Below are 230,686 nucleotides of genomic sequence, written 5' to 3'. Positions count from 1 at the left end.
ACAGGAATTAAATAGCCTTTTAATCACAAAAGATGAACTCGAGCTACAGAATAGAGCAGATTTATCTGGTACATCTGTAGCTAGTTATAATAAATGGCTTCAATCAACAGAACTAGCAGAACAATTGTATAAAGATAGTGATGGACGATTCAAGAAAGACTGGGGTCTTTTTTTAGGCGAACTTGCTCAGGAAAAAGAAATGGATCCATATATTGTGTATGAGCTACTTAAAGTGGAAACAGGGGGAAGTTTTGATCCGAACTCGGTAGGCCCCAGAACGCGTTTTGGTGTAGCTTATGGTATGGCTCAATTTATGACAAACACGGCGCCCTGGATTGCCGACAGAGCTAATTTAGAATATAAAAAAGAATTACTGTTTGAACCTCTGTATTCAATCCAGCTATCTGTGGAATATTTAGATTACTTATATGATGAATATAATGACTGGGACTATGCGTTAACAGCTTATAATCGTGGAATGACAGGATTAGAGAAATATATTGAACAGAATGGACATGCCCGAAGCGAATATGCAGTGCGCATTCAACAGGGTGTCATGCATCACGATTCGATTGCATTTAATAAATAGAGAAATCCCTTCAAGGCAGAGTTGCTTTGGAGGGATTTTCTTTGTTTAATCATTTACATTGGACAGATTAAAAAAAAGCTTTATAATAGGGAAGGATTAACTAAATCGTAATCATTCTTACTTTTACGTGAGTACACAAAGGAGAGGGCGTCAATGACGAATCAAACGATGTTGGCTGAGCTGAAGAACATCCATTTTTATTATGGTTCTCGTCATGTATTAGAAGATGTATCCCTTCAGTTAACGAAAGGATCATTTATAGGGCTTGTGGGACCAAACGGATCAGGCAAGTCTACATTAATACGTATCCTATTAGGGCTCATGCAGCCTACACAAGGTCAAGTTGAACTATTTGATAAAAAAATAAATCATTTTTCTAAATGGGACAAAATTGGATTTGTATCACAAAAGGCTAATAGTTTTAATACAGGGTTTCCAGCGACCGTGTACGAAGTGGTTTCTATGGGGCTATATGGAAAGGTTGGACTGTTTCGATTCTTAAACAAGAAGGACAAACAAAAAGTTTATGATGCCATAGAACAAGTAGGTATGCAGGAATATGTACATCAGAACATTGGTGAGTTATCTGGTGGTCAACAGCAGCGAGTTTTTATAGCTCGGGCTTTAGTGAGTGACCCAGAACTGCTTATATTAGATGAACCAACTGTTGGCGTGGATGTATCTAGTGTAAAAGCATTTTATGAGTTACTCAAGACACTAAATCAACAAGAGGGTCTCACGCTCTTATTAATTACTCATGATACTGGAGTTATGACACAATATGTGTCAAAGGTGGCTTGTTTAAATAAAACGATTCATTTTCATGAGCCAGAAGATTTTGAGCGAAATCAGGATATGTTGCATGTTTATCGTCATGATAGAGGCACATCCTCTAATCCAAATAATAATGAGGAAGTGCACGCATGATTGACACGTTTTTACGATTTGATTTTTTGCAATATGCTTTATACACAGGAATGATGATTGGTTTACTTGCACCGATACTTGGCGTTTTCTTAGTCGTTAGGCGTATGTCTCTTATAGCGGATGCGCTCTCACACATTACGCTATCAGGGATTGCACTTAGCTTATTGCTAGGGAAGCATATTGGATTCTTTGCTGGCTTAAATCCCCTATACATGGGAATGGTATTCTCCGTTGGTGGCTCCTTAATGATTGAGCAGTTACGGCGGGTATACACACATTATAAAGAAATCGCGATCCCGATTATTTTATCTGCGGGAATAGGGGTAGGCGTTATTTTTATTTCATTGGCTAATGGGTTTAATAACGACTTATTTAACTATTTGTTTGGGAGCGTTATAGCCGTTACGTATTCAGATTTTATTACCATTGCTTGGATTACCGTACTCGTAATAGTTGTATTAATATTTTTCTATAAAGAGTTATTCTTTCTCTCTTTTGATGAAGAGCAGGCTGTTATCTCAGGCATTAATCGAAAGCTTGTAAATATGGTATTTGTTGTTCTGGTTGCTTTGGTCATTGCAGCAGCGATGCGGGTCGTTGGAATCCTATTGGTATCAGCATTAATGACTCTTCCTGTTGCAGGTGCTATGCGCTTCGCAAAAGGATTTAAACAGTTATTTCTCTATTCGGTGATTCTTGGTGAAATAGCAGTGATTGGTGGGTTAATTGCCGCGTTTCAATTTGATTTGGCTCCCGGAGGTACCATTGTTGTTATTTCCATTCTAATGCTGCTTTTATCCATTGCATTTGGAAAAAATAAACATAAACGCTGGTTCAGAAAGCCTCAGCCTCAAGCTTAGTTCGACAGGAGCTAGGTGACGAGCAAAGGCGATTAGCGTATAATAATAAACAGAAGAAATGAAAGTTCGAACGGGAGGGTGTAAGCTGATGAAGGTATCTGATGCCTTAGAACGCTTAAAAGACCATGGCTACAAATATACGGGCAAACGCGAAAAAATGATTCAATTGTTTGCAGAAGAAGAACGATATATTCCAGCAAAGGAAGTATTAGAGCACATGCAGGAAGATTATCCTGGCTTGAGCTTTGATACCATTTACCGTAATCTTTCGTTATTTCAAGAGCTCAACATCTTAGAGGAAACTGAGCTTGATGGGGAGAAGAGGTTTCGCATTACGTGTAAAACAAACTCTCATCATCATCATTTAATTTGTTTATCGTGTGGACGCACAGAGCACTTTCACACATGCCCAGTAAGCGAGACGACGATAGCAGATCAGTTTCCATCTTTTCAGGTGCAAGGACACAAATTTGAGGTATACGGCACGTGTGGCCCATGTAGTGCAAATAACTAAGATATAGCAGGTTAAGCAAGGAAAAAAGTGTTTTAATTACAAGAGCACCCGAACGGTTATGTTTTAACATACGTTCGGGTGTTCTTCGTTAAGTAGGACGGTAGGCTACGCTTTGAACAGTACACTCTGCTAAGTTTATACTGCCATTATGCTTTTTTCATAGCTCTTCGTTCGGCATATTCAAGGCATTTCTCACAAACCTTTACCTTTTTCCCTTGGTCAGAGTAATAAGTTCTCATATAACCTGTTTTTGATTGGCAAAACACACACTTCTTAGATTGAAAAAATGATTTAAGTGAAACCATTAGTAAGAACCCTTATGTTTCTCAAGCCATGTGTTTACCCATTTTTCTGCTTCAAGCCAGTTTTTTACTCGAATGACGCCCTCAGGGACAGGTTCTTGGTTATACGGTGTGTCAAATAGGATAACAGGAATCGAACATTGTTCTGCTATTGCTACAGCATTATCATGCTTATCCTCAAAAAAAATATCTAAATGATATTGGTGGACTGCATCAACCTTATCATGTTGTCCTAGCAGTTCAATGTGATGGTAAGGGAGCTGTTTTTGCTCCAACCATACCTTTGTAATATCCTCTAAATAATTGCCTCTGGCTGTTACATAATATAATTCAAATCTAGTTGCCCATTTCTGGATAACAATTTCAGCGTGTTCCGCCATTGCCGCTTTTTCATATATAGTAGCTTCATTTTTCTTCATCCACTGACTGAATTCATCGTAGCTAATATCTAATAATCCGGTCAAGTCATAGGAGGTAATATCCTCAATGGTTAGCTGTTTATTAAAAGCCTGATTTAATGCTGGAACAAAGGCTGCTGGGTCTGTGACGGTTCCATCTATATCTAATCCAAATCGAATATTTTTCATTATAAATCCCCTCCAAACTGTATTGTATCATTTTGTTTTCAGAATGGAAAAGTTAGCCGTGCCATCTTCCCATATAAAGGAGGGGTTTACGAAAGTGATAAAGGACAGACTAATAAGAATCCCTGCATCAGAAAGTGAGGGATTATGACTGTGAAGGAAAATCAAGACCAAGAACCAGTAAGGTTAGTTGATCCTGAGGATAAATCTTTAACATTTTTAAACACAGATGTGCATAAGCCTGAATATGGAAAACGAGAATATAATTCGGGAGCAAGCGCTGATTCGTTTAATGAAGAAACAGCGAATGAATTTCCTGCTCCCCAAAGAATGGATTATCAGGAAACAGATGATCAGGAGGAAGCTTCAATTGATGGGTTAATGAAAGGCAAAGCAATGGGGATATTTGCCCTAATTTTATCCATCCTTTCCTTGTTCATTCTCCCAATCTTGTTGGGCGCAGCAGGCATTGTTATAGGGATTGTATCTAGAAAAGGGGATGCCAAAACACTCGGAAGCTGGGCGATTGGAATTGGTGCTGTTTCCATTATAGCCTCTTTATTCTTCAGAAGCTTCATTTAGTCCACTACGATGTTAAATGATGCAGGGAGAGAAAAACCCCGCTGCCAAGTACTACTTGGTAGCGGGGTTTTGTGTTATACCGTTTCAGCTTCAGCAGCTTGTTTCTTATAGTGCTCCTCAGCAATAATATCAATTTCTTTCTTTAATTCTTCAACCATAATTTCTTCTGGTACTTTTCGAACGATCTCGCCATGTCTAAATAATAGACCCTCTCCACGTGCACCGGCAATCCCGATATCTGCTTCACGTGCTTCACCAGGTCCGTTTACCGCACATCCGAGTACAGCGACTTTAATTGGAGCCTTAATAGAAGCGATGTATTCCTCGACTTCATTAGCAATACTAATTAGATCAATCTCAATACGTCCACACGTAGGACACGAGATTAAGGTAGCAGCATTTGCAGCTAGTCCAAAGGATTTGAGTAATTCACGAGCTACTTTGACCTCTTCAACCGGATCGGCGCTTAAAGAGATACGTAACGTGTTTCCAATACCCATATTAAGGATTGCACCTAAGCCGGCAGCACTTTTTACTGTACCAGCAAATAATGTACCAGACTCTGTAATGCCTAAGTGAAGCGGATAATCAAAGGCTTTAGAAGCTTTCTCATAGGCTTCAATGGCAAGATGCACATCTGATGCCTTCATAGAGACGATGATGTCATGGAAATCAAGGTCTTCAAGGATCTTAATATGGTGCAGTGCACTTTCAACCATACCATCTGCGGTTGGGTAGCCATATTTTTCAACAATCTTACGCTCAAGTGATCCTGCATTTACCCCAATACGAATCGGAATTCCTTTTTCTTTGGCTGCTTTCACAACAGCTTCTACTTTTTCACGACGTCCAATATTTCCCGGGTTAATACGGATTTTGTCAGCTCCGCCTTCAATAGCTTTTAATGCCAGCTTGTAATCAAAATGAATATCAACAACTAAAGGGATAGAAATTTGTGCTTTTATATCTTTAATTGCTTCAGCAGCCTTCATATCAGGGCAAGCCACACGAACGATCTGGCATCCAGCCTCAGCCAATCGATTGATCTCAGCTACAGTAGCTTCAACATCATGTGTTTTTGTTGTTGTCATACTTTGAATGACGACTTCATCATTGCCACCTATTGTCAAGTTTCCGACCTTGACTGGGCGGGTTTTTGTACGATGGGTTATTTCGGTCATTGACCAATCGCTCCTTTATTCAACCTGTACCATTCAACAAGTTGTCTAGTCTCATAAATCGAGATACGACTATATTTTATCAATGACCTGATTGGTTTGGCAAGGAAATTCACTCTTTATCATAAATCGGAAACAAATAGGTTTGTCCAATTTGGATAGCATCTGGCTCGAGAGAGTGATTTAATGCCTTAAAATCATCAACAATCTGTTGAATACTTACTGGGATGGGGCCTTGGTGTAGATGCTCAACAATGGATAACACCGTGTGGCCAGGTTCAACGATAACCTCTTGAGATTGTAAGTCGAGCGTTGGCTCCTGTATCGTTTCAGACGATTGTTTTTGCTGCCCTGACTTAATGTTTGCTTGCACTTTAGTCTGGTCCTTATCAGGAAGGGAGCCCGTTCGCAAATCGGAAATTACACCAGTCATTAATATGAGTAAGCCAATACAAATAAACAAGCGCTTCAATGCTTGTCCCCCTTTATGAATAAATACAGATATCTTCATTCTATGCACACGTGGTGTGTAATATGACTAAAAAAATCAAATAGTAATAGGGAGGGGGTTGGTTATGGTCAAATTATGGGTTCAAACAATCGGAATCGGTAGCTTTACAATCATAATGGTTGTGGGAAATGGTTTATTTATTCCTTTGATTCCAGAGATTCAAAAGAATTTACAATTAAATGCGTCACAAGCTAGCCTAGTGCTGGGCAGCTTCTCTTATGCGGGGGCGATCATGATTCCTTTAAGCAGCTGGTTAAGTCGTAGCTATGGTAGAAAAAAAGTACTAACGATTTCTTTACTTCTGTTACTCATTGGCTGTGTATTATCTTCTACTGCCGGGTTTACGGAAAATCTGGAGTTAGCCTATTATGAAATTCTTGGTGGAAGGATCTTGCAAGGTGTTGGCGCAGGGGCAGCCGCTCCAATGGGTTTAATTCTTGCTTCAGAGCTATATCACGGCTCAGATCAGATAAAGATGATTAGCAATTTGGAAATAATGAATGGGGTAGCCAAAGCTATAAGTCCGGTTTGTGGTGGGCTTATCATGTTATATGCATGGCAAACAGGTTTCATTTGGTACATGGCCCTAGCTTCTGTTTCATTGGCAGTCGTCCTATTTTTGTTACGACCAGGGAACGTCGGGACAGAGGTGGTGGCTTCCAATAAGGAGCCAATAAATAATTGGAAATGGGTTAGCCCCTTGTTTGCATTAGGATTTATGGTTATGTTTTTATTATACGGTTTACTTTTTATTGTAGCAGCTCTGATTAGCCAGTCCGGACAAAGAGGCATCTTTGTCTCCTTACCTCTAGCCATGTTAGTTATCATTTCTTATTTTTACGGAAGATCTAATCAACATTCTTTTCGACAAATCCAGCGGTTGATTTATTTTGGCATTGCTATGTTGTTAATGTCCGGATGTATCGCCTGTTTTCACTATCTCTCAATAAACTTTACAATTATCGCCTCTATGGTGGTTGGTGCAGCAGCAGGCATACTTTTGCCAGCCTCATCAAACCTTTTACTGATGGTAACACCTGAATATTGCAAAAAAAAGGCGATCACTTGGCTCACGATGTTTCGTTTTTTGGGTGTTGCGACCGGTCCGGTTGTTTTTGGAATGTGGAGCAATCAGTGGATGGAACATGTCTTTTATTTGATTGGTTTAGTAGGGGTCTTAGGACTTGTTTTTGTTGTATGTTGGCAACGATCAGGTCACAGTCATGTCACTATGATGGACACAAAATAGGTCAAAAGTCACTTTTCTTTTTCTCCAAAAAAAGGTTTCCTAGTGTGAAGGGTATCAAAAGATAAATAGATACTCCAAACAGATTCGTATCGTGTCTGTTAACAAAAAGGGGTCGATCAACGATGAAAAAGATCTTACAAAAAAGTACGATTTTTGCCATGATGCTTTTGTTGTTAGTTCCGGGAGTCGCTCAAGCAGATGCTGTACCTGGAGATGTCATAGTGACTTTGGGAGCAGATTTAACACCAGCGCAGAGAGAAGATTTACTGGAGGAAATGGGAGCTCCAGATGGTGTAGAAATACTTGAAGTAACAAATGAAGAAGAACATATCTACTTAGGTAATTACATTAGTAGCAGGAATATAGGAACTCGCGCACTATCCTCATCCATGATTACGATGACGGAAGCAGGACAAGGGATTAATGTGGAAAGCAACCATATCACATGGGTGTCAGACAAGATGTATGCAAATGCGTTAGTGACAGCTGGCGTAGAAGATGCCGATATATATGTGACTGCACCATTTGATGTTTCTGGTACGGCGGGATTAACAGGATTAATCAAGGCATACGAGGTAGCCGCTGATATTGATATTCCTGAAGAACAGAAGCAAGTAGCGAACGAGGAAATGGTTAAAACAGCAGAGCTTGCCGAATCAGTTGGTGTGGAGGAAGCAACCGAGCTAATTAATCGAATAAAAGAAGAAATCGGCGATCAAAACATCGAAACTGAGGATGACTTAAGAGCTTTGATTGAACGTATCGCAGATGAATTAGGGATTACCTTAACTGATGAAGAATTGAATGGGCTCGTATCTTTATTTATGCGAATGAAGGACTTGGATATTAACTGGGATCAGGTTCAAGAACAAATTTCTAAAGTACGTGATAACTTAGGGGAGTTTCTTGATAGAGAAGAAACTCAATCATTTATAAGCAGCTTTTTAGATTTTATTAACCAGATTATCGATTCCATAAAGAATTTCTTCAGATCATAGGAAAGTAAAAGGAGAAGGGGATTCTACCCTTCTTTTTTGCTATTTGAATGAGAGCGGTTAATTAAATAAATTTTAATTGAAACGTAATCGCGTTATAATCGTACATATAAGAAAAGGGAAAGAGGGGAGATGACCAAATGGAATGGCTAGATACAGCAAGTATTGGATTTATCGTGATCTTTTTAGGAACTTTGTTTCTATTTGGTGAATTATTAGTTAAAGCGCGAGGATTGTTTGCTTTATTAGGTATTGGAATGACAGCAATGTATTTCCTTCACCACCTTACTGGAGACTCTGGATTCTGGGTTATTATACTTTACTTAATTGGTATTGTATTAATTATCTTAGATGGAAAGCTGTTCTCGGATGGAACGGTTGGAATTATTGGTGTGATTCTTATGATTGTTGGTCTTGCCATCCCGGCTCCAACATTAGTGTATGGAATCCTCGTAGCAATGGCCTTTGTATTAGGGGCATTTGGATCATTATTTTTCTTAAAAGTATTTACCCGCAGGCAAATGTGGTCGAAATTAACCTTTAAGGATCGTTTAACAAGTGAGCGAGGGTATAACTCAATTAACGTAAGCTACAAAGAGTTAGTAGGAAAAGAAGGTAAGACCATGAATGCTTTAAGACCAACAGGAACGATTACAATAGATGGTCAACCATACAGTGCGACGAGTGGTGGTCAATGGATTGAAGCAGAGGCCGAAATTACAGTCACTTCTGTCGATGGCACAAGAATTCTTGTTGCGAAGGTAGAAAATAAAGAAGAGTAGAAAAACGTTAATTCGTTTTTCTACTCTTTTTTTTGCGTGATAGTAAAAAAAGCATGTATCCATAAAAACCAATATAAGGAAGGAAAAACCATGTTATCGAAAGCTCATTTAACCACGTAACCATCCAAGCATATAGTATCAAAGGAAGAGGTAGAGTATGTACACTTATTTTCCATAAATGAATAAATTGTATGTTTTTTTTCTTTCGATAAAAAGGAAGAGCAACTATAGTCAGCAGAGAGCTCCCTATAAAAGCAGAGGCAATAACAATGACGATAATAATTAAAGTCATAATCGAGAGAAGAATGGGAAGAAAGCTTTGAACCCCCTCGATTTGACTTATAATGTCTTCTTTAGTTAGCGGCTCTTGACCAAGCACGCTATAAGGCAGCTCCTGCTTAAAATTAGGGAGGATTAGCCTAGCTGTCTCTTGGTGCAAGAGTAGCACCTCATCTTGACTCTCTGACAAGCTATATTCCTCATTTGGATCCACTATTACCTGCAAGCTCCCTGTATCAACCGAGAGGGGTAACGAGTTTAATGGATGGACAAGTTGATCATCATGAATAGAAAAACTGACTTCTGGATGCTCTAAAGAGTTATGTAGAAGGCTAAAACCAGACCAAATAGATGAACTAAGTACGATACAAAATGGCAGCAATGCTAAGATAACCGTAAAACACACATGCCCAAGAACATGAATCGTAGGACGAAATCTTGAAGCAAGAACAGTTTGACGATGATAAAAACATTTGCGAAACCAAGAAAAGAAATTCATAACAATTCTCCTGAAAAAAAAGACATAATAATTTAATCATAGCGGAAGCGGATTCATTGAGCAATAGTAGGCTATACTGTGAACGAAAATTGGTTTGTGAAGTAGATAACATATATATATTTATAAATAGAGGTTTACAAATAATTAATAAATGTTTAATAATAGATGCGTATGTGCTTGATAATTGTCGAATAATCGTATTTTGCAAATGAAGGGATGAGATTGTGTGGATGTTCAATCGCTCGTATTTACGTTTCTTGGAGGTATAGGAATCTTTCTATTTGCTGTAAAGTTTATGGGAGACGGCCTTCAAAAAGCGGCAGGCGACCGTTTGCGTGATTTGTTAGACAAATTCACAACGAACCCATTTATGGGTGTATTGACGGGGATCCTGGTTACGGCATTAATTCAAAGTAGTACGGGAACAACGGTTTTAACGATTGGCTTAGTAAACGCCGGATTTATGACACTAAGGCAAGCAATTGGTGTCGTAATGGGGGCCAATATTGGAACAACCACAACAGCTTTTATTATAAGTATTAACGTATCTGAGTATGCTTTACCAATTATTGCTTTAGGTGCCTTTATGCTGTTTTTCTTTAAAGCGCCAAAAGTACAAAACATTGGGCAGGTTGTCTTTGGAATAGGAGCTCTCTTTTATGGTTTAAAATTGATGGGCCAAGGGCTAGCTCCTTTAAGAGATTTACCTGCATTTGCAGAGTGGACAGTGACGCTTAGTGAGAATCCACTTCTAGGAGTCTTAGTAGGAACTGTCATGACTGTAGTTATCCAAAGTTCGACGGCGGCTATAGGTATTATTCAGCAGCTTTATGCTCAAGATGCCATTACGTTGACAGCTGCACTTCCAGTATTATTTGGAGATAATATCGGAACAACTATTACTGCTGTTATCGCCGCAATTGGTGCGACAGTTGCAGCAAGAAGAACAGCACTCACGCATGTTATTTTTAACTTAATTGGTACGGCAGTTGTCCTTTTAATATTGCCTATATTCCAGAGATTTATTGAATATCTTGCTGTGACCTTTAACTTAAATCCAATGATGCAGATTGCTACAGCCCATGGGGTGTTTAACGTAGCAAATGTAATTATTTTATTCCCGTTTATTGGTGTATTAGCATGGATTGTTACAAAACTTATTCCTGGACAAGATGCCATTGTTGAGTTTAAATCAAAGCATTTAGATGCTCGTTTTATTGAAAGCTCACCATCTATTGCGTTAGGACAAGCTCAGCAAGAGGTTCTTCGTATGGCGGAATATTCATATGATGGTCTTGTTAATGCAGCTGAATATCTTGAAACAGGAGAGAAGAAGCTAGCCGAACGTACGGTCCAATATGAACAAGCAATCAATAATCTTGATCGAGAAATCACGGATTACTTAGTGCAAGTTTCATCTCACTCATTATCAGATCAGGATTCAAAGAAGCATTCGACTTTACTCGATTCTCTTCGTGATATTGAACGTATTGGCGATCACATGGAGAACATTGTTGAGCTGAAAGACTACCAAAAATCAAATAAAGTCACGATGTCTGATACAGCTATGAATGATTTAAAGGAAATGTTTGAACTCACGAAGGAGACGCTTAAAGCAGCAATTTCTTCCCTTGAGCACCACGATGTTGAAATGGCAAAGGGTGTACTTGAGAAAGAAGAACTAATTGACAAAATGGAGCGCCGTCTGAGAAAACAACACATCTCTCGCATGAACGAAGGTGTATGTTCTGGAGGATCTGGTATAGTATTTGTTGATATCGTAAGTAACCTTGAACGTATTGGTGATCACAGTGTAAACATCGCTGAAGCGGTTATAGGGGAATAAAGCTTGTAGCTGGGATAAGGGGATTTATCCCAGCTTTATTTGAGACTTGTCTAATAAAGCTGACTTATGGTAAAGTATTCATGACGCTGTGAAAAAAAGAAATAAAAAAAGCTTGCGTCGGTTTCAGGGACATGATATTATAGTTCTTGTCCTAATGAAAACAAACATTATTCCACAGTAGCTCAGTGGTAGAGCAATCGGCTGTTAACCGATCGGTCGTAGGTTCGAGTCCTACCTGTGGAGCCATTATGGCGGTGTAGCTCAGCTGGCTAGAGCGTACGGTTCATACCCGTGAGGTCGGGGGTTCGATCCCCTCCGCCGCTACCAACAAATACATAGTATGATTAACGTATGGCATGGCGGTTGTGGCGAAGTGGTTAACGCACCGGATTGTGATTCCGGCATTCGTGGGTTCAATTCCCATCAGCCGCCCCATCATGGACCCTTAGCTCAGTTGGTTAGAGCACTCGGCTCATAACCGATTGGTCGTAGGTTCGAGTCCTACAGGGTCCACTCTCATACATACTTTATCCCACGGAGGAATACCCAAGTCTGGCTGAAGGGATCGGTCTTGAAAACCGACAGGCGGGTCAAACCGCGCGGGGGTTCGAATCCCTCTTCCTCCTTATCCAAGAAAAAAGCTGAACGCTGATGCGTTTAGCTTTTTTTGTTGTGAGGAGGAATATGGGTGATGGATGTGGAAGTTGAGAAAAAGAAGGAGGAGATAAAACTGATGCTAAAAGAGCGTTCCAAACCTGTACGATTAGCTCAGCTCAAAGCATTAGAAAGGAGGTTACCAACTGAACATAGAATAATACCAAAACTTAAAGAAGATATCATATTAAGAGAAGCCGGTTATCGCGGAGAACAAAGTTTAGATTATTATCTTAACTTTTTAGAATCACAAGATTTTATTTTTCTTCATGATCTCAGTCTAAAGGGAGAGAATGGTTTTTTCTTTCAAATGGATACAGTAGCCATTTGCCCTCAGTTTATAGCAATCATCGAAGTGAAAAACCTCGCTGGAAAGATATGTTTTTATGAAAACACAAACCAATGGATTCGGAAATACAACCAAAAAGAAGAACCCATACCTAGCCCTATCGAACAATTAAAAAGACAAAGAATGCAACTTGCAGATTGGTTCATCAATTATGCGATACCTTTAAAGCCAATACTTGAGTTAGCGGTCTTTACTAATCCTTCTACCTACATCGAATCAACTTCTTCAACTAACCAAACCCTTTCAAGAGTCATACTCGCAGAGCATTTACCTACAAAGTTAGACGCATTAAAGAAGCATTATCATACAGAAAAAATAAAAAAATCCGAGCAATTAAAAATAGCAACCTTATTAGCTAAGCCAATCAATCGATAAAACCTCCTTCTCTGTCAACGTATCACCTTAACCAAACAGACATTCAAATTGGAGTCCAATGTCCAAACTGTTTCACAATTATGAATCGAACGAGACAAAGCTGGCAATGTATGAAATGCAATACACGTTCGGAAAGCGCTCATGTGAAAGCCTTAGAGGATTATTTTTTATTAATCAAACCCACGATTACAAATGAAGAATGTAGAAATTACCTTCAAATCTCCTCCCCAACAATTGCTCATCGACTCCTCAATCAATTAAAAATCTCTACTGTAAGAAAAAACAGATATACGTACTATGCACTAACTTATCCCTTGAAAAAAAACTGAAGGAGAATAGTGAGGATATTTAAACGGAAAGTATGTGTCTTGGAGCGCCGCATGTGGATGGGAGCCCGCCTGCGACTGAGAGCACGCCGCATGTGGATAGGAGCCGCCTCCTGCGTCTGAGAGCACGCCGCATGTCGATGGAAGCTACCGCCTGCGTCTGAGAGCACGCCGCATGTGGATAGAAGCCGCCGCCTGCGTCTGAGAGTCGCCGCATGTCGATGGAAGCCGCCGCCTGCGTCTGAGAGCACGCCGCATGTCGATGGAAGCTACCGCCTGCGTCTGAGAGCACGCCGCATGTGGATAGGAGCTACCGCCTGCGTCTGAGAGTCCGCCGCATGTGGATAGAAGCCGCCGCCTGCGACTGAGAGTCTGCCGCATGTGGATGGGAGCCGCCGCCTGCGACTAAGAGCACGCCGCATGTGGATAGGAGCTACCGCCTGCGTCTGAGAGCACGCCGCATGTCGATAGAAGCCTCCACATGCGTCTGAGAGCACGCCGCAGTCGATAGAAGCTACTACATGCCCCCGCAGCCCACTGCTAATAATCACTCCAACTTTCCTTAAAAAGTAGAGGTTTAAGAAAATTTCATGTGTGGAACAGATATAGTAGGACTTGCGATGAATAAAGTCTTTTCATTTGCATATCTCGGATTATTTTGGTAACTTGAACAGGCAGACTTATGAAACGTTTTTGTTTCAAAAGTTAGCCACAAAAAAATGGAACTCATTCAAGGAGGAGATTTAACATGGCATACGAACTACCACCATTACCTTATGCAGCGAACGCACTTGAACCTCACATCGATGAGCAAACAATGAACATTCACCATGACAAGCATCACAATACTTATGTAACAAAGCTTAATGCAGCGCTTGAGGGTCATTCTGATCTTGCAAGCAAGTCTGTAGAGGAGCTAATTAGCGATCTTGATGCTCTACCTGAATCTGTTCGTACACCTGTACGCAACAATGGCGGTGGACATGCTAACCACACGTTCTTCTGGGAGCTATTAACTCCAGGCGGAAGCTCTGAACCAACCGGTGAGCTTGCTGATGCGATTACTAGTGAATTTGGAAGCTTTGAAGCATTCAAAGAAGAATTCGCAGCAGCGGGAGCTAACCGTTTTGGATCTGGTTGGGCTTGGCTAATTATTGATGGCGGTAAATTAGTTATCACAAGCACACCAAACCAAGATACGCCAGTGATGGAAGGCAAATCACCAATCATTGGTTTAGATGTATGGGAGCATGCTTATTATCTTAAGTATCAAAACCGTCGTCCCGATTATATCGAGGCATTCTGGAGTGTTGTGAATTGGGATGTAGCTGCTAAGAACTATGAAGCAGCAAAATAAGATAGGATGAATTAAAACCCGCAAAAGATGGTATTTCCATCTTTTGCGGGTTTTGTCTTTTCTAATGCTTTGCATACTCCCGCTTTGAGAGTGACACACTACTTTCTGAGGGTGGTGAGTCTATGCAGAGTAAAACCCTGTCACGTATACTTGGGCAAACGGAGCTTACGAAGGATCTTGTGATGCTACTTGTTATTGGTGGATTATATGCACTTAGTATTGCTTTATCAAATACATTTGTTAATGTCTATTTATGGAAGCAGTCGGGCAAGTTTATGGATCTCGCTTTGTATAATTTGGCTGCCGTGACCTGTCAACCATTAGCATTTCTTGTTGCGGGAAGGTTATCAAAGAAAATCGACAGGGTTTATGTGCTACGAATTGGTGTGGCGATCCTTTCGTTATTTTATTTCTCTGTCCTTTTTGTAGGTGGAGGTTCTTTACCAAAAATTTTATTACTAGGAGCATTAATTGGAATGGGCCTTGGTTTTTATTGGCTTGCCTTTAATGTGTTGACCTTTGAAGTCACGGAACCGGAAACCAGAGATTTCTTCAACGGGTTTCTAGGATTATTAACCTCTTTTGCTGGCATGATTGGACCAATAGCTGCTGGAGCAATTATCACAGGCTTACAAAAATCGATTGGATATACAGTCATCTTTTCCGTTTCACTTACAATCTTCTTAGCAGCCGTTTTTTTAAGCATGATGTTAAAAAAACGTCATGCTAAAGGTCGATTTCAAATCAAACCAATTATTAAAGAGAAACAAAATAATCCTGCGTGGAACCGAATATTACACGCTCATTTTTTTCAAGGCTTGCGTGAAGGTACATTTGTTTTTGTGATTGTGGTTTGGGTTTATACGGTAACCCAAAGTGAACTTGCTTTAGGTACTTATGGGCTAATTACGTCGGCCACTCAGTTGATCGTTTATTATGCCGCAGGAAGATTGATCAAAACAAAGCTAAGAAAAAAAGCCATCTTACTTGGTGGTCTCATCCTGTACGTAGCAATTTTTTTAATCGTCACTCATTTAACCTACCCTAAGTTAATTCTTTATGGCATTCTCATTTCGATTGCTTATCCAATGCTGTTAGTTCCTTACATTTCATTGACCTATGATGTCATCGGGAAAGCTTGGAAGGCAGCAGAGATGAGGGTTGAGTATATGGTGGTTCGAGAGTTATTTTTAAATGCTGGCAGAGTCATTTCGGTGCTTTTATTTATCTTCTCGATAAGCTTTTTTCAGGAATCTACAGCCATTCCAGTGCTCTTACTGTTGCTTGGTGCAGGTCATGCTGTGATCTATTGGTGTGTTAGACCCATCCACTTTAATGTAAACACAGAAGTCTCAAAAGCAAGTGTCGATTCTCAGACAAATGAGAAGGGGGAAACGGGAGGCTCAAACGCATAGGCAAGCTTTTGAGCTTTCTAAGGTTCAATCATTATGTTATACTTTACCTATTACCTGCCATGTACGCGAGCTTCTTTTCTGTTTTGAACCTTGATCAAGAAAAGGGAGCCTCACATAGGCAATAGGACAGTATGCCGCATAAGCGGACACTGGAGCATTGATCTGCGGGCACCCACCTACTCGAAGTAGGTTCTTGAACGATGGGAGCAGCGGCATACGCGGGGATAGTATGAAAAAGACTTTTGACAAAATAGTGAATATAGACACCCCTTACTGAGGTGTCTATTGGTGTGTTTACATAGATCATAGGAATAACATTGATAGGAGAGGTCAAATGGGAAAAAAAAATAAAAAAAGACGTCACGTTCCTGTTCGTTTAAATGTATTATTTCTTATTGTTTTTCTATTATTTTCAGCTTTAATATTACGCTTAGGTGTAGTTCAAATCGTCCAAGGGGAAGAATACGAAAGAGAGCTAACGCAAACAACGAATCAGACAGCGAGAATAGATGCACCACGTGGAATTATGTATGACAGATTTGGTCATACGATCGTTGATAATGAGATGGAACTTTCTGTCACCTATACAAATCCGTCCGAGCAATCAAACAGCGAAAAAACAAAAGAGATGCTTCGAATCGCTAACGAATTATCAACAATGATTGACGTTGATACAGAAAAAATCACACAAAGAGATCTCCAGGATTATTGGTATGAAAATGCGTCCAAAGAAGAAAGAGATGCACTAGTGGATGGTATAGATACCTCTGAAATGAGTAATTCTGAAGAATATCAAACGATGATTAACCAAATTGGTGATGAACAATTAGATCAATACTCAGAGGAAGAGCTTAAAGTCATTGCTATATATCGCGAAATGACAAGGGGTTACGCTGGGTCGCCGCAACGTATTAAACGAGCGGTAACACAAGAAGAAGCGCATAAGGTGTCGGAGCATTTAAATGATCTTCCTGGTGTTGACATTCTACGTGATTCAATACGTAGCTACACGTATGGGGATACGTTTCGAACGATATTAGGGAATACACGCACGATTCCAGCTGAGCAAATTGATAGCTATTTAGCAAAAGGCTATGACCGTTCGGATTTAGTGGGGGTAAGCTATTTAGAAGCTCAATATGAGGATGTATTGCGTGGACAAAAGGCCGAGATTAATCGGAGTTCAACAAGAAATGGAACAACTACGGAAAATACAATAGATGAAAAGCCGGGAAGTCGTGGGAATGATTTGGTTCTGACTTTAGATATGGAAATGCAGCAGAATCTAGAAGACATCATAGAAAGCACGGTAAGAGCTAATGCAGGTTCCTACTTAGATAAAAGAGAAGCATATGCTATTATGATGAATCCTAAAACGGGTGAAATTATAGCCATGTCTGGTTTTAATGATGATCCTTCTAATCCAGATGGGGTAAAAGTTAACGATACAGGTGTGATTAATAACGGCTTTGAAATGGGTTCATCTGTTAAAGCAGCATCAGTACTTACTGGTTTTGAAACGGGTGTTATGAACCCGAATACTGTCATAAATGATCGCCCTTTAAATGTTAGGGGAACACCTACAAAAAAATCTGTATCAAGAATGGGTAATGTGAATTATTTAACTGCTTTAGAAAGATCTTCGAATGTTTATATGTTCTATATCGCCATGAGATTAGCTAATCATGAGTATCAACCTAACGCTCCTTTTAGAGATCTTACTGCTATTCGGGATGGCTATCAAACAGCACGGTACAATTTTAATCAGTTTGGTTTAGGGTCTGATCCTGGTATTGATTTACCAAGTGTATCTACAGGTTACCAGGGTGAAAGTTCGAATGGTGGTAATTTGATGGACTTTTTCATTGGTCAGTTTGATACCTATACTCCATTACAAGCAGTTCAGTATATTTCAACTGTTGCAAACGATGGTCAACGAATGAGACCTCACCTTGTATCCGAAATTCGTGAGCCAGCAACAAATGGAGAAGAGGGGGCGATTGTTACACAATTTAAACCTGAAGTTCTAAATCAAGTTGATGCAAGTAAAGAAGAGATTCAAATGGTCAAGAATGGTTTAAGTAGGGTTGTATATGGCTCAAATGGTACTGCTCAAGCTATGCGAACTGGTGGAGGCGGAATTGATAAAGTCAACTTCACAGACCAATTCCCTGATATGGCTGCAAAAACTGGCACGGCTGAAGTGACAGTAAATGGTAGAGATGCGAATAACCAAACATTAGTTGGTTATGCACCGGCTGATGATCCAGAAATTGCTTTTGCAATTGTTGTACCTGGAGTATATACCACAACTAAACCAAGTATTGCACAAAAGATCGGCTCCAAAATGCTCAACTCATACTTCGAAATCAACGAAGATCGCCAGGGCCCTGAACAGGTAGAAACAGTCCTTGAAGACGTTGATACTGATTCTGAGGTAGAATAGTAGTTAGATAGACTATAAGATAAGTGAAGGAATCTAACATCCGCAACAGATACGTTTATACGTGTCTGTTGCTTTTTTGTTTTAAAAATTTCCATACAGCCACTCATTTCCGATCATATCCTCCCATCTCTCAGGTTTAATCATTTTTATGGTTTTTATGAGCGTAAATTGAATGCACTTCTGAAATCGGTTACAGTGGATAAAAGTATTTTAAGTTAAGCGTTTTCAAAGTTTGAGAGCTAGTAGGTCAGGGGGATATGAGATGTTAACAGTGATTGGATTATTAATCATAGTATTAATTGTTGGTTTATTAATGTGGGGAAAGATAAGCCCCATAGTTGGAATGGTGCTCATTCCTGTGTTAGGTGCCTTTGCGGCTGGATTTGGGCCAACTGAAATTACAGAATTTGTGGATTCCGGAATTGGTACGGTGATGAATGTTGTCATTATGTTTATATTTGCCATACTATTCTTTGGAATTATGCAAGATACAGGTTTATTTAATCCATTGATTTCTGGATTGATTAAGGTGTCAAAAGGAAATGTTGTAACGGTTGCGACCTGTACGGCGATTGTCGGTGCCATTGCTCATTTGGACGGAGCTGGGGCAACTACTTTTCTATTCACAATTCCAGCTTTATTACCTCTTTATAAACAATTACACATGAGTCGTTATTTACTGTTATTAATTATTGCTACCAGTGCGTCAGTAATGAATATGGTACCATGGGCAGGGCCAACAGGACGAGTTGCTTCTATCTTAGGTGAAAGTCCAGCCGATGTTTGGCGCCCATTAATTCCAGTCCAAATCATTGGACTAGTGATGGTTGTCATTTTAGCCTTTTTATTAGGTATTCGAGAAAAGCGTCGAATTGCGCGTAGATTTGCCAATGGAGAAATTCAAGAATCTGAATCGAGTAATTCAGGAAATCTAGCTATTCAAGAACAAGCAGCAACAATGAGTGAGGAAGCCAAAAGCTTATTACGTCCAAAATTAATGATTGTAAACATTGTTATTATGCTTTTAACTGTTGTCGCTCTATTAGAAGCTACGTGGGAGCCAGGACTTATTTTTATGGTTGCGTTAAGTGTCGCTTTAGTTGTGAACTATCCAAATGTAAAGACACAAATGGAACGTATTAAAGTCCATGCACCAAGTGCTTTATCTATGGCAGCCGTCATTCTTGCGGCTGGGGTCTTTTTAGGAATCATTCGTGAAACAGGTATGCTAGAAGCTATTGCCTTATCTCTTGTGGAAGTGCTCCCTGGAGCCGTTGTACCAAATTTGCATATCATTATGGGGATACTTGGTGTACCACTTGATTTATTAACAAGTACAGATGCTTATTACTTTGCTTTATTACCAATAGTAGATGGTATTACAAGTCAATTTGGAGTTCCGACTGAATCAACAGCTTACGCCATGTTAATTGGAAATGTAATTGGTACATTTGTAAGTCCATTTGCACCTGCTTTATGGTTGGGAATTGGTCTTGCAGGAGCTGAGATGGGTAAACATATCCGTTATTCTTTCTTATGGATGTGGGGATTCAGTATTATCCTTCTATTTATCGCAATGGCGATCGGAGTAGTATAATTCAAAAAAACCAGCGATCATTCAACTCGCTGGTTTTTTTGTAACTTATAGAAGGAATATGAAGTAATTTGTAGAATAATACATATTGAGATAGATATCTGCTTATGTAATAACTTCAAAAATTTGAGCCGTACTCATGCCGCTCGTAATCTCGTAAGCTCCAGGCTTTAAAAATCCTGCTAAATTTTGTTCCTCTGCTGCAAGAACAAATGCCTGTTTGTTATCAATGATGTTACCACGGATTAATTCATCAGCTACATCAAAGCTTGTCATTCCATTACGAATAATAAGCAAGAATACTTCTTCGTTATTGTCTTCTTCTGGCTCTTCAGCTTCTTCTTGTTCTTCCTGCTCAGTTTCTTCTTCAGCTTCTTCTTCTAATTCAGCTTCTACCTCTTGGCGGGTAGCGTTAATGACTGTGTTTAGTTCTGTTTCCCATTCCTCTGTATTGCGAACAAGAAAACCATCTGCTTCAAGCTGTTCAATCATCTCTTCAGAGCTTAGTAGCACTTCGGCCTGGACTTCTTCTGTAGCGTTGTTCTCACTGTTGAGAAAGTATACTGTTCCGCATGAAATGGTAGCCGCCATTAGCCCCAAAGAAAAGCTTCGTAACGTATTAGCCATGATAAACCACCTTTTGACCTTCATCAGGTCGATCTAGAAATGGTGTTAATACATGATCTACTTCCATGGCTGTTAATCCTGTTTCAGCCGCGATGCCTTCCGAGGAATATCCTCTTTTGTGCAAATCAAGAACATCTCTCATAATTTGTACCTGAGTTTCTGAACGAGTTGCCAGTGGAGTATGCTGTGCCACAATTTCTGCATCTAATTCTAATGTCCGAATTTGTTTTTTTAACTGATAAATCTCCTGCATAAACGATATTGACATGTTTTCAATCTGCTGTTCATATCTAGAGTTTTTCTCCTTACGAAAAAAGGATAATATGGTGAGTATTATCGCTAATCCAAGGAGAATGCCCAGTGTCCATTCCATCATAATTACGCCTCCTTACCAATGTGGAATCGTCCTTATTATACATTGGTTTTCGAGACATTTCGATTGAATCGGTGATTTTTTTTAAGAAAACAGTGATATTTAGCTGAAATGTCACATATGAAAGCTTTAAGAAGAGGATTAATCATAGACTTTAATCTTTATTTCGAGAGACAGTCTGCATTACCTGCTCTAGGACAAATTAAGACAATTTACCCTTCTTGTATCGTGTGAGCTCAAACGATATGATTTAATAACTACCTAATGAATGGGGTTCATTAATGAAAAGGGGGGCATTTATGGTTACAACCTTTAAACAATTCCTTACATCCTTTACTTTAAAGAATCAAAGTGTAATGCAGCCTTTAATAAAAGTGAATGCCCTTAGTGAGAAACAGATAGTACCTAAACGATTGGTCACTTGGACTCCTGAAAAGAAATGGGTCAACGATGATCAAGCGTTCCTTTTAGTCCAAGGTCCAAGAAGTTTAATCATGCATTGGGAGATTCAAAAGGCATCTATGGATATAGTGGGACTTCACTTGGGGGTTTCCTGGAATCAAGTATACAAACAACTACGATTACATGATGTAACAGATATGATGTACAACGGGACATATTCACACCGGCATGTAGATGTCCTTCTTCCTGAGATGACTAATAATTGGATTTTTAATCATCTGGATAGTGAGCGCTCCTATTTAGCTGAATATGGAGTAGGAGCTAAAGAGAATCATTTCATTCCTTTACTCCGCACGAATGCAGTCATCACTCCAGCTTCTACTAATTGGACAGATCCAACCACTCATTCACTGGCATGGAAGCAAATCAGTTCAACTGATTATGAATGGAAAAATCATTTCAGCAGTTATACCTACTACGAGTAGTTTCGAAAGGAGTGTTGTGATGAAAGAAGGATTTTATTCAATTGTTCTGCACGCCCACCTACCCTATGTGCGTCACTTAGAAGAACATCGTCTAGAGGAGAATTGGTTATTTGAGGCGATAACAGAATCATATATTCCTTTAATAAACGCTATAGAACAAGCGAATAAGGCGCACGCAGTAACCTTATCTATTTCTCCTCCACTTATTGAGATGCTAGCTGATCCACTATTAAAAAAGAGGTATCACCTTTATTTGAAAAATACTGAAAAGCTTTTAAAAAAAGAATATCGTTTTCAGAAGGAGAATGGTGTTTCACCAGGATTATTGAATTTTTATAAAGAAAAGTATGCGAGAATACGGTCTTTTCAAAAAAGGTGGCAAGGTCGTGTACTGGATGCTATTATCCAATTGGACAAAAGAGGATTAATGACTTGTATTACGTCATCAGCTACGCATACCTTTCTACCATACCTTTTAACGGAACAAGGAATTAGGCTTCAAGTACAGGAAGGGCTAAGATGCTTTGAGAACCATTTTAACTATCGACCCACCGGTTTTTGGACTCCGGAGTGTGCTTTTAATGAATTAGTGGACAAGGTGCTCTCAGAGGAGGGGATATGCTATACCTTTGTAGATGAACATACAGTATCCTTAGCTAAACCAAGTCCAAAGAATGGAACGAGCTCTCCTGTACTTAGTCCAAATGGAGTGGCATTATTTGCACGTCATACTGAGTTATCAGCAAAGGTTTGGAGTTCTACTGATGGTTACCCGGGAGATGAATGGTATCGAGAATTCTATCGGGACATAGCATACGAGCGTAATTGGGCTTACATAAAGCCTTACATGCACCCGGAAGGTATTCGTATAGATTCTGGGCTGAAATTTAACCGAATCACTGGAGATGTAGAGAAAAAAGCGGCGTATGAACCGGAGCGTGCAAAAAAACGTGTAATTGAGCATGCAGATCATTTTAGACAGTCTATTAATGAGCAAGTGGATCAGCATGGTCGTTCTAGCTCGCCACCATACCTCATGATGACTCCGTTTGATGCAGAGTTATTTGGTCATTGGTGGTTTGAGGGTCCCTTATGGATTAATCAGTTATTAAACGATTCGACCGACTCAGTACATTGGATTACTCCGGAGATCTATCTTAGTCAATATGGTCATTCGTTGGAAACGGTCTCAGTACCTTTTTCTACTTGGGGACGTGATGGAGATGGAAGTGTATGGTTAAATGAACGAAATTCTTGGGTTTACCCAATCTTTCATCAAATGGAAGAGGCGTTACTAACGTTAGCAAATCGTTTTAACAATCAAGCAACTGAATTTGAGACAAATGTATTTAATCAATTGGCCCGAGAATGGATGCTTGCCACGAGTAGTGATTGGGCATTTATTATGGATGGGGATACGTCAACTCAATATGCTGTCTCAAGAATTAAAGAACACGAAACACGTTTTCATGCTCTATTAAATGCTTTTATCTCTGGGGAAGCAACAACGTCCAGATTAAATGAACAATATGCCGAATATCCTTTTTTACCAAAGGTTCAAGGGACAGCTTTCCTTAACGTCAGTCGTCATCACAATCAAGATGTAACTAAGCTCACTACTAGGAAAACGATACTTATGCTTAGTTGGGAGTATCCGCCAGTAATAGCTGGGGGTCTTTCTGTCCATGTATTTGAACTTGCAAAAGCACTGGCTAAGCAGCATTACGATATTCATGTTGTAACCTGTCACGTTGAGGGATGTCTTCCTTATATGAAGGAAAATGGAATTCATGTACATCGGGTTCAAAGCCTTCAGCCGGATGCGAGGAGTTTTAATGATTGGATAGGTGGCTTAAATTTTGCCATGGTCAGGGTAGGAGTCGAGCTAGCTAAAAGCTACAGAATAGATCTTATTCATGCGCACGACTGGTTGGTAGCAGTTGCTGCAGTTGGATTGAAACAAAAACTTGAAATCCCCATTTTGGTTACCATCCATGCAACGGAATGTGGGCGAACAAAGGGACATCTTAATACAAGACAAAAACTGATTCATTCAAAAGAACAGCGACTGATGCAGGAGGCCAAACATCTAATAGTATGCAGTCAAGCAATGAAAAAGGAGCTTAGCCACTATTATAAAATCTCCGAACAGAAAATTTCGATTATTCCGAATGCTGTGAGTGAAGCTAGAAGTTACAATTACACTCTTCCTACGATAGATACTTTGCAGATATTTAGCTTTGGTCGTTTAGTTCCTGAGAAAGGGTTTCAGACATTATTAACTGCCTTATATGAGCTTGGCGATTCCATAGTCATGAATGTGAAAATTGCAGGAGAAGGCCCCTATAAGACTGTACTGGAGGAGCTTATTACAGATTATAAGCTTGGAAATCGAGTTCATCTAACAGGATTTTTAGATGATAAACAATGCTCTCAAGCTTTAGCTCTTTCTCAAATTATTGTGGTACCGAGTGATTACGAACCGTTTGGATTAGTCGCTCTAGAGGCTATGTATGCTGGTAAAGCAGTAGTTGCCTCAAAGGTTGGGGGCTTAAAGGAATTAATAACAAATGGTGAGACAGGGATGCTGTTTGAGCCAGGAGATGTTAAAGGCTTGTGTGAAATATTGATACATTTACAAGAGAATCCTTCATTGATAGGCAGATTAGGTCGGGCAGCCGCTGATTACGTAACTCGTCATTTTAGCTGGGAGCAATCCGCCATACAAACTGGTATTGAATATGACCGTGTGTTTCAAACAAACAAACTAAGTGCACATTAAAGGAGTGTTTATCATGAATCCGATTCGTACAGAACATTTTATCTGGAGTGAAGAACGACAGTTATCTCGAGTGCATCCACTATCGGCAAATAAGAGATCATCATCTATGAACATTGATGGTCAACTGAAATTCGAATCAAACCGTCAAGCCATGCTGTCACATGAAAAAGATTTAGTTGTGCCAAAAACGAGGCTGGGTATTTGGACGGACAAGGGCACATCTTGGTTCTCCACAAGTGAGTGGGATCTCTTCCCTGGTTATTACCAAAAAGACTCATTACTTGTTAGTCATGCTTACCACAGAAAAATGCATTTGTTAGTGACGGCCTTTGATCGACCTGATCAATCAAATCTAGGATTTATCCGTATGCTAACATTAAAAAATCAATCTGACAGGGAACTTAGCTTTAAACTGTTGCTTCACCAGCAATCCCTTCTTCCGCAGGCCGATGAGCATGTTACATTTTTTGTACCGGAGGAGAGAGCACTTATCCATCATCAACAGTATATAAGTACATTGGTAGCGGCAAGATTTTCCGAAGATGTAGCAGTTCGGTATGAAGCAGGGTCATTCGAAAGAAACTGGGATGATACGCTAGGTACAATACAATTTTCACCACTGGCTTCTGGTTCATCTGAGAGTATGATTGTGATCGATGTGAAAATGGAGTCGGGGCAAGAGCTGAAAGGGGCCATGTGGGTTGTCAGTCATGATAGTCTTACGGGTTTAGAGAAGGCGCATTTAGCCATTCAGCAAGAATTAATTATGTGAATGTAGACTGTAAAGAAAAAACACTTGATTAGTTCAAGACGATTTGCTATCATAATCAAGTATGACAGTAAGGAATGTTTGGAGGGATAAATTTATGCGTGTACAAGTTACTCTTGCTTGCACGGAAACTGGTGATCGTACGTACATCACTTCTAAAAACAAGCGAACAAACCCTGAACGTATTGAGCTTAAAAAGTATAGCCCGCGCCTTAAGCGCCACACACTTCACCGCGAGACAAAATAAGCAGGCGATTACGCCGCTTATTTTTTTTGATTAAAAGCAGGGAGGTGTGGCCATGAAGGAAGCCAAACGTTTGATTCGAGCGAATGTTTTAGACAAATTAATAAATATATCTAAAGAAGAACACCATCGCCTCTCTATGCAAATTGCTGCTGTATTATTTGAGCAGCCTTATTGGAAAGATGCACAAACCATTGCTCTCACCGTTTCCAGGTTTCCCGAAGTTGACACGACTTTATTGATTAATAAAGCATGGGAAGAGGGAAAAACCGTTGTACTTCCACGAATTACAAAGGAAACAAGAGCTATGCATTTTTATGAAGTACATGATTCATCTCAGCTTGAAGAATCGGTTTTTAGTTTAATGGAGCCAATTCCATCCACTACTATCCAGAGAGCTGCAGAAGAAATACATACAATGATTGTTCCTGGCATGGCATTTACTAGAGAAGGCTCTCGTTTGGGGCTTGGAGGGGGATACTATGATCGCTACTTGCCACATTTTTCTGGCGAAACCGTAGCCCTGCTTTTTTCTTGTCAGCTAGTAGCTGAGATTCCAATGGAGGATCATGATCGAGCTGTTGATCATATAGTCTCCCCAGGAGGAATTATCCGATGAATATACTATTATATCTCGGCGTGATAGGCATCGCGTTAACTGCCTACCGTCTTAAAAAGTTAACAAAGCTAGGAGCGTGCGCCTCGATTGTTGTAGGTATAGCGATTTGTTACGGTTTTGGGTTAAGTGGGTTATTGTTACTGGCAGCTTTTTTTATTAGCTCATCTGCTCTTAGCTCTATCTTCTCGTCTAAAGATATGGATCAAATGACGCTAAAGGGAAACCAACGTGATGAGGTTCAGGTTCTAGCCAATGGAGGAGTTGCAGCTGCAATTGCTGTGCTATATGCCATTGATCCATCTGATATATACCAGGTAATGTTTATAGCAAGCTTAGCTGCTGCCAATTCAGATACTTGGGCGTCTGAGATTGGAAAATTAAGCAAAAGTCTGCCCTTTCATGTGTTATCTTTCAAGCGTGTCTCCACTGGAACATCCGGGGCTGTCACTTTACTCGGAACGCTCGCAGCTTTCGCAGGCAGCACCCTCATTGCTAGTGGAACCGTTTTATTTAGTTGGAGTTCAATTGAATGGCAATTCCCGTTAATATGTGCAATTATAGTGGCAGGTTTTGTTGGGAATCTGACAGATACGGTCTTAGGTGCGACCATACAGGTTTCTTACAAATGTGACATATGTGATCAGACAACAGAAAAGCTTATTCATTGTGGTCAGAATACGGTTCACAAAGATGGCTTAACATGGGTGACGAATGACACAGTTAATGCGCTTTGTACGGTAATGGGAGCCATTACCGGCGCTGGATTTGCCTATATGATATTGTGAGGCAGGGGATTTACATGAATAGAGAGATGGAACGATATTCAAGACAAGTGCTATTCTCAGGAATAAAAGAATCTGGGCAGGAAAAGCTGTCACAGTCTAAAGTATTAATTGTAGGCATGGGTGCTCTTGGAACAGCTATTGCTAATCATCTTGTGCGTGCAGGAGTTGGTCTGGTCCGTTTGGTTGATCGGGATTATGTCGAGCTAAGTAATCTACAAAGGCAAATGCTTTATGATGAGCAAGATGTGGCGGATCATTTACCTAAAGCAGAAGCTGCCAAAGTGAAGTTAAGAAAAATGAACTCTTCTGTAGAAGTTGAAGCCAGCGTTGCAGATGTAAATGCCAATAATATTATGGGGTTTATTCGCGATATAGATGTGGTTGTTGATGGAACAGATAATTTTAAGACACGATTTCTGTTAAATGATGCATGCTTTAAGCTGGGCATACCTTTTGCTTACGGTGGGGTAGTTGGGTCAACAGGACTTACAGGAATGTTTGTTCCAGGCAGAACAGCTTGCCTCTCCTGCTTAATAGGGGCAGGTGGTTCAACGGGTGATACATGTGACACGGTGGGCGTCATCAGTCCGATTGTAGACATTGTCGCTTCATTACAATGTACAGAAACACTTAAATGGTTAACTGGTAATAAAGAGCGGTTAAATGAAAGCTTAACCTCTCTAGATATCTGGAATAACCGCCAGCATCAGATTTCAATTCTGAAACCAAAGCCTACATGTCCGACGTGCCAACAACAGGAATATCCACATCTTAACCGAAGCGAAGATGAAACGTCGATGCTATGCGGCCGAGAGACAGTGCAAATTAATCATGCGACACCTATGAATCTGGAGGAGTGGCATACCCGATTAAAACCGGTTGTACGTGAAGTTAAAAAAACCCCGTTTCTGATCCGTGCGCAGTTGCATGAGGGTGAGAAATTAGTGTTGTTCCCGGATGGACGAGTTCTTGTGCAGGGAACAGAAGAAATTAATCGGGCAAAAAGCCTCTTCAGTCGTTATATTGGCGATTAATCGTCACAGATCCCCTTTAAAATAATTAAAGGGGAGATGGATAAAAAACACTCCTTCGTCACAACGTATAATAAAAAGGAGGAGATTCTTATTCGTAATCTACTAACGGCTATCGCTCTTTTTACCGCTGTGTATATTCTTGTCACAAACAGATATCGAGTGATTAATCGTATCTTTAAATACCAGCTTCTTCGCAGAACGATCATTCATCTTGCTTTAAAGCTGCCTTTTGTTCGTGATAAATTATACAGCATCGTTTTCCACAATGACCAAGTTCCACGAATGGATTAAAAAAGATCCGACTCGTTAGCACATCCTGCTAATTGAGGCGGATTTTTTAGATACAGTGGTTCTAACTGTCATCGTAAGGTCTTCTCTTGTTATACTAAAAAAAATAATAGCTAAAGTATGTTTGCTTGAGGAGTGCGGCTATGGATGTATTAAGATCTGATTTTTATTATTGGAGATTTATCTATACACTGGTTGTTCAACAGCATTATCAGGTCTTGTCCCTGCAAGATCATGAAGTGTGGTTAACAGATGAACAAAGAAAATCAAAAAAGGTGATTCGGCTTGTTCGTACAGATATAGATTGGGCGAACCACATGAAGCAGCAAATAGATCATACCTTTGAGAGGCTTGATTCTTTGCGGAAACAGTTAAATTGGTCGCATATTCATGTAGATAATGTTTTTGTGACTGCTTTTCCTCCCGTCGATGATTGGGAACACCTGTTTAAGCAAAGGAGTAGTCAGAACGAGAAAATTGTAATGAATTCGTACTTGCTTGAAAATGATCAGAGGAAACAGCTTGAGCTAATCAGGGGTGACCTCTCCAGTTATAAGCTACCGGAAGATGAGAATTTAAATTCTTCCCAAGAGGATTATGAGCGTAGTATTCTTGAGTATCAACATGCTGTAAGAGGCTCAGTTAAACATAAACGCGATGAAGAGGAGCAAACCTTCAGTCGCGGAAAACCAATAGTTACGTTCACAATGCTTTCTCTTATTACTTTGATGTTTATTTGGCTAGAGTATTCAGGGGGAAGCACATCGACATTAACGCTAATTCAGTGGGGTGCGAAGTATAATCCACTCATCTCTGATGGCGAGTGGTGGCGTTTGATTAGCTCTATGTTTTTGCATATTGGATTTTTTCATTTATTTATGAATTCCTTAGCCCTATTCTTTTTGGGGACCTTGGTTGAAAGGATTTTTGGTTCCATACGTTTTTTTGTTGTATATATGGTAGCTGGTGTTACAGGTTCATTGGCTAGCTTTGCTTTTATGGACGCCGTGTCAGCTGGAGCTTCTGGGGCTATTTTCGGATGCTTTGGTGCCTTGCTTTATTTTGGATCTATTCATCGTGAATTATTTAGAAGAACAATGGGCGCAAATGTTATTTTCATTCTTTTGTTGAATCTTGTTTTAGGGTTCATGGTGCAAGGAATTGATATGGGTGCTCACTTAGGTGGACTTTTTGGTGGCTATTTAACGGCAGCTGTGGTTGGATTGCCAGGCCAAAAGCGGAAGTGGTATCAGTCTGTTGCGTTAGTAAGTGTTGTGGTAGGTTCGATTGTTCTTTGGTTTGTTGGAACTCATGATACGGCGTATCAGCCAGAAACGGATCTACAAATCGCTGCTGAATTAATACAAGAGAATCGTGACGCAGAAGCCGAGCCATATTTAGTACGTGCTCAAGATCGGAATCATTCACTACCCGAAATTCCATTCTATTTAGCCTATATTTATTTGAATGATGGAAGAAATGAAGAAGCGATCCCCTTATTAGAGGAAGCGATAGATATGCGTGCTTCCTTTCATGAGGCACTCTATAATCTAGCGTTGGCTCATTCATTAGAAGGCAATGAAGAAGAAGCACTTACTCTTGTAGAGGAAGCGATAGATATTCAACCCGAAGAACAGCTGTATCTTGACTTGCGTGATCAGCTACAGGCAGAAGGATAAGGCAGATCTAAACTTCTGAACCATATACATGTTTACTCTTAAACAGGTGAATAATGTATATGGACAGGAGTGGTCATATGGATGAGAAGACTCACAAAATCACAGCCTCTTATAAGGAAAATTTGCACTATCTAAAGACTGAGCTTGCCGTTGATGAAAGCTTTGACCTCATTTGTTTAGAGCTTTTTCATGGTGAAAAAAACATGGCGTTGTTTTTAGTAGATGGATTTGGGAAAGACGCGGCGATTACTGAAATACAAAAACAATTACGTTACCTAGATAAAGAAAAACTACGTGATCATCATGTGGAAGATTATCTAAGTCAACAGGTGATTCCGTATATAGAGCTCTCATCAACGGATGACCTTAATCAAGTGGTGGATGAAGTGTTATCTGGTCCATGCGCTTTATTAGTAGAAGGTATGTCTAATGTCATTCTAATGGATACTCGGGAATACCCGGTGCGTTCGCCTGAAGAACCTGATACAGAACAGGTAATAAGAGGTTCTAAGGATGGATTTGTTGAAACAATTATTATGAATGCAGCACTCATCAGGAGAAGAATTAGGGACCGAACTCTGAGAGTTAAATATGTGAAGGTCGGTAGGCGTTCTAAATCAGATTTAGCCATCGTTTACATTGAAGATATCGCAGCTTCTGATTATGTGGATCATATATACTCAGCTCTGCAGCACATAAGAACCGATGGATTACCAATGGCGGATAAAACGATTGAAGAATTTGTCTTTGGTCAGCATCTGAATCCTTACCCGCTTGTTCGATACACTGAGCGGCCGGATGTTAGTGCTACCCACTTATATGAGGGTCATTTAATTATATTAGTAGATGGTTCACCTAGTGCAGTTATTACACCAACTAGCTTTTGGCACCATCTGCAGCATGCAGAGGAATATCGTCAGAAGCCAATTATCGGAGCAGCATTAAGGCTAGTGCGCTTTGCGGCGGTTTGGTCCTCACTCTTTTTGTTACCCCTTTGGTATTTGTTAGCGACCCACTCTTCGAACCTACCTGAGGCCATTTCATTTATCGGCTCAGAAAAACCAGGTGAAATACCACTGTTTATTCAATTTTTAGTCGCGGAGACGGGTATTGAGATGCTTCGAATGGCTTCAATACATACACCTTCTGCCCTAGCTACAGCACTTGGGCTGGTGGCTGCTTTATTAATTGGGGAAGTAGCAATTGAAGTTGGTTTATTCTCACCGGAAGTAGTTTTATATCTATCAATGGCAGCGATTGGTTCATTTGCTACACCTAGTTATGAGCTAAGCTTGGCGAATCGATTGTTCCGCGTCTTCTTTTTGCTGTGCTCGGCGTTGTTTGGAATTAGTGGCTACATCATTAGTGTTACGCTGTGGCTCCTGCTTTTAACAAGAACCACTGTGTTAAACGTCCCATATCTATGGCCGTTCATCCCTTTTAATTATCGTTCCATGCGTGATGTATTATTACGAGCACCCATGCCACTTAAAAATCGAAGACCCCCTGCGCTACACCCAAAAGATCCTGATCGTTAATCCTTGTTAAATTCTTTCATATCTTTTTCGTGCAAGCTATCTTCTACAAAGATTGATGCAGGAGATGGGGAAGCAGGAGAATTGGCGCTAGCAAGAACAAGTCCAGTAGGTATACCTTCCGTTGGAGTTACAATGGTAAAAGGAACGGAGTGAGTGGAAGCAAGCTTCGTGTATTTAGAATAGAACTGATAAGAAAGATGTCCATTTATATAAAGATGGAGGTCTTTTTTTGATTGCATAATAGATGAAATTTGCTGATAGGTATTACTTGAAAGAACTTGTTTAATTGTTAATGCAAGATAAACGCGCTCCATTATAGTTGAAAGAAACAGCTTTCTTTCCTGTGGGCGAATCTCTGGCTTGCCATAAATAGCTTCTTCAAGAATGTCGTTCACTTTTTTCATGATGATGGTGCCTCCTGAAATCATATTGATTGTCCTGATTTTACTTCTGACCTCATAAACATAACATATATATCTGTACTTTGTGAAAGGAGGCACATGATTATGTGGGTTTTTCTTACAATTTTTCTCTTTGTGTTTTCTATAGGTATTGCCATTGGCGGTCTACTCGCAGGGCCAAGGGTCCTGCCTCCGTTTATTCAAATTGGTATTCTAACGGGCCTTTTCTTCATTTTTTCGTATGCAGGAATGTTTATTGGAGTTGTGTTTACACCTTTTTTTGGATTTGGCTTTATTGATTTCTTTTTAGCCATTTGTTGTTTGTTAGTGTTAATTGCCATTCTGACAAGATTTCATCCTATCTATGGGTTTTTTCCACCTCATGAAAAAACGATTGTCTGTTTACTAGCTGTCTTGTTCTTTCTTATTGGATTTCAGTGGGGCGTGATTGGTTACCGTACATTTTTTACACTGTTTATGAGTATGGTGTTTTTTCTGGCGATTGCAATAGGATTACTCATCCAAATTCACATCCGTCAAAAATTATGGCGATTTGCATATATTTCTTTTCTCCCGCTCATTTGGCTACTTTTCGTGACACTCTTTAAGCTGTTATAATAAAATAGAGGTGACCTATGTACACGTATTATGATTTGTTACAGCAAATCAGAAAGTATGGTTCATTTATCTATACTGGAAACAAAGAATTAGACTTAGCTCTGATACAAGAAGAGGTCAAGGCGTTAAAAACAAATGGTTTACTTTCCTCTAAAGAGTACAGACAGGCAATGGCAATTATCCTAAAGGAAAAAAACGCAGAGATGTAGGGGGCAGCTATGGGAGAAGAAAAATGGTTGGTAGGAATTGATATTGGTGGAACAACAATTAAGCTGGCATTTATTACGGAGTCAGGTGAGATAATATCTAAGTGGGAGATTGACACAAGCAAAGATGGAAGCGGCTCAAGTGTAGTTAACGATATTGGACGTGCCGTCCGTGGGAACTTAAGTGAGCTTGGAAAACAACCTGAAATTATCACCGCTGTTGGCGCAGGCGCACCAGGCTTTTTAGAAATGGAAACAGGTTTTGTCTATGAGGCCATTAACTTAGGCTGGAAGGATTTTGCGCTAAAGGATGAGCTTGAACAGGAGCTAGGTGTTCCGGTCGCTATAGATAATGATGCGAACATTGCAGCATTAGGGGAGATGTGGCGTGGAGCCGGTGATGGGGCAAAGGACGTATTGTTTATCACTTTAGGCACTGGAGTTGGTGGCGGAGTGATTGCCAATGGGGAGATCTTACACGGTTCCAATGGAATGGCAGGAGAGCTAGGTCACATTACAGCAGTTCCAGAAAACGGCTGGTTATGTAATTGCGGAAAAGCTGGTTGTTTAGAAACAGTTTCTTCGGCGACGGGCATTGTGAAGCTAGCAGCCGAAATCATTCCCTCACACCCTGAAAGTACTCTAAAGCCATTATTAGAAAAGGAGCAACTAACGGCTAAGGATGTTTTTGTTGCAGCTGAAAAAGAAGACCGTGCAGCTCTGGCAGTGGTAGAGAAAAGCATGTATTATTTAGGGTTTGCTTTGGCTAATTTAGCAAATACATTAAATCCAAGTAAAATTGTAATTGGCGGGGGTGTATCAAAAGGGGGTCAAACCCTATTGAAGCCTTTAATTGATGTTTACGCCAAATTTGCCTTGAAACGGGTGTATGAAGCAGCCGATATAAAAATTGCGCAGCTTGGAAATGATGCAGGAATTGTAGGAGCTGCATGGATTGCATTAGAGGCTAAGAGGAAAGCGTAACGTACGTTAATGAATAGGATAATGTAATAGCTAGAGAAGTCTAAAGGAGAACTGTTTGTACATGGAGTATCGAATTGAACGAGACTTATTAGGTGAAAAAGAAGTCCCAAAGGATGCCTATTATGGCATACAGACGATGAGAGCAAGAGAAAACTTTCCCATCACAGGGTACCCGCCACATCCTGAATTGATTAGAGCATTTGGTTATGTAAAAAAAGCTGCAGCGATGGCTAACCGAGATGTCGGTGTATTACAAACGAATATTGCTGATGCGATCATTCAGGCGGCAGACGAGATTATTAATGGTCAGTGGGTAGATCAATTTGTAGTGGATGCCATCCAAGGTGGAGCGGGCACATCCTTTAATATGAATGCAAATGAAGTGATTGCCAACCGCGCAATTGAACTACTTGGTGGGGAAAAGGGAGAATACATCCGTGTGAGCCCGAATTCACATGTGAACATGGCTCAATCAACAAATGATGCTTTCCCTACAGCTATTCATATTGCCTGTTTACAGCTTGCTGGTCAATTAGAGGAATCGTTATCTCAATTGATACAGGCAATGGAGGTCAAAGAAAAGCAGTTTGATTCCGTTCTAAAGATGGGAAGGACACATTTACAGGATGCTGTACCAATTAGACTTGGACAGGAGTTCGGAGCCTATAAACGCGCTTTGATGCGTGATTTGGGTCGTGTGAAAAGATCTGTCGGACATTTGTATGAAGTGAATATGGGGGCGACAGCCGTAGGTACAGGGTTAAATGCCTTGCCGGAGTATATCGATAAAGTGTCAGACTATTTGGCTGATATTACAGGACATCCTTTTCAAAAGGCAGAGAATCTAGTTGATGCTACACAAAATACAGATGCTTACACTGAAGTCTCTAGTGCATTAAAGATATTAGCAATTAATCTTTCTAAAATGGCCAATGACATTCGTTTAATGAGCTCTGGTCCACGCACAGGCTTTAATGAGATTAATCTTCCTCCCCGCCAGCCCGGTTCATCAATTATGCCTGGCAAAGTTAATCCTGTAATGTGTGAGGTAATTAATCAATTATCATTTCAAGTCATTGGAAATGACCATACGATCAGCTTGGCATCTGAGGCTGGTCAATTAGAGTTAAATGTAATGGAGCCTGTTTTAGTTTTTAATTTGTTACAGTCGTTTTCTATTCTCCATAATGGAATGACCGTATTTAGAGAATATGCTATTGAAGGTATTACTGCTAATGTAGAACGATGCCTAGGGCTTGTAGAAGGCAGTGTCGGAATTGTTACAGCAATTAACCCACATGTAGGCTATGAGGTTGCTACGCGGATCGCTAAAGAAGCCATCCAAACGGGTCGACCAGTGAGGGAAATTTGTTTAGAGAGAGGAATTCTTTCTGAAGAAGAGTTGAATGAAATTCTGAATCCTAAAGAGATGACAAATCCAGGCATAGCTGGTTCGCGCTTTATTTCAATGTGAATGATAAGCTGAAGGAAGAAGTAGTCTTCCCTCGGCTTATATTCGTTGTGATTTTAAAAGATATAGATAAATTTTAATAATTGACAGCGTCCAAGTTTATGTGGAATCTAGGAGTTTTATGGATAGTAGGAGGCTCATGATTTGTTTCTTCGTCTACCGCTCCCAAAATAGGGGGAACATTTGCCGTTGCAGCGGGTAGGCATCGGTATGACTATTTACACAATAATAAAGACTTGATCTAATAATGAGAGTCAGAATAGAAGTAGAGAGATAAAGGGTGGCCGATTAATGAGGAAATACAGTATCGGTTTTATGATGTTAATGGTGCTAGCTGGCTGTCATTCTAATGAGAATTCTGATGTGTCAGATGGAACAAAAACGGAGCAGGCAGAAGAAGTGATGGTTCATCCTATTACACAACATAACGATCAGCTCCCTGAAGTGATCGGATGGTATGATAAGCAGTCACTTTTTTATCTTTTATCAGAAGAAGACTCTTTTAACGTTTATATACATAATCTTTATACCGGTGAAGAGAGGCTATTCTATTCTGCTGAGCAGAGTTTTTACCGTATTGATGCAAGTCAGAATGCTGATTATTTTGCGTTGCAGTTTTTTAATGAAGAGAATCAAATAGAGATGCATATGTTGGATGCAAATGGTGAAACAGCTTTTGAGCCAAAGTTAATAGGGGATGAGTTTTCTGTTTATTGGAGTCCTTATCAAGAAAGTGAGTTCATGGTAGTTGCTTATCTACCGGACTGGAATCAGGAGGTTTATCACGGTTCGATTACTGATTATGAAATAGAACCTATAGCTGTTGAGAGCAGTTATTTTCATTGGAATACACCTGACTCCATAGCTTACTTAGAGTGGGGGCAGGTACCCTCAATTGAAGCGCCTCTAAAGCAATTTAATATCAGGACCAGCACGCTAGATGATTGGTATGGTTCGGGTTTATTTTACGCCAACTTATATCGGGAGCGTTCATTAATTGTGAACCAACATGATGAGAATACGGATGAATTAGCTTATAGATTTATTGATAGTGAAGCGGCTATATCATCAATCTCTGTTCCTGTACTTAATACATTTTCTGAGCAATGGTGGATTACATCGTTTGCATTCGATGGAGAAAACGATCTGTTTTACTACTTAAAACCCCATCACTCTGGAGATTATGTTTCTTATAAAGAAGGATTTGAGCTCCTCGCATACGATGTGTATCATGATACACATCGGAAACTGGGTGAAATGAAGAGTCAGGAAACTTTAACATTATCAGCAGATGGAAACTGGTTACTTACAGGTGAACAGAATCAGCAGCTTATTCATACTCTTGATGGTCAGGTGTATTCGGTGTTCTAGCGTATGGCTTTGCAAGTAGCGTTTTTTCTGTCATACTAGATGTATAAATAAATATGATGACTAGGGGTGCCGCAGAGGCTGAGAATTAGGAGAAATCCTTTTACCCTTGTACCTGATCTGGATGATACCAGCGTAGGAAAGTCGACTAATAAAGCGAATGTACTTTCTAGCCGTACTCCAAACGTTGGGGTGCGGCTTTTTATAATATATTTAGGGGGCCAACATGAAAGATTTTCGTTTATATGCTATTACAGGTGAAGAATTCCATCCTGGAAGAGAGCTTGTAGAGGTTATGGAGCAAGCTATTTTGGGTGGAGTGGATATCATCCAATTACGAGATAAAAAAAGCAGCAAGAAGAACGTATTAAAAAAAGCACAACAATTAAGGGAGCTTACTTCTAAACACAACGTAACGTTTATAGTAAACGACCATCTTGATGTAGCCATGGCTGTAGGGGCAGATGGAATTCACGTCGGTCAGGATGATCTGCCACTTGCGGAAACGCGTAAAGTCGTAGGGCCCGATATGATTATTGGTATTTCGACACACCATATTGATGAAGCAAAAGCAGCTGAAGCAGGTGGGGCAGACTATATTGGAGTAGGCCCGATCTTCCCTACAAAAAGTAAGGAGGATGTAGTCGATCCCGTTACAACATCTTATATTGCTCAAATTGAAGAAGACATTTCCATTCCTTATGTAGCAATTGGTGGAATTAAGCGGCACAATTTGAAGCAGGTGATGGAAGCTGGTGCTAAACGAGTTTGTATGATTACAGAAATTGTTGCAGCTGAAGATGTCAAAGCACGTTGCGAGGAGATTATAGGTTTAATGCAAGAGTATGAGGAGGCGAGAGGATGAAGCTTCTAGTTAATGGGGAGCAATCTTCTGTTGATGTTAAGACACTTTATGAGCTTGTTGAACAATATAAAATCAATCAGCAGCTTGTAGTTACAGAAGTGGACGGCCTCATTATCGGCCAGGAAGAGCGTACCCAGTTTGAATTAAAAGAAGGTATGAAGATAGAATTAGTTCATTTTGTAGGAGGAGGTTAATAATGAGCAAGGACTTACTGACAATAGCTGGACGGACATTTTCATCTCGTTTTTTACTTGGGACAGGCAGATACCCCAATCCATTTGTTCAGAATGAAGCGATTAAAGCTGCTGAAGCAGAAATTTTAACGTTTGCCATTCGCAGAGTAAACTTATCTAATCCTGATGAGGACGCCATCCTGCAGCACTTGGAATCAGACGTCTTCACGTACTTGCCGAATACATCGGGGGCAAGCAATGCTGAAGAGGCCGTTCGTATTGCTAGATTGGCTAAGGCATCGGGTATAAGTGATTGGATCAAAATAGAAATTAGTGCAAATGAAAAAACACTTTTACCTGATCCGATCGAAACGTTAAAAGCTACCGAAATATTGGTCCAGGAAGGCTTTACGGTTCTTCCGTACACTTCAGATGATCCTATCCTAGCTAAGCGCTTGGAAGAAGCGGGAGCAGCAGCTGTCATGCCTGGTGGTTCTCCAATTGGAACAGGTCTTGGAATATTAAACCCTTACAATATCGGCTTAATTGTTGAGGAAGCTAATGTGCCAATTATCGTTGATGCTGGTTTAGGTTCAGCTGCTGATATCACTCAAGCTATGGAGCTTGGGGTAGATGGTGTTTTAATGAACACACCGGTTGCCAAGGCTAAGGATCCAGTACGGATGGCAGAAGCAATGAAGCTAGCTATTCAAGCAGGACGCATGTCATTTAAGGCAGGACGAATTCCAAAGAAGCCTTACGCAACAGCTAGCAGCCAATATGAGTCATTAATTGTTAAATAGAGAAATGAGTGAGAAGCAATGGCCGAACGAATTATTATTCTTGGGGGCGGAGTCATTGGTTTGTCCACAGCATTTGAGCTGAGACGTAGAGGATTTGAAGTAGCTATTCTTGAAATTCACTCCTTTGGTGGACAGGCTTCGGGAGCAGCAGCTGGCATGCTTGCTCCTTATTCAGAGATTGGAGAAGACCCGGATGATTTCTTTCGACTTTGTTTAAAGAGTCTAAGGTCTTTTAAGAAATGGCAGCAGGATATTAAGGAAGTCTCTCAACTCCCATTTGAATACACTGAATCGGGAAGTTTGCATTGTATCTATCATGAGGCAGATTTACTTTCAATGGAAACAAGGCAAAGCTGGCAGAAAGAGTTTGGAGTGGAGGCTCGAATTCTTGAACAGTCAGCATTAAAACAATTAGAGCCTGAATTATCGAATGAAATTATAGGTGCGATCCACTATCCCGAGGAAAGTCATGTCTATGCTCCAGATTATGTAAAATCGTTAGAGGTAGCTTGCGAAAAAAGCGGAGTAGAGCTTTACGATCATCTGCAGGAAATTAAACTTCACGAATGGGAGAATTCTATTCGCCTTACGAGTAAGGATGGCAGAGTATTTGAAGGGGATCAGCTAGTGATTTCATCAGGGGCATGGGCCAAAGAGTATGAAGATGTCTTCTCATTGCAATTTCCCATTTATCCAATAAGGGGCCAAATCTGTGCGTATCAGCTTGAGCCTGCCCGTATTAACCATATCCTTTATTCCAGCCAAGGTTATCTTGTAGCAAAAGAGAATGGAACGCTAGTTAATGGTGCTTCTGAAGATATAGCAGGTTTTGAAACCTCTGTTACGGAGAAAGGGATTCGACGATTAACAAATTGGAACTACCACATTCTCCCGTTTCTCAAACAGCTACGTCCATTCCACCAATGGGCAGGCTTACGTCCAGCTACCCAGGATGGTTACCCGTTAATTGGGCGTTTACAGCAGGCCAATCGTGTGATTTTCTCAGCAGGGCATTATCGAAACGGTATTCTACTCAGTCCTGTGACCGCAGAGGTTGTAGCCGATATGGTCTCTAAGCAATCGACTTCTATACAGATGGAGCGCTTTGCACCTGAACGATTTTCATAACAAAAGGGGTAGGGTCTAATGAGTCTAAAAAAAGTACTAACGATTGCCGGATCAGACAGCAGTGGGGGAGCTGGTATCCAAGCCGATTTAAAGACATTTCAAGAGCTCGATACGTATGGAATGAGTGCTATTACGGCCATTACGGCTCAAAACACACTTGGCGTACAATCGGTCTTGCCGATTCCCCCTGCTATGCTACATCAACAGCTAGAGTCTGTATTAAGTGATATTGGCGCAGATGCAATCAAAACGGGAATGCTAGTTTCAAGTGAACATATCATGGTTATCGCGGATATGCTAGCGACCTATCAAATAGATCGTGTGGTCATCGATCCCGTACTCGGTTCAACCTCTGGTTCTGAGCTTACGCGTCAAGACGCTATTATAACTTTGAAGAAGATGCTATGGCCTATGGCTAAAGTGGTTACTCCAAACTTGCTAGAAGCAGCCATACTGCTTGAATGTCCACCTATTGAATCTGTTAAGGAGATGGAGGAAGCGGTCATAAAGCTGTATGACTTTGGAGCGCCTTATGTGCTGTTAAAAGGAGGGCATCTTCCTTCAGACCAGTCTATAGATTTATTGTTTGATGGAGAAACCGTTCATCACTTTTCTTCTCCACGTATTAAACAGCGTCACACACATGGCACTGGTTGCACATTAGCATCTGCAATCGCAGCGGAGCTTGCTAAAGGGGTTGACGTAATTACAGCTGTCCAAACGGCAAAGTCTTTTATGAATAATGCTATTAAAGAAGGGATAGCGATTGGTAGTGGAAGTGGTCCTATAAACCAAGCCGCCAACCGACATCGTTCTAACGAGTGAACGGATTACTTTGAATCTTTCTCTTTCCTACAATTCATGATAACGTAGTCAGTAGTATATATTTTGGGGGAAATTATATGAAGTTTTTCGGAAATCATTTTATTGTGTTTTTACTTCCTGCCATCTTAATGCTGACAATGGCCATTGGTGGATATTTTTATTTAATAGATGAAGAATCAAATGAATCGACAAATGCGACTTTACAAGAGAACATAGACTGGGATGCAAATGAAAGAGGAACTTTGATAGAGGTAGCCTGGGAATGGCCTTCAATGCCAACGGACGGGATGTTTGGAGATGATTACATAGGTGTGAAGGGTCCGATTGAGAATGTGTATCTTGAACTGCATGCTTCTGATGGTGTGCTTTATGAAGCAGACGGAGAACAGGTTGATAACGGCTGGATCGTTTCGTTCCCTAATCGTCTTGAGGAAAATAGAAGCTTAGGGAATAGAGGGAGTGTGTATATCGAGCTTACGTCCAGTGAATACTCAGCAGAGGATCTCGATTTATTTCTATTACATACATGGTCAGAACACTCTCCGCTTGAGTTAGAGGATGCTTCATTTGAGGATCCATCATTTGGGGAGGCTTTAAGCGTGCCTCATTGGGTAGAAGAAATTGAGGTTGCGTCGTATGTTCGTTAGAGGGATGTCGTTTCAAAGAGGCATCTTCTATATGACAGGTCGTTACATTGCATGTGCAAGTCATAGAAAAGGAGAGCTTCATTCTTGGATTGCGCCTCATTCTATGAAGACATATGGCTGGGCGCTGAAAGAGCTATGGACGGGTATTCCGACTCGATTTTGGTTGCTGCCTACTTCAGTTATAGCAGGGATGATTATTCCTCCACTTTTGTGGAACATGGAAGGACTTCCAATCTATCTAATCTTATACGCTCTTTTAGGTATGCATTTACTCTTTCCTAAGCCCTTAAAGCAGTATCATTGTGCCGAACATAAGGTGTTTAGTACAAAGGGGATTATTTCTACTGCGAGAATGGGAAGGATAAAAAAAGCATCTATTGTGAATCGTGGCTGTTCAACGAATGTCATTGTTGTTTATTTTACAAGTGTGATATGTGTGTTTCTTATTTCCTTACTCATGAGTATGGATCCAGCTCTTTCACTAAGCATAGCTTCATATAGTGCATTAATACCTACTATTTTTACTGAGAAATTAATTACATTCTGGCCAAAGAAATTCATCCTGCCAGTGTCTTCTTTTTTACAAAGGTATGTGACAACTAGAGAACCTGATAAGAAACATCTAGTAGCCGCAATCACCTCCTATCGATTATTAGCTGAAAAAGAATTTCCTCATCGAATCAAAAGAATAAGAAAAGAAAGGAAGAGACAAATGGCGATTGTAGATGTAACGATCATCCCTATTGGAACAGAAGGACCAAGTGTAAGTTCATATGTAGCTAGTATTCAAGAAGTATTGCAATCCTATGAAGGAAAAATCTCGTACCAGCTAACTCCTATGAGCACATTAATTGAGGGAGAATTGCCTATCTTATTTGAGGTCATTCAAGCGATCCATGAGGTTCCTTTTAAGCAGGGAATTAAAAGAGTGGCAACAAACATTCGTATCGATGACCGCAGAGATAAAAATCAGACAATGGAAAGTAAGCTAGCATCGGTTCAGGATAAATTACTTCAATAACAAAGAAACGGTTCAGTAGGCAGGTGCCTCTGAACCGTTTCTTTTAGTTTGTAGCTAACATTTTTTCCATCGTAACATGGGGGATGCCAGCATCCATAAATTCATCTGAGCAAGTAGTATATCCAAGATGGTGATAAAACTCACTCGCATGTAACTGGGCGTTTAAGCGCACACGTTGCAAGCCTTGAGCAAATGCCTCTTGTTCTATCGCTTGCATTAACGCAGCTCCCGCGCCAGAGCCTCTAAGGCTTTTTATAATGCACACGCGTTCAATCTTAGCATCTGAACCTATTATTCGGAATCTACCTGCTCCACTTGGTGTTTTTTGATCATACAAGACAAAATGAGTAGCATTCGCATCCTCTTTGTCACGCTCTAGCTCAGCAGCGACCCCTTGTTCTTTTACAAAGACATGTTGGCGAACCGCATAGGCGTGCTCTAACTCTTGCTGTGATGAGACGATCTGAATCGTCCACGTTCGTACATTCATTTCATCAATCCCCTTTTAATTCAAACGACTGAACAATGGACCATTTCCCATCTTCCTGTTGCTTAAGCAATTCAAATGAGGAAATGGTCTCCTTATGAGCAAAACCACTTAGTTTTAACTGTCCTATAAGATCATCACTTTCGGCTTTAGGAAGGTCCTGAGCGATCGTGATGTGAGGAACAAATGCATGAGTCATGACTGATGAAAAAGGTGGTTCATGAAGACGTTGGTGTAATGAAAATAACGTCTGATGTTCACGGATTTTAAGAAAAATTTTATTGTTTAAAGGAATAAAGGTATCAGCTTTGTATACCTCAATGACTACCTTGGCCTGAGTTTGAGCTAGCTCAGTAAGAGATGTAATAAATGCATCCACTTCCTCATCTTCTAGTTCAAAAGGATCCGTTAATTTAATATGAGGAGGAATGTTTGCATATTGAGAGTCAAATCTCTTTCTATAGGAATTAGCTTCCTCCCGAAGGCTTTTAGATGGAAATAAAGCAATACCATAAGTCATATATACTCCTCCTAGTCTAAATAGAATGTCATTTTTAAAATGGTAGAAGTGTTTTTAATCCAATGGATAAATCTTTTTGCCAATAAGTCCACGTGTGATTTCCTTCAAATATTCGAAAGCTATAGCTAAACGATGTAGCTTCTAACAATTCAGCTAAATCTTTATTAGGACTTAGGAAGTCTGCTATATCTCCGTTAGTCAGTTTGACCGTCGTTTCCTCTGAGCCAATGACATGATAAATCGAAAGAGCATGAGGTTGCTGATATGTTCTAACTGCATCCAATACGTGATCATCCACATATGGAGAATGCATCATCACCTGCCCAAAGTGTGCGGGGTACTCTAGGGCTGCTAACAAAGAAATAGTACCCGCTAATGAGTCTCCGGCCAATGTGCGAGAAGAAGCCAGCTGATGAGTTGGATAGTGCTCATCAAGGTAAGGGAGAAGCTCAAACGCCAAAAAGCGTCGATACGCTTCAGAACGTTCACCTTCTGGATGGTAACGCTCTCTTCTTTCTGCCACACTTGGATATGGGACACCGATAATAATTGCTTCCCGAACCTCATAATCATCCATTAATGCTTCCATCTGTCGAGGAATTCTACCCAGCTGAAAATAATCCTTGCCATCCTGGCAAATGACTAAATCATAAGATGACAGTGGAGTATAATTAGGGGGAAGATAAACTAATAAAGGAATCTCATCATTTAACTCATTACTTTGAATGACGGTATCCTGTAATGTTCCTTGTAAAGTTGTGCCCATGATGAATTCACCTTTCTTTTTCACCGATAGTATACCTAGCTTATATGTGTGCGTGTTCTTTAGCCTAGTTTATCATATATTATTCAAAAAGCGATGATTAAGCCTGTGTGGTAGAATAGAATTCAAGGGAGGCGGTTACAATGTTAAAAAGAGTTCCTTGTGAGACAGTTGAAATGGCTGCTAGAAAGAAACTGGCTGATCGCGGGGTTACCGTAGAAGCTATTGCTCAAATTGTGTATGATTTACAAAAGCCATATGCAGAGAATTTGGATATGGCCTCTTGTCTTGAAAGTGCAGACGCCGTTTTGAACAAACGAGAGATTCAACATGCAATTCTAGTCGGAGTAGAATTAGATGAATTAGCTGAAAAAGGACTGTTAAGCGAACCATTATTAAGTATGGTGAGACAGGATGAGGGCTTATTTGGTGTAGATGAGACCATAGCACTTGGGTCGGTATTTGGATTTGGTAGTATTGCGGTTACGACTTTTGGTTATCTTGATAAACAAAAGGTAGGAATCATTGAAGAGCTTGATCGTGAAAAGAATCGAGTTCATACTTTTTTAGATGATTTGGTTGCTAGCATTGCTGCGAGTGCTTCTGCAAGGCTTGCTCACCGAATTCGAGATCTTGAAGAGAATAGACGTTTAGTTGATATTCGTAAGAGAGAAGAAGAAGACTTGATTGGATAAAACGAATTTCTTTGAGTATGTTCCAAAAGTTTGATTAAATAGAGGGTAGTAAAGGATTACAGAAAGGTATGGGAAGATGAATTCAAAGCTGCCTCGTTGGATCTATTACAAACAAATCTTTTCTTCTAAGTTTCAGGCAGGATGTTTAAAAGCGAAAATAGAAGATAATTGGCATAATGGTTATGAGGTTGGCCCTCTGGTTGAAATCAAAAAGCTAAAATCAAATCGTTATGTTGTAAGGTATACGTATGATGAAAAGATCTAGTGTGATGAGTACTTAACCCTGCCTATATTTACGAAAAACCATTAAACTTTCTTTAAGGTATTCCATTTCATCCATACTTACCGTAAGGGTTTGATTGTTAGTTGTTCCTACAATAGCAGGTGAATGAGAATTAGATTGATCGGAACGACCTAATAGGTAGTCAACAGATACATCAAAGGTATCCGCTAATAAATACAATATATCCATGTCAGGCTTCCTTGTACCATTTTCATAGCCAGAGATGGTAGAGGGTGCAAGGTTCATACTCTCACCTAATTGTTTCATTGTTAAGCCGTTTTGTAATCTTTGTTCACGCAAGCGAGAGGCAAACATGAATAAATCTCCTCATTTCATTATCATGATATAGATCTATTATACTTTGCGTAGTGCAAAGTGCCAAATAATATATATTTGTTACTCATAATGAATTGACGATTACGCAAAATGCATTATAATACATTGAAGGCAAAGTACAATGATATTTAGGAGCAGGATGTGAGCATGTGATGAGCTTGGTAAAAAAAGCGAGGCAGGAGCTTGGTTATAGTTTGGAATTAGCCGCTACAAAAATTGGGATCTCTGCTGGTTATCTTTCTCAAATTGAAACAGGAAAGAGACAAATTAGTTCTGAGCGAGCGCTTCTTATCGCTAATGTTTATAATGTTCAACTTGAGGATATATTTACTGCAACTAGATATGGAAGAAAAGAAACAAGTAATGTATTAGACACACAAAAAACAGGCGGAGATTAACTCATGCCTGTTTTTTGATATTCATTATTTAGGGTGAATCATTTCTTCAGGACGAACAGCTGCATCAAACTCTTTTTCTGTTAAAAGTCCCGTGCTGATAGCAGCTTCTTTTAATGTAGTTCGTTCAGTATGAGCCTTTTTAGCTATTTTAGCTGCATTCTCATATCCAATATGAGGGTTAAGGGCTGTAACGAGCATTAAGGACTCATTTAGATATTGAGTCATTTTCTCTTCATCTGGCTCCAACCCGATTAAGCATTTATCATTAAAGCTATGCAACCCATCTGCGAGCAATCTCATGGATTGAAGTACATTGTAGATGATAACCGGTTTGAATACATTTAATTGAAAGTGACCTTGGCTCGCAGCAAATCCAACTGCAGCATCATTTCCGAAGATTTGAGTAGCAACCATGGTTAATGCTTCACTTTGAGTTGGGTTTACTTTACCTGGCATAATTGAGCTTCCTGGTTCATTAGCAGGAATAATGACTTCACCAATTCCACAGCGAGGTCCACTTGCAAGAAGGCGAATATCGTTCGCAATTTTAAACGCATCCGCGGCAAGTGCTTTAAGCGCACTATGCAGATGAACCAATTCATCGTGACTTGTTAATGAGTGAAAATGGTTTTGAGAGGCCTTAAAGGTAGCACCTGTTTGTTTTGAAAGCTGGGCTGACACCTGCTCTGCAAACTCCGGGGGAGCATTTAAGCCAGTTCCTACCGCCGTTCCGCCAATGGCAAGCTCTCTGACATGTTCTGTACTTTGTTCGATCATCGTCTCGCATTTCTCAAGCATTCTTCTCCAGCCACTAATTTCTTGACCAAATGTAAGCGGTGTTGCATCTTGAAGATGCGTACGACCAATCTTAATTACGTGTTCAAACGCTTTTTCTTTTTCTAATAGAGTTTGCTTAAATGTATGCACAGCAGGTAATAGATGATTTTCTACATAAACAACGGTTGCCACGTGCATGGCAGTTGGAAACGTATCATTTGAACTTTGAGAACGATTAACATCATCGTTTGGATGAACCTTTACATCGTCGTGGCCATTTTCTTTAAGCCATTGATTTGCTATGTAGGCAATCACTTCATTCACGTTCATATTTGATTGTGTGCCACTACCCGTTTGCCACACAACTAGTGGAAAATGATCATCATGCTGACCTTCAAGTATTTGATCGGCAGCAACCGTAATGGCCTCAACTTTCTCTTTTTCAAGTCCTTTTAATGAACCATTTACGATAGCAGCTGCTTTTTTTAAGTGAACAAATGCATAAACAACTTCTAATGGTATCTTTTCCTGACCTATTTTAAAATTCTCTAAGCTACGCTGTGTTTGCGCTCCCCAAAATCGATCAGCAGGTACTTGGATTTCTCCAATTGTGTCTTTTTCTGTTCTTGTTTGCACAATACGTCACCCTTTTTCACTTATTTTCAACATATTAATCATACCAGAAATAAGAGCTTTCTTAAATGAAAACGTTATTTTAAAGGAAGAGTTTTGGGTGCACAACGGAAAGATACTCCGGTTTCCGTGGGGGGATACTGGATTCGAGAGAAAGTCTAGCTGAGCTTTTAACCACACTTTAAAAAAGTAAAAAAGTGGGTAAGGTCATCAATGACCTTACCCACTAATCTTGTTCTGCTTTAAAAATTCCACAAGCTTTTTCGATTCTTTTCTTCTTTATTCGTCAAACAACTTTTTATATAAGCCATAGCCTTGCTCATCAAGCTCTTGTTTTGGTACAAAGCGAAGGGCAGCTGAATTGATGCAGTATCTTAGTCCGTTAGGTCCAGGTCCATCATTAAAGACATGTCCTAAATGGGAGTCAGCTTCTTTGCTGCGAACCTCTGTACGCACCATAAAATGACTACGGTCTTCTTTTTCTAAAACCTCTTCTTCAACAATTGGTTTAGTGAAGCTCGGCCAACCACACCCAGCATCATATTTGTCTGTTGAGCTAAAAAGTGGTTTGCCGGAAACAACATCTACATAAATTCCATCTTCCTCAAGGTCATAATATTCATTTCGAAAAGGAGGCTCTGTTCCGTTGTTTTGAGTAACTTCATATTGAATGGGACTTAATGTCTTCTTTAGATCTTCTTTTGATGTTTTACTCATTCTGAATTCCCCCAATGTGATTGAATATATGCTTCTCGGCCGGAACCCTTACGATACATTTTATATCGAAGCGGATTCTTACGATAATAGTCCTGATGATAATCTTCAGCCGGATAAAAAGGTTTGGCTGGAAGAATATCTGTTACAATTGTTTGTTTGAATCGGTCGCTATTTTCAAGAGTTTGTCGAGAAGCCAATGCGGCTTCTTTTTGCTCCTCTGAATGGTAGAAAATAGCGGTTTTGTAAGAATGACCACGATCAAAAAATTGACCACCTGAATCAGTTGGATCAATTTGCTGCCAAAAGACTTCAAGTAATTTCTCATAACTAAATACTTCAGGATTAAATGTTATTTGAACAGCCTCATAGTGACCTGTTGTTTCACTACAAACTTCTTCATAGGTTGGATTTTCTGTCTCTCCGCCGGTATAACCTGAAATCACAGATTCAATTCCTTCATAAGAGTCAAACGGCTTAACCATACACCAAAAACACCCTCCAGCAAAGGTTGCCTTTTGATAAATTGAGTGATCTGCCAAACTACACCATTCCTTTCACTGAAAACTAAGAGATACGTTTGAGTCTCTACTATATCATAGTGTGCCTCAATTTATAGAAGGATACGCTTGAGAGGCTTACGTGCCCGGGGCGGCGGCGAAGAACAGATATTCAGTTACCCAAAATTCTCCTCGTATGTACATAAAAACACCCCGCAAATTAGATTTTACTCTAACTTACGAGGTGCACATCATCCAACATAGTTCAGCTTTTCTCGTAGTAATAATACCTCAGTCCGAGCCTTGTTTTCGATTAAATAATCTCATATCTCCCAGGCTCGAGAGAATTAAGCATTGGGCGACTGTTGAAGTTTAGCAGGCAGTGTTTCGACAGCCTCAGTCACTCGATCCAGCTTCCGTTCTAAACGATTTAGAAGATAGAGAGTAACCATTATCGGGAAACCATATTCACTTAACAACGGGACCCAGAGCTCCATACTATTCATTTACTTACTGCCCAACTGGGATATCTGTCACTTGATGATCAACAAGGCGAGCACCTCTTATGGCTGTCAGCGTACCACCTGATGAAACAAATACATTTTCGCTAATAATGGTCTCCATAACTGCCTGAACGAGTTCCACATCAACTGGCTCAGCAGGGTTATCAATTGAGATCGTTACTTGACGATCTTCTTGGTTCGTAAATAAAAGATCAATTTTTTTACTCATTCTGAAATCCTCCTTTTAAAATGTTTAGTGTTTTGTTAGTCTAGTACATACGTGTTTTGACGTGAAATGCTGTAGATTTGGAATTCTTGCAATGAAATAAGCGCTTCTGCGACAGCTGTAAGAGCTGAATCCGATGCTTCGCCAAGGATGTTTTGATAGGATTTCGTTGAGAAAAGCTCTTTTCCTTCATCATCTTGGCCAACATGGAATTGCAAGACTAAACGTGTGCGTTGATCATTCATTTGATCACCTCCTTGCTTAATAAGTCGTAGGCTAAAATAAAAAAGGGGAGAACTTATCATCTTGCGTTTTAATTTTCTATTTCTTAGGGTAAGAATAGATAAGATATAAAGCACAAATAGAAGGGGTTGGTTTGTACATATGTCCACTGAAAATCAGGGGAGCAATCACTCAAAGAGTGTGCTCTATATATCCACAACTGTAATGGGATTATTAATATTCTGGGGGGCTTTTTTCCCTGGCGTGTTAGCAAGTGCTTCTGGAGTCGCATTAGATTGGGTCATTGAAACATTTGGCTGGTTCTATATGCTATTGTTATCCGCTTTTGTCTTAATTGGTTTAGGTTTGGCTGTTTCACCATTTGGAAAAATCAAGTTAGGTAAAAACGAGGACGAGCCTGAGCACTCATGGTTATCATGGGTCGGGATGCTATTCGCGTCAGGTTTAGGTGTAGGTTTTGTATTTTTTGGTGTGGCAGAACCGCTATTATATTATTTAGATACACCGGTAGGTCTACAGCCTGAAACGGTTCAGTCTGCTGAGGCTGGTTTAAGATATGGAGTATTTCATTGGGGATTACATGCTTGGGGTGCTTTCTCAATTGTTGGTTTAACACTGGCTTACGTGCAGTACCGTAAAAACAGGCCAGCATTAATTAGTTCCGCATTCTATCCTTTATTAGGTAATAGGGTGAACGGTTGGATCGGCCGTATGATTGATATATTAGCAGTCATTGCAACATGTGCAGGAGTAGCTACAACATTTGGTTTAAGCGCCCTACAAATTTCCGGAGGTCTTTCATACGTTACAGCATTGCCTAACAATATTTACGTTCAACTCGTTGTTATTGCGGTGGTTACAATATTATTTATTTTTTCAGCGGTAAAAGGAATTAATAAAGGTATTAAACGATTAAGTAATATTAATTTAGTTATAGCTGGATTTTTGCTTCTTTTTGTTCTTTTTACAGGTCCAACGTTATTTATATTAGAGAACTTTGTGTCCACTTTAGGGGGATATGTATCAAGCATTGTATCGATGTCTCTGACGATGACACCCTTTAGTGAAAGTGAATGGCTCGGTACAAATACCATTTTCTTCTGGGCGTGGCATATGTCATGGTCCCCGTTTATCGGTTTATTTATTGCACGTATATCTAAGGGTAGAACAGTAAGAGAATTTATGGCAGGTGTGCTTCTTGTCCCAACGATTCTGGCTGTCATTTGGTTCACAACATTTGGTGGATCAGGTTTATATTTTGAGATGTATGGTAATGCAGGCCTGGCGAGTATTGTCGCTGATGAGGTGGAAGTGGCTATGTTTGTGTTGTTAGAACAGCTTCCTTTAACAGCCTTAATTAGCGGAATAGCAATTATTCTTGTTCTCATCTTTTTTGTAACTTCTGCGGATTCAGCGGCATTTGTACTTGGATCAATGACTTCGGGTGGTAATTTAAATCCCGGCTTTAAGCTAAAGGTACTATGGGGAGCCTTAATAGCTGGTACAGCAGCTGTTCTATTAATTAGTGGGGAAGGAGGACTTGATGCTCTCCAAACAGCGGCCCTCACCGCGGCATTACCTTTTGCATTCATTCTGATCTTTATGATTATAGCTGTGTTTATCATGATGGGAAGAGATCATGCTTATGAGAAGCGCAAAAGAAGGACGCAGCAGCTCGAATATATTAAGTCAGAGGTAAAGGATGATTTAAGAGATGACTTATATGAAGAGCTTAAGGAAGAAGTTTATGAAGAAGTAAAACAGGAGATTCAGGAAGAACAGAAATCAAATGAGTCAAACGAAGATAAACCATAAACTCTAGTGTAACGAGACGGAGAAATGACTAAACTGTGTCCAAACTCTCCTAAACATAAAAGAGCCGAGCCTTTATGTTAGTTTAACGACATAGAGGCTCGGCTCTTTTTGTAGCTAGAACACTAATTTCAGGATCGTTCTTTTTGTTTTATGAAGAAATAGCATGAATATAAAATTATCAAGCCAGAAAGTAGTAAAGGTAAACTAAAGCTTAGTGTGTGATCATTGTGATAAGAATAAGCTGAGTAAAACAATAAGCAGAACATTAAATAGAAACACGTGATATTCAGTGCTTTAGTAAATGCCGCATGACTTCGCTTAGGATTTTTTTCTTTTTTAAAGAATATGCCCATAGCTATGTAGAAGATTGCTTAAGAGCGTGTTTTTTTAATTGAGAGATTATTTCTTTTTGACTCGCTTCATCGGTCAATAACTCTAAACCGTAGCCAAACCCTTTGGAGGTGGTCTTTTTCCAAAGGATGTTCCCCAAAAAGGTGAGGGTCGCCTCATCAATTGTACATGATATTTGCAATGTAATGGTATAGTTCACGGGATCGGGAAAATCGTACTGTGTTTCAATACCAATTCCTTTAGGACTTAAATTAATAATAGATAGCTTTCCATTTGATGCTTGTACCTCTTTTTGATTCACAGTGTGAATTAAAAAAGAACCTTCAAGCACCGGGCGGAACTCGTAACGAAAGCTCTCATCTCGATTATAACGCACACGGATTCCTCCTCTCTAAATAATTTGCTCTTGATTCTTAGTATCGTCAGAAACTATGAGGAAATCAAGTTGAAAAATTGATATCCAAAATGAATAGAGAAATAACCGAGCATACTCGCTGCGGCAATATTAATCCACCGCAACACGTTTTGCTTCATCAAAAAGGAAGAGAAGTGGGCTAGAAAGGACAAGTTCATATTCCAAAGTAAAATCCCAAGAAATATGAGCAAACTGTATCCAAGCAGAATGGTTCCATTTGCTCGGTCAATTAGTTCACTTAATACGGAACCATAAATTCCAAACCAAAACATTATATTTATCGGATTAATTAATGCAATTGTTAATCCTGTATAAAAGCATTTCATAAAGATACTTTTTCGTGGGCGAATCAGGTGTCGATCCATCCATAATGACTGGGGAGCTTTGTTAAAGGTACGAATGCTTAGATACCCTAGGAATACACAACCACATAAGTTAAGAATGAGCTGGGTTGTTTCATGTGTCAAAGCAGTTCCTAATCCAAAATAGATTGAAATCATAAATATTGCATCTGCTGTCATGCCGCCTATTCCTACGGCAAGTCCACCAAAAAAACCACTACGTAGCGTTCGGTTAATGATCTCTAGGCATATTGGACCAACAGGGGCAGCTAAAGAGATACCTAGAATGATCGCTGATAAAGCTGTCATAAGATTGCTCCTCTCTAAAAAACATTCAGTCTGTATTAATAGATGTACTTGTCCATGGATTTAGACTTGTTATTTTCAGTCAATTATGAATGAATCTAAAGAGATCTCTAAATGTGGTGTGAAAACGATTAAAGTCAATCGAGGCGGGTATCAAATAAGTAAGAACGATAAACAAACAATCTGAAGGAGGAATTCAAAATGAGTAAAAAGTTACTTTATTCAATGATGGCAGGAATCTTTTCAGTAGGTATGCTAGCAGCATGTGGTGGAGAAGGTGGCGACGAAATGGAGCCAGGAACTGATCCAGCACAAGATCCAGCAGGTGATGAGATGGGTGAAGAAGAACCAGCTGGTGGTGAAATGGGAGAAGAAGATTCTGATATGTAATCAACTAGTCGTTGGCAATTATAATGACTACTAGAAATGGGCTAACAATGACAAAATTGTTAGCCCATTTTGTATGTCAAAAAGTCAAAACTGATCTTTTACTCATTGTCGTGGTAAAATAGGTGCTACCACAAGGAGATGAAATTGGATGAGGCTAAGAATTGGGTATCGAACAATAAAAACCGCTATTGGTGTACTGTTGGCAACATCAATAGCCCATGCATTAGGATTAGATTCTTTTGGATCGGCGGCAGTCATTACAATTCTTTGCATATCCGTCACTAGACGAAATTCTTTACGAGTATCGTGGCACCGCTTTGCTGCATGTATGCTTGGTATGGTCATTAGCATGACCATGTTTGAACTCATTGGTTATCATCCACTCGTACTAGGTTTATTTATGTTGTTGTTTATCCCGGTCCTCGTCTCATTAAAGCTAAGTCTTGGTATTGTGACAAGCTCCGTCATTGTTCTGCACGTGTATACTCGAGCTGACGCCAGTATGGATTTATTCATAAATGAAACATTACTTGTTGTAATTGGTATCGGTACCGCATTATTAATGAATTTGTATATGCCTAGTAGTGAACGGCAATTAAGAGAATATAAACGAAAGATCGAAAAAAATTTCAGCCGCATTTTGCATGAATTTTCAACCTATATTCGCCAAGGAGACAGTGATTGGACTGGAGCTGAAATTTCAGAAACGGTACAGTTATTGAATCAAAGTAAAAGCGTAGCCATCCGAGAAATGGATAATCAAATACTTAAAGATGATGATCAGTACTATCATTATTTTCATATGCGTGAAAAGCAATTTGAAATTCTCGAACGGTTAATGCCTTTTATCACCACTATTCATGGTTCAGTATCTCAGAGTAATGATATTGCAGACTTTCTTGAGGATTTAAGTAAGGCAGTGAGTCCAACGAATCATGTCCCCTATTTTCTCGGAAGATTAGAAGAAATGCGTGACCAATTTAAAGAAATGGAGCTACCTACCACAAGAGATGAATTTGAAGTCCGTTCAGCACTTGTTTACATGATGCATGAGCTGCAGCAATATCTGCTTATAAAAAATACACTCTGGAATGAAAAACAGAATAATGCAGGGAACAAAAGTCCACTCTAATCTATATAAACAAGTGGAGGAGTTTCTATGCTCAAAACTGTGATGCTCATAATCATTCTCGCTCATTCAATCATTTGGCCAATCGGTGATAATCCTTTACCGGGAGATCCATTCATTATTGTTAAGCTCTCGTCCAATCAGCTAGCATATATAGAGGATGAAAAAATAGTCGAGGTATTACCTGCTGCAACGGGGAAACGTGGCAGTGAAACTCCATTAGGGTTGTTTACAATTACGGTTAAAGCGGAACAACCCTATTACCGAAAAGCAAATATAGCTGGAGGAGCGCCAAATAACCCATTAGGTAGTAGATGGATCGGCTTTGATGCATTAGATACTGAGGGTAGAACCTATGGTGTACATGGAACGAATCGACCTAGTTCAATTGGATATCCGGTTACCTCTGGATGCATTCGCTTAAGTAATGAAAAGGTAGAGCGGCTGTATAATCAAATACCACTAGGAACAAAAATATTGATAACAGATGAACACCAATCATTTGAAGAGTTAGCTATACAATATGGTGCGATTGCCTCAAACAAATCGAAGTAAACATTTTATATGCAAACAAAAAATCCGAACCTACGTGTGAGTAACACGGTCAGTTCGGATTTCTGTTACATTATATACGAGCGCATCCTTGTACAAGGGTATGAGAGCAGAACATGTAATTAAAAACCACCAAGTCCAGCTACTCCCATAAAGACTCCACTAAGAATAATAGCTACAAGCATGATATAGATAACCACTTTTTGTACGCCTTTTCTATGCATATCACTTAACCTCCCACATTACTTCTTATGCACTATTTTACTTGCCTTTTTGTTTTTGGACAAGGGTAGGAATAAGAAAAAGGAGCATGAATTATGACGATTGATTGGCAGAAATCTGGAACCCACATCGGCATTGCTGTTCACAGTATTCATAACGCGAAGAATTTTTATATGAAGAAACTCGGTCTTACGTGGATCAAGGAAGAGGTTGTATTAAATCAAGGGGTGAAGATTGCCTTTTTGAAGGCAGGACCCATCGTTATAGAATTAATTGAACCATTAAGAAAAGACCATACCGTTTCGAAATTTTTACATACAAATGGTGAAGGTATTCACCATCTAGCGCTTGGTGTCAGTAATCTTAAAGAGACGATGAATAACCTGGTTAGAGAAGGCGTATCTTTTGTGTCCAATCAAGTTGACGTTGGGGCAGATCAGGCGCAAATTGCCTTTATCACACCAAGACAGTCTCACGGTGTTCTTCTTGAGCTATGCCAGAAGCCAAGCCTTGAAGAGTGAAACCATTAAAAAAGTAGGGTAGGATAGGAATGGAAATGGAGGCGTTATGGGTACATGATTAATGAAAACAGATTACATAATGAATTTATTAATTTGGTGAAAATTGATTCAGAGACTGGTTTTGAGGCAGATATAGCTAAGGAACTAAAAAAGAAATTTAAGGATTTAGGATTAGATGTGTACGAGGATCAAGCAGCAAGTCAAACAGGGCATGGAGCAGGTAATATTATTGCTACGTTGCCTGCTCATCCAGATAAAGCAGAGACAGCGGCTATTTATTTTACTTCACATATGGATACGGTTGTACCTGGAAAAGGTGTTAAGCCCTACATAGAGGACCAATATATTGTGACAGATGGAACGACGATTTTAGGAGCGGATGATAAAGCCGGTATAGCAGCTATGTTAGAAGCAATCAGAGTGATACAAGAACAGGAGCTCCCTCATGGTGTTATTCAATTTATTATTACAGTAGGTGAGGAGTCAGGGCTTGTGGGCGCAAGGGTGCTTGAGCGAGAACGCATTATGGCGGAGTACGGATATGCGCTTGATAGCGACGGGCCTGTTGGCGATATCATTGTTGCGGCACCAACTCAAGCAAAGATCCAGGCAAAGATTTATGGACGAACAGCACATGCAGGAGTGGAACCAGAAAAAGGGATTTCCGCCATTACGGTTGCAGCTAAAGCTGTCTCCAGAATGCCACTTGGAAGGATTGATCATGAAACGACCGCTAATATTGGACGCTTTGAAGGTGGGAGTCAAACAAATATTGTCTGTGATTATGTTGAAGTTCTAGCAGAGGCGAGGTCGCTTGAAGAACCAAAACTGCACAAACAAGTGGAGAAAATGAAAAAGGGTTTTGAAGAAGCAGCAGAATTAATGGGAACAACGGCCGAGGTACAGGTGGAAATCACCTACCCTGGGTACAAGCGATCGGATAAAGATCTTGTTGTAAAAACGGCAATAACTGCTCTGCGCTCAATTGGTAGGGAGCCACGACTTCTTGAAAGTGGTGGAGGTAGTGATGCTAACATTATCTCAGACCTTGGAATTCCTACAGTAAATCTTGCGGTTGGCTATGAAAACATTCATACAAAACAAGAAAGAATGCCCTTGGCTGAATTAAATAAAACAGCAGAAGCGATAGTGGCAATAACTCAGAATATATAACAGACTAAAAAAGACATGCCTTACTATAAGGCTTGTCCTTTTTTAAGTGAATTAATGTATGGTCAATGAATGTAGTTCGTAGAATTCTCCGTACTCCAAGCTCTCTAATATTAACTCTTCTGAATTTCCTAGATAGTTAGCGATTTCGGGAATGGTGGGGGAGTCCCCATTTAACTGTTTGTGTAGGTGGAGATAGGAAATTACTTTTTGCAGAATATCGTCATACCGGTTATCCGTTGCATGAATAAGGTAGGTCATGTTTTTCCGCACCTCCGTAGGGCCTTGCAGATAGATTATTTAGCTGTATAATTCCACTTTATCGCAACGTCTAGTAGGATGCAAGGTTCTATGTTTAAAAAACGAACATTCTTTCGTATAATAGAGAATAATTAGGGGGTGATTGTGTGCGCATCATCTTTCATGTGGACATGAATAGCTTCTTCGCTTCTGTTGAATTATCATTTAGACCGGAGCTACGGGGCAAACCTGTGGCCGTAGCAGGAAGTGTAAAAGATAGAAGAGGAATTATTGTGACAAGCACATATGAGGCGAGAGCAAAAGGTGTCAAAACAGCTATGCCAGTTTGGCAAGCAAAGAAACTATGTCCCGATCTTATTTTGCTATCATCCAATTTTGAACGATATCGAACAGCCTCGAGGAACTTATTTGACCTTTTGAGAGGATATACATCATTAGTTGAACCCGTATCCATTGATGAAGGTTTTTTGGATGTGACTCAATACACTGAAAATATTCATCCATATAAACTAGCAGAACGTATTCAGCAGGACCTACAAAGAGACATGGACTTACCCTGTAGCATTGGAATAGCACCAAATAAATTTTTGGCTAAAATGGCTAGTGATATGAAGAAACCTAACGGAATTACCATCTTAAGGAAAAGGGAGATTCCACAGTTGTTATGGCCACTGGCTATTAGTGAAATGCAAGGAATCGGAAAGAAAACGGTAGAGAAATGGGAGAAAGCAGGCATTTTGACTATTGGTGATTTGGCGAAAGCCGATACAGCAATGATTGGAGAAAAATTTGGTTCGAGTGGGCTGAAGCTACAAAAAAGAGCTAATGGTCATGATGAAAGGCCTGTAAACCCAGACTCCATTCACGAATTTAAAAGCATTGGGCACTCAACCACCTTGCCTTCAGATACAAGAAATCAACAAAAGGTTGAAGCGACACTTCAGCAGCTTGCTGATTCAGTGAGTTTTCGGTTAGCTCGTAAAGAGGTTGCAGCATATGGAATTCAACTCACCATCAAATATCACGACTGGAAGATAACTAATAAAAGCCAAAAATTAAGCAATCCTTGCCATACTTCATCTGAGATCTATGAACGAGCTTTATCATTATGGAGGAAGGCATGGAATCAAGAAGCGATCAGGTTGTTAGGCATCAGCACGTATGATCTTGTGGAGAAGAGTCATGCCTATAAACAGCTGGATTTGTTTACTCAGGAGAAAGATGTGAAAGACTACCAAGTTGAACAGGCATTAGAGACTCTGCAGCAACGCTTTGGTCAGCAGGCTATTGTAAAGGGTGCGGCTAGCTTTGATTCTCGAAAGAAATGGATTGAACAACGCTCAATGAGGGGAACGAGTCTTGATAAACCTGAGGAAGAATAAAAAGAGCAAGCGTGACTTAACTTAACATCTCAAAAAATAGACCGATATAGAAAGATAGAGAAATGTGAGCGGGAGAGTGTGCTATGCAGGTAAATCAAATCCTACCAGGGAAAGCGTTGTCTAGTGACCGACAGCTAAAGCAAGGTGACATTCTTCGGGATGTGACGCTAAATCCAGTTTCAGAAACTGAGGCTAAGGTTGTGTATCGTGGTAAAGAGATGAATGTAACTTTTGAAGGTCGTATGCCAACATCTGGTACGGTCTCTCTTCAGGTTACACAAGTAGGGGATGAGTCCATTCAAGTAAGAGAATGGGTTCAGGAACAGCCCGCTACCTCTTACAAATCAGCAAACGGAGGATCTGAGCTTGAAGCTGCAAAAAAGGCCGGAATTGATCGACCTACACCACTGTTATTACAAGCAATAAAAACGGCTCAGGGTCATGGAATTCCGTTAACTTCAGAGGATATTCAGGCATTGGCTCGTTATGTAGGGAACTCAACGGATTCAAGCAAGCTACAGACCGTAGAAGCACTTGCCTCGAAGCGGTTACCTATTACTGATCAACATATTAACGCTGTACATGAAGCCCTTCATGGTAGACCGTTAACCCGAACTCTCACTGAGCTTGAACGTATTCAGCAGTCACCAAGTGTAACCAAAGAAGATATAGCAAGACTTTTACAACAATTAACCAACGGTCGCAATCTATCAACATCAGAAAAACAGTTTGTTGATCAAATTCAAACATTGTTGAATCAAAAAGGGGCAGAAACTCATTATCCACAGATCCTGCAGCTCATAAATCAAAAGCTTGTTCAAACGAATATGACTGAAACGGTTGCGAATGAACAGCCAGCTCAAGGTATAGCTAATTCTAGAGACTCATTAGAACATAGCCCTTCAGTAGCAGCGCAGCTGAAGTTGATCAATCAGCTACAAAGGTTAATAGAGTCAGAGGAGTCCCCCGATCAAGCCTTTAAGGCGGTTCAGAATGCACTTGTTGGCCAAACGCAGTTCACAGCTGATCAAACAAATCGTATCAGCTCAGAAATCAATAAAGCAAGTGAACGATTAAACAACGGGAGAGAGCTTGCGGCCAGACAGATTGTATTGGATAGTCTTCAACAAGAGCTGAATCAATTACAGGCACTAAATGTAGGGGAAGAACAGGCTCAACAGACTCAATCAATAAGTGCTAACCCCATAGCTGTGACTACGGTTACAGAAAAAATGGCAGCCCTCACAACAGATTTTCGTGATCTTCAAAGAGAGGTCTCACGCACATTAAGTCAGGTTGCGATTGAACTTGCTCCGGCCAAACCAAAGGATCTTCATCAATCAAAAAACCAACTGGAGACCGTTATTCGTAAATTAGATCATGCCATTCTTCGAGGGGAATATATGCAATTTGCTGATATGAAGACTGAAAAAAGTCTGATGCTTGCCAGTAGCCGACTTGGTGAGGCACGAAAGCTACTGACCTCAGGAAATCAGCAGGAAGCAGCCCGCATTGTTTCAGAGGTTCAAAAGCAAGTTGATAACGTCACGTTTAAACCTTCTGAAACAAAGATCATGCACTCTTCAACTATGCAGCAACAACTCGCAAAGAGCGCTTCTTCGCCCGTGCAGTTATTAGAAGATGCTGCGATTAAGGGAAGAGAGGGCACTGCCCGTGCAGTGTTTGAATCCATGAGACAATTAGGATTAACTCATGAAATGGAAGTAGCTCAGAAGCTTTCCTCTAGAGAGAGTCCAGGAGAAATGAGGAACCTCAAACAATCATTGATGCACATGATCCAACAAGAGGAAGGAAATCGCACGACCCAGCTTGCAAATCAAGCATTAAATCAGCTTACGGGTCAGCAGCTTTTAAGTAAACAGGATGCCCAGCCAATTCAGAGTCTCTTTTTCCAATTGCCACTTATCTTGGAACAGAAGGTTGAACAGCTACAATGCTACATTCAGTCAAAAAAAGAAGGGGAACAGGTTGATTGGCAGAACTGTAGTTTATATTTTCTTATGGAGACATCTAAACTGGGTGAGATCGGAATCTCAGTTCGAGTAGTTAATCGACAGTTATCTGTTACTTTACAGAACAATCAAGAAGAATTTAAACAGAGAATGGAGCCTCTAGTTGCTAGGGCAATAGAGAAGATTGAAGACATTGGATATTCAATTTCAGGAATTGTTTTCACTCCATTTTCACAGGATCAAACAAAAGATGATGTAAAGCCTGTATCTCAACCAGTATATACCTCTGAGAAAGGGTTTGATTTTAAAGTATGACCGCCTATCAATATTATAATGAAAAAAGAAGACAGCAAATAAACGGCGTATCTGCAGCAGTCATTCGTTATGAAGACGAAGGAGCAGCTCCGAAAGTGGTTGCTCAAGGACGAGGTCAAGTTGCTCAGCAAATTATGGATATGGCCAAAAAGCATGATGTACATCTACAGGAGGATGCTAGCTTGCTTTCAAGCCTGCTAGACATGGACTTGGGAGACAACATTCCGCCACAGCTTTATTCCGTTATCGCTGAAATTTTATTATTAATTGAAGAGATGGAACGAAACTATTAAGGTGTGGCTTTCCACAGCCGATATTAGGAGTGATACATGTGCCATTAATCTCAGAGGAGACGCTTCACAAAAAGACATCTCAGGAGTTAACACTTCTTCTTTATGAAGCTGCCTTAAATAATCTTGAGTCTGCTATAGACGAGATTAATCGTAAGAAGTATGAGAACGCTAATTTCCATCTACAGAAAACCAACGATATTCTTCACCGACTAGGCGTAGGAATTAATTATGATGCCGGTGTTCTATCAGATCAGCTGGAGCAGCTCTATAACTATTTAGCTGACCAGTTAATAGTTGCAAACGTACAAAAAGACGTAGACAAAGTTAAACACGTACATACTATTTTAAATACATTATTTATAGCATGGATAGAAGCAGTTAAAAAAAGAAAAGATTCAACAGAACGAACAAATATCAAGCAAACAAATGCATATGAAAAAAATGCTTTGTATGAAGAGTAGGGAGAGAATGTCATGAAAATTAATAATAATATTCAAGCTCTTAATGCTTATCGTAACTTAAGCCAAAATCAGGTTCATACCTCTAAGAACCTTGAAAAGCTATCTTCAGGACTACGAATTAATCGTGCGGCTGATGATGCAGCTGGACTAGCCATCTCAGAAAAAATGCGTTCACAAATTCGTGGACTTGAAATGGCCGAGCGAAATGCACTGGATGGAGTATCATTGATGCAAACAGCTGAAGGAGCAATGCAAGAGGTTCATTCCATGCTACAACGGATGCGTGAACTTGCCGTTCAAGCAGCAAATGACACTAATGATGGATTTGATCGTGCGCAGATTCAAGCGGAGATTGATGAGCTGAGTAATGAGATTGATTCAATCTCTGAAAAGACCGAATTTAACTCAAAGAAATTATTAGGTCCGAACCAAGATCCTATTCAATTTCAGATTGGGCCAAATCAGGGGCATGCAGTTAGCTTTTCATTGCCGCATATGAATGTAGAACAACTTGGAATACAAGGCATCTCGGTAGCGGATAAAGCATCTGCAGATACAACAATTGGACGATTAGATACTGCGATAGAACGTGTGTCTTCAAATCGATCCACACTAGGTGCCATCCAAAACCGCCTAGAGCATACAATTAACAATATCCAGGTTACTAAAGAGAACTTAACTTCGTCCGAATCAAGAATTCGTGATGCGGATATGGCCTTAGAGATGACTAAGTTCACTCGAAATAATATCCTAAACCAATCTGCTACAGCGATGCTTGCCCAGGCGAATCAATTGCCTCAGGGTGTACTTCAACTCCTTCAATAGGGGTTGAAGCTCTTTTCGTATGGCGTTAAGAGATATGATAGAATGTAAGAAAGCCATGAAAGGAGTGTGTACTCATGGATGTTGAGCGCATTATGCGAACCGGAGTTCATAAGGTTGACCGCAAGAAAACAGAGATTCAGCCTTCCACGACGTTTTCTGAGGTTATGAATAAACAACGAGTCGATAAAGCAATGGAACAACTGACCAAACTGATGCAGCAAGTAGAGGATCAAGGGAAGGTATTGTCCGAAACCCGAACCGTCGATGAGCTGCGTAAATATAAAAAGCTAGTCAAAGATTTTATGGAGGATGCCGTTGCACACGGGCTAAGTCTTGAAGAACGACGCGGGTTTAACAGACGTGGTAGAACAAAGATTTATAAGCTGGTGCAAGAGGTGGATAAACAGTTAATTGATTTAACAAATGATGTTCTGAATAAAGAAAAATCAAGCTTGGATATCCTAAATAAGGTCGGCGAGATTAAAGGTTTGTTGGTCAATCTATACGCTTAATACAGTCTGATACACGACAAATGTATTGGGCTTTTTTCATAATATTCTATGACATGCTATACTAAAGCTATGTTTGTTTGACTGGGGGTTAAGGCATGGACACACTTATTTTCACGTATAAGACAGCCATTGATGCACCTATGAAACAGGTATGGGACTTTTTTCAGGATCCAAAAAATCTTAGCCGGATCCAACGATTTCCTAAAGTTAATCTTACTCAACTAGGAGATGAAGAAGGGACTCAGTTAAAAATGAAAGTTGGCTATATGGGGTTAGGTGTGCAGTGGCATTCAACAATAGAAACAATCAAAAAGCCGCATTATTTTATTGATGTGGCGACTAAACCTGTTTACCCGTTCACTTATTGGCGCCATACTCATCGCTTTGTTAGAGAAGAAGGAAGAAGCATGGTTATTGATGAAGTAGAATTTACTGCAAAGGTACCTAGTATGGTGACAAAAAAACTATTAACATACATGTTTCATTTACGGGAGAAGCAATTAGTGAAACATTTCCAAAAGAATCAAACAACGCAAAGTGAGGAACAATAAAACTCTAACATATGTAAATTAAGGGCTTTGGGGTCATTCCCCAGAGCCCTTTGTTGTATAGAAGATCATAAAAGAAATTTTGTCGACTACAGAAATGTCCTGACGTCATTTTTACATATGGAGATATTTACTGACTAGTGCCAAAATGGAACGTCTGGTTAAAATGCTAACAAATACACCATTCTTATCAACAACACACATAAATGGATGATTAATTGACAGGGTTAAAGCTTTTGCAAATGTAGCATCTTGAGGGATGGTTGGGACATCTTTTTCCATGACATCAGCTACAATCTTATTCTGTAGTTTATCGACTTCAATAAACTCAAGTCCAAGTAATGAGTCTAAAATAATTGATTTACTAATTAATCCATGTAGTTTGTCCTTAGTGTCTAAGACCGGTATCGCCGTATAACCTGATCGAACTAAAACAAGTAATGCATGTTCAAGGGGATTGTTAAGCTGAACATGGGCCACTTTTTCAGCGGGGATGAGAAGTTCTTCGATTTCGCTATCCATCAACTGTTGATTTTTAAGTATATCAAACAAAGAAATCACTTCTTTTTAAGGTATTTTTTTGAAAATAAGTACATTGGGAAAGAATCGTGTGGAGATTGTAAGCATGAGCGTTTGTTACTCTTATCCTACTAAGAATCTAAAGACTTTGTCAAGGTAACTACAACGCTTACAACCTACGTATTTAAAGAATAACGTCTAGTTAAAAGGGCATACTGTAACAAAAAAAAGAGGTTTTTGGATGCACTCAAAACAAACGGTTAAATACATAAGCAAAAGCTATCCTTCAGGAAATACGTATTACTATAAACAGGAACTTATTACACATGATCGTTGGGATAATCTTGATTCTATTGCTTGGTCGGCTCCCAAACCAATCACAAAACGGACATTTGAGAGACGCTGTAAAGAGGGATTTCGCTATGAGAAGAGACATATAAATAAAAAACCAGCCAAAATTATTGAGTTAACCGCCTTTAAAAAATAGGCGGTTTCTTCTTGTTCATCTCATTGACAGCCGCAATTATACCCTATAGAATACAATTAAACTAATAAAGCATATGAAAATACAAGGAATTAATTTAGACAGGAGGCTCTGCTTTGAACAAAACGGACGCTCAAGTATTGAGGAAATTGTCAGACCTTTTAGAAAATCTGCAATATGGATCAGTCACGATTGTTGTACAGGATGGAAAGGTTGTACAAATGGAGAAAAATGAGAAGGTTCGTCTTAACCAAAGCAAGCAGAAAGGATGAGTACTGATTGAGTGTACTACTCTATGAAAATAGTGATTTAGAGGCGTTTCGTGAGATTAATAGCTCATTGGCTGGTTTAGATAGTCTTGATATTTTAAGATGGGCGTTTCAAACGTACGGTGATGAGCTGGTTTATGCCTGTAGCTTCGGTGCTGAGAGTATGGTATTAATCGACCTAATATCTAAAGTTAAACCAGACGCACAAATCTTATTTCTGGACACCGATTTTCATTTTATTGAAACCTATCAGCTTATTGAGGAAGTTAAAAAGAAATACCCTCAACTCAGAATTGATCTAGAAAAACCTGGGCTTACTCCCAAACAACAAGCAGAACTTCACGGTGACAAGCTTTGGAAAACCAATCCCGACCTTTGCTGTAAGATACGAAAGCTAGATCCGTTAGAAGGTCAATTAAATCAAAAAAAAGCGTGGATTTCTGGGTTGCGAAGAGAGCAATCACCCACACGCGCTAACACTCAGTTTGTAAATCAAGATCATCGGTTTGAGTCGGTAAAGATTTGCCCACTGATTCATTGGAAAGAAGACGAAATCTGGATGTATATTAAGCTTCACAAGCTTCCGTACAACAAGCTACATGATCAAAACTATCCAAGTATTGGCTGTACTCATTGCACTAAGCAAGTGGCTGATGGGCAGGATAGTCGAAGCGGACGCTGGGCTAACACGGATAAAACAGAATGCGGTTTGCATCAATAAAGGAGAGAATGGACATGACGATTATTGCACCACATGGAGGAAAACTCATACAACAATTTAATCCAGATTATAATACATCAAATATAGAGCTTGAAATAGAGCTTGATGCCTTTGCACTGTCTGATCTAGAACTGATTGCAATCGGGGGATTTAGTCCGTTAACGGGGTTTATGAGTGAGCGAGATTACCATTCAGTAGTACATTCATTACGTCTTGAAAATGGGACGGTATGGAGTATTCCAATCACTTTACCGGTAAAAGAAGGTGTAACAGACAGCTTTTCGAAAGGGAAGGAGGCAAAGCTAGTCTATAATGGGGAGGTTTACGGAGTTATCACTATTACTGAGTGGTATTCTCCTGATAAATCACTGGAAGCAGCAAGTGTATATAAAACCACCGATGTAGCTCATCCTGGTGTGAAAAAGCTGTTTGAGCGTCCGGACACCTACGTAGCAGGTCCTATTGTGCTCACTAAGCGTTTAGATCGCGGTCGTTTCCAAACGTATCATCTTGATCCAGTTCAAACTCGCGAACAGTTCAAGTCAAATGGATGGAAAACGGTTGTAGGCTTTCAAACAAGAAACCCTGTACACAGAGCTCACGAGTATATTCAAAAATCAGCGTTAGAAATTGTCGATGGACTTTTATTAAATCCTTTAGTTGGGGAAACCAAATCTGATGATATTCCTGCTGATGTCAGAATGGAGAGCTATGAAGTCTTGTTAGAGAAGTACTACCCTGAAGATCGAGTCTCTCTGGCAGTCTTTCCAGCTGCGATGCGTTATGCAGGGCCACGTGAAGCCATTTTTCATGCGTTGGTGCGGAAGAACTATGGATGCACCCATTTTATCGTCGGACGTGATCATGCAGGTGTTGGTGATTATTATGGAACATACGAGGCACAAACAATTTTTGAACAATTTTCAGAGGAAGACCTCGACATACGTCCTTTGTTCTTTGAACACAGCTTTTTCTGTAAAGAGTGCGGGAATATGGCCTCTACAAAAACATGCCCACATAACTCGGAAAGTCGAGTAATTCTATCTGGAACAAAGGTTCGTGAAATGTTGAAAAATGGTGAGGTTCCTCCAAAGGAATTTAGCCGTCCTGAAGTAGTAGAGGTTCTTATACGTGGTATGCAGCAGGTGAGTGTATGACTACAAACCATACGACAAACCTGTATTATCATCAGAGTGAAGTGACAAAGCAGCTTCGTCAGCAACAAAAGGGCCATAAGAGTGCCGTCATCTGGTTCACTGGCCTTTCAGGTGCTGGAAAGTCCACATTAGCAAACGCTTTGGAGCAGAGGTTGACGACAGAACAAAAACATACCTATCTTCTTGATGGAGATAATGTACGGTTAGGGCTGAATAAAGGACTGGGCTTTTCTGAAGAGGACCGTAAAGAGAATATTCGCAGGATTGGTGAAGTGGCCAAGTTATTTGTAGATGCTGGGATTCTTGTTGCGACTGCCTTTATTTCTCCGTTTAAAGAGGATCGTGATTCCGTTCGTGGCATTCTAGAAGATGGTGAGTTCATTGAAGTATATGTACGCTGCTCCTTAGAGAAGTGTGAGCAGAGAGATCCTAAAGGACTGTATAAAAAAGCAAGATCGGGCGAAATTTCAGATTTCACAGGAATTTCTTCCCCTTATGAAGAGCCAGTTCATCCTGAGCTTATCCTTGATTCAGACAAGGAGTCGGTAGAAGACCTCGTGGACCGGGTAGTGAATTACTTAAAGAAAAAGAATATGATATGAGAAAAAATGCAGAGGTTGCAAAACCCCCTCTGCATTTTTTCAATATCTATTTGCGTTTATGGCATAGCTAATTCAAGAGCTCTTTGAGCATTGATCTCACCATAGCCATAATAATCATCTTTGCCTGGCGCTCCAAGATCAGTAGCTGTGTCACGAATGATTCCGTAGACATCATCATTTGAAAGCTCGGGGTTGACGGAGCGTATTAAAGCGGCAAGTCCCGCTACATGGGGGCTGGCCATAGACGTCCCAGACATCACTACATATTGGTTATCTAGGAATAAGCTAGGTATGCTTGTCCCAGGAGCAGACACATCGACATGATCACCATAGTTAGAGTAAAAGGCTCGGTCTTTTGATTTATCTAAGGCTGCTACAGTCAGGACCTCCGGATAGGCAGCTGGATACATAGGATCTCCAACGTTCTCATTGCCTGAAGCTGTTACGATGACTACATCCTTCTCATAAGCATAGCGAATAGCATCGTAGAGAATCTTTGAGTCATGATAATCACCTAAGCTCATATTAATGACATCTGCACCATTATCAACAGCCCAATAAATTCCTTTTGAAACGGCGTAGGAAGACCCTTCTCCATTGTCATCTAGTGCTTTAACAGGAAGAATTCGACTGTTCCATGATACGCCGGCAATGCCGTCAACATTATCTGTAATAGCGGCTGCAATGCCAGATACATGAGTTCCATGTCCGTGAGCATCTGAAACATCATCAGAATCGTCAATCGCATTAAAGCCTTGATCCGACTTTCCGTTTAATTCAAGATGATTTGTATCTATACCGGTATCGATGATTGCGATGGTCACATCTGCACCGTCGGCTTGAGTCCAGGCCTTTTCAAGATCAAGTTGTTTAAGGTTCCACTGATACGGTTCAAAAAATTCGTCATTTGGAATCGCATCCTGCTTAGACAAACGATAATCCGGTTCAACATAGCTAAGGTATCGACTATGTTGTAAATCATCTAAGAGTTGTTCCGTTTCAATATTTTCCTTCTCAACTAAATAGAAGGGACAGTTATCTTCTATTATGGTGAGATCCGGATTTTCTCTAAAAAAAGCATCAGCTATATCCTTTTCTTTCAGTTTAACGACAGCTCGGCTTTTGTGAAAATGATCTGATAAGCTGGTTAGTTTTTGTTCTTCCGAATGAACAACAATTTTCCACCCTAATTCAGAAACCGTTTCTATATGATGATCCTGTGGCACATCATCTATCGTTTTCCATTGAACTTTAGGGTTGCTTCCGGAAGCGAAAAAATTCCCGCCAGCATCTGCGACTGAGGCAATATCTTTAACAAATGTTTGCACAAACGTGAGATCGATCTCCCCAATAACTGTTGTACCATCTGCTAGCTTTTTACCTAGTAGCATATATTGTTTTTGACCAATTTCATATGGCGAAGAGTAGAGGTGGTCCCCTTGTGACTTCGTCAGCCTAGAATAGTCGGGTGTATGAACAAAACCTCTACGAATCAGTGTTTGATCCCCATCTATATGAGCAAACCCTGTAATATGAGAATGCTCCTTTAATTCTTGCTCGAGGTTCTCTTGGGTAATGTGGCCACTATCTGCCCATAATTCAAGCTGTTGATTCATCTGTTGAATGAAAAGTGAGGACGTTTGCTTTAGATCACTTGCCAAAAGCTTATCCATCGTATGGGTATCATAATGATTGGTTACAGAAAACTCTTTTATATCCCCTGTGTTATTAAGTGGAAAAGCATAGCTAGCTGAAATGATAAGTAGAGCGCAGCCCACAATAATCAATCCTGGTTTGATAAAACGTTTTAAATTCATCTCGTAACCCCTTTTAATACGTTAAATAATCAGATATCCTTAATTGGACATAGTATGACTCACAGATAGCATTTCAATCATGGTAATTACTAGTCAAAATAAGAAGCTACGTACGTTTGTTAAACCAAATACAAAAAAGCCTGTCGACAATCTCACTTAATGAGACTTGGTCGACAAGCTCTAGTTGGCAGTATAGGCTACCTGCTTTGAAAGGTTCATTCTTTTATTTTCGAATATTAAAGGCAGCATTGATTTGGCCTCGAAGCATACGTTCTCTGACTTCTTGTTTCTTAATGGCTTTTTGTTCCATTTTTCGTATCTCAAATGTTTGCATGCCATCTTCCATTTTATTGGCGATGTCAATCAATCGTTCAACATCTAAAAACGAGTATTTTCTTGTACCGCCTTTAGATCGTTCAGGAAATAATAATTTTCGTTCTTCATAATAACGAATTTTTCGTTCGGATAGCCCGGTTAACTCACTTACAATCCCAATGGTGATGACCTTTTTATCTTTATAAGACAACTGCTCCACCTCACTAAAAATCACTTAAACGAATAACCTTTGTAACAATATATCACATTCAATTTTTTCTGTCTGAAGTTTAGGGAGATTATCTTACATATTGGTGGGAATGCATTCCTAACTATTGCACATTAAAGGAGTGAATAATATGAATAATAATGGCTTTGTTTCCTTTATAGGTGCAGGTCCTGGAGATATAGGTTTAATTCCAGCTAAAGCTATATCTCGACTTGAGAATGCTGATATTATCTTATACGATCGTCTAGTTAATCCATTATTGCTTGAATATTGCCATGAACACGCCGAGTTAATTTATTGCGGCAAATTACCGGACCGACATTTATTACGACAAGAAGTAATTAATGATCTGATATTAGAGCATGCGATAAATGGAAAAACTGTTGTACGTCTAAAAGGGGGAGACCCTGGAGTTTTTGGTCGAGTAGGTGAAGAAATAGTTGCACTAGAACAAAATCAAATAATGTACGAAATCATTCCTGGTATCACGTCAGGAATTGCTGCCCCATTGTACGCAGGCATACCCGTCACGCATAGAGATATAAGTACTTCATTCGCCATCGTGACAGCTCATAATAGACACGGTTCCTCGACGATTAATTGGCAGGCTTTAGCAGAGGGTGTTGATACGATTGCCTTTTATATGGGGATAAAGAATTTAAATGAGATTACACACAATCTGATGAAATTCGGTAGAGAACCGGATGAGCCTGTGAAGATTATTCAATGGGGGACGTTAAATAAACAACGCACCTTAACCACCACATTAGCAAATGCTGTGGAGCAGGTGAAAGAAGAAGGAATCTCTAATCCAGCTATTACACTCGTGGGACAGGTTGCGGGGTTAGATCAAGGGATAAAAAGCTGGTTTGAGCGTAGTCCTTTATTTGGAAAACATATTCTACTTGCTCGAAGTACAGCACAGCCTGGTAAAATTGGTTCACAGCTTCGAGATCTAGGAGCTGAGGTTTTTCAATATCCTCGTTGGTCTACAAAGGAAGAGCCATTTCCTGAAAATCTTCATCCTAATAATTATAGCCAAATATCGTTTGAAACAAAGGATTCGGTACAATGGTTTTTCAATTGGATACATCGTCTGAATGTAGATGTTCGGCACATTAAAGCCAGTATAGTTAGCTTAACAAAAAGCGCTGAGCAGGCATTAATAGAAAAAGGGCTACAAGAGGACCCATCTAATCAAGATACTAATGTATCTACTTTATTGCTCGGTACACATCCGCCTGAATTGGAGAGGGCATCTCTAACTTTCCAGTCAACACATACACTTAAACCGTTTAGACAATCTAATCAGACTCTTAAAAGAATGCTGGAGGAGAATCGTGTGGATTATATTGTGTTTCCAAACGCACGGGCTGTTTCAACGGTTGTAGAAGGCCTGAAGGAAATAGACATAACACCTCTGGAGCTTAGTCATGAGGTTTCAGTAGTCTGCTTTGGCAAAATGTCATTACAAGCCGCAACTAAATGTGGCTTCACAGTTACTCACACACTAGAGCATCCTGAGACAGATCTATTTATCCAGTGGTTAACTTCTCAGAATAAGGAGGTACATAAATGAAAGCTATTCTTTATGTAGGTCACGGTAGCAGGGTAGAGCAGGGAAACGAAGAGCTGCATACATTTATTCAAAAAGCCAAAAGGTCATTTGTGGATATACCGATTCAAGAAGTTGGATTTATTGAGCTTGCACGTCCTTCGATTCAGGAAGCCATTCAAACATGTATAGAAAAAGGAGCAGATAAAATCGCCGTTGTTCCCGTGCTCCTTTTAACCGCACAGCATGCAAAAGAAGATATACCTGAGGAAATAGAGAAAGCCAAAACGCTTTATCCTCATGTGCACTTCGCTTATGGTCGACCATTTGGCGTCGAACAAACGATTGTAAGTTTAGTGAAGCAGCGAGCAGAACAAGCTGGATTAAAGAAAGTAGAAGGGCGCCCTCACTATGATGAGCGTGAGCCTGCAACGCTTGTTTTAGTAGGGAGAGGAAGTAGTGATGCGGAGCAGACGAGTGATTTATTCAAGATTGCAAGACTTGTGTGGGAATATACGCCTGTCCATGATATTGAGGTTTGCTATATTGCCGCTACAAGACCAAATGTCGAAGAAGGCTTAGAAAAGGCGTTACGCCTAAAAGCAGACAATATCTATGTGATTCCATACCTGTTATTTACAGGAGTACTCATGCAAGGTTTGCAAAAGCAATTGCAGGAGTTAAATGAACAAACGGATAAAACATTTATATTAGGTGATTATCTTGGATTTGATGACCAGCTACTTAAGGTGCTAGTAACACGGACGGAGGAAGTTTTGACAGAATTAGAAGGAATTGAACATGTCTGAGAAACTTCCTTTATTCGTTCAAGTGCAAAATCGAACGGTTCACTGTATAGGAGGAGGTACTGTTGCGGCTCGTCGGCTGAAACTTTTGCTCGAATACGGGGCGGAAGTGACGGTTGTTTCTCCTGACCTTCATGAAGATTTGCTTAAGCAGAGGGCGCATTTCACGTGGGAGAAGCGTGCGTTAACGCAAGGAGAATCATTTAGTAGTCAGTTGTTGTTCATTTGCACAAATAACCAAACACTAAATGATGAGTTACTTGCTAATAGCTGGCAGGGGCAATGGGTTTATGCTGCTCATGACGCGGCAAGAAGTGATATTCACTTCCCCACAGTAATAGATGAAGGACCAGTTACGCTCGGTGTGAGCACGAATGGTGTATATCCGGCTTATACAAAAAAATTAAAAGAATTACTAAAAGATGCCCTGACGGATGCGAATGTTTTTAAGGAGCTAGAGATACTTGCTCCCATAAGACAACAGATTGTACAGTCAGATTTAACAGGCAAACAAAAGCAAATCCTGTTACATAGATGCATGGGAGATGAATTTTTGCTTGCTCCAGATCGAGACCTGCTTTTGAAACAGTGGATGGATGAATTGAATTGAAAGGAATTGAGGGTATATGAGTATCGGTTCTTCGGCTGGCGCTCCCGAAAATGGGGGCATGCTTACCGCGGGCACGGTTCAGCCAATTAAGTGGAAAGACGCAACTAAATTTCGTTCTGTCACATGCTATCGAGGCCACTGGAAAAGTCATGTAAGAATGAGCGGAATGGCACCGCTACAGGAGAACCCTCGCACCCGCAAGAACGGCCTCAGCCCTCGAAGTGGAAAACCACCCCTTTGATGTCTTCAGACGCGTTCTGTTCCGCAGGAGTCTACGGGTTCTCCTTCCGCTAACGTTCTGACTTAAACAATTGAAGAACATTCGCAGTCTTATCTAAATAGTTTTCAGTGACCGTAGGAGTCGGACGATTCTACTTTCGCTTGATTGAACCTACTTTAGCAACAGAAGGATGTTTTTTGAGGGAATTTATATGACTCTTCCAAAGTAATTCCTCATACTAAGTGTATAATACTTGATGCCTGCTACTTACCAAGCGGACGAAAATGGAGGGCCGTCACCTGCGGGATGAAAAGGTTCAATGAGATAAATCGACGCAGTCGGGTTGGCTCATTACCTTCCCGCGGTAAGCGTACCCCCATTTTCGGGAGCGGTGGCGAAGAACCGATACTCAGATACCCACCAATTCTTCCATGTACTTATGCTTACGAACTGTACTAAAATCACCCTCAGTCATAATTTAGAATAAACTGATTCTGTCAGAATTTTTTCAAATGAATAATTTCGTTGTTCAAGAAAAGGCATGATTACAGAACAAAGAGTGTATCATTTAAGGGGTGTTGATAATGGGGTACACCATTCGCAAAATGGAAAAGAAGGATATAAACGAAGTTCAGAAGGTGGCTAAAACAAGTTGGAATACTACATATGAGGATATAATCCCTCTTGAAATACAAGAAAGCTTTTTAAACTCAGCTTATAATGATGAAATGATGCTCCAACGTTTAGATGTTTCTTTTCTTTACGTTGCTGAAAAGGACGAAAAAATTGTCGGATTCGCTAATTTCTCTCCTGTAAAAGAAGATGGCATAGTTGAACTAGGAGCAATTTATTTATATTCAGACTATCAAGGTAAAGGAATCGGGACTGCCTTGCTTAAAGAAGGTATCAAGAACATTAACGGTGCAAAGTCAGTCTATATAAGTGTTGAGAAAGAAAATAAGATAGGAACAAACTTTTATCGTGCAAAAGGGTTCCAAGTTGTTTCAGAATTTGATGACAATCTTGAAGGTTTTATAACTAAGATGTATAAAATGACATTAAAACTGTAAGGCTCACTATTCAAAAAAAGGAACTCCCCAAAATGGAAGTTCCCTTAATTTCACTTAAAATCAACTAGAGAATACTCTACTGCTGATCCTTATTGTAATGAAGTCTAGCTACGGCATCGTGCTGGTGGATAGACTCTTCGTTCCGACAATCAATTGTAAATTCGCGAACCTCTTCATGCTCATATAGGTCAGCGGCAACGAGTCTGGCTAAATCCTCTACAAAGCGAGGGTTTTCATAGGCGCGCTCAGTGACAGCTTTCTCATCAGGACGTTTTAATACAGGATAGAGAATAGAGCTTGCATTGGATTCAGCCGCTTCAACTAACGCTGTTTTCCAATCTATTGTCGAGTCTTCCGTTGTACGAATAGTCATAGTTACAAAGCCTCGTTGATTATGCGCGCTATACTCACTAATTTCTTTTGAGCAAGGACAAAGCGTTGTAACTGCTGCTTCAAGGCTAATTTCCGTTTTGTAGCCAGTCGCTTCATCAAATTCAACCCGATAAGTAATTTGTGCGTGAGCCAGTCCTTCTTTTTCGGAGGAAGGAGCTTTCTTTAGGAAGAACCAAGGGAAGCTTACTTCAACCTGTGCCGCGGTCTGATTCATTTCACGAGCCAGTATAGCAGCAAGCTCTCGTAATGTTTCTGGAGATAATAGATGAACTTGATAAAAAGAATGAAGCTGTTCAGTTAAACGACTCATATTAATACCCTTATAATCAGCTCCAAGATTAGTTGTTAAACGAAATTCAGCGGTAGCCGTTTGGGTTTCTGGCGCCCAATCAGATTCAACCATAACTGGGTATTTTACTTTAGATATACCCACTTGCTGAATAGGGAAAAAATAATCGGATGGTTTATTCTGAAGGTCCGTCATTTCCTCTTTTGTTTTAGGTTTCTTTCCTTCTATAGGTTCAACTGAGCCAAATAAGCGATGGCGTTCAGCTTTAGATGGTAATACACGTGTCATTCTGTTCACTCCGGTCTCTCAAATATTCCAAGTGTGCTTGGTCTCAATTAGTGCTCTGTCTAGTTTACAACAAATCCAGAGGGACAAACAAGAAAAGGTGATTCGATTACTTGGTCATTCTAATATTTTTCTAAATAATGAAAGGAATTCGCTTCATTTTATCTTTTCATATTGTATGATTATATCCATAAAATACATTTAAGTGAACATGCGGAGGCGAAAATGAACAGAACATTCATGTTTATGTGCATTGCTCTAATGGGACTACTCTGGTTAACTGGATGCTCCTCTTCAAATGGAGAATTAACTCTATCAGAAGTGGAATTAACGGAAAATGAAAAATTATTGTTTTCTACTGTTTCAAAGGATACATTTATTTTTGAGTTAGATGGTCAACTTCCAAAAGGTGAAGAGATAAAGATAGGTGTAGACTATTATCACTTTGGTGAGCCACAAGAAGAAATTGAGATTACATCAATTCTAACGGACCCTGACCCTGATGACGGGTTCAGTGAGTCCTATGAACGTATGTCCATTATGCTTCTTGAGGAAGAATCCGAGACACGAGGAGATTTTCAGATGACAATGGAGGGTGGGGGAGGATTTAGCAGCGAGTTTGTATTAGGTGAATTAAATACAGACCAAAAATCCTTTTCATCCGGTAGCCTTCTCGAAAATGAGGACATGGTCATTAATGATGAATCTAATGAAAAGCATTATATTGCCCAATATATTATCGCTCCTTCCTCTAGGTTCCGTACTTTTGATCTAGAGCATGCAACCCAACCTAATGATGACTATGAGACCATGTATCTTTTTTATATTCAGGTGTTAGAGCCTGAGGGGGCAGAATGAGATGAACATACTTCCGTTATTTGTAATATCATAATGAAGGCATGCGATAAGCTATAATGTAGTCATACATATGGCTTATGAAGGAAAGAACTAGCTCACATAGCGTGACCTACTCTAATCGAATCTAAGCGCCTTATATCAGTGCTACCGAGCTCTAGCTTGCTTTGCGCATAAGGCTCGATGATGCTACAATTGGAATGTTCAAACAAAGAAAAGTAGAGAAAAGTTAGGAGCTGGAGAGTCAAAGATGAAGGTAGCAAAATTTGGGGGATCGTCTGTAGCAAGTGCGGAGCAAATTCGCAAGGTTGCAGCCATAATATCAGAAGACCACGATAGAAAAATTGTAGTAGTTTCAGCTCCTGGGAAACGCGATAAGAATGACTCGAAAGTAACAGACTTGCTCATTGAGCTTGGAGAGTTAAGCCTAGCAACAGGTGAAGCTGAATCAGAATTACAGGCTGTATTGGAGAGATATCGCTCTATTGCAGAGGAACTGAAAATTGACGGAGACATCATTACATTAATTGAAACGGATCTTAGAGAACGTCTGGCTACAAATCGCCATAATCCAGGAGTGTTTATGGATTCTATTAAAGCCAGTGGTGAGGATAATAATGCGAAGCTAATAGCTGCCTATTTGAAAAGCACCGGGTTGAATGCTACATATTTAAATCCTAAAGATGCTGGGCTTTTAGTTAGTGACGAGCCGGGAAATGCTCAAGTCCTTCCTGAAGCATATGATCAACTAATTAAACTTAGAGACCATGAGGGAGTCATTGTTTTTCCAGGTTTTTTTGGTTACTCACCAGAAGGAACACTGGTCACATTTCCTCGCGGAGGGTCAGACATTACAGGGGCAATTCTGGCAGCGGGTATTCAAGCTGAGTTATATGAAAACTTCACCGATGTTGATTCCGTTTACGCTGCAAATCCAAATGTCGTAAACGAACCAGTTGAAATTAAGCGGATGACTTATCGAGAGATGCGTGAATTATCTTATGCTGGCTTTTCAGTTTTTCACGATGAGGCCCTTATACCAGCTTTCCGTAAAGGAATTCCTGTGTGTGTAAAGAATACAAATAATCCATCTACTTCTGGGACAATGATTATTGCAGAGCGAGAGTACTTCTTTAATCCGGTCATTGGGATTGCGGCTGATGATGGATTTTCCACCATTTATGTGCGTAAGTACTTAATGAACCGCGAAGTTGGGTTTGGTCGTCGCTTATTACAAATCCTAGAGGATGAAGGTCTATCCTACGAGCATATCCCATCAGGAATTGATGATACCTCTGTGATCCTCCGTGAACATCAGCTAACAGATGAGATGCAGGAGAGAATCATTGACCGAATTAAAAATGAGCTACATGCGGATGATGTCTACATTGAGAAAGATTTCTCCATGGTGATGATTGTGGGAGAAGGTATGCATAACACTGTTGGCGTATCTGCACGCGCCACAGCAGCCTTGGCTCGAGCTCATGTAAACATTGAAATGATCAACCAAGGCTCCTCAGAAGTCAGTTTGGTTCTTGGTGTTCATCAAGAGGATGCCGATCGTGCCGTTCAAGCACTTTACGAAGAATTCTTTGGTGCATCCGATGGAACAATTCAATAAGATGTTCTAAGAGGCTGGGACTCGGTCCTAGTAAGAGGAAACCAAGGTCAATAACGCTTGATAATGAACATCATCCAAACATATAAGAATAGAGGATAAGGTCATTGATGGATGACTTTATCCTCTATTTTCTTTTATTGATAGGAGTGAACATTTTTTTCAGATACAATTCACTCGAGTCTGAATAATAAACTACCAATGTAACTGAAAAGAAGGGGTATAAGTAAAAAACAGCGTAGGGAATATACGGAGACTCCTGTGGGAGGCTCACCAGCCGCCCACGGAAAGGCGGAGTATATTTCCGAAGCGTAGCCAAACTCTCCCTTTATTAAATAGACACCCAAACGATTTTATGCCATATTGGTTCGCGCCACCATTAGATTAAAAATTAATGTCCCAGCCACTTAGCACTCAATAAAAAAACGCTAGTTCACCTGTTCTGAAGTAATTCCTTAATTTCCTTCAATTCCTGACGCATCTCCTTAATGGTTTGTTCTTGTTCTTTCTCTTTTTTTAGTAGGTCAGGAGCGTTGTCGGCTTCGTTCGCTTTCTCGACATTGTTAACAATAACTCCAATGAATAGATTGAAAATCACAAAGGTTCCAATGAGTACGAAGGAGATAAAGTAGATCCAGGCCCACCAGAATTCTTCAAGGATGGGTCGCATGATTCCGCTTGACCATGAATCTAGCGTAACAATTTGAAATAATGTCATTAATGAAAGCTGAAGACTACCAAAGTATTCAGGAGCTACTCCTTGGAATAACATCGTTCCAATAACTGCAAATATGTAAAAGAAAATAGCCATTAAAATGAAGATATTACCCATAGAAGGAAGAGTAAGCAAAAGTGCATCTACAAGGCGACGTAAGGACGGAATCACAGAGATCGCTCGTAAGACTCTTAGTACACGCAATACTCGTAATACAGTAACAAAGTGAGCACCCACAAAGATATGACCAGCGCCTACAATAATAAGATCAAACCAGTTCCAGCCTCGTGAGAAAAATCTCTTTGGACTGACAGCCATAAATCGCATAATCAGTTCAACGGTAAAAATATAAAGAAGGATGCGATCTATTAAAAAGAATTGTTGCTTGTACTCTGTATAAATCGCTGGAAACGTTTCTAAGCCAACAATAATGGCGTTGATTAATATTAAAGTGATGACAATACCTGTAAACCAAGAACTCTCAACATATGTATATAGCTTTTTTTGATAGTTTTTTAATTCGGTCATTTAAAACTCCTTCAACGAAATCATCTCATTTTATTTTATACGAAAGAGAAATTGTTAGACAACATAATCGATTCAATTCTATAAAGAAATCATGATAAAAGAGTGAACACCTTAAAATGTTAATGTAGGAAGCTGAAGTATGACGAGCATTATTTTCAAAAAAGTCAAAACGCTTTAATATGTAAAAAGCTATATGAAGAACCAGAGATTGTTAGGGGAGCGTTAGATGCTGGTGTTGAAAAAGTCATCCCCTTGTATACTCCTCGATTATAAATCAAGAGATAAACCAGAGGAATGTTCATGAGCACTAGTTGATCTAAAAGGTTAACATACTAAAAAAGGACTCAGCTCAAGATCGTAGAGAGTCCTTTTTGTTATACGGTAAAGTCGATGACATAGCTTTGTTTACTTGTTAAATAAAAAGCATGAGAGTATTCAATTAATGATTCATTTAAATCATATGCAAATCGAGTTCGTTTAAGCAGGACCTCTTGGTTGATGTTAAGATGCGTTTTCACGGAATCAGGAGGCAAACTAATTGTAAACTCATCTCGGAACTGGTTAAAGGTTGCCCCAGATTTACGGAGTGCATCATACAAGGATTGAGCGTAATACTCTAGCTCAAGTGGCAATTCTACTGGCAGAGGAATGTAATGGATCATATAGATATACGGTTCTTCATCTAAGTAATATAACCTTTCAATAAGTGTACACGTTTTGACCGTTGTTTCAGTTACTATTTCAGTTGGAGTATTTATTTGTGAGACACTTATCACTTTCTTCGTTAGCTGTTTGCCTTCTTTTAGAAGAAAGCTTGAGAAATTTTGACCCGTAGACATGTTATTAAAAGCGGCATTATTTAATACAACCGTCCCATATCCAATCTTTTTATCAACGTACCCTTCTTGAGCTAATAGTTCAACAGCCTTTCTAATAGTAATTTTGCTTACATTAAATTCTTTTTCAAGCTGTGACTCTGGCGGAATTAATGAATGGATAGGATAATCCTGATTTAGAATGCGTTCTTTGAGAATATTTTTAACTTGTATATAAAGCGGTCCCGTTTTTCGATTTAGATTCATGGACACATACCTTTCTAAGAGTAAATGATAGTAACTATATAAGATAATATTATAATGTTATAGTACACGTATATGATCTACCTTGCAATTTTAATCATAGCTTTTTCTAACATAAAAAGCTGCGACAGACCTTCAGTTCTTTAGTCTGTTCACAGCTATTTTTACTTCTGAATGGTCGGCAAGGATTGCCCAAGCTCTTTAGAACGGGTTACCGCGTTACCTACTGCTTCCTGAACGGTTTCTTGAAAATGATGCTTAGCCAGTGTATGGATACCGGCTTCGGTTGTGCCGCCAGGGCTCATGACCTCTTGATAAAGCTCCTTAGGCGATTTGCTGGTGTTTTGCAGTCGTTTTCCGACACCAATGATGGTTTGCCTTACTAGTTCGTGCGTTTGTTCTTCTGAGAGTCCGGCCTCACATCCTGCTTTCTCCATGGCTTCAATCATATAATAGAAATAAGCTGGACCAGAACCGGCAATCCCAGTAACGGCATCCATCTGGGCTTCTTCAACAATCGATACGGTGCCTATAGCATTAAACAGCGTTTCCACGGTAAACAGATGGGCATCCGTTGCGTGTTTTCCTCGACAAATCGCTGAAGCTGATTCGCCTACCTTTGCCGAAGTATTAGGCATTGTGCGAATAACCGGGATGTCTTCACCTAGCGTCTCCTCAATCTGAGAGGTCGGAATGCCTGCTATAACTGAGACAATCAGCTGATCTTTTGAAATCACATGCTTAATATGTGAGATAGCATCATGGAAATTCTTTGGTTTCATAGCAAGGATAATAATATCAGCAGAGTCTGTCGCCTCTAAACGATTTGCCTGCGTTTTAATCTTGTATGTTTCTTTAATATAGTTTAAACGCTTTTGGTCCTGTAGGTTGGCTGCAGTAATAGAATGTGGGGCGACGATATCACGAGATATTAATCCTCCAATAATCGCCTCAGCCATCGAGCCGGCACCTAAAAATGTAATTTTTTTATTGATTTGCATGAGACTCATTCCTTACGATTTAATTTGACCTTCGCCATAAATTTTATATTTAGTCGATGTGAGGGCCTCGAGTCCCATTGGCCCACGAGCATGAAGCTTTTGCGTGCTAATCCCAATCTCTGCACCAAATCCAAATTCAAAACCATCTGTAAAACGAGTGGATGCATTATGATAAACAGCGGCAGCGTCGACACCATTTAAAAATGCCACAACATGTTCATCCGACTCACTGATGATGGCTTCAGAATGATGCGTGCCATATTTCCTGATATGAGCAAGTGCATCTTCTGTTGAATTAACCAACCTGATGGCAAGCTTTAAATCAAGATATTCCTCTGCCCAATCTTTATGCTCAGCGATTTCGCTTGAAGCATCCCACTCCCTTAGTTCTTCATCCCCTACAATAGAGACATGATGCTGGTGAAGTTGATCAAGTAGGTTCGGAAGATGCTGCTTTGCCCAATTTCGATGTATTAAAACGGTCTCACAAGCATTGCACACTGAGGGGCGCTGGGTTTTAGCATTAACAACTATATTAGTTGCCATTTCAGCCTTTGCCGATTCATCAATAAAAATATGGCAATTGCCAACGCCGGTTTCAAGGACTGGAATGGTTGACGAGGCAACAACTGTTTTTATTAATGAAGCACCCCCACGAGGGATTAGTACATCTACGTAGTCGTTTAACGTAAATAGTTCACTTGCTGCTTCACGACTTGTGTCTTCTATCAACTGTACGGCTTCCTTAACGTACCCAATCCCTTCTAAAGCTTTTTGCAAGGTTTGGACAATGGCTTTGTTTGAATGAATGGCAGTGCTGCTTCCTCTAAGCAACGAGGCATTTCCTGTTTTTAAACAAAGCCCGGCTGCATCAACGGTCACGTTAGGACGGGCCTCATAGATGATGCCAATCACTCCAAGTGGAACACGCTGTTTCTCAATCTTTAATCCATTTGGTCGGTCGAATTTTTCCATCACTTCGCCGATAGGGTCGTCGAGTTCAACTATCTGCCTCAAACCTAAAGCCATATCTTGAATTCGTTCGGATGTTAGCGTCAGTCTGTCTAAAAGAGAATCTGTTAAACCATTTTCACGGCCATGTAATAGGTCCTGTGCATTAGCTGCCAGAATTTGATCCGTATCTTGTTCAAGCTCCAAGGCCATCGCTTCTAACGCTTGATTTTTTTGCTCCGTTGACATAGATGCTAGCGAGTAGGTGATCGCCTTAGCTTGTATTGCTTTATCCTTTATTTCACTCATCGCTTGTTTGCTCCTCTCGATTGGCTACCCACTGATCTCTGTGTATGACTTCATCTCGTTTCTGGTTTGTGATATCCCGTGCACTCGAGCTATCTAAACCTTTTGCTAAGTCAATTTGATTTGAGGAAAGATTGGTTCGACCTTTCCCTAATAAATGTCCCTGCTGATTTTTCACTTGTATAACCTCAAAGGGTAGGAAGGTTCCATTAACAGCTACAATTCCAGCTGGTAATAAGCTTTTTCCTTTATAAAGTAACGCCTTCTCTGCACCTTCATCAATGACAATGGATCCGGACGTAGAAGAGTGAAGAGAAATCCATTGCTTTGAAGCAGGCATAACCGACTTAGGTGAAAAAGATCCTAGGTAAGTCCCATCGCCTTCACCTTTAAGAATGGAAATAAGTTTATCATGACCTAATCCATGACCTATAAACGTGTTAACACCTAATGAAAGGGCAGTTTGAGCTGCATTAATTTTAGACTTCATACCACCTGTTCCGAGTGCCGTACCTGATTCAGCAGGAAGCTGCAAAAGCTCTTTTGTAATTTCCGGAAGATGAGAGTAACGAATGGCGTTGGGATTTTTATGAGGGTTCTCTGAATAAATCCCATTCACATCTGTTAGGATGATCAGCATATTCGCATGGACAAATCCCGAAACTAACGCTGAGAGCATGTCATTATCACCAAAGGTTAGTTCATCGACACTAATCGAATCATTCTCATTAATGATAGGAATGCAGCCTCGTTTCAATAATTCAGTAATCGTACGATTGGCATTTCTGAACCGAGTATGGTGCGAAAAGTCTTCCTTAGTCAGTAATAATTGAGCTGGAGTGATGTGATATGGAGCAAACTGTTCCATATAGCCTTGCATCAATAATCCTTGCCCAACTGCTGCAGCTGCCTGTTTGCCCGATAAGGTGACGGGTCGACTTGGGTAGCCAAGAGAAGGGAAGCCAGCCGCAACAGCTCCCGAAGAAATTAAAATGACCTCATGTCCCTGATTTTTAAGCGCAGCAAGAGCTCCAACATGCTCGGTAAGCTTCTCTAAACTTAAAGAACCATTTGTTTTTGTTAATGAGCTACTGCCAATCTTTACAACAATACGCTGCCGACCCATCCTAACACCTCTTTCGTAAAAAAATAAAAAAACTCCTCCATCCTATATAAGGACGGAAGAGTTATCCGCGGTACCACCTTGATTGACATGAAGAATCATGTCCGCTTTAGCTCTTATAACGCAAGAGGGACGTCCAAGTAATTGGAAGCTCAAAGGCAGGTTCATCTGAATAAATTGGTGGCGGGTCTTTCAGCCGATGAACCCACTCTCTGTTCACATTTCTTCAGAGTACTAATCCTTCTCAATGCACTGTCATATAATGTGTCAAGTATAAGGGGAGTGAAATAAGAAGTCAAGACCATTTTATTTGAACATTCTGATTACTGGAGCGCGATGACGTGTATTAGTATAGGCATTTAATTGTTTATTATATGTTCCGCTGTTTCTCTATATAACCCATAAATTCAAAGGCACTATTGATAGTGGCAGTGAATAGCATAGGTTATGTGATTGGATGTTCGGGAAGCGCAAGGTAAACAAAGAACCCAAAAGGGGCTGGTTATGGATGTGCGGCATTACAGGGTGGATTGATTGGCGAAAGGATATGCGTAGTGAAAAAGCTGCTATTCATAAAATGGCTAACACATTAAATAAAAGGGGTCCAGACGATTTACGAACTTGGACTTCTACACACGCAGGTTTGGGTCATGCCAGATTAGCGGTGGTTGATCTAGAAGGCGGTATTCAACCTATGACAAGAGCCGTCAATCATAAAGAGTATACGCTTGTATACAATGGAGAGCTTTATAATACAGAAGATATACGAAAAGAATTGTTAAAACGTGGGCATACTTTTTCAAGCCATTCCGATACGGAAGTGCTATTAAAATCATATATTGAGTGGGGAAGCGGATGCCTTGAACACTTTAATGGCATCTTTGCCTTTGCTATATGGAATGAGCAGGACCAGAGTTTATTTATGGCAAGAGACCGACTCGGCGTAAAACCGCTTTTCTATGCTGTTTTAAATGGAGCTTTGGTATTTGGTTCCGAGCTGAAAGCCTTACTTGCTAATCCTAAAATTGAAGCGGTGGTTGATCGAGAGGGGATAGCAGACATTATGGGGCTTGCTCCATCACGAACACCTGGCCACGGCATATTCAAGCAAATCAGCGAGCTCCGACCAGGTCATATGCTTAGTTATGATCGGAATGGAGCACAAATAAGTCGATATTGGTCACTAAAAAGTAAAGAACATACGGAGGACGCTGAGGAAACAGCGGAGCATATCCGTGAGCTCTTATATGATATTGTTGATCGACAATTATTTGCGGATGTACCTGTGGGAATGTTTTTGTCTGGTGGCCTTGATTCAAGTGCATTAACAGCTATTGCTGCTGAGATCTATCGTGAAAAAGGGAAGCAGCCGATTCGAAGCTATTCTATTGATTATGATGAAAATGATAAATATTTTAAGTCGAGTGCTTTTCAACCAAACTCAGATGCCCCTTGGATCAAAAAAATATCAGAAGAACTCAATACCAATCACCGAAACGCCATCATTTCTATAGATACATTAGCTGAGCAATTAATTGAAGCCGTAAATGTTCGTGACCTTCCAGGTATGGCCGACGTAGACTCTTCGCTATTATGGTTCTGTAAGGAAATCAAAGAGGACGTAACCGTGGGACTTTCCGGAGAATGCGCTGACGAAATATTTGGAGGCTACCCATGGTTCCACAATCCTGAAATTATGAATATCGATGGGTTCCCGTGGATGCGGTCCATCAACGAACGTGAGGATCTGTTAACAGACTCTTGGAGAAGCAAGCTCAATCTAAAAGAGTATGTATACAGTCAATACAAAAAGACAATTAACGAAACCCCAAAATTTGAAGGTGATACAAAAGAAGAGGCAAGGAGACGTGAGATTTCATACCTAAACATCATTTGGTTTATGACGAATTTATTAGATCGTAAAGACCGAATGAGCATGGGAGCAAGTCTCGAAGTACGCGTGCCATTTTCCGATCATCGACTCGTTGAATATGTTTGGAACATCCCATGGGAGATGAAGAGTTATGGAGATAAGGAAAAAGGCATCTTAAGAAAAGCACTGGAAGGCGTACTGCCCAATGATGTGCTTTATCGCAAGAAAAGCCCGTATCCCAAAACGCACCACCCGAAATATGCCAAGACTGTTAGCCTCATGATGGATAAGGTTCTTGAACAAAAAGACGCCCCACTCTTTGAGTTTGTTGATAAGAAAAAGCTTAAAGAAATTAACGAGACTGGTGGATTTGACACGGGCAAACCATATTTTGGACAATTGATGGCGGGACCTCAGTTGTTGGCCCATTTTGTACAGATGGATCATTGGTTAAAGCATTATCAGATTAAAATTGAAGATAAATAGGTGAAGAAAAAAATATTGTTTGAATAAGAGACAGGTATCTCCTGTCTGTTTTTTTTGCATTAAAACATAAAGCTAAGAATATTGGAACGATTACTAAACGATTGGCAAAAAGCTGGATACATCGCGAGGAGGAAGGAATACATCGGGAAGAAGCTGGATACATCGCGAGGAGTAGAAAATACATCGGAAGGAAGCTAGATACATCGCGAGGAGGAAGGAATACATCGGAAAGAAGCTGGATACATCGCGAGGAGGAAGGAATACATCGGAAAGAAGCTGGATACATCGCGAGGAGAAAGGAATACATCGGAAAGAAGCTGGATACATCGCGAGGAGGAAGGAATACATCGGAAGGAAGCTGGACACATCGCAAGCAGCAGAAAATACATCTATAAGAAATCGAAGACATAGACATGCATCTCTCTGACTCCAAACAATCCTTCTGAAGACTGTTCACCTGAACTTCACAAATAGGTGCTATAACGATTTGGTATACTATTTGTAGAGTTTTTAGAAGCTGGAGGTTCAAGATGAAATACGCGAGGCTGTTTCCTTTTGTAATGCTAGGCTGGTTCCTGATGAGCGGTTGTCAGGATCAGTCGATTGAGGTACCTGAAACATCAGATGAGCTATTACTAGTCTCTCATGCAAAGGAGTCTTCCCTTTCTTTTATAAATCCTCAGACGGATGAGGACATAGCATCAACGTCTATTCCTTTTACCTTAACGGATATGGCATTCATCTCAGAAAATAAGGTAGTAGGAATCAATCCAAATGAAGAGCAGTTAATTGAAATTGATTTAGACGAGCAGGTCACTCGTCCTTTTATGGATCTTGGATTTGGAATGAGCAGCATTGTTTTTGACGAGGCATCTGAAAGGCTTTTTGTGGCCGATACACAAAATCATCGAGTTCACGTCATTGATGCGAACTCGAAGGATAAGCTAGCTTCTGTTGATATGGGAGCAGCGCCAAATGAGCTCTCAATTAGTCAAAACGGGGATCTATATATCGTCTTATCTGAAAAAAATGAAATGATACAATTTGATACTAATTCAAACCAAGTTGTTCAAACCTTCTCAATTAATGATACTCCCGCTGGTATCTATGTAGATGAGGATGTGGTCTGGGTCGGGGGACATGGCTCTAATACGGAGCTGAACCGGACTGTATATGCCTTTGATCCTCAATTGGGAGGAGTGCAAAAGGAAATAGAGGTTGGCCTCATGCCAATTGCGATTGAGATAGGAGATCATGAAAGAGATTTATTTGTTCTTTGCCACGGTGATCATACCGTTTATAAAATAGATGCTGATACCGGTGAAATTGATCATCAAACAGAGGTTGGGCAAAATCCAAATGATATTTATGCAACAGACGATAAGCTCTATGTAACAAACTTAGATAGCGATACGATTTCAATTCTTAATCAATCGGATCTCAGTTTAATTAAAACGATTCCTGTTGCGCCAGGTCCTTATTTAATACTGTCGGAGGTGAATTCATGAATTCAACAACAAACATCCTTGTTGTAGATGATGAAAAGGAATTGCTCCAACTAGTTGGTACATTTCTTGATAAAGAAGGATATCATGTTCTGACTGCCTCAGATGGATACGAGGCAACGGACTTATTGGCAAGTGAACCCATAGATCTAGTGATACTCGACATTATGATGGAGGGCATTGATGGGTTTGAATTATGTAAACGAATTCGTGAAACATCACAAATTCCTGTAGTCATGCTTACTGCTAAAAGCAGTGAAGAGGACCGCATTCGCGGCTTGAAATTGGGTGCAGATGATTATGTCGTTAAACCTTTTAGTCCAAGAGAGCTAATGGCTCGAGTAGAAGCAGTTCTTAGAAGAATGAAAGGTGGACAAGCTGATTTACACAGAGTTGAGGTTGAGGAATTAGCGATTGTTCTAGATGCCAGAAAAGTATTTGTGAAAGACGAACTCGTTAATTTAACACGTAAAGAATATGATTTACTTGTTTTTTTGTATGAATCTAAAGGTCAGGTTTTTACTAGAGATCATTTATTAGTGAGACTTTGGAACCCTGACCATAATAAAACACATCGTACTGTAGATACGCATATTAAAACCCTTCGATTAAAGCTTACATCCGCAGGTCGTTTTGTACAAACTGTCTGGGGAGTAGGCTATAAATTTGAGGATTCAGTATGAAGCATTGGTCGATAAAACATAAGGTATGGCTTACGATCATTAGTGTGCTCGTAACGGTTGTTATAACAGGAATTCTACTTATTTCTTTTTTATATGATCGATTATATATTGATAAACAAATTGAATCATTAATGCTTCAAGGGGAGCAGTTAGTTGAGGTATATGGGGAAGAGGAGAGTGATGAATTCTTCCAAGAACGCTTAAAGTGGGCTAACGAAAGCACGGATGCTGAAGTCGAATTTACAGATAATCCAATGCTTTTGGCAAGTGGTGAAGTACTCGATCCAACGTCCCAGTATAACTTAATCAATTTCGAAGAGCGGCAACAGCTACTAGCTGGAGAAACGGTTGTAATGAGACGTGCTCACCCGAGATTTGATCAAGAGATTTTAGGTGTAGCTATTCCGTTATTTGAAGGTGGAAATTTAGAAGGGGTTGTATTTTTATCAAAACCTTTAGCTGATATCTATGAGCCTTTTGCTGACATTCAGTGGTTACTATACATTGGCTTTATTCTGCTTATTAGCATCATCTTATTTCTTGGAAACAAAATGGTTCGTGATGTTGTTAATCCCCTTATTTCAATGAAAACTGTTGCCCAAAGAATTGAGCAGGGTGATTTTAGTCAACAAATCAAACAAACGAATACTACGGATGAACTGGGTCAACTAGCGCGTTCATTTAATTCCTTATCTACTTCTTTAAATGAAGTGGACCAAAATCGAAAGGAATTTCTAGCAAATATCGCCCACGAATTAAAAACGCCATTAAGTTATATGAAAGGCTATGCTGAAGGAATTGAAGAAGGTGTGGTCACAAAAGAAAAAGGGCTAGGCATTATTCAAAAGGAAGCTAATCGCTTAGATAGACTGGTACATGATTTGTTAGATTTGGCACAAATGGAGGCAGACACTTATCAGCTCCAACATGAACCGATTGCTTTTGCAGAGTTAATTGATGATGTTGTTGATCAATTTAGCCTATCCGCAAAACAAAAACAGGTTCAAATCTTACGAGACCTTGACGATGAGTGCATTATCATGGGAGACGCAGACCGAATTGAACAGGTGGTTCGGAATCTATTAGATAATGCGTTACGATATACGCCCGCAGATAAAAAGATCTTCATTACGTTATATAGAAAAGGCAAGCATGTTCATCTTGAAGTAAAGGATGAGGGCATTGGCATTCCTGAACAGGACCTTCCTGCTGTGAAGCAGCGGTTTTACAGGGTGAAAAAAGCTCGCGAACGCAAGGATGGCGGGACTGGACTAGGCTTATCTATTGTGTCGCAAATCATTCAAAAGCATGAAGGACATTTTGATCTCATTTCAGTTGAACATGAAGGAACGACAGCAGTTGTTACGTTAAATAGTTATTCTGAAGATGTGTTAAATTCGTGAAGCATGAAGAATTTCACTCTAATTTCACTTTTGTCTACTAAGATAAATTCGAGTTGAAATAATGGGAAGAAGAGGGAGTGTTAACATGCTAGCAAGACCTAAAATGATGATTCTTGCAATCATTGTATTATTAGTAGGTTTACCACAAACAGTTTTTGCGCATTCACATATTGAATCAACTGTGCCTACGGATGGAGATACAGTTGAAGAGGTGGTAGAAACAATTGAGCTATCATTTGATGGTGGCATTGAACAAGGTGCGACGATTCAAATTACAACGGAATCAGGTGAAGAAATCGAGCCTGCTGACGTACAAGTAAACAGCCCTAACATTGAGGTAGAACTTGCAGAACCATTAGCAAGCGGCGTGTATACGGTGGCCTACCAAATTATAAGTGCTGATACGCATCCAGTCGAAGGGGATTTTACCTTTACGGTTGAAGCAGAAGAAGTAACTGAACCTGAAGAAGATGTGACTGAAGAGCCTGAAGTTGTTGAGGAAGATGATGCAAACAATGATGAAACCACAGAGGAAGAGTCTGTTGGCTCCGAGGAAACGGAAACTTCAACATCTGATGAACAACAAACAACAGAAGAAGGCTCTGCCCTAATCTGGATTATTGGTGGAATCCTAATTGTTGTCCTTATTGTAGCAGGTGTGGTAATGGCAAGAAGAAAGAAATAAAGGACTACGTAGTAGCTTGTTACTCTAATGTTGAATTGGAGTAACAAGTTTTTTTGGATCAATGTCGAAAACTATCGAAAAGAATGTCTATAGGAGCCCATAGATATTTGATAAACTATTTATGAGAAGAAATGATAGGAAGTATGTAGTAGAAAACGGAAGAAATCAAGGAACAATTAATTATATTTAAAGGGGTATGGGTCATCGTGGATAGATTCATGGGGGTTCTGTCGTTGATACTCAGTGTGTGTTTAGTGGTTGGGGTTTCGTTTATGTGGTATATATTCTTGCATGGAGACCCTATAAAGATGGTACGATCAGAGGAAGAAGTTTATCACTATCTCATATCAGATAGACAATATCAGCCAACAGATATTCAATCTATTCAGACCACATATCATATTAATGATGAAACTAGAGTAAACTACACAACATTTGTTATATTTACAGATGAGCCTACCTTTGAATATGAGTACGTGTATGATGAGAAAAGTGGAGTTAGCGCTAGAGGAAGAATTGACGGGATGGGCAACCATTATTCAGAAGATTGGTATGATTAACGCAGGGCTTTAAAGCCCTTGCATGTCTTAAACCTATAGCAGTTCTTATGCTTATTATAATGATTTGTACAAAAATCTATCATACTTGTATGGTAGTATGGTAGTATAGGTTTGAGAGGGAGGATAAGCTATTGAGTCCAACGTATCAAAATAAGCCATCGGCGGTATCGTCTAGGGTACATGTTTATCATACTTTACGAGAAAGCATTACCTCACTTAATCTAAAACCTGGAGCTGCCATTTCGGAAAAAGAGATCGCAGACGAATTACACGTAAGCAGGACGCCGGTTCGAGAAGCATTTTTGCAGCTTGCTCAAGAGCAATTATTAGAAATTAAACCCCAGCGAGGCTCTTTTATTACATTAATTGATTTAGAGCAGGTTGAAAATGCACGATTCATTCGTGAACATTTGGAGCTAGGTATCGTTAAGCTTGCATGTGATCAAGCCACTAGTGAAGACTTGGATGAAATGGATACCAACTTGATACTTCAAGAACGCATGATGACAAAGCAGAATTATGATCGACTTTTTCAACTTGATGGAGAATTCCACCGTCTCATTGCAGCAAGCTGTGGGAAACAGCAAGTATCTGACATGATCTTTCACATGAATGTTCAATTGGAGAGATTACGAATGCTTAGCCTTTCATCGAATTTGAATTGGTACGAAATTTTATCACAGCATCAGCAAATACATAATGCGATTAAGAATCGTGATCACAACAAAGCAGAAGCTCTTATGAAAGAACATTTACGCATGATCACTGTCGATCAGGTTGAACTAAAAGAGCAGTTTCCCATGTATTTTAAATAAAATGTATTTAATGAAAGGAAGGGTTCAAAATGAAGATGACCTTTAGATGGTACGGGGAAAATAACGACTCTGTTACCCTAGAGCAGATCAAACAAATACCAGGAGTAGAAGGCTTGGTATGGGCACTACATGACTTACCAGCAGGTGAGGTTTGGCCTGTAGAAAAAATCATGGAAGTGAAACGTCAGGCAGACGAATACGGATTTCATTTGGATGTTGTTGAAAGCGTAAACGTACATGAAGACATTAAGCTTGGACTACCGTCACGTGATCAGTATATCGAAAATTATAAGCAAACCATTGCCAATTTAGCTGAAGTAAATGTAAAAGTTATTTGTTATAACTTTATGCCGGTTTTTGACTGGACACGGACAGACATGTATAAAGAAATGGGCGATGGTTCAACGGCTTTATTCTATGAAAAGAGTAAGGTTGATTCAATGGATCCACAGGAACTTATTCGTCAAACTACGAGTAACTCAGCATTCACCATGCCTGGTTGGGAGCCTGAGCGTTTAGCAGGAATTGAAAAGTCATTTGAACTTTATAAGGGCATGACAGAGGATAATCTTTGGGATAATCTACAATATTTCTTAGAACAGATTCTCCCGGTTTGTGAACAGCATGATATTAAAATGGCAATCCACCCGGATGATCCACCTTGGTCAGTATTTGGACTTCCGCGTATTATTACGAGTGAGAAAAATGTAGAGCGCTTACTTTCGCTTTCAGACAGCCCTGCTCATAACATTACGCTCTGCAGCGGATCACTTGGAGCAAATCCTGCTAATGATGTCCCTAAAATCATCCGTCGCTTCCATGATCGTATTCCATTTGCTCATATTCGCAACGTGAAGATTTATGAGAACGGTGATTTTATTGAAACCTCTCATCGCTCACAGGACGGATCTGTTGATATTGCAGATGTTGTGAAGGCTTATAATGAAAATGACTTCACAGGTTATGCTCGACCTGATCATGGGCGTCATATCTGGAATGAAGAATGTCGACCTGGCTACGGCTTATATGACCGTGCACTTGGCATTATGCATCTATGGGGACTGTGGGATGCGTATGAAAAGGTGAAAAGCGAGGGGAGAAAATAATGCTACCAATACACACAGCTTTAGAAGGTAAAGTGGCTGTCGTAACAGGCGGCAGTGGTGTTTTATGCAGTGAGATGGCCAAAGAGCTTGCCAGACAAGGAATGAAGGTTGCGATATTAAACCGAACAGCTGAAAAAGGAAAGCAGCTAGAAGCCGACATTCGTAATCAAGGCGGAACAGCTCTGGCTGTTTCCTGTGATGTGCTAGATGAGAAGAGCATCCTTGCAGCGAGTGATAAAATTTTGTCTGAGTTAGGTCCATGTCACTTACTGATTAATGGCGCTGGCGGAAATCACCCAGATGCCATTACTAGTAAGGAAAGCTTCTCTCAAGAAGACATTTCAGATCCAGAGGTAAAAAGCTTTTTTGACATGACCATCACCGGATTTGATCAAGTGTTTAAATTGAATTTACTTGGAACGGTGTTACCTACTCAAGTATTTGCCAAACAAATGATTGATCAAGAAGGGGCAACCATTATTAATGTATCCTCAATGAGTGCACCTTCTCCAATGACAAAGGTTCCTGCCTATAGTGCAGCAAAAGCGGGCATTGATAATTTCACGCAATGGTTGGCTGTACATTTTGCTGATGCGGGAATCCGCGTAAATGCAATCGCCCCAGGCTTTTTCTTAACGGAACAAAACCGTAGCTTATTAACAAATGAAGACGGTTCCTTAACTGAACGTGCAGAGAAAATCATTGCTCACACTCCAGCAGGACGTTTTGGAAAACCAGAGGATTTGCTCGGAACATTATTGTGGTTAGCAGATTCTGAAAGCTCACGTTTTGTAACAGGCATCGTTGTTCCAGTGGATGGCGGATTTATGTCTTACTCTGGAGTGTAGGGAGGAGAAGTGAACATGAGTGCAGATGTAGTAACATTTGGTGAAACGATGGTCTTATTAGAAGCAGCGAGCAGTGGACCGCTCCGTTATGTGGATTCATTTACAAAACGATACGGTGGCGCTGAATCTAATGTAGCCATTGGTATTTCAAAACTAGGTTATCAATCTTTGTGGATGAGTAAGGTCGGAGAAGACGAATTTGGACAATTTCTCATTCAGAAGATTAGAGGCGAAGGTGTAAATACAGATTATGTTCAAACATATCAAGGTGCGCCAACTGGACTATACATTAAGGAAATGCGACGTCCTGGAGATCAACGTGTAACCTATTACCGTGCTGGATCAGCAGCAAGTTTCTTTAACAAAGAGGATTTAAATGAACAACAAATTGCGTCCGCAAAGGTGCTTCATATCACTGGAATTACACCTTTATTAAGCGAATCCTGTAGTGAAGCCGTGTTTAAAGCAATTGATATGGCAAAGAAGCATAACGTCTTAGTTTCGTTTGATCCCAACCTCCGCTTTACCTTAATGGGAAGAATTGGAGAGGAGAAGGCAAAACAGCTTATGCGTGACATCGCAGCGAAATCAGACTTAGTGATGCCAGGACTCGATGAAGCAGAATGGCTTTACGGTACAAATGATGAAGCTGAAATCGCCCAAACTCTGTTTGCAGAAGGCGTAAGTAAAGTTGTCATAAAAAATGGTGGGGAATACTCGTTTTATGCTGAGGCAAAGGGTGAACAAGGACGTGTACCAAGCTTTGAAATCAAACAAATTGTTGATGCAATTGGCGCAGGAGATGGATTTGCGGCAGGCGTTTTAGCTGGTATACTTGAAGGCAAGTCATTGCAGAATGCCGTTCATTTTGCCGCTGCAGTGGGTGCCCTAGTAGTGAGCTCTCCTGGTGACATCGAAGGACTACCTACTCGTGCAGAAGTTGACGCATTTATTGAACAAAAAGAAGGACACTCGGGAGGAGTATTACGTTGAGTAGATTTGATACATTAATCAGTTCTGGAGTGGTTGCTGTCATTCGTAAGCAGCCTAGAGAACATATCGTTTCCATCTCTAAAGCGCTTGTGAATGGAGGCGTAACCGGACTTGAAGTCACGATGGATTCAGAGGACGCATTAGGAGCAATCACTGAGCTTCGAAGCCAATTTGGCGAGGAGGTTGTAGTGGGAGCAGGTACAGTTCTTGATGCTGAACAAGCCGTTCTTGCTATTCAAGCGGGTGCTGAATTTATCTTTGCTCCAATTCTAAATGAACCAACCATTCGTGCAGCAAAACGTCACGGAAAAATTATGATTCCAGGTATCTTCACACCTACTGAAGCACAACAAGCAGTAGAATGGGGAGCAGATATGGTGAAAGCCTTCCCAGCAGATGTACTAGGACCAGCATTTATTAAAGCAGTGAAGGGCCCATTATCACATATTCAAATCATGCCAACAGGTGGTGTCGATCTCGATACCATTGACGGATTCATAAAAGCAGGAGCCTCTGCCGTAGGAGCTGGAAGCCCACTCTTACGCAAGGATCTCATTGAAGCACAGGATTGGGCAGGGCTTGAACAACACTCCGCAGCCTTTGTAAACCAAGCACAGAAAAGTCTTGGTAATTAAAATGATAATAAGGAAAACCTTTCATCCAGCGGATGAAAGGTTTTTTCATAGGAACATGTTGAATTTGAAAGTGAGGGAAAGAAATTCTAAGCAAAATATCCTTCATCAGTGCATCTACAAACGTGAAACGGATTTTAATAGTATATTTTCTTTTTAAGCATTTCGAAGGCAGCCTGAATCTCTTCACTGTCTTGATGAGAAACTTGGCCAACCCTTTTATAAAATAGACGCTCAGTCTCTTCAAAAATATTTTTTATCAATTTTTCACCTTCGTCAGATAAAACAACTGAATGTTTGCGCCCATCCTGTTTATTCAAGACTTTTTCAATGAGATTTGATGAGTGTAGTTTTTTCAGTTCTCTACTTGTATTCGGCAGGGATATATACTTACATTCACTAATTTCTGTAGGACTAACCGGCTGTGAAACAAATACATATTCCAAAATTTCATATTGTAGGGGAGTTAAAGGTCCAAATCGTGCATGCTTTGTTAATTCATAAGTCACCTGGTGTACAGACATTGTAAATGACATAAATTGTTTAAATAATTCCGTACTCATTATTTCACCTCAGCAAAAATATACCTAATTATTTATCAAAAAACAATTATCAATTGACAACTAAAAAACCATCGTTTATATTTTTGTTATCAAATGAAAACTAAATATGGTGGTGTATAATGAATCTATTAGTTGTCTATACTCATCCAAATCATCAAAGCTTATGTTTTTCGTTTTTAGAAAAAGTTTTGCAAGGTGCCGAAATCAATGCACGAGTAGGTAAGATAAAAGTATTAGATTTATATAAGGAGAAATTTGATCCAGCGCTTGTATTTAATCAAAACAAGCGCCGAAGAGACTTATATAAGGAACCAGAGCTTGAAGTCTATCGTGAGCAAATTCTTTGGGCAGACAAAATCGTATTTATTTATCCAATCTGGTGGGGACGTCCACCTGCAATGCTTTTAGGGTACATAGACCAAATATTTGTATCAAACTTTGCATATAAAGAAATAGGGAGATATATTCCCGAGGGGTTACTTAAAGAAAAATCAATAGTATGTATCTCTACTATGAAAGGACCGAAACATTATCCATTATTATTCATTAATAATGCTCATAAAGCGTTAATGAAAAAAGCACTCTTTAGATATATTGGTATCAGGAAAGTGAAATTCTTTGAATTTGGAAGTATGGAAGATGTGAATAAAGGTCAAAAAAAGAAACTACAAAAAATCTATCAATACATGAGTGAAGTAGCAAACTAATAGCTGTCGTCTAAAAAAGAAAGTTGAGTTAGTAAGAAAGAATAAGAAAAACCTTTCACCCGCTGGATGAAAGGTTTTTCTTATTATAAGATATAAAATATTAGAATAAAAATGCCGATCGACCATAGCAGCGTTAGATCAAGCGCTTTACGTGTAAGATGTTGATTCGTTAAGAACAACTGGACCGATGCTAACACAGAAAGGAAAATTAGCAGCAAGAATGCACTTCCAACGACATACAAGATCCATCTGAATTCAAAAGATAGCTCTACTAAAAAAGTAAAAGTAGTCATAAAAAGTAGGGAAAAGAAAAAGAACGATAAGATCATAACAGCGATAAACGCTTTCCATGGAATTCTGTTAAATATAGAGTGTTCCTTTAGTAATTCCAGTCTCATAAACAAGTAATAAAAAATGATGATCATAGCTAGAAAAAGAATATTAACAAAACCCGGAATTCTATTCTCTGATAAAAAAATATGAACAATGAATTGAGATAGGTACTCAAGCGAGACAATAAATAAGCAGAGTAAAGCTACAACAACAACCTGTAAAGAAATAATACGAGAACCTTTCATCTACTCCATCCTTTATTTCATGTGAGTGTTATCAAATAACCTACACAAATGTTAACATAAAAAGGGAGTTGGTAGGATGATAAGTAGGACCTTTCTAATTATCAGCTACTCTTAAAAGGGGAGAGATAAAAATGGGAATGATTATTTCTTTAATTGTTGCACTTGGTTTTATCATTTTGACAATTTTATTGGCTCGTTCGGTAGATCGCAAATACATCGTAAAAAAACCGAATGGAGATGTTGATTTTGCTGAAACCTCCTTCTATTTACGGTGGAACACACTTGATACGATGAATGTATGTCTCAGTGTCTATGCGGTTTTTTGTATGGTGGTGTTGAACATCTTAATTATGGCTGAATTTACATATGAACAGGCTTTGGTTCAATTCTTTATGAGTCAATCTCAAGCTTTTGTGATCCTTGTTATTTTGAATCTTTGTTTCCGTATATCTAGAACTCTCAAATCAATCAATGCGCGTTGGGGAAATGCTAGTAATGAATGGTGAAAACCAATTTATGCAGGAAGATCATGATGGAGATGAACTTCATTCATACTCTGAAACACAAACTCACCAACATTCTCAACTACAACATGAACAGGAAAAAATCGAGCAGGCTGATCAGAGAAATACCAGGTGCGTTGGTCTTTCACAATGATAAACAAGCCTTCAGCATCTCCTAGAGGAGCAAATTCCTCACTTCCTAATCTCGCATTTTGTATTCCCATGAGGTTAATTTTCTGAGCTAATTGCTGAACTTGATGTGTGACGATACCAATCTCACTAATATTAATAATTCGTTTCGAATGAAACGGGGAGTAGCTTTCTTGGATAATATCTTCATGCCTGGCAATTAGCTCTAGTATATTACCAGCAGGATCCGTGAAATAAATTGCGTGAGCGTTCCAATTTTTAAAAAAGACCTCATCATAGCCATCTTGAGTGTTAAGTTTTGTTATGGAGGTCAGCCACTTTTTAGCTTCTTGTAGTTGATTCTTTGGAATGTTCATTGCAAAGTGATAAAAAGGGGTAGTAGAATCACTATTTCTTTTGAACACTAGTATGGATGCTCCGACTTGAACAGAAAAAGAATCCTTACCTGAATGTATCAATTCAAAATGTAAGTGATGATGATAAAATTTTTTCATTTCATCTAATTGATTGGTTAATAAAGTTAATTTTTGAATTCTCATAATAATGATCTCCTTATTTAGTCAAATGATTGCTATGATTATTATAAATAAGTTTTACTCGAGTGGGCTCAATCAATGGTATGATATGATCTACATCTTTTGAACGAGTGTAAGATGAGTCTGTTTTCACCTTCAATTTTTCTTTAGAATAGACTAATTAATTCAAGACCTTGATTGGAAAATGTAGTAATATGAATGGAAGTATACGCCTCTGTAGCTCTAGAAGGGAAGAGCGCCGGAAAACAAATGTGCAACCGGGTCGCAAGGCAAGGGTTTCAGAAGCACCGAAAAGCAAAATTAGCTGAGGCAGGTGAAATTCCTAGCCGGTGAAAGTCCGTAGGGAAGCGTGTTCCCCCTAGCCTATGCTTACGTGAGGAGTGCGGGTTCGAATCCCGCCAGAGGCATTAACAAAAGGGAATGAAGATCGTGTTCGTTCCTTTTTTGTTGTATTACGAAATCTTCAGAAGGAGGGGTTATGACTACATTCAAAGCATACATATATACCATTTTAGGCGCCTCATGCTGGGGGTTGATTGGATTATTTGTTGATCCGCTTTATCAGGAAGGATTTACACCCTGGGAAGTGGTGGCGGTACGAGGTATTTTTACCTTTGTCTTTTTAATGATTATTATGGCCATATGGTTTAGACCTCATCTGAAGACAAGAATACGAGATCATTGGATTTTTGCAGCTTCAGGGATTTGTAGCGTTGCTTTTTTTAATTACTTTTACTTCGAGGTATTTGCCCAATCCAATCTGTCCCTTGCAGTAACACTCTTATATACAGGGCCAATGTTTGTCGCTTTACTATCACGAATCTTCTTTAAAGAGCTACTGACAAAAAATAAAATTGCAGCACTTATTTTAGCACTAACTGGCTGTGCTTTTGTTGTGCAGCTATTGCCTTCTGGAACATCTAGTATCCCAGGTTCAGTTATCCTCATGGGAGTACTCTCGGGTTTCTTTTATGCGTTGTATAGCATTTTGACCAAACCCATTACCAAAAGATATTCACCACTAACGATTACGACCTATACATTTTTATATACGAGTCTATTTATGTTGCTTGCAAGTCCTATCATTCAAAAAGTAGCATTGTTTACGAGTCCAGCTGTTTTTATACCAGCTATCCTACTTGCCCTTGTATCAACGGTCGGAGGCTATGTATTCTACACAACGGGCCTAAAACATCTAGAAGCAAGTAAAGCATCGATCCTCGCAACCATTGAACCCGTTGTAGCTGTCATTTCAAGCGTACTGTTTCTTAATGACTACTTAAATCTATGGCAGCTTGCTGGAATTCTCGCAGTGCTATATTCGGCAGTATTAGTTAGTCGAAAAGGGAGGAGAAGAGTGGTAGGAGAGAAGGTTGCATAGGATTAGAAAAGGGGAGCTATATGAAAGGTTTGGAGATAAGACGTCCATTAACGTCAGATAAACAGGAACTGACAGACCTTTTTCAAGAAGTAATTAAGGAAACTTTTAAAAGAGAAAAGATTTCTCATCTAGTAGCTGATCAACAGCAAGAGCTAAATATGAAAATGCACTACTTAGAAAGTGATTTAGCTAAACAAAAGATTGCCCGGTACTTTTTGATAGCGATTGATTCAAGGGATGATAAAATAGTAGGTACCATTGAATACGGTAACGCAAATGAAATCATTCAAGATATACTAAAAGAAGAACTCAGTCAGTATCCGGAAATAGGTACAGTATTTGTCCTTCCTAAGTTTCAAGGTAAAGGAATAGGAACGATGCTGTTAGATACTATCATTAAAGAGATTAAATTATCAGGTTTTAAAGGCTATTGTTTAGACAGCGGTTACAAACAATCGCAACAGTTTTGGATTAGAAAAATAGGGCAACCAACCTTTATTCAAGAGAACTATTGGGATAAAGATAATCATCATATGGTTTGGAAGAGAGAGCTTGAATAGCGATACTGAACACTCTAAAAGGAGTTGATTTCATATGATAAAAACAGGCATGTGTTCCGTTACCTTTCGTGATCAATCCGTTGATACTATTATTAAATGGACAAGTGATGTCGGTCTTGATGGAATTGAGTGGGGAGCTGATGTTCACGCACCTCCAGGGGAGTTAGAGAGGGTGCAATCTATTGTGCGTCAAATGAAGCAAGCTGGATTAGAAGTGCTTTCATATGGTTCCTACTACAAAGCAGGTGTGACTAATCAACCTCATTCGTTTGAAACAATTCTACTGACAGCAAAGGAGCTAGGTGCTCCGTCCATCCGCATTTGGGCCGGAGAAAAAGGATCCGATGAAGCGACTCGGCAAGAGCGTCAAAAGGTTACGGCTGATATTCATCGTGTAGCTGATTTAGCTGAAAACGACGGTATTGCTGTACACATTGAGTATCATGGTGGAACACTTACCGATACGAGTGAAAGTGCAAAACAACTACTAGAAGCGATTGCTCATCAAAATGTTCGATTATATTGGCAGCCAGCTGTTGGTCTGGAAGTGCAAGATAGGGTAGAGGATATTAAAGTCGTTAAACCTTATCTGAAACATGTTCATGTGTTCTATTGGAATATAGAAGAAAGATTACCATTAGCTGAAGGATTACATGCTTGGAAACAGTACCTGCACCAGCTTCATTTAGAAGACTCGAGTGAAGATCAGCACTTTCTATTGGAGTTTGTGAAGGATAATCAACGAGATCAATTTCAGGATGATGCAAAGGCACTTTTACAGCTTATAGCTGATTATCGTGCATAAGACATGATGAATGTAAAAATAATGATTGATGCTAACTCGAATAACGGACGATACAGTCCATATTCGGGTTATTTTTATGTAGACTAAAAATAATTGAATTAGATTAAAACTATTTGTTTTTACTTTTCGCATATATAGTTAAGAGGCACTTAAGAGTGAGACAGCTGGAGGATAGGTTAAGGATGAATCGACTAGAAAACAAATTAATTAAACGAATAGTGCGGAAGAATGATAAGCAGGCAGCAAATGAATTGGTGCGTTTGTATTATCAGTCGGTATACACCTATGTTTATAAACAAACGATCGACAAAGAGCTGGCCCTGGATCTAACTCAAGAAATTTTTATTCAAATGTTAGGGTCCTTACATACCTTCAATGTCGAAAAAGCCTCTTTCACCACCTGGCTCCATCGAATAGCTACTAACCGTTCCATAGATTATTTTCGCTCTACATACCATAAATATGAGAAGCATCGAGTAGAAGTGCAGGAGCAGATGTTCACTAAATTTGAGGATACGGCTCTTTTAATTGAACGTAAGGAAGAGGCTGAAGCTTTAAATGCGCTTATTGCATCATTAGATACTACTTCAAGCCAGATTGTGAGATTAAAGTCATTTGCTGATGCGACTTTTTTAGAGGTAGCTGCATCTCTTGAAATGAAGGAGTCTACCGTTAAGTCAAAGTACTATGCGGCACTGCGTGTGATGAAGAAAAGATGGGAGGAGAACTCAAATTGAATGAAAAAAAACCAACGATCAATTATCCAAATGAAGTAGAAATGGACAAGCATATCAACAACATTGTGGATGCAGGTATGCCAGGAAAAAAATCGATTATAGATCATTTACTTGTGATGTACAGCGAAGTAGGTTTGGGGCATTTGTTTAAGGATAAAACAGAGATTCTTTTTTTAATTTTTATTGGTTTTTCGGTGATGAGTTTTCTATCGTTATCATTAACTAGCAATCAAGCTGCAGATCATGTCTACATTTTTCTGTTTACGATTTCTCCTTGTGTCTACTTTATTTTAGCTGTAAGGAGCTTTGTTCAAAAAATGTATCGAGATGCGCAGATCGAACATACAACCAAATACAGTATGACGCAGCTGTCTGCTTTTCGAATGTTTCTATTCAGTATCGTCTCATTAGGACTTAACACAATAGTCATCGCATTTATTTCAATTTTTATAACGGATATTAGTATTCTACGCGCTTTTTTAATTATGAGTTGTTCATTACTACTTTTTTCCGTGATGTTTCTGTTTGTTTTTAATCGTTCTTCGACTTCTTTTATACAATCCTGGGGACTAGCATCATTGTGGGTTGTCGTGAACGGACTTCTTTATCTGATTTTCCCTACTGGCTTTCAAGATCTTCTTACGCGGATTCCGTTGGTTGCCTACATTCTAGTCAGCTTGATTGGCATGATTTTATTATGTAAGTCAATTCAATCACTATTCTCATACAACATACACAAGGAAGTGGGTTAATCATGTTAACAGTTCAACATGTGTCAAAGTCGTATAAAAAGTCTGCGGTTTTAGAGAATGTATCATTAGAGCTTGAAAATGGAGTATATGGATTATTAGCACCTAATGGAGCAGGAAAAACAACCCTAATTAAAATGCTTGCGACACTCATCTTTCCAACAAAAGGAGAGATCCTTTATAACGGGCGAGACATTATCTCTATGGGAGAATCCTATCGCGAAATTCTTGGCTATCTACCGCAACAATTTGGCTATTATCGAAATGAATCAGCCTCACAATATTTACTGTATATTGCAGCGTTAAAAGGCATAGACAGAAAAGTTGCTAAGCAAAAGGTTGAAGAATTATTAAAGCTGGTAGCACTTGAGGATGTTGGTCGCAAAAAATTGAAGGCATTCTCTGGTGGCATGATTCAACGCGTAGGTATTGCTCAAGCGCTATTAAATGATCCGAAGCTGCTCATTTTAGATGAACCAACAGCTGGGCTTGATCCTAAAGAAAGAGCGAGATTCCGCAGTTTAATCTCCAAGCTTTCACGAGATCGTATTGTGATATTGTCTACACATATTGTTGCCGATGTTGAATCTATTGCAAACGAGATTATTATGATAAAGGACCATAAACTTTTATATAAAGAAACAGTTCCTGCTTTATGTGAAACACTTGAAGGAAAGGTCTTTGAGGTACAGCTAACTCAGGAGGAGTACTCACGCTTTGCTAATCATTATTTAGTTCTGAGTGAGAGGCAACAGGATGGAGGGGTATATGTACGGTTCTATAGTGAGGCTGAGACATGTGGTAAATGGTTACCTGTTAAACCGCAGCTTGAGGATGTATTTTTAACTGTCTATCAAGATGTGGAGCATGCAGAATGATTAAAATTGAACTCATAAAAATTCTGCGTTCACCAGTTGTGATTGGTTTATTTATATTAGCTATGTTGTTAAATGTTCTAATCATATCTTCTATTTGGTATATGCAGGATGATTTACGTGTTGTCAGTAAGCTGGCAGACGACACTGGATACCAAATCAATGATTTTTTTATGGAACAAGCAGATCAAAAAATGAATGAACAAATGGAAGCAATGAATCAAGTTGTTTCACCAGTTATAGGTAAGGAGATTGAGAGCTTATCTGAATTAGATCAAGATTTACTTAATCAACTTACAGAAGATCAATTTAACATAGTTTATGATACTTCTTTAGTTGAGTCTTATTTAGAGCTCATTCCTGAATTAGATCTTGCGTATCAAGAGATCTCACTCACAGATTTTTTAGAGGTTCAAATTCGCTATCACGGCCTGACTGAAAAACAAGCAGCAATACTTCAAAAGAATTTCACAAAATATGAACCGCGATTTAATGAGATTAAAGAATCAAAAGAGTATAAGTCTCTTTATTTCCAAGGTGAGTATCAAATGCATGAAACATTATATCGAACGTTATGGAAAGCGCTATTATTTGAGCTTTTATTAATGAGTGTGTTAATAACAGCCTTTTCAATGAACTACGAATTTGAGCAGCGGACTCACCTTCATACATATGCAACTAAAAGAGGCAGAAAGCTGATGATAGATAAAGCGTTTGCTTCGTTAGTTGCAGTAGCTATAGTATCAATTCTATTAATCAGTTCAACTGTGCTCATATATAGCATCTCTACACCTATGGGGGCTTTGTGGAATACACCAGTTACTTCTTTTTTTAACTGGAATTCAAGTATGAACTATCCGTATTTCTCATGGTGGAATCTATCAATGTGGCAATTTCTTTTGTTAGCTGTAACTGTGACTATTTGCTTGCAGCCTATTTTTTCAGCGATCACTGTGACTATCTCACTATTCATCAGACATACCTATATGACTGTTATGCTGAAACTTCTGTTTGTTGGATTACTGATTACCATTCCTTATATCTTATCCTTGGAGGGGTGGGGGTATTACTTGTTACTTTACCAACCGTATTGGTTGATGTTAAATCCACATTCGTGGTTTACAATTAATTTCGCTCCATTAAGTGGAGAAATGGCAGAGTTGATGATCATCCTTATTTGGGGTCTGATCGGATTAGTAGCTGTATTGATCGGATTTAATAGATTTAAAAGGCTTGATATTTAGGAGGTTGGTCATGTCTATATTCTTTCAAGAGCTAAAGCGAATTTTTCATTGGAAACTACTTATACTACTCGTTCCAGTTACGTTTATTATCTATTTTACATTTATAGAATTTGAAGTGAAGTACTTTCCTAACGGTCGTCCAGCAGGTGATATTGATTTACTTACACGTGAAATGGTTAGTAATTATGATCCGGCTAATGTAACAGCAGGGAATCTGCAGGATTTTAAAGAAAGGCATGAGAATGATATAAGTCGAGCAGATGAATTTGTGAAGAATGACCAACAGGCACAAGAGCTTGGACTTCAGAGTTATTCAGATTTATGGACTGGTCGTGATGATGAACAAATTGATAATTACTACTCAGGTATCATACATAATGACAATCATGAAGCACAGGATTTATTATGGCGAATTACTGCAGGAGAATATATTGTAGAAAGCGCACAAGACTTCACATATTTCCTTGAAGTGTCAAGAAATGATCCAATTATGAAAGAACGTGTTTTAGAAATTCAGGATAATAAAGAATATATGTCTATCCTCCCAGCTCATGTGCTATCACATTTTAACCAGTACATGACGCAAATCACTCGGCTAATTTTAGTCAGTTTGCTAATTGTACTTGCACCAGTTTTTATCCGAGATCGAAAGCAGAATCTTTTAGAACAACAATACTCAAGTAAGGTGGGGCGGAGGTTCTTTCTGATCAAGGCAGCCGCTGTATTAATAGCAGCATTTCTCATCATTACAGCATGGCTACTAATTTGGATGAGTATATACCTTCAGTTTGATACACTAGTGTTTGGTGAAGGACGAGTGAATTCATACTTAAATTCAAGTCTTTTTTGGTACAATCTATCATTTAATCATTATGTTTTAATTATGATTGTAGCCGTCTACCTTTTATGTCTATGCTTTAGTGCTTGGATTATATTGGTCTCACGATTATCATCAATGTATTTTACGTTGTTGGCTATCTTAATTCCGAGTGTGATTTTACTTATTGTACTGGGTCAACGTAGAATCATGACGAACTTTTTTAATCTTGAAAACTGGCAGCATTTCACCCCTACAGTGTATCTTACAATGATAGTTATTGCTGTTGGCATTCTAATTTGGATGGTGAAAAGGGAAAAAACGATAGCGATTTAATAAGAAGGACTGTCTTTAAAATAGCGTATACTTTCCCAAAAACCCTTCAGACCCACTACCACTGCATACGGTTTATAATTCTCTCTTTCACAGCTCTCGGGATAGGGGCCCACGGGTGCGTGCCCCTATCCCGAGAGCGAAGCCGAAGCCCAACTATTAGGTTCAAGCCTTCTCGAGTAAATAGTATTTCCCTACCATTTGTTTAAGCCATCTCCTGTTTCTCCCCCCGGGGCTTGCGATGAACGAGCTTTCTAAATAACTCATCCAGAGGTCCATTCAATTGTTTTCTCTCTAAAATAGAAGAATTCAATAGGGCTAACATCCATATGCCAAAAGCAATGGACCAACTCACGGTTAATCCCATCGTCTCTCCCAAGTTGAGGGTATAGCTAGAGAGAAACATAACTAATAATGCTTCATTTACTATAAAAAAAGTGAGAGACCGTTTTCCAAGTGCAGTGATTGGTTGTATAAGCGTTTGCTTCTGAATAAGTTTTGGACCAATTAACGCAAAGATTGCTGCATAACTCATGCCACCAATGATACCTGTAGCCAAGTGTAAGGTGAAAATTAAACCACTAAATAAGGGCGAAAATTCTAGTAGTTCATTACTGTAAAGGGCTTGTGGAATAGCGCCAAAAATTGAAATGGCTATCCCGATAATCGCCAATTTTTTTAGAAAGGGTTTGTGGTCGGGATCTTCATTCAGTAGCTTTTTTCGACCTGCCCATATGCCGAGTAGTATGGAGATCACTATAGGTAACGCAAGATTTCCCAAAAAAGGTCCGCCAGTAATAAATTGTAGGAACTGACTGCTCAGATTTTCTGCGTAGGATGAGTACGTAAGCTGAACGACGTTTTTATCTTGCTGCATAAAGGTAGCCATACTTCCCCACATGACAGGTAAAATAATGAGAAAGAGTGCGGACATGATTGTAATGGTCCTAACGAGTACTTTATCTTTTTTGAAAATAAGCCAGGTTATACATAGAAGTGCGGCGCCATAAATGGAGAGAATGTCTTGCCCTCCAATGATAACAGATAAGAAAAATCCAAAAATGATTAGATATAATGCACGTCTATACAAGGAGATTTTGGCATCGCGTTTGGTTCTATCTCTCTTTAGATAACTTGCAACAATTAAGGTTAAACCGTAACCGAAAAGAAAAGCAAACATAGGTCTTGCGCGGTTATCAACGATAAAAACCGAAACATAATTAAGGAATGTATCTAGAGAATGCATGCTTTCTGGACGAGTAAGTAATGTGCTACCTGCATATAAAGATGCATGAGCTAGCGCAACTAGAAGCAGCATCATACCTCGGGCTAAGTCTAATGAGATGAAACGTTTTGTGTCTAATGTGTTGTGAGTCATGTTGAGTGGACATTCCTTTCATTAAAGAAGCTAGTTTGTTAATATGGGTACCTAATAACTTTATATAAGCCAGGTGATATACATGGTAGCACTAGAACAAGCAGTTGGAATTCTGTTTTTCATTATGGTGATTGCTCTAATGTTTGCTATTGTAAGGTTTATTGTCACAAGATATCTTGCTGACTTTTATGAGGGTATTTATCAAAAATCAACGAATCTATATAGAAGATTTTTTAAGAATTCTAATGGATAGAGATCATATGATCATCCATAAATCAAACGAAGTGGACAGTTGGAACTGTTCACTTCGTTTTTATTGTATCTAGGAATCATATTGAACTTTCTCATCTACACTACCGTCTTCTTTATGAATAATAAGCTGGGTTCCTTTGTTATTAGCAATTTCTTTTCCGCGTTTAACAGCTTCTGCTTTTGTCTCAAACACATCGGACGGTTGATCAGCTCCTTCAGCTTGAACAGCCCAACCTCCATCTGAATGAGGTGTTACGAATTGAGGTTTTTCATTTAGTTCAGGGCGGGAAGAGCTAGTGCGATTAGAATCAGGTTTTACTTGTCCGCTTTTCAAAAACGAACTAATCTCATGATCATTCGCATTAGCATGCCATTCTTTTGCCTGTTTTGTAGCAATGGGAAGGGCGTCACCTTCTTTGTATCCATCATCGAGCATACTATTTGCAATTTCAATGGCTTTTTTACGAGTGGCCCGATTGAGATTTTTTAATGAACTCGGATAATCATTTAGTGTCCACGGCATAATGTTCTCTCCTCATTTCATCATTTTTAATCTTATTTCCGATTTACAAATGAATAAAACAATTATTTAATCCGGTATTAAAGAGTCTAGAAGACAAAGTTCATATGATTGTGTAAATAATATTTCCAATACCTATCTAAACAAGCGGACGAAAATGGAGGGCCGACACCTACGGGATGTATAGGAGGCCACTGAAAAAGAAGCTTTATATGATAGAGAATCCTCTTATCAACAAGCCCTCATTTCCTTAAATAGCAACGTTCGTCATTGGTGTGATCAGAACAGTAGCGTAGGTTTCTCCTGTAGCGGTAGCCGAAGAAATAAAACATCTTTCGTCCCATATCTCTATACATCGATTAATTTAAGCAAAAGCATGGACTCTATCGTTTAGAACAGGCTATTAATGAACACTAGTAAAGGACTAAAGGATTGCGATTATCGTAATTTTAAATAAAAACTGTGTCACGTAATTTAACATAAACCCCCAAGATTTATAAATGTGTCGATATGATGGATGAATATTGATTAGATTCTGAATATTTAAGGAGTTTACTCATGCCATCTAAAAAAAAGAGAGAACGATTAGTATGGATCGGAAATGGAATGGCTGGCATGCGCTCTGTAGAAGAGGTACTTGCGCTTTGTCCAGATTCATTCGACCTAACAATAATTGGGGAAGAGAGTGTGCGTAGCTACAATCGAATATTGCTTTCTTCAGTTTTGCAAGGAGAAGAATCATTAGATAGTATCCACACTCAGGCGGACGAGTGGTTTTCTGATCGTCATATTACATTGCGTTTAGGTGTAAAGGTTGAATTCATTGATACAAATGAAAAGTTAATTAGCACAACTAATGGTGAGAGTATTCCATATGACAAGCTGATAATTGCTACGGGGTCTAGCCCCTTTATCCTTCCTGTGCCTGGAATTGAGAAGGAAGGAGTAACCGCATTTCGAACGATGGAAGAGTGTAAGGATCTAATGAAAACAGCAGCTTCTTATAAGAGGGCAGTAGTTATTGGTGGCGGCTTGCTGGGACTTGAAGCAGCAAAAGGATTAATTCATCTCGGTATGCAAGTTAATGTGGTTCATCGTTCTCCCTATATCATGGAGCGACAGTTAGATGAGCCAGCTGCCAAACTCCTTCAAAATGAATTGCGAGCACAGGGAATGAAGTTTCATTTAGGTAAAGAAACAACAGAGCTTTCGGGTGACCAACGGGTAAAACAGGTACATTTCTCAGACGGAACATCTATAGAAGCAGAACTGGTTGTTATGTCAGCAGGAGTTCGGCCAAACAGTGAATTGGCTGCTAAGAGTGGAATCAAAACAAATCGTGGAATTATCGTTGATGATCGACTCCAAACGTCTGTAGAAGACGTCTATGCTGTTGGAGAATGTGTGGAGCATCGAGGCATTGTTTACGGGATGGTTAAACCACTGTATGAGCAATGCAAAGTCCTGGCACAGGAGCTTTGTGGAATAGATGGTTTGATGTTTAGAGGTAGTGTACTTGCTACTCAATTGAAGATATCAGGTGTGGACTTATTTTCAGTTGGTGAAATTACAACTAGTGAGAAGAGTAGGGCGATTTTCTTCATGAATGAGGTGAATGGACAGTATAGAAAGCTAATCTTTAATGGAGATCGTTTATCAGGGGCGATTTTATATGGGAATACACTTGACGGCACAAAGCTTACGGATCTAGTGGTAAAGGAAACTCATCTTACAGAGGAAGAGATGCAACAGTTGCTTATCTCGCAAGGAAGTAAGACTGGTCAACTAGCTGAGATACCTGGAACAAACTTAATCTGCCAATGTAATGCAGTATCTAAAGCAGAGATTATCAGAGCTGTTCAGAAAGAAGGCTTGGAAACAGTTGAAGAAGTAAAAACCTGTACAAAAGCATCTAGCTCATGTGGTGGCTGCAAACCACTAGTTGCTGATCTTCTTACCTATATTCAGAGTGATGAGTTTGAGGACGAACTGGAAATTATCCCTGCACTTTGCGGCTGTACTAGCCTTACAGAAGCAGAGGTGGTAGAGAGCCTCTATGAAAATGAACTTAGCTCACTTGAAGAGGTATTTAGTTTTTTACCCTGGAACACTGGTGAAGGGTGTGATTCCTGTTGCGAAACATTGTCTTATTATTTAGGGATGATGCAATCTGAGTTCCATTTCAAACATCATATTCAGAAAAATGCAATAGAGCAATCGGATGGATTGTATTCAGTTCTAGTTGAACTTGATACTATGTCGGGGGAGCGATTCAGCGATTTATCTCAACTGAAGCAGCACAAAGGTTTAACCATTCAGCCTTCAAGTCAAAGCTTACTTCAGATTTCAGGAATAAAAGAACAGGAGCTACAGGATGTATGGAAGCAACTACATCTTCCACCAACTACTTTTTCCGGTAGTCGTTTGTGGATTCGCTCGATCGCTGATTTAAGTCGATGTGTGTGTAACCAGGATGAGGCTTGGCAAATAGCTTCTAGCATAAAAGGTCTATTTCAACTGTTACAAATGCCTACGGAGACAGTCCTCGGAATTCAAGCCTGTTCACACGGAAAGATGGAAGTGGATTTACAGTTGATGAAAACAGTTGTTGGCTGGGAGGTATTTATAGGCGGAAAGGAAGATAAACAGCTGTTTTATGTGATGCTTAACCAAAAAGAGTTAATGGAGACTATACCAATCCTTTTGCAATATTATCGTCAAACAGCCATCTATCGTGAGTCCATTCTTAATTGGTTAAATCGTGTAGGAATGGTCCATGTGAGAGAGGTTGTTTTTGATGCAGGTTGTCGATCTGAATTGCAACATGAACTTGAGGAAACAAAGAAACGATATGAACAGGCTATCGTTTTAAATCAAAAAGAATTAGTTTAATTCAAGAGAGTGGGAGTGGTTCAAGTGGCCGATATGCTGTTAAGCTACTTTCGAGAAAAACAGAAGCATACACAGAAGGAGAAAGTGAGTAATACGCAGTGTCCATTCTGCAGTGTACAATGCAGAATGCAATTAGTGGAGCAAACAAGTGTTACTAGAAAAACGTATCGAACGGTTGGTCTTGATAATCCAACCTCTAAAGGAAGACTGTGTATCAAAGGGTTACATGCCCATCAGCATGCCTTTCATAAGGATCGACTTATGCATCCGCTTATAAAGCAAGACGGGGAATTTGTACAGGTGAGCTGGGAGGAGGCTCTTTCCCATATAGCTCTTAACATTAAACAAATTCAACATGAAGATGGGTATGATGCCATGTCAGTCTATGGCAGTGCTTCCATTACTAATGAAGAAGCATACCTCATGGGTAAGTTTGCGAGAGTTGCCTTACAAACGAAATATATTGATTATAACGGAAGACTTTGTATGTCTGCTGCGGCATCAGCTGGTGCGTTGACATTTGGCATGGATCGGGGACTGACAAATGCGCTTGAGGAGGTATCATATTCTGAGTGCATCATTCTAGCAGGCACTAATATTGCAGAATGCCAACCAACAATTATGCCTTATTTTGAGCAGGCTAAGGAAAATGGCGCTTTTATTATTGCCATTGATCCACGCGAGACAGCAACAACCAATATTGCTGACCTTCATTTGAAGCTAAAGCCTGGAACGGATGCAGCGCTAGCTAATGGCATTTTAAAGGTTATCGTGGAAGAGAATTTAATTGATCATGAGTTTATCCAAAATAGAGCGACAGGTTTTGAAAAGGTGAAGCAGCATCTTAATCGTTTGTCCCTTGAGGAGATTGAGAACAAAACAGGTGTACCTCAAAATGAGATTCGGAGAGCTGCAGTAGCTTTTGGTGAGAAAGCAACCGGAATGATTTTAACGGCAAGAGGTGTTGAACAGCAGACAGACGGATCAATCGCTGTCCGTAATTTCCTCAATATTCTGATAGCTACAGGGAAAATAGGTAAGCCTAGCTGTGGATATGGAGCGATTACCGGTCAAAGTAATGGTCAAGGAGCAAGGGAGCATGGACAAAAGGCCGATCAATTACCTGGCTATCGCTCCATTGAAAATGAAGAACACCGAGCACATGTAGCGAAGGTTTGGGGTGTTGATCCAGAAGAGCTGCCTAGAAAAGGGGTTTCGGCTTTTGAGATGATTCAGAAGATGGATCAAGGTGAGATCAAGGGTTTGTTTCTCCTCTGCTCTAATCCGATTGTTTCAAATCCAAATGCACGATTTGTTAAAAAGGCCTTAAGCAAGCTAAAGTTCCTTGTTGCTGTAGATTTATTTGTTTCGGAAACGGCAAAGCTTGCTGATGTCATTCTACCAACGACCTCTTATTTGGAGGACGAGGGAACCATGACCAACCTAGAAGGTAGAGTAACATTACGTGAAGCAAGTAGACCAGCACTTGGTGAAGCTAGACACGACTGGCAAATTATTTGTGATGTTGCAAGGGCACTAGGAAAGGAGCAATACTTCTCATTTCATTCTGCAGAGGAGATTTTTAACGAGTTAAGAGAGGCGAGTAAAGGTGGTACTGCTGATTATTATGGAATCACTTATGATCGGCTTCGAGGTAAGGAGGGTATTCTCTGGCCTTGCCCAACATTAGATCACCCTGGTACGAAACGCTTGTTTGAGCAGTCTTTTGCTCATCCTGATGGACGTGCTGTGATGACTGACGTACCAAACGACCCAGCCATTGCAAAAGAACAGCCCTGTGCTAGGTATCCGCTTTATCTAACTACCGGTCGAGTGATGTCGCATTATCTAACTGGTGTACAAACAAGAAAGAGCTCTTCATTAGCAGCAAGAAACTTTGAGTCCTTTATGGAAATCCATCCTGATACAGCTGTGAAATTTGGCGTTCAAGATGAGACCCTAGTCAAAATTAAATCGAGGAGAGGATCTATTATCGTTCGTAGTAAATGGTCAAAGGCCATCCGTATGGATACCGTATTTGTGCCGTTTCATTGGAACGAATTACAAAATGTGAACAGGCTTGTGGAGGATAAACTTGACCCAACCTGTAGAATGCCAGGTTTTAAGGTAAGTGCGGTTCAGATAGAAGCTCTACATACCATGCGCTAATTAATCTAAAGGAGTGAGAAAGATGAAACTATCAGATCTTCGCAAAAGTGGTCATGCTCCATCATTGTTCTCGGCTTTTTTATATTTTGATGTAAGCTTTATGATTTGGGTATTGCTAGGTGCCCTGGGTGTTTACATAACAATTGACTTCGATTTAACGGCATCACAGGTTGGTTTAATCGTTGCTATTCCTATTTTAGCTGGATCTATCTTTCGAATTATGATGGGTGTGCTTACGGATCGCTTTGGACCTAAAAAAACCAGTATTGGTGGAATGATTGTTACGATGGTTCCTCTTGCCTGGGGTTGGCTGTTTGGTACCACTGTCGCGGAGCTTTACCTTATTGGAATCCTACTAGGTGTAGCCGGAGCAAGCTTCTCAGCTTCACTTCCAATGGCCAGTCGCTGGTATCCACCTGAGCTACAGGGTCTAGCGATGGGTATAGCTGGTGCGGGAAACAGTGGGACTCTTTTTGCTACATTGTTTGGCCCAAGACTAGCCGAAATTTATGGTTGGAATGGAGTTATGGGTCTTGCACTCATTCCGTTATCTCTCGTCCTGATTTCATACATGATGATGGCGAAAGAGCCACCCAATCAGCCGAAACCAAAACCAATCAAAGATTACTTCTCTGTATTTAAAGAGCGAGATACATGGTACTTCTGTTTGCTCTACAGTGTTACTTTTGGTGGGTTTGTTGGTCTGTCCAGTTTTCTAAGCTATTTCTTTGTTTCACAATACTCATTATCCGCTGTACGCGCAGGAGAATTTGTCACGATTGTTGTAGCCGCTGGAAGCTTTTTGCGACCGGTGGGAGGATATATTTCAGACAAAATTGGTGGAGCTAAGCTACTCTATTTCTTATTCACTGGAATGACTGTGTGTATGCTAACAGTCAGTATGATGCCTCCTCTACTACTTGTCACAGCAGCATTGTTTATCGGTATGGGTTGCCTCGGAATGGGTAATGGCGCTGTCTTCCAACTAGTTCCTCAGAGGTTCCAAAAAGAAATTGGTATGGTTACAGGCATTGTCGGAGCAGCTGGTGGCATAGGTGGTTTTTTCCTACCCAATATTCTTGGCACCCTTCGTGACTGGACAGGGACATACGCCAGTGGGTTTATTGTTTTTGCATGCATTACCCTCTTATCAGTAGGTTTGCTAGCATTAGCACAAGCATCATGGAGAAAGGAATGGAAAGTAGCTAAAACAGCGCAGAAGGTTGTACAGTCTTAAGAGCAAAATAACTTGATAACAGTCGGCACCAAAGTGATAGATACTTTGGTGCTTTTTCAAGTTGCTTATGTAATAATGGATAAAACAACCAAATAGTGTGAGGTGTAAAAGGTGAAGGTTATTTTTTTATTCGGTCCACAGGCTGTAGGGAAAATGACAATAGGTGAGATCTTATCAGAGAAATTATCAATTCCCCTTATGTTTAACCATATGACGTTAGATGTCATTAGCCCTTTTATAGGCTGGACAGAAAGGACATTTGAGCTATCTACTAAGCTTCGAAAAGATATTTTTAGAGCTATGGTGGAGCAACCTGAAAATAAAGGGTTAATATTTACGTTCGTTTGGGCTCTAGATGTAGAGGAGGATTTTAAAGAAGTCCAACGAATCAAACGGATTTTCACAGATACAGGGTCAGAAGTACATTTTGTTGAGCTTGAAGCAGATTTAGAAACACGGTTATTTCGAAATAAAACAGAAAATCGGTTAGCCAAAAAGCCATCAAAAAGGGATATTGCAGCTAGTGAGAAAGAGCTTCTTACAAGTAATCAGAAACATCGATTGAACTCCAAACCTGGAGAGATAAAAGAGAGCAGCTATTATCGCTTAAATGTGACGAATCTTTCCCCTGAACAGGCAGCCAACAATATTATCACGTATTTGTATGAAGGATCTTAAGATGTTAGACATAGTCATGGCTACGAGCTTATATCTAGTTATATTTTTAATTTATCTTTTCATCGGATGGCTTATTATGATGATTGTTAATTTGATTGTAGTGAAGAAAATAACCTTATTTGTGCCACCATTTTTGATTGGGCTTCTGTGTTTTATCTTATTTAGGGTTGGAAATCAGAAGTATCAAGAACATATAGAAGAGCTAGCTAGTTATGGGTATACTCCAGGAAACTTTAGCATGGCAGATGAAACTTTTTTCTTTATTATTTTACTACCCCTAATAGTAACAACTTTAATATGGTCGATTGTTTATTTTATTAAAAGATATACTCGTGTAAAGGTTAATCTAAAAGACTAATTGAATGGGGTGGAGGAGATCACTTGCACATAATTAATGAAAATAAAGAATCTAAAAGTTTACTTGAGAAAATCGCCAGTCGTCCTCTATTTGCTCATTTGTCTACTGCAGATGATAAAGGTCCAAAAGACTCTCCACTCTGGTACATTTGGGAAAATCAAAGCCTGTGGATGCTCGGTCATGTGAGCGAAAATTCGTTTATAAAAAGAATTAAAGAAGATGCGAGATGTGCAATCGGTATTGTCGACTTTGATATAGAAACCGGGCGTGTCCATCATCTTGGTTTTCGTGGGAATGCAGAGCTTGTGCCACATGACGAGTCTCGAGCAAAGCGTTTGTTTACGCGTTATATGGGAGAAGAAGAACAATGGGATCCTCGTTTTTCGGCGGCATTAGGAGATGAGCAGTGGATCTTTGTATGTTTTGTTCCTGAAACAGTAGTAGTTCGTGACCAATCATATATGTTGAGGGGAACTAAATAGAGTCCAGAGGGAGTTGTTATAAATGGAACTAGGCACGTTTATTGCTAAGGGAAACACCGCTGATATCTATAGTTCAGGTCAACACGTCATTAAGTTATTTCATGAGGGGCTATCTGAAAGCTATACTTTTTATGAAGCGAATAAACAAAGGAGCGCTTATTTAGAGGGCTTGCCAGTTCCTGAAATAATCGATATAAAGGTGATAAATGGTAAACAAGCAATAATTATGGAGCATATTGATGGAACAACTTTAGGCGATTTATATATAAACAATTCACATGATGCCAAACGATATCTAGAGCTCTCTATTGATGTCCAACTTGCTATACATAAAGTAACTATTAATTCAATAGAGAAGATGTCTGAGAAACTAATAAGACAAATTGAACGCGCTTCAATTCTTCAAGATAAGCAAAAGGTATTTCTACTTGAAAGATTAAAACAGATGAAATATGAGTCTAGGCTTTGTCATGGAGATTTTCATCTTTACAATTTAATTCAAAATAATGAAGGTGTAGCCATTATTGATTGGGTAGATGCAAGTATGGGCGATATAAGAGCCGATGTCTATCGTACCTACTTATTATATATGCCCCATTCAATGGAATTTGCAGACATGTACTTAGATTTATATTGTTCAAAAAGCGGAGTGAAAAAAGAAGAAATTCTTCAATGGGCACCAATTATTGCAGGTGCAAGGCTATCAGAGAATGTTACGGGTGAGGACCATCAACGATTATTAGACATAGTAGATCAATATACGTGAGGGGAAAAAAATGATAAGAACCTATAATCAAAAGGATGCAGAGTTTGTGATCCAGTCTCATTATGAACTGTATTCGCAAGAGTATGGCTATGATTTGTCATTTAAGAAGTTTATTGAAGGGAATGTTCATGGACTTATAAATAGATCTAGAGCTGATGAGAATATTTGGATTGTTGATATTGTAGGAGAACCAAAAGGCTCAATAGGCTTGGGAAGTGTGGATGATGAAACTGCGCAATTAGGCTTGTTTTTAGTTGATCCTAGCTTAAGAGGACAAGGATACGGACATCAGTTGATAGAGACATGTATTAAATTTTGTCAGGACCATGCGAAAAAAAGGATTATTTTATACACGAATGAGGAATTAACAGCAGCAAGACATCTCTACAGAATGCATGGTTTTTCACTAAAAGAAACATGGACCTCCACTAAGTCCAATAAAGCATTAAAAGAAGAGCTCTGGGAAAAGCTGTTGTTCTGAGGTGAGAACGATTATGGAGAGAGAAAATGGGACAATACTGTCAACTAAACTACTTTCCTTTGTAAATGAAACAGAATTTGCAGAGCTTGGTCATGCGATCAAGAAGAAACAAAGGATTACATACACAAATCAATTATATTTTATTAAGATAGCTCTAAAAGAAAACAATCCATTTATTCATTCGTTATTAAATGAAATTGAAACAAATAATTATTTAACGAACCAACCAATTAATTGTCCAAAAATGCTGTGGAGTTACTCTGATACACGTGTCGTCATTCTTGTTTTCGAGAAGCTGATAGGACAAGTACTTGCATGCCAACGTGATGCTTTTAATATAGAAGTAACAGGAGTGCATACACAGATTCTCCAACACATTATTCAGCTACAACGAATCTCCATACCCGAAGCATGGACTGAACTCACTAATCGAGATGACACACTGAAAAATTACTATCACTATATAAAATCTTGCCTGCCGAAGCAAACAGCAAAAGGCATTAAGAATTTAATGGGTGATTTTCATGGTAGCCCAAACATGGTGTTTAGTCATGGAGACTTGTTGCCTATGAACATCATAAATAGCAATCATACATACCACTTTATTGATTGGGAATGGGCAGGAGTGAGATCGGCGTCCTTTGATCCTGTTCTTTTTATGTTATTTTCACGTAAACCAGAGATCCAAATTCATAAATTGAGTGCGCTCTCAGAATATTGGGAGCCATTGGACATATATAAAGATGCTTTAATGATCTCATTAAGAGAAATAAAGAATTGGATGAAAGTAGATCAAAGTGTTCAAAGTGAGAGAAATATTAGAAGATGGATTGCTGTGACGGATGAGTGCTTAAAACGATTGTAAATGGTTTTGAAGCAGGGTTCTTGAATATTTACATTCCATGTGAGCTTCTCTTCAGCAAAGTGAGCCTAATAAATAGCCAAAAAATCAAAAGGAAACATAAAATGGTTGTGCTTAAAAATAAAAAGGATAGGGGAAAAATTGAGTGTGATACGCATGCATCAGATAGTCGATGTGAGAAATGTCACTCGGTGCATTAAAAACATTTAAGGGGCGACTTCTTTCTCTTAAATCTGTTCCAACGTACCATGTCATGATGAAGAAAAATGACATCAGCATTAAACAAAGTCCAATTGGAATGGAGTATCTGTAAAACAGAAAGATTACCTCAGTATTTTTTTGAATCTATCTATACCATATGAATTAATGGAAGGGTTGTCAATAGTTGATAGCGAAGGAGTGATTTAATGAAGAATGTTCTCATATTTGGTGGCACGGGCATGCTGCTTCAAGCAACGAAATGGCTTGAAAAGGAGTATGATAATATAACGGTCTTTGGTAGGGATGCTGGTAAAAATCCTTGGTTATTAGACCAGGTTGAAAATAATAACTTTGAATTTCTTGAATTGGATTATAGAAACACGGAACATTTGAAGAAATTAATTCAGCAATCCTTTGAAAAATATGGCCAATTCGACTGCGTTCTAGCATGGATTCATGGCACAGCTCCAAATGCATTAGCAACAATTATAAAGGAATTAGAAATGAATCAAAGACAAAGCTATCGTTTATTTCATGTGAAGGGGAGTAGCAGTAGTTTGAGTCATATGAAAAACGAGGTGATTGTTCCGGACAATTGTCTCTATCGCGAGGTAATCTTAGGCTTCTGCCTTGAAGGCGACTCATCAAGGTGGCTCACACATAAAGAGATTTCGGATGGGGTGATCAATGCCATTAAAGATGATGACAAAAAAAGCATTGTCGGCACAGTGACACCTTGGGAGCGAAGACCGAGTTAGGGAGTGAGGGGAAAGAGAAGCGTATATCGGGAAAGAGAGACGAATATCGGGAAAGAGAAGCTGATATCGGGAAAGAGAAGCTGATATCGGGAAAGAGAAGCTGATATCGGGAAAGAGAAGCTGATATCAGGAAAGAGAAGCTGATATCGGGAAAGAGAAGCTGATATCGGGAAAGAGAAGCGTATATCGGGAAAGAGAGGCTGATATCAGGAAAGAGAAGCGTATATCGGGAAAGAGAAACTGATATCGGGAAAGAGAAGCTGATATCGGGAAAGAGAAGCTGATATCGGGAAAGAGAAGCGGATATCGGGAAAGAGAGACTGATATCGGGAAAGAGAAGCGGATATCGGGAAAGAACACCAGATATCGGATAACAGAATGAAACGAAAGCAGCTTACTATGAGGGAGGGCGCATTACCAAGAGTGAACCCTCCAGATCAAGAAACACCTGCGCACTAACAAGAGTTAATCCCATACTTCAATAAAAACACAATCCTCTAATAACATATATCTCCATCATATAAACAATCGAACCAAGGCCATAGCCACAACTCCTGTTAATACGGTTAATGAGAGGCTTTTTGTGCGTAACGCCACAATTAACGTAGGAACTGCAGCGATAATAGCATTCATATTTAACTGTATGGTCCCAACTTCTTCGGTGATAAGCAGTTCGTCAACAATTAACGCAGTGAGAATACAGACGGGAATAAAGGATAGCCATTTTAAAAAGGGTTCTGGTAGATTTACCTTTCTCACTACGATAAATGGCAATATTCTTGGTAGTAGGGTAACAAGGGCACAGCCTATAATCACTACATAAAAATAGTCGGTCATCATTTATCCGTCACCACCCCAATGGTTGCTGCGATAAGAGTTGAGACAAGTACGGCTACGTGGGATGGCATGACGTAATTTAAGCCAACCATTAATAGAATGACATACACAACCAATTTCAAATAATGCTTTAGCTTTTCAGGTACGACAAAATGAAGTTGTAGAATGAGTAGTGAGATAAACATTGCGGCAAGGGCATAGTCTAGGCCGAGTGCCTCCGGATTAGAAATCCACCTTCCTATACTCGCGCCAAGTATGGTCACAAGAATCCAACATAGATACGCTGTTACATTTAATCCGTTCATCCACCTGGCATGAAGGGTGTGCTGTGTAACGGCTTTTGTTGTTGCTACCCCAAACGTTTCATCTGTCACCAGTGCGCCAATTCCAATGTTTTTTGCCCAAGAATAACGTGTGAAGAAGGGGGCAAGGGTCAGGCAGAGTAGAAGGTGCCTAAGATTCACAATAAATGTTGTTAAGATAATCGCAGAAACAGGGGCTTGCGCTGCAAGAAGGGCGCAAATGATAAATTGAGCAGAGCCTGCATATACAAAAATGGATAGGCAAGCAATTTCAATAATACTTAACTGAGAAGCTGTTCCTACAATGCCGAATGCAAAGCCAACACTCATGTAGCCAAATAGAGTAGGGATACAATCCTTTATACCTTGTAAATATGTATCATGATCAGAAGATACGTATTCGTGTTTTCTTAATTCCATTAAATAGTACCCCGTTTCCCAAAGGTCATATAAATAAATTATGTAAACTCTATAATGAATAAATGATGTTTTTATGTTATCAGAATTTAATAAGAAAAAGAATATTAGATTAATTTTTATTGAAAACTGAATGAATTCTGAATCATTGGTTGACTTCATTTAGTAGAAATGATACCTTAAGTGAAGTTAATAATCATTATCAATTAAAAAGTTGGTGGTAAAAAGATGGCATTTTTGCACATACATAACCTATCAAAATCCTATGCATTAAAAGATAATCCATCTGTTGCTAATGTTTCGCTAGATATAAATAAAGGTGAGATTGTGAGTTTACTAGGGCCAAGTGGATGCGGTAAAACAACGACCTTACGAATGATAGCAGGGTTTGAACGTCCCTCGTCTGGTTCAATTCGTCTAAATGATAACGTTATCTTTGATAGTGATCATTCAACTCCTATTGAAAGTCGTGGAATTGGAATGGTTTTTCAGGATTATGCGTTATTCCCCCACTTAACAATTGAGCGGAATGTTGTATTTGGCTTAACAAAAATGAGTCGCTTACAACGAAAAGAACGAGCTAAAGAGATGCTTGATTTAATTGGACTTGCCGAATATGCAAAAATGTTTCCTCATGAGTTATCAGGGGGTCAACAGCAGCGAGTAGCTTTAGCTAGGGCACTAGCGCCAAATCCTCATTTAATTTTGTTGGATGAACCATTTAGTAATTTAGATGCGAGTCTGCGTGACCAAATGAGGCAAGAGATTGCAACGCTTTTAAAAAGACACGGCACGACAGCTATCTTTGTCACACACGATCAAAAAGATGCATTTGCCATTTCGGACAGAGTGGTTGTAATGGATCACGGTGTGATTCAACAAATTGCTAAACCAAGAGAGTTATATAAACAGCCTATTAATCAATTTGTCGCTCAATTCGTTGGGAAGACAAACATTATTAGCGCAACTCTTAAAACAGATTTAAAACATGCTGACACGAAGCTGGGTGTGATATGTCTTCCAGAGAAACAAAGTACATCTAACTGGCCGATACAATTATCTATTCGTCCGGAGGCTTGCACCATCAATGAAGCTGGTCAATATCACGGTGAGATTAAACATGTAAACTTCGCAGGTGAATATCAAGAGGTCACAGTGTCACTTAAATCAAGCGAACTTGAGCAAGATGTAAAGGAATTTATGCTTATACGTGTAGCTGCAACGGTTGATTTAGTTGTGGGACAGCCTTTGTCATTTGATATAGAAACAGACTTAGTATCCGTTATCCAATAATACACTCTCTTAATTGAAAGGAATGCTTAATTTGAAATCGATTTTAAGAAAACCCTATTCTGTGATGATTATGTCTGGCGTTTTAATGTCTGTATTAGTTGCTTGCGGAAGTGATGCAGAAACAAATGAAACGGAGGACGATGGTTCAACAGAGGTTACTGCAACTGAAGATCAAGAGCTAGTCGTCTACTCGAGCAGAAATGAAAAATTCGTTCAGAACCTACTAGATAAATTTGAAAGTGACACGGGGATTGAGGTTTTAGTAAGTCACTTGGATGAAAATGCTGTTAATTTATTGAAAGAAGAAGCAAATAACACACAAGCAGATATCTTTATCTCTAATGATATAGGTGGACTTGAGCATTTACGCGCTGAGGGTCTTTTGCAAGGTTATACTCCTGAGGGGATAGAGACAATTGATGAAAATTATCGTGCCGATGATAATTCTTGGATTGGTTTATCCGCAAGAACTCGTGTACTCATGTATAATAAAGATCTGGTTAGTGAAGACGAGGTGCCAACAAGCATTGAAGAGCTTGCAGATCCTCAATATGAGGGAGAGTTTGCGATAACCAGAGGTGGAAATGGTGGCTTCATCAGTCATGTATCTGCTCTGAGAAACGAGTGGGGAGACGACAAAACGCTTGAATGGCTTTCATCAGTGAAAGACAATGCTGGCATCATTGCACAAGGAAATGGAGATATTCGTCGCTCTGTTGGAGCAGGGGAAATCGCATTTGGCTTAGTTAACAATTATTATTATCATCAGCAGCTAGAAGAGCCTATGGATAACAATGTTGGCGTTGTGTATCCTGACCAAGGAGAAGATCAAATGGGGGCTGTTATTAATGCGGCTGGTGTTGGATTTATAAATGATGCTCCAAATGAAGAAAGTGCTCAAGTATTTTTAGACTGGATCCTGGAACCAGAAAATCAAAAAGTCTTTTCATTTGATTCAATGGAAGTCCCAATCAATACAGATATTGAGGCCTATGAACATGCAGCTCCGCTTGATTCATATAAGGTTCAAGACATGCCACTGAGCCAGCTTGGTGAGGTTTGGGAGGACACCAGACAACTTATTGAAGAGTCTGGATTAGATCTTGAAATTGGTTCATAAATCAATCAAAAAGCAAAGGTCAAATGGCCTTTGCTTGCTTTTTTTAGGATGAATTTATTGTATACCCGGTGGTGTCGCGAAAAATGCTAGTTAAAAAATGGTGGCTGCAATTATGGAGAGGGAATTCTCCTGGCCTTACACTTTTTTCAATATCCTTTATATCTGCATTGTTATTATCCATTCCTGTTTTTTATGTCATCATACGTTCTTTATCAGCGGGTGGAGATCGTTGGTTACGTTTGTTAGATGAGCGTATTCCCGATCTTCTTTTGCGTACACTTAGTCTAACGTTTATGGTGACTATTACTACAGTGATTATTGGTGTGCTTGCGGCTTGGTTAATTGAGCGAACGGATTTACCGTTAAAGGGCTACTGGCGCTGGTTATTAGCGATTCCTTTAGTCATCCCTCCTTACATAGGGGCACTTGCCTACATTATTGTATTTGGACCACGCGGATTTTTGTGGAGGCTCTGGCGGGATAATGAATGGCTCGCCGCTATCATGGATTATCCTTTTGATATCTATTCCTTTTGGGGAGTTTGGCTCATTCTTTCGCTATTTACGTTTCCATATGTATTTCTTATTGTTAGCTCATCATTAAGGAAGATAAGTCGTAGTTATGAAGAAGTGGCACGCTCTCAAGGTATATCTTCATTTGCGATTTTCTTTAAGGTATATCTTCCATTTTTACGACCTGCAATTGGAGCAGGGGCTTTGCTGGTTTCGCTTTATGTCATCACAGATTTTGGTGCAATTGCGATGCTTCGATATCTAACATTTACATCAGCCATTTATTATAATATAAGTAGCTATGATAATGTTTCGGCGACCGTGTTAAGTACAGTGCTATTTGCCATTACGCTGCTTTTACTTTGGTTTCATTCACGCTTTACTAAATCAAGAAAGTATCACCAAAGTTCAAAAGGTCTAGTTATGGCAGAGGATTTAACACTTGGCAAGTGGAAAGGTATTGCTACGGCGTTTGTTGTGTTCTTGTTTACACTTTCAGTAGTTCTTCCAATTATCGTCCTTATTTATTGGTCCTATATTGGGTTCTCTACAGGAGCTGTAGATCATTCGTTTATAGAATATACAGTGAACACATTTCAAGTGGCAGGAATGGCTGCATTGATTTCAATGATCATTGCCTTGCCAATCATGTATCTAAAATCAAGACATCCTTCTATGATGAGTACCGCCATTGACCGGTTAGCTTATTCGGGATACGCACTTCCAGGTGTCATTGTTGCGTTAGGGATCATCTTTTTCTTTAATCAATACATCCCGTCACTTTATAATACGGTTTTATTAGTTGCGTTAGCTTTTGTTATACGATTTCTGCCTCAGGTTCTTCAATCTGGTGAGGCTTCACTTAGCTTAGTATCTCCTAAGCTTGATGAAGCGGCTAGAAGTCTTGGGTTAAGACCATGGAAAGTTGTGTTACGAGTCATTTTGCCTTCGATCTTTCCTAGTCTTTTGGCAGGAGGAGCTCTTGTTTTTGTAAGTTCTATCAAAGAATTGCCAGCCACTTTATTATTAAGACCACCCGGATTCGAGACCATCGCCACTCGAATATGGGTAGAAACGAGAGAAGATGTGTATTATCTCGCTGCTCCGCTGGCATTACTTATTATTGTCATCTCCATTTTGCCACTTAAATATTTGTTGAAAAAATATTAGGTGGTTGTTAGAAAGTTCATATAATAACTAACTGTTTTAGCTTGTCGAGAGCCTTGTAAAAAAGCTCTCGACAAGCTTTTTTTGGTAAAGTTCTTATTTCTGTGTAAATACTGATTCCAATACCTATCTAAACAAGCGGACGAAAATGAAGCTCCGAAATCTGCGGGATAAAAGGTAGCCACTGAAAAAGAAGCTATAAATATTAGTAAGTCTTCTCTCAAACAAAAACGGCCCTCATTTCCTTAGGTAGAAATGTTGGTCATTTGTCTGATCGGGAACAAGAGCGAAGTTTTCTCCTGTAGCGGTGCATGAGCTCATTACCTTGCCTTAAGTAAGTAACCCCATTTTCGGAAACGCAGCCGAAGAAACAAAACTAATTTACACATAAGCATGGATTCTATTTTTAATTGATAAGAGACGGCGGACAGCTAGTTATATTTTTTTAATTAGCCATTAGTGTTGTTTTCGCTAGGGTCTTCGTAAGTAATCTAACAAGAATTTAAATTAAATCTAAAAGTCTTAGTTCATAAGGCCGATAAAAAGATTGTTGCAATATACATAGATATTACCCGGGCGTAAAACATAGAAATGAATGTTGCAAAAACAAACAACTAGAGTAGGGGATAAAATACATGAGGAACAGAGAAGAACAGATCAAAAAGAAATCCATGTCGTTACGGACTAAATTAATACTGGCATTTTCACTCGTTTTACTACTGCCGAGTTTAATTATTGGTCTAAGCTCTTATCAAAGTGCAAGTAACAACATTGATGAGCAGTTACATAATTCGACAGAAGAAAGCTTACTTATTATAGATAATACAATAAGCAACTTTATAAATTCCCAAAAAGAAAATGTGAATTATATAGCTGATGCAAGTGACGTGGAAGGATTTCTAGAAGAGGATTCTGCAGAACAACGTGCACTTCTTGACACATTTCAAAATACAAAAATAGATGTGGAGCAAAGCTATGTTGGAACAGAGCAAGGGAACTTTATGAATTCTCCGACCTCTTTTCAAAATCCACCTGATTACGATCCTCGTGAAAGACCATGGTATCAAACAGCGATGGGAAGTAATGGTGAGGTTATCATTACACCACCTTATATTTCACAGTCATCAAATGAACCTGTCACTACGTTGGCACGGACAACAGAGGACGGTCTAGGTGTTGCAGCATTAAATTTAAAGCTTAGTGTTATAACAGATATGTTAAATGAAATTTCGATTGGTGAAAAAGGATTTGTATTTTTACTGGATCAAAATAACACGGTTGTTTCTCACCCAAATGTAGAGTTAGGAACAGAATCAACAGATCCTCTTTTCGAAACTGAAGATACACGTGGTCAATTTGACTATGCATTTGATGGGCAAGAGCTGTCATTAAATTTCCTAACAAATGAAGAAACAGGTTGGAAGATATATGCCGCGATGGATAAAGAGGAAATTGCACAAGCTTCTTCTAGTATTTTGTTTACTACGATTATTGTAATGGTTTTATCATTAATAGTAGGTGCAGTGGTCATTTTCTTTATTTTACGTTCGATTGTAGGTCCTATTTCCAAGCTTACTTTAGCGGCGGAGAGAATGAGCCAAGGGGAGCTGAATAAAGAATTCTACGTTCACCCTAGCCGAAATGACGAGATTGGCCGATTAGGAAATGCGTTCGAGAAGATGCGATTTGCCTTATCGACTACACTCTCAAGCGTACAAGATAAAGCCCAGCATTTAGCTGCATCCTCTGAAGAATTATCCGCCAGTACGGAAGAGAATACTAGAGCAACCGAGCAAATCTCTTCTGAAATGCAAGAAATGGCATCAGGTGTAGATGCCCAAAGAGAGAGTATTAAGCAAGGGAATCTTGTCTCAGAAGAAATGGCATCCTCTGTGCATACCGTTTCAGTACGAACAGAGCAGGTTCAAAAAACGGCTTCGAATGCTACGAAATTTGTAGATGAAGGAAATGAAGCTATTCAAACAAGTATCGAGCAGATGACTCAAATTAAAGATACAGTATTAGAGCTTTCTAGCAGTGTAGAAGGACTCGGAAATAGCTCTGATGAAATCAGTAAAGTGGTTGATGCGATTAAGAGCATTGCCGAGCAAACGAATTTGTTGGCATTGAATGCAGCGATTGAAGCAGCGCGTGCTGGGGAGCAAGGAAAAGGCTTTGCGGTTGTTGCTGAGCAGGTACGTAATCTGGCTGAGCAATCAGCTGAATCAACACAGGTTATTAGCGGTATTATTCAATCTATACAACTTGAGACTGCAAAAACAGTGAAGAAAATGAGCGAAAGCACGAGCCAGGTTGAAAAAGGAATTGAAGTAGTTAATGTTGCTGGAAAATCATTCACAGAAATGAAGCAATTTGTTGAAGATGTGGCAAAAGAGGTTGGAGAAGTGGCATCACACGCACAATCAATGGCATCAGGTACTGATCAATTTGTGCATACATTTAAAGAAATCTCTGCTATTTCAGAGACGACAGCAGCAAGTACTGAAAACATCTCCGCATCAACGGAGGAGCAGCTGGCTTCTATGGAAGAGATCTCTACATCAGTTGGCACATTAACATTGCTAGCAGAAGAGCTTCAAAACTTAGTTTTACAGTTTGATGTTGCTGAGGCTGGAGAAGAGCTTGAGGCATTGAGTCAAAAAGAAGAGAAATAATTCTAAATAGAAAACCTGCAAATCCGTATCGCTATTTATAGTGGTACGGATTTTTGACGTGAGTTCTGGCTTGATATCGCCGGCGGGAGGAGAGGAAGAATCGGCACGAAGCACATGAAAGCGGCGGGAGAGAGAAGAATCTATTCTAATAAAGTTAATTCAGAAGCCTAAAACATTGCTGTAGCCATTGCATGCAATGTTCAGCTCGTGCTTGTGATTGTAAAAGAGTTCATACGGAGGTGTCTTCCAGAACACGGTCTTAGATCATTAATTTTATGCTAAAATACGGATTCAACATATATTGGTGATTTGCTTAGACAGTACATTTTTCATATTGATTAAAAATGTACCGTGTTTCTTAAAAAATTCAGGTTTTCGATTGGGTGAAAAGAAAGTACGATATAAATGTAAGGGCTTACATTAAAGGGGGATGTTTATGAATAGAAAGACGCTTATAAAACTATCTTTAGTAAGTGGTGTGGCTTTGTTAGCGGCTTGCAGCAATAGTGAGTCTGCCCAAAAAGAAAGTAAACTTGACCCGGTAGCATCTGCTGAAGAGCTGCCAGATTCGTTTGAAGAACCTGTGTCGATTAGCTTAATTAAGCATATTTCCGGAGATATTTTATTTAAAGAGGGAGAAAGCATTCAAGACAATGTTCATACACAATGGGTAAAGGATACATTTAATATCGATTTGAATTATTTATGGACGACGAGTGGTCCAGACGATACCTTTGATACTAAACTTCAGCTTAGTATGTCCGCTAATGAAGAATTGCCGTCCATTATAAGCTTAAGAAGCGATATAACCCAAGACCTTATTGATTCAGGACGTGTTATGGAGGTTGGGGATATTTTTGATAAATATGCATCTCCAGCTTGGAAAGAAGCGATAGAAGCAGATCCGCATGCTTGGGATCCTTATACGAGAGAGGATGGAATATACGCCATTCCTATCTTAGATTATGAAATGAATGGGGATACGGTTTTATTTATTCGTCAAGATTGGCTGGATAAACTAGGGCTAGATGGGCCAGAAACAATGGAAGATATTGAAACCATTATGGATGCATTTGTGAATGATGATCCAACAGGCACAGGAGAGAAAACCTATGGCCTAGCAACAGGCTTTGCTAATGCTTATAATACATGGATGTCTACGACGGACTGGGTGTTTGGTGCATACGGGTCAATGCCTGATCAGTGGAATTTAGCAGAGGATGGAACCTTAGAAAACGGCTCTATTCAACCAGAAGTGAAAGAGGGTTTAGAAACATTACGCGAGTGGATGGAGAAAGGCTACATTCATCCCGAGTCTGGATTATGGGATGAAGTAAAAGCATCCGAGTTATTCACCTCAGGTCGGGCAGGAATGATTGCAGGTCCTCATTGGATGCCTGATTGGCCACTAGGGGAGCTACTTAATAATGTGGAAGGGGCCGAATATAAAGCCTATGAAATTCCAACAGGACCAAATGGAGAAGCAGGGCGTTCGACAGGTATCACTTCTCAAAATGGAGCCGTTATGATTAATGAGAGTGCAACGGAAGAAGAAATTCAGGCATTTTTTGTGTATCAAAATTATTTATTTGAGAATTTTGCAAACCCAGAAGAAGGTAGCGAATTTGAATATGGATTTGCTGAAGGATACGACTATTATCTAGATGGGGAAGAAGTAAAATATCGTGATGACGAAATTCCAGGTGGAAGAATAGACCCGGTAAAATACACAATAACATTTGATGGAGCAAGAATTCCTTCTTTATATATTAATACTCTAGCTGAATTTGCTCGCGGACAAGAGCCGGAAACCCCGTTTGAACGAAAGGTATACTTGCAATACCCTGAAGCAGCATGGGAGGGGGCAAGAATAGTTGTAGATGGAGCTGATAAACAGGTTCACAGTATGTTTACTGGAGCGCCAACACCTACAATGCTTTCAAGACAGGATACACTGGACACCATGCTATCTGAAGCCTTCAGTAAAATGATTTATGGCGAACAATCCCTTGATGAATTTGATTCTGTCATCGATAAATGGAAAAGTTCCGGCGGTGATGACATTACAACTGAAGTCAATGAGTGGTACCAAACCGTTCAGAGCAGTCAATAAGTAACTTATTTCTCCTCCTCTTAGAGAGAATCAGCTAAACTAAAAATGAAGAGGGGGAGATATTTCATGAAAAGGCTGACATTGTTCCAACAAGCAGTCATTATATTGCTGTTGCTGCTTATTCCTACAGTACTTATATACAGTTACTCAAATTACGTAACAGAACAAGTGATCATAGACGATATTCACTCGCGCAATATGAATCGTTTGGATGTGTCAGTTAATCAATTAGAAGCAGATCTTGATCAGATCTCACAGTTTTTAATGGCATTAAGTATTGATTCAGACATTAGCAGCTTACGTAATATTGAATTGTATAGTCCATACGAGAAAGTTTCTTTAAAAGAAGACGTTTCTGAGAAATTACGTACTTACCAGCAGTTAAGCAATTTATTAGTGGATGTAACTATTTACATGCCAAATAATGAAAGCGCTATTACGACGATGCCGGTCTTTCCTGACTTGGAAACACCACTAGCTAATTCGTGGCATTATGTTGCTGATGAAAATAACAGGGACAATGATTATTTTATTCGTCATGTGCGATATCCATTAAATAATGTAGTTATTGGTAACGAGGTAATCATTGAAGCGAGGGTTTATACACAAAGTATAAGAAACCATTTGGATGATTTAGTGACAACAAATTTAAATAATGCATTTTTGTTTCATCAAGACTTTGGTGTAATTACAACGGCGGAAACTGATTTATCAATAACAGAAACCATAAATCATCACATGATAAACCAAAACGGTACGTTAAACATCCACCATGAAGGCACTCAATATTTGGTTAGTTATGTTCAATCAGAAGCACTTGATTGGATACTTATTGATGTCTTTCCATTAGACGAATTATTAACGCCAGTTTATAAAAGCCGAAACTTTCTTTATGCATCCGTTGTATTAATGATCTTATTTGGAGGTCTTTCGGGTTGGCTCCTATACAAGAAAATCCATATCCCAATAAGAGAGCTAAGTTTAGCTGTACAACGAATTAAACGCGCGGATTACGCAGTGAGAATACCGGTTGGCCATAATAATGAATTTCATAAACTAACACAAGGATTTAATGAGATGGCACAACAAATTCAAACCCTTATTGAGCAGGTCTATGAAGAAAAAATCCGTTCTCAGGAAGCCTCGTTAAAACTAATGCAAGCACAGATTAATCCGCATTTTCTTTACAATTGCCTGTTTTATATTAAAAACATGGCCAAGGTACAGCAAACAGATGCTGTAGAAGCTATGGCTCTTCACTTAGGACAATACTTTAGATATCGAACCAAGGTGGAAGATGAAAAAACAACTTTAAATGAAGAAATTGATTTAATTGATCATTTTCTATCCATCCATGCACTAAGAAAAAAATCGATAACGTATTCAATCTCAATTCCTAAAGAGATGTACTCCCTTCAAATTCCAAGCCTTCTTTTACAACCTATTGTAGAGAATTCCATTGTTCATGGAATTGAACCGCTTTTAGGAAAAGCATACATTCGAGTGACGGGAACTATAACGGAGCAATGTAATATGGTGACGATTGAGGACAATGGGAATGGCCTCTCAGCATCTAGTCGTGAGCAATTAACGGCCAGCTTAGAAGAGAAAGAAGTGTTACAGGAAGGCTATGGAATGCGAAATGTTCATCAGCGATTAATAAAAAAATACGGTGGTCTTTCAGGTTTATATATTAGCGAATCTGAACTAGGCGGCTTAAAAGTCGAAATAAAATGGCAAGAAATAAATGATGAAGAATGAAGGGAGGTTTATTAAATGTATACACTCCTTTTGGTAGATGATGAGGAAGCAACCTTACTTGGTTTAAGTGCGATTGCGTGGGACAAACTGAACATTTCAACCATTCTCCTTGCTTCATCTGTAACTGAAGCATTAACTCAGCTGGAGTCTAATAGCGTTCATGTAGTCATTACAGATATACGAATGCCAGGACAAACCGGAATCGATTTATTAATTGAAATGGAGAGACGAGGACATGTAGCAAAAGGACTGCTCTTATCAGGATATGCTGAGTTTGAATATGCAAAACAGGCCATTCATGCTCACGCAGTTGATTATCTATTAAAGCCCTGCTCAGATGAAGAGGTTTTGAATGCAGTAGAGCGAGCAATTGAAGCCGTGCAGGAAGATGAAAGAATTCGAGCAGAAAAGCTGAATATGGTCACCCATTTGGGTAAAAAGCCTCTAATGGTTGGGGAACTACTGCTACAAAAGTGGCTAACAAGCTATCATACGGTAGATATGATTCAGAAACAAATTGAAGAGTATCAATTACCATTTCGATCGGATGCACCTAGCATATGGATTGGTATTTATAGTGAAAAACTAAACGATAAAATGATGATTGAGTCAGAAGTCTTAACCATGTTTTCATCTATTAGTTTTCCAATGCTGATAAGTGATAAACCTGATTTCCTGTATATTCTTCTTGTCTCTAAGGAGAGTACGCCAGAAGATTGGATCCATACCGTTTTAACTAAGTTGATACCTCAGTTTAAACAACACATTACAGTTAAGCTTCATGCTGCTTTCTTTTTAGAGGTTTCGAATCCTTTTTTGTTCTGGCCCCATGTTAAACACGAGCTAGACGATCTTCATCAAACCATTCACGCTTCAAAACAATTCGGGAATAAGCCAGCTGCGGAAATATTAGTAGATCGTGCTAAGCAGTATGTAAATAATCATTTGGATATCTTTCCAACCTTACAAAGTGCGGCCGATTATTTACATGTTCATTCTGCTTACTTATCAAAAGTGTATAAAGAGGTGTCAGGCGAAAACTTCACTGAATATACTCATCGACTAAAAATGGAACATGCCGTACATCTGCTTGTTCATACAAATCAACGAATACTACAAATAGCAGAGCAATTAGGCTACAATGATTCATCCTATTTCATTAAAGTGTTTAAGAAATACTTTAATAAGACCCCACATGAATTCAGAAACAGATGATGAAAGGAGTGAGAAACAGCTATGAGTGAATTGAGTAATGCCCGACAAGACATGAAGGTGTCAGGGGAAAAGCATAAACAGAAGCAAAGCTGGAATCTCAAACGAAATTGGCCACTTCATGTACTAGTTATGCCTGCTATCATTCTAGCTTTCATATTTAACTATCTGCCCCTGGGTGGAATCATCATGGCATTCCAAGACTTTAAACCATGGCATGGCTTCACTGGTTCAGAATGGGTGGGTTTCGAGCAATTTAAACGAATCTTTGAGTTCAGTGAGGGAAGGCAGGTCATTTGGAACACACTGGTTATCTCTAGCTTTAAAATAGTATTTCAACTAATTATTCCGATTATTTTTGCTTTGCTATTAAACGAAGTAAGAGTAATGACCTTTAAACGTTCTGTACAGACTTTGGTCTATCTGCCCCACTTTCTTTCCTGGGTTATATTAGGAGGGATATTGCTGGATTTATTAAGTGTTGATGGGGGGTTAGTGAACCAGTTTCTTAACTTCTTTGGAATAAATTCAATCTTTTTTCTTGGAAATGGAGACTGGTTTCGCGTAACTGTCATAGCAAGTGATGTATGGAAGGATTTTGGGTTTTCGGCGATTATTTTTTTGGCAGCCTTATCTGGCATAAACCCTAATCTATATGAAGCGGCTGTTGTAGATGGAGCCAATCGTTTTCAACAAGTATTGTTTATCACATTGCCGGCATTACTCCCAATTACGATTGTGGTGGCGACTCTAGCCCTTGGAAATATATTAAACGCCGGATTTGACCAGATCTTTAACTTATACAATCCACTTGTTTACGACAAGGGAGACATTATTGACACCTATGTATATCGTCAAGGCTTACTTGGTGGAAATTTCAGTTACGCAACAGCGGTAGGGCTATTTAAGTCTGTAATAGCGTTTATTCTAATCGTGATTGGTTATCGCTTAGCCTATAAATACGCAAATTATCGTATTTTCTAAAGGAGGAATGATTATGAATCATATGAGTACATCTTATCGGATTTTTACCATCTTTAATATTGCGTTTCTATCATTACTAGGCATCATCTGTATCATTCCTCTTATTCACATCTTAGCAGTCTCATTTAGTGCTCCGGCTCCGGCTAATGCCAATCTCGTACGATTTCTCCCAATTGATTTTACCTTGTCTGCTTGGGGGCAAACACTTGGAAATGATAATTTCTTACGCGCGCTTTGGAACGGTATAACACGAACGGTTCTTGGAACAGTAGTAAGTCTATTTACAATTACACTCGCTGCTTATGCACTGTCAAAAGAGGATCATGAGTTTAAGGGAAGAAAATTTTATATCTACTTTTTAGTATTCATTATGCTATTTAATGGTGGACTAATTCCAACCTATATTCTTGTGCAAAACCTAGGGCTCATTAATACGATATGGGCGTTGGTGTTACCAGGGGCCGTTAATGTGTTTAATTTAATTCTGATGCTAAATTTTTTCCGTACGGGTGTACCAAAATCTTTAGAAGAAGCAGCCCTTATGGATGGAGCTGGACACTTCAGAATATTATTTAGTATTTATCTCCCGATATCATTACCAGCCATTGCTACAGTTGGATTGTTCACGTTAGTGGGACAATGGAATTCGTGGTTTGATGGACTTATCTATTTAACAGATGCTTCAAAGTTCCCGCTGTCTACATTCTTACAAACAATTATTGTGCAAAATGATTACTCACAAATGAATGTGAACGCGGATGAAATGAAGGCAATGTCAGAAAGAACTGTGCGTTCTGCGCAAATTTTTATTGGGGCCTTGCCGATTATTATGGTGTATCCATTTTTGCAGAGGTATTTTGTGAAAGGAATTGTACTCGGTTCGGTGAAGGAATAAGGTATATGAAGAACTAGCTGACAGCACCTCATGTGTTGAGTCAGCTAGACTCTTTTTTATTCTAAAAATAAATAAAAAACTATTGCTCAACATTTCACAATGTGATAAGATATACATATAAATAAGCAAGGGAGATTTTATTTTTACCTTCTCTTGTGAATTAGTGAGCATAATCATGTGAAATTAATCACAAAATAAAAATATGGAGGAATTTAAATGAAGACACTTGTTATTGGATGCACACATGCGGGGACAGCTGCTGTTACAAATATCTTAAAAATGAAGCCAGAAGATGAAGTGGTTGTGTATGAACGAAATGATAATGTTTCATTTTTATCCTGCGGAATTGCATTACATGTAGGTGGAGTGGTAAAAGAGGCGGAGGATTTATTTTATTCATCTCCTGAACAGCTAGCAGCTTTAGGAGCCACCATGCGCATGCAGCATGAGGTACTATCTATTGATACGGAAAAGAAAACGATCCAAGTTCGAAACCTGCAAACAAATGATATTTTTACGGACTGGTTTGATAAGCTTGTACTTGCTACTGGATCAGCTCCTGTTATTCCGCCGATTACTGGAGTAGGGCTAAAAAACATTCAACTTGCGAAAAACTATCATCAGGCGAAAGAAATCATTCAAAAAGCACAGGATGCTTCAAATATTGCTGTCATTGGAGCGGGTTATATCGGCGTAGAGCTTGTTGAAGCCTTTGAAGCGTATGGTAAAAACGTAACCTTTATTGAGGGAGCGGACAGAGTTTTAAATAAATATTTAGACCGCGAATTTACTGATATTGTAGAAGAAGAGCTTCATGAACATCATGTTAAATTGGCACTAAATGAAAAAGTACTACAATTTAATGGGAATGAAGAGGGTCTTGTTCAACAGGTTGTGACTTCTGAACAAACATATGAAGCAGATCTTGTTCTCTTATGTGTTGGCTTTAAACCACAGACGGATTTATTAAAGAATCAAGTAGATATGCTACCAAATGGAGCATTAATTCTTAACGACTTTATGCAAACAAGTCACCCGGATATTTACGGGGCAGGGGATAGCTGTGCAGTGTATTATAACCCGGCAAAAACACACGCGTATATTCCTCTAGCAACGAATGCCGTTCGTATGGGCACCATTGCAGCTCATAATATTATTGGAAACAAAGTGAAGTATCGCGGAACGCAAGGAACATCAGGATTAAAGCTGTATGATCTAAACATGGCATCAACAGGGGTTACTGAATCAAATGCTTTCTTTTTCGGATTGAATGTGAAATCTATCACAATTGATGAATCATACCGACCTGAATTTATGCCTACTGCTGAAAATGTAAAAATAAAAATTGTATACGAAGTAGGAACAAACCGAATCGTCGGCGGAGCAATTATGTCCAAAGTGGATCTCACCCAAGCCGTGAACACATTATCCGTGTGTATTCAAGAGAATAAAACCATTGAAGACTTGGCGTTTGTAGATTTCTTCTTTCAGCCGCATTACAATCAGCCTTGGAACTATCTAAATAAAGCGGCATTAAAAGCTTTGGAGCAAGAAACGGAACATGAAAATGTATTAATTTAATCTATTACCTGTGAGCAGATCAGAACATGATCTGCTTTTTTTCGTTTATGATATAAAGACTTTCTCCACATACTAGGAGAGAGTAGTTGGTTTACATAGAAAGAAGGTTAGTATTTAAATGGAAGTCATGTACATTGTCCTGATCTTGTTTTTTATTATTGGGTTATCAAATGTCATTCAGCGCTTTATCCCGTTTGTACCACTTCCTCTGGTGCAAATTGTAATTGGGGTTGTTATATCTATAAGTCCATCCGGGCTTCATATTCCATTGGAGCCTGAGTTGTTTTTTGTATTGTTTATCGCACCACTCTTATTTAACGATGGAAAAGTTACACCTCGTGATGAGCTTTGGAAGCTAAGAAGACCAATTTTATTATTAGCTTTAGGTTTGGTGTTTGCAACAGTGGTTGTTGGTGGCACATTTATTCATTTCCTTATACCATCCATTCCCTTACCAGCAGCTTTTGCTCTTGCAGCTATCCTTTCTCCTACAGATGTGGTTGCGGTCGGCTCGATTGCTAGCCGAATGAAGATGCCTAAAGGAATTATGCGTCTTCTTGAAGGGGAGGGCCTGATGAATGATGCTTCAGGGCTGGTTGCCTTTAAATTTGCTGTTGCTGCTACGGTTACAGGCTTCTTTTCGATCTATCAGGCAACAGGTAGCTTTTTGTTAATCGCCATTGGGGGTTTAGTATCCGGGGCTTTGCTCGCACTTTTTATCATTTGGATAAAGGTGTTATTACGTCGATTCGGTCTAGAAGATATTACGGTTCACATGCTTATTCAAATTATGACACCATTCATTATCTATATCTTAGCTGAAGAGTTTGGTTTTTCAGGCATATTAGCAGTTGTTGCAGCTGGTGTTGTACATGCTGTTGAGCGTGAACGGTCTGAATCACGTACGTTAGAGCTTCAGAAGGTATCTGATCATACATGGTCGGTCATCTTATATGTTTTGAATGGCCTTGTTTTTGTGCTTCTTGGTTTACAGGTGCCGGATGCCAGCCGAGTAGTCATCGCCGATCCAACCTTTAAAAATGGAGAAGTGCTTGCATACATTTTTGCCATTACGCTTGTCCTACTTGTCCTTCGTTTTATATGGTTGACTTTATTCTGGAGAAAGATCAAGCCTTTAATGACATATAAAGAATCTGATTTACCTAAGTACAGAGCGATTACCACGCTAACTGTTTCTAGTGTTCGTGGCGCAGTAACGCTAGCAGGGGCATTCTCTATTCCGTATGTCATCTCGGACGGATCTCCTTTTCCTGAAAGAGATTTAATTATCTTTTTGGCTGCGGGTACGATTTTACTTACTTTACTTATAGCAAGTGTCTTTCTTCCGATTCTCTCGAAGCAAACGGCAGGCGAGGGCACCGATCAAAAGCAGCTCAACTTCGAACAAGCTGCAAATCGAACGTGGGAGGAAGGTAGAGCTTACCTACAGGAATTAAGAACATCGGATAATCGACTCGCTATTCGTAGATTATCTAAAGAGTACTCACAAGCTTCTGTTGATATTGTATATGGAGGCGGTACGAGCTGGGATTTTGCTCATAAAAGAAAAGAGCATACCGTCCGTTTAAAAGCAATGCAAACAGAGCATAAGCTTTTAACAGAAGAACTTAGAACAAATAAAGAACTAAAGAAAGCAGTTGTTGACTATCTTCAATTACGTTTGCAAATGATTGATGAAGTGCTTAGTCATAAAACATGGTTTTCATTATTTGCAATCCGTCTAAAACGTTTGGCTCAAAGAGTTTTTCCTGGTACTAAGCACAATAAATTGAATGAGGAGGATGGGGGTCAAGTCCGTGAAATTCTTGCAAGAGTATATGCTCAAATTATTACTGATCTGCATAAGGGCTTAAAATCGGAAGAGAATCACTCGGCATGTATGAATCTAATCCCTCTATATGAAAGAGTGCTACATCGGATTAGTGAATCAGATCTCGATGTGGATCCTGTTCTTGAACATCAGGTATTGGACTTGCATTATCAAGTTATGGAAGAGATGCGCCGTGTTACACAGCAATTATTCCAAGAAAACAGTACATCAAGAGAAACAACTCAAAAATTAAGAAGATACCTAAATTATGTTGAATCTGCAGTAGCTGAGAATGCACAAACACCAGCCGATCACTAAAAAGCATCACTCATTATTAACCGATTTTTACAACGGGACAATCAATAGGCTATGCTTTATTCTACTCAAATCGGGAATAGTAAAATAGCATGCTAAACGTTTAAAGGAGTGAATTACAATGAAAGCAGTTGTCATTAATCAATATGGTAGCAAGGAAGAATTGGTAGAACAAGAGGTGTCTAAACCGACTCCTGAATCAAATCAAGTGGTTGTAAAGCTTGAGGCAACCTCCATCAATCCGATTGATTGGAAGCTACGAGAAGGTTATCTAAAAGGGATGTTTGATTGGTCATTCCCAATCATTCTTGGTTGGGATGCTGCAGGCACGATATCCGAAGTTGGTTCAAATAGTTCGAAGTGGAAGGTAGGAGACCGTGTATTTACTCGTCCAGACACCACTCGTTTTGGTACGTATGCAGAGTATACGGCTGTTGATGATCATTTACTGTCGAGAATACCAGATTCTATTTCATTTGAGGAAGCTGCAGCTGTCCCATTAGCAGGTCTAACAGCATGGCAGGCATTGTTTACCCATGGGGGTCTCAAAGCAGGTGAAAAAGTACTGATTCATGCAGGTGCTGGTGGTGTTGGCGTATTTGCTATTCAACTTGCGAAAAATGCCGGTGCACATGTCATCACAACGGCAAGTGAAAAGAATCATGAGCTGTTGTATTCTTTAGGAGCAGATCAGGTCATTGATTATAAGAAAGAAGACTTTAAAGAGCTTCTATCAGATATTGATCTCGTGTTTGATACGATGGGAGGTCAGGTTGCGGAAGACAGTTTTAACGTACTTAAGTCAGAAACAGGCAGGTTGATCTCGATTGTTGGAGAGCCTGATCAAGATTTAGCAAAGTCTAAGAGTGTGATTGCTAAAGGCATCTGGTTAGAACCTAGTGGTGAGCAGTTACAGGAGTTTGCTGACCTTTTAGAGGATAAAAAGGTGAAATCCATTGTAGGATCAACCTTCCCATTTAGTAGAAAAGGAATCTATGATGCACATGCTTTGAGTGAAACGCATCATGCTGTCGGAAAGATTGTCATTACTTTTTAATACAAAAAAGAGGGTGGAGCGATGTTTGTTAATCGCTCCACCCTTTATTTATTAATGTGCGTAGGTTTCTTCTGTTTGTTTGCTTTGTTTCTTATCATATTGATTCCAAATTCGTGAGATGGCTATTGTTAGCAATAATGCCGTGACCACTCTTATTAGGAGTAAAGGCCAAACAGGTATACCTAGAACTAAAAAGACCAGTGTGTCCTCCACTACAGCATGGCATGCAACCAAAAAGATAAACACAATATATAGGTCCTTCTTTTTCACTTTGTCTTCTTTGACTGCGTCAATCATGACACCTGCACCGTAAGCTAACCCAATGGTTAACCCGGACGCTAGCGTAATGGACGTATTTTTCTCTACGCCAATTAGATTTGTTAATGGCGAAAGACTGTTTGCGATGGCTTTTAACCAATTCTTCTCTCGCATGATTTGTACGACCATCATAAGAGGGATCACTATTAAAGCAAGCTGTAAAATCCCCGTTATTCCTGCTGCAATCCCCTCCCATACAATCGCCAACCAACTCATTGTTTCAGGCGTTGGAGCAGCGGCATGTGAGCTCGAACCAAAACCATATACTGCTTGTTCTCCTCCTCCTTGCCAAACTAAGTTAATGACAAAAGCAGAAACGAGAGCTAAGCCAATTCGCACCGCAAGTATGACTGACATTCTAAGTCCAACCTTTGCTGCGACGGCGGATTCAACAAATAAATTATGTGAGAATGAGAGCATAACCGCTAGTATAAAAACCTCTTTTACCGTCAGATCCAAGCTTAAGATTGCGCCAATGCCTGCGTACAAATTTAAAGCATTACCTATGACTAACGGGATCGCTGCTTCACCTGAAAGGCCAATGACCTTCATAAGTGGAGATAAAGCGGAGGCAAGCCAATGAAGAATGGGGGTATAACCAAGAATAGTGATAAATAATGTGATTGGAAAAATGACTTTACTCAGTGTCCATGTAGTGGAGAGACCTGAGAGTAACCCTCTTTTTAGCATAAAACCATCATGTCCTTCCGTGCGTTAATCTGCCAAATTAATTATACATGTTTGCTGCGTTTAATGAAAACCTTTATAGTAAAAAGTAGAGATGAGAAAGGGTGAATTCAATGTATGTAGTAATGAACGAATTACATGTACCAAGTGAACGAAAAGCGATGCTAACAGAACGCTTCGCTAAATCGGCTGATAATATGAGCAATGTACCAGGTTGCCTAGAGTTTCTCTTTTTAAATAATGAAAAGGACGATGGAAAACAAGTAGTATTCACAAAATGGGAAACGAAGCAGGACTATGAAAACTGGCTAGAAAGTGATGCTTTCCAAAAGGCCCATCAAAGCAAGAGCAAACCAAGCTCTGAGAGTGAACGTCCGGCTGCACAGTCTAATCAATTAGAGGCTTATACAGTGGAGCACCATAGTAAGTCAAACTAATGATTGCAAGTAAACATCCAGATGCGGTTTTGTATCTGGATTTTTTGTTGTATTCTTGCTATAATAAGTGGTTGATGTTACTTGTATAAAAATGAAGACTGAAAAAATCAGTTGATAATAGAATTAAATAGTTGAAATGAGGTTTTTATTATGAATAAGCCATCCATTTATGGTTTAACGATGGATCAATTAACGGCGTGGTTATTAGAGCACGGTCACAAGAAATTCCGCGCATCACAAGTGTGGGATTGGTTGTATCGTAAGCGTGTTACAAGCTTTAACCAAATGAATAACGTGAACAAAGAATGTATTGATGTGTTAGAGGAGAACTTCTCTATCCAAACGCTGACGGAGCATGTTCGTCAAGAATCAAAAGACGGTACAATGAAGTTCTTATTCCGTTTGCAGGATGGGAACTTAATTGAAACAGTTTTAATGAGACACAAATATGGTTTATCAGTATGTGTAACGACTCAGGTTGGTTGTAATATTGGTTGTAGCTTCTGTGCAAGTGGATTATTAACAAAAAACCGTGATCTTACAAGTGGTGAAATTGTTGAGCAGATTATGAATGTTCAGCTGCACCTTGATACAAAAGGACAAGAAGAGCGGGTTAGTCATATTGTTGTAATGGGAATTGGTGAACCGTTTGATAACTTCCAAAACACGGTCGATTTTCTTGAAATAATTAAAGACCATAAAGGACTTGCCATTGGTGCACGTCACATTACTGTTTCTACAAGTGGACTTGCAAACAAAATTTATGAGTTTGCTGATCTAAAGCTTCAGGTGAACCTAGCTGTTTCGCTTCATGCGCCTAACAATGAACTTCGTACTCGTATTATGAAAATTAACAAAGCTTTTCCAATTGAAAAGCTAATGGATTCGATTGAGTATTATCTAGAAAAAACAAATCGTCGTGTGACGTATGAATATATTCTTATTAATGATGTAAATGATCATAAGGCAGCAGCACTTCAGTTAGCAGAATTAATTGGGGATAAACGCCATCTTTCTTACGTGAACCTCATCCCTTATAACCCCGTTGATGAGCACGGAGATTACCAGCGTAGTACACCGGAAGCGATCTCGGAATTCTTTGATACATTGAAGAAAAAAGGCATTAATTGTGGTGTTCGACTTGAACAAGGTGCTGACATTGATGCAGCCTGCGGTCAATTAAGAAGTAAACAAGAAAAGAAAAAAGAAAAAGTTTGAGATAATTCAAAGAAAAAGCCGCAATCCATCAAGGGTTGCGGCTTTTTTATATTCCACATAATGATGCCAATTGATATGGCGGCTCCTTTAATAATGCCAAAAAAACCATATATAAATTTATTTTATCCACTATATAAAAATACGGTATAATGTAATGAAAACGCTTTCTTTTAAGGGGGATAGTTGTGGCACATAGGGTAAAGGCAAGACTTCTTAAATGGATTAATCATTTGAAGCTTCGTGATAAACTGATGCTTACATTTATTGTTGTGGTTCTAATTCCTATATCATTAGTAGGACTGATGCTAACTCAGGAGTTAAGATCTATTGCGTTAGATGATATGAACCAACAATCACAATCTAATATAGAAAGAGTCAAGGAACGGACCTATGATTTACTAAAAATACCTACATTTATTTCAAACAGTCTTGAATTTGACAACGAGTTAGATGAACTTGTAAATACTACTTACAATACAACCTTTGAGGTCGTTAGCAGCTATTATTATTATCAAAACTTTCAATCCTATCTCTATACTCAACGAGAAATAAATTCAATACGCTTCTATATTGATAACCCTACTCTAATTAATAATTGGGAGTTTATACCTGTGAATGATGAACTGAGAGAAGAAAGCTGGTTTCAACAGGTGGAAGATGAAGTGGGATATAATCAATGGCGTTTATTATCAGATGAAACAAATAATAATCAAAAGTATCTTAGTTTAATAAAACGAATAAATTTCTTGGAGAACCAAACGTATGGGATCGTTGTGATCACTATTGAACCAAGTCAATTAAATGCAATTCTTAATCAAGAATCTCTATTAACCTTTATTACAGATGAAGAAGGACATGTTATTTCATCAAACAAAAAAGAGTTCACAGGGGAAGTGCTGAGCAATTTCATTGAACAGGCGGTGTTGGATGAATCAGGCATTCACGACGCAGCTTTTCAAGGGGAGCAAGCACAGGTCACTGTGGAGCAGCTTAATCCAATGATGAGCCAAAGTGAGCTTAATATTGTATCTGTCAGCTTAAACAGTCAAATTGTCGAACGCGCAAATCGTCTTGGCTTTACTGGTATTATGATTACACTAGTTGGTGTAACGGTTGCAGTTGTGTTAATTGCTGTTTTTTCCAAGCTTCTTTCGCAACGTTTATCTAATTTAAGCCAAAAAATTGAACGGGTTGCAGCTGGAGACCTTACAACGAAAATTACAATTGATGGAACGGATGAAATTGGACAGCTTTCACATCAGTTTAATGACATGGTTGAGAATCTTAAAGGATTGGTAGAGCAAGTGCTTGAAACTAATCGTCAAAAGAACTTAATTGAAGTTACACAAAATGAAATGAAATTTAAAATGTTAGCTAGCCAAATTAACCCTCACTTCTTATTTAATACATTAGAGTCTATTCGAATGAAAGCTCACATTGAACAGGAAAAAGAAATTGCAAATGTTGTAAAGCAATTAGGTATGATTATTCGGAAAAGCCTTGATACCGATGGGAAACCAGTTCCTCTAAGAGATGAAATAGAGCTTGTTCAAACGTATCTGGAGATTCAAAGTTTTAGATATGGGGAACGACTTCGATATCAGTTGAATGTTGCGCCTGAAACGAAACATCTACTTATACAGCCGTTAACCATTCAACCGATTGTTGAGAATGCTGTTTTTCATGGACTTGAGACTAAGGATACCGGGGGAGAAGTGATCGTTTCAGCTTACTTCCAGGAAAGTGAAGTTATTATTTCGGTTAAGGACAACGGTGTGGGGATAAGTGAAAATCGATTGAATTCGATCCAAGAAATGCTCGATGAGAAAGAGACTAATGGTCATAATCGGATTGGATTGAGGAACGTACATCAAAGATTGCAGCTAATGTATGGTTCGCAGGCAGGTCTTAAAATTACTAGTGAAGAGGGTAAGGGAACCCATATTCAATTTAGCATACCATGGGAGGGGACATGATGTATCAGGTAGTCATTGTTGATGATGAACCAATGATTCGAGAGGGGCTGCGTTCATTAATACCTTGGGAACAGTATGGGTTTAGTGTGACAGAAATAGCTAGGAACGGAAAAGAAGCATTTGAAGTTTATCAGAATGTGAAGCCTGATTTAATGATTGTTGATATACGCATGCCGGAAATGGATGGTTTAGCTTTAATAGAGTTAATTAGAAAAAGTGATCGATTCACTCATTTCATCATTTTAACAGGTCACGCCGACTTCAGTTATGCACAGAAAGCTTTATCTTCAAGGGTAGATGGATATCTATTAAAACCTTTAGATGAGGAAGAACTTATAGGTCTACTTAATCAAATACATGCAGAGATTAAGAGTCGTTTGACTGTCAATGTATTAAAGGAAAAGGAGCAACTATGGAAAAGAGAATTCTTTATCAAAGAAGCTTTGTCTGGACCCATTGAGAAGGAAAATGTGGAAGCGTTCGATGTACAATGGAGGCACTATGGCTTACAAGCAGAAATGTATCGAATAATTCTCGTAACAGTACCTGAATCAATGGAAAAGGTTCATGCTCATCTTAGTTCAGTAACAGTCAACAAAAAGGGTGCACTACCCTTTTCATTTAGTACATTTAACGGAATGATTCTTTTTAATGATGCTATACAGTCTGAAAAAGAAACAGTGGCATACATTCAATCAACAAAAGGTTATGGTGCCATCGGGAAAAAAGTGACTGACCCACAAGACCTTTATCAATCTTATGAGGAAGCGCAATATTTATTAAATCAAACCTTTCTATTTAAAGAAGGTACATGTATAACTAATGAGATGTTAGCAGAAATTCAGGAGAGTAAGACAGATTCAAGGAGTGAATTCTCAATGGATCATTACGTAAAGAATCTTTCCATAACCATCACCCTTGGTCATGTGGATTCATGTCATTCTCTGCTTAAACAATTTACCAATGAGTTAATCAGAAATAAATATGATCCAAACCAAATTAAAAAAAACATTGTTCATTTATATTCAATGGTTGTAAATCAGCTTGTATTAAATGATTCTCGCAGATTAAAAGCAATTGAGTCCACACAATTTAGTTCTAGCCACATGTACGATCTGCATCATATCCACGCATTAACAGATGCAGTGATTGAGCGGTTCACTGAATTGATTCGACTTGTTTACACAGGAGGGAAAGAGAGTACAATTCAACGAATGGTAGACCTGATTAACAAACAGTACGATCAGAACTTACGTCTCGAGACACTAGCCGAGCTACTCAATTATAATCCAGCCTATCTAGGTAAGCTTTTTCGTGAACATACAGGAGAATATTATAATACCTACCTGGATAAGGTGAGAATTGAGAATGGAAAAGCTCTTTTATTGGACGGCTATAAGGTATATGAGGTTTCAGAGAAAATCGGTTACAAGGATGTAGATTATTTTCATCGGAAGTTTAAGAAATACGAGGGTATCTCACCGAGAGCGTTTCAGAAGAAGCAAATAACCATAAAGTAATTATTCATAGCGTGGTTGGGACAGAAGTATTATAACTAATAAAAAAGCTAATCAATGTTGGAGTCTCTCCATTCATTGTTCAGCTTTTTTATTGTACAAAAGAGGATGGATGTAGCTCCCATCTTTCCGTGGGCAGCTGGAATATCAGTACAGTTTACTTGTGTAAGTACATGGAGGAATTGGAGGTTATCTAAGAATAGTTTCTTCGCTGCCTCTCTCGAAAATGGGGGCACTCACCTGAGCTCAGTTATTGAACCAATCTGGGGAAGCCATCTCATTTCAATGAACCTGTTCATCGGGGTCACTGAAAAAGAAGCTTTATATGATAGTGAATCTTATGTGAAACAAAAAAGAGCCCTCATTTCCTTAGATAGGAATGTTGGTCATTTGGCTTATCGGGAACATGAGCGGAAGGAGAAAACGTAGACTCCTACGGAACAGAACGAGGCAGACCGACATTGAAGTGGCGCACTTCCACTTCAAGGGCTGAGACCGTTCCCGTGGAAAGCGAAGTTTTCTCCTGTAGCGGTGCAAATGAGCTCATTTCTAAATGACTTTTTCAGTGGCCTCCTGTTCATCCCGCAGGTGTCGGCCCTCCATTTTCGTTCGCTTGGTGAGGAGCGGAATCAATTATTATGAGAGATTACATACCAAGAGTCTACATAACTTTCCTACACAAGAAGTTGTTTTTTTCTAAATGGGGATTTAGCTATTGAAAGTAATATTGTTCAACATCTAAAGGACAGCACGAGGCAGACCGTCATTGAAGGGGTAGTTTTGCTCTTCAATGGTTGAGGTCGTGCTGGTGGAAAGAGACCATTCTACTGTAGCGGCATTATTTATCTTTTTTTCTGTGAGATATAGTTCTATCCAGTCTCATTTTTCAATTGATTTATCACTAATTTTTATCTGATTTCTTCTCAAATTTATCATGTATTTCCTCGTGACAATCTCGTATATGATGAGAAAAGGGAGGAGAGAAAAGATGGAAACACCAAAAATGAAAACGCATTCAAAAATAGGTCTTGTTCAGAAAAAAAGTTTTTGGACGATATTTAAGCAACAAAAATACCTTTATCTTATGTCTTTACCGTTTGTTGCATGGGTTTTTGTCTTTAATTATCTTCCATTAGGTGGCTGGGTCATGGCCTTTCAAAACTATCGACCAGCACTTGGTTTTTTTGAACAAGAATGGGTAGGCTTTCAGCAATTTATTGAATTATTTCAGGATGATCGATTCTATTTAGTTCTTAGAAATACTATTGTGATGAGCCTAATGGGTTTGACTGTTGGTTTTAGTGTGCCCATTCTTTTTGCAGTCTTATTAAATGAAATACGAGTCAAAACATTTAAGCGTACAGTTCAAACGGTATCTTATCTCCCTCACTTTGTCTCATGGGTCATCGTAGCAGGTATTGTAACAAAGATGCTTTCTGTAGATGGTGGGGTAGTAAATGATGTGTTAGTTGCGGTTGGAATGATAGATCAACCGGTACAATTTATGACTAAAGGCGAATATTTTTGGGTCATTGTAACGTTAGCTGATTTGTGGAAAGAAATGGGCTGGAACTCGATTATCTTTCTTGCTGCTATGGCAGGTATAGACCCACAGCTTTATGAAGCAGCAAAAGTGGATGGGGCAAGCCGTTTCAGACAAATCTGGCATATTACGTTAACAGGAATTAGACCAACTATTTTAGTGGTATTAATTCTATCAATTGGGAATCTAATCTCAATTGGTTTTGAAAAGCAATTTTTACTTGGTAATCCAACCGTTGTAAACTTCTCGGAAGTATTAGATCTGTATGCCTTAAATTACGGAATTGGATTAGGAAGATTTTCGTATGGTACAGCCATTGGAATCTTTAATTCTTTAGTAAGTATCATGCTACTATTTTTGGCTAACGGAATATTCAAACGATTTGCGAATCAAAGTGTAATGTAGAAAGGAGGGAAAACTAATGCGAAAATTACTTCCAGGTAATCGAACAACCTTAGGTGATCGAATGTTTGACACATTTAACTATACATTCTTATTCATTGTTTTTGTAGTAACATTATATCCATTTCTAAATGTATTAGCTGTCTCTTTAAACGATTCCACAGATACCGTTCGAGGCGGCATTCACATCTGGCCGAGAGAATTTACTTTAGAAAATTACAAAACTATTTTTGAATATGATAATCTCGTTACTGGTTTAATTAATTCAATTCTACGTACAGTGATTGGAACAATATTAGGTGTTTTATCATCTGCGATGGTAGCGTTTACACTAAGTAGGTCAGATTTTCAAGGAAGAAAGTTTGTATCTATATTTATTGTCTTAACGCTTTATTTCTCGGGAGGTTTAATCCCAGGTTACATGCTAATGCGAGAATTGAATCTAATCAATACCTTCTGGGTGTATATTCTTCCAGGTATGGTTAACGCCTTTAACATTATCATTATCAGATCATTTATGGATGGTCTTCCTTTTGCACTGCAAGAGTCTGCTAAGATCGACGGAGCTAGTGACTTTACGATTTTCTGGAGAATTATCATGCCTTTATGTATGCCAGTGCTTGCGACCATAGCTTTATTTGTGGCTGTTGCTCAATGGAACTCTTGGTTTGATACGTATCTCTACAACAGCTCTAACCCAGCACTAACTACACTGCAGTATGAACTGATGAAGATCCTCCAAAATACGAATATGGGGGCATCTGATGCTAACTCATTTAGAGGTGTTGCTGGAGAAGAAGCAGCCAAGCAAGTTTCTCCTGAATCTATAAAGATGGCTATTTCAATGGTGACAATTATACCGATATTACTAGTCTATCCATTTTTACAAAAGTACTTTGTACAAGGAATGACACTTGGTGCAGTAAAAAGTTAGACAATTATATGATAAGGGGAGAGGTAAATGAACAAGCATTGGAAAAGAGGTATGTTTTTAACTTCGGTTGTTTTGGTTGCGGGTATATTGGGGTGTAGTAAAGACACAGCTAATCTAGAAGATGAAGATCCGGAAGGTGAAATCACACTCAATTATTTTAGTGCTGACATGCATTCTCAATGGGATAACATGGATAGCCCTGTGAGTCAAAAGGTCAAAGAAGAAACAGGAGTTACGATAAACGGAGAGTTTGATGTCAATGGTGGCGATCAAAAGATTTCCCTCATGGCAGCAAGTGGTGATTACCCAGATTTAATCACGCCTAAGGGTAATGCAGGAACACTTGTTGATGCAGGGGCACTTATAGATTTAACAGATTTAATAGAAGAACACGCACCAAATTTAAAGAAAATCTATGGTGACTACTTTGATCGACTAAAATGGAGCAACGAGGATGAATCTATTTATATCCTGCCAACGTCAGAAGTCGATCATACCTACTGGGAGCCTGGAACTGGATTCTTACTGCAGCATGATGTTGTTAAAGAGCTAGGTTATCCTGAAATTAGAACTGTTGATGATTTTGAGAATGCCATAAGAGAGTACAAAGAAAATAACCCAACAATTGATGGTCAACCGACAGTTGGTTTATCACTACTCGCTGATGATTGGAGAATCATGATCTCAACAACCAATCCGGCGTTTTTTGCAACGGGTGCACCTGATGATGGAGAGTTTTATATTGACCCCGATACCTATGAAGCGAAATTCCATTATCGTCGAGCTGAAGAAAAAGAATACTTCCGCTGGTTAAATCATATGAACGATGAAGGTTTGTTAGATCCAGAAAGTTTTGTTCAAAAATACGACCAATATCTTGCTAAAATTTCATCTGGACGTGTTCTTGGATTAATTGATGCGGATTGGCAAATTGGTGAAGCGCAGAGATCTTTAAGAGAAGCTGGAAAGCCGGAACGTATGCATGGCATGTATCCCGTCACACTTACAGAAGAATTTAAACATCATAATTTCCAAGATACTGGATATTTAGGTGGATGGGGAATTGGAATTACAGTTGATTGTGAAAATCCAGTTCGAGCGATTAAGTTCCTAGACTATCTTGCTTCAGAAGAAGGGCAGATCCTGCAGAACTGGGGTATTGAAGGTGAGCATTATACATTAGAAGATGGTAAGCGTGTCATTAGTGATGAACAGATGGAAGAGCGTAATAATAATGCAAATCATTCAAAACAAACAGGAATAGGTGTGCTTAGAGGCTTGGCTCCTGTCTATGGTAACGGTGTTGAAGATTCAACGGGTCAAACTTTCACAATAGCAAGTCCAGAGCAAATTAAAGATTCTTATACAGATGTAGAGAAAGAAGTACTAGATGCATATGGAGCAGAGCTGTGGAAGGACATTTATCCTCAAGAAGATGAGTTTCCTGTGAAGCCATGGGGTGCAGCATATAATATGGCTGTTCCAGCTGGCTCTAATTTAGAGTTAGTCATGCAGAGATGCTTAGATATTATGAAAAGAAAAGTTCCAGAAGCAATTCTAGCAAGTCCAGAAGATTATGATAAGGTGTGGGATGAATTTCAGGATGAACTACTTGCTGCAGGAGCAGAGGAAGCAGAACAGGAATATACAGAACTTATCAAAAATAGAATAGAGTTATGGGGAGCGGAATAAGTATATAAAGCCATGGGATATAGTTCTCCCGTGGCTTTTTTCAATTCATATGACACCACAACACCAGATAATTTATATAATGCTATTTTGCGCTTCTCCCACCTGGAAGGAGGATTTCTTAATAAAACCATAACGAGTTATACTATTTATTTTAGATAGGTATTATAAAAAATGTCCATAAAAAATTAAGTAAAATCTATGTTTTATCTTGAGTTTTTTTACTATAATAAATACATATCTATGGATATTAAATCCATTCAATAGGTCAAATGAAATGGTTAGAAAGGATTTACTTATGAAGAAATATCAAACTAAACTATTAGATAAAATTGAAGATATTTTGAAAGAGTGGGAAAGCGAGCGAGTCATTACTTATAAAGATTTGTATCGTTTTCTCCATTCAATTGCCGGGACGGGATCGTCGATTGAGCTTCCTCAATATTCTGCTGAAGCAAGGGAGCGACTTGAAGGTCTTGATTCAACTAAGCATACGTGGACTTACGACGAAGTTATTGTTTATCTTGGTGATACAGTAATCTTGAAAGGAAATAAGCAGAACCAATCATTGCAGAATCAGGATGTTTCATTGATTCTTATTATTTCTGAGCATGCTGAGTATTTAGCTCAAGTCAAAGAAAAACTCGAACCCTTTGGATTTATGGTGACAGGGGCCATTTCACTTGAAAAAGGAAATCAGTTATTTACGGATCAAAAGCCAGAATGTGTGTTACTTGACTATCCATATGAATATGAGAACGCTCCAGCAGAATTGGATGCATTGGCGCAAAAGGCAGTATCTGAGATTGTACCCGTTATGATATTAAGTGAACTAATATCCAAAGATATTCAAAATCAAGCTTATAAAAGAGGGCTAACAGATTATTTTGTCAAACCAGTTGATTATGAAGAGCTCTCGATTCGAATTACTAATCGCGTTCAATTAAGGTCTATATTTGAGAACTCAATTATGTATGATGAGTTAACCGGTGTGTTTACACGAAGGTATTTAAGACTGGAGGGCACTAGACAACTAGAACTATTCCATAGGCATGAAACAATCTTTTCACTTGTCATGATGGATATTGATTTTTTTAAAAAAGTAAACGATACATATGGACATTACATGGGAGATGCGGTTTTAAAAGGATTTGCTGACTATTTAACAAGTGTCAAACGTGAGGGAGATCTGGTCATTCGATTAGGGGGAGAAGAATTTGTGTTGCTTATGCCAAATACAGATTCAAATGATGCAGTAGTGATGGTTGAAAGAATTCGTGAAGGATTTAAGAAGGTTATTTTTCCGTATAAGGATGATCAATTTACAGTAACGTTTTCGGCAGGGATCTCGGAAGTGACAAAAGAGATTAGTAAAGTGGAAGAATTGGCAGATCAAGCAGATAAGGCATTATATGCTGCAAAAAGGACCGGACGAAACAAAACGCTTTTATATAGCCCGCTCGAGAAATATGAAGCCGAACAAATAGTGAATATATATATTGTGGATGATGACGAAATTCTAAGACATTTAGTACAGGAGCAGTTAAAACAAGTACATGTCAGCGGGTATTCATTTAACATTCAAACCTTTGCTACAGGAGAGGCATTTATTGCATCTGATTGGTATCAGCCCCGGCAGAAATTCCTTGTCATCTTGGATCGCATGATGCCTGGATTAGATGGTTTAGAGGTCTTATCAACCATCCGGAATCACTACCCTGAATTAGATATAATGGTAGTCATGCTCACAGGGCGCTCAGATGAACAGGAAGTAGTTGAAGCATTAAATGCCGGTGCAGATGATTATATTACAAAGCCTTTTCAGCCTGATGAGCTGCGAGCTCGTATCCAACGTCTACTTCAAAGAACCTTACTTTAGGAGGTACATTAAATGAAAAAAATATTAGTTGCAGATGATGAGGAAGTACTAAGGATGTTAATTACAGACACACTAGAAGATCTGGATTGTGAAGTACTGGAAGCGTCTGATGGACAAGAAGCTATAGATCTAATTCGCAAACATCACTTTGATTTGCTGGTGCTTGATTACATGATGCCAGAAAAAACAGGACTAGAAGTTATTGAGGAAGTAAGAGCGATGGAAGATAAGAAGGATGTCTTAATTTTGATGCTGACAGCAAAAAGCCAACAGGCCGATCAAGAGGAAATTATTGAAAAAGGGGCAAATTATTTTTTGGCAAAGCCGTTTAGTCCGCTAGTGTTAATGGAGCGAGTAGAGGAGATTCTACAATGAAGCTTTTTTTCAGTAAGACCTTGAATCGACAATTGCTTTCATTTATGTCAGTCATTATTTTAATTACTATGACGTTGGGAGCTGCGCTGTTGATTTATGTAAGCTCCACACAAACAAATTATGTTTCTGAACGGGAAAGGCTTGTTCAAAAACAAGAGCTTGCATTACAAATTGAAACAAATGCAAGTCAGATGCTAATTCATGCCCGAGGATACTTAGCGTTTGAGACAGACACAGAGCTAGCCGCAGTCAATCAGAAAATAGAAGTTGTTAATGAATCACTTGATCAATTTGGGATCTTAGATATAAATCAGCAGGATCAAGAGTTCAAGGAAGAGGTTGAAACGCTAGTTAATCAGGTTGAGCAATTTTTACCTATAGCAACTGAGATGATTGAGAATGGTAGTCGAGATGAGCTTAGCGAGTTGAGAGTCTCAAGTGGAGCGACCCTAGTAAATGAGCTGACAAGTTTAACGTCATCATATTTAGAAAATAGTAACGCGATGTTGGCTCAATTAAGCACTAAGTATATTGAAGAAAATAACATTGTTTTATGGATGCTTTTTGGATTTATTATTATTTTTATTGCAGCCTTATTTCTAATTGTTAGAAGAATCTTTACAAAAATCGGTAAACCACTGAGCGATTTGACAACGGCTAGTGAACAGCTAGCAGCTGGAAAGGATGTAAATCTAGTTGAAAGCCGCCGAGATGACGAGGTAGGCATATTGTCGCGAACCTTCAATGGAATGGTTCACACATTACAAGAGAAAGAAGAAGAGCTTATTGCTCAAAATGAAGAGTTAATCAGTCAGCAGGAAGAGTTAGAGACTCAACAGTATAAATTACGTTCATCACTTGAAGAAACGGAACAGGTTCGACGAGTGCTGGAGAAATACAATAATTTAAATCATTCTATTTCTGTGACATTAAATGAACAGGATTTACTTGATACGATCGTGCGCCACTTAAGTGATATTTACCCAGCAGAGCGAATGGCGTTTGTTTTACTCAAAGGCTCAAGGAAAGTGGCGATGCGAGGAATCAGTGAGACGCTAATTAAAGAGTTTTCTACATCCTTCCATGATGGCATTGGAGCACTCATTCAAGAAACAAAAAACTATCATCAAGTTCAGCGAAAATCTAATCGCTTTGAGCAAGGAATAGCTGATGAACTAATTGATGTCTTTGATTTATACGTACCGGTTTATTCTTCTACAAATGATTTGAGCGCTGTTTTTTGTGCAACACGTTTAGGGTCATGTTTTTCTGCGAAGGAAAAAGAAGAATTACATGGCGTAATGGGCCATATATCTATTGCGATTGAGAAGGTCTTACTCTATGAACAAACGGAACAGGATCGGCAAGTGAACCAAGATATAATTGATAACGTGAATGAAGGAATTCAATTTGTAAATAAAGACGGTACACTCCTGCGTTCGAATGAGTTATTCCGAAACATGATTGATATGAAGGTCGGAGAAGAATGTGGATTACATTATCAAGCTTGGAAAGAGAAATTTCTTCAAAGTGTAAAAGATTCCGACAAATTGGAGCAGTTTTTTGAAGAAGTGACATTTTCGGAAGCAACTGAAATAAGATCGCTCAAATACCAATTACTCGATGAAACAAAAATTATAGAAGTGTATGCCGAACCAGTTTTTAAATCTGGTACGAGGACGGGTACGATCTTAGTCCATCGCGATATTACAAAGGAACATGAAGTGGATAAAATGAAGTCAGAGCTTGTGAGTACGGTAAGTCATGAGCTTAGAACACCGTTATCAAGTATTCTTGGCTTCACAGAGCTCATGCTGGAACGAGAGCTTAAACCCGCAAGACAAGAAAAATATTTACAAACCATTCATAAGGAAGCAAATAGATTAACAAATCTTATTAACGATTTTCTTGATTTGCAGAGGATGGAAGCCAATGTTCAAACCTATCACAAAACTTCACTAGACTTAAAAGAGTTAGTTATTCAGGTGGTTTTAAGGTTTGAACCAAATCATCCTCAGCATCAATTTATAATCAGAGATTTGGCAAACTTCACCCTTGTATGGGCAGATTCTGATCGCATGGAGCAAGTGTTAACCAATCTTATAAGTAACGCTGTTAAATTTTCACCAGAGGGTGGAAGGATAGAGCTGGTACTAACTAATAAAGAAGACACATTGCATGTACATGTAACCGATGAAGGTCTTGGTATTCCTGAAACGGAGCTTACTAAGTTATTTACTAAATTCCATCGAATTGATAACAGTGATCGTAGAAAAATTGGTGGGACAGGCTTGGGATTACCGATTGCAAAAGAAATTATGGAAGCTCATAGTGGAAGGATCTCAGTAACGTCAATGCTTGGTGAGGGAAGTACATTTGATATCTCTATACCTTACGAAAAACAAATGTCGCTTCTGCCTATTTCTACAATACAGCCGAACGAAGTTGATCGATTCAAAGTGGCTATTATTGAAGATGATCAAAGTCTTGCTTTGCTTTTGGCGGAAGAACTAAAGCAGAGTGGTTTTGAAGTTCAGCATTTCCTTAATCCACATAATGCATTAGAACATATTAAAGAACAGCAAATGGACGCAGTGGTAGTAGACTTAATGCTTGGTGATGATATGGATGGTTGGGACTTCATTCAAGCGTTAAAACAAAGCGAAACGACAAAGAATTTGCCTGTGTTTATCTCTTCTGCTCTTAATGAAGTGAGGGATAAAGCAGAGGAATATGGAGTGAGTAAATACCTTACAAAACCCTATCCTCCACAGGAATTATCATCTATTATTAAAAATACCTTATCAAGTGATAAAAAAAATGGTCAAATAGTGATGCCTGAAGAGTAAAAAAGGTTTATGATATAGGAGAAGAGGGAATTTTTTTAGACATGCTCTTGCATGTCTTTTTTTTAAAACGGATAGATCTTTTACTATCGTAGACAAGGTGGAACGTTATGACAAAGAAAATTGCAGTAATCGGGGCGGGACCAGGTGGATTGGCAAGTGCTATGCTTCTTGCTGGAAAAGGCTATCAGGTTGACGTATATGAGAAGCAATCCTATGTGGGTGGTCGTACCTCTGCTTTTAGAAAGAATGGCTATGTCTTTGATAGAGGGCCAACTTTCTTTAGTATGCCATACATATTAGAGGAAATCTTTGATGCAGTAGGTAGGAAGCTATACGATTACATTGAACTTATTAAAGTAGATCCACTATACGAGCTACGCTTTAAAAATATAATCTTTTCTCCTTCAACTGATATTGAATCGACGTATAAACAAATTAAAACTCTTTTTCCTGGAGATGAAGAAGGGTACAAAGAATTTCTTAGAGACACAAGGCGGAAAATGGCTGCTCTTTTACCTGTTTTGCAAAACCAACATGGGTCGTTGTTAGACTATGGAAGGTGGAGAACACTCAAAGCATTGCCCGAGCTTTCACTTAATAAGTCCTTGTATCAAGTGTTAAGTTCATATTTCTCGGATGAACGGTTAAAGCTATCATTTACTTTCCAATCAAAATACTTAGGGATGTCTCCCTGGGAGTGTCCTGGGGCATTTAGTATTCTCTCCTACATGGAGCATGAATATGGAGTTTGGCATCCAATAGGTGGATTAAATCAAATTTCAGAAGCAATGGCTTCTGTTATTAAAGAGTATGGCGGACGCATTCATTTAAATAGCCCAGTAAAGCAAATACAAACAGATAATAAGGTAGTAAAGAGTTTGCTTCTTGAAACAGGAGAAATTCATGATTACGATGAACTTATTATTAATGCAGATTTTGCTTATGCAATGACGAGTTTGCTTTCAGATACACCATTGAAGCAGTATTCAAAAAAGAGACTTGAAAAGAAAAAGTATTCGTGCTCTTCATTTATGATGTACGTTGCACTTGATAAGCAATACACTCTACCTCATCACACCGTCATTTTTTCAGAGGACTATAAAAAAAATGTTGAGGAGATTACTAAAAGTAAAGTTCTTTCTGATGATCCATCTATATACATACAAAATCCTTCTGTAACCGATTCTACTTTAGCTCCAGAAGGAAAATCCGGTCTGTATATACTAGCTCCAGTGCCAAATAACTTTAGTCTATTAGATTGGGAAACTTATAAGTATGATTTTCGGGACTTGATCTATGAAATAATTGAGGCTAGAACAGACTTTAAGTCTCTAAAAGAGCACATGGTGTTTGAAGAGCTGTGGACACCGCTTGATTGGGAAAAGCAGCATCATATCTACAAGGGAGCCACGTTTAACCTTGCTCATAACCTAGGACAGATGATGTATTTTAGACCACATAACAAATTTCAAGAGCTAAAAAATTGCTGGCTAGTAGGGGGAGGTACCCACCCTGGAAGCGGGCTTCCTACAATATTAGAGTCAGCTCGTATCACATCTAATGCGTTAATGGCTGCTGACAAAAAGGGGTTGTACCAATTATGAGTACCGTAATTGTGGGCGGAGGAATTGGCGGATTAGTTACTGCGCTTTACCTGTCAAACCAAGGAGAAGAAGTGACGATCGTTGAGAAAAATGAGTCTCTTGGCGGCAGGCTAGCTATTGTAGAAAGAGATGGTTATCGAATCGATAAGGGACCAACGATTGTGTTGCTTCCTGACATGATCCAATCTATTTTTAGTGAAGCGGGATTTAGTACACATGATTTAGAATTTATTCGAATTGACCCACTTTATTCTTTAACATATTCAGATGGTACGGTCTTCACAAAGTGGAGTGATAAAGACAAGCAAATCGCCGAAATCTCTCGTGTGTTTCCAGGAGAAGAGGACGCCTATATACGCTACCTGCAAACGATGAATCAACGCTTTACTCTTGGGAAGTCTGTGTTTTTGGATCGTCACTTTTTAAAGAAGCGTGACTTTTTCAGCCCGGGCTCTTTAGCAGCTTTAATTAAACTTAAAGCCTACCAAACGGTTGAGCAACAAACGCAATCCTTCTTTAAGGACTCGAAACTGCGTGAAGCGTTTTCTCTTCAAACCCTATATATTGGAGGTTCACCTGCAGCATCACCAGCACTATATTCACTGGTTTCGTATAGTGAACATCAACATGGGATCTGGTATCTAAAAGGGGGATACGGCAGCCTTATTCCTATTTTAGAAGAGGAATTAAAAAAACGTGGGGTTAAGATTGTGTTTGGTACAAATGTAACACAAGTACTTCATACCGGAAATCGAATCAAGGCGGTTCAAGCGGAAAAGCAATTATTTACAGCTGATCGATTTATTTTAAATAGTGAAATTCCAATCGCCCAAAAGATGCTGCCCGCAAAAAAGAAGCAGCGAACAAATTATACGGCTTCTTCAGGCTGCTTATTACTGTATATGGGCCTTGATAAGGTGTATACAGAGGCTGATGTGCATCAATTCTATATGTCTAAAGATTTCCAAAGGAATATGAGAGAGATTTTTGTAGATCGGACTCTACCTGTTGACCCATCAATCTATGTGTTTCATCCTTCTATTATTGATAAGTCATTAGCTCCTGAAGGTAAGGGTGTTTTGTATGTTCTTATCCCAGTACCATCAAACTCTGATGTCAAGTGGGAGAGTATTCAAGAGTTTGTCGATGAGTGTGTAGATGTCATTTCTAAATGGCGTTTTCCTGATTTACATGATCATATAGAGTGGATGGATATATGTACACCAGAGGATGCGGAAAAAGAAGGACTATATCAAGGAGGTAGCTTTGGGTTAGCTCCTACATTAATTCAATCAGGTGTATTTAGACCACAATTTAAACCATTTGGGTACGAGAATTTATATGCTGTTGGAGCATCGATTCATCCGGGTGGTGGGATTCCCATTGTTATGCAAGGAGCAAAACTGCTTTCGGACTATTTATTAGAGGAGGCAGAACAAGTGGAAAGGAAGGTGACATCTAATTGAAGACGTTAGAAGAAGCTTACCAAGATTGTCACACCATCATCAATCGTCATTCGAAAACCTTCTCAAAAGCTTTTAGTCTGCTGCCTTCTCCTAAACGAAAAGCGGTATGGGCCATATATTCTTTTTGTCGCAGTGTAGATGATATTGTTGATGAAGGAGATGACCCGGAAAATGAAATCATAGCGTTTGAAAAAGAGTTTCTACTTTTTTTAGAAAATCATCCTAATTTGGAGAAGTCCATATGGATAGCGCTTCATGATGTCTTTCAACGATTCTCTATGAATCAAGATGCATTTTTGGATATGATTAAAGGACAAAAAATGGATTTAGTTAAAAACAGATATCAGACGATGGCAGAGGTCGAAGAATATTCCTATTATGTTGCCGGAACGGTTGGATTAATGCTATTACCAGTGCTTGCCCCTGACAATCATCTAAGATTGACTGAGGGAGGGAAGGCGCTAGGGACCGCTATGCAAATCACTAACATTCTTCGAGACGTTGGAGAAGATATCGAGCGCAATCGGATATACCTACCAATGGATCTAATGGATAAGTATCAGGTGACTGAAGAGCAAATTAGAGAGGGTAAGGTTACTAAGTCGTTTATTCTTCTCTGGGAGGAAATGGCAAGCCGTGCGGAAGAGCTCTATCAGATTGCCTTTCAATCCATAGACCATTACCCATTGGATGCCCGCCTTCCCGTCAAAGGAGCTGCGTATATGTATAGAGCAATCCTTAATTCAGTGAGAGAAAATCAATATAATGTATTCACTCAACGTTCCTATGTAACAAAGGAAGAAAAACAAAAAATTCTTGCCCAATTGTAAATAAATCGTTTTCTTCATATCGCAATGTGATTGGGATTAAGTAGAGAAAAGCTGAACAATTTAATTGTTCAGCTTTTTTGTTGTAGAAAAATGGTGGTTATTCGAGTAAGAGTTCTTCGTCACCGCTCCCATAAATAGGGGCATGCTCACCGCGGGAAGGTATTTAGCTAAACGAACCTTTTTATCGAGGCCACTAAAAAAGGAATTTTTTATTAAAATGAAACTTATTCACAGTTATGTCCCAGCCTCTGTAGCAAAACACATAGATGTCCTGTTCGCTTATTTTAAGTGGTAAAAACCTCACGATGAGTAACAATCTGGTGAATATAATTCATGGTTTTTTTGGTGGCCACTTCTGGTGTATAGGATTGACGCTTATTTAGTAAATTTGTAAGCATTCCCTGCCAAACAAGTGTTGTTAACTCATTTATAGACTCGATCTGTGCCTCCTCAATAACCCCTTCACTCACAGCTTGTTCTAAGAGGCTTAGTCCCCGTTTAGTCATGCTTTGCTGAAATAAGACGGGTTTAAGATCCTCAGGGAAATCCAATATATCCGATGAATACACTTGATAATATTGCTCGAAAAGTGCATCGGGTTTACTACCAATGTCCATTAAAAAGATAGTGTGGAACAACTTGGGGTCAGTAAACGAATGTTTACAAAAGCATTCCCACGCTAACAAATATTTTTCAATAGAATTATTTCCTTTTTTCAAGGTTTCAGCGGCTTCCGTAGTATAGGGTTTCAAAAAACGCATAGACGCGAAGAAAAGCACATGGGAGAGATCGTCAAAATAATTATATAGTGTGCCGCTATTATATCCTGCTTTATCTGCAATTTTTCTGATAGTAACTTGATCTATTCCTTCGTCTTGAATGATGTCAGCGGCTGCTTCTATAAAATACTTCCACATCCGCTGCATTTTAATATTTCGCTTATCCATCTAGTTATTCTCCTTACGTGTTCTTACGTTTTATTATAATCGTATCATTTGCAGAAAGAAAATCATGCGAGGTTCATTTGTTTCTGTTTTATAACTATGATAACATAATCATGTTCAAAAAATAATCATGATTAATTTATAAACGCGATTAATAGAGAGGTGTTTAGATGAGAAAGGCAAAAGTAGATCCATTGATATTTTGGTGTTCAATTATAGTCATTGCCATTTCATCTGTTTTATTAGTGGTTTTTAGAGAGACATCCGAACCGTTTATGGATGCGCTTCTAACAGATATTACGCTAAAGATGGATTGGTTATTTCAATTTTTAACCTTTGGGCTTTTTATTCTATTAGCTTGGCTTTCATTTGGTAAATTTGGCTCCGTTAAGCTTGGGAATGATAAACCTGAATTTTCGACCTTTAGCTGGGGAGCTATGTTATTTTGCGCAGGAATGGGAACAAGTATTATGTTTTGGTCGGTTCTTGAACCAATCCATTATTACACAGGACCCCCTTTTGGAATCGAAGCTGGGAGCACAGAGGCAGCAGATTGGGCTGTCACGTACGGATTATTTCATTGGGGCTTATCCGCATGGGCTCTTTATGTTTTGCCAACCGTTGTCATTGCCTATTCGTTTTTTGTAAAGCAACAGAAATCACTAAAGATAAGCTCAGCTTGTCGTGGGGTCCTTGGCAAACACGCGGACGGTTTCATTGGTAAAGCGATTGATATTCTTGTGATCTGGAGCCTGGTCGGAGGATTAGGAACCTCGCTTGGACTAGGGGTGCCGATGGTATCGGCGGTTATAAGTGAGTTGTTTGGATTTGAGCAGAACTTATTGTTAAGTATTACGATTATATTAATATGGACAGTGATTTATTGTGCAAGTGCTTATTCTGGATTATACAAAGGGATTAGCAAATTAAGTAATATCAATGTATATCTAGCGCTAGCTTTGGCTCTATTTGTATTAGCGGTTGGTCCAACCTTATTTATTTTATCTAATTTTACAAATAGTTTTGGATTGATGCTTCAGAACTTTATGAGAATGAGCTTTTATACTGATCCAAACGAGGCTAGTGGTTTCCCACAAACGTGGACAGTATTTTATTGGGCTTGGTTTGCTGCAACAGCTCCTTTTATTGGACTTTTTGTTGCACGGATATCAAGAGGACGTACAATCAGACAGTTGATTCTGTCAATCCTATTATGGGGTTCTGTTGGAAGCTGGTTATATTTTGCCGTATTCGGTGGATATGCTATCCATTTAGAAACAAATGGTCTCGTATCTTTAACAGGTGTTTTAGACGCTCATGGTGAAACAGCTGTGATCGTTGAAGTATTGAGATCATTACCACTTAGTACATTTGTGTTATTTTTCTTTTTAATTTTAGCCTTCATCTTTCTTGCTACCTCGCTTGATTCAGCAACGTATGTGTTATCCTCCATTGCGACAAAGGAATTAAAGGATAAAGAGGAACCAGCAAGATGGCATCGTATGGTATGGGGAATCATTCTTGCGGTTCTCTCAATCTCATTATTAACGGTAGGCGGATTAAGAGTTGTACAAACCTCTGCAGTTGTTGTTGCAGTGCCAGTGGTATTTATCTATTTCCTGCTAACCGTATCACTTATAAAGTGGCTTAAAGCTGACTTTGATTCATAGATTACTAGTTTGCGGAGGGATGTAATATGGTTTTTAACGTACGAGATGAAAAGCTTAGAACGGTCACGAATTTTCCTTATCAAATAAAAGAAATCGAGCATATCTGGATTCCGATGAAGGATGGGACAAAGCTATCAGCGAAAATCTGGATGCCAGAGGATGCAGAGAATCATCCGGTTCCAGCAATTCTTGAATACCTACCCTATCGAAAAAATGATTTTACTGCTTTACGTGATTCTATTCGTCATCCTTATTTTGCAGGACATGGGTATGCAAGTATTCGGGTGGACATGAGAGGAAGTGGAGATTCAGACGGCATCCTCCATGACGAATACCTGCCACAGGAACAAGAGGATGCGCTGGAGGTTCTTGAATGGATTGAACAGCAGCCTTGGTCTACAGGTCACGTAGGCATGATTGGTAAGTCATGGGGGGGCTTTAATGGGTTACAGGTAGCCTATCATCAACCAAAGCAGCTCAAGGCCGTTATCACGCTTTGTTCAACCGATGACCGTTATGCTGATGATGTGCATTACATGGGAGGCAATATCTTAGCATCGGACATGCTTTGGTGGTCCTCTACCATGCTAGCTTATAATGCACGTCCTTTAGATCCGCAGCACGTGGGTGATTCGTGGCGCGAAAAGTGGTTAGAACGGCTTGAAGAAACACCTCCTTTTGTAGAGAAATGGCTATCGCACCAAAGACGTGATGACTATTGGAAGCAGGGGTCTATCTGTGAAGAGTATTCAAACGTTCAGATTCCCGTTTTTGCTGTTGGAGGATGGGCAGACGGATATACTAATGCAATTTTTCGATTATTAGAAGGGCTCAAAGGCCCGAAAAAAGGGTTAATTGGTCCATGGGCTCATGAATACCCTGAAGTAGCCGTTCCAGGACCAGCGATAGGATTTTTACAGGAATGTGTTCGCTGGTGGGATCAATGGTTAAAAGGGGAAGACACAGGAGTGATGGAGGAGCCAATACTGCGGGCGTGGATACAGGAAAGTGTTCCCCCTGAGGTCGATTACGAAGATCGCCCCGGCCGTTGGATTGAGGAAAAAACCTGGCCTAATCATCAAAATCCGTTGAAAAAGTTGTATTTAGGAAATCAAACATTAGAAGCAGAAGCATCTGAAGCGGGGGATTGGAAGGTAGAAAGCTTGCAACAGCACGGACTCTACAGCGGTGTTTGGTGTCCATTTGGCCAGCCTGGTGATTTGGCTTCTGATCAAAGACTCGAGGATGCACTATCACTTTCCTTTACCTCAGATCCACTTAAAACGGATATGGAGCTATTAGGCTTCCCTAAGCTTGAAGTGAGTTTCACCTCTGATGAGCCAGAAGCTTTAATGGCTGTTCGCCTGTCTGATGTGGCACCTAATGGTGAGGCAACGTTACTCAGTTGGGGGATGCTTAATCTAAATCATCTCGATGGTCATGAACAACCAAAGGCATTAATCCCTGGTAAGGAATACACAGCCGTTGTACAGTTGAATGCGATTGGACAACAAGTCCCGGCTGGCCATCAATTACGGTTATCTATTTCACCAACCTACTGGCCTCATGCATGGCCTTCCAAAAAACCAGTGACTTTAACGGTTCATTCTGGAACTAAGACAAAGCTATACTTGCCAGTTCGACCAATAAAGCATGAAGAGAACCATTGGCCGTTTGAAGCACCTGAGGCAGCACCTGTAGCCAAAAAAGAAGTCCTTAGGGAGGAGCATCGTAATCGTCACATTCACTATGATTTAATAAAAAAAGAATGGGTACTTGATGATTTCTCTGATGAAGGGCAAAGAAGACTAATTAGCAATGGAATTGAGTACGGCAGTACAAACCGAAACACGTATACGATTAAAGAAGGAGATCCTTTGTCTGCCAAAGCACAATGTGAATGGGATCTAACAGTTGGAAGTGAGGAGTGGCAAACACGAATCAAAACATATAGTATCATGACAGCGGATGAATCCTATTTCTATCTAACAAACGAAGTCACTGCCTTTGAAGCGGAGGAACAAATTTTTACAAAAACCTGGACTAAACAAATCCCTAGAGATTTTCAATAAACAGAACAAATACGCCTATGCCGTTACCGAAGCATAGGCGTGTTTCTTTGGTAAGCACCTTATTTCTTACTAATTAATCGGGCCACATTTAATCCACTTAATACAACCATAGGTGAGCCTCCGCCTGGGTGAGTAGAGCCACCAACAAAATAGAGGTTCTTCAAATCCTGCGCCTTATTTTGAGGTCGTAAAAAAGCATGACGTTTGGTATTAGCTGCTAGTCCATATAAAGCTCCACGGTAGGCAGAGTAGTCTTTTTGGATCGTTTTTGGTGTAATGACTTGATCTTTAATTAGGTGAGCATGTATGGGAATACCCTTCGATTCAAGCAATGAATAGATATGCTGCTTATACGATTCTAGCTTTTTTGGTTGAGTATGTGCCTCCGTCAGCGCAGGTGCATTAACTAAAATAAACAAATTATCTCCATCAGGTGATAATGCTGGCTCAGTGAAAGAAGAGTTACAGATATAGATGGTGGGGTCCATGCTATATTGTTGTTGTTTAAATAAATCGTCGAATTCCTGCTTATAATCTCTACTAAAGTAGACCTGATGATGACGCAGATCCTTTAATCGAGTATTTAGCGAGACGAGAATGACAAAGGCTGAAATCGAAGGCTGTAGCTGATCTCTTTTTTTATTTAAAAAGGATGGCCGGTGCTCTTCTGCAACTAAATCAGGATAGACTTGTAACAAGTCTCCATTTAAAATCACCTCGTCACATGGATAATATGATCCATCCTCACACTCTACTGCAACCGCTTTTTTCTGTTCGACTTGAATACGAGTGGCTTGCTTATTTGTATGAAGGGTCACACCAAGCTCGGTTGCTCTTTTGACAAAACCTTCAGCAATGGTTGGATTTCCTCCTCTAACATAATAAACACCCTGAACGAGCTCTAAGTAAGCTATCATCGCAAAGGTGGCAGGGGTTTGATAGGGGGAGGAGCCAATGTAGGTAGCATAGCGATTAAGCATCTGCACCACACGTTCATCCTTAAAATAACGGCGGTGAAACGTATCTAGATTCTGCAAAGGATGAACCGAAAGAAGTGCTTTCGTTAAAGTGGGCGACAAATAATCCGTCCAACCTGTAAATGTCCTTGGGAAAAAATGCTCCTTTGATAATTGATACAATCGAGTGATCTCTGCAAGGTAGTGCTCATAGGATGAGCTGGATATGGAGTGGGGCGCTAAGTTTTGTTTCATTTCATCTGCATCACTCGACATATCCAAGTAGGTCCCATCAGAAAAGTGATTTCGAGTATGAGTGACTATGCGTTCAAACGTGAAGTAATGATCCGGATTTGCCCCAGTCTGGCTAATCACTTTCTGAAAGATTTCAGGCATCGTAATGGTATTTGGACCAAAATCAAAGGATGCGTTTCCTATGTGATAGCGACGCATTTTTCCACCAAAATGATTATTTTTTTCTAAAACATGTACCTTATACCCTTTTCTAGCAAGTGAGATGGCGGAACTTAATCCTCCAAGACCACCGCCGATAATAACAATCGTTTTCATGAATAGGTGCGTCCTTTCCAAGAGTAGCCTGATTTTAAAACAGTTAGAGACATGGACCGCAGTAAAATAGCGATGATGACCAAAGCAGATAGTGGCATCAGAATGGCGATCCATGCTTTTTGTGCTGCTAAATAGTCAATCGCTCCTTTTGTTATCACACTTAAAGCAAACGGGATACTATAGAGCCAATGGCTGCTAAAGGCAAACCAAAGCAATCCAACTGGCAAAACAAAGATGAAACTATAAAAAAAGATGACAAAAGCGGCAAGAAGCCACGACTTGCCGATCCCTGGGAAGGCATTTTTAGAGAAACCGGCCCACACATCTTTATTAGACTGATACATGTTGCAGCTTACGTAATTGGTTACATTTGCAAGGCAGGTGGAGAAGCCTTTTTGTTTAACTAACCGTGCTAAGTGTACATCCTCTACAAGCGAGCTCTTTACCGCCTGGTGGCCACCAATGGCATGATAAATGGCAGAATTAAAAAACATAAAGCTCCCATGTGCGGCTGAGGCTTGTGGAAGTTTACTATTGTTTGCGAGCATAAGCGGCAGATGCAAATAAATAAAGACATGCTGCATAGGAACAGCGAGCATCGCTAAAAGGCCCTTAACAGGAAATTTTGGAAACCCGGATAATAAGCCTGCAGTACGGTGCTGGAGGGTATGGAGGCTAACATCAATGGCAGTAGAAGCAAGTCTCACATCTGCGTCCAAAAACAATAGATATGTCCCTTTAGCGTGTTGACTAAGCTGGTGGCAGGCGAAATTTTTACCAACCCAAGAGGGCGGAAGCGCGGAGCCGTCCAAAATTTTAGCATGGGGTAATTGCTTAATCTCCTGTTCTAGCAATGCTTTTGTATGATCCGTTGATTGGTCGTCTAAAAAAATAAACTCGAGATTTGAATAAGAAAGAGCCTTAAGGCTTTGAATCAGACCACTAACATTACGTTCTTCATTTCTAAGAGGGATTAGAACAGAAACAAGGTCTTTCTGCTTGATTGTATTAAAGCTCTGTAGTCCTGGCATGTAGTGCTGATTAATGAACACCCAAATCAATAAGCAAGCGTGTATACCAATATAGATGTAAAGTGTACTCATTTTCTTTTGCCTCCCGACCAAAGGCTGAACCAATCACTAACAGAACGGTACCCTAGTTCCATCAAGGTATAATCATCTGTTGATTCATTAGCAACATCATCACGTTGTTGATTAAGCTGTAAGGTCATTGATGATTCTAATAGAGTATTTAGTTCAAATCGCTTTAGTTGTTCATAATCATCAGGCTTCTTAAGATGATTAACATGTATGTAGAGACGTGGTTTTTGTTCATGCGACATGGAGTAATAGTACGTCACAATATATAACGGGACGGTAGGAGCTTGATTCATTAAAAAAGAAGCACCTGGTTGGAGTGTCAATGGTCTTTTTTCCAAAGGTAGTTCTGCTCCCTGTGGAAAGATCCATACTGCGCTCCCTGCATTTAGTAACTCTAAGCTATAACTAAGTGACCTTCTGACAGATTGAGCGCTGGATGTATCTACTGAAAAGGCACCAATCCTGTTAAAAAAGGGGAATTGATTTAATCCCTCGTCACTCATCATGGCATAGCTTTGCCAAGGCGAGATTTTTTGAGAAAGATAAAAGGTAATGATCCCGTCCCACCAGCTTGAATGATTAGATACAATAAGGCCAGAGGTATCGTCTTCCACGAAATTACCCTTAATATAAATACCTGAAAATGAACGCTTAATGAGCCAGTACGTTGTATATAGCTGGAAGGCTTTGGAGAAGTATTTGTTTTTATTGGCTCTTCTCATATCGCCTGCTCCTTCAATCGGAAATATCCTCCGATGACGATAGCGGTAAGTCCAATGGATGCAAGGGTAGCGAGCCATAAGCCGTTGGTTATTGCTAAGACCAAGAACATGCTAATCACCATTACATACAAATAGATCATTCTCGGCTGCCAGTAGCGACTAATAGAGCCATGCCATTTATTCACTAGATGTAAGGTGAAAAAAACCGCCGAATGCAGGATAAAGGCAAGAACAAACCAACCAGTGAAATTTGAAAGAGGTATGTCGTAATAGAAGCCTCCTGCAGTCCATACCCAATATTCTTTTACTTGAAAAGCAACTGGGTCAAGAATGACATCCATAATCACTGCAGCAAAGGAGCCGACTAGGGCGTAGGTAAACCACTCGAATAGTTTATTTTGAATGCGTCTTGAATACGCTCTAGCTATCACATGAGTGGTGGCGATAACCATAAGCCACGCAGCCCCAATCGTAAAAGGAACTTCAAATATGATCAAACCAAAGTCTGGATTATAATAATAGTCACCGAATAAGATGCCATAGTGTACACCTGCTCCTTCAATGACAAATGTGATGAACACAATTAAAAATGAAAGAAGGGACCCGATCTTAGTCCCATATTGTCGAATGAAAAATGTAGCACCAAGAACACCTGTTAAAATAAGAAAAACAGCGTTAGCCCACTCTAAGATGGGGGGAAGAATATCAAAGGTTAGTAATACAAGACCACAGCTAAACCAAAAAACAAAAAAGCGAAATAGAATTACATCAAAGTGCTTAAACATGACATCCTCCTGTAGGTCTACTAAAATATTATGTAGGGTCTTCATCATTGTACAATGAGTAAAGGGGGAATAGCTATGAATAACCGAGTTGTGCTCGTGACAGGCGCAGGAAATGGAATTGGGGCAGAAATAGCAAAAACCTATGCGACAAACAAAGATATTGTTATCGTCTCCGATGTTAGTGGAGAGGACGCCGAACGGACTACGGAGACAATCAAAGAAGCAGGTGGACGTGCTACAGCTTACACATGTGATGTCACAGACGTTTCACAGATTACTGAGATGATGGCCTGGATTGAATTGGAGTTTGGACGTTTAGATATTTGCATTAACAATGCCGGAATTTCTAAATGGGTCTCTCCTTTAGAGCTAGAAGTAGAAGAATGGGATAAGGTCATGAATACAAATGTTAGAGGAACATTTATTTGTAGCAGGGAAGCGGTGAAATTAATGATTACCCATAATCTTGAGGGATCAATTGTTAATATTGCTTCAACAAGAGCCGCGATGTCTGAACCAAACTCAGAAGCATATGCCGCCTCAAAAGGAGCCATCGTCTCACTAACTCATGCGTTGGCCGCATCATTTCGAACAAATGGAATTCAAGTGAATTGTATAAGTCCCGGTTGGATTCACACTGGTGATACAGATGAACTTCGTGAAGTTGACCATAACCAGCATTTCTCAAATCGAGTAGGAGAACCTGGTGATATTGCGCGCGCTTGTCTGTTTTTAAGTCATAAGGATAACCGGTTTATTACTGGAGAAAATATAACCATTGATGGTGGAATGACGAAGAAAATGATATATGAGCATTAAGCGTCTTGTTTTGTAATAGTGCCAGACGGGAAATATACAAAGGAGAGGTGATATTCATGATGAATCAAAAAGAGGAAAAACAACAAACAAAGGAACAGGTGATGGGACAGTTAGAGCAAGTGATTGATCCAGAGCTTGGGATTGACATTGTGAATTTGGGACTTGTTTACGAAATACAGTTAGATGAACAGAATAATGTGAATGTTGTTATGACATTAACTGCTATGGGCTGTCCTTTAGCAGGTGTCATTCATGATCAAGTAAAACAATCACTAGTAGAATTGCAGGAAGTTGGAGATATCGGAGAAGTATCTGTAGATATCGTTTTTAATCCACCCTGGTCAAAAAGCATGATGTCTCGATATGCAAAGATCGCTTTGAACGTGCATGAGTCCTAATTTATAGAGGCTGGGATAGAAGTATCTTGCAAATAAAAAGACGAAGAGTGCCGCTAAAAGTTAAATGAAATTACTTTCATTTGCGGTTAAGTCCTCATTAAGAATAGAAATAACTTCTTGTGTGGAAAGTTATATAGACTGCGAATGTAACCCATATATTTGTTGCCTGCTACTCAACAAGCGGACAAAAATAGAAGGGCGACACCTGCGGGATATAAAGGCACTGAAAAAGTCATGTAAGAATGAGCTGAATGGTGCCGCTACAGGAGAACCCTAGCACCCGCAAGAACGGCCTCAGCCCTCGAAGTGGAAAACCACCACTTCGAGGGCTTCAGACTCGTTCTGTTCCGCAGGAGTCTACGGGTTCTCTTGTAGCTAACGTTCTGACAAACAATTGATGAACGTTCCCAGTCTTAGAAAGATCTTTTGTCAGTAGTCTAGATGAAAAGGTTCATTGAGATAAGATGTCAGAGCCAGATTAGCGCGGGTACCTTCCCGCGGTAAGCGTGCCCCCATTTTCGGGAGCGGCAGCGAAGAACCGATATCCAAAAAGCGGAACAATGAATGGAGAGATTCCAACATTATTCCGCTTTTTTATTAGTTATAGTACTTATATTCCAGCTTCTTCATTTATTCTGGTTTAGGTACATGCTTAAAAATCTCGCCACTTTCAAAGAAGTCAACAAGCTGATCCAACCATTGATAATAGTTCATCCATTGCCTTGTTTCATCTAACCATACATTAATTTCATGTTCAGTTTCTGGCGTGAGATCCCCTTTTTCCAGTTCCTTTGATAGTTGAGTGGCAAGACGCTTACCAATCATTTTATTTTTTTGAATGACTTTCTGCCAATTAGAGGTAAAAAGAGAAACGAAGGTTTGATAATAATCAGTTTCAACGTTATATAAATCTTTCCGAACGCCTTTTTCATATACTTTACTAGCGATGTTTAAATCAATCATTTCCCTGACGACCTGACTCATTCTTGTTTTACTCATCCCAGTTTCTGCAGAAAGTTCCTCAAGTGTCATTGGTCGCCGATTGGTGTAAATGACACCAAGTACCCGCCCTACTGTAGCAGATACACCATATGTCCGCATATTATCGGCAATACCCTCAATGTATTGTTCTTCAATTTTTTGTAAGAATACAGAAGAAGCCTCTTCCATTTTACGCGCACCTCATTCAATTAATATCAGAGATAATGTAACACATTTTTTTCAAGAAAAGAAGTAAATCTAAAAAAAAAACTGAATCAATCACAAAATTTTTATAAACTTTTTGTAAACTTTTTATTGCACATAGTTTATAATGGTGAAGTAATATTATTCGGAGGTGCAGAAAATGCTTCGTATGGAAAACGTAACAAAGACTTATAAGGGTGGGAAAAAAGCAGTTGATGAGTTCTCACTACATATTAAAAAAGGAGAGTTTATTTGTATTATTGGACCAAGTGGATGCGGCAAAACAACCACAATGAAAATGATTAATCGATTAATTGAACCGTCTAGTGGTGAAATTTTTGTGAATGATGAGAACTTATTGAAACAAGATGCTGTAAAGCTAAGAAGAAAAATTGGCTATGTCATACAGCAAATTGGACTATTTCCTCACATGACGATTGGCGATAATATCTCGCTTGTGCCGAGGTTACTAAAGTGGGAATCAAATAAAAAAGCAAAAAGAGCAGAAGAATTGCTTGAGCTAGTGGATATGCCAAAAGAATTTCTCGATCGCTATCCACATGAGCTGAGCGGGGGGCAGCAACAACGTATTGGCGTTTTGCGTGCTCTAGCAGCCAATCCACCATTAATCTTAATGGACGAGCCTTTTGGTGCATTAGATCCAATTACCAGGGATGCCTTGCAAGAGGAGTTCAAACGTCTTCAACGATCATTAGATAAAACCATTGTCTTTGTGACACACGATATGGATGAAGCCATTAAATTAGCAGATCGCATTGTCATAATGAAGGATGGAAAAATAGTTCAGGTAGATTCGCCAGAAGAAATATTAAGAAATCCAGCCAATCAGTTTGTGGAAGACTTTATTGGGAAAGAAAGATTGCTGCAAGGCAGACCGAACGTCCAAACAATTGGACAAGTCATGAATAAGAAACCGATTTCTGTAAACAGAGATCAATCAGTGGCTGCGGCATTACGAATCATGAAAGAAAATCGAGTAGACTCACTGCTCGTTACAGATGATTCAAATCGATTGAAGGGATACATCGATTTAGAAGTCATTGACCATAATCGCGGATTAGATTCTATTGAGACGATTATAAAACCAGCTCTTAATAAGGTAGAAGAGACATCACTACTTAGAGATACCATCCAAAGGCTATTAAAGAGGGGCGTCAGCTATGCTCCTGTTGTGAATGATCAAGGAATATTAGTGGGTATTGTCACAAGAGCAAACTTAGTGGACATGGTGTATGACTCTATTTGGGGTGACGAAGAAGAGAGTTCACCGGAGCAGGTGGAGGTGTAAGGCATGAATGAAGTGATTGAATTTTTACAGGAAAACGGTTCAGAGCTATTACTAAAAAGCTGGGAGCACATTTATATTTCATACCTTGCTGTTCTATTGGGAATCATAGTAGCGATTCCGCTCGGCATCGTACTAAGTCGCGTACCGAAAGTGGCTCAATGGGTAATTGGAACTGTCAGTGTGTTACAAACCATTCCTAGCTTGGCGATTTTGGCTTTCTTCATACCTATTCTAGGGATTGGTACAGTACCAGCTATTGCTGCTTTGTTTATATATTCAGTGCTACCAATTTTGCGAAATACGTATACCAGTATTAAAGGTGTTGATCGTAGTCTGATTGAAGCGGGTAAGGGAATGGGCATGACCACATGGGAGAGGACTATCGGAATTGAACTTCCACTATCAGCTTCAGTCATCATGGCAGGTATTCGTGTGTCGTCTGTTTACTTAATTGGATGGGCAGCCTTAGCTTCATTTATTGGAGCAGGAGGACTAGGTGATTTTATTTTTAGTGGGTTAAATTTATATGAGCCTGCCTTTATTATTGCCGGTGCTATCCCCGTCACAATTTTAGCTTTACTGACAGACTTAATATTTAGCAGAATTGAAAAAATGGTGACCCCAAAAGGGTTGAAAAGCACTGAGAAGACAGCATAGCAGGAGGGGTAAAGATGAAAAAGAGGACGCAGGCAACCGCTCTGTCGTTAGGGATCATCCTTCTCTCTGGATGTTCACTTCCAGGCTTAAGTGGTCCTTCCGGAGAAACGGTGAAAATTGGAGCTTTAAATACAACAGAATCCATGATCATGGCTAATATAGTAAAAGAATTAATTGAAGATAAGACAGATCTTCAAGTTGAGATGATTAATAACCTCGGTTCATCTATTGTGATGCATCAAGCAATGATGAATGGGGACGTCAATATTGCAGCGACTCGCTACACAGGAACAGATATTGCAGGTGTGTTAGATTTGGAGCCTGTGATGGATCCAGAAGAGGCGTTAGAGACGGTTCAGAGTGAATTTACAGAACGATTTGACCAGACATGGTTTGACTCGTATGGTTTTGCTAACTCGTATGCTTTTACCGTGTCAAATGATTTAGCTGAAGCAGAAGGGTTAGAGACAATAAGTGATTTAGAAGAGTACGCCTCTGAGCTTAGAGTAGGAGTAGATAACTCGTGGATTAACCGTGGGGGAGATGGCTATCAAGGGTTTGTTGATATGTACTTTGATTTTGATAACATCACACCCATGCAGATTGGCCTCGTATATGATGCATTAGCAAGCAATCGAATGGATGCAGTTCTAGCTTACACAACAGATGGACGAATCGCAGCTTATGATTTAAAGGTTCTTGAGGATGATAAACAATTCTTCCCGCCTTATGATACATCTATGGTTGCTGAGAATGAGCTACTCGAGCAGCATCCAGAGCTAGAATCTATCCTCTCTGTATTAGTTGATCAAATTAGTACGGAAACGATGCAGGAATTAAACTACGAATCAGATGGGTTAATGAAGGAACCGGCGATCGTAGCTCGAGAATTCCTAGAAGAGCATGATTTTTTTAATGGGGAGGGAGAATAAGTGGACACGATTAGAGAATTAATCCTTTATTATTCTCAAAATGGAAACTATGTGTGGACAGAATTTTATCGTCATTTCCTCATGTCTGCATATGGCGTTCTATTTGCTTCACTTGTATCAATTCCTTTAGGTATTTTTATCGCAAGGTACTCAAGATTAAGCGGAATTGTATTAAGTTTGACAAACGTTATTCAGACCATTCCAGCATTAGCACTTCTTGCTGTCTTAATGCTTGTGATGGGACTCGGCGCAAATACAGTGGTACTCGCCTTGTTTTTGTATTCATTACTTCCGATTTTAAGAAACACTTATACAGGGATTAAGAATGTCGATCAAGCCTATATTGAGTCAGGAAGAGCAATGGGTATGACCAAATGGCAGTTGTTATATATGCTTGAGCTACCGCTTGCTTTATCCGTAATAATGGCGGGGTTACGCACTGCGCTCGTCTTCTCAATCGGTATTGCGACCATTGGTACATTTATTGGAGCGGGAGGACTAGGAGATATTGTTGTTCGAGGAACAAATGCTACAGATGGCACAGCTATCATTTTAGCTGGTGCCATACCTACCGCTATTATGGCCATTATGGCTGATGTGATCATGGGGTGGTTTGAACGAGTTCTATCCCCAGCGAGAAAACATAAAAAAACATCAGTTGCTACTTCATAATTAAACAAAACCCACTAATAATGTTGTTAGTGGGTTTCTCTATCTTAAAAATGGGTTATTAATACACGTAACAAGAACCTACGATGATTAAAAGAATGAAAAGCACAACAATAAACGCAAATCCGCCTTCATGGCCGTATCCCATCTGTCACACCCCTTTATAGTAGCTTTATATATACTATGCAAAGGGTGCGAAAGAGCGTGGGCACGGATATGGAAACTTATAATAATGTGTAATCATTAGGCAATAGGCTTTTTCATGTAGTACACTATGAGGGACGAGAATTAAAGGGAGTGTGGAAGATGTTTAAAAAATTATTTGGATTAGACAAAAAGGAAGAGCAATCAACTCCGGGTGAAGAAGCAATTGTAGCCGCTGCAAATGGAGAGCTTGTCTCAATTGAAGATGTGCCTGATCCTACTTTTAGTCAAAAAATGATTGGAGATGGCGCAGCAATTAAGCCTATAGATGGCAAAGTGGTTTCACCTGTAGAAGGAGAGATTCTTCAAGTTTTCCCTACAAAGCATGCCATTGGAATTCGTACGGCAGGTGGCGCAGAGGTGCTAATCCACATTGGCCTAGAAACAGTTAACATGGATGGGGAAGGCTTTACAGCGCATGTAAAAGAAGGCGATCATGTGAAAATTGGTGATGCACTTGTTGACTATGATTTGGAGTTAGTTCAAGAAAAAGCAGCAAGTACCATTATTCCAATTGTTATTACTAATCATGAGGAGTTAGAAAGTGTGACAGTGGAATCAGCTGGAGAATTACAAGCGGGAATCACGCCTCACCTTACTGTGAAATATAAGCGATAAGTTTTGAACACCTAATGGGGAAAAGTAGTTAAATGATTGCCAAAAAATCATACTAGTTTTCCCCGGTCTTTCCTGTTACACTACGGTAGTTGTATGTACAAAGAAAGGGTGTTTTGATGTCGGCCATCATTGTATTTATTGTTCAGCTGGCATACGTTCCTATACTGACCCTTCGTACCATTATGATGGTTAAAGGTCTTAAAGAACGTGCTGCTTTTATGGGCTTACTTGAAGGAATTGTCTATGTAGTAGCTCTAGGATTAGTTTTTAGTGATTTAAGTAATTATTATAATATGATCGCCTATGCTCTTGGATTTGCGGCTGGACTCTATGTAGGAGCCATTATTGAAGAGAAGCTGGCTATTGGGTATGTGACCTTTGAGGTGAACATCCCAAATCGCAATCAGGAGTTAATTGATCGTTTAAGAGAATTGGGATTCAGCGTCTCTACATCAGCGGTTGAGGGTATGACGTCTACTCGATATCAATTGGATTGTACGGCCCGACGTGACCGTGAAAAAGAGTTTATACGTGTAGTTACCGAATACGAACCGGCAGCTTTTATTGTTTCATTTGAACCACGAAGCTTTAAAGGCGGTTACATCACTAAAGCCATGAAACGCAGACGTGAGAAATACCTCAAAAAGAAAAATGCAGAGCAAGTATAATGGCGATATCGCCATACATGAAGGAAACGGACCCTGGTTCGTTTCCTTCTTTGTATTGTGGTTGCTCTGATTGCATTGATGGGAGTTATGAGCTCTTCTTGAAAGGGTTCAGATGGTCAAATCCTTATGATTGTGTAAATATTTATTCCAATACCTATCTAAACAAGCGGACGAAAATCGAGGCCACTGGAAAAGACATGTAAGAATGAGCGGAATGGAGCCGCTACAGGAGAACCCTACGCTTTCCGCGGGAACGGCCTCAGCCCTCGAAGCGGAAAACCACCACTTCAATGTCTTCAGACGCGTTCTGTTCCGCAGGAGTCTTCGGGTTCTCCTTTCGCTAACGTTATGACTTTAACAATTGAAGAACGTTCGCAATCTTAGAAATATCATTTTTCAGTGACCTAAATAAAAAGGTTCAATAAGGTCAATCGACGGAGTTGGGTTAGTTCATTACCTTGCAGTGTAGTGAGCGGCAGCCAAAGAAACAAAACATGATCCTTCCTCTAAATCTTACATCGGAGTAATTTTCACCTACATAAAACGAAGGGAGTATTCACTCCGCAGCATAAAAAAGCTTGCCGACTATCTCGTTAAAGGAGACTTTGTCGACAAGCTTTTAAGATTACATTAGAATTGATCTGGGTCAACATTACCTAAGAAAAAGTAAACGAACAGGGCAAGCGCAAAGCAGTACATGGCAAAATAGATGAGCTTGCTTTTCTTTAGAAAATTGATAAACCATACAATCCCGAGTAAAGACGATATGAATGTTACGATAAATGCAACAGTCAACGGTAAGGCGCCTGCTATTTCAAGTAACTCTCCATGAATTAATTCATCAACTGCAAGCACTGTAGAGCCAAGAATAACTGGAATGGAAAGCAAGAACGAATATCTAACGGCGGTTTCTTTTGTCAAACCAGCAAACATTCCAACAACCAGTGTTGTTCCCGAACGCGACAGACCTGGAATCAAAGCAAGGGATTGACCTATACCAACTAATACTGCATCAAATAAGGTCATATCTTTCTCTGTCCGTCCGCCTGTTTTTACAGCACGTTCAATGATAATAAGGAAGATCCCAGTTAGTGCTAGCGAGATAGCAATCATCGTAGGTCCTTTTAGAGCAGTGGAGATATAATCCTCAAACAAAATGCCTGTTAGCCCTGTAATGACTGTAGCAACTAGGATATAAATACTAAACCAAAAGTTAACTTTGTGCTCTTTAGAGCGGGTCATGATATAACCAAAAAATCCTCTAATAATATTAATTAAATCTTTGCGATAATAAATAATTACCGCTAATACAGATGCCAAGTGCAGAAGAATTTCGAATCCAAAGCCATCGAATGAGATATTAAAGAGTAATTGTGTAATAACTAGGTGCGCTGAGCTTGAAATCGGCAAAAACTCGGTTAAGCCTTGAACCAACCCCAGAATAATCGCTTCTAAAAGTGTCATATGTAAATTCCTTTCCTCATACATCTGATGAATAAAAAATAAACGCAGATATGTAGTCTAGCTGCTTCATTCTAGCAAAATATCAAACAATAGGGAAGAACTTTTGCGGGTAGTAAGCGTTTTAATGATTTCTTGCTCAAATGTAGCATCCCTACTATACTTAAATGACTATTGATAAATTGGGGCGTATCGAACTTATGAAAAAAAAAGTAAGTATGTTGATTTTTGTTGCGGCTATTACATTATCAGTCTTTCTAATAGTTATGAATGTTATAAATGGCTCTGAACCAGAAACCGGAATTGAAAAAGGGATGAAAGCTGAATCACTGACGTTAGACCGCTATCAAGGGGAGGCAGCTGACGTTCTTCCGGATGATAATCAAGTAACAATTATGAATATATGGGCAACTTGGTGTGAGCCTTGTGTACGGGAATTACCAGATCTACTGGAGTTGGATAATGACTATCGTGATAGTGGTTTAGCCGTAATTACTGTGAATGCTCAAAAGTATGAAAGGGTCGTTGAGCACACTGAAGAATTTATTCAAGAACAGAATCTAACTCTACCAGTGTTTCTAGATTCTGAGGCTGAGCTTTTTCAATTGTATCAAATTCGTGGAATGCCAACGACACTTGTGATCGATCATGAAGGGATCATTGTTGAAAGAATTGAAGGCGAAGTTAATTATGAGATGCTAGAAGCAATAGTTATTCCGTTGCTTAATGAATAGGAAAAAAGTGAACGATTCATTTCGTTCGCCTTTTTTTGGGTAAAGTTCTAATTATTGTGTAAATACTGATTTCAATACTATCTAAAACAAGCGGAAGAAAATGCTGGGCCGCCACTTGCGGGAATAACAGGAGGCCACTAAAAACGTCATGTAAGAGTGAGCTGAATGGCGCCGCTACAGGAGAACCCTAGCACCCGCAAGAAAGGCCTCAGCCCTCGAAGCGGAAAACCACCACTTCGATGTCTTCAGACTCGTTCTATTCCGCAGGAGTCTTCGGGTTCTCCTTCCGCTCATGTTCTCGATCAGACAAATGACAACATTCTTATCTAAGGAAATGAGCGCCGTTTTTTGTTTAAGATTCACTATCATATAAAGCTTCTTTTTCAGAGGACTCGATGAAAAGGTTCATTGAGATAGAAGGGTATTGTTTGTTAGGGCAGGTACTCCCGTGGTAAATGTGCCCCGTTTTCGGGAGTGGCAACCGAAGAACCAAAACATTTTCCGTCCTCTATCTCTTTACATCGATATAATTTAGAAATAGGCATGGACTGTATCTGGAGAAGGGGCTAGTCCATATGATTGTGTAAATACTGAATTCAATACCTATCTAAAACAAGCGGACGAAAATGGTGGGCCGACACCAGCGGGATATAAAGGTTCAATGAGATAAACCGACGGAGTCGGGTTAGCTCATTACCTTCCCGCGGTAAGCGTGCCCCCGTTTTCGGGAGCGGCAGCCGAAGAACCAAAACATTTTACATCCTCTACCTGTTTGCATCGTTGAGATTTACACATAATCATGGACTCTATCTTTTTTTGTATCTATAAAGTTGAATAAGTGAATAGACTTTTAAAAAAAGGAGTGGGCAGGCATGAACACGGAAAACTGGTCTACTGTAAAAGAGATTGTTTATGAGGATCAAGACATCCAACTACTCAATCTAACAGACACACACTATCCGGTCATTCTTTATAAACGGTTCTCAACAGCAGTTACTAAAGGTACATACGTTAAAGTAAATACTACCGCTACCACACTTCAACTTGGAACAGGTGGAGTGGACATAGTAAAAGAGGTATTAGCAAGCAGTTTCAAACAAAAGCCGCTTGCTCCTGGTCATATCATGAAGCTCCGTTACACTCCGGCGCAACAAGCTGTTACGTCCATTGAGGAAGTCGCTAGTCCGTATCATGACCTTTTCCATCAGCCTTTTACACTGAATCAAAAAAAGATTCTTTTAGGCGAGCTTCATAGCATGATTCCTCTTGTCTGTTATTTAACTCATGAATTCGCATCAGATCTTACTTGCTGTGTGATCTTTGATGATTCTGCTTCTTTAGCATTAGAAATGAGTGATCATGTACGCAGGCTCAAAAAAGAACCTTGGTTTACGTCGATAACCTGTGGGCAGTGTGTAGGCGGGGACTATGAGGCCATTAATTTACTTACAGCCCTGCAGTTTGCAGTTGATCAGCTACATGCAGATCTTATTATGATTTCTGTTGGACCTGGCGTCGTAGGCACTGGAACAAGCTATGGATTTTCTGCAGTGGAGATGGCGAATTGGGCTAACTTGGTTGGCGCGTTGCAAGGACGTCCTATCTGGATTCCGCGCTTGTCCTTTAAAGAAAAAAGACAGCGACATTACGGACTAAGTCACCATACGATCACACCTCTTTATGACTTAACCCTTGCAGAGACGACTGTGGTTTTTCCATTTATGAATGAATCTCAGCGAAATTACATTCAAGATCAGTTGAATAGGCCAAGTCAAATTAAACATCACTTGTATTTTTTAGAAAGAGAATGTGATTCAAATTGGATCACTCGTGCATTTAAACACGTAGGCTCATTATCAACGATGGGCCGCACATATGCAGATGACCCTCTTTTCTTTGAAGCCATCGCCGCATCGGTTTCATTCGTCTTAGCAGAGGAGAATACTTCTTGAACCCATTCAGAGACATATTCCTGTTTTTTGAGCTGTTGCTTTAAGCGCGCTTTCACTTCCCATGCTTTTCCTACTAGCAATATTCCATGTTCATGTACGTGAATATTCATAAAAACTCCTTTCCATCATGATATGGTACACTTTTATGTGGACATTCATACAAGTAGACCAGAGGAGGAGAAATGATGACTAATTTTCAAGAGAAAACAACATCAACAGAGGAGATCTTTCAAGGTTCTGTGATCTCGCTTCAAGTAGATACAGTCACATTACCAAATGGAAATGAGAGCAAACGAGAGCTGGTGAAGCATCCAGGTGCCGTGGCAGTCATCGCTCAAACAAGTGAAGATAAGCTGATATTAGTAAAGCAATTCCGTAAAGCACTGGAGAAAGAGATTCTGGAAATACCAGCAGGCAAGATTGATTTAGGTGAGGAACCAATTAAAACAGCGGAGCGTGAGCTGAGGGAAGAAACAGGTTATACAGCCGACAGCTTGTCTCTTCTTTCTTCTTTTTATACCTCACCTGGTTTTGCCGATGAGATCATTTACATATATGAAGCAACGGGATTAACGAGGGGAGAAGCACAACCGGATGAAGATGAGTTTGTTGAAATTGTAGAGGCCGATTTAGTCACGGCAAAGAGATACGCAGAAAATCATCTCATTCACGATGCTAAAACAATGTATGCGCTCATGTATTTAGAATTAAAGCAAGCAAAACGACAGTCATAATGAAGAGCCTGTCCTCATATTCTCTAAAAGAGTATAAGAGGGGGCAAGGATATGAAACAAAGACGGTTGCAAGATCAAATCATCATGCATGTGGAAGAGAACCGTACGATTTATCTATTCACAACCGTTCTGTTCTTAATTGGCATTATCTTTGGTGCTATTATTGTTAATAGTTTAAATCTCTCACAAAAAAATGATTTATATATGTATCTCGGTCATTTTTTTGTTCAGGTTGAAGATGGACGAATTGCTGGATCTAAAGAAATATTTAGTCAAAGTTATATTCACTACGGAAAATATTTTGCTTTGATGTGGATTCTCGGATTATCACTGATTGGGTTACCGGTTATATTGGTCCTGCTTTTTTTAAAAGGCGTAGTTGTTGGCTTCACCGTCGGGTTTCTTGTGAATCAAATGGGGTTCCAAGGGTTTCTTTTAGCACTTGTTTCCATTCTTCCGCAAAATCTTCTGCTTGTGCCGGCATTTATTATAGTAGGTACAGCAAGTGTTTCTTTCTGTTTGAAAATGCTAAGACAGCAATTTGCAAAAAAATCTCATGAACCTGTTTTTCCTCAATTTCTACGCTATACATTATTGCTTTTATGTATGGGAGCAGCCTTATCATTAGCTGCTGCTTTAGAGGCTTACGTATCTCCCCATCTTATGAGATTGGTTGTTGGATAAAGCGATAACAGTTATTATTTAATAATTGTTATCGCTTTTAAACTTAATAATCATTATCAATTGACACTCTTTTTTATCAGGATTATAATAAACATATAGTCATGGAAGTCCGGTTAGGAGGAGTATTGATGGAGAATCGTTTAGATCGGATTAAAAAGCACCTTCATTCTCAACGCTATAAATTAACCCCTCAACGAGAAGCAACAGTTATGGTATTGCTTGAACATGAAGAGGATCATTTAAGTGCTGAGGATGTTTACCTCCTTGTGAAGGACAAAGCACCTGAAATCGGATTGGCCACAGTGTATCGTACATTAGAGCTTTTAGCGGAGCTTAAGATTGTTGATAAAATTAATTTTGGTGATGGGGTTTCTCGATTTGATTTGCGTAAGGAAGGAGCGGCTCATTTTCATCACCATCTTGTATGTATTGAATGTGGTGCAGTAGATGAGATTGAAGACGACCTACTTGGTGATGTTGAAAAAGTAGTTGAACGTGAGTATGATTTTAAGATTATGGATCATAGGCTTACTTTCCACGGCATTTGTTATCGTTGCAAAGCAAAGCATGAGGCTGAGGAAGACCAAACACCAAAGGAAATTCAAAATCAGGTATAAAAGAATAGGATCTGAAAGAGAGGGCTCTTTTAGATCCTATTTTTGTGCAAAAAAGATGAAGGAAAAAGGTATATTCCCTTTAGAAATTGGCATAGCTTAACAGAAGGTGAGCCAAAGTGGACAAAGGGGGTAAGAATATGAAAGGGCATTTTATTACACTATTTCAAACAGTGAAGGTTATGCTTTTATTTATTGGATGCACGTTGTTCTTTTATTATGGTATTCTATGGGTAAGCGAGGAGTATGAAAGCTATTACCGCTATGATACGCCAGAAGGAAATGCGATTAAGGTGAATGCAGATCTGGTGGAACAAGAGAGTGACGTGTCGGTGTTAACTAGACTTGTGTGGTTTTATAAACTAGGCGAATAATAGATAATAGGATGGAGTGATTCAAATTGAGGATGGAAATTGAAGACTTTATCCATTATTTACAGATAGAACGTGGTTATTCAACAAATACTATTACCTCATATCAAAATGATTTATCATCTTATTCATCTTATTTAAAGAATGTAGAACAATGCAATAGCTTTGCTGAGGTTGAGCGCTCTTTGATTGTAAACTACTTATATTTTCTGATGGAAAAGGGACGGGCCCAATCGACGATCGCTCGTAATATTGCATCCATTCGAGGGCTGCATCAATTTCTGTTACGTGAGGGTCGTGTAAAACAAGATCCAAGTGTACATGTAGAAATTCCTAAGCCAGCAAAGCGACTGCCAAAGATTCTTTCGATGCAAGAGGTGGAGGCATTACTAACGGCTCCAGACTCAAATGATTTGATGGATATACGTAATCGTGCGATGCTTGAAATCATGTACGCTACTGGAATTCGTGTAAGTGAATTAATTGGCCTTAAAACGTCGGATGCACATATATCGATGGGTTTTTTACGTTGTGTAGGAAAAGGGAATAAAGAACGAATTATTCCGCTTGGATCGCAAGCGAAGGACGCCGTGCATACATACTTAGAATCTTCAAGACCGGCATTACTAAAAAAGAATCGTCATGATCTCCTTTTTGTAAATCATCGCGGGAATCCGTTGACGAGACAAGGTTTTTGGAAGATTTTAAAACAGATTGCTGTTAAAGCTAACATTACAAAGCCTTTAACGCCGCATACACTACGCCATTCGTTTGCCACGCATTTATTGGAAAATGGTGCTGATTTACGGGCTGTTCAAGAAATGCTTGGGCATGTAGATATTTCAACTACACAGATTTATACTCATGTCACCAAAAGCAGAATGAAGGACGTCTATTCTATGTATCATCCTAGGGCATAACACATGATAAAGAAGTTGTCTGACATCAGACAGGAGAAAGGGGTATTGATTATGAGTACACAGCCTTATAAACGGGTCTTTTTAATTGTAATGGATTCAGTTGGAATTGGCGAAGCGCCTGACGCTCAGAATTTTGGAGATGAAGGTGCAAATACACTTGGTCACATTGCTGAGTTTATGAATGGAATTCAGCTTCCGACCTTAGAGAAGTTAGGAATTGCAAATATAACAGAGGTACAAGGGGTAACTCCCGCAAAAGCACCTTATGCTCATTATGGTAAGATGCAAGAAGCGTCTAATGGTAAAGATACGATGACTGGTCATTGGGAGATTATGGGTCTTAGAATTGATGAGCCATTTAGAGTATTTCCAGATGGTTTTACAGATGATCTACTCCAGGTATTAGAAAAGGAAGTGGGCAGAGGTTTTATCGGGAACAAGGTTGCATCTGGCACCGAAATCCTTGAGGAATTAGCTGAAGAGCATGTCAAAACCGGTAAGCTCATCGTATATACATCAGCTGATTCTGTCCTACAAATTGCCGCTCATGAAGACGTTGTACCTTTAGAAGAGCTATATGATATTTGTGAAAAAGCAAGAAAGATTACGCTTCAGCCTGAATATATGATTGGTCGAGTTATTGCTAGACCCTTTGTCGGTACTCCAGGAGAGTGGAAGAGAACACCGAACAGGCATGATTATGCATTAAAGCCATTTGGGCGTACAGTAATGAATGAACTGAAAGATGGCGGATATGATTCCATTGCTATCGGAAAAATCTCAGACATTTATGATGGTGAAGGGATTACTGATACATATCGAACAACCTCTAATGAGGATGGAATGGATAAATTTTTGCAGAGTATGGAAAAAGATTTTACAGGAATAAGCTTTTTAAATTTAGTTGATTTTGATGCTTTATATGGTCATAGACGTGATCCAAAAGGCTATGGACAGGCTTTAGAAGAGTTTGATCTTCGCTTACAAGAGGTCTTAGATCAGCTACAAAGTGATGATTTATTAATTATAACAGCTGATCACGGGAATGACCCTGTTCATAAGGGTACCGATCATACGCGTGAATATGTGCCTTTGCTTGTATATGATCCAAATAACGCGCACAAATCAGTTGATTTGGGGATTCGATCCACCTTTGCAGATATTGGAGCAACGATTGCAGATAATTTCAAGGTAAACGCTCCAGAGCATGGGACTAGTTTTTTACATGAAATCATAAATAACAAGTAGTTAAAGGGAGATAAATGATGACACATACAAAATTAGAACTGTCACAAACAGCAGAATTTATTCAGCAGCATCTCGTTCAGCCTCCTGAGATTGGACTAATTCTTGGTTCGGGTTTAGGTGTACTAGCTGATGAAATTGAGAACCCTGTGAAACTACCATATGAAGACATCCATAACTTTCCCGTTTCTACCGTAGAAGGTCATGCGGGACAGTTGGTTGCTGGAACAATTGCCGGCAAACAAGTAATTGCTATGCAAGGTCGTTTTCATTTTTATGAAGGATATACGATGGAAGAGGTTGTTTTTCCTGTTCGCGTCATGAAGCAGTTAGGTGTGAAACAATTGATTGTAACCAATGCTGCTGGTGCGGTGAATGAAAGCTTTTCTGTGGGGGATTTAATGATTATTAAAGACCATATTAATAATCAAAGTGCAAACCCTTTAATTGGTCCTAATGACGCATCGCTGGGTCTTAGATTCACAGACATGTCTAATGCATATTCAAAAAGGCTTCGAGATATTGCTTTAAACAAAGCAAAAGAACTTCAGGTGTCCATTCAAGAAGGTACATACGTAGCTAATACTGGCCCGTGCTATGAAACGCCTGCAGAGGTAAAAATGGCACGTATGCTTGGTGGAGATGCGGTAGGTATGTCCACGGTTCCAGAGGTAATTGCAGCAAGACATGCAGGTTTAGAGGTACTTGGAATCTCTTGTTTATCAAATATGGGAGCTGGGATTTTACCACAGCCATTAAATCATGAAGAGGTTATTGAAGTAACGGAAAAAGTACGGGCCTCTTTCCTAGGCCTTGTTAAAGCAATCATTAAAGAAATGTAGATAAAAGGAGAGGTACTCATGACAACATTTGTAGAGAAAATAAAAGAATCAGCTGCTTATCTAAATACATTTATAAAGGAAAAGCCTGAAATTGGACTGATCCTCGGATCTGGCCTTGGAGAATTAGCTGATGAGATTGAAGGAGCAGCAAAAATTCCTTATGAGGATATCCCGAACTTTCCAGTCTCTACCGTTGAAGGTCATGCTGGTCAATTAGTTATTGGACAGTTACAAGGTAAAACCGTTGTGGCAATGCAAGGGCGTTTCCACTACTATGAAGGGTATCCGCTTGAACAAGTAACATTCCCTGTACGTGTGATGAAGGAATTAGGTGTTCAGCTTCTATTTGTAACAAACGCTTGTGGTGGAATGAATAAATCATTCCAGCCTGGTGATTTAATGATTATTACAGATCATTTAAATATGACTGGAGTGAACCCATTAATTGGACCAAATGCTCCAGAGCTAGGACCGCGTTTTCCAGATATGAGTCAAGCCTATACAAAAAAATACGTTGATTTAGCATTAGAGACAGCTAAATCCTTAGAGATCAAAGTGCAGCAGGGCGTGTATGCCGGCGTTAGTGGACCTACATATATGACAGGTGCTGAATTAATTATGCTTCGTAATCTCGGTGGAGATGTAGTAGGCATGTCAACCGTGCCTGAGGTCATTGTTGCTAGTCATGCAGGTTTGGATGTATTAGGAATCTCTTGTGTTACGGATATGGCCATTGGTGAAGAAATTGCTGGAATTACGCACGAGGAAGTAATGGAAGTAGCCACTCGCACCAAACCACTCTTTATCAAGCTTGTCAAAGAGTTAGTCGCAAAAGCTAAGCCTGAATAAAAGGGGATACACAAAATGAGAATGGTTGACTTGATTGAGAAAAAAAGAAACGGTGACGCCTTAAGTGAAGAAGAGATTCAGTTTGTCATTCAAGGCTATACGAAGGATGAAATCCCTGATTATCAAATGTCTGCTATGGCGATGGCCATATACTTTCAGGACATGAATGATAAAGAAAGAGCAGACTTAACCATGGCGATGGTTAAGTCAGGTGATGAAATTGACCTTTCTGCGATCGAAGGGATGAAAGTGGATAAGCATTCGACTGGCGGTGTGGGTGACAAAACAACGATTGCACTTGCTCCGTTAGTGGCCTCACTTGGTGTACCTGTTGCCAAAATGTCTGGACGTGGATTGGGCCATACAGGAGGTACGCTGGATAAGCTTGAGTCGATTCCTGGCTTTCATATTGAATTAACGACAGAAGAGTTTATTCAGAACGTCAACAAGAATAAGCTAGCTGTCATTGGCCAAACTGGAAATTTAACACCTGCAGATAAGAAGCTTTATGGCTTACGAGATGTGACAGGAACCGTTAATTCCATACCACTCATTGCGAGCTCCATTATGAGTAAAAAACTTGCTTCAGGAGCGGATGGCATTGTTCTTGACGTAAAGACGGGCACTGGAGCCTTTATGAAAGAGCTTTCTACCTCAAAAGATTTAGCAAAGGCAATGGTCAAAATTGGAACAAAGCTTGGTCGAAAAACAATGGCTGTTATCTCTGATATGAATCAACCACTAGGTTTGGCAGTAGGAAACGCTCTTGAAGTAAAAGAAGCCATTGATATGTTGAAGGGTAAAGGGCCAGAGGATTTACTAGAGCTTTGTTTGACTCTAGGTAGTCACATGGTTGTAATGGCTCAAAAGGCAGATTCAATTGAAGAAGCACGTAAAGCACTTGAACATGCCATTTCATCAGGAAAAGCTTTAGAAACGTTAAAAGTGTTTATAGAGGCACAGGGAGGAGATTCTTCCGTAGTTGATGATGTCACTCAGTTTCCTGAAGCACCATACAAAATAGAAATTAAAGCAACATCAAATGGAATGGTCAAGTCTATTGAAGCAGATCGCATTGGTACGGCAGCTATGATGCTTGGAGCAGGAAGAGCTACCAAAGACGATGAAATTCTTCTTGACGTAGGTCTAATTCTTCAGAAGAAAATAGGCGAGGCTGTAAACGAGGGCGACACCATTGTGACCTTACACAGTCGAAGTGAAGATGTAGGGGACATTGAAAAAATCGTCCAAAAAGCGTATGTGATTGCAAATGAACATATTGAGGCGCCGACCTTAATATATGAAGAAATAACGGCATCATCCGGGACGGGTTTTGCCCTATAAAGGATATAAAAGTAGCTCGAGACATGGCGACGCCTTGCTTCGAGCTTCTTTTTTATAGGGTTACGCCGCCATCGATGCTAAGAATTGTACCTGTAATAAACGATGCCTCATCAGAAGCTAAAAACGCATAGCCGTTCGCAATATCCTGAGGGTCACCAAGGCGCTGTAATAAGGATCGTTCTTTCATTTTTGCTAATACTTTTTCTGGCATGCTTTTGACCATTGGTGTCGAGATGAATCCTGGCGCTACTGCGTTCACGCGAATATTATAACGACCGAGCTCTTTAGCCCATGTTTTGGTCATTCCGTTAACGCCCCACTTGGAGGCTGCATAATTTGTCTGACCGAAGTTACCATAGGTTCCGACAACGGAAGAAGCATTTAAAATCACACCACTTTGTTGATCCTTCATGATTTTTGCTGCAGCCTGCCCAATATGGAATACTCCCATCACATTGACATTTAATACGTTAGTGAACTGTTCCTCTGTCATTTTTAATAGTTGGGCATCGTGTGTAATCCCAGCATTATTAACAACAATGTCAAGTCGATCAAACGCTTCAAGGGTTTTGGCCATTAAATGCTGCACATCTTCGCTACTAGTCACATCTACTGAGATGCCTATTGCTTCACCACCAATGTGTTGTAACGACTTAACTACTGAATCAATGACGTCTTGTTTTAGATCAGCAACAACGACCTTGGCCCCTTCCATACAAAACTTCTCTGCTGTTACTTTCCCAATACCACTTCCAGCGCCAGTAATAATCGCCACTTTATCTTTTAACTTCATGTTGAGTCCTCCTGAACATAGCGTAGTGTACAAGGTATGTGGTTCGATTCCGAAAAAAACGCTCTCGAATGCAATAGCAAGAATAAGAACCCCTGTACCTACAGAGGTCCACTCATCAAGTTGAATTTACTGTTTAAAGAACTTCAGAGCTGTTTGTCTGTTTTGCTCAGCAACCTCTAAAAAACCATTTTGAGATTCTTTTACCTGTTTAGTGAAATTTTCAACTAATGGCGTCAGGTCTTCTCTGTTTTTTTGTTGCTGATCAAGTGTTTTCTTTAAGCTCTCTTGGAATTGCTCCTGTGAGCGGTTCAACATGTTAAAGCCTTCGCGATAGGGTGTCACGGATAGCTGTTGAAATCGATTAATCACTTCGTCAAATCGTTCATTCCATTGATCTGTGGAATTCTTCGCTTCAGAACCGGCTGCCTTTTCAACGTTATCAAGCAGACTTTTTCGTAGCTCAGATCTTAGCTTCTTGTGCTCATCTTGAATCGTATCTAAATGATTTGAGAACTGGTCCCAGTTTTCCTTTTGCTGTTCCATCGCTTTAAGAATAAATTGATCCGCTTCCTTTTGAGAGGAGTAAAATAGTTGAACGGTGTTTGACCATGTATCCCATGCAGAATCAATAAACGTTGCGGCTGTTTGATTTTCTTGCGATTTTTTTGTCGTTGCCATACAAAAATACCTCCTGTTTAAGTGGGATTATATTGTGAATGCAGCCTGGCTGCAGCATCACTACTCTTTGTTATCTTTGGAACGATCCATAAAGGGGTTTGTCATCATGCTTGTATACATTGAAAAGAATTGATCGACTATGGATTGATATTGCTGGAGAGAATCAGCCCATACCTTCAAGTAGTCCTCACCTGCATCCGTTAAAGAATAGATTCGTTTAGCAGGACCTCCCGTAGATGTATCCCAGGATGATCTCACCATATTATCTTTTTCAAGCTGTCTTAATGTTCGATAAACATTTCCTTGATCAATTGAAGTAAAGCCATATTTGGTTAATTGCTCAATTAACTTATAGCCATGAAGATCCCAACTACGTAAGCTTAACAAAAGCATAGGAACCATTAAATTCTTAGGAGTGCTGTTTTTTATCTTATCTTCATTCTTTTTTGCGTCAGTCATCTGTTCACCTACTCAGAAGTATTCATTCATCTATGTGTAATTTACACCTATATGTTAAAGCTGTCAACCTCAGCTTAAAAAAAGATTTCTACGAATTATAAGAGCTTTTGTCAAAATCAATGGGATATGCAAAAAGCCTGTCGTATTATTTGACAATTTGCAAAATTAAAATATTTACTTAAATTATTTATGATATACTCGATGTATTCAGGTGGAAATTGATTCTAACTCATAATTCGTCTGGAAGTAGTGGAAATCTTATTGAAATCAGGAGGTAATAATGAGCGAACAAAAGAACTTTGATCCTTTTACCTTATGGAAAGATATCTACCAGCAGTCAGAATCCTATTGGGGCGGAGTATTGGATGAAAAGATGAAAGAAGATCAGTTCTCAGAATGGATGGGCAAAACACTAGAAATGAACCTCCTTTACAAAAAAGCACAGGATGAAATGACAAATAAGTATCTTGAGCAAGTAAATGTGCCAACAAGATCTGATTTGTCTAATATTGCGTCTTTAGTAGTTAATGTTGAATCAAAAGTAGACCACCTTGAAGATTTAGTAGAAGAAACCGATGTAGCACAGATGAAAGTAGAATTAAAAAGAGAAATGACCCTAATGAAGAAAGACATTAAATCCCTCGATAGTAAGCTAGATAATATTCTAAAAGAATTAAAATCAGCCAACAAAAAACCTCAGAATTCCTCATCTAACGAACAGACATCCAAGTAATGTAGTTGTTGCACGCATGTTCATACCACATTATCATCATATAGGAGTGATATAATGATCGAGTTAACGGACAAAGTAGCAATTGTCACAGGTGGTTCCCGTGGAATTGGCTCAGCCATTTCGTCAGAACTTGCTAAAAACGGAGTGAAAGTAGTGGTGAATTACCGCTCGGATGTTGATGCAGCTAATCACGTTGTAGAAGAAGTGAAAGTAGCAGGCGGAGAGGCTATTGCTGTTAAGGCTGATGTATCGCATAGTGAGGATGTGAGTGAATTAATTGAAACCACATTATCTAAGTTTGGTCAAATTGACTTTCTAATAAATAATGCCGGTATTACAAAGGATCGAACATTTAAGAAATTAAGTCGTGAAGATTGGGACCAAGTGATTAATGTGAATTTAAACAGTGTATATAATACCATCTCAGCTGCTCTTCCATATTTATTAGAATCAGAATCGGGTCGAATCGTAAATATCTCATCCATTATTGGTCAGACCGGGGGATTTGGTCAAACCAATTATTCAGCTGCTAAAGCAGGACTAATAGGATATACAAAATCTCTTGCCCTTGAACTAGCTAGAAAGCAAGTGACAGTGAATGCGGTATGTCCTGGATTCATTGAAACGGAGATGGTTCAGGAAATGCCCGATAAGGTTAGAGAACAGATTATTGCCAGTGTCCCAGTGCAAAGACTTGGTCAGGCACAAGAGATTGCCAGAAGTGTACTTTTTCTATGTAAGGATGGAGAGTACATTACGGGACAACAACTTAATATTAACGGCGGGTTATATATGTAAATTGAGTTTGCCAGTTGATTCTGACGAAGGAGATGTGCAAAATGAGTAAACAGTTTGGGTCAAGTCCATTAACAGATTCTCTTCCTGATTCCTATGCCCGGTTTATACGTGCTGTAGAAGTTGTGACAACGGATGCGGATCCCGAAGTTGGACCGACACCAAAGCAGGTGATTTGGACTAAAAATAAGTCAACACTTTATCGTTTTGTTCCTAATCAGAAAAAAAACTTTCGTGTCCCACTTCTCATGGTGTATGCTCTAATTAACAAGCCCTATATCTTAGATCTTACAAAAGGCAATAGCTTGATTGAATATCTAACTGATCAAGGGTTTGATGTGTATCTTTTAGAATGGGGCGAACCCGGTTTGGAAGATAAAGATATGCAGCTGGATGATTACATAATGGAATATATTCCGAGGGCTATTCGAAAGGTACTTCGGACATCTGGTGCAAAAGAATGCTCCTTATTGGGGTATTGTATGGGCGGGACAATGTCGGCAATTTTTGCAGCTCTTCATCCAGATGTACCCATTAAGAACTTAGTATTTTTAACAAGTCCGTTTGACTTTGAGAATTCAGGATTGTATGGCTCATTTGTAGATGAACGGTATTTTGATATTGATAAGGTAGTGGAAACTCTTGGATTAATTCCTGGGGACATGATTGACTTCGGTAATAAAATGCTTAAGCCCATTACAAATTTTTATGGTCCATACGTAAGTCTAGTTGACCGTGCGGATAATGAAACCTTTATTGAGAGCTGGAAGTTAATGCAGAAATGGGTCTCAGATGGAGTGCCATTTGCGGGAGGAGCATACAAGCAGTGGATTCGAGATTTCTATCAACATAACAAGCTAATTAAAGGTACATTAAAGATTCGTGGAACTCAAGTAGATTTAAAACAAATTAATGCTAGTGTCTTAAACCTAGCAGCTGATCGAGATCATATTGCGCAGCCTCATCAAGTGAAGGCGCTAATGGATGTTATTTCAAGTGAAGATAAGGAATATCGTGCGCTTCCAACTGGCCATGTTTCCGTTGTTTTTGGAAAAAAGGCCGTTGCAATTACGTATCCGACAATTGGTGATTGGCTAGCAGAACGGTCATCCTAGCTTATTAATATGGTAAAAACCTTAAACATGGAGTTGATGAATGATGATTGAGCAGGAAGCAGTAATTGTTAGTGCGGTAAGAACAGCCATTGGAAACTTTGGTGGGACTTTGAAGAACACCCCTGCCACAGCTCTTGGTGCCCACGTCATTCAAAAGGCACTAGAGAAATCCGGAATATCCTCTGACCAAGTAGACGAAGTCATTATGGGAAACGTACTACAAGCAGGTCTAGGGCAAAATCCTGCTAGACAAGCGGCCATTCAGGCTGGAATACCAGAGGAGGTATCGTCACTAACTATTAATAAGGTTTGTGGATCGGGACTTAAAGCGGTACACTTGGCCACCCAATCAATTCTTCTTGGTGAGGCAGATGTTATCGTAGCTGGGGGAATGGAGAATATGAGCCTTGCTCCTTATTTAATGGGGGGAGCTCGTTCCGGTTATCGTATGGGAAATCAAACTGTAGTGGATAGTATGGTTCATGATGGTTTGACCTGCGCATTTAATGAATATCATATGGGTGTGACTGCTGAGAACATTTGTGAACAATATGGATTAACGCGTGAGGAGCTTGACCAATTCGCAGGGCGAAGTCAAGAAAGAGCTGCAGCGGCCATCCAAGCAGGACGTTTTCAAGATGAAATTGTTCCACTTGAGATTCCGCAACGAAAAGGCGAACCCATTTACTTCGCGGAAGATGAATTTCCAAAAGCTGAGTCAAATGCAACAAAGCTAGGGAAGCTACGTCCGGCTTTTAAAAAGGATGGTGTAGTGACAGCTGGTAACTCTTCAGGCATTAACGACGGTGCAGCGGCACTTGTCATAATGAGCCGAAAAAAAGCCGAAGAGCTTAACATCAAACCACTTGCAACCATTCGTTCGAATGCATCGGCTGGTGTGGATCCTAGTGTCATGGGCCTCGGGCCAGTACCGGCTACTAATAAAGCACTGGAGAAAGCTGGTCTTTCAATAGAAGACCTGCACTTAGTTGAGGCGAATGAAGCATTTGCTGCTCAATCACTTGCTGTTAGTCGCGACCTTGGGCTAAACGAGGACGTAGTTAACGTTAATGGAGGAGCTATTGCGCTTGGTCATCCAATTGGCGCAAGTGGTGCTAGAGTTCTCGTCACGCTTGTTCATGAATTAAACCGTAGAGAGCTACAATATGGTTTAGCTACTCTATGTATTGGCGGAGGACAGGGTGTAGCAACCATTATCGAAAGATCATAATATCAAGTGTATAATATGATTTTTCCTTACGCCGAATATTGTGGCAGGGACAAAACTTTATAACTAATAGAAAAGCTGAGGAATGTTGGAGTCAGTTCCATCCATTGTTCAGCTTTTTTGTATTGTCTCTTCAAAAACACTTAGTGTGCATAATTAAATTACATGGAGGGATTAGAGGTTATCTGAATTTCGGCTCTTCGTTGCCGCTCCCGAAAATGGGGGCATGCTTACCGCGGGGAGGTATTGAGCTAACCCGACTACGTCGATTTATCACAATAATGAACCTCTTCATCCCGCAGGTGTGACCCTCCATTTTCATTCGCTTGATGGGGTTACGGGGGATCAAGGATATGAGAAGTGATAGACGTAGAGCCTACATAGTTTTTTTACAAAGGATTGCTAGTATTTAAGCAGATATATGTAAAAGGAGAATTTGGAGGGAATCTGAGAATGGTTCTTCGGCTGCCGCTCCCGAAAATGGGGGCACGCTTACCGCGAGGAGGTATTGAGCTAACCCGACTCCGTCGATTTATCACAATGAACCTCTTCATCCCGCAGGTGTCGGCCCGCCATTTTCGTCCGCTTGGTGAGTGATGGGCATCAAGTTTATGAGAAATGACACACCTAAAGTCTGCATAACTTTCTTACACAGGATTTCTGGTATTCAAGCACATATACGTCCAAGGAGAATTTGGAAGGAATTTGAGAATGGATTCTTCGGCTACGGCCTCAACCCTTGAAGTAAATTGGCTGCGCTTTTGGCTTTCGCGCAGGCACTCCGCTTTTTCGCGCATTTTCCATCATTGGGGTGGGGCTGGTGGTGGATTGGCTGTGCTTACCGACTTACGCACACGTGTTTAGCTAGTCTTCCGGTATATTTTCTGCACTTTGCGATCTACCTCTCATTCCCGATATCCTTGTGACAAGAGAGACCTTGTTCATTTTTCTCGTCATTAAAATAGCATTAATATTTAAGGTAATATGTCTTTTTCAGTAGCCACCTTTTCATCCGCTTGGTGAGTGATGGGCATCAACTTTATGAGGATGATAATTATCTTGTAGCGTGGTTCGATTTTTTTATCAGTAAGATATCGTTCTGTGCAAACCACATATTCTTTTTGACGTATATTAGAAAGAGAATAACTTACCTAAACTCAGAGCTCTCGAATCAGAATGACAGACTGAGTTTAGCACTGAATGAAAAGTAAGCATAAACCAGCGTAGGAAATACACGGAGCCTCCAGTGGGAGCTAAGGCCTAGGTGAGACACTGCAGTGCGTAAGCATAAAGGGGCTCAACAGCCGCCCACAGAAAGCGCAGTATATTTCCGAAGCGGAGCCTCCCCTCTCTTCCTAGCATAGAAGCTCCATACGATACTAGATCTTAAAGTTGATGAATGAATGATTTAACTAGTTTATTGTACACCTGCGGCTCTTCAATATGAGGAACGTGACTTGCACTCGTTAACGTTTTTAGAGTTGAAAAAGGAGCAGACACGTTTGTAGTTAGGGCATTAACATAATAGGTAATTCGATCAAATAAAGATCCAATAACCAATGTGGGTCTGGGGTTTAGGAAAAGGGTATGAGTATAGTTCACACCAACCACGCTGTTTGCTGCGCGTAAGTAGGTATTTCGATTAATTTTGAAGAGCATTAAGCGTAACGCTTCAAAATGTTCCTCTTCCAAAGCTTTATCAAGACATAATGATAAAACATGTCGCTCATAATCTTCATCATTTAATGTATCCAGCTTTGCTCTTCGACCTTCAACAGCCATATAGCCCAAAGAGTACGGAATATAGGAGCTTGTATTAGAAAGGATTAAGGACTGAACCCTATCTGGAGATCTGCGAAGAATTTCCTGTGCAACAATACCTCCAAGTGATAATCCGCAAAAATGAGCCTTAGTAATTTGTAAAGAATCTAATAATGCTAGAATATCTGAAGCAAAGCTTTTTAGGCTGATATCTTCTTCGATGATAGATTCACCATGACCTCTAAGGTCTGGTACGATCACTCTAAAATGTTCTGCTAATTCAAGCTGGAAGGCCCAAGACTCTTTTTTACTTCCTAAGCCATGGATTAAAACCAGAGTCTCTTGGCTTGTATTGCCGATATCGATAAATGAGTACATAATGAACACCCTTTCCCTACTGAATGGTTATACAGTATCGCCTAAATGTTAATCGTCCATTCAGTAAAGCGACATACTATCATTGTTAGTAGTGTATGTGGGTGTAGGAACTTTGCTCTTACGGAAGGAAGGAAAGACTTTTTATCAGAGGCAATAGCAAACAAGAGTAATTTGAGTAATGAAGTTAGGGAACATGGTAAAGCCCTGATGATTGTGTAAACACTGATTTCAATACCTATCTAAACAAGCGGACGAAAATGGAGGCCGACACCTGTGGGATAAAAGGAAGCCACTGAAAAAGTAATTTTATATGATAGTGAATCTTCTTTTAAACAAAAAACAGCCTTATTTCCTTAAAAGGAATGTTGGTCATTTGTCTGATCGGGAACATGAGCGGAAGGAGAAAACGTAGACTCCTACGGAACAGAAACGAGGCAGACCGACATTGAAGTGGCGCCCTTCCACTTCAATGGCTGATGCCGTTCCCATGGAAAGCGAAGTTTTCTCCTGTAGCGGTGCACATTAGCTTAGTTTTAGATGACTTTTTAAGTGGACTCGATGAAAAGGTTCATTGAAATAAGATGGCGGATCCAAATTAGCTCATTACCTTGCCGCAGTAAGTCCCCCCATTTTCGGGAGCGATAGCCGAAGAAACAAAACTAAATTATATACAAGCATGGACTCTATCGGGAACATATAAAAAAACCATTATGTTTGTCTACACATAATGGTTCGGAATATCTTGTAGTTTATACAATCAGTCCCATATTTGAATTTAAGGATGCCCTCTAATTAAATGGAAAGCTCCTGTGGATTTTCACCGGATCGATTCATGAGACGGATGTTTCTTGGTATTAGTTCTAAGAACACTAGCTTTGGGTCTTCCTGCCCATCAAAATATTCATTTAAATGGTCAATCCAAAAACGTTCTTTGGTTTCAGAGTCGCTCCTCATGATAGCTTCTCCTTCAAACTCAATGTACGCATCATTATATCCTTCTCCTGTATAACCTAATAAGACATGGATATTAGAATTGGCTTCTATTTCCTCTGCCTTGTGAGTGTCAATGCTAGTTGGAGTGTATAAAGTTAACCCTTCGTGAAAAAACGTCATATACCTTGAGGATGGTTTATCATTTATCACTGTGGCTAGTGTCCCCGTTGAATGGCGATCCATAATTTGTTCAATTTCTTTTTTTAGTGTCGCTTGATCCATAATAAATACCTCCCATAATTGTTGGTTTCCTTAGTATTCCTGAAAAAGGCCTAATCAAAACATGACATATAGTCATTTGTAAGTAAAAATAATTTAATGTTTAAACTCATGCTTAATTGTGAATAGAATACTGTGTGATAATTTTCAATTAAAGGGAGAGATTCTAGATGGCAGAAGTCGTTTACACTTCAAAAGCAACTGCAGTTGGAGGAAGAGAAGGTCATGTCAAATCGAGTGACTCTAACATTGATATTGATCTTGTAAAACCAGGAACGTCTGGTGGGACAAACCCTGAGCAGTTATTCGCAGCTGGATACTCCTCTTGCTTTGATGGTGCCTTGAACTTGATTGCATCTAAGGAACAAAAGGAAATTGATTCTGAGATTACAGCAGAAGTAAGCTTGGTTAAGGATCCAACAGATGATGGCTTTAAAATTGCTGTTGAGCTAAAAGCATTAATTGGTGGGGTGTCACAAGATGAAGCAGAAGATCTTGTAGAAAAAGCTCATGATTTCTGCCCATACTCAAAAGCAACCCGAGGCAACATAGATGTAACGCTATCAGTTGAAACAAAATAAGAAGTATTATAACAAATCTAAAAGCTGAAGAATGTTGGAGTTCTCTCTATTCATTTTTCAGCTTTTTTATTGCACAAACGAGGATAGTGTCACTCCAGAAATACACTCCGCTTAGGTTAGTAGCAGGTATCTAGGATATACACACGCACACGCAGAGTCTAAGTAACTTTCCTACATAAGAAGTTGGTTTTACTTGGATGTAGCAAGTGAGAGGAATATAGTTCAACTTATTAAGGAAAGCACGTGGCAGACCATTCTACAGCAGTTACATCGTTCGTCTTTTATGATAATGATATAGTTCTTTGTAGTTCTGTCCCATCCGCTTTTTGTGTTGGGAAAGATCGAATATAGGTTTAATAGAACTTTTTAGAAGGTATAATGAATCGTATAGCATTATAAGATTTAACCATTCAAGGAGGGCTATTTAAAATGAATACAGAAGAACTCCAAGAACTAAAGGCTCGACAATGTGAAAATGGGTGCTTAACTATTTATTTAAACACAAATCAGACACAGGTTGACCAAAAAAAGGGCGAATGGAAAATCAGATTAAAAAATGGCTTAAAAAAGCTAGAAGAGTACTTAGATAGCAGTTCGCAAGAAGAAATGAAAACGTACAAAAAAATATCAAAAATTGCTGAAGAGCAAATATTAAATGTTCAAACATCCATGCCACGTTCTTTGCTTTTTATTGGTTCAAACGATGGTGATTGGATTCTAAAGAAGCTACAGGTAACAGTGGAAAACGATTTTAGATGGGAAAGACAACCAGCCCTAGAGCAATTAGAACAAAAAATGACTGATTTCCCTAAAGCGGGTATCCTTCTTATTCAGAAGCAGGATGTTGTAGCCATAGAAACAAGCCTAGGTGAAGTGGAAAATGAATCTACCTATTGCTGGGATGCAGAGTCAGAAGACTGGAAAATGTATCAGGGATCAGGCTCAAGTGAAAGAGTGGGTGCTGCTATTCAAAAGGATCAATTCGATCAACGTTTTGATGCGAATCAACAGCGGTGGTACAAGCAATTAGCTCAAAAAGTACAAAAGAAAGCTAAAAAGAATGGATGGAATGGAATCTATCTAGTGGGATCACCTGATACTACAAGCGAGTTTGAAAAGCAATTAACACTCAACAATGTGGAAGTGATTAAAAAGAATTTAACAAAATTAAAATCTCACCAAATCATTGATGAGTTATTTGCTTCGTAAGGCTGAAGGAATATAATCAAACGAACCGAACAGGCGTATCATACGTGTGTTCGGTTTTTTTGGGCTGAAATATTGACTATATTTCGTGAGTCTAATATAATTTCATGAGTGGAAACTGACCGGTTTTTTTGTGACCGACGAGTTATCGAAAGAAAGTAGGACACATGAAAATGAAACATACGATTATTGATACCGCATTAAAGTTATTCTCTCAAGAAGGATACATGACCACTTCCATGCAGCGTATTGCTGAAGAGTGTAGAATATCCAAAGCCTCACTCTATAAATATTTTGACTCAAAAGAAGACTTATTAATTCAGGTATTTGAAAACAGTCTGCAAAAAATGTTTCAACGAGCTCAAGAGATTACTGTGGATACCTCTCTTTCAAAAAAAGAACGACTGAAACAAAAAATTATGTTAGAGCTCGAAGTGAATCAGGAGCAACGTGTATTTGTTGACCTTATTTTCCGCACGATGCCATTGCATCAAAATCCTAATGTAAAGGAACTGATGAGACGGACCAAGGCAGCACTGCTAAATTGGCATAAACACAGTTTACTTGAAGCATATGGAGAGGATGCTTCTTCTTATATCTGGGATTTGGTCATTGTTTTTCAAGGGACGATGAGAGAATATATTATTCTGATGATGAATGACCATAAAGACATCGACAAAACTCATATTGCAAAGATGCTTATGGCTCATCTGGACATGCTGGTCTACTCAACCAATAAACCAAAAGTTGTGCTAACCTCAGAATTAATGAGTGATTATGAACGATTTAATGTTGAAAAGGAACAGAAGACTGAAGTCGAGCTATTTGAGCAGATGAAGGAACGGTTAATAATAAAGTCCGAGCAGCTCCCGTTTCATACAAAGCAGGAGGTTAAGCAGGCAATTGAACAGTTAAGTCAATATTTTCATGATCCTAAGCAAACCATATTAATTGAAGCGCTATGTCTATACATAGATGCACGCATGCCAATGAAAGAAGAGCGGCAATGGGTAAAACAGCTTTTGAAAAATAGGGAAAATAAAGAAGGTAATCATAATGACAAATAATCAATCTGACCCGTTTATTGGAATAAAGAAATTACCAATTATTGCAGTATTACTTACGGGTGCTTTTATAGCGATTTTAAATCAGACCTTATTAACTACGGCTTTGCCTGTTTTAATGGCTGACTTAAATATTGATGCAAATCTCGGCCAATGGGTAACAACCGCTTTTATGCTAGTTAATGGAGTCATGATTCCTATTACTGCTTTTTTAATTGAGAAGTTTACAACTAGGCGGTTGTTCATTACAGCTATGGGACTGTTTGGTCTAGGGACATTAGTTTGTGCTATGGCTCCTACGTTTGAGGTGCTTATTACGGGGCGAATGATTCAAGCTGCAGGTGCAGGGATTGCCATGCCATTAATGCAAACCGTTTTGCTTCTTATCTTTCCGGTTGAGAAGCGTGGGGCTGCCATGGGGATGGTGGGGCTAGTTATCTCTTTCGCACCGGCCATTGGTCCAACTCTTTCTGGTTGGCTTGTCCAAAGCTATCATTGGTCGATTCTATTTTGGCTGTTAATGCCAATCGTTGTGATTGATATCATTGCTGCGTATCTTTTTCTAAAAAATGTCACCACACAACGCTCACCAAAGCTTGATTCATTATCAATTATTCTATCGTCGATTGGTTTTGGAGGATTATTATTCGGCTTTAGTAATGCTGGAAGTAATGGCTGGACTGATGCGACAGTATTTACACCAATTATTGTTGGTGCGATTACGTTAACTTGGTTTATTTTAAGACAGTTGAAGCTGCCGCAGCCGATTTTAGAATTCCGTGTATTTAAATATTGGGTTTTCACGTTAACAACACTCATTGGTATGATTGTATTTATGTCCATGATTGGTGCGGCAACAATTTTTCCTATTTACATGCAGACAATGCACAACTTCACAGCATTTGAATCAGGACTAATGCTTTTGCCTGGAGCCATTGTGATGGGTATTATGTCTCCAATAACGGGGAGAATATTTGATAAGGTCGGTGCCCGGTATTTAACGATTATAGGTCTTGGGATGATCTTTGTAACCACCTTTCTCTTTACTGATTTAACTGATTCGACGTCGATGACCTACGTAACGGTTGTCTATTCGTTCCGGATGTTAGGTGTTGCCTTAGTAATGATGCCAGTAACAACTGCTGGTATTAATGTTCTACCTAGGCATCTTATTCCTCATGGTACGGCAATGAATAATACGATGCGTCAGATTGCGGGATCGATTGGTACAGCGGTTCTTGTATCAGTGATGACCACCGCAGCCATTAGACATGCAGAAACCGGTGAGATGGGGATGCTAGAGGCTGAGATTAGTGGTGTGAACACTGCTTTTATGGTGGCTACAGGCATTAGCTTTGTGGGCTTTGTTTTAGCATTTTTTATTAAATCAAAGGGAAAACAAACGGAAACCCACGACTCGAAAGCCAGAGAGCAGAAGCCTGCAATTGAACACTCCTAAAAATGAGAGGTTTTTAGACACCTTAATGCGGGAAAACAAATAGTAACACTCATATAAAGGAGAGTTTTACAATGAAGGAATTTAGTGTAGTCCCAAACAAAGATGCGACAACTTGGTTGATTAAAGCGGAGGATGTAGCGCCTGTGCATGAATTTGACAAACGTGATGATGCAGTGGAGAAGGCTAAGGAACTGGCCTCTGAACAAAAGCCAAGTGAGCTTACGATATTTGATTCAAATAACGAAGTACTTGATACACAGGTATTTAATTAAACAGCTAACAATAAGAGGCTGGGACAAATGAATTATTACTAATCTAAAAGCTGAAGAATGTTGGAGTCTCTCCATTCATTGTTCGGCTTTTTTTATTGTCCAAACAAGGATAGATGGTACTCTAGTATACACTTCATACGCTTAAGTATATAAGAATTGGAGATTATCTGAGTTACAGTTCTTTGGCTGCCGCTCCCGAAAATGGGGGCACGCTTACCGCGGGAAGGTAATGAGCTAACTCGACTCCGTCGATTTATCTCATTGAACCTTTTCATCCCGCAGGTGTCGGCCCACCATTTTCGTCCGCTTGGTAAGTAGCAGGTATCTAGGATACACTTTTTTACCTGGAAAGAACGTATGTTCCGTGTTACACTTAATCCTTATCTAAGCATAAAACGAGGGATAGGGATGAATGGAAAAACACACCTAATGGGTGGGCTTGCTGCTTGTGCAGCGGTTGAAAGCTTTACAGCTGGCTCTGAATGGAGTCCGTTATTTTATGTGGGGGGGATGATAGGAGCCTTCTTGCCAGATATTTGTCATGTGCATTCGACCATTGGACGTAAATTACCGATTTTGTCTCGAGTGATTTCATTTTTAGTTGGGCATCGGACATTTACTCATAGTTTACTGTTTTTAGTTCTAATTTATTTTATAGTTACGTTCATAGCACCTGAAGGAACAAATCTTGTTATAGGTTTGCTTACGGGGATGATCAGTCATATTATATTAGATATGGCCACGGTCAGGGGAGTGAAACTGTTTTTTCCGTTCCCGCTAAGAGTTCGTTTACCTATTTATATTCGAACGGGTGGAAGGTTTGAAGGATTTGTTCAAGTAGGTTTGTTGATTTGGCTCGTTGTGTGGGGCTATCAATTTATCCATGTTTGGCTGTAATTATATCCCTCTAGTACATCTGCGAGTATAGATTTCTTAACCGAGTGCATAGTAACTTGAAAGATCTATGCAAAGGTGGCGATCAACGTGTCGTGGACAAAAAGAATTTTCTTCATGTTCATTATAATAATCGCAGGATGTGGTATGGGGAATACGATGAACGAGGAAGTTGATACCATGCAAAAAAATGCTCAAGTTCAATCGGTAGAGGAAAGACCTGAAGCAGTAAACAATGGACAATTAGCAAAACAGTATCCAGATACCGTGTTTTTGTCTGGTCCAAAGGATGAGAAAAAAATTGCCCTTACGTTTGATGATGGACCGGACCCAAGAGTAACTGGAGATCTGTTAGATGTGTTGGCTGAAGAAAAAGTCCCTGCAACTTTTTTTCTAATGGGAGTTCGAGTGGATCGGTACCCAGATCTAGTGAAAAGAATGGTAGATGAAGGACATACTATTGGCAGTCATGGTTACTGGCACAACCCTTTAATTAATTTATCTAATAGAGAAGCTCAAGCCGATTTAGAAAAGGCTAACCAAGCTATTTTTCGCGCGGTTAATCAAGAAACGAGCTTATATCGCCCGCCCTTTGGCTCTCTTAATGAAGAGAAAGTAGAAATGTTAAAGGAGCTGGGCTATTCTGTTATTATCTGGTCCGTGGATTCAGAGGATTGGAAGGCCTCGCCTCCAGATGAGATAGCAGAGAAGGTGATCGAGGATGTGAGGCCGGGTTCTATTATTCTCCATCATGATGGGGCCAACTGGAATATTGATTTATCAGGTACAGTGACAGCGGTCCAAAAAGAAATTAAAGAGCTTAAGAAACGAGGATATACATTTGTGACAGTTCCAGAATTATTGGGGCTTTAGAAAACCGGGACATACGTTTTTAGCAATAAGAGGAGTCTAACGATTGCGTTTAGAAAGTGCAATCGTTAGGCTTTTTTTGTTAATACCGCATCGGAAAACGACGGCACAAATCTGCTTCTCGTCGTTTGTATGTGACCATCCTTTTAGTTATGTTCATGTGTTTGATGATCTAGACGTATAAAATAGGGTTCTTCTGGGAAAAATGGCTCATAGTTTGATCAATGATCGAGACCTTAAAATGTGGAGGATATTATCATGAAAAATCTATTAGCTGGAATACTCAGTTTAGGACTAGTGTTTACTGCGATTTCACCAACTGCTTTAGCGGCTGAGAAGCAAAACGAAAGAATCTTTGCAGAGAATGCATCGTCTGCCATCTTAATGGAGCGCGACACAGGGGAAATTCTCTATGAAAAAAACAGTAATGAAGCTTTTCCTCCGGCTAGCATGACTAAAATAATGACCATGCTCTTAATCATGGAAGCGATCGATGAGGATAAGCTTAAATATGAGGATATGATTCGGGCCAGTGAAAATGCTGCTTCTATGGGCGGATCACAAATTTTTCTAGAGCCAGGCGAGGAAATGTCGGTACAAGATCTGCTTAAAGGAATTGCAGTGGCATCTGGAAATGATGCATCAGTTGCAATGGCAGAGCATTTAGGTGGAACAGAGCAAGGGTTTGCAGACATGATGAATGAGAAAGCAGATGAACTTGGGTTGGAAAATACACATTTCTCTAATTCCAATGGGCTTCCTGTTGATAATCATTACACCTCTGCTCATGATTTAGCGGTTATGGCGAAAGAGCTTTTGAAATATGAAGATATTACTACGTTTACGGGGATTTATGAGGATTATTTACGGTCGGATACTGCAAAACCGTTTTGGTTAGTCAATACAAATAAGCTTGTACGATTTTATCCTGGAGTTGATGGCTTAAAGACTGGCTATACAAAGGAAGCTAAATACGGGTTAACAGCTACCGCAGAAAAAGACGGTATGCGTGTCATTGCTGTGGTCATGGGTTCTCCAACTCCAAAGGAGCGGAATGCTGATGTATCAGCAATGCTCGACTACTCCTTTAGTCAATTTACGAGTCACAAGCTGTATGATCGCAATGAAGTGATCTCTAAAACAACCATTAGTAAGGGGCAAAAAAAGAAGATAAATGTCGTAACCGGAGAACCCATTTCAATTTTAACAAAAAAGGGCGAGTCAGTTGAAGAAGTGAAGGAACGTATCGAATTAGTAGAAAATATAAAAGCACCTGTTGAAAAGGGTGATAAGCTAGGGACGCTTATTATTGAAAATGGTGAAAAAGTAGTTAGTGAGACACCACTTGTGGCAGATGAGGAGGTTGGCTCGGCTTCATGGTGGACGCTATTTAAACGAGTGCTTGGCGGTTTTGGTGGAAATTAAGCATATCTTTGTTTCTTTATTAGAATGGTGACTAGTTTTGTCAGCGAGCAGGAGGCAGATGCCTTAAAAGCGAATGTACATAACTAGTATAAACAGGACTACCTGTTCACCACGCTAAGGAGGGATCATATATGAGCTTAACCATTGATTTATTAAAGAAAGACAGCGTGTTGTTGGTTCGTTTAGAGGGAGAACTTGATCACCATTCTGCTGCAAAACTAAGGGCGGATGTGGAAAGGGAAATAGAAACGGGGCACATCAAACACCTTGTATTAAACCTGGAGCACCTTTCGTTTATGGATAGTTCTGGATTAGGAGTTATTCTCGGAAGATACAAGCAGATAAGAGCAAATGGCGGAGAGATGGTGGTCTGCGCTATTTCTCCGGCAGTTCGTCGCTTATTTGAAATGTCTGGTTTGTTTAAAATCGTACGTCTTGAAGCAAATGAGCAATTTGCACTTGAGACATTGGGGGTGGCATAAACATGCAAAATCGGATGGAGCTTAGTTTTTCGGCGGTTAGTTCAAACGAATCCTTTGCTAGAGTGACCGTTGCTGCATTTATTGCCCAAATCGATCCAACAATGGAGGAAGTAACAGAAATAAAAACGGTTATTTCTGAGGCTGTCACAAATTCCATCATTCATGGGTACCATAATCAGTCTGAAGGCATGGTATTTATCACAGCGACCCTTGAAGAGGAATGTCTTGAATTAATCATTCGTGATGAGGGCATGGGTATCAGTGATTTAGATGAGGCTAGACAGCCACTATTCACAACAAAACCAGAACTTGAGCGATCAGGAATGGGTTTTACGATCATGGAAAACTTTTGTGATGAGATGAATGTCGTTTCTGAACCAATGCTTGGTACAACGATTTATTTAAAGAAGCAATTATCAACTAAAAAAGCCATATATAATTAAGGGGTTTTGCCTATGGACGTGGAGGTAAAACGTAAAAATGCTCAGAAGGTTCAGCTGACAGACTCTGAAGTGAAATCACTTATTAAGGCTAGCCAGGAAGGTGACCTGGAAGCTAGAAATGAAATTGTTAATCGAAACACTCGACTTGTCTGGTCTGTGGTCCAACGGTTTATGAACCGGGGATATGAAGCAGATGACTTATTTCAAATTGGTTGCATCGGCTTAATCAAGTCTGTTGATAAATTTGATTTAAGCTATGATGTTAAATTTTCTACGTATGCAGTCCCAATGATCATAGGTGAAATACAGCGATTTCTTCGCGATGATGGAACTGTTAAAATCAGTCGCTCCATTAAAGAATTGGGAAATCGTATCCGTAAAACAAAGGATGAACTAACCAAAACACTAGGTCGTACACCCACTGTGCATGAAATGGCCAAGCATTTGGAGGTTTCACCCGAGGAGATTGTGTTTGCAGGTGAAGCCAGTAGACCATTAACCTCGATTCATGAGACCGTCTATGAAAATGATGGCGATCCAATTACATTGTTGGATCAAATGGCTGACCATTCTGAGAATCGTTGGTTTGACAAAATTGCTTTAAAAGAGGTCATACAAGAGCTTGAGGATCGTGAACGATTAATCGTGTACTTACGCTACTATAAAGATCAGACACAATCAGAGGTTGCCGAGAGACTAGGTATATCACAGGTTCAAGTTTCAAGATTGGAGAAAAAGATATTAGAGCATATGAAGCACGAAATGAATGGGTATGATTAAATTAGGGTCAAGTCCATATTATTGCAAGTAGTCATTCTAATGCCTATCCTATTTTGGAAGCGACAGACGAAGAAATGAACATGGACCGCCCTCTATTCATAAAACTCCCAAGTGTTCATTTTCATCACAACTTGGTTATAGTCAATATTCAGGCATGCGTCCCCTAGCATTATTGGGTACGCATGCTATTTTTTTTGTTAAAATAGGTTTAGATTGACCAAAATAGGTGAATGAGCTTATCATGTGATAAGTAAGGAGTAAACAATGAAAAAAAAATCAACGAATGCACATAAAAAAAATACAGCAGAGGGCATCATTCAAACGGCTCATCGATTATTTATGGAGCTAGGCTTTACCGGTGTATCCACTCGAATGATTGCAAAGGAATGCGAAATTACCCAGCCTGCACTTTATCATCACTTTCCAAATAAGGTAAGTATTTATCTTGCGGTATTGATTGAAGATCTCTCTAATACTGAAAGAGCTCTTCAAGAAATTATTAAACACGCCAGCTCGTTTAGAGAGGCTCTACTTGAAGTGACGGTCTATATTCTATTGAATCGGCCAAGAAAGCTAGGACAAATGACAAATGATATGAGACAGCATTTAAGTATGGAAGAACAGCTGCTAGTCAGAAGTCATTGGACAAAGGCGTATCAAACTCCAATAGAAGGTTTACTGAGCCAAGTAGAAATTCATCCATCACTTATTCAAACGGATCAACATCTAGGAAAGCTTGCTCATGTTTATCTTGGCATGGTGCATCAACAAATTCCTGATATGGAACGACTAGAGCTTCAGGTAGAAGAAGAGATTCGATTGAAAGCTGAATTTTTGGTTACAGTATATGTAGATGGTATTGCAAGTAGTAAGTAGTTTCCTCATTTCTTGCTTATCACATAAGTAAAAGCATCATGAGGAGGACACAAAATGAATCATTTACGAAAGCTAGCTGTTTTAAATCTGGTAGCCTTTATCATTGCGTTGGGGATGAATTATATATTTCCTGCTGCACAGAATGTTGGAAATGTAGCGGATGCCCTAGGCTCTATCATTCAGCCTGCTAGTTATGCTTTTTCGATTTGGGGATTTATCTATGTATTGATTACGATATGGCTGATTCGAATGTTTTGGGCAAATCATGAGGAGGCCAGTAGTTATAAGAAAATATCAGGTTGGTTTGCTGCAAATATTATTTTTAATAGCTTATGGATTTTAGTTTTTGAAAACGAACTATTTGGATTATCAATATTTGTCATCTTAGCTGTTTTTTCAACCGTATTGGTCATTTATTTAAAAATTGAGTCCGTTCCCGGTACTCCATGGTGGCACAGGCTTCCTTTCTCTGCCTACTTAGGCTGGATTACGGTTGCAACGATTGTGAATGTGTTTGCTTGGATGAATGCCTCAAATATCGACACCTTGTTTGCGTTAAATGAGTTAACATGGACGATCATCATGCTGATTGCTGCGACACTTATTACAGTTGTCGTAACCCTAAGGCATAGGGATTTTATGTATCCACTTATTGTCATTTGGGCATTTGTTGGCATCCTTGTGAAGGAACAATCACGAACGGAGCTTGTGACAGTCATTTGGATTCTCATTGCTTTAATCGTTCTGACGATTATTTATCAGGGCGTACGAATGTTTAAAACCTCTAGATAGAAGGGAAACGCCATGAAAAAAATATGGATAAGAGGGTTAACGGGATTCGTTGCCCTCTTGCTGATTATCTTAATCAGTGCAATTGTGTGGGCATCCTTTACATATGAAGCTGTTGAAGGAGCTGAGACCTTTGCAGGAACAGAAGAGAACGGTGGATACCGTTTTGGTGATCCTGATGCGAGCATTGGAATAATCTTTTATCCGGGAGCAAAGGTAGAGCCAGATGCTTATAATTATCTCGGGCATGATATGAGTCAGAAAGACTATTTTGTTCATATCCCTACAATGCCGTTTCATTTGGCGGTACTGTATCCGACAAAGGCGAATGACATCATGGCAAGCTATCCCTACGTAGAGCAGTGGTATATTGGTGGTCATTCTCTTGGAGGGGCCATGGCTGCTTCCTATACGGAGGATTATCACGAGAAGCTGTCGGGTTTATTTTTGCTTGCAGCCTACTCAGCGAGTGATCTTACAAATATTGACTTACCCGTGTTAGACATTTCAGCAGGGCGAGATGGGTTGGCTACACCAGAGAAGATGGCTGAGTATGAAATCAACCTACCTGATCAAACAACCAAAATAGTTATTGAAGAAGGCAATCATGCCAATTTTGGTGATTATGGCCCACAAAAAGGGGACCAGACGAGCTCCTTAACCCCAGCAGAACAGCATGACATTGTCATTACAGAGCTAGATCAATGGATAGATTCATTAAATAATGAAGCTGTGTTAAATGAATAGATGGTAGCCCCGAAACCCCGTCCCACTCATTTTAGTGGGACGGGGTGTTTTTGGATCAGGTCATACTAATGCCTACCTTATAACAAGCGGATAAAAGGATGAGGCCGTTTTCTGAGGCCTCGGAGAACAGGTTCATTGAAATAAGAGGATCTATAACTCTCCACTGTTTTAATCAGTTTTAAATGTTACGCATGAACTGAGTAGAGACTTAGCATACTAAGGAAGAAGCTCTTGAAGGGCGTGATATCGTGGAGAATCAAACGTTATTTGTACGGATGAAACCAAGGGTAGAGGCTGAACGAAATCAACAGCTAACCTTAATGAATCTCGTTCGCTTGTCCGGAGATACTGAGGTACTTAAGCGAATTCAGCAGCTCCCCGTATACCATATAAAAAAAGAAGACGGATCTAAACTGTCCATTGATGTCCTTGCAGTGATTTCAGCCATTCGCTTCCACTATCCTAGGATTGACATTCAAATTGTTGGACCAGCTAATACAGTTGTTTATATAAAGCAGCCACAGAAACGGCTTAAACCCATCTATATTATAACGGTTTGGCTCCTTTTATTTGTTGGGTCAGCACTTGCGGTGATGAACTTCCACGAAGATGTGAGTATGCGCGCTGTACACATCAGACTTTATTATTTGTTAACGGGAACGGACACTCTTTATCCTTTGTGGCTACAAATACCTTATTCAATTGGTTTAGGGATCGGCATGGTATTGTTTTTTAATCATTTTTTTAAGAAACGCTTTAATGACGAGCCGAGTCCACTTGATGTAGAAATGTTTAATTACCAACAGAATCTGGATTTATATGTAGTGCAGAAAGATAATCATGATCATTAGTTGGATGCTTAGCATATTGATTGGAATAGGCGGAGGACTAGCTGTTGGTGGGGGACTAGTAGCCTTTATTACGGTTTTAGGTGTTATTCCTCGGCTTGCCCAATTGTCTCGCTCAGAGTCGTGGATCCGTTTGTATGAATGGGCGGGCATACTCGGTATTCAATGCGGGACGTGGGCGAGCTTTTATAGCTTTTCGGTGGGTTCGAATCGATTAATGGCTGCTATTGTTGGCTTGTTAGCTGGTGTGTTTATTGGCTTATTAGCTGCAGCTTTAACAGAGGTACTCAATGTGTGGCCCATCCTTGTAAAACGAATGGGGATGAGGGGACAACTTCTTTTATTACTAATGGCCATCGCTTTAGGCAAGGTAGCAGGATCTTTATTTCAGTGGATCTGGTTTACGTTGTAGGAAGGAATGGAATATATGACAAAGCTAAAACAAAAACAATATCAGAAAAATATCGAAATATTCCTACCTAAAAGACAATTTTTTCGTAATGGTACAAAAGCCTTTCTCGTAGGAGGAGCTATCTGTGTGATTGGTCAAGGTCTGATCGAGCTTTATCACCACATCTTTTTAATAGAACGACAGGCTGCAGTGGAATGGATGCTTGTGACACTGATCCTTGCTGCCTCGGTCATGACTGGTTTTGGTTTATATAGAAAAACAGCGGCTTTTTCTGGCGCAGGCATCCTGGTACCAATTACTGGTTTGGTTAATTTAATGACGAGCTCAGCAATGGACCATCGTCATGAGGGGATTATTCAGGGCGCAGCCGCTCATCTTCTCAAGCTTGCTGGCACTGTTCTTGTAACGGGTGTTGTGATGGCATATGTGGCAAGTGCGGTCAGGCTTATTATCCATACCATTATCAAATAAGATGCTTTATTGAACAGAGAGGACCGGTCTATGAAAAAATTAGGAAAGCTTACGTGGGAATATACAGAACCGGTGTATATTCAGGCTACAGGGACAGTAGTTGGCCCAGCGGAGCATAAAGGACCGCTTGGGCAATCATTTGACCAATCGTATGATAATTTATACTGCGGAGAAGCAAGCTTTGCCAAGGCGGAAAGAGTATTACTCAAAGATGCTGTGATGATTTGTTTGAAAAAGGCAGGCCTTCAGCTAAAGAAAGTGGATTATTTACTAGCGGGTGATCTTGACCATCAATTAACAGCATCATCCTTCAGTGCAAGGGATCTCGATCTTCCTTTTATTGGAATGTATTCGGCTTGTGCTACGGCAAGTCAAACGTTAATTATGGCCGCTTTGCTTGTAGAAACAGGGTTAGCGACTCACGTGCTCGCTGGAGCTAGCAGTCACCATGGTGTAGCGGAAAAGCAATTTCGTTTTCCAACAGAAATGGCTCATCAAAAGAGTCAAACCGCTCAATACACTGTCACGGGTGCCGGAGTAGCTCTTGTATCTCGAAAAAAAAGCTCCATAAAAATAGGTGTTGCAACAATTGGCGAGTTGGTTGATATGGGAATAAAGGATACAACGAATATGGGTGCGGCAATGGCACCAGCTGCTGGTCAAACCTTGCTTACCCATCTAAGAGAAACGGGTCGAACACTTGAGGATTATGATTTAATCCTCACGGGGGACCTGGGTAGGATCGGGAGTAGTATATTCAGAAAATGGATGAGGGAGCATGGCTATAAGCTTGAAGAATGGCATCAGGATGGCGGAGTAAAGATCTTTCGTTCAGATCCATTATATTTAGCTGGTGGCAGTGGAGCAGGGTGTGCTGCAGTGGTCACGTATGGTCGTATCATCCGTGATCTCCAAAAGGGTACATACAATCGGGTCCTGCTACTAGCCACAGGTGCTCTCTTTAGTCATACATCGGTAAGTGAAGGGGATACGATTCCAGCCGTGGCACACGCAGTATCTCTTGAAAGGTGTGAGCATGAAGAGTGATTTATCTATGGGCTTTTATGATTGGTGGAACGATCTGTCTGATTGGACAGAGCCTACTTGATATTGGTCGACTCACACCTGTCCAGTGTCTTTCTGTTCTTGTAATACTGGGGGCATGTCTAGATGGGTTTCATCTATACGATTCACTGCTTCTACTATCCGAAGCTGGAGCAATTATTCCAATTACCTCTATTGGACATGCGCTTGTTCACGGAGCCATGAGTGAAGGAGGGGGACAAGGATTTTTGGGTATAGGTGCAGGATTATTTTCTCTCGCTTCCATGAGTTTGTCTTGTTCCATTGTCATCTCATTTGGGGTCGCTCTAATGTGTAGACCAAGGAGGTAATAGAATGAAGCATTTGAAAGATGTCATATTTATCACGGATGGGGACGCAGCAGCCAAAAAAACGATAGAATGGGTAGCTACTGAGCTTGGTTGCCGTTGTATTAGTGCTTCTGCTGGAAATCCTTCCACACTCTCTAAACAAAAGCTCATTCAGAATATTTTTCAAACTCCTGATGATGCCGTTGTTTTAATCATGTTTGATGACTGTGGCTATCGTGAGGAGGGGCCAGGTGAACGGTTAATGCGAGCACTATTCGACCATCCGGATATTCGCGTATTAGGTGCTGTTGCTGTCGCCTCAGCTACACATGCTAGGGAATGGACAAATGTGCATATTAGTATAGATCGCTATGGAGAGTTAACGGAGTATGGAGTGGATAAGGAAGGTCTTCAGGATTTAGAGCTCAATAGAATGAATGGAGACACCGTCTATATCTTAGATGAGCTAAAGCTGCCCATTGTTGTGGGAATCGGTGATATTGGCAAAATGAGAGGGCAAGATGATGTGAAAAGGGGCTGTCCAGTGACCAAAAAAGCGGTACAGCTCATTTTAGAAAGGAGTGGGTACCTTGTCTCAGGACTATAAGAAAAAAGAAGAGACATTCAGTGATTCGTATTCAGAAAATGTCGAACGCTTAGAAGAGCGATTAGCACTGGACGTATCATTTGATGTCGGCGTACGGAATCTGAGCATTTTAGGCAGAGAGCTTAGTATTTATTATGTGACCGGACTTACGGACAATGAATATTTAATTGAGATCCTTAAAGAGTTAATGGATCTTGACGCACGAGGAAGGAAAACAGGAGACGTTCATCTAGCCATAAAAAATCATTTAACTCATGTTCAAGTGGAAGAAACCAATTCCATGGACGATGCCATTACACAAATGCTATCAGGCCTTGTTTTTATTATTCACGAAGGGTCTGAGCAGGCATTTATCGTTGATGTGAGAATGTACCCTGGGCGTGGCCCTGAGGAGCCAGATACTGAAAGAGTTGTTCGAGGGGCACGAGATGGCTATACAGAAAATATAATTTTGAACACAGGCCTCACTAGGAGAAGAATTCGAGATGAACGTCTTCGTCATGAGATTGTTCAGGTAGGTGTTCGCTCAAAAACGGATATTTGTATCTCCTATATAGATGGGATTGCAGATCCTGATCTGGTTGCTATTATAAAAAAGGAAATTGAAGCCATTACCATAGATGGAATAACGATGGCAGACAAAGTAATTGAAGAATATATCGTCAAACAAGGCTACAACCCTTTCCCACTTGTTAGATATACAGAGCGTCCAGATGTCGCAGCGACACATCTTTTGGAAGGCCATATTGTCTTAATTGTGGATACAACACCAAGTGTCATCATAACACCCACAACGCTTTTTCATCATGTGCAGCATGCTGAAGAGTACCGGCAATCAGCGGCAGTAGGTAGTTTTCTTCGCTTTATGCGATTCACGGGAATCATGTTTTCCTTATTTATTTTGCCGTTTTGGCTTCTTCTTGCCACAAATCAGTACCTATTACCTGAAGTCCTTTCATTTATTGGACCAGAAGAACATAAACATATTCCTATTGTTTTGCAAATTATATTTGGTGAGATGGGTATTGAGCTCTTGCGAATGGCGGCCATTCATACTCCGTCACCTCTCGCAACGGCACTCGGACTTGTCGCCGCACTGTTAATTGGCGATATGGCGATTGAAGTAGGGTATTTAACAGCAGAGGTCATCCTTTATATATCGCTTGGAGCCATAGGAATGTTTGCGACGCCAAGTTATGAATTAGGTGTCGCTTTAAGAATGGTCAGATATCTGTTTATAATCTCTGTTGCTCTTTTTAAGGTTCCAGGATTTGTTGTAGCGTTCTTGATTTTTATTTTCTTCCTGTCTTCTACAAAGCCTTTTAATAAACCATATTTATGGCCATTTCTTCCGTTTTCTCCTCCGGAAATGTGGCAAATTCTTGTTCGTGCAACAGTCCCTTCATTAAAATGGAGACCATCGATTGTGAACCCTCAGGATAAAGTCCGTCAGAAGCCATCTAGTTAGGTATTTGCCAATAGCTTACTTTATTAAAGTGTGATAAAGTGTAAGAATATTGTACACTTAAATAACAGAGAAATAGCTGAGGGCAGTTGATGTGATTAGCATCGGCTGTTTTTTCAGCTTGGCAAGAAGGAGAGAAATGACTATGTATCTTCACGGCACAAGCCATATTAATGTACATGGACACCTGGAAATTGGTGGTGTAGACACGGTAGCACTTGCGAAGGAACACGGGACACCCCTGTTTGTATATGACGTAGCTTTGATCCGCAAACGCGCAGAACAATTTAAGCAAGCATTTGAACATGAAAAAATCCCTTACCAAGTCGCCTATGCTAGTAAGGCATTTAGCTGTGTAGCTATGTATCAGCTAGCGGATGAGCTTGGACTTAGCTTCGACGTAGTCTCTGGGGGAGAATTATATACAGCCATTAAAGCAGGAGTACCAATGGAGAAGGTCCATTTTCATGGTAATAACAAAAGCCGACAAGAGTTAGAGCTTGCAGTAAAATCAGGAATCGGTTGTGTAGTTGTTGATAATTTCTATGAAATGACTTTACTCGAGGAAATCTGTACTGCACACGGTAAAACGATGGATGTGTTACTGCGAATCACTCCAGGAGTAGAGGCCCACACGCATGATTATATTTCTACTGGGCAGGAGGACTCAAAATTTGGCTTTGATTTAACAAATGGACAAGTAGATGAAGCCATTAAACTATCCTTAAAAAGTAATACAATGAATCTTCTTGGCATTCATAGTCATATTGGCTCGCAAATTTTTGAAACACAGGGCTTTGTTATGGCAGTTGAGAAAATCTTTGAATACATTGAACATTGGCGTGAGAAGCTTGATTTTATACCAAAGGTCCTTAATCTTGGTGGAGGCTTTGGCATACGATACGTGGATGGAGATGAACCATTACACCCTCGTGAATATGTGAGTCAAATGACACAAGTAATGAAACAATACGCCGAACAATTTGAAATGGCTATGCCGGAAATCTGGATTGAGCCAGGTCGTTCTCTTGTAGGAGATGCCGGAACAACCCTTTACACAGTAGGATCTCAAAAGGATATTCCTGGTGTAAGACATTACCTAGCAGTTGATGGTGGAATGAGTGATAACTTGCGTCCTGCCTTATATCAAGCTGAATATGACGGAATTCTAGCAAACCGAGCAATTGAACAGGCCGATCAGAAATTCTCCATTGCAGGGAAATGCTGCGAAAGCGGAGATATGCTTATTTGGGATCTACCACTACCAAAAGCTAATCATGAGGACATATTAGCAGTCTTTTGCACTGGCGCCTACGGCTATTCAATGGCGAACAATTACAACCGTATTCCACGCCCACCGGTAGTATTTTTAGAAAATGGCGAAGTGCAGCTAGTGGTTAAACGAGAAGAATACGAAGACTTAGTAAGACTCGACGTACCATTAACAAAAACAGTCAAGCTCTAAAAGTGACATCAGTTCATATTTGACGAAAGATAGTGTACAATAGGTGCTGGCTGGAACTTACAGCAACTTGAAACAAAAAATGAACCCTTACAGAAATGAGGCTGATTTATATGAAAAAAGGACACATCGCATTTGAAAACGGCGAAAAGCTTGTTATTGAGTTTTACCCAGAAGCAGCACCAGGACACGTTGAAAACTTTGAAAAACTAGCTAATAGCGGATTCTATAACGGATTAACGTTCCACCGTGTCATCCCTGGATTCGTTGCACAAGGCGGAGATCCTGCTGGAAACGGTACAGGCGGTCCTGGCTACACAATCAAATGTGAAACAGAAGGCAATCCTCATAAGCACGTAAAGGGAGCCCTATCTATGGCTCACGCTGGTAAAGACACAGGCGGCAGCCAATTCTTCGTTGTACATGAATCACAACCTCATCTTGATGGCGTGCACACTGTTTTCGGACAAGTGATCGAAGGCGAAGACCTAGTTACTCGCATTAAGCAAGGCGATGTTATGAGTGATGTAAAGGTTTGGGAAGAGTAAAAATTGATTGGAAGGACCCATCCGTTTTGGATGGGCCCTTTTCTTTTTTTATGGACTCATGTGGATCTCGAGCTAGCAATACGCTACATATTTGGTGGTGTGATTTAAAGAGAAAACTCTAAAGGATTATGGTAGTTCCTGTCGAAGTAGGTAGAAGGAGGTGAAATGATGGGAAAAGACCATGAGATGGATTGGATCAAACCAATGTTAAAACATATAGCTATGTTAACCGCAGAAAATGAATTGTTGAAAAAGAAGCTGTTTGAAAAAGAGATTCTAGATGAAAGAGAGTATAGTAAAAGATTTGAGGAGAGGGAATTCTCTGAAAAGGTTAAAGAGACAATAAAAGATGTTACGGCAATGTCTGAAGAAGAATATATACAAGCATTCAAAAGTGATGAATAATTCATAAAAAGAGGTCTACCTAAATAGGCAGCCCTCTTTTTACATATTTATCTTTGTTTCATTCAGGACTTTTCGTTCTAGCTGATCTCTGATTTTTTATATTAAATCAAACGCCTCAATTTAATAGTGTCTATAAATTTATTATGTAAACTTCGCTATTGGTGAATTAACTCCATTAGCCGATCATTACAATATAGCGTATGAAAAAACTTAAAAAGTAGGCATAAAAGAGTCTTGTAATGGAAGGAATAAAAAAGGTGAACCTAGTTAATCTCTAAGTATCACCCTTTTTTTGGGGTTCAATATTTAGCTTGTTTAACTCTTAAGATATTTCCTTATCGCTTTTAATCCAATAAAAGCAAAATAAAAAAAGAACAGTAGAATAGCAAAACCTAAAATTTGAACAAAGATTGAGCCAAAGGGAAATCCTACCGAAGCCACATGTTCCATTGTTTCTCCACCTTTCATGTCAGTAGTTAGTTCTGATGGTTATTATGTTGTTTCAGTCGAACGAAACCAAAGATCAACTGAAGAGTAGCCATGCCTCCAAAAATAATTAATGCAGAAGTGAAATTCCCATTAAAAAAATAGATGATAGTTGCAAACAAACATCCAATAATTATGTAAATAATGGATGAGACAAAATGAGTATAATATAAAGGCTTATCCTTAAACACTGTTTCACCTCTTAGCTAGAATCGTTCAGGTCGATCTACTTTAAAGGATTCGACATGTCCGCAGCTGCCACAGAAGGTAGCAAGAAGCTTAGAACTCGTAATGTTAAAACCCGGTTTGTGCAAATTGGCATATCCACTCAATTGCCCATTTTTAGCTTCTGTGCTGCCACATTTCTCACATGTGAAAAACTCGCTCATATGTATCACCTCTCCTAATTACTTTTACGAAAATTAAGACATAAGGTTTCAATTTTTAACAACAAATGTTTTGGTTAATTGATCGTATAAGGATTGTTTCTTCTTCGTGAAAATAGCTGTACCAATATATATAAACATTAGCAAATAGATAAGTCCTCCGATGAGATAATAAGCTACAGGCACAGCCCCATCACCGATATAAGCAAGTCGATATACAAGGAAGTGAGACAGCTCCCACGGTAAGAATTTCAGAATAATCCGACACGTGCTTCGTAACACGGATGCAGGTTTTCCGTTTGGTCCAACAACTCTAATGCCAATCTTCTTTTTGCCGAAGGACTGACCAACTATTTTGGAATCGCTAACTATAAAGTATATTGAGACTGGCAGAGTTACCATTAAGAAACCTGTTAGTTGGGCAATGATGAGTGAACCGGAAAAGAGGTTCTGTAAGGAAGGGAAGAGGAAGACATTTATGATCGCAAGTAGCACTAGATATAAAAATATAAGAATGTAGTCAAGTATAAAAGCCTTTAAACGATTTAGAAAGGAAGCATACACACCAACACCTCTTTTAATATAAGAATGAACTATCAATTTGAATAAAACAAGAAGCACTGATTAAATCTATTTATACATTCTACCATTTTTTATTTGAAGATGACTTCACTTTGTGTACGTCTTAACTAATTTGTCCATCCTATAATTGAGGTGATCATGATGTGTGGTAGATTTACTTTATTTACGAGACCAGAAAAAATCATGGAGGAGCTAGGCATTCAGATTCCTTTATTTGATCCGAGCTATAATGTGGCGCCTTCTCAGAATATTTTATCAGTGGCAGCCAACTCCAATGGAACGCGAGCAGGTTTTTTGAAATGGGGACTTGTTCCCTCCTGGGCGAAAGATAAAAAAATCGGGCCGAAGCTGATTAATGCACGAGCTGAGACCATAGCAGAAAAGCCTGCTTTTAAATCTTCTTTTTATCGAAGACGTTGTTTAATTATTGCCGATTCCTTTTATGAATGGAAACGAACAGGCAATGAGAAAAGGCCATATCGCATAGTCATTGGTGATGAAGACATCATTACATTTGCTGGCCTTTGGGATCGTTGGACGGATGGGGAGGAGCAGATTAATTCTTGTACGATTATTACTACACACCCTAATCAGACGATGTTAACTCTGCATGATAGAATGCCGGTTATACTTGATAAGAAAAGTAGAGAAGTATGGTTAGATTCAAATGTGGAAGATCCTTCACAACTTCAATCATTGCTCACACCTTTTCAAGGTGAAATGAATGCCTATCAGGTTAGTAGGGCGGTAAACAATCCGCGTCAGAATAATGTACAACTCTTAAGACCAGTTTAATTCAGTTGATACTTTTTCATTTTATTATATAGCGTAGCTAAAGAGATATTAAGTAACTTTGCTGCATCTTTTTTGCTATCAAGCTTATTGTGACACTGAGCTAAAGCCTGTTTAATTATTTGCTCTTCAGCTTGATCGACCCCAGCTTTTAAAGTTGTACTTGGATAAATAATGTTACTGTTACTATGAGACTCTGTCTGCTTAGCACGATTTAAGATATGTTTAGGTAAATGATGCTTTTCTATTATTGAGCCTTCCATCATGCATAAAGCATATTGTAAAGCATTTTTGAGTTCTCGTACGTTGCCAGGCCAATCGTAATTCTTTAAACATTCAACAGCCTCCTCATGTATAACAGGGTGTTTATGAACCCATTCTTTGCCTTGATTTTCGATTAAAGCATGAACAATAAGTGGTATGTCATCTTTACGTTCACGTAAAGGCGGAATTTGAAGTTGTAATACACATAATCGATAATATAAATCGTCACGAAATAGACCTTTTCGTACTAGGTCATGTAAACTTTGATTTGTTGCAGCAATGATGCGAGTTTGAATATTTTTTTCTTTTAAGCCACCAATCTTTCTGATGGTTCCCTCCTGAAGAAAACGTAATAGCTTACTCTGAAGCAAGTAAGGCATTTCCCCGATCTCATCTAAAAAAATCGTTCCTCCATCTGCTAATTCAAATAAACCTATTTTCCCTCCTTTTTTGGCACTAGTGAATGCGCCATTTTCATAACCAAATAGTTCGCTCTCTATCAGATCCTTAGGTATGGCTGCACAATTAATAGGCACAAAGGAATGTGAAGCACTCTTGCTTGCTTGGTGTATAGCTTGAGCATAAAGCTCTTTACCAGTTCCGCTTTCTCCCGTAATAAGAATTGGAAAGGGAGCTTGGGCTGCTTTTTTGGCCATATTCGTTACATCAGATAATCCATTTGTTGAACCAATGATTGAATCAAAATGGTGAGTAGCTTGATAGCTTGACTGAACCTTTTTCTCCAGCCATGATATCTGTTCTTTTTGTTTAAGAATGGTTTTTGAAAGCTGTATGACCTCCTGTTTCCCCTTACAGATAGAAACCGCACCGATTAATTTTCCTTTTTCATGAATAGGTGCCATATCTACAACGTACTCTCGTCCATTTACATTTCGATAAACGCCTATCTGCACGATTTGATCTTCAAGTGTTTGAATAAGCTGTGCTTCTGGACGAACTTCAAGTAAAGGTTTGCCAATAATTTCGTGTTCCTCGACACCGGTAATACTTGTGTATTCAGGATTGATTTTTTGAACAATGCCCTTCTCATCAATAATAAGAATGCCATCTTGGATGGAATTAATGGCTGCAAGAACATTCAATATCATTCACCACCTTTTAAAGCGCTTCCAAAATCTTATCAACTTTTATGTAAAACGGCTAGTTAAAATTCTAAATTCTTAGAATTTATTTATATTAAATTAGAATTAAGACTCCTATAGCTTGAGATCACAGTGTTTAGGTGGGTTCTTTTGTTGGCACAGTTTTTGCAAGTAAAAAGATGAACGTGCTTTAAAAATAGAAAGGAGAAATGTATGAATTCAATTCGGATTGGCACAGGAGCAGGATACGCAGGTGATCGAATCGATGCGGCTGTACAATTGGTGAAAAAAGGGAAGTTAGATTACTTGATTTTAGAAGGTTTAGCTGAACGTACGACAGCAATTGCACAGCTTCAAAAGAATCGCGATCCTAAAAAAGGGTATGGACAATTCCTTGAAGAAAGAATGAAGGCTCTTCTCCCAGTTTGTAGAGAGAATGGGGTCACAATTATTACAAATTTAGGAGCAGCAAATCCCGAGGCTGCAGCACACGTAACGTACGATGTTGCAGTGGAGTTAGGGTTAAACAATTTGCACATTGCTTATCTTACTGGAGCAGACGTCATGACAAGTGTTCAGCATTTGGATCTTAAGCTTTGGGAGACAGGCGAACGTTTAAATCAGTTAGGAAGCAAACTTGTTTCTGCGGACGCATATTTAGGAGCTCAGGAAATTCTACCAGCTTTTCAAAGTCAACCACATGTCATTATTACTGGGCGAGTAGCAGATCCTTCGCTTTTTTTAGCACCAATGATCTTTGAATTTGGATGGGCATTAGACGATTGGACGCGACTTGGCGCAGGGACAGTGCTTGCACACTTACTAGAATGTGGAGCTCAAGTCACAGGAGGATATTTTGCAGATGGTGCCTCAAAAGAGGTTCCGGATCTGAAGAATGTAGGCCTGCCTTTCGTTGATGTGTATGAGGATGGGTCAGGTGTAATCGGAAAAACACCAAATAGTGGCGGCTCAGTATCTGTGCAAACGTGTAAAGAACAATTGCTTTATGAGGTGATGGATCCTGCTGCATACCTTACCCCTGATGTCACTGCAGACTTCTCTAAGGTTGCATTTACTCAAGTTGAGACAAATGTCGTCGCGGTAAATGGAGCCTCTGGTTATCTTAAACCTAAAACTTTTAAAGCAACGATTGGAATCGATCAAGGATTTATTGGGGAGGGCATGATTATATATGGAGGTCATCATGCGATTGAACGGGCCAAGCTTGCGATAGCCATTGTAAAAGAAAGATTAATTGATCAAGGATTTAACGCAAATGAGATGAAAGAAGAACTCATCGGTTTAAATGCTTTACATGGTCAAGATCAAACAATGTCTCACTCTCCATATGAGGTGATGGTGCGAGTGGCGGCTAGAGCTAACTTAGAGACACTAGCCAAGAAAGTGGGAGAAGAGATTGAAAACCTTTGGCTTAATGGACCAGGCGGACCAGGAGGAGTAAGGGTGAACACAAAGCAAGTAATATCTGCTTATTCTACTTTGATACCCCGTGAATTCGTGAAAGCTAAGCTTAGCTATCTGGAGGTGAAGTGATGAAACAAAAATTATATGAACTTGCGCATGCTAGATCAGGGGATAAGAGTGAACTAACAACAGTCAGCTTGTTTCTATACGATGAATCTCTGTATTCAAAGATTGAATCACAAATAACGGAATCTACTGTAAAACAACATTTTGCGCATATTGCTCAAGGTAAGGTTGATCGGTATGAACTACCGCAGCTAGCGGCACTTCATTTTGTATTACATCAGACTCGCCCTGGTGGTGTTGGGGCAGCACTGGATTTTGATGCGCACGGTAAGTCATTATCCTGGTATTTACTTGAAATGGAAGTAGAGCTATAGATTGTTTAAATATGAAAGCGCTTTATTAATTTGGGAGGTTTAAAATGTTAGCAATACTTGGATTTTTAACAATTGGTGTATTTCTTTATTCCATTATTTCTAAACGACTATCAGTAATTGTTGCTTTAGTCTTTATTCCGATCGTGTTCGGATTAATTGGCGGGTTTGGTCTAGATTTAGGTGACCACATGCTAGAGGGAATACAACTTGTTGCACCTACAGGGGTCATGCTTGGATTTGCCATATTATTCTTTGGTGTTATGAGCAACGCAGGAATGTTTGACCCGATCTTGTCGCGTATTTTAAAAATAGTGAAGGGTGATCCATTAAAGGTTGTAATCGGCACTCTGATCTTTGCAATGATTGCTCATTTAGATGGTTCTGGTGCTTCTACATTTTTGATTGTCATTCCAGCGTTATTGCCATTGTACGACCGGTTAGGTATGAGCCGATTGGTTTTAGCTGGAGTCGTAGGATTAGGGGCTGGATTGATGAATATTATGCCATGGGGAGGACCAACAGCAAGAGCAGGAACAGCGATTGGGATTGATCCGGGAGCAATATTTATTCCTCTTCTCCCTTCTATGTTTGTCGGGTTTTTATGGCTTTTGTTTGTTGCTTACTATTTAGGGAAAAAAGAGAGAGCGCGTGTGGGTATTCAATCAATAGAGTATGATGTTACCACAGATCAAACGGAAGAACAGATTCAAATGAAGCGGCCTAAGCTGTTTCTAGTTAATGTCCTTGTTACAATATTGGCCTTAGCTACGTTAGTGCTACAGTGGTTACCTTTACCTGTTGTTTTTATCATTGCTTTTGTTGTGGCTTTGTTAATTAACTATCCTAATCCAAAGGAACAGATGAATCAAGTACAATTGCAAGCTGCTGGAATGGTTCCCGTTCTTTCTATCATTTTTGCTGCAGGTATTTTTACTGGGATTCTTACTGGAACGGGCATGATCGAAGCGATGGCAGTTGCACTCGTAAATATCATCCCTGAGCAGATTGGTGGTTCCTTGCCAGCGCTTATAGCCATTATCAGCATGCCACTCAGTTTAGTGTTTAATCCTGATGCTTATTATTTCGGTGTGATGCCAATTCTTGCACAATCTGCTGAGATGTATGGAGTGCCAAGTATAGAGGTTGCTCAAGCATCTGTATTAGGTCAGATGACGGTTGGATTTCCTTTAAGTCCTTTAACAGCATCAACCTTCTTATTAATTGGACTTGCACAAGTAGAATTGGGAGATCATCAGCGATTTATGTTTAAATGGGCTTTTCTAACGACTTTAATTATGTCTGCTTTCGCACTTCTTACTGGAGTAATCTCTGCGTGGTGAACAAATGACTATTCACTCTAACCATGAAATCGGTTACAATAGATTCACTATAATAAAGGAGGACATTCAGATGAGAAAAACACTTAGATATTACACTCAAACATATAGGGGGGAAGCGAATCAGTAATGTAGTCGTCTAACCCCTGATATGTGTGTCGGAACACATAATAAAGGGGATTTCTATGTCATTTCCAGTTAAACGGTTTGTCTCGTATTATAAGCCTTATCGTAATATGTTTCTCTTGGTTTTAGCTTCTGCTGTACTGATCTCGATGCTATCCTTACTTTTTCCGCTACTTGTCCGTCATATTACAACGGATGTATTGGAAGGTAACCTAGATTCAGCGCTTAATCAAGTGTATTTAATTGGAGCGGTTATGCTTGGTTTGGTTCTTACTCAAAATGTGTGCACCTATTTTCTAGATTATAAGGGTCATCAAATTGGCGCAAAAATGGAACGTGATATGCGCAGTGAGTTATTTGAGCATATGCAGAAGCTTTCTTTTGAGTTTTACGATAAGCAAACGACTGGTCAGTTGATGAGTAGAATTACTAACGATTTAATGCTTTTAGCTGAATTGTTTCATCACGGGCCAGAGGATTATCTAAGGTATTCGATTCGCTTTATCGGTGCTTTTTGTATTTTATTTTACATTAATGCTGCAGTAACAATGGCAGTCTTTGCGTTTCTTCCGTTTTTAGCGATTTTCTCTTGGTACGCGAATAAAGCGATGAACCGTGTGTTAATTAAAAATAAAGAACGAATGGGTGATATTAACGCACAGGTGGAGGATAGCTTGTCTGGGATTCGAGTCGTGCAATCCTTTGCCAATGAGTCGATTGAAAATAGGAAGTTCCAGCATGATAATCAACGCTTCTATCAAAGTCGTAATGGTTATTATAAAGCCGAGTGCTTATTTGCAAATGGTGTTGATGTATTTGTTAACCTAATTACCATAACCGTCATCATACTAGGTAGTGCAAAAATAGTGGGTGGTTCCTTTAACTTGGCAGATCTCATTACGTTTTTACTGTATATTGGCTTTCTTGTCGAGCCCATTCAAAAGCTGCCTCATATGAGTATGCAGTTGCAGGAAGGGTTAACTGGTTTTCAACGCTTTATGCAAATAATGGATATAAAGCCGTCTATAAGTGAAAAGGAGAATGCCTACGAGCTTTCTCACATTCGTGGGGAGGTTGAGTTTAAAGGGGTCACATTTCATTATGAACAGAGTCTCAAGCCGGTACTAATCAATCAATCTCTGGTTATCAAACCGGGGGAATATGTTGCTTTAGTAGGTACATCTGGGGTTGGGAAGTCAACACTGTGCTCTTTGATTCCTCGTTTCTATGATGTGTCCGCTGGATCTGTGCATTTGGACGGAGTGAATGTTAAGGATCTAAAGCTTTCCCACTTACGTTCCCAGGTTGGTGTGGTTCAACAGGATGTTTACCTGTTCGCCGGTACCATTTTGGATAATATCCGATATGGTAGACCTCACGCCTCAAATGATGAAGTGATACAAGCAGCAAAGCTTGCTAATGCCCATGAGTTTATTAGCGGTTTGCCCAACGGATATCACTCAGAGATTGGGCAACGGGGCGTTAGATTATCTGGTGGCCAGAAGCAGAGATTAAGCATTGCTCGTACGTTTTTGAAGGATCCTGCCGTGCTCATCTTTGACGAGGCAACAAGTGCACTTGATAATGAAAGTGAAGGCATTGTGAAGGAATCACTTGAACAATTGGCAAAAGGTCGAACCACGATTGTAATTGCACATCGCTTATCTACCATACGACACGCAAAGAGAATCCTTGTGTTGACTGAAGATGGGATCGCAGAGCAGGGTACACATGAACATCTAATGAGCTTAAATGGATCCTATGCCAAGCTTTATGCGAAGCAGTTTGTTTAATCAAAAAAAGATAGGATAGAAGTATTATAACTAATAGAAAAGCTGAACATTGTTCAGCTTTTCTATTGTATAGAGCGTGTATTTCAGCGCAATTCGCTTACATAAGTACATGGAGGAATTAGAGGGTAACTGAATGTCGGTTCTTCGGCTGTCGCTCCCGAAAATGGGGGCACGTTACCGCGGAAAGGTAATGAGCTAACCCGACTCCGTCGATTTATCTCATTGAACCTTTATATCGTGGCCACTGAAAAACTATCTTTATAAGACTGCGAAATCTCTTCAATTGTTTAAGTCAGAACGTTTGCGGGTGTGAACCCGTAGACTCCTGCGGAACAGAACGAGTCTGAAGACATCGAAGTGGTGGTTTTCCGCTTCAGGGGCTGAGGCCGTTCTAGCGGGTGCTAGGGTTCTCCTGTAGCGGCTCCATTCAGCTCATTCTTACATCAATTTTTCGGCCTCATCAATCGCAGGTATCGACCCTCCATTTTCGTCCGTTTAAATAGTTGCAAGCATCAAATCTAAAGGACAGCAGGCGGAGAATTGCTGAGGCATTGGCTGTGGAAAGCGGAAAAAACTACGTAGTAATGTTCCAGCCTCTTTTCATCAAGGTGCTATGACTCGTCTTCAACCTCATGGCGCAAAGCGTTTATGCTTGTCTCTCTACGTTCATTCTTCGCTTCGATATCCTGCTTATCATGTTCATCCATTTCATTTCCGTGTGCTGCGATCAGGTCTTCTGTTTCTTGAATTTTTTGCTCAGTATTAGCTATATTTTGTTTGATTCTTTCTGCGTTATCTGAACGATCATCTGGTTTAGCCATAGTAATTGCCTCCTAATTTGTGATGTTGTTAGTGTGCATGGATGAGATCATATTATACGTAAACGTTGGTAGAATTTTTAACAAGGAACCACATATCCAAAGAGCTATTCGTTATGGTAGATATATTGTCAACAATGCACCAACTGAAAGGAGTTACTTAGTATGAGTGAGCTTAATGCCTACATAAATAAGGAATTTAGACTAAATCCCACGTCAAGCGGTAAGCTAGATGATCTGGATTTTGCGGTGAAAGACGTATTCAATTTAAAAGGATACGTTTCGAGTGCAGGAAATCCAGAATGGTTAAGAACTCATGAGCCAGCGGTTGAACATGCTAGCTCAATTAATCGATTACTTAAGGAAGGGGCAATCTTAAAAGGAACCACCATAACCGATGAGTTAATGTATAGTTTAAATGGAGAAAATGCTCATTATGGTACACCCATTAATCCAATGTTGCCTGGTCATATTCCGGGCGGTTCATCCAGTGGATCTGCATCTGTGGCAGCTGCAAAAGAGGTTGCGTTTTCAATCGGGACAGATACAGGAGGTTCAGTAAGAATTCCAGCAGCCTATTGCGGGATCTATGGAATGCGGCCAACTCATGGGGTTGTACCGATGGAAGGTGTGATCCCTTTAGCACCAAGCTTTGACACGATAGGCTGGATGGCAACCGAGATAGCCACAATGGAAAAAGTAGGAGCTGTCCTTTTACCAAACCAGAATTCTAATTCAGCATTTACTCGCCTATTATTTCCTGAGGATGCCTGGACATTAGCCGATCAAGAATGTGTAGACCAGCTAATGCCAACATTCGAGAAGGTTAAGGCGAGCATGCACACTACGACAACGATTCAATTAGCAGGTTCACAGTTGTCGAATTGGAAGGAGACTTTTAGGGTGGCTCAAGCCTTTGAAGTCTGGTCCTGTCATGGAGAATGGGTGAAGCAAACGCAGCCTCAGTTTGGACCAGGTATTGCCGAAAGATTTAAGATGGCTGAGACGATTACACAAGATATGTATGACGAGGCTTTACTCAGCCTAAGCGCGGTAAAAGAAAAAATGGTAGACCTTCTGGGCAGTGAGACTCTATTAGCTATTCCAGCGGTCCCAGGTACAGCCCCCTTAGTAGGATTACCGGAGGAGCAAATCGAAGAGAGGCGATCACAAACACTGCAATTGAGTTCGATAGCAGGTTTAGCAGGATTGCCGCAATTAACCATGCCCATTCAAACAAATAATGGACCGATAGGGTTTTCTCTAATCGCAGGACCAAATCAGGATATGAAACTACTTCGCTTTGTTCAGCAAATGACGAACAAGTAGCGTGTTAGTGATTACTATTCGCCGTTACCTTCTTATTCATGTTTACATCTACTAGTAAAAAGGAGGAAGGTACATGGAAATTATCCTTATACTAGCAAGCATCATAAGTCCAGTGGTTCTTGCCCTTGTTGAGCTCGTCAAACGAACCGTACAAGTGCCTAAACGATTTTTACCTCTGAGTGCAGTTATCATTGGACTAATTGTGGGAGGCCTTTCCTATCCATTTACGGACTTGGATTTAGGGATGAGGTTATGGGCTGGAGGACTTGCGGGCTTATCTGCCACAGGACTATTTGAGCTTAGTAAAAAAAGAACGGACGAATCGTTACATGAATAAGTTAAGCTCCCCTTTTATATGGGGAGTCTACCTACTAAGACACAATCATATCGGTGATCCGTCGAAAGTGAGATATACATAGAATGATTCCATTAATTTATGATCAATTAAATTCTAATGTTCAAGATGAAAACTTTTTCCTTACACTTCTTAAACAAACCAAAGGCAAGCGTGTAGCGGATTTAGGCTGTGGCACAGGAAGGCTAACAATACGTTTTGCAGAAGATGGCTATGAGATAGTAGGCATCGACCCAAATGGGGAAGCCATAGAGGTAGCAAAACAGAAAGAAGGGGCGGCACAGATTCAATGGATTGTTGGAGATAGCTCTGATTTAAAGGAGAACGCCTTTGATGTTGTGATTATGACAGCTAATGTTGCTCAAGTTTTTACAACAGATGAAAGCTGGAAACAGATGCTTAGACATGTATTCAAATCGTTAAAGCCAGGAGGGTATTTTATCTTTGATACGCGAAACCCAGATGCAAAGGTTTGGTTGGAGTGGGAGGCTGATACAACACCGGATGTAGTTACCCATCCTTATACCCACGAACGTCTTGAAATTCATACATCCTATGAAGGTTGGCTGGGAAATGTATTTACCTTCCATGAAACTGTGAGGAATGTACGTACAAAGGAAGACATGATTCCTTTGCCAATGGAGCTGTGCTTTCGAACACATAAAGAGATCTATCATTCCTTAACAAACACTGGGTTTACAAGATTGAAAACATATGGTGATTTGCAGCTAAAACAAGCTCACGCACATACAAAATCTTGGGTCTTTTTTTGTCAAAAATAGAAGGTTAGCGTATTCGGAAAATACTGAATACGCTTCTTTCATGAGGCGAGTCTTGAGACCAATTAAGTCCTATGTTAGAGTGATAGAGGAGAGAAATGAAAGCGCTTTAATTAATGTGTTGACACAGTTTCAGAGTTTTAACAAATTGGGAGGGATTCAATTGCCAGCCGAACCTTTGTTTAAACCAGGATTACAAGATGTTGTTGCATTAGAAACATCCATCTCACTCCTCGATACGGAACGTGAACAAATCATTATTAAAGGCTTTGAATTAATTGAGTTATCACAAGAGATTGATTATGTGGCGATGATTCATTTGTTGCTTGAGGGGAGTCTGCCAGATGCCTCACAAGCTGAAAAAGTTAAGAAGCGGCTTGGCAAGGATCGTCAGGTTCAAAAAGACTTGTGGCCGTTATTGGCTCAATTACCTGCCAGCACTCATCCCATGGATGCGCAACGGACAGCATTATCCGTTATAGCAGGTTATGATCAAAATTTAGATGATCGCTCCACTGCAGCAAATGTAGAACGCGCCTACCGACTACTGGCTCAAATGCCAATCATTACGGCAAATTCTTATCGTCTGTTGCAAGGTCAATCACCACTTACCCCGGACGAAAGTCTATCTTACAGTGCGAACTTTCTTTATTTACTTACCGAAAATGTCCCATCTAAGCTTTCTGAGCGAATCTTTGATCTTTCTCTACTTTTATATTCAGAACACGAGTTACCAAACTCAACCTTTGCAGCCCGTGTCATTGCTTCCACCTTATCCGATATGTATGGCGCTTTAACGGGAGCCGTTTCCTCCTTAAAAGGTCAGCTACATGGCGGAGCAAATGAAGCAGTTATGTATATGCTACTTGAAGCTGATTCACCAGAGGACTTTGAAGCGTTACTATTACAGAAGCTCAGTCAAAAAGAGAAAATTATGGGCTTTGGTCACAGAGTATATGCAAAAAAAATGGATCCACGAGCGTTAATTATGAAACGAGCATTAATGGATCTAAGTGAACATCAGGGCAATGACAGCTTTTTGCGTATGTGCGAGGCGGGCGAAGCGCTGATGGAAAGAGAGAAGGGTTTGTATCCAAACCTCGATTATTATGCAGCACCGGTGTATTACATGTTAGGGATTCCAATTTCGTTATATACACCTATTTTCTTTTGTTCTAGATTGGCAGGACTCACTGCACACATTATTGAGCAACATGAGGCGAATCGATTATTCAGACCGAGAGTTCATTACACTGGTGCACCTTACCAATCAATCTAATTAATTGGAGGAGAGTTTATGACAACTTTACAAGATACAAAGACATCGGATATTTTACTCACACAAATTGCCGATTATGCTCTTACTGAGCGTACTTTTAGTGAGGAGGCTTATTCGACCGCACGTTATGTGCTCGCAGATACGCTAGGTTGTGGGATTTTAGCTCTTAGATACCCGGAATGTACAAAATTGCTTGGTCCTGTTGTACCTGGAACGGTTGTGCCTTATGGCTCTAGAGTGCCTGGGACACCGCACGTGCTAGATCCAATTCGTGCGGCGTTTAACATAGGTACCATGATTCGCTGGTTGGATTATAACGATACATGGCTTGCGGCAGAGTGGGGGCATCCTTCTGATAATCTTGGTGGCATCCTTGCGGTAAGCGATTATCTTAGTCAGCAGCGAATTGCTGAAGGAAAAGAGCCAATGCCAGTGAAGGAATTGCTTAACTACATCATTAAAGCTCATGAAATTCAAGGGGTATTAGCACTTGAGAATAGTTTAAATAGAGTGGGACTTGATCACGTATTGTATGTTAAAGTAGCTACGACGGCAGTAGTCACTGCTATGCTTGGGGGTACCAAGGAAGAAGTAGTAAATGCCGTATCTCATGCTTGGATAGATAATTCGAGCTTACGAACATATCGTCATACTCCCAACACAGGTTCACGAAAGTCATGGGCAGCTGGAGATGCAACGAGTAGGGGTGTGTTCTTGGCGATGACTGCGTTAAAAGGCGAAATGGGTTATCAAACAGCACTAAGTGCGCCTGGTTGGGGATTTCAGGATGTGTTGTTTAAAGGCGCAGAGCTTGTGCTCTCACGTGATTTAGATGATTATGTGATGAAAAATATTCTCTTTAAGGTTTCTTTCCCAGCAGAATTTCATGCGCAAACTGCCGCTGAGTGTGCAATTGAGCTTCACGATCAAGTAAAGGACAAGTTGGATCAAATTGATCGTATTGAGATCCGAACACACGAGTCGGCTATTCGAATCATTGACAAAAAAGGTCCTCTCCATAACCCGGCTGATCGTGATCACTGTCTGCAATATATCACAGCGATTGGTTTGCTTAAAGGGACTATCACAGCTGATGATTATGAGCAGGAGCAAGCTGACGATCCAAGAGTTGATCAGTTAAGAGACGTAATGGACGTAATTGAAAACAAAGACTACACGACAGATTATCTAGATCCAGAAAAACGCTCGATCGCAAATGCTGTCCAAGTGTTTTTTAAGGATGGCACAGAAACAAACTGGGTAGAAAAAGAGTACCCATTAGGTCACAGGTTTAGAAGAGATGAAGCGATTCCTCATATAGAAAAGAAGTTTGCTAGTAATGTTGCCGTACACTTTACGAAGCATCAAAGCAATCGCATCGTGGAAGCCTTCTCAAGCCAACAAGAAGTAGAAAAATACTCAGTACCAGCGCTTATGCAATTGTTTGTATCCCCTTAATATGAATGAGGAGTGAGAGAGATGGTTTGGATAGTTAATCAAACACGCAGCCAAGAAGAGCTTGCACAAGAATTTAAAACGTTAGTAGAAGACCAACAGATCCTGCAGATTCCGGGTGCACACGATCCAATGTCCGGTCTTATTGCAAAAGAGACAGAATTTAAGGCCTTATATTTATCTGGTGCTGCATATACTGCTAGTCGAGGTCTACCTGATCTAGGCATGATTACTTCAACAGAAGTAGCAGATCGAGCACGTGATATTGTGCGTGCTACAAATCTTCCTATTTTAGTTGATATTGATACTGGATTTGGCGGAGTGTTAAACGTCGCCAGAACAGCGGTAGAAATGCTAGAAGCAAAGGTTGCTGCCGTTCAAATGGAGGATCAAAAGTTACCTAAAAAGTGTGGGCATTTAGATGGTAAACAGCTTGTTTCAACAGAAGAAATGGCTCAAAAGATCCAAGCCTTAAAACAAGTAGCGCCCTCTCTTTATCTAGTTGCCAGAACGGATGCAAGGGGAGTAGAAGGACTAGAGGAAACACTCAAACGATCGCAAGCATATGTAGAAGCAGGTGCAGATGCTATTTTTCCAGAAGCCTTAGAAGGTGTGGAAGAATTTAAATACATTGCGGAGCAAGTGAACGCGCCACTGCTTGCAAACATGACCGAATTTGGGAAGACTCCATACTATAGCGCTCAGGAGTTCAGCCAAATGGGTTTTCACATGGTAATCTACCCAGTGACTTCTATGAGAGTAGCAGCAAAGGCGTATGAAGACGTTTTTACTCAAATACGAGATACAGGGACCCAAAAACATCACCTCGATCATATGCAAAAACGCAGTGAGCTCTATCAAACGATCTCTTATGACGAGTTCGAGCGTTTAGATAGAAATGTAGCGAAAACAATCCTTACGAAGGAGCAATAAATACTAGAACAGAGGCAGTTTCCTCGAGGGGATGTCCAATAGTTTAGTATGAGTTTCTATATTAGAAAAGCTGAAGAATGCTGGAGTCTTTCCGGTCATTGTTCAGCTTTTTTATTGTGCAAACGAGGATATCTGAGTACGTCGCTCCCAAAAATGGGGGCACATACCCGAGGGAAGGGAATGAGCTAAGAGCTAACCTGACTCCGTCGATTTATCTCATTGAACGTTTTCATCGAGGCCAATGAAAAAGTGATTTAAATCATGCATCGCGCTAAAGGGATCTCCATGGGTACGTCGTCAACCCTTGAAGGGGGAGGGCGCCACTTCCATGTCGCTCTTCCACGTGCCGTCCCGATGGAGCTTCGTTTCTTTCTTCCGCATAAGTTTCAAATAGACAATTGATCAACCATCCCTATTATGTGGATTAGTTGCGCTTACTGGCTTTCGCGCACGCACTCCGCTTTTTCGCCCATCACATGATGCTTTTCGCGCATTTTCGTTTTTATCGCGCACTGGCTTGATATTTCCGCGCCTCACTCAATGTTTTTCGCTCATTTTCATTTTTTCCGCGCATCCCCTACTTATTAGGTGGTGCACCCCAAAAGTTAGAGGACAAATCTAACGTTTGGGGTGTTTTTATATGAGTAAATATAGTGAGGAATT

Annotated in this window: 237 protein-coding genes, 5 tRNA genes, 1 other RNA gene, 2 pseudogenes, 1 riboswitch and 1 other annotated feature (1 of these 247 cut by a window edge); of the genes and pseudogenes, 187 read left to right on the top strand and 58 right to left on the bottom strand. The window is 39.7% G+C overall.

Annotated elements, in window-relative coordinates; genetic code table 11:
- From FN960_RS10350 to FN960_RS10335, 4 genes are all read left to right on the top strand, one after another.
- Positions 1-589, top strand: the 3' portion of a protein-coding gene (locus tag FN960_RS10350) for a lytic transglycosylase domain-containing protein (protein WP_143848631.1). It extends 104 nt beyond the left edge of the window; the window shows 589 of its 693 coding nt (coding positions 105-693); the start codon falls outside the window, past its left edge; it ends in the stop codon at positions 587-589.
- A gap of 153 nt (positions 590-742) precedes the next feature.
- Positions 743-1,516 (top strand): metal ABC transporter ATP-binding protein, encoded by a 774-nt coding sequence (locus FN960_RS10345; protein ID WP_143848630.1) that lies wholly within the window; start codon positions 743-745, stop codon positions 1,514-1,516.
- Positions 1,513-2,376 (top strand): metal ABC transporter permease, encoded by an 864-nt coding sequence (locus FN960_RS10340; protein WP_143848629.1) that lies wholly within the window; start codon positions 1,513-1,515, stop codon positions 2,374-2,376. Before FN960_RS10345 ends, FN960_RS10340 begins: the two co-directional genes overlap by 4 nt.
- Positions 2,377-2,464: 88 nt before the next feature.
- Positions 2,465-2,890 carry a Fur family transcriptional regulator gene (locus FN960_RS10335; protein ID WP_143848628.1) on the top strand — a complete coding sequence of 142 codons (426 nt, stop codon included), beginning with the start codon at positions 2,465-2,467 and terminating at the stop codon, positions 2,888-2,890.
- Between the two features lie 304 nt (positions 2,891-3,194).
- On the opposite strand, the gene FN960_RS10330 is transcribed toward FN960_RS10335, so the two are convergent.
- Positions 3,195-3,779, bottom strand: coding sequence for a 5' nucleotidase, NT5C type (locus FN960_RS10330; protein ID WP_143848627.1), 585 nt, complete (start codon positions 3,777-3,779; stop codon positions 3,195-3,197).
- A gap of 144 nt (positions 3,780-3,923) precedes the next feature.
- Here FN960_RS10330 and FN960_RS10325 point away from each other — a divergent pair, with 144 nt between their 5' ends.
- Complete coding sequence (locus FN960_RS10325) at positions 3,924-4,358, top strand: DUF308 domain-containing protein (RefSeq protein WP_143848626.1); 435 nt, start codon at positions 3,924-3,926, stop codon at positions 4,356-4,358.
- 74 nt (positions 4,359-4,432) lie between these two features.
- Here the strand turns inward: FN960_RS10325 and ispG are convergent, their stop codons facing one another.
- Positions 4,433-5,539, bottom strand: a complete 1,107-nt coding sequence (gene ispG, locus FN960_RS10320; protein ID WP_143848625.1) for a flavodoxin-dependent (E)-4-hydroxy-3-methylbut-2-enyl-diphosphate synthase — start codon at positions 5,537-5,539, stop codon at positions 4,433-4,435.
- Between the two features lie 109 nt (positions 5,540-5,648).
- Positions 5,649-6,008, bottom strand: coding sequence for a protein YqfZ (gene yqfZ / locus FN960_RS10315; RefSeq protein WP_260681978.1), 360 nt, complete (start codon positions 6,006-6,008; stop codon positions 5,649-5,651).
- A gap of 103 nt (positions 6,009-6,111) precedes the next feature.
- On the opposite strand from yqfZ, the gene FN960_RS10310 reads away from it, so the two are divergent.
- From FN960_RS10310 to FN960_RS10300, 3 genes are all read left to right on the top strand, one after another.
- The gene (locus FN960_RS10310) at positions 6,112-7,296 is read left to right on the top strand and encodes an MFS transporter (protein ID WP_143848624.1); all 1,185 of its coding nucleotides are present in this window, start codon (positions 6,112-6,114) and stop codon (positions 7,294-7,296) included.
- Positions 7,297-7,418: 122 nt separating this feature from the next.
- Positions 7,419-8,294 carry a DUF1002 domain-containing protein gene (locus tag FN960_RS10305; protein WP_143848623.1) on the top strand — a complete coding sequence of 292 codons (876 nt, stop codon included), beginning with the start codon at positions 7,419-7,421 and terminating at the stop codon, positions 8,292-8,294.
- A gap of 137 nt (positions 8,295-8,431) precedes the next feature.
- A complete protein-coding gene (locus FN960_RS10300; protein ID WP_143848622.1) occupies positions 8,432-9,073 on the top strand; it encodes an NfeD family protein in 642 nt (213 codons plus the stop codon).
- A 7-nt stretch (positions 9,074-9,080) separates the two neighbouring features.
- Here FN960_RS10300 and FN960_RS10295 read toward each other — a convergent pair whose 3' ends face one another.
- Positions 9,081-9,851: a DUF1189 family protein gene (locus FN960_RS10295; protein ID WP_143848621.1), complete on the bottom strand. Its 771-nt coding sequence runs from the start codon at positions 9,849-9,851 to the stop codon at positions 9,081-9,083.
- Between the two features lie 226 nt (positions 9,852-10,077).
- On the opposite strand from FN960_RS10295, the gene FN960_RS10290 reads away from it, so the two are divergent.
- The 12 genes from FN960_RS10290 (at position 10,078) to FN960_RS10235 (ending at position 20,216) form a co-directional block, all read left to right on the top strand.
- A complete protein-coding gene (locus FN960_RS10290) occupies positions 10,078-11,697 on the top strand; it encodes a Na/Pi cotransporter family protein (protein WP_143848620.1) in 1,620 nt (539 codons plus the stop codon).
- 171 nt (positions 11,698-11,868) lie between these two features.
- Positions 11,869-11,943, top strand: a tRNA-Asn gene (locus FN960_RS10285).
- 4 nt (positions 11,944-11,947) lie between these two features.
- Positions 11,948-12,024: transfer RNA gene (locus FN960_RS10280), tRNA-Met, on the top strand.
- 32 nt (positions 12,025-12,056) lie between these two features.
- Positions 12,057-12,132 (top strand) — tRNA-His (locus tag FN960_RS10275).
- A 4-nt stretch (positions 12,133-12,136) separates the two neighbouring features.
- Positions 12,137-12,210 (top strand) — tRNA-Ile (locus FN960_RS10270).
- A 23-nt stretch (positions 12,211-12,233) separates the two neighbouring features.
- Positions 12,234-12,323 (top strand) — tRNA-Ser (locus tag FN960_RS10265).
- Positions 12,324-12,388: 65 nt separating this feature from the next.
- Entirely contained in the window at positions 12,389-13,075 is a 687-nt protein-coding gene (locus FN960_RS10260; RefSeq protein WP_260681985.1) for a nuclease-related domain-containing protein, read from the top strand.
- 1,074 nt (positions 13,076-14,149) lie between these two features.
- Complete coding sequence (locus tag FN960_RS10255) at positions 14,150-14,758, top strand: superoxide dismutase (protein ID WP_143848618.1); 609 nt, start codon at positions 14,150-14,152, stop codon at positions 14,756-14,758.
- Positions 14,759-14,880: 122 nt separating this feature from the next.
- Positions 14,881-16,173: an MFS transporter gene (locus tag FN960_RS10250; RefSeq protein WP_143848617.1), complete on the top strand. Its 1,293-nt coding sequence runs from the start codon at positions 14,881-14,883 to the stop codon at positions 16,171-16,173.
- Between the two features lie 48 nt (positions 16,174-16,221).
- Positions 16,222-16,402, top strand: a non-coding RNA gene (gene ssrS / locus FN960_RS10245) — 6S RNA.
- Positions 16,403-16,507: 105 nt separating this feature from the next.
- A complete protein-coding gene (locus FN960_RS10240; protein ID WP_143848616.1) occupies positions 16,508-18,619 on the top strand; it encodes a peptidoglycan D,D-transpeptidase FtsI family protein in 2,112 nt (703 codons plus the stop codon).
- A 262-nt stretch (positions 18,620-18,881) separates the two neighbouring features.
- Complete coding sequence (locus FN960_RS10235; RefSeq protein ID WP_143848615.1) at positions 18,882-20,216, top strand: CitMHS family transporter; 1,335 nt, start codon at positions 18,882-18,884, stop codon at positions 20,214-20,216.
- Positions 20,217-20,318: 102 nt separating this feature from the next.
- Here the strand turns inward: FN960_RS10235 and FN960_RS10230 are convergent, their stop codons facing one another.
- Complete coding sequence (locus FN960_RS10230; RefSeq protein WP_143848614.1) at positions 20,319-20,840, bottom strand: endolytic transglycosylase MltG; 522 nt, start codon at positions 20,838-20,840, stop codon at positions 20,319-20,321.
- The gene (locus FN960_RS10225; protein ID WP_260681977.1) at positions 20,833-21,216 is read right to left on the bottom strand and encodes a hypothetical protein; all 384 of its coding nucleotides are present in this window, start codon (positions 21,214-21,216) and stop codon (positions 20,833-20,835) included. The genes FN960_RS10230 and FN960_RS10225 overlap by 8 nt, the downstream gene beginning before the upstream one ends.
- A gap of 296 nt (positions 21,217-21,512) precedes the next feature.
- Between FN960_RS10225 and FN960_RS10220 the strand changes: the two genes are divergently transcribed.
- The 10 genes from FN960_RS10220 to FN960_RS10175 all read left to right on the top strand — a co-directional run bounded on the left by FN960_RS10220 (position 21,513) and on the right by FN960_RS10175 (position 31,838).
- On the top strand, positions 21,513-22,100 hold the full coding sequence (locus tag FN960_RS10220; RefSeq protein ID WP_185971004.1) for a DUF4912 domain-containing protein: 588 nt from the start codon (positions 21,513-21,515) through the stop codon (positions 22,098-22,100).
- A gap of 19 nt (positions 22,101-22,119) precedes the next feature.
- Positions 22,120-24,882 (top strand): 1,4-alpha-glucan branching protein domain-containing protein, encoded by a 2,763-nt coding sequence (locus tag FN960_RS10215; protein ID WP_185971003.1) that lies wholly within the window; start codon positions 22,120-22,122, stop codon positions 24,880-24,882.
- A gap of 13 nt (positions 24,883-24,895) precedes the next feature.
- The gene (locus FN960_RS10210; RefSeq protein WP_143848611.1) at positions 24,896-25,654 is read left to right on the top strand and encodes a hypothetical protein; all 759 of its coding nucleotides are present in this window, start codon (positions 24,896-24,898) and stop codon (positions 25,652-25,654) included.
- A 94-nt stretch (positions 25,655-25,748) separates the two neighbouring features.
- Complete coding sequence (gene rpmG, locus FN960_RS10205; protein WP_054712094.1) at positions 25,749-25,898, top strand: 50S ribosomal protein L33; 150 nt, start codon at positions 25,749-25,751, stop codon at positions 25,896-25,898.
- Positions 25,899-25,950: 52 nt separating this feature from the next.
- Complete coding sequence (locus FN960_RS10200; RefSeq protein ID WP_143848610.1) at positions 25,951-26,514, top strand: 5-formyltetrahydrofolate cyclo-ligase; 564 nt, start codon at positions 25,951-25,953, stop codon at positions 26,512-26,514.
- Positions 26,511-27,299, top strand: a complete 789-nt coding sequence (locus tag FN960_RS10195) for a DUF92 domain-containing protein (protein WP_260681976.1) — start codon at positions 26,511-26,513, stop codon at positions 27,297-27,299. Before FN960_RS10200 ends, FN960_RS10195 begins: the two co-directional genes overlap by 4 nt.
- Before the next feature lie 14 nt (positions 27,300-27,313).
- Entirely contained in the window at positions 27,314-28,333 is a 1,020-nt protein-coding gene (locus FN960_RS10190) for a ThiF family adenylyltransferase (RefSeq protein WP_143848609.1), read from the top strand.
- Positions 28,334-28,369: 36 nt separating this feature from the next.
- Positions 28,370-28,624, top strand: coding sequence for a protein YqgO (gene yqgO, locus FN960_RS10185; protein WP_143848608.1), 255 nt, complete (start codon positions 28,370-28,372; stop codon positions 28,622-28,624).
- Between the two features lie 140 nt (positions 28,625-28,764).
- Positions 28,765-30,300 (top strand): rhomboid family intramembrane serine protease, encoded by a 1,536-nt coding sequence (locus FN960_RS10180; protein WP_143848607.1) that lies wholly within the window; start codon positions 28,765-28,767, stop codon positions 30,298-30,300.
- Between the two features lie 77 nt (positions 30,301-30,377).
- Positions 30,378-31,838 (top strand): spore germination protein, encoded by a 1,461-nt coding sequence (locus FN960_RS10175; protein WP_143848606.1) that lies wholly within the window; start codon positions 30,378-30,380, stop codon positions 31,836-31,838.
- Here the strand turns inward: FN960_RS10175 and FN960_RS10170 are convergent.
- Positions 31,835-32,242, bottom strand: a complete 408-nt coding sequence (locus FN960_RS10170) for a YueI family protein (protein WP_185971002.1) — start codon at positions 32,240-32,242, stop codon at positions 31,835-31,837. The genes FN960_RS10175 and FN960_RS10170 overlap by 4 nt on opposite strands.
- Positions 32,243-32,344: 102 nt before the next feature.
- Here FN960_RS10170 and FN960_RS10165 point away from each other — a divergent pair, with 102 nt between their 5' ends.
- The 13 genes and pseudogenes from FN960_RS10165 (at position 32,345) to FN960_RS23180 (ending at position 42,348) form a co-directional block, all read left to right on the top strand.
- A complete protein-coding gene (locus FN960_RS10165) occupies positions 32,345-32,857 on the top strand; it encodes a hypothetical protein (protein ID WP_143848604.1) in 513 nt (170 codons plus the stop codon).
- A gap of 17 nt (positions 32,858-32,874) precedes the next feature.
- The gene (locus FN960_RS10160; RefSeq protein ID WP_143848603.1) at positions 32,875-33,066 is read left to right on the top strand and encodes a YqgQ family protein; all 192 of its coding nucleotides are present in this window, start codon (positions 32,875-32,877) and stop codon (positions 33,064-33,066) included.
- Between the two features lie 9 nt (positions 33,067-33,075).
- The gene (locus tag FN960_RS10155; protein ID WP_143848602.1) at positions 33,076-34,047 is read left to right on the top strand and encodes an ROK family glucokinase; all 972 of its coding nucleotides are present in this window, start codon (positions 33,076-33,078) and stop codon (positions 34,045-34,047) included.
- A 61-nt stretch (positions 34,048-34,108) separates the two neighbouring features.
- Complete coding sequence (gene aspA / locus FN960_RS10150) at positions 34,109-35,521, top strand: aspartate ammonia-lyase (protein WP_143848601.1); 1,413 nt, start codon at positions 34,109-34,111, stop codon at positions 35,519-35,521.
- Positions 35,522-35,809: 288 nt separating this feature from the next.
- Positions 35,810-36,889, top strand: a complete 1,080-nt coding sequence (locus FN960_RS10145) for a YqgU-like beta propeller domain-containing protein (protein ID WP_143848600.1) — start codon at positions 35,810-35,812, stop codon at positions 36,887-36,889.
- Between the two features lie 52 nt (positions 36,890-36,941).
- Positions 36,942-37,045: riboswitch (TPP riboswitch) on the top strand.
- 67 nt (positions 37,046-37,112) lie between these two features.
- Positions 37,113-37,751, top strand: coding sequence for a thiamine phosphate synthase (gene thiE / locus FN960_RS10140; RefSeq protein ID WP_143848599.1), 639 nt, complete (start codon positions 37,113-37,115; stop codon positions 37,749-37,751).
- Positions 37,748-37,945, top strand: a complete 198-nt coding sequence (gene thiS / locus FN960_RS10135) for a sulfur carrier protein ThiS (protein ID WP_143848598.1) — start codon at positions 37,748-37,750, stop codon at positions 37,943-37,945. Before thiE ends, thiS begins: the two co-directional genes overlap by 4 nt.
- Positions 37,946-37,947: 2 nt before the next feature.
- Positions 37,948-38,727 (top strand): thiazole synthase, encoded by a 780-nt coding sequence (locus FN960_RS10130; protein WP_143848597.1) that lies wholly within the window; start codon positions 37,948-37,950, stop codon positions 38,725-38,727.
- An 18-nt stretch (positions 38,728-38,745) separates the two neighbouring features.
- Complete coding sequence (gene thiO / locus FN960_RS10125; RefSeq protein WP_143848596.1) at positions 38,746-39,855, top strand: glycine oxidase ThiO; 1,110 nt, start codon at positions 38,746-38,748, stop codon at positions 39,853-39,855.
- A gap of 18 nt (positions 39,856-39,873) precedes the next feature.
- Complete coding sequence (gene thiD, locus FN960_RS10120; protein ID WP_143848595.1) at positions 39,874-40,680, top strand: bifunctional hydroxymethylpyrimidine kinase/phosphomethylpyrimidine kinase; 807 nt, start codon at positions 39,874-39,876, stop codon at positions 40,678-40,680.
- Positions 40,681-40,757: 77 nt separating this feature from the next.
- Positions 40,758-41,327 carry a hypothetical protein gene (locus tag FN960_RS10115; protein WP_143848594.1) on the top strand — a complete coding sequence of 190 codons (570 nt, stop codon included), beginning with the start codon at positions 40,758-40,760 and terminating at the stop codon, positions 41,325-41,327.
- Positions 41,317-41,970, top strand: a pseudogene (locus FN960_RS23185) (DUF1385 domain-containing protein); the annotation flags it as partial. The gene FN960_RS10115 and the pseudogene FN960_RS23185, both read left to right, overlap by 11 nt.
- 69 nt (positions 41,971-42,039) lie before the next feature.
- Positions 42,040-42,348 carry an MTH1187 family thiamine-binding protein gene (locus FN960_RS23180; RefSeq protein ID WP_260681984.1) on the top strand — a complete coding sequence of 103 codons (309 nt, stop codon included), beginning with the start codon at positions 42,040-42,042 and terminating at the stop codon, positions 42,346-42,348.
- A gap of 43 nt (positions 42,349-42,391) precedes the next feature.
- On the opposite strand, the gene FN960_RS10105 is transcribed toward FN960_RS23180, so the two are convergent.
- Genes FN960_RS10105 through FN960_RS10095 form a run of 3 tightly spaced genes read right to left on the bottom strand, consistent with a single transcriptional unit; the run spans position 42,392 to position 44,121 of the window.
- Positions 42,392-42,838 carry a GNAT family N-acetyltransferase gene (locus FN960_RS10105; RefSeq protein ID WP_143848592.1) on the bottom strand — a complete coding sequence of 149 codons (447 nt, stop codon included), beginning with the start codon at positions 42,836-42,838 and terminating at the stop codon, positions 42,392-42,394.
- A gap of 4 nt (positions 42,839-42,842) precedes the next feature.
- Positions 42,843-43,355 (bottom strand): 2'-5' RNA ligase family protein, encoded by a 513-nt coding sequence (locus tag FN960_RS10100; protein WP_143848591.1) that lies wholly within the window; start codon positions 43,353-43,355, stop codon positions 42,843-42,845.
- A 34-nt stretch (positions 43,356-43,389) separates the two neighbouring features.
- Positions 43,390-44,121, bottom strand: coding sequence for an esterase family protein (locus tag FN960_RS10095; protein ID WP_143848590.1), 732 nt, complete (start codon positions 44,119-44,121; stop codon positions 43,390-43,392).
- 140 nt (positions 44,122-44,261) lie between these two features.
- Here FN960_RS10095 and FN960_RS10090 point away from each other — a divergent pair, with 140 nt between their 5' ends.
- Together FN960_RS10090 and FN960_RS10085 are read left to right on the top strand one after the other, a co-directional pair.
- A complete protein-coding gene (locus FN960_RS10090) occupies positions 44,262-44,813 on the top strand; it encodes a phosphatidylglycerophosphatase A family protein (protein WP_143848589.1) in 552 nt (183 codons plus the stop codon).
- 76 nt (positions 44,814-44,889) lie between these two features.
- Positions 44,890-45,078 carry a hypothetical protein gene (locus FN960_RS10085; protein WP_143848588.1) on the top strand — a complete coding sequence of 63 codons (189 nt, stop codon included), beginning with the start codon at positions 44,890-44,892 and terminating at the stop codon, positions 45,076-45,078.
- Positions 45,079-45,090: 12 nt separating this feature from the next.
- Here FN960_RS10085 and FN960_RS10080 read toward each other — a convergent pair whose 3' ends face one another.
- On the bottom strand, positions 45,091-45,411 hold the full coding sequence (locus FN960_RS10080) for a helix-turn-helix domain-containing protein (protein ID WP_143848587.1): 321 nt from the start codon (positions 45,409-45,411) through the stop codon (positions 45,091-45,093).
- Between the two features lie 173 nt (positions 45,412-45,584).
- Here FN960_RS10080 and FN960_RS10075 point away from each other — a divergent pair, with 173 nt between their 5' ends.
- Positions 45,585-45,830 (top strand): helix-turn-helix domain-containing protein, encoded by a 246-nt coding sequence (locus tag FN960_RS10075; protein WP_143848586.1) that lies wholly within the window; start codon positions 45,585-45,587, stop codon positions 45,828-45,830.
- A 24-nt stretch (positions 45,831-45,854) separates the two neighbouring features.
- Here the strand turns inward: FN960_RS10075 and fumC are convergent, their stop codons facing one another.
- The 6 genes from fumC to FN960_RS10045 all read right to left on the bottom strand — a co-directional run bounded on the left by fumC (position 45,855) and on the right by FN960_RS10045 (position 49,428).
- Complete coding sequence (gene fumC / locus FN960_RS10070) at positions 45,855-47,243, bottom strand: class II fumarate hydratase (RefSeq protein ID WP_143848585.1); 1,389 nt, start codon at positions 47,241-47,243, stop codon at positions 45,855-45,857.
- A gap of 276 nt (positions 47,244-47,519) precedes the next feature.
- Positions 47,520-47,957 carry a peptide-methionine (R)-S-oxide reductase MsrB gene (gene msrB, locus FN960_RS10065; RefSeq protein WP_143848584.1) on the bottom strand — a complete coding sequence of 146 codons (438 nt, stop codon included), beginning with the start codon at positions 47,955-47,957 and terminating at the stop codon, positions 47,520-47,522.
- Complete coding sequence (gene msrA, locus FN960_RS10060; protein WP_143848583.1) at positions 47,954-48,496, bottom strand: peptide-methionine (S)-S-oxide reductase MsrA; 543 nt, start codon at positions 48,494-48,496, stop codon at positions 47,954-47,956. Before msrA ends, msrB begins: the two co-directional genes overlap by 4 nt.
- Before the next feature lie 305 nt (positions 48,497-48,801).
- Entirely contained in the window at positions 48,802-48,960 is a 159-nt protein-coding gene (locus FN960_RS10055; RefSeq protein WP_438799871.1) for a YvrJ family protein, read from the bottom strand.
- A gap of 4 nt (positions 48,961-48,964) precedes the next feature.
- Positions 48,965-49,186 carry a DUF2922 domain-containing protein gene (locus FN960_RS10050; protein WP_143848582.1) on the bottom strand — a complete coding sequence of 74 codons (222 nt, stop codon included), beginning with the start codon at positions 49,184-49,186 and terminating at the stop codon, positions 48,965-48,967.
- 35 nt (positions 49,187-49,221) lie between these two features.
- Positions 49,222-49,428 carry a DUF1659 domain-containing protein gene (locus tag FN960_RS10045; protein ID WP_185971001.1) on the bottom strand — a complete coding sequence of 69 codons (207 nt, stop codon included), beginning with the start codon at positions 49,426-49,428 and terminating at the stop codon, positions 49,222-49,224.
- 139 nt (positions 49,429-49,567) lie between these two features.
- Between FN960_RS10045 and FN960_RS10040 the strand changes: the two genes are divergently transcribed.
- Positions 49,568-51,241, top strand: coding sequence for a BCCT family transporter (locus tag FN960_RS10040; RefSeq protein ID WP_143848580.1), 1,674 nt, complete (start codon positions 49,568-49,570; stop codon positions 51,239-51,241).
- A gap of 355 nt (positions 51,242-51,596) precedes the next feature.
- Here FN960_RS10040 and FN960_RS10035 read toward each other — a convergent pair whose 3' ends face one another.
- Entirely contained in the window at positions 51,597-51,968 is a 372-nt protein-coding gene (locus FN960_RS10035) for a PilZ domain-containing protein (protein ID WP_185971000.1), read from the bottom strand.
- 53 nt (positions 51,969-52,021) lie between these two features.
- Positions 52,022-52,657, bottom strand: a complete 636-nt coding sequence (locus FN960_RS10030; protein WP_143848578.1) for a LysE family translocator — start codon at positions 52,655-52,657, stop codon at positions 52,022-52,024.
- Positions 52,658-52,855: 198 nt separating this feature from the next.
- Here FN960_RS10030 and FN960_RS10025 point away from each other — a divergent pair, with 198 nt between their 5' ends.
- From FN960_RS10025 to FN960_RS10015, 3 genes are all read left to right on the top strand, one after another.
- Positions 52,856-53,044 (top strand): hypothetical protein, encoded by a 189-nt coding sequence (locus tag FN960_RS10025; protein ID WP_143848577.1) that lies wholly within the window; start codon positions 52,856-52,858, stop codon positions 53,042-53,044.
- 148 nt (positions 53,045-53,192) lie between these two features.
- Positions 53,193-54,176, top strand: coding sequence for an aromatic acid exporter family protein (locus FN960_RS10020; RefSeq protein ID WP_143848576.1), 984 nt, complete (start codon positions 53,193-53,195; stop codon positions 54,174-54,176).
- A 27-nt stretch (positions 54,177-54,203) separates the two neighbouring features.
- Entirely contained in the window at positions 54,204-54,728 is a 525-nt protein-coding gene (locus FN960_RS10015) for a L,D-transpeptidase (RefSeq protein WP_143848575.1), read from the top strand.
- Positions 54,729-54,847: 119 nt separating this feature from the next.
- Here FN960_RS10015 and prli42 read toward each other — a convergent pair whose 3' ends face one another.
- Entirely contained in the window at positions 54,848-54,949 is a 102-nt protein-coding gene (prli42, locus tag FN960_RS22830) for a stressosome-associated protein Prli42 (protein ID WP_185970999.1), read from the bottom strand.
- Positions 54,950-55,042: 93 nt separating this feature from the next.
- Here prli42 and FN960_RS10010 point away from each other — a divergent pair, with 93 nt between their 5' ends.
- A complete protein-coding gene (locus FN960_RS10010; RefSeq protein ID WP_143848574.1) occupies positions 55,043-55,468 on the top strand; it encodes a VOC family protein in 426 nt (141 codons plus the stop codon).
- A 54-nt stretch (positions 55,469-55,522) separates the two neighbouring features.
- Positions 55,523-56,641 (top strand): M20/M25/M40 family metallo-hydrolase, encoded by a 1,119-nt coding sequence (locus FN960_RS10005; RefSeq protein WP_143848573.1) that lies wholly within the window; start codon positions 55,523-55,525, stop codon positions 56,639-56,641.
- 51 nt (positions 56,642-56,692) lie between these two features.
- Here FN960_RS10005 and FN960_RS10000 read toward each other — a convergent pair whose 3' ends face one another.
- On the bottom strand, positions 56,693-56,899 hold the full coding sequence (locus FN960_RS10000; protein WP_143848572.1) for a hypothetical protein: 207 nt from the start codon (positions 56,897-56,899) through the stop codon (positions 56,693-56,695).
- Between the two features lie 146 nt (positions 56,900-57,045).
- On the opposite strand from FN960_RS10000, the gene FN960_RS09995 reads away from it, so the two are divergent.
- From FN960_RS09995 to FN960_RS09965, 7 genes are all read left to right on the top strand, one after another.
- Positions 57,046-58,281: a DNA polymerase IV gene (locus FN960_RS09995; protein ID WP_260681975.1), complete on the top strand. Its 1,236-nt coding sequence runs from the start codon at positions 57,046-57,048 to the stop codon at positions 58,279-58,281.
- A gap of 83 nt (positions 58,282-58,364) precedes the next feature.
- Entirely contained in the window at positions 58,365-60,569 is a 2,205-nt protein-coding gene (locus FN960_RS09990; RefSeq protein WP_143848571.1) for a hypothetical protein, read from the top strand.
- Positions 60,566-60,862 (top strand): EscU/YscU/HrcU family type III secretion system export apparatus switch protein, encoded by a 297-nt coding sequence (locus FN960_RS09985; protein WP_143848570.1) that lies wholly within the window; start codon positions 60,566-60,568, stop codon positions 60,860-60,862. Before FN960_RS09990 ends, FN960_RS09985 begins: the two co-directional genes overlap by 4 nt.
- A 38-nt stretch (positions 60,863-60,900) precedes the next feature.
- Positions 60,901-61,323, top strand: a complete 423-nt coding sequence (locus FN960_RS09980; protein ID WP_143848569.1) for a flagellar export chaperone FliS — start codon at positions 60,901-60,903, stop codon at positions 61,321-61,323.
- A 12-nt stretch (positions 61,324-61,335) separates the two neighbouring features.
- A complete protein-coding gene (locus FN960_RS09975; protein ID WP_143848568.1) occupies positions 61,336-62,148 on the top strand; it encodes a flagellin N-terminal helical domain-containing protein in 813 nt (270 codons plus the stop codon).
- A 74-nt stretch (positions 62,149-62,222) separates the two neighbouring features.
- Positions 62,223-62,660, top strand: a complete 438-nt coding sequence (locus tag FN960_RS09970; protein ID WP_143848567.1) for a YaaR family protein — start codon at positions 62,223-62,225, stop codon at positions 62,658-62,660.
- A 95-nt stretch (positions 62,661-62,755) separates the two neighbouring features.
- Positions 62,756-63,211: an SRPBCC family protein gene (locus FN960_RS09965; protein WP_143848566.1), complete on the top strand. Its 456-nt coding sequence runs from the start codon at positions 62,756-62,758 to the stop codon at positions 63,209-63,211.
- A 111-nt stretch (positions 63,212-63,322) separates the two neighbouring features.
- On the opposite strand, the gene cbpB is transcribed toward FN960_RS09965, so the two are convergent.
- The gene (gene cbpB, locus FN960_RS09960) at positions 63,323-63,760 is read right to left on the bottom strand and encodes a cyclic-di-AMP-binding protein CbpB (protein ID WP_260681974.1); all 438 of its coding nucleotides are present in this window, start codon (positions 63,758-63,760) and stop codon (positions 63,323-63,325) included.
- 208 nt (positions 63,761-63,968) lie between these two features.
- Here cbpB and FN960_RS09955 point away from each other — a divergent pair, with 208 nt between their 5' ends.
- From FN960_RS09955 to cysC, 5 genes are all read left to right on the top strand, one after another.
- The gene (locus tag FN960_RS09955; RefSeq protein WP_143848565.1) at positions 63,969-64,214 is read left to right on the top strand and encodes a hypothetical protein; all 246 of its coding nucleotides are present in this window, start codon (positions 63,969-63,971) and stop codon (positions 64,212-64,214) included.
- Between the two features lie 137 nt (positions 64,215-64,351).
- Complete coding sequence (locus FN960_RS09950) at positions 64,352-64,483, top strand: YezD family protein (protein ID WP_438799876.1); 132 nt, start codon at positions 64,352-64,354, stop codon at positions 64,481-64,483.
- Between the two features lie 7 nt (positions 64,484-64,490).
- Entirely contained in the window at positions 64,491-65,201 is a 711-nt protein-coding gene (locus FN960_RS09945) for a phosphoadenylyl-sulfate reductase (protein WP_143848563.1), read from the top strand.
- 14 nt (positions 65,202-65,215) lie between these two features.
- Complete coding sequence (gene sat, locus FN960_RS09940) at positions 65,216-66,358, top strand: sulfate adenylyltransferase (RefSeq protein ID WP_143848562.1); 1,143 nt, start codon at positions 65,216-65,218, stop codon at positions 66,356-66,358.
- A complete protein-coding gene (cysC, locus tag FN960_RS09935; protein WP_143848561.1) occupies positions 66,355-66,960 on the top strand; it encodes an adenylyl-sulfate kinase in 606 nt (201 codons plus the stop codon). Before sat ends, cysC begins: the two co-directional genes overlap by 4 nt.
- A gap of 56 nt (positions 66,961-67,016) precedes the next feature.
- Here cysC and FN960_RS09930 read toward each other — a convergent pair whose 3' ends face one another.
- A complete protein-coding gene (locus tag FN960_RS09930) occupies positions 67,017-68,777 on the bottom strand; it encodes a S8 family peptidase (protein ID WP_143848560.1) in 1,761 nt (586 codons plus the stop codon).
- Between the two features lie 223 nt (positions 68,778-69,000).
- Positions 69,001-69,303: a MerR family transcriptional regulator gene (locus FN960_RS09925; RefSeq protein WP_143848559.1), complete on the bottom strand. Its 303-nt coding sequence runs from the start codon at positions 69,301-69,303 to the stop codon at positions 69,001-69,003.
- A gap of 148 nt (positions 69,304-69,451) precedes the next feature.
- Between FN960_RS09925 and cobA the strand changes: the two genes are divergently transcribed.
- The 4 genes from cobA to FN960_RS09905 all read left to right on the top strand — a co-directional run bounded on the left by cobA (position 69,452) and on the right by FN960_RS09905 (position 73,582).
- Positions 69,452-70,900 (top strand): uroporphyrinogen-III C-methyltransferase, encoded by a 1,449-nt coding sequence (cobA, locus tag FN960_RS09920; RefSeq protein ID WP_143848558.1) that lies wholly within the window; start codon positions 69,452-69,454, stop codon positions 70,898-70,900.
- Positions 70,897-71,685, top strand: a complete 789-nt coding sequence (locus FN960_RS09915; protein WP_143848557.1) for a sirohydrochlorin chelatase — start codon at positions 70,897-70,899, stop codon at positions 71,683-71,685. The genes cobA and FN960_RS09915 overlap by 4 nt, the downstream gene beginning before the upstream one ends.
- Positions 71,678-72,292: a precorrin-2 dehydrogenase/sirohydrochlorin ferrochelatase family protein gene (locus FN960_RS09910; RefSeq protein ID WP_143848556.1), complete on the top strand. Its 615-nt coding sequence runs from the start codon at positions 71,678-71,680 to the stop codon at positions 72,290-72,292. Before FN960_RS09915 ends, FN960_RS09910 begins: the two co-directional genes overlap by 8 nt.
- Before the next feature lie 804 nt (positions 72,293-73,096).
- Positions 73,097-73,582: a GNAT family N-acetyltransferase gene (locus tag FN960_RS09905; protein WP_143848555.1), complete on the top strand. Its 486-nt coding sequence runs from the start codon at positions 73,097-73,099 to the stop codon at positions 73,580-73,582.
- A 76-nt stretch (positions 73,583-73,658) separates the two neighbouring features.
- On the opposite strand, the gene folE2 is transcribed toward FN960_RS09905, so the two are convergent.
- Entirely contained in the window at positions 73,659-74,552 is an 894-nt protein-coding gene (gene folE2, locus FN960_RS09900) for a GTP cyclohydrolase FolE2 (RefSeq protein ID WP_143848554.1), read from the bottom strand.
- Between the two features lie 222 nt (positions 74,553-74,774).
- On the opposite strand from folE2, the gene FN960_RS09895 reads away from it, so the two are divergent.
- Complete coding sequence (locus tag FN960_RS09895; protein ID WP_143848553.1) at positions 74,775-75,407, top strand: YgaN family protein; 633 nt, start codon at positions 74,775-74,777, stop codon at positions 75,405-75,407.
- A 247-nt stretch (positions 75,408-75,654) separates the two neighbouring features.
- Entirely contained in the window at positions 75,655-77,025 is a 1,371-nt protein-coding gene (locus tag FN960_RS09890) for an aspartate kinase (RefSeq protein ID WP_143848552.1), read from the top strand.
- Positions 77,026-77,455: 430 nt separating this feature from the next.
- Here the strand turns inward: FN960_RS09890 and FN960_RS09885 are convergent, their stop codons facing one another.
- The 5 genes from FN960_RS09885 to proB all read right to left on the bottom strand — a co-directional run bounded on the left by FN960_RS09885 (position 77,456) and on the right by proB (position 82,728).
- A complete protein-coding gene (locus FN960_RS09885) occupies positions 77,456-78,265 on the bottom strand; it encodes an ion transporter (protein WP_143848551.1) in 810 nt (269 codons plus the stop codon).
- Positions 78,266-78,639: 374 nt separating this feature from the next.
- Positions 78,640-79,347 (bottom strand): GntR family transcriptional regulator, encoded by a 708-nt coding sequence (locus tag FN960_RS09880; protein ID WP_143848550.1) that lies wholly within the window; start codon positions 79,345-79,347, stop codon positions 78,640-78,642.
- A gap of 161 nt (positions 79,348-79,508) precedes the next feature.
- Positions 79,509-80,345, bottom strand: coding sequence for a pyrroline-5-carboxylate reductase (proC, locus tag FN960_RS09875; protein WP_143848549.1), 837 nt, complete (start codon positions 80,343-80,345; stop codon positions 79,509-79,511).
- A 12-nt stretch (positions 80,346-80,357) separates the two neighbouring features.
- The gene (locus FN960_RS09870) at positions 80,358-81,605 is read right to left on the bottom strand and encodes a glutamate-5-semialdehyde dehydrogenase (protein WP_143848548.1); all 1,248 of its coding nucleotides are present in this window, start codon (positions 81,603-81,605) and stop codon (positions 80,358-80,360) included.
- Positions 81,598-82,728: a glutamate 5-kinase gene (proB, locus tag FN960_RS09865; RefSeq protein WP_143848547.1), complete on the bottom strand. Its 1,131-nt coding sequence runs from the start codon at positions 82,726-82,728 to the stop codon at positions 81,598-81,600. The genes FN960_RS09870 and proB overlap by 8 nt, the downstream gene beginning before the upstream one ends.
- Before the next feature lie 45 nt (positions 82,729-82,773).
- Positions 82,774-82,982, bottom strand: a binding site (T-box leader).
- Between the two features lie 251 nt (positions 82,983-83,233).
- Between proB and asnB the strand changes: the two genes are divergently transcribed.
- The 11 genes from asnB (at position 83,234) to FN960_RS09810 (ending at position 94,317) form a co-directional block, all read left to right on the top strand.
- On the top strand, positions 83,234-85,084 hold the full coding sequence (gene asnB / locus FN960_RS09860) for an asparagine synthase (glutamine-hydrolyzing) (RefSeq protein ID WP_143848546.1): 1,851 nt from the start codon (positions 83,234-83,236) through the stop codon (positions 85,082-85,084).
- 530 nt (positions 85,085-85,614) lie between these two features.
- The gene (locus FN960_RS09855; protein ID WP_143848545.1) at positions 85,615-86,592 is read left to right on the top strand and encodes a YncE family protein; all 978 of its coding nucleotides are present in this window, start codon (positions 85,615-85,617) and stop codon (positions 86,590-86,592) included.
- Positions 86,589-87,272 (top strand): response regulator transcription factor, encoded by a 684-nt coding sequence (locus FN960_RS09850; protein WP_143848544.1) that lies wholly within the window; start codon positions 86,589-86,591, stop codon positions 87,270-87,272. The genes FN960_RS09855 and FN960_RS09850 overlap by 4 nt, the downstream gene beginning before the upstream one ends.
- A complete protein-coding gene (locus FN960_RS09845) occupies positions 87,269-88,675 on the top strand; it encodes a sensor histidine kinase (protein WP_143848543.1) in 1,407 nt (468 codons plus the stop codon). The genes FN960_RS09850 and FN960_RS09845 overlap by 4 nt, the downstream gene beginning before the upstream one ends.
- An 85-nt stretch (positions 88,676-88,760) precedes the next feature.
- Positions 88,761-89,360, top strand: a complete 600-nt coding sequence (locus FN960_RS09840) for a copper resistance CopC family protein (RefSeq protein ID WP_185970998.1) — start codon at positions 88,761-88,763, stop codon at positions 89,358-89,360.
- 218 nt (positions 89,361-89,578) lie between these two features.
- Positions 89,579-89,920, top strand: coding sequence for a DUF3139 domain-containing protein (locus FN960_RS09835; RefSeq protein ID WP_260681983.1), 342 nt, complete (start codon positions 89,579-89,581; stop codon positions 89,918-89,920).
- A 131-nt stretch (positions 89,921-90,051) separates the two neighbouring features.
- Positions 90,052-90,735 (top strand): GntR family transcriptional regulator, encoded by a 684-nt coding sequence (locus FN960_RS09830; protein ID WP_143848540.1) that lies wholly within the window; start codon positions 90,052-90,054, stop codon positions 90,733-90,735.
- Positions 90,736-90,764: 29 nt separating this feature from the next.
- Positions 90,765-91,841, top strand: coding sequence for a mannonate dehydratase (gene uxuA, locus FN960_RS09825; RefSeq protein ID WP_143848539.1), 1,077 nt, complete (start codon positions 90,765-90,767; stop codon positions 91,839-91,841).
- Positions 91,841-92,689 (top strand): SDR family oxidoreductase, encoded by an 849-nt coding sequence (locus tag FN960_RS09820; protein ID WP_143848538.1) that lies wholly within the window; start codon positions 91,841-91,843, stop codon positions 92,687-92,689. The genes uxuA and FN960_RS09820 overlap by 1 nt, the downstream gene beginning before the upstream one ends.
- Positions 92,690-92,704: 15 nt before the next feature.
- On the top strand, positions 92,705-93,682 hold the full coding sequence (locus FN960_RS09815; protein ID WP_143848537.1) for a sugar kinase: 978 nt from the start codon (positions 92,705-92,707) through the stop codon (positions 93,680-93,682).
- The gene (locus tag FN960_RS09810) at positions 93,679-94,317 is read left to right on the top strand and encodes a bifunctional 4-hydroxy-2-oxoglutarate aldolase/2-dehydro-3-deoxy-phosphogluconate aldolase (protein WP_143848536.1); all 639 of its coding nucleotides are present in this window, start codon (positions 93,679-93,681) and stop codon (positions 94,315-94,317) included. The genes FN960_RS09815 and FN960_RS09810 overlap by 4 nt, the downstream gene beginning before the upstream one ends.
- Before the next feature lie 134 nt (positions 94,318-94,451).
- Here FN960_RS09810 and FN960_RS09805 read toward each other — a convergent pair whose 3' ends face one another.
- Positions 94,452-94,877, bottom strand: coding sequence for a MarR family winged helix-turn-helix transcriptional regulator (locus FN960_RS09805; protein WP_143848535.1), 426 nt, complete (start codon positions 94,875-94,877; stop codon positions 94,452-94,454).
- Positions 94,878-94,996: 119 nt separating this feature from the next.
- Between FN960_RS09805 and FN960_RS09800 the strand changes: the two genes are divergently transcribed.
- Positions 94,997-95,584, top strand: a complete 588-nt coding sequence (locus FN960_RS09800) for an NAD(P)H-dependent oxidoreductase (RefSeq protein WP_143848534.1) — start codon at positions 94,997-94,999, stop codon at positions 95,582-95,584.
- 83 nt (positions 95,585-95,667) lie between these two features.
- Here the strand turns inward: FN960_RS09800 and FN960_RS09795 are convergent, their stop codons facing one another.
- On the bottom strand, positions 95,668-96,162 hold the full coding sequence (locus FN960_RS09795) for a hypothetical protein (RefSeq protein WP_143848533.1): 495 nt from the start codon (positions 96,160-96,162) through the stop codon (positions 95,668-95,670).
- 131 nt (positions 96,163-96,293) lie between these two features.
- Between FN960_RS09795 and FN960_RS09790 the strand changes: the two genes are divergently transcribed.
- Entirely contained in the window at positions 96,294-96,668 is a 375-nt protein-coding gene (locus FN960_RS09790) for a hypothetical protein (RefSeq protein WP_143848532.1), read from the top strand.
- An 8-nt stretch (positions 96,669-96,676) separates the two neighbouring features.
- Here the strand turns inward: FN960_RS09790 and FN960_RS09785 are convergent, their stop codons facing one another.
- Positions 96,677-97,354 carry a VOC family protein gene (locus FN960_RS09785; RefSeq protein ID WP_143848531.1) on the bottom strand — a complete coding sequence of 226 codons (678 nt, stop codon included), beginning with the start codon at positions 97,352-97,354 and terminating at the stop codon, positions 96,677-96,679.
- A 475-nt stretch (positions 97,355-97,829) separates the two neighbouring features.
- Here FN960_RS09785 and FN960_RS09780 point away from each other — a divergent pair, with 475 nt between their 5' ends.
- From FN960_RS09780 to FN960_RS09745, 8 genes are all read left to right on the top strand, one after another.
- A complete protein-coding gene (locus FN960_RS09780; RefSeq protein ID WP_143848530.1) occupies positions 97,830-98,732 on the top strand; it encodes a DMT family transporter in 903 nt (300 codons plus the stop codon).
- A gap of 20 nt (positions 98,733-98,752) precedes the next feature.
- A complete protein-coding gene (locus tag FN960_RS09775; RefSeq protein ID WP_143848529.1) occupies positions 98,753-99,292 on the top strand; it encodes a GNAT family N-acetyltransferase in 540 nt (179 codons plus the stop codon).
- Between the two features lie 34 nt (positions 99,293-99,326).
- Positions 99,327-100,097, top strand: a complete 771-nt coding sequence (locus FN960_RS09770) for a sugar phosphate isomerase/epimerase family protein (protein WP_143848528.1) — start codon at positions 99,327-99,329, stop codon at positions 100,095-100,097.
- A 182-nt stretch (positions 100,098-100,279) separates the two neighbouring features.
- Positions 100,280-100,834 (top strand): RNA polymerase sigma factor, encoded by a 555-nt coding sequence (locus FN960_RS09765; RefSeq protein WP_143848527.1) that lies wholly within the window; start codon positions 100,280-100,282, stop codon positions 100,832-100,834.
- Positions 100,831-101,586 (top strand): hypothetical protein, encoded by a 756-nt coding sequence (locus FN960_RS09760; protein WP_143848526.1) that lies wholly within the window; start codon positions 100,831-100,833, stop codon positions 101,584-101,586. Before FN960_RS09765 ends, FN960_RS09760 begins: the two co-directional genes overlap by 4 nt.
- A gap of 2 nt (positions 101,587-101,588) precedes the next feature.
- Complete coding sequence (locus tag FN960_RS09755; RefSeq protein WP_143848525.1) at positions 101,589-102,461, top strand: ABC transporter ATP-binding protein; 873 nt, start codon at positions 101,589-101,591, stop codon at positions 102,459-102,461.
- Entirely contained in the window at positions 102,458-103,702 is a 1,245-nt protein-coding gene (locus FN960_RS09750) for a hypothetical protein (protein WP_143848524.1), read from the top strand. The genes FN960_RS09755 and FN960_RS09750 overlap by 4 nt, the downstream gene beginning before the upstream one ends.
- A 10-nt stretch (positions 103,703-103,712) precedes the next feature.
- The gene (locus tag FN960_RS09745; RefSeq protein ID WP_143848523.1) at positions 103,713-104,855 is read left to right on the top strand and encodes an ABC transporter permease; all 1,143 of its coding nucleotides are present in this window, start codon (positions 103,713-103,715) and stop codon (positions 104,853-104,855) included.
- Positions 104,856-105,057: 202 nt separating this feature from the next.
- On the opposite strand, the gene FN960_RS09740 is transcribed toward FN960_RS09745, so the two are convergent.
- Positions 105,058-106,230 (bottom strand): DUF418 domain-containing protein, encoded by a 1,173-nt coding sequence (locus FN960_RS09740; protein WP_143848522.1) that lies wholly within the window; start codon positions 106,228-106,230, stop codon positions 105,058-105,060.
- 82 nt (positions 106,231-106,312) lie between these two features.
- Here FN960_RS09740 and FN960_RS22825 point away from each other — a divergent pair, with 82 nt between their 5' ends.
- Entirely contained in the window at positions 106,313-106,483 is a 171-nt protein-coding gene (locus tag FN960_RS22825; RefSeq protein ID WP_185970997.1) for a hypothetical protein, read from the top strand.
- Positions 106,484-106,552: 69 nt separating this feature from the next.
- Here the strand turns inward: FN960_RS22825 and FN960_RS09735 are convergent, their stop codons facing one another.
- Complete coding sequence (locus FN960_RS09735; protein ID WP_143848521.1) at positions 106,553-107,005, bottom strand: DUF2188 domain-containing protein; 453 nt, start codon at positions 107,003-107,005, stop codon at positions 106,553-106,555.
- A 555-nt stretch (positions 107,006-107,560) separates the two neighbouring features.
- Between FN960_RS09735 and nirB the strand changes: the two genes are divergently transcribed.
- The 10 genes from nirB to FN960_RS09685 all read left to right on the top strand — a co-directional run bounded on the left by nirB (position 107,561) and on the right by FN960_RS09685 (position 117,886).
- Positions 107,561-109,894 (top strand): nitrite reductase large subunit NirB, encoded by a 2,334-nt coding sequence (nirB, locus tag FN960_RS09730; protein WP_143848520.1) that lies wholly within the window; start codon positions 107,561-107,563, stop codon positions 109,892-109,894.
- Between the two features lie 24 nt (positions 109,895-109,918).
- Positions 109,919-112,063, top strand: coding sequence for an assimilatory nitrate reductase catalytic subunit NasC (gene nasC, locus FN960_RS09725; protein ID WP_143848519.1), 2,145 nt, complete (start codon positions 109,919-109,921; stop codon positions 112,061-112,063).
- A 22-nt stretch (positions 112,064-112,085) separates the two neighbouring features.
- On the top strand, positions 112,086-113,300 hold the full coding sequence (locus tag FN960_RS09720; RefSeq protein ID WP_143848518.1) for a nitrate/nitrite transporter: 1,215 nt from the start codon (positions 112,086-112,088) through the stop codon (positions 113,298-113,300).
- A gap of 111 nt (positions 113,301-113,411) precedes the next feature.
- The gene (locus FN960_RS09715) at positions 113,412-113,978 is read left to right on the top strand and encodes an AAA family ATPase (protein ID WP_143848517.1); all 567 of its coding nucleotides are present in this window, start codon (positions 113,412-113,414) and stop codon (positions 113,976-113,978) included.
- 1 nt (position 113,979) lies between these two features.
- Entirely contained in the window at positions 113,980-114,336 is a 357-nt protein-coding gene (locus FN960_RS09710; protein WP_143848516.1) for a hypothetical protein, read from the top strand.
- 23 nt (positions 114,337-114,359) lie between these two features.
- A complete protein-coding gene (locus FN960_RS09705) occupies positions 114,360-114,818 on the top strand; it encodes a pyridoxamine 5'-phosphate oxidase family protein (RefSeq protein ID WP_260681973.1) in 459 nt (152 codons plus the stop codon).
- 22 nt (positions 114,819-114,840) lie between these two features.
- On the top strand, positions 114,841-115,584 hold the full coding sequence (locus FN960_RS09700) for an aminoglycoside phosphotransferase family protein (RefSeq protein ID WP_143848515.1): 744 nt from the start codon (positions 114,841-114,843) through the stop codon (positions 115,582-115,584).
- Between the two features lie 10 nt (positions 115,585-115,594).
- Complete coding sequence (locus tag FN960_RS09695) at positions 115,595-116,065, top strand: GNAT family N-acetyltransferase (RefSeq protein WP_143848514.1); 471 nt, start codon at positions 115,595-115,597, stop codon at positions 116,063-116,065.
- 13 nt (positions 116,066-116,078) lie between these two features.
- Positions 116,079-116,930 carry a phosphotransferase gene (locus FN960_RS09690; RefSeq protein WP_143848513.1) on the top strand — a complete coding sequence of 284 codons (852 nt, stop codon included), beginning with the start codon at positions 116,079-116,081 and terminating at the stop codon, positions 116,928-116,930.
- A 404-nt stretch (positions 116,931-117,334) separates the two neighbouring features.
- Positions 117,335-117,886: a short-chain dehydrogenase gene (locus tag FN960_RS09685; protein WP_143848512.1), complete on the top strand. Its 552-nt coding sequence runs from the start codon at positions 117,335-117,337 to the stop codon at positions 117,884-117,886.
- A 516-nt stretch (positions 117,887-118,402) separates the two neighbouring features.
- Here FN960_RS09685 and FN960_RS09680 read toward each other — a convergent pair.
- Together FN960_RS09680 and FN960_RS09675 are read right to left on the bottom strand one after the other, a co-directional pair.
- Positions 118,403-118,723, bottom strand: coding sequence for an AzlD domain-containing protein (locus FN960_RS09680; protein WP_143848723.1), 321 nt, complete (start codon positions 118,721-118,723; stop codon positions 118,403-118,405).
- On the bottom strand, positions 118,723-119,445 hold the full coding sequence (locus FN960_RS09675) for an AzlC family ABC transporter permease (protein WP_143848511.1): 723 nt from the start codon (positions 119,443-119,445) through the stop codon (positions 118,723-118,725). The genes FN960_RS09680 and FN960_RS09675 overlap by 1 nt, the downstream gene beginning before the upstream one ends.
- Positions 119,446-119,670: 225 nt before the next feature.
- Here FN960_RS09675 and FN960_RS09670 point away from each other — a divergent pair, with 225 nt between their 5' ends.
- The 12 genes from FN960_RS09670 to FN960_RS09615 all read left to right on the top strand — a co-directional run bounded on the left by FN960_RS09670 (position 119,671) and on the right by FN960_RS09615 (position 137,958).
- A complete protein-coding gene (locus tag FN960_RS09670; protein ID WP_143848510.1) occupies positions 119,671-120,735 on the top strand; it encodes an ABC transporter ATP-binding protein in 1,065 nt (354 codons plus the stop codon).
- Positions 120,736-120,799: 64 nt separating this feature from the next.
- Positions 120,800-121,855, top strand: a complete 1,056-nt coding sequence (locus tag FN960_RS09665; protein WP_438799875.1) for an extracellular solute-binding protein — start codon at positions 120,800-120,802, stop codon at positions 121,853-121,855.
- 83 nt (positions 121,856-121,938) lie between these two features.
- Positions 121,939-123,537 carry an ABC transporter permease gene (locus FN960_RS09660; RefSeq protein ID WP_143848508.1) on the top strand — a complete coding sequence of 533 codons (1,599 nt, stop codon included), beginning with the start codon at positions 121,939-121,941 and terminating at the stop codon, positions 123,535-123,537.
- A 632-nt stretch (positions 123,538-124,169) separates the two neighbouring features.
- The gene (locus FN960_RS09655) at positions 124,170-126,209 is read left to right on the top strand and encodes a methyl-accepting chemotaxis protein (protein WP_143848507.1); all 2,040 of its coding nucleotides are present in this window, start codon (positions 124,170-124,172) and stop codon (positions 126,207-126,209) included.
- Between the two features lie 436 nt (positions 126,210-126,645).
- The gene (locus FN960_RS09650) at positions 126,646-128,322 is read left to right on the top strand and encodes an extracellular solute-binding protein (RefSeq protein ID WP_143848506.1); all 1,677 of its coding nucleotides are present in this window, start codon (positions 126,646-126,648) and stop codon (positions 128,320-128,322) included.
- A 66-nt stretch (positions 128,323-128,388) separates the two neighbouring features.
- On the top strand, positions 128,389-130,083 hold the full coding sequence (locus FN960_RS09645) for a sensor histidine kinase (protein WP_185970996.1): 1,695 nt from the start codon (positions 128,389-128,391) through the stop codon (positions 130,081-130,083).
- 15 nt (positions 130,084-130,098) lie between these two features.
- Entirely contained in the window at positions 130,099-131,298 is a 1,200-nt protein-coding gene (locus tag FN960_RS09640; protein WP_143848504.1) for a helix-turn-helix domain-containing protein, read from the top strand.
- Positions 131,299-131,349: 51 nt separating this feature from the next.
- A complete protein-coding gene (locus FN960_RS09635; RefSeq protein WP_143848722.1) occupies positions 131,350-132,279 on the top strand; it encodes an ABC transporter permease in 930 nt (309 codons plus the stop codon).
- A gap of 13 nt (positions 132,280-132,292) precedes the next feature.
- On the top strand, positions 132,293-133,174 hold the full coding sequence (locus tag FN960_RS09630) for a carbohydrate ABC transporter permease (protein ID WP_143848503.1): 882 nt from the start codon (positions 132,293-132,295) through the stop codon (positions 133,172-133,174).
- A gap of 216 nt (positions 133,175-133,390) precedes the next feature.
- A complete protein-coding gene (locus FN960_RS09625; RefSeq protein ID WP_143848502.1) occupies positions 133,391-134,755 on the top strand; it encodes an FAD-dependent oxidoreductase in 1,365 nt (454 codons plus the stop codon).
- Between the two features lie 118 nt (positions 134,756-134,873).
- Positions 134,874-136,904, top strand: a complete 2,031-nt coding sequence (locus FN960_RS09620) for a Na+/H+ antiporter (protein ID WP_143848501.1) — start codon at positions 134,874-134,876, stop codon at positions 136,902-136,904.
- Between the two features lie 118 nt (positions 136,905-137,022).
- Complete coding sequence (locus FN960_RS09615; RefSeq protein ID WP_143848500.1) at positions 137,023-137,958, top strand: NADP-dependent oxidoreductase; 936 nt, start codon at positions 137,023-137,025, stop codon at positions 137,956-137,958.
- 51 nt (positions 137,959-138,009) lie between these two features.
- Here FN960_RS09615 and FN960_RS09610 read toward each other — a convergent pair whose 3' ends face one another.
- Complete coding sequence (locus FN960_RS09610; protein WP_143848499.1) at positions 138,010-138,966, bottom strand: nucleoside recognition domain-containing protein; 957 nt, start codon at positions 138,964-138,966, stop codon at positions 138,010-138,012.
- Positions 138,967-139,076: 110 nt separating this feature from the next.
- On the opposite strand from FN960_RS09610, the gene FN960_RS09605 reads away from it, so the two are divergent.
- The 13 genes from FN960_RS09605 to FN960_RS09545 all read left to right on the top strand — a co-directional run bounded on the left by FN960_RS09605 (position 139,077) and on the right by FN960_RS09545 (position 157,682).
- Positions 139,077-139,400, top strand: a complete 324-nt coding sequence (locus tag FN960_RS09605; protein ID WP_143848498.1) for an antibiotic biosynthesis monooxygenase family protein — start codon at positions 139,077-139,079, stop codon at positions 139,398-139,400.
- A 150-nt stretch (positions 139,401-139,550) separates the two neighbouring features.
- Positions 139,551-140,618, top strand: a complete 1,068-nt coding sequence (gene rlmN / locus FN960_RS09600; protein WP_143848497.1) for a dual-specificity RNA methyltransferase RlmN — start codon at positions 139,551-139,553, stop codon at positions 140,616-140,618.
- A 185-nt stretch (positions 140,619-140,803) separates the two neighbouring features.
- Positions 140,804-142,594, top strand: coding sequence for a cache domain-containing sensor histidine kinase (locus FN960_RS09595; protein WP_143848496.1), 1,791 nt, complete (start codon positions 140,804-140,806; stop codon positions 142,592-142,594).
- The gene (locus tag FN960_RS09590; protein WP_185970994.1) at positions 142,591-144,114 is read left to right on the top strand and encodes a response regulator transcription factor; all 1,524 of its coding nucleotides are present in this window, start codon (positions 142,591-142,593) and stop codon (positions 144,112-144,114) included. The genes FN960_RS09595 and FN960_RS09590 overlap by 4 nt, the downstream gene beginning before the upstream one ends.
- 985 nt (positions 144,115-145,099) lie before the next feature.
- Positions 145,100-146,059: an ABC transporter permease gene (locus FN960_RS09585; RefSeq protein WP_143848494.1), complete on the top strand. Its 960-nt coding sequence runs from the start codon at positions 145,100-145,102 to the stop codon at positions 146,057-146,059.
- Positions 146,060-146,075: 16 nt separating this feature from the next.
- A complete protein-coding gene (locus FN960_RS09580) occupies positions 146,076-146,990 on the top strand; it encodes a carbohydrate ABC transporter permease (RefSeq protein ID WP_143848493.1) in 915 nt (304 codons plus the stop codon).
- Positions 146,991-147,017: 27 nt separating this feature from the next.
- Positions 147,018-148,682, top strand: coding sequence for an ABC transporter substrate-binding protein (locus tag FN960_RS09575; protein WP_143848492.1), 1,665 nt, complete (start codon positions 147,018-147,020; stop codon positions 148,680-148,682).
- A gap of 295 nt (positions 148,683-148,977) precedes the next feature.
- Entirely contained in the window at positions 148,978-150,558 is a 1,581-nt protein-coding gene (locus FN960_RS09570; protein WP_185970993.1) for a GGDEF domain-containing response regulator, read from the top strand.
- Between the two features lie 12 nt (positions 150,559-150,570).
- Positions 150,571-150,933, top strand: coding sequence for a response regulator (locus FN960_RS09565; RefSeq protein ID WP_143848490.1), 363 nt, complete (start codon positions 150,571-150,573; stop codon positions 150,931-150,933).
- The gene (locus tag FN960_RS09560; protein ID WP_143848489.1) at positions 150,930-153,782 is read left to right on the top strand and encodes an ATP-binding protein; all 2,853 of its coding nucleotides are present in this window, start codon (positions 150,930-150,932) and stop codon (positions 153,780-153,782) included. Before FN960_RS09565 ends, FN960_RS09560 begins: the two co-directional genes overlap by 4 nt.
- 107 nt (positions 153,783-153,889) lie before the next feature.
- Complete coding sequence (locus FN960_RS09555) at positions 153,890-155,386, top strand: phytoene desaturase family protein (protein WP_143848488.1); 1,497 nt, start codon at positions 153,890-153,892, stop codon at positions 155,384-155,386.
- A complete protein-coding gene (locus FN960_RS09550; protein ID WP_143848487.1) occupies positions 155,383-156,852 on the top strand; it encodes a phytoene desaturase family protein in 1,470 nt (489 codons plus the stop codon). The genes FN960_RS09555 and FN960_RS09550 overlap by 4 nt, the downstream gene beginning before the upstream one ends.
- Positions 156,849-157,682 carry a phytoene/squalene synthase family protein gene (locus FN960_RS09545; RefSeq protein WP_143848486.1) on the top strand — a complete coding sequence of 278 codons (834 nt, stop codon included), beginning with the start codon at positions 156,849-156,851 and terminating at the stop codon, positions 157,680-157,682. Before FN960_RS09550 ends, FN960_RS09545 begins: the two co-directional genes overlap by 4 nt.
- Before the next feature lie 284 nt (positions 157,683-157,966).
- On the opposite strand, the gene FN960_RS09540 is transcribed toward FN960_RS09545, so the two are convergent.
- On the bottom strand, positions 157,967-158,629 hold the full coding sequence (locus FN960_RS09540) for a TetR family transcriptional regulator (protein ID WP_143848485.1): 663 nt from the start codon (positions 158,627-158,629) through the stop codon (positions 157,967-157,969).
- A gap of 167 nt (positions 158,630-158,796) precedes the next feature.
- Here FN960_RS09540 and FN960_RS09535 point away from each other — a divergent pair, with 167 nt between their 5' ends.
- Together FN960_RS09535 and FN960_RS09530 are read left to right on the top strand one after the other, a co-directional pair.
- Positions 158,797-160,296 (top strand): BCCT family transporter, encoded by a 1,500-nt coding sequence (locus FN960_RS09535; protein ID WP_143848484.1) that lies wholly within the window; start codon positions 158,797-158,799, stop codon positions 160,294-160,296.
- Between the two features lie 26 nt (positions 160,297-160,322).
- Positions 160,323-162,368: a CocE/NonD family hydrolase gene (locus tag FN960_RS09530; protein WP_143848483.1), complete on the top strand. Its 2,046-nt coding sequence runs from the start codon at positions 160,323-160,325 to the stop codon at positions 162,366-162,368.
- A gap of 59 nt (positions 162,369-162,427) precedes the next feature.
- Here the strand turns inward: FN960_RS09530 and FN960_RS09525 are convergent, their stop codons facing one another.
- Genes FN960_RS09525 through FN960_RS09510 form a run of 4 tightly spaced genes read right to left on the bottom strand, consistent with a single transcriptional unit; the run spans position 162,428 to position 166,501 of the window.
- On the bottom strand, positions 162,428-163,894 hold the full coding sequence (locus FN960_RS09525) for a phytoene desaturase family protein (protein ID WP_143848482.1): 1,467 nt from the start codon (positions 163,892-163,894) through the stop codon (positions 162,428-162,430).
- A complete protein-coding gene (locus FN960_RS09520) occupies positions 163,891-164,997 on the bottom strand; it encodes a glycosyltransferase family 2 protein (protein ID WP_143848481.1) in 1,107 nt (368 codons plus the stop codon). The genes FN960_RS09525 and FN960_RS09520 overlap by 4 nt, the downstream gene beginning before the upstream one ends.
- Positions 164,994-165,716: a lysophospholipid acyltransferase family protein gene (locus FN960_RS09515; RefSeq protein ID WP_185970992.1), complete on the bottom strand. Its 723-nt coding sequence runs from the start codon at positions 165,714-165,716 to the stop codon at positions 164,994-164,996. Before FN960_RS09515 ends, FN960_RS09520 begins: the two co-directional genes overlap by 4 nt.
- Positions 165,713-166,501 (bottom strand): carotenoid biosynthesis protein, encoded by a 789-nt coding sequence (locus FN960_RS09510; RefSeq protein WP_143848479.1) that lies wholly within the window; start codon positions 166,499-166,501, stop codon positions 165,713-165,715. The genes FN960_RS09515 and FN960_RS09510 overlap by 4 nt, the downstream gene beginning before the upstream one ends.
- 69 nt (positions 166,502-166,570) lie before the next feature.
- Here FN960_RS09510 and FN960_RS09505 point away from each other — a divergent pair, with 69 nt between their 5' ends.
- Positions 166,571-167,320 (top strand): SDR family NAD(P)-dependent oxidoreductase, encoded by a 750-nt coding sequence (locus FN960_RS09505; protein WP_143848721.1) that lies wholly within the window; start codon positions 166,571-166,573, stop codon positions 167,318-167,320.
- A 59-nt stretch (positions 167,321-167,379) separates the two neighbouring features.
- The gene (locus tag FN960_RS09500) at positions 167,380-167,718 is read left to right on the top strand and encodes a metal-sulfur cluster assembly factor (protein WP_143848720.1); all 339 of its coding nucleotides are present in this window, start codon (positions 167,380-167,382) and stop codon (positions 167,716-167,718) included.
- Positions 167,719-168,348: 630 nt separating this feature from the next.
- Here FN960_RS09500 and FN960_RS09495 read toward each other — a convergent pair.
- A complete protein-coding gene (locus FN960_RS09495; protein WP_143848478.1) occupies positions 168,349-168,888 on the bottom strand; it encodes a GbsR/MarR family transcriptional regulator in 540 nt (179 codons plus the stop codon).
- A gap of 175 nt (positions 168,889-169,063) precedes the next feature.
- On the opposite strand from FN960_RS09495, the gene FN960_RS09490 reads away from it, so the two are divergent.
- From FN960_RS09490 to FN960_RS22815, 4 genes are read left to right on the top strand one after another with little or no spacing between them, the layout of a single operon-like run.
- Positions 169,064-170,212 carry a betaine/proline/choline family ABC transporter ATP-binding protein gene (locus tag FN960_RS09490; RefSeq protein WP_143848477.1) on the top strand — a complete coding sequence of 383 codons (1,149 nt, stop codon included), beginning with the start codon at positions 169,064-169,066 and terminating at the stop codon, positions 170,210-170,212.
- Between the two features lie 3 nt (positions 170,213-170,215).
- Complete coding sequence (locus FN960_RS09485) at positions 170,216-170,869, top strand: ABC transporter permease (protein ID WP_143848476.1); 654 nt, start codon at positions 170,216-170,218, stop codon at positions 170,867-170,869.
- A 14-nt stretch (positions 170,870-170,883) separates the two neighbouring features.
- The gene (locus FN960_RS22820; protein WP_185970991.1) at positions 170,884-171,801 is read left to right on the top strand and encodes an osmoprotectant ABC transporter substrate-binding protein; all 918 of its coding nucleotides are present in this window, start codon (positions 170,884-170,886) and stop codon (positions 171,799-171,801) included.
- On the top strand, positions 171,802-172,473 hold the full coding sequence (locus tag FN960_RS22815; RefSeq protein ID WP_185970990.1) for an ABC transporter permease: 672 nt from the start codon (positions 171,802-171,804) through the stop codon (positions 172,471-172,473). It abuts the gene before it with no gap.
- Between the two features lie 58 nt (positions 172,474-172,531).
- Here FN960_RS22815 and FN960_RS09475 read toward each other — a convergent pair whose 3' ends face one another.
- Positions 172,532-172,618 carry a YjcZ family sporulation protein gene (locus tag FN960_RS09475; protein WP_143848719.1) on the bottom strand — a complete coding sequence of 29 codons (87 nt, stop codon included), beginning with the start codon at positions 172,616-172,618 and terminating at the stop codon, positions 172,532-172,534.
- A 158-nt stretch (positions 172,619-172,776) separates the two neighbouring features.
- Here FN960_RS09475 and FN960_RS09470 point away from each other — a divergent pair, with 158 nt between their 5' ends.
- Together FN960_RS09470 and FN960_RS09465 are read left to right on the top strand one after the other, a co-directional pair.
- Positions 172,777-173,292: a PTS sugar transporter subunit IIA gene (locus tag FN960_RS09470; RefSeq protein WP_143848475.1), complete on the top strand. Its 516-nt coding sequence runs from the start codon at positions 172,777-172,779 to the stop codon at positions 173,290-173,292.
- Positions 173,293-173,405: 113 nt separating this feature from the next.
- Positions 173,406-173,960 (top strand): DUF2179 domain-containing protein, encoded by a 555-nt coding sequence (locus FN960_RS09465; protein ID WP_143848474.1) that lies wholly within the window; start codon positions 173,406-173,408, stop codon positions 173,958-173,960.
- A 630-nt stretch (positions 173,961-174,590) separates the two neighbouring features.
- Here the strand turns inward: FN960_RS09465 and uppP are convergent.
- On the bottom strand, positions 174,591-175,424 hold the full coding sequence (uppP, locus tag FN960_RS09460; RefSeq protein WP_143848473.1) for an undecaprenyl-diphosphatase UppP: 834 nt from the start codon (positions 175,422-175,424) through the stop codon (positions 174,591-174,593).
- A gap of 197 nt (positions 175,425-175,621) precedes the next feature.
- Here uppP and FN960_RS09455 point away from each other — a divergent pair, with 197 nt between their 5' ends.
- A complete protein-coding gene (locus FN960_RS09455; protein WP_185970989.1) occupies positions 175,622-176,155 on the top strand; it encodes a TlpA family protein disulfide reductase in 534 nt (177 codons plus the stop codon).
- Positions 176,156-177,027: 872 nt separating this feature from the next.
- Positions 177,028-178,107 (top strand): DUF3866 family protein, encoded by a 1,080-nt coding sequence (locus FN960_RS09450; RefSeq protein ID WP_143848471.1) that lies wholly within the window; start codon positions 177,028-177,030, stop codon positions 178,105-178,107.
- Positions 178,108-178,118: 11 nt separating this feature from the next.
- Here FN960_RS09450 and mciZ read toward each other — a convergent pair.
- Positions 178,119-178,217: pseudogene (gene mciZ / locus FN960_RS09445) on the bottom strand (Z-ring formation inhibitor MciZ); the annotation flags it as partial.
- 75 nt (positions 178,218-178,292) lie between these two features.
- Between mciZ and FN960_RS09440 the strand changes: the two are divergent.
- From FN960_RS09440 to FN960_RS09400, 9 genes are all read left to right on the top strand, one after another.
- A complete protein-coding gene (locus tag FN960_RS09440; RefSeq protein ID WP_143848718.1) occupies positions 178,293-178,841 on the top strand; it encodes an NUDIX hydrolase in 549 nt (182 codons plus the stop codon).
- A 51-nt stretch (positions 178,842-178,892) separates the two neighbouring features.
- A complete protein-coding gene (spoIIM, locus tag FN960_RS09435) occupies positions 178,893-179,525 on the top strand; it encodes a stage II sporulation protein M (protein ID WP_143848470.1) in 633 nt (210 codons plus the stop codon).
- 128 nt (positions 179,526-179,653) lie between these two features.
- Positions 179,654-180,142: a ferric iron uptake transcriptional regulator gene (fur, locus tag FN960_RS09430; RefSeq protein ID WP_143848469.1), complete on the top strand. Its 489-nt coding sequence runs from the start codon at positions 179,654-179,656 to the stop codon at positions 180,140-180,142.
- 137 nt (positions 180,143-180,279) lie between these two features.
- Positions 180,280-180,513 carry a YqzK family protein gene (locus tag FN960_RS09425; RefSeq protein WP_143848468.1) on the top strand — a complete coding sequence of 78 codons (234 nt, stop codon included), beginning with the start codon at positions 180,280-180,282 and terminating at the stop codon, positions 180,511-180,513.
- A 26-nt stretch (positions 180,514-180,539) separates the two neighbouring features.
- Positions 180,540-181,430 (top strand): site-specific tyrosine recombinase XerD, encoded by an 891-nt coding sequence (gene xerD / locus FN960_RS09420; RefSeq protein WP_143848467.1) that lies wholly within the window; start codon positions 180,540-180,542, stop codon positions 181,428-181,430.
- Positions 181,431-181,481: 51 nt separating this feature from the next.
- Positions 181,482-182,678 carry a phosphopentomutase gene (gene deoB, locus FN960_RS09415; protein WP_143848466.1) on the top strand — a complete coding sequence of 399 codons (1,197 nt, stop codon included), beginning with the start codon at positions 181,482-181,484 and terminating at the stop codon, positions 182,676-182,678.
- 17 nt (positions 182,679-182,695) lie between these two features.
- Positions 182,696-183,517, top strand: a complete 822-nt coding sequence (locus tag FN960_RS09410) for a purine-nucleoside phosphorylase (RefSeq protein WP_143848717.1) — start codon at positions 182,696-182,698, stop codon at positions 183,515-183,517.
- Between the two features lie 18 nt (positions 183,518-183,535).
- Positions 183,536-184,366 (top strand): purine-nucleoside phosphorylase, encoded by an 831-nt coding sequence (locus FN960_RS09405; RefSeq protein WP_143848465.1) that lies wholly within the window; start codon positions 183,536-183,538, stop codon positions 184,364-184,366.
- Between the two features lie 15 nt (positions 184,367-184,381).
- Positions 184,382-185,710, top strand: coding sequence for a pyrimidine-nucleoside phosphorylase (locus FN960_RS09400; protein ID WP_143848464.1), 1,329 nt, complete (start codon positions 184,382-184,384; stop codon positions 185,708-185,710).
- Positions 185,711-185,762: 52 nt separating this feature from the next.
- Here the strand turns inward: FN960_RS09400 and FN960_RS09395 are convergent, their stop codons facing one another.
- The 3 genes from FN960_RS09395 to phaQ all read right to left on the bottom strand — a co-directional run bounded on the left by FN960_RS09395 (position 185,763) and on the right by phaQ (position 187,640).
- Positions 185,763-186,503, bottom strand: a complete 741-nt coding sequence (locus FN960_RS09395; protein WP_143848463.1) for an SDR family NAD(P)-dependent oxidoreductase — start codon at positions 186,501-186,503, stop codon at positions 185,763-185,765.
- Between the two features lie 126 nt (positions 186,504-186,629).
- On the bottom strand, positions 186,630-187,181 hold the full coding sequence (phaP, locus tag FN960_RS09390) for a polyhydroxyalkanoic acid inclusion protein PhaP (protein WP_143848462.1): 552 nt from the start codon (positions 187,179-187,181) through the stop codon (positions 186,630-186,632).
- A gap of 60 nt (positions 187,182-187,241) precedes the next feature.
- Positions 187,242-187,640, bottom strand: a complete 399-nt coding sequence (gene phaQ, locus FN960_RS09385) for a poly-beta-hydroxybutyrate-responsive repressor (RefSeq protein WP_143848461.1) — start codon at positions 187,638-187,640, stop codon at positions 187,242-187,244.
- A gap of 280 nt (positions 187,641-187,920) precedes the next feature.
- Here phaQ and phaR point away from each other — a divergent pair, with 280 nt between their 5' ends.
- The 4 genes from phaR to FN960_RS09365 are packed head-to-tail and all read left to right on the top strand — an operon-like array spanning position 187,921 to position 191,514.
- Entirely contained in the window at positions 187,921-188,373 is a 453-nt protein-coding gene (gene phaR, locus FN960_RS09380; RefSeq protein ID WP_143848460.1) for a polyhydroxyalkanoic acid synthase subunit PhaR, read from the top strand.
- Between the two features lie 54 nt (positions 188,374-188,427).
- Entirely contained in the window at positions 188,428-189,171 is a 744-nt protein-coding gene (phbB, locus tag FN960_RS09375) for an acetoacetyl-CoA reductase (protein WP_143848459.1), read from the top strand.
- A 20-nt stretch (positions 189,172-189,191) separates the two neighbouring features.
- Positions 189,192-190,283 carry a class III poly(R)-hydroxyalkanoic acid synthase subunit PhaC gene (phaC, locus tag FN960_RS09370; protein WP_438799874.1) on the top strand — a complete coding sequence of 364 codons (1,092 nt, stop codon included), beginning with the start codon at positions 189,192-189,194 and terminating at the stop codon, positions 190,281-190,283.
- Positions 190,284-190,326: 43 nt separating this feature from the next.
- Complete coding sequence (locus tag FN960_RS09365; protein WP_143848715.1) at positions 190,327-191,514, top strand: acetyl-CoA C-acetyltransferase; 1,188 nt, start codon at positions 190,327-190,329, stop codon at positions 191,512-191,514.
- A gap of 1,383 nt (positions 191,515-192,897) precedes the next feature.
- Here FN960_RS09365 and FN960_RS09360 read toward each other — a convergent pair.
- Together FN960_RS09360 and FN960_RS09355 are read right to left on the bottom strand one after the other, a co-directional pair.
- Positions 192,898-193,650 carry an alpha/beta fold hydrolase gene (locus tag FN960_RS09360; protein ID WP_143848458.1) on the bottom strand — a complete coding sequence of 251 codons (753 nt, stop codon included), beginning with the start codon at positions 193,648-193,650 and terminating at the stop codon, positions 192,898-192,900.
- A 792-nt stretch (positions 193,651-194,442) separates the two neighbouring features.
- A complete protein-coding gene (locus FN960_RS09355; protein ID WP_143848457.1) occupies positions 194,443-194,865 on the bottom strand; it encodes a pyridoxamine 5'-phosphate oxidase family protein in 423 nt (140 codons plus the stop codon).
- 167 nt (positions 194,866-195,032) lie between these two features.
- Here FN960_RS09355 and FN960_RS09350 point away from each other — a divergent pair, with 167 nt between their 5' ends.
- The 24 genes from FN960_RS09350 (at position 195,033) to FN960_RS09235 (ending at position 214,341) form a co-directional block, all read left to right on the top strand.
- Complete coding sequence (locus FN960_RS09350) at positions 195,033-195,443, top strand: organic hydroperoxide resistance protein (RefSeq protein WP_143848456.1); 411 nt, start codon at positions 195,033-195,035, stop codon at positions 195,441-195,443.
- Between the two features lie 429 nt (positions 195,444-195,872).
- Positions 195,873-196,652 (top strand): VLRF1 family aeRF1-type release factor, encoded by a 780-nt coding sequence (locus tag FN960_RS09345; RefSeq protein WP_143848455.1) that lies wholly within the window; start codon positions 195,873-195,875, stop codon positions 196,650-196,652.
- 170 nt (positions 196,653-196,822) lie between these two features.
- The gene (locus tag FN960_RS09340; RefSeq protein ID WP_185970988.1) at positions 196,823-197,716 is read left to right on the top strand and encodes a TetR/AcrR family transcriptional regulator; all 894 of its coding nucleotides are present in this window, start codon (positions 196,823-196,825) and stop codon (positions 197,714-197,716) included.
- The gene (locus FN960_RS09335) at positions 197,706-199,172 is read left to right on the top strand and encodes a DHA2 family efflux MFS transporter permease subunit (RefSeq protein ID WP_143848453.1); all 1,467 of its coding nucleotides are present in this window, start codon (positions 197,706-197,708) and stop codon (positions 199,170-199,172) included. Before FN960_RS09340 ends, FN960_RS09335 begins: the two co-directional genes overlap by 11 nt.
- Positions 199,173-199,243: 71 nt before the next feature.
- On the top strand, positions 199,244-199,444 hold the full coding sequence (locus FN960_RS09330) for a DUF2188 domain-containing protein (RefSeq protein WP_143848452.1): 201 nt from the start codon (positions 199,244-199,246) through the stop codon (positions 199,442-199,444).
- A 408-nt stretch (positions 199,445-199,852) separates the two neighbouring features.
- Positions 199,853-200,341 carry a metal-dependent hydrolase gene (locus FN960_RS09325; protein ID WP_143848451.1) on the top strand — a complete coding sequence of 163 codons (489 nt, stop codon included), beginning with the start codon at positions 199,853-199,855 and terminating at the stop codon, positions 200,339-200,341.
- Positions 200,342-200,428: 87 nt separating this feature from the next.
- Positions 200,429-201,211 carry a polysaccharide deacetylase family protein gene (locus tag FN960_RS09320; protein WP_143848450.1) on the top strand — a complete coding sequence of 261 codons (783 nt, stop codon included), beginning with the start codon at positions 200,429-200,431 and terminating at the stop codon, positions 201,209-201,211.
- Between the two features lie 255 nt (positions 201,212-201,466).
- Entirely contained in the window at positions 201,467-202,633 is a 1,167-nt protein-coding gene (locus FN960_RS09315) for a D-alanyl-D-alanine carboxypeptidase family protein (protein ID WP_143848449.1), read from the top strand.
- A gap of 131 nt (positions 202,634-202,764) precedes the next feature.
- The gene (spoIIAA, locus tag FN960_RS09310; protein WP_143848448.1) at positions 202,765-203,115 is read left to right on the top strand and encodes an anti-sigma F factor antagonist; all 351 of its coding nucleotides are present in this window, start codon (positions 202,765-202,767) and stop codon (positions 203,113-203,115) included.
- A gap of 2 nt (positions 203,116-203,117) precedes the next feature.
- Complete coding sequence (gene spoIIAB / locus FN960_RS09305; protein WP_143848447.1) at positions 203,118-203,558, top strand: anti-sigma F factor; 441 nt, start codon at positions 203,118-203,120, stop codon at positions 203,556-203,558.
- 12 nt (positions 203,559-203,570) lie between these two features.
- Positions 203,571-204,338: an RNA polymerase sporulation sigma factor SigF gene (gene sigF, locus FN960_RS09300; RefSeq protein ID WP_143848446.1), complete on the top strand. Its 768-nt coding sequence runs from the start codon at positions 203,571-203,573 to the stop codon at positions 204,336-204,338.
- 264 nt (positions 204,339-204,602) lie between these two features.
- Positions 204,603-205,214 (top strand): TetR/AcrR family transcriptional regulator, encoded by a 612-nt coding sequence (locus FN960_RS09295; RefSeq protein WP_143848445.1) that lies wholly within the window; start codon positions 204,603-204,605, stop codon positions 205,212-205,214.
- Positions 205,215-205,268: 54 nt separating this feature from the next.
- Positions 205,269-206,006 carry a TspO/MBR family protein gene (locus FN960_RS09290; protein ID WP_143848444.1) on the top strand — a complete coding sequence of 246 codons (738 nt, stop codon included), beginning with the start codon at positions 205,269-205,271 and terminating at the stop codon, positions 206,004-206,006.
- Between the two features lie 12 nt (positions 206,007-206,018).
- Positions 206,019-206,750 (top strand): alpha/beta hydrolase, encoded by a 732-nt coding sequence (locus FN960_RS09285; RefSeq protein WP_143848443.1) that lies wholly within the window; start codon positions 206,019-206,021, stop codon positions 206,748-206,750.
- Between the two features lie 248 nt (positions 206,751-206,998).
- Entirely contained in the window at positions 206,999-207,601 is a 603-nt protein-coding gene (locus tag FN960_RS09280) for a stage V sporulation protein AA (RefSeq protein WP_143848442.1), read from the top strand.
- Positions 207,591-208,010, top strand: a complete 420-nt coding sequence (locus FN960_RS09275) for a stage V sporulation protein AB (RefSeq protein ID WP_143848441.1) — start codon at positions 207,591-207,593, stop codon at positions 208,008-208,010. Before FN960_RS09280 ends, FN960_RS09275 begins: the two co-directional genes overlap by 11 nt.
- Positions 208,011-208,025: 15 nt before the next feature.
- On the top strand, positions 208,026-208,481 hold the full coding sequence (locus FN960_RS09270) for a SpoVA/SpoVAEb family sporulation membrane protein (RefSeq protein WP_185970987.1): 456 nt from the start codon (positions 208,026-208,028) through the stop codon (positions 208,479-208,481).
- Positions 208,482-208,511: 30 nt separating this feature from the next.
- The gene (spoVAD, locus tag FN960_RS09265) at positions 208,512-209,528 is read left to right on the top strand and encodes a stage V sporulation protein AD (RefSeq protein WP_143848439.1); all 1,017 of its coding nucleotides are present in this window, start codon (positions 208,512-208,514) and stop codon (positions 209,526-209,528) included.
- Positions 209,525-209,875, top strand: coding sequence for a SpoVA/SpoVAEb family sporulation membrane protein (locus FN960_RS09260; RefSeq protein ID WP_143848438.1), 351 nt, complete (start codon positions 209,525-209,527; stop codon positions 209,873-209,875). Before spoVAD ends, FN960_RS09260 begins: the two co-directional genes overlap by 4 nt.
- 4 nt (positions 209,876-209,879) lie before the next feature.
- Positions 209,880-210,461 (top strand): stage V sporulation protein SpoVABEA, encoded by a 582-nt coding sequence (gene spoVAEA, locus FN960_RS09255; protein WP_143848437.1) that lies wholly within the window; start codon positions 209,880-209,882, stop codon positions 210,459-210,461.
- A complete protein-coding gene (locus tag FN960_RS09250) occupies positions 210,445-211,929 on the top strand; it encodes a spore germination protein (RefSeq protein WP_143848436.1) in 1,485 nt (494 codons plus the stop codon). The genes spoVAEA and FN960_RS09250 overlap by 17 nt, the downstream gene beginning before the upstream one ends.
- Before the next feature lie 142 nt (positions 211,930-212,071).
- Positions 212,072-213,391 carry a diaminopimelate decarboxylase gene (gene lysA / locus FN960_RS09245; RefSeq protein WP_143848714.1) on the top strand — a complete coding sequence of 440 codons (1,320 nt, stop codon included), beginning with the start codon at positions 212,072-212,074 and terminating at the stop codon, positions 213,389-213,391.
- Positions 213,392-213,501: 110 nt separating this feature from the next.
- Complete coding sequence (locus tag FN960_RS09240; RefSeq protein WP_143848435.1) at positions 213,502-213,936, top strand: peptidylprolyl isomerase; 435 nt, start codon at positions 213,502-213,504, stop codon at positions 213,934-213,936.
- 165 nt (positions 213,937-214,101) lie between these two features.
- Entirely contained in the window at positions 214,102-214,341 is a 240-nt protein-coding gene (locus FN960_RS09235; RefSeq protein WP_143848434.1) for a hypothetical protein, read from the top strand.
- 315 nt (positions 214,342-214,656) lie between these two features.
- Here the strand turns inward: FN960_RS09235 and FN960_RS23175 are convergent, their stop codons facing one another.
- The 4 genes from FN960_RS23175 to FN960_RS09220 are packed head-to-tail and all read right to left on the bottom strand — an operon-like array spanning position 214,657 to position 215,777.
- Positions 214,657-214,791 carry a hypothetical protein gene (locus FN960_RS23175; RefSeq protein ID WP_260681970.1) on the bottom strand — a complete coding sequence of 45 codons (135 nt, stop codon included), beginning with the start codon at positions 214,789-214,791 and terminating at the stop codon, positions 214,657-214,659.
- A 26-nt stretch (positions 214,792-214,817) separates the two neighbouring features.
- Positions 214,818-215,018, bottom strand: coding sequence for a hypothetical protein (locus tag FN960_RS09230; protein ID WP_143848433.1), 201 nt, complete (start codon positions 215,016-215,018; stop codon positions 214,818-214,820).
- A gap of 15 nt (positions 215,019-215,033) precedes the next feature.
- Complete coding sequence (locus FN960_RS09225; RefSeq protein WP_143848432.1) at positions 215,034-215,216, bottom strand: zinc ribbon domain-containing protein; 183 nt, start codon at positions 215,214-215,216, stop codon at positions 215,034-215,036.
- A gap of 48 nt (positions 215,217-215,264) precedes the next feature.
- On the bottom strand, positions 215,265-215,777 hold the full coding sequence (locus FN960_RS09220; protein WP_143848431.1) for an RDD family protein: 513 nt from the start codon (positions 215,775-215,777) through the stop codon (positions 215,265-215,267).
- A gap of 156 nt (positions 215,778-215,933) precedes the next feature.
- On the opposite strand from FN960_RS09220, the gene FN960_RS09215 reads away from it, so the two are divergent.
- Complete coding sequence (locus FN960_RS09215; RefSeq protein ID WP_306461610.1) at positions 215,934-216,590, top strand: SOS response-associated peptidase; 657 nt, start codon at positions 215,934-215,936, stop codon at positions 216,588-216,590.
- Here FN960_RS09215 and FN960_RS09210 read toward each other — a convergent pair.
- Positions 216,587-217,960, bottom strand: coding sequence for a sigma-54 interaction domain-containing protein (locus FN960_RS09210; protein ID WP_185970986.1), 1,374 nt, complete (start codon positions 217,958-217,960; stop codon positions 216,587-216,589). The two genes, FN960_RS09215 and FN960_RS09210, sit on opposite strands and share 4 nt — an antisense overlap.
- A 207-nt stretch (positions 217,961-218,167) precedes the next feature.
- Here FN960_RS09210 and FN960_RS09205 point away from each other — a divergent pair, with 207 nt between their 5' ends.
- The 4 genes from FN960_RS09205 to FN960_RS09190 all read left to right on the top strand — a co-directional run bounded on the left by FN960_RS09205 (position 218,168) and on the right by FN960_RS09190 (position 223,075).
- Complete coding sequence (locus tag FN960_RS09205; RefSeq protein WP_143848429.1) at positions 218,168-219,508, top strand: acyclic terpene utilization AtuA family protein; 1,341 nt, start codon at positions 218,168-218,170, stop codon at positions 219,506-219,508.
- A complete protein-coding gene (locus FN960_RS09200; protein ID WP_143848428.1) occupies positions 219,508-219,819 on the top strand; it encodes an AtuA-related protein in 312 nt (103 codons plus the stop codon). Before FN960_RS09205 ends, FN960_RS09200 begins: the two co-directional genes overlap by 1 nt.
- 44 nt (positions 219,820-219,863) lie before the next feature.
- Positions 219,864-221,159 carry a CitMHS family transporter gene (locus FN960_RS09195; RefSeq protein ID WP_143848427.1) on the top strand — a complete coding sequence of 432 codons (1,296 nt, stop codon included), beginning with the start codon at positions 219,864-219,866 and terminating at the stop codon, positions 221,157-221,159.
- Positions 221,160-221,341: 182 nt separating this feature from the next.
- Positions 221,342-223,075 (top strand): ABC transporter ATP-binding protein, encoded by a 1,734-nt coding sequence (locus tag FN960_RS09190; protein WP_143848426.1) that lies wholly within the window; start codon positions 221,342-221,344, stop codon positions 223,073-223,075.
- A 611-nt stretch (positions 223,076-223,686) separates the two neighbouring features.
- On the opposite strand, the gene tlp is transcribed toward FN960_RS09190, so the two are convergent.
- Positions 223,687-223,896 (bottom strand): small acid-soluble spore protein Tlp, encoded by a 210-nt coding sequence (gene tlp, locus FN960_RS09185; RefSeq protein WP_143848425.1) that lies wholly within the window; start codon positions 223,894-223,896, stop codon positions 223,687-223,689.
- 162 nt (positions 223,897-224,058) lie between these two features.
- Between tlp and FN960_RS09180 the strand changes: the two genes are divergently transcribed.
- The 6 genes from FN960_RS09180 (at position 224,059) to prpB (ending at position 230,023) form a co-directional block, all read left to right on the top strand.
- Positions 224,059-225,222: an amidase gene (locus FN960_RS09180; protein ID WP_143848424.1), complete on the top strand. Its 1,164-nt coding sequence runs from the start codon at positions 224,059-224,061 to the stop codon at positions 225,220-225,222.
- A gap of 73 nt (positions 225,223-225,295) precedes the next feature.
- Complete coding sequence (locus FN960_RS09175) at positions 225,296-225,559, top strand: holin (RefSeq protein WP_143848423.1); 264 nt, start codon at positions 225,296-225,298, stop codon at positions 225,557-225,559.
- A gap of 83 nt (positions 225,560-225,642) precedes the next feature.
- Positions 225,643-226,359 (top strand): class I SAM-dependent methyltransferase, encoded by a 717-nt coding sequence (locus tag FN960_RS09170; RefSeq protein ID WP_143848422.1) that lies wholly within the window; start codon positions 225,643-225,645, stop codon positions 226,357-226,359.
- A gap of 160 nt (positions 226,360-226,519) precedes the next feature.
- Positions 226,520-227,635 (top strand): citrate synthase, encoded by a 1,116-nt coding sequence (gene mmgD, locus FN960_RS09165; protein ID WP_260681969.1) that lies wholly within the window; start codon positions 226,520-226,522, stop codon positions 227,633-227,635.
- A gap of 18 nt (positions 227,636-227,653) precedes the next feature.
- The gene (locus FN960_RS09160; RefSeq protein WP_143848420.1) at positions 227,654-229,093 is read left to right on the top strand and encodes a bifunctional 2-methylcitrate dehydratase/aconitate hydratase; all 1,440 of its coding nucleotides are present in this window, start codon (positions 227,654-227,656) and stop codon (positions 229,091-229,093) included.
- Positions 229,094-229,114: 21 nt separating this feature from the next.
- Complete coding sequence (gene prpB, locus FN960_RS09155; protein ID WP_143848419.1) at positions 229,115-230,023, top strand: methylisocitrate lyase; 909 nt, start codon at positions 229,115-229,117, stop codon at positions 230,021-230,023.
- Positions 230,024-230,686 lie beyond the last annotated feature (663 nt).

Source organism: Alkalicoccobacillus porphyridii (genome assembly GCF_007293315.1).
GTDB lineage: Bacteria > Bacillota > Bacilli > Bacillales > Bacillaceae_D > Alkalicoccobacillus > Alkalicoccobacillus porphyridii.
The sequence above is the reverse complement of the archived record's forward strand: the minus strand, read 5'-3'. Positions and strand labels throughout refer to the sequence as shown.

What these genes read in the sequence shown, in the direction of transcription:
- FN960_RS10090 (WP_143848589.1), top strand. Translation starts at nt 44,262, where the DNA reads ATGTTAAAAAGAGTTCCTTGTGAGACAGTTGAAATGGCTGCTAGAAAG.
- FN960_RS09885 (WP_143848551.1), bottom strand. Translation starts at nt 78,265, where the DNA reads ATGACCGAATTAAAAAACTATCAAAAAAAGCTATATACATATGTTGAG.
- phaP (WP_143848462.1), bottom strand. Translation starts at nt 187,181, where the DNA reads ATGGCAACGACAAAAAAATCGCAAGAAAATCAAACAGCCGCAACGTTT.
- sigF (WP_143848446.1), top strand. Translation starts at nt 203,571, where the DNA reads ATGGACGTGGAGGTAAAACGTAAAAATGCTCAGAAGGTTCAGCTGACA.
- FN960_RS09970 (WP_143848567.1), top strand. Translation starts at nt 62,223, where the DNA reads ATGGATGTTGAGCGCATTATGCGAACCGGAGTTCATAAGGTTGACCGC.
- FN960_RS09755 (WP_143848525.1), top strand. Translation starts at nt 101,589, where the DNA reads ATGTTAACAGTTCAACATGTGTCAAAGTCGTATAAAAAGTCTGCGGTT.
- ispG (WP_143848625.1), bottom strand. Translation starts at nt 5,539, where the DNA reads ATGACCGAAATAACCCATCGTACAAAAACCCGCCCAGTCAAGGTCGGA.
- FN960_RS09570 (WP_185970993.1), top strand. Translation starts at nt 148,978, where the DNA reads ATGAAGAAATATCAAACTAAACTATTAGATAAAATTGAAGATATTTTG.
- FN960_RS09535 (WP_143848484.1), top strand. Translation starts at nt 158,797, where the DNA reads ATGAGAAAGGCAAAAGTAGATCCATTGATATTTTGGTGTTCAATTATA.
- FN960_RS10345 (WP_143848630.1), top strand. Translation starts at nt 743, where the DNA reads ATGACGAATCAAACGATGTTGGCTGAGCTGAAGAACATCCATTTTTAT.
- FN960_RS09425 (WP_143848468.1), top strand. Translation starts at nt 180,280, where the DNA reads ATGAAAGGGCATTTTATTACACTATTTCAAACAGTGAAGGTTATGCTT.
- FN960_RS22820 (WP_185970991.1), top strand. Translation starts at nt 170,884, where the DNA reads ATGAAAAAGAGGACGCAGGCAACCGCTCTGTCGTTAGGGATCATCCTT.
- thiS (WP_143848598.1), top strand. Translation starts at nt 37,748, where the DNA reads ATGAAGCTTCTAGTTAATGGGGAGCAATCTTCTGTTGATGTTAAGACA.
- FN960_RS09975 (WP_143848568.1), top strand. Translation starts at nt 61,336, where the DNA reads ATGAAAATTAATAATAATATTCAAGCTCTTAATGCTTATCGTAACTTA.
- thiE (WP_143848599.1), top strand. Translation starts at nt 37,113, where the DNA reads ATGAAAGATTTTCGTTTATATGCTATTACAGGTGAAGAATTCCATCCT.
- FN960_RS09475 (WP_143848719.1), bottom strand. Translation starts at nt 172,618, where the DNA reads ATGGGATACGGCCATGAAGGCGGATTTGCGTTTATTGTTGTGCTTTTC.
- fur (WP_143848469.1), top strand. Translation starts at nt 179,654, where the DNA reads ATGGAGAATCGTTTAGATCGGATTAAAAAGCACCTTCATTCTCAACGC.
- FN960_RS09200 (WP_143848428.1), top strand. Translation starts at nt 219,508, where the DNA reads ATGAAACAAAAATTATATGAACTTGCGCATGCTAGATCAGGGGATAAG.
- FN960_RS09620 (WP_143848501.1), top strand. Translation starts at nt 134,874, where the DNA reads ATGGAAGTCATGTACATTGTCCTGATCTTGTTTTTTATTATTGGGTTA.
- FN960_RS10240 (WP_143848616.1), top strand. Translation starts at nt 16,508, where the DNA reads ATGGGAAAAAAAAATAAAAAAAGACGTCACGTTCCTGTTCGTTTAAAT.
- FN960_RS09990 (WP_143848571.1), top strand. Translation starts at nt 58,365, where the DNA reads ATGCAGGTAAATCAAATCCTACCAGGGAAAGCGTTGTCTAGTGACCGA.
- FN960_RS09330 (WP_143848452.1), top strand. Translation starts at nt 199,244, where the DNA reads ATGAAGGAATTTAGTGTAGTCCCAAACAAAGATGCGACAACTTGGTTG.
- FN960_RS10025 (WP_143848577.1), top strand. Translation starts at nt 52,856, where the DNA reads ATGAGTAAAAAGTTACTTTATTCAATGATGGCAGGAATCTTTTCAGTA.
- cysC (WP_143848561.1), top strand. Translation starts at nt 66,355, where the DNA reads ATGACTACAAACCATACGACAAACCTGTATTATCATCAGAGTGAAGTG.
- FN960_RS09490 (WP_143848477.1), top strand. Translation starts at nt 169,064, where the DNA reads ATGCTTCGTATGGAAAACGTAACAAAGACTTATAAGGGTGGGAAAAAA.
- FN960_RS23175 (WP_260681970.1), bottom strand. Translation starts at nt 214,791, where the DNA reads ATGGAACATGTGGCTTCGGTAGGATTTCCCTTTGGCTCAATCTTTGTT.
- FN960_RS09195 (WP_143848427.1), top strand. Translation starts at nt 219,864, where the DNA reads ATGTTAGCAATACTTGGATTTTTAACAATTGGTGTATTTCTTTATTCC.
- FN960_RS09180 (WP_143848424.1), top strand. Translation starts at nt 224,059, where the DNA reads ATGAGTGAGCTTAATGCCTACATAAATAAGGAATTTAGACTAAATCCC.
- FN960_RS09520 (WP_143848481.1), bottom strand. Translation starts at nt 164,997, where the DNA reads ATGAGTACACTTTACATCTATATTGGTATACACGCTTGCTTATTGATT.
- FN960_RS09750 (WP_143848524.1), top strand. Translation starts at nt 102,458, where the DNA reads ATGATTAAAATTGAACTCATAAAAATTCTGCGTTCACCAGTTGTGATT.
- tlp (WP_143848425.1), bottom strand. Translation starts at nt 223,896, where the DNA reads ATGGCTAAACCAGATGATCGTTCAGATAACGCAGAAAGAATCAAACAA.
- FN960_RS10080 (WP_143848587.1), bottom strand. Translation starts at nt 45,411, where the DNA reads ATGTTTGCCTCTCGCTTGCGTGAACAAAGATTACAAAACGGCTTAACA.
- FN960_RS09700 (WP_143848515.1), top strand. Translation starts at nt 114,841, where the DNA reads ATGGAACTAGGCACGTTTATTGCTAAGGGAAACACCGCTGATATCTAT.
- FN960_RS09890 (WP_143848552.1), top strand. Translation starts at nt 75,655, where the DNA reads ATGAAGGTAGCAAAATTTGGGGGATCGTCTGTAGCAAGTGCGGAGCAA.
- FN960_RS09670 (WP_143848510.1), top strand. Translation starts at nt 119,671, where the DNA reads ATGGCATTTTTGCACATACATAACCTATCAAAATCCTATGCATTAAAA.
- FN960_RS09205 (WP_143848429.1), top strand. Translation starts at nt 218,168, where the DNA reads ATGAATTCAATTCGGATTGGCACAGGAGCAGGATACGCAGGTGATCGA.
- FN960_RS09400 (WP_143848464.1), top strand. Translation starts at nt 184,382, where the DNA reads ATGAGAATGGTTGACTTGATTGAGAAAAAAAGAAACGGTGACGCCTTA.
- FN960_RS09770 (WP_143848528.1), top strand. Translation starts at nt 99,327, where the DNA reads ATGATAAAAACAGGCATGTGTTCCGTTACCTTTCGTGATCAATCCGTT.
- FN960_RS10145 (WP_143848600.1), top strand. Translation starts at nt 35,810, where the DNA reads ATGAGGAAATACAGTATCGGTTTTATGATGTTAATGGTGCTAGCTGGC.
- phaQ (WP_143848461.1), bottom strand. Translation starts at nt 187,640, where the DNA reads ATGACTGACGCAAAAAAGAATGAAGATAAGATAAAAAACAGCACTCCT.
- FN960_RS09615 (WP_143848500.1), top strand. Translation starts at nt 137,023, where the DNA reads ATGAAAGCAGTTGTCATTAATCAATATGGTAGCAAGGAAGAATTGGTA.
- FN960_RS10175 (WP_143848606.1), top strand. Translation starts at nt 30,378, where the DNA reads ATGGATGAGAAGACTCACAAAATCACAGCCTCTTATAAGGAAAATTTG.
- FN960_RS10040 (WP_143848580.1), top strand. Translation starts at nt 49,568, where the DNA reads ATGTCCACTGAAAATCAGGGGAGCAATCACTCAAAGAGTGTGCTCTAT.
- uppP (WP_143848473.1), bottom strand. Translation starts at nt 175,424, where the DNA reads ATGACACTTTTAGAAGCGATTATTCTGGGGTTGGTTCAAGGCTTAACC.
- spoIIM (WP_143848470.1), top strand. Translation starts at nt 178,893, where the DNA reads ATGAAACAAAGACGGTTGCAAGATCAAATCATCATGCATGTGGAAGAG.
- FN960_RS10165 (WP_143848604.1), top strand. Translation starts at nt 32,345, where the DNA reads ATGTGGGTTTTTCTTACAATTTTTCTCTTTGTGTTTTCTATAGGTATT.
- FN960_RS10010 (WP_143848574.1), top strand. Translation starts at nt 55,043, where the DNA reads ATGACGATTGATTGGCAGAAATCTGGAACCCACATCGGCATTGCTGTT.
- FN960_RS09215 (WP_306461610.1), top strand. Translation starts at nt 215,934, where the DNA reads ATGATGTGTGGTAGATTTACTTTATTTACGAGACCAGAAAAAATCATG.
- FN960_RS09930 (WP_143848560.1), bottom strand. Translation starts at nt 68,777, where the DNA reads ATGAATTTAAAACGTTTTATCAAACCAGGATTGATTATTGTGGGCTGC.
- FN960_RS09560 (WP_143848489.1), top strand. Translation starts at nt 150,930, where the DNA reads ATGAAGCTTTTTTTCAGTAAGACCTTGAATCGACAATTGCTTTCATTT.
- FN960_RS09360 (WP_143848458.1), bottom strand. Translation starts at nt 193,650, where the DNA reads ATGTACTCATTTATCGATATCGGCAATACAAGCCAAGAGACTCTGGTT.
- prli42 (WP_185970999.1), bottom strand. Translation starts at nt 54,949, where the DNA reads ATGCATAGAAAAGGCGTACAAAAAGTGGTTATCTATATCATGCTTGTA.
- FN960_RS10335 (WP_143848628.1), top strand. Translation starts at nt 2,465, where the DNA reads ATGAAGGTATCTGATGCCTTAGAACGCTTAAAAGACCATGGCTACAAA.
- FN960_RS10085 (WP_143848588.1), top strand. Translation starts at nt 44,890, where the DNA reads ATGAATTCAAAGCTGCCTCGTTGGATCTATTACAAACAAATCTTTTCT.
- FN960_RS09800 (WP_143848534.1), top strand. Translation starts at nt 94,997, where the DNA reads ATGAATCTATTAGTTGTCTATACTCATCCAAATCATCAAAGCTTATGT.
- FN960_RS09630 (WP_143848503.1), top strand. Translation starts at nt 132,293, where the DNA reads ATGAATCATATGAGTACATCTTATCGGATTTTTACCATCTTTAATATT.
- FN960_RS09910 (WP_143848556.1), top strand. Translation starts at nt 71,678, where the DNA reads ATGTCTGAGAAACTTCCTTTATTCGTTCAAGTGCAAAATCGAACGGTT.
- FN960_RS10055 (WP_438799871.1), bottom strand. Translation starts at nt 48,960, where the DNA reads ATGAATAGTATGGAGCTCTGGGTCCCGTTGTTAAGTGAATATGGTTTC.
- FN960_RS09295 (WP_143848445.1), top strand. Translation starts at nt 204,603, where the DNA reads ATGAAAAAAAAATCAACGAATGCACATAAAAAAAATACAGCAGAGGGC.
- FN960_RS10255 (WP_143848618.1), top strand. Translation starts at nt 14,150, where the DNA reads ATGGCATACGAACTACCACCATTACCTTATGCAGCGAACGCACTTGAA.
- FN960_RS10045 (WP_185971001.1), bottom strand. Translation starts at nt 49,428, where the DNA reads ATGAATGATCAACGCACACGTTTAGTCTTGCAATTCCATGTTGGCCAA.
- FN960_RS09455 (WP_185970989.1), top strand. Translation starts at nt 175,622, where the DNA reads ATGAAAAAAAAAGTAAGTATGTTGATTTTTGTTGCGGCTATTACATTA.
- FN960_RS10015 (WP_143848575.1), top strand. Translation starts at nt 54,204, where the DNA reads ATGCTCAAAACTGTGATGCTCATAATCATTCTCGCTCATTCAATCATT.
- FN960_RS09965 (WP_143848566.1), top strand. Translation starts at nt 62,756, where the DNA reads ATGGACACACTTATTTTCACGTATAAGACAGCCATTGATGCACCTATG.
- FN960_RS09355 (WP_143848457.1), bottom strand. Translation starts at nt 194,865, where the DNA reads ATGGATCAAGCGACACTAAAAAAAGAAATTGAACAAATTATGGATCGC.
- spoIIAB (WP_143848447.1), top strand. Translation starts at nt 203,118, where the DNA reads ATGCAAAATCGGATGGAGCTTAGTTTTTCGGCGGTTAGTTCAAACGAA.
- FN960_RS10170 (WP_185971002.1), bottom strand. Translation starts at nt 32,242, where the DNA reads ATGAAAAAAGTGAACGACATTCTTGAAGAAGCTATTTATGGCAAGCCA.
- FN960_RS09610 (WP_143848499.1), bottom strand. Translation starts at nt 138,966, where the DNA reads ATGCTAAAAAGAGGGTTACTCTCAGGTCTCTCCACTACATGGACACTG.
- thiO (WP_143848596.1), top strand. Translation starts at nt 38,746, where the DNA reads ATGGCCGAACGAATTATTATTCTTGGGGGCGGAGTCATTGGTTTGTCC.
- proC (WP_143848549.1), bottom strand. Translation starts at nt 80,345, where the DNA reads ATGCAAATCAATAAAAAAATTACATTTTTAGGTGCCGGCTCGATGGCT.
- FN960_RS09530 (WP_143848483.1), top strand. Translation starts at nt 160,323, where the DNA reads ATGGTTTTTAACGTACGAGATGAAAAGCTTAGAACGGTCACGAATTTT.
- folE2 (WP_143848554.1), bottom strand. Translation starts at nt 74,552, where the DNA reads ATGACACGTGTATTACCATCTAAAGCTGAACGCCATCGCTTATTTGGC.
- FN960_RS10100 (WP_143848591.1), bottom strand. Translation starts at nt 43,355, where the DNA reads ATGACTTATGGTATTGCTTTATTTCCATCTAAAAGCCTTCGGGAGGAA.
- FN960_RS09175 (WP_143848423.1), top strand. Translation starts at nt 225,296, where the DNA reads ATGGAAATTATCCTTATACTAGCAAGCATCATAAGTCCAGTGGTTCTT.
- FN960_RS09270 (WP_185970987.1), top strand. Translation starts at nt 208,026, where the DNA reads ATGACAAAGCTAAAACAAAAACAATATCAGAAAAATATCGAAATATTC.
- FN960_RS09685 (WP_143848512.1), top strand. Translation starts at nt 117,335, where the DNA reads ATGAAGAATGTTCTCATATTTGGTGGCACGGGCATGCTGCTTCAAGCA.
- FN960_RS09665 (WP_438799875.1), top strand. Translation starts at nt 120,800, where the DNA reads ATGATTATGTCTGGCGTTTTAATGTCTGTATTAGTTGCTTGCGGAAGT.
- FN960_RS09870 (WP_143848548.1), bottom strand. Translation starts at nt 81,605, where the DNA reads ATGAGTGAAATAAAGGATAAAGCAATACAAGCTAAGGCGATCACCTAC.
- FN960_RS09835 (WP_260681983.1), top strand. Translation starts at nt 89,579, where the DNA reads ATGGGGGTTCTGTCGTTGATACTCAGTGTGTGTTTAGTGGTTGGGGTT.
- FN960_RS09845 (WP_143848543.1), top strand. Translation starts at nt 87,269, where the DNA reads ATGAAGCATTGGTCGATAAAACATAAGGTATGGCTTACGATCATTAGT.
- FN960_RS09585 (WP_143848494.1), top strand. Translation starts at nt 145,100, where the DNA reads ATGGAAACACCAAAAATGAAAACGCATTCAAAAATAGGTCTTGTTCAG.
- FN960_RS09565 (WP_143848490.1), top strand. Translation starts at nt 150,571, where the DNA reads ATGAAAAAAATATTAGTTGCAGATGATGAGGAAGTACTAAGGATGTTA.
- FN960_RS10340 (WP_143848629.1), top strand. Translation starts at nt 1,513, where the DNA reads ATGATTGACACGTTTTTACGATTTGATTTTTTGCAATATGCTTTATAC.
- FN960_RS10030 (WP_143848578.1), bottom strand. Translation starts at nt 52,657, where the DNA reads ATGACAGCTTTATCAGCGATCATTCTAGGTATCTCTTTAGCTGCCCCT.
- FN960_RS10230 (WP_143848614.1), bottom strand. Translation starts at nt 20,840, where the DNA reads ATGGCTAATACGTTACGAAGCTTTTCTTTGGGGCTAATGGCGGCTACC.
- nirB (WP_143848520.1), top strand. Translation starts at nt 107,561, where the DNA reads ATGCCATCTAAAAAAAAGAGAGAACGATTAGTATGGATCGGAAATGGA.
- msrB (WP_143848584.1), bottom strand. Translation starts at nt 47,957, where the DNA reads ATGAGTAAAACATCAAAAGAAGATCTAAAGAAGACATTAAGTCCCATT.
- FN960_RS09525 (WP_143848482.1), bottom strand. Translation starts at nt 163,894, where the DNA reads ATGAAAACGATTGTTATTATCGGCGGTGGTCTTGGAGGATTAAGTTCC.
- sat (WP_143848562.1), top strand. Translation starts at nt 65,216, where the DNA reads ATGACGATTATTGCACCACATGGAGGAAAACTCATACAACAATTTAAT.
- FN960_RS10115 (WP_143848594.1), top strand. Translation starts at nt 40,758, where the DNA reads ATGAAGTTTTTCGGAAATCATTTTATTGTGTTTTTACTTCCTGCCATC.
- prpB (WP_143848419.1), top strand. Translation starts at nt 229,115, where the DNA reads ATGGTTTGGATAGTTAATCAAACACGCAGCCAAGAAGAGCTTGCACAA.
- FN960_RS09745 (WP_143848523.1), top strand. Translation starts at nt 103,713, where the DNA reads ATGTCTATATTCTTTCAAGAGCTAAAGCGAATTTTTCATTGGAAACTA.
- FN960_RS09675 (WP_143848511.1), bottom strand. Translation starts at nt 119,445, where the DNA reads ATGGAATTAAGAAAACACGAATACGTATCTTCTGATCATGATACATAT.
- FN960_RS10220 (WP_185971004.1), top strand. Translation starts at nt 21,513, where the DNA reads ATGGTTACAACCTTTAAACAATTCCTTACATCCTTTACTTTAAAGAAT.
- FN960_RS09440 (WP_143848718.1), top strand. Translation starts at nt 178,293, where the DNA reads ATGACTAATTTTCAAGAGAAAACAACATCAACAGAGGAGATCTTTCAA.
- FN960_RS09720 (WP_143848518.1), top strand. Translation starts at nt 112,086, where the DNA reads ATGAAACTATCAGATCTTCGCAAAAGTGGTCATGCTCCATCATTGTTC.
- FN960_RS09655 (WP_143848507.1), top strand. Translation starts at nt 124,170, where the DNA reads ATGAGGAACAGAGAAGAACAGATCAAAAAGAAATCCATGTCGTTACGG.
- FN960_RS09795 (WP_143848533.1), bottom strand. Translation starts at nt 96,162, where the DNA reads ATGAAAGGTTCTCGTATTATTTCTTTACAGGTTGTTGTTGTAGCTTTA.
- FN960_RS23180 (WP_260681984.1), top strand. Translation starts at nt 42,040, where the DNA reads ATGGCGATTGTAGATGTAACGATCATCCCTATTGGAACAGAAGGACCA.
- FN960_RS09740 (WP_143848522.1), bottom strand. Translation starts at nt 106,230, where the DNA reads ATGACTCACAACACATTAGACACAAAACGTTTCATCTCATTAGACTTA.
- FN960_RS09905 (WP_143848555.1), top strand. Translation starts at nt 73,097, where the DNA reads ATGGGGTACACCATTCGCAAAATGGAAAAGAAGGATATAAACGAAGTT.
- FN960_RS09235 (WP_143848434.1), top strand. Translation starts at nt 214,102, where the DNA reads ATGATGGGAAAAGACCATGAGATGGATTGGATCAAACCAATGTTAAAA.
- FN960_RS09485 (WP_143848476.1), top strand. Translation starts at nt 170,216, where the DNA reads ATGAATGAAGTGATTGAATTTTTACAGGAAAACGGTTCAGAGCTATTA.
- FN960_RS09450 (WP_143848471.1), top strand. Translation starts at nt 177,028, where the DNA reads ATGAACACGGAAAACTGGTCTACTGTAAAAGAGATTGTTTATGAGGAT.
- FN960_RS22825 (WP_185970997.1), top strand. Translation starts at nt 106,313, where the DNA reads ATGGTAGCACTAGAACAAGCAGTTGGAATTCTGTTTTTCATTATGGTG.
- FN960_RS10225 (WP_260681977.1), bottom strand. Translation starts at nt 21,216, where the DNA reads ATGATGGAATGGACACTGGGCATTCTCCTTGGATTAGCGATAATACTC.
- FN960_RS09575 (WP_143848492.1), top strand. Translation starts at nt 147,018, where the DNA reads ATGAACAAGCATTGGAAAAGAGGTATGTTTTTAACTTCGGTTGTTTTG.
- lysA (WP_143848714.1), top strand. Translation starts at nt 212,072, where the DNA reads ATGTATCTTCACGGCACAAGCCATATTAATGTACATGGACACCTGGAA.
- FN960_RS09510 (WP_143848479.1), bottom strand. Translation starts at nt 166,501, where the DNA reads ATGTTTAAGCACTTTGATGTAATTCTATTTCGCTTTTTTGTTTTTTGG.
- uxuA (WP_143848539.1), top strand. Translation starts at nt 90,765, where the DNA reads ATGAAGATGACCTTTAGATGGTACGGGGAAAATAACGACTCTGTTACC.
- FN960_RS09840 (WP_185970998.1), top strand. Translation starts at nt 88,761, where the DNA reads ATGCTAGCAAGACCTAAAATGATGATTCTTGCAATCATTGTATTATTA.
- FN960_RS09880 (WP_143848550.1), bottom strand. Translation starts at nt 79,347, where the DNA reads ATGAATCTAAATCGAAAAACGGGACCGCTTTATATACAAGTTAAAAAT.
- FN960_RS09820 (WP_143848538.1), top strand. Translation starts at nt 91,841, where the DNA reads ATGCTACCAATACACACAGCTTTAGAAGGTAAAGTGGCTGTCGTAACA.
- FN960_RS09645 (WP_185970996.1), top strand. Translation starts at nt 128,389, where the DNA reads ATGAAAAGGCTGACATTGTTCCAACAAGCAGTCATTATATTGCTGTTG.
- FN960_RS09515 (WP_185970992.1), bottom strand. Translation starts at nt 165,716, where the DNA reads ATGAGAAGAGCCAATAAAAACAAATACTTCTCCAAAGCCTTCCAGCTA.
- spoVAEA (WP_143848437.1), top strand. Translation starts at nt 209,880, where the DNA reads ATGAAGCATTTGAAAGATGTCATATTTATCACGGATGGGGACGCAGCA.
- FN960_RS09895 (WP_143848553.1), top strand. Translation starts at nt 74,775, where the DNA reads ATGAACAGAACATTCATGTTTATGTGCATTGCTCTAATGGGACTACTC.
- FN960_RS10210 (WP_143848611.1), top strand. Translation starts at nt 24,896, where the DNA reads ATGAATCCGATTCGTACAGAACATTTTATCTGGAGTGAAGAACGACAG.
- FN960_RS09695 (WP_143848514.1), top strand. Translation starts at nt 115,595, where the DNA reads ATGATAAGAACCTATAATCAAAAGGATGCAGAGTTTGTGATCCAGTCT.
- yqgO (WP_143848608.1), top strand. Translation starts at nt 28,370, where the DNA reads ATGGATAAAAAACACTCCTTCGTCACAACGTATAATAAAAAGGAGGAG.
- proB (WP_143848547.1), bottom strand. Translation starts at nt 82,728, where the DNA reads ATGGGTCGGCAGCGTATTGTTGTAAAGATTGGCAGTAGCTCATTAACA.
- FN960_RS09335 (WP_143848453.1), top strand. Translation starts at nt 197,706, where the DNA reads ATGACAAATAATCAATCTGACCCGTTTATTGGAATAAAGAAATTACCA.
- FN960_RS09605 (WP_143848498.1), top strand. Translation starts at nt 139,077, where the DNA reads ATGTATGTAGTAATGAACGAATTACATGTACCAAGTGAACGAAAAGCG.
- FN960_RS10235 (WP_143848615.1), top strand. Translation starts at nt 18,882, where the DNA reads ATGTTAACAGTGATTGGATTATTAATCATAGTATTAATTGTTGGTTTA.
- phaR (WP_143848460.1), top strand. Translation starts at nt 187,921, where the DNA reads ATGAGCGAACAAAAGAACTTTGATCCTTTTACCTTATGGAAAGATATC.
- FN960_RS09855 (WP_143848545.1), top strand. Translation starts at nt 85,615, where the DNA reads ATGAAATACGCGAGGCTGTTTCCTTTTGTAATGCTAGGCTGGTTCCTG.
- FN960_RS09345 (WP_143848455.1), top strand. Translation starts at nt 195,873, where the DNA reads ATGAATACAGAAGAACTCCAAGAACTAAAGGCTCGACAATGTGAAAAT.
- FN960_RS09625 (WP_143848502.1), top strand. Translation starts at nt 133,391, where the DNA reads ATGAAGACACTTGTTATTGGATGCACACATGCGGGGACAGCTGCTGTT.
- FN960_RS09290 (WP_143848444.1), top strand. Translation starts at nt 205,269, where the DNA reads ATGAATCATTTACGAAAGCTAGCTGTTTTAAATCTGGTAGCCTTTATC.
- FN960_RS09805 (WP_143848535.1), bottom strand. Translation starts at nt 94,877, where the DNA reads ATGAGTACGGAATTATTTAAACAATTTATGTCATTTACAATGTCTGTA.
- FN960_RS09850 (WP_143848544.1), top strand. Translation starts at nt 86,589, where the DNA reads ATGAATTCAACAACAAACATCCTTGTTGTAGATGATGAAAAGGAATTG.
- FN960_RS10195 (WP_260681976.1), top strand. Translation starts at nt 26,511, where the DNA reads ATGAATATACTATTATATCTCGGCGTGATAGGCATCGCGTTAACTGCC.
- FN960_RS09580 (WP_143848493.1), top strand. Translation starts at nt 146,076, where the DNA reads ATGCGAAAATTACTTCCAGGTAATCGAACAACCTTAGGTGATCGAATG.
- FN960_RS09710 (WP_143848516.1), top strand. Translation starts at nt 113,980, where the DNA reads ATGTTAGACATAGTCATGGCTACGAGCTTATATCTAGTTATATTTTTA.
- FN960_RS10305 (WP_143848623.1), top strand. Translation starts at nt 7,419, where the DNA reads ATGAAAAAGATCTTACAAAAAAGTACGATTTTTGCCATGATGCTTTTG.
- FN960_RS09650 (WP_143848506.1), top strand. Translation starts at nt 126,646, where the DNA reads ATGAATAGAAAGACGCTTATAAAACTATCTTTAGTAAGTGGTGTGGCT.
- FN960_RS10160 (WP_143848603.1), top strand. Translation starts at nt 32,875, where the DNA reads ATGTACACGTATTATGATTTGTTACAGCAAATCAGAAAGTATGGTTCA.
- FN960_RS10095 (WP_143848590.1), bottom strand. Translation starts at nt 44,121, where the DNA reads ATGGGCACAACTTTACAAGGAACATTACAGGATACCGTCATTCAAAGT.
- thiD (WP_143848595.1), top strand. Translation starts at nt 39,874, where the DNA reads ATGAGTCTAAAAAAAGTACTAACGATTGCCGGATCAGACAGCAGTGGG.
- FN960_RS09405 (WP_143848465.1), top strand. Translation starts at nt 183,536, where the DNA reads ATGACAACATTTGTAGAGAAAATAAAAGAATCAGCTGCTTATCTAAAT.
- spoVAD (WP_143848439.1), top strand. Translation starts at nt 208,512, where the DNA reads ATGAAAAAATTAGGAAAGCTTACGTGGGAATATACAGAACCGGTGTAT.
- FN960_RS09500 (WP_143848720.1), top strand. Translation starts at nt 167,380, where the DNA reads ATGAATCAAAAAGAGGAAAAACAACAAACAAAGGAACAGGTGATGGGA.
- FN960_RS10250 (WP_143848617.1), top strand. Translation starts at nt 14,881, where the DNA reads ATGCAGAGTAAAACCCTGTCACGTATACTTGGGCAAACGGAGCTTACG.
- FN960_RS09210 (WP_185970986.1), bottom strand. Translation starts at nt 217,960, where the DNA reads ATGATATTGAATGTTCTTGCAGCCATTAATTCCATCCAAGATGGCATT.
- FN960_RS10075 (WP_143848586.1), top strand. Translation starts at nt 45,585, where the DNA reads ATGAGCTTGGTAAAAAAAGCGAGGCAGGAGCTTGGTTATAGTTTGGAA.
- FN960_RS09285 (WP_143848443.1), top strand. Translation starts at nt 206,019, where the DNA reads ATGAAAAAAATATGGATAAGAGGGTTAACGGGATTCGTTGCCCTCTTG.
- FN960_RS10260 (WP_260681985.1), top strand. Translation starts at nt 12,389, where the DNA reads ATGGATGTGGAAGTTGAGAAAAAGAAGGAGGAGATAAAACTGATGCTA.
- FN960_RS09660 (WP_143848508.1), top strand. Translation starts at nt 121,939, where the DNA reads ATGCTAGTTAAAAAATGGTGGCTGCAATTATGGAGAGGGAATTCTCCT.
- rpmG (WP_054712094.1), top strand. Translation starts at nt 25,749, where the DNA reads ATGCGTGTACAAGTTACTCTTGCTTGCACGGAAACTGGTGATCGTACG.
- FN960_RS10105 (WP_143848592.1), bottom strand. Translation starts at nt 42,838, where the DNA reads ATGAATGTACGAACGTGGACGATTCAGATCGTCTCATCACAGCAAGAG.
- FN960_RS10020 (WP_143848576.1), top strand. Translation starts at nt 53,193, where the DNA reads ATGAGGCTAAGAATTGGGTATCGAACAATAAAAACCGCTATTGGTGTA.
- FN960_RS09350 (WP_143848456.1), top strand. Translation starts at nt 195,033, where the DNA reads ATGGCAGAAGTCGTTTACACTTCAAAAGCAACTGCAGTTGGAGGAAGA.
- FN960_RS09160 (WP_143848420.1), top strand. Translation starts at nt 227,654, where the DNA reads ATGACAACTTTACAAGATACAAAGACATCGGATATTTTACTCACACAA.
- FN960_RS09495 (WP_143848478.1), bottom strand. Translation starts at nt 168,888, where the DNA reads ATGGAAGAGGCTTCTTCTGTATTCTTACAAAAAATTGAAGAACAATAC.
- FN960_RS09275 (WP_143848441.1), top strand. Translation starts at nt 207,591, where the DNA reads ATGATCATTAGTTGGATGCTTAGCATATTGATTGGAATAGGCGGAGGA.
- FN960_RS09170 (WP_143848422.1), top strand. Translation starts at nt 225,643, where the DNA reads ATGATTCCATTAATTTATGATCAATTAAATTCTAATGTTCAAGATGAA.
- cobA (WP_143848558.1), top strand. Translation starts at nt 69,452, where the DNA reads ATGAATAATAATGGCTTTGTTTCCTTTATAGGTGCAGGTCCTGGAGAT.
- FN960_RS10310 (WP_143848624.1), top strand. Translation starts at nt 6,112, where the DNA reads ATGGTCAAATTATGGGTTCAAACAATCGGAATCGGTAGCTTTACAATC.
- FN960_RS09410 (WP_143848717.1), top strand. Translation starts at nt 182,696, where the DNA reads ATGACACATACAAAATTAGAACTGTCACAAACAGCAGAATTTATTCAG.
- spoIIAA (WP_143848448.1), top strand. Translation starts at nt 202,765, where the DNA reads ATGAGCTTAACCATTGATTTATTAAAGAAAGACAGCGTGTTGTTGGTT.
- FN960_RS09365 (WP_143848715.1), top strand. Translation starts at nt 190,327, where the DNA reads ATGATTGAGCAGGAAGCAGTAATTGTTAGTGCGGTAAGAACAGCCATT.
- FN960_RS09340 (WP_185970988.1), top strand. Translation starts at nt 196,823, where the DNA reads ATGAAACATACGATTATTGATACCGCATTAAAGTTATTCTCTCAAGAA.
- FN960_RS10000 (WP_143848572.1), bottom strand. Translation starts at nt 56,899, where the DNA reads ATGACCTACCTTATTCATGCAACGGATAACCGGTATGACGATATTCTG.
- FN960_RS09765 (WP_143848527.1), top strand. Translation starts at nt 100,280, where the DNA reads ATGAATCGACTAGAAAACAAATTAATTAAACGAATAGTGCGGAAGAAT.
- FN960_RS09190 (WP_143848426.1), top strand. Translation starts at nt 221,342, where the DNA reads ATGTCATTTCCAGTTAAACGGTTTGTCTCGTATTATAAGCCTTATCGT.
- FN960_RS10190 (WP_143848609.1), top strand. Translation starts at nt 27,314, where the DNA reads ATGAATAGAGAGATGGAACGATATTCAAGACAAGTGCTATTCTCAGGA.
- FN960_RS09395 (WP_143848463.1), bottom strand. Translation starts at nt 186,503, where the DNA reads ATGAAGTTAAAAGATAAAGTGGCGATTATTACTGGCGCTGGAAGTGGT.
- FN960_RS09635 (WP_143848722.1), top strand. Translation starts at nt 131,350, where the DNA reads ATGAAGGTGTCAGGGGAAAAGCATAAACAGAAGCAAAGCTGGAATCTC.
- FN960_RS10180 (WP_143848607.1), top strand. Translation starts at nt 28,765, where the DNA reads ATGGATGTATTAAGATCTGATTTTTATTATTGGAGATTTATCTATACA.
- FN960_RS09325 (WP_143848451.1), top strand. Translation starts at nt 199,853, where the DNA reads ATGAATGGAAAAACACACCTAATGGGTGGGCTTGCTGCTTGTGCAGCG.
- FN960_RS09550 (WP_143848487.1), top strand. Translation starts at nt 155,383, where the DNA reads ATGAGTACCGTAATTGTGGGCGGAGGAATTGGCGGATTAGTTACTGCG.
- FN960_RS10295 (WP_143848621.1), bottom strand. Translation starts at nt 9,851, where the DNA reads ATGAATTTCTTTTCTTGGTTTCGCAAATGTTTTTATCATCGTCAAACT.
- FN960_RS10050 (WP_143848582.1), bottom strand. Translation starts at nt 49,186, where the DNA reads ATGAGTAAAAAAATTGATCTTTTATTTACGAACCAAGAAGATCGTCAA.
- FN960_RS10325 (WP_143848626.1), top strand. Translation starts at nt 3,924, where the DNA reads ATGACTGTGAAGGAAAATCAAGACCAAGAACCAGTAAGGTTAGTTGAT.
- FN960_RS09815 (WP_143848537.1), top strand. Translation starts at nt 92,705, where the DNA reads ATGAGTGCAGATGTAGTAACATTTGGTGAAACGATGGTCTTATTAGAA.
- FN960_RS09640 (WP_143848504.1), top strand. Translation starts at nt 130,099, where the DNA reads ATGTATACACTCCTTTTGGTAGATGATGAGGAAGCAACCTTACTTGGT.
- FN960_RS10155 (WP_143848602.1), top strand. Translation starts at nt 33,076, where the DNA reads ATGGGAGAAGAAAAATGGTTGGTAGGAATTGATATTGGTGGAACAACA.
- FN960_RS09955 (WP_143848565.1), top strand. Translation starts at nt 63,969, where the DNA reads ATGCACTCAAAACAAACGGTTAAATACATAAGCAAAAGCTATCCTTCA.
- FN960_RS09240 (WP_143848435.1), top strand. Translation starts at nt 213,502, where the DNA reads ATGAAAAAAGGACACATCGCATTTGAAAACGGCGAAAAGCTTGTTATT.
- FN960_RS10330 (WP_143848627.1), bottom strand. Translation starts at nt 3,779, where the DNA reads ATGAAAAATATTCGATTTGGATTAGATATAGATGGAACCGTCACAGAC.
- FN960_RS09540 (WP_143848485.1), bottom strand. Translation starts at nt 158,629, where the DNA reads ATGGATAAGCGAAATATTAAAATGCAGCGGATGTGGAAGTATTTTATA.
- asnB (WP_143848546.1), top strand. Translation starts at nt 83,234, where the DNA reads ATGTGCGGCATTACAGGGTGGATTGATTGGCGAAAGGATATGCGTAGT.
- FN960_RS10300 (WP_143848622.1), top strand. Translation starts at nt 8,432, where the DNA reads ATGGAATGGCTAGATACAGCAAGTATTGGATTTATCGTGATCTTTTTA.
- FN960_RS09780 (WP_143848530.1), top strand. Translation starts at nt 97,830, where the DNA reads ATGACTACATTCAAAGCATACATATATACCATTTTAGGCGCCTCATGC.
- FN960_RS09690 (WP_143848513.1), top strand. Translation starts at nt 116,079, where the DNA reads ATGGAGAGAGAAAATGGGACAATACTGTCAACTAAACTACTTTCCTTT.
- FN960_RS09225 (WP_143848432.1), bottom strand. Translation starts at nt 215,216, where the DNA reads ATGAGCGAGTTTTTCACATGTGAGAAATGTGGCAGCACAGAAGCTAAA.
- FN960_RS10130 (WP_143848597.1), top strand. Translation starts at nt 37,948, where the DNA reads ATGAGCAAGGACTTACTGACAATAGCTGGACGGACATTTTCATCTCGT.
- FN960_RS09470 (WP_143848475.1), top strand. Translation starts at nt 172,777, where the DNA reads ATGTTTAAAAAATTATTTGGATTAGACAAAAAGGAAGAGCAATCAACT.
- aspA (WP_143848601.1), top strand. Translation starts at nt 34,109, where the DNA reads ATGGAGTATCGAATTGAACGAGACTTATTAGGTGAAAAAGAAGTCCCA.
- FN960_RS09790 (WP_143848532.1), top strand. Translation starts at nt 96,294, where the DNA reads ATGGGAATGATTATTTCTTTAATTGTTGCACTTGGTTTTATCATTTTG.
- FN960_RS09315 (WP_143848449.1), top strand. Translation starts at nt 201,467, where the DNA reads ATGAAAAATCTATTAGCTGGAATACTCAGTTTAGGACTAGTGTTTACT.
- FN960_RS10215 (WP_185971003.1), top strand. Translation starts at nt 22,120, where the DNA reads ATGAAAGAAGGATTTTATTCAATTGTTCTGCACGCCCACCTACCCTAT.
- phbB (WP_143848459.1), top strand. Translation starts at nt 188,428, where the DNA reads ATGATCGAGTTAACGGACAAAGTAGCAATTGTCACAGGTGGTTCCCGT.
- FN960_RS09735 (WP_143848521.1), bottom strand. Translation starts at nt 107,005, where the DNA reads ATGCCGTGGACACTAAATGATTATCCGAGTTCATTAAAAAATCTCAAT.
- FN960_RS09680 (WP_143848723.1), bottom strand. Translation starts at nt 118,723, where the DNA reads ATGACCGACTATTTTTATGTAGTGATTATAGGCTGTGCCCTTGTTACC.
- FN960_RS10200 (WP_143848610.1), top strand. Translation starts at nt 25,951, where the DNA reads ATGAAGGAAGCCAAACGTTTGATTCGAGCGAATGTTTTAGACAAATTA.
- FN960_RS09985 (WP_143848570.1), top strand. Translation starts at nt 60,566, where the DNA reads ATGACCGCCTATCAATATTATAATGAAAAAAGAAGACAGCAAATAAAC.
- FN960_RS10005 (WP_143848573.1), top strand. Translation starts at nt 55,523, where the DNA reads ATGATTAATGAAAACAGATTACATAATGAATTTATTAATTTGGTGAAA.
- FN960_RS09555 (WP_143848488.1), top strand. Translation starts at nt 153,890, where the DNA reads ATGACAAAGAAAATTGCAGTAATCGGGGCGGGACCAGGTGGATTGGCA.
- FN960_RS09785 (WP_143848531.1), bottom strand. Translation starts at nt 97,354, where the DNA reads ATGAGAATTCAAAAATTAACTTTATTAACCAATCAATTAGATGAAATG.
- FN960_RS09915 (WP_143848557.1), top strand. Translation starts at nt 70,897, where the DNA reads ATGAAAGCTATTCTTTATGTAGGTCACGGTAGCAGGGTAGAGCAGGGA.
- FN960_RS09775 (WP_143848529.1), top strand. Translation starts at nt 98,753, where the DNA reads ATGAAAGGTTTGGAGATAAGACGTCCATTAACGTCAGATAAACAGGAA.
- rlmN (WP_143848497.1), top strand. Translation starts at nt 139,551, where the DNA reads ATGAATAAGCCATCCATTTATGGTTTAACGATGGATCAATTAACGGCG.
- FN960_RS09590 (WP_185970994.1), top strand. Translation starts at nt 142,591, where the DNA reads ATGATGTATCAGGTAGTCATTGTTGATGATGAACCAATGATTCGAGAG.
- deoB (WP_143848466.1), top strand. Translation starts at nt 181,482, where the DNA reads ATGAGTACACAGCCTTATAAACGGGTCTTTTTAATTGTAATGGATTCA.